The 169,936-nt window shown below is 36.3% G+C and carries 150 protein-coding genes, 1 tRNA gene and 1 pseudogene; 67 read left to right on the plus strand and 85 right to left on the minus strand.

All coding sequences use genetic code 11. The features are described 5' to 3' along the window. Positions 1-18: 18 nt before the first annotated feature. The 8 genes from LC457_RS18340 to LC457_RS18375 all read left to right on the plus strand — a co-directional run bounded on the left by LC457_RS18340 (position 19) and on the right by LC457_RS18375 (position 14,872). The gene (locus LC457_RS18340) at positions 19-3,210 is read left to right on the plus strand and encodes an efflux RND transporter permease subunit (RefSeq protein ID WP_223601157.1); all 3,192 of its coding nucleotides are present in this window, start codon (positions 19-21) and stop codon (positions 3,208-3,210) included. Then, positions 3,182-4,639, plus strand: coding sequence for a TolC family protein (locus LC457_RS18345; RefSeq protein ID WP_223601158.1), 1,458 nt, complete (start codon positions 3,182-3,184; stop codon positions 4,637-4,639). Before LC457_RS18340 ends, LC457_RS18345 begins: the two co-directional genes overlap by 29 nt. 278 nt (positions 4,640-4,917) lie before the next feature. Beyond that, entirely contained in the window at positions 4,918-6,546 is a 1,629-nt protein-coding gene (locus LC457_RS18350) for a T9SS type A sorting domain-containing protein (RefSeq protein WP_223601159.1), read from the plus strand. Positions 6,547-6,556: 10 nt separating this feature from the next. Continuing rightward, positions 6,557-9,379, plus strand: a complete 2,823-nt coding sequence (locus LC457_RS18355) for a hypothetical protein (protein WP_223601160.1) — start codon at positions 6,557-6,559, stop codon at positions 9,377-9,379. Positions 9,380-9,384: 5 nt separating this feature from the next. Continuing rightward, positions 9,385-13,107: a DUF6443 domain-containing protein gene (locus tag LC457_RS18360; RefSeq protein WP_223601161.1), complete on the plus strand. Its 3,723-nt coding sequence runs from the start codon at positions 9,385-9,387 to the stop codon at positions 13,105-13,107. Positions 13,108-13,109: 2 nt separating this feature from the next. After that, entirely contained in the window at positions 13,110-13,658 is a 549-nt protein-coding gene (locus tag LC457_RS18365) for a hypothetical protein (RefSeq protein WP_223601162.1), read from the plus strand. Between the two features lie 55 nt (positions 13,659-13,713). Continuing rightward, on the plus strand, positions 13,714-14,265 hold the full coding sequence (locus LC457_RS18370; protein ID WP_223601163.1) for a hypothetical protein: 552 nt from the start codon (positions 13,714-13,716) through the stop codon (positions 14,263-14,265). A 52-nt stretch (positions 14,266-14,317) separates the two neighbouring features. After that, positions 14,318-14,872: a hypothetical protein gene (locus LC457_RS18375; RefSeq protein ID WP_223601164.1), complete on the plus strand. Its 555-nt coding sequence runs from the start codon at positions 14,318-14,320 to the stop codon at positions 14,870-14,872. Between the two features lie 130 nt (positions 14,873-15,002). On the opposite strand, the pseudogene LC457_RS18380 reads toward LC457_RS18375, so the two are convergent. Then, a pseudogene (locus LC457_RS18380) lies at positions 15,003-15,221 on the minus strand (XRE family transcriptional regulator); the annotation flags it as partial. Positions 15,222-15,768: 547 nt separating this feature from the next. Between LC457_RS18380 and map the strand changes: the two are divergent. Continuing rightward, entirely contained in the window at positions 15,769-16,533 is a 765-nt protein-coding gene (gene map / locus LC457_RS18385; RefSeq protein ID WP_223601165.1) for a type I methionyl aminopeptidase, read from the plus strand. Between the two features lie 264 nt (positions 16,534-16,797). On the opposite strand, the gene LC457_RS18390 is transcribed toward map, so the two are convergent. Beyond that, positions 16,798-17,406 (minus strand): FMN-dependent NADH-azoreductase, encoded by a 609-nt coding sequence (locus tag LC457_RS18390; protein ID WP_223601166.1) that lies wholly within the window; start codon positions 17,404-17,406, stop codon positions 16,798-16,800. 184 nt (positions 17,407-17,590) lie between these two features. Between LC457_RS18390 and LC457_RS18395 the strand changes: the two genes are divergently transcribed. Next, positions 17,591-19,123 carry a M20/M25/M40 family metallo-hydrolase gene (locus tag LC457_RS18395; RefSeq protein ID WP_223601167.1) on the plus strand — a complete coding sequence of 511 codons (1,533 nt, stop codon included), beginning with the start codon at positions 17,591-17,593 and terminating at the stop codon, positions 19,121-19,123. 359 nt (positions 19,124-19,482) lie between these two features. After that, complete coding sequence (locus LC457_RS18400) at positions 19,483-20,178, plus strand: hypothetical protein (RefSeq protein WP_223601168.1); 696 nt, start codon at positions 19,483-19,485, stop codon at positions 20,176-20,178. Positions 20,179-20,295: 117 nt separating this feature from the next. Here the strand turns inward: LC457_RS18400 and LC457_RS18405 are convergent, their stop codons facing one another. Continuing rightward, positions 20,296-21,099, minus strand: coding sequence for a DUF2490 domain-containing protein (locus LC457_RS18405; RefSeq protein WP_223601169.1), 804 nt, complete (start codon positions 21,097-21,099; stop codon positions 20,296-20,298). Between the two features lie 436 nt (positions 21,100-21,535). Here LC457_RS18405 and LC457_RS18410 point away from each other — a divergent pair, with 436 nt between their 5' ends. Then, positions 21,536-24,007 (plus strand): TonB-dependent receptor, encoded by a 2,472-nt coding sequence (locus LC457_RS18410; protein WP_223601170.1) that lies wholly within the window; start codon positions 21,536-21,538, stop codon positions 24,005-24,007. A gap of 68 nt (positions 24,008-24,075) precedes the next feature. Here the strand turns inward: LC457_RS18410 and LC457_RS18415 are convergent, their stop codons facing one another. From LC457_RS18415 to LC457_RS18430, 4 genes are all read right to left on the minus strand, one after another. Then, on the minus strand, positions 24,076-24,810 hold the full coding sequence (locus LC457_RS18415; protein ID WP_223601171.1) for a hypothetical protein: 735 nt from the start codon (positions 24,808-24,810) through the stop codon (positions 24,076-24,078). 173 nt (positions 24,811-24,983) lie between these two features. Then, a complete protein-coding gene (locus LC457_RS18420; RefSeq protein ID WP_223601172.1) occupies positions 24,984-25,400 on the minus strand; it encodes a hypothetical protein in 417 nt (138 codons plus the stop codon). A 190-nt stretch (positions 25,401-25,590) separates the two neighbouring features. Next, a tRNA-Ser gene (locus LC457_RS18425) sits at positions 25,591-25,677 on the minus strand. 55 nt (positions 25,678-25,732) lie between these two features. After that, the gene (locus tag LC457_RS18430; RefSeq protein WP_223601173.1) at positions 25,733-26,749 is read right to left on the minus strand and encodes an asparaginase; all 1,017 of its coding nucleotides are present in this window, start codon (positions 26,747-26,749) and stop codon (positions 25,733-25,735) included. 161 nt (positions 26,750-26,910) lie between these two features. Here LC457_RS18430 and LC457_RS18435 point away from each other — a divergent pair, with 161 nt between their 5' ends. Continuing rightward, positions 26,911-27,591, plus strand: coding sequence for a TrmH family RNA methyltransferase (locus tag LC457_RS18435; protein WP_374200562.1), 681 nt, complete (start codon positions 26,911-26,913; stop codon positions 27,589-27,591). Between the two features lie 48 nt (positions 27,592-27,639). Here LC457_RS18435 and LC457_RS18440 read toward each other — a convergent pair whose 3' ends face one another. From LC457_RS18440 to tsaD, 3 genes are read right to left on the minus strand one after another with little or no spacing between them, the layout of a single operon-like run. Then, the gene (locus tag LC457_RS18440; RefSeq protein ID WP_223601175.1) at positions 27,640-28,335 is read right to left on the minus strand and encodes a 16S rRNA (uracil(1498)-N(3))-methyltransferase; all 696 of its coding nucleotides are present in this window, start codon (positions 28,333-28,335) and stop codon (positions 27,640-27,642) included. After that, positions 28,332-28,727, minus strand: coding sequence for a hypothetical protein (locus LC457_RS18445; RefSeq protein WP_223601176.1), 396 nt, complete (start codon positions 28,725-28,727; stop codon positions 28,332-28,334). Before LC457_RS18445 ends, LC457_RS18440 begins: the two co-directional genes overlap by 4 nt. Continuing rightward, entirely contained in the window at positions 28,724-29,740 is a 1,017-nt protein-coding gene (tsaD, locus tag LC457_RS18450) for a tRNA (adenosine(37)-N6)-threonylcarbamoyltransferase complex transferase subunit TsaD (RefSeq protein ID WP_047424252.1), read from the minus strand. The genes LC457_RS18445 and tsaD overlap by 4 nt, the downstream gene beginning before the upstream one ends. A 4-nt stretch (positions 29,741-29,744) precedes the next feature. Between tsaD and LC457_RS18455 the strand changes: the two genes are divergently transcribed. From LC457_RS18455 to LC457_RS18465, 3 genes are all read left to right on the plus strand, one after another. Then, on the plus strand, positions 29,745-34,541 hold the full coding sequence (locus LC457_RS18455) for a translocation/assembly module TamB (RefSeq protein ID WP_223601177.1): 4,797 nt from the start codon (positions 29,745-29,747) through the stop codon (positions 34,539-34,541). A gap of 134 nt (positions 34,542-34,675) precedes the next feature. Further along, entirely contained in the window at positions 34,676-35,146 is a 471-nt protein-coding gene (locus LC457_RS18460) for an Lrp/AsnC family transcriptional regulator (RefSeq protein ID WP_039371059.1), read from the plus strand. Between the two features lie 69 nt (positions 35,147-35,215). After that, positions 35,216-35,593 carry a hypothetical protein gene (locus LC457_RS18465; protein WP_047373649.1) on the plus strand — a complete coding sequence of 126 codons (378 nt, stop codon included), beginning with the start codon at positions 35,216-35,218 and terminating at the stop codon, positions 35,591-35,593. Between the two features lie 83 nt (positions 35,594-35,676). On the opposite strand, the gene gwsS is transcribed toward LC457_RS18465, so the two are convergent. The 4 genes from gwsS to LC457_RS18485 form a co-directional block, all read right to left on the minus strand. Beyond that, positions 35,677-36,747 (minus strand): grasp-with-spasm system SPASM domain peptide maturase, encoded by a 1,071-nt coding sequence (gene gwsS / locus LC457_RS18470; RefSeq protein WP_223601178.1) that lies wholly within the window; start codon positions 36,745-36,747, stop codon positions 35,677-35,679. A gap of 175 nt (positions 36,748-36,922) precedes the next feature. Beyond that, complete coding sequence (gwsG, locus tag LC457_RS18475) at positions 36,923-37,825, minus strand: grasp-with-spasm system ATP-grasp peptide maturase (protein ID WP_223601179.1); 903 nt, start codon at positions 37,823-37,825, stop codon at positions 36,923-36,925. Next, positions 37,822-38,727, minus strand: a complete 906-nt coding sequence (locus LC457_RS18480) for a hypothetical protein (RefSeq protein WP_223601180.1) — start codon at positions 38,725-38,727, stop codon at positions 37,822-37,824. The genes gwsG and LC457_RS18480 overlap by 4 nt, the downstream gene beginning before the upstream one ends. A 64-nt stretch (positions 38,728-38,791) precedes the next feature. Next, on the minus strand, positions 38,792-38,992 hold the full coding sequence (locus LC457_RS18485; RefSeq protein WP_223601181.1) for a TIGR04139 family peptide modification target: 201 nt from the start codon (positions 38,990-38,992) through the stop codon (positions 38,792-38,794). Positions 38,993-39,867: 875 nt separating this feature from the next. Between LC457_RS18485 and LC457_RS18490 the strand changes: the two genes are divergently transcribed. The 3 genes from LC457_RS18490 (at position 39,868) to LC457_RS18500 (ending at position 41,527) form a co-directional block, all read left to right on the plus strand. Then, a complete protein-coding gene (locus tag LC457_RS18490; RefSeq protein WP_223601182.1) occupies positions 39,868-40,401 on the plus strand; it encodes a DUF4303 domain-containing protein in 534 nt (177 codons plus the stop codon). Positions 40,402-40,551: 150 nt separating this feature from the next. Further along, positions 40,552-41,031: a hypothetical protein gene (locus LC457_RS18495; protein ID WP_223601183.1), complete on the plus strand. Its 480-nt coding sequence runs from the start codon at positions 40,552-40,554 to the stop codon at positions 41,029-41,031. Next, a complete protein-coding gene (locus LC457_RS18500) occupies positions 41,009-41,527 on the plus strand; it encodes a hypothetical protein (RefSeq protein WP_223601184.1) in 519 nt (172 codons plus the stop codon). Before LC457_RS18495 ends, LC457_RS18500 begins: the two co-directional genes overlap by 23 nt. Before the next feature lie 172 nt (positions 41,528-41,699). On the opposite strand, the gene LC457_RS18505 is transcribed toward LC457_RS18500, so the two are convergent. The 3 genes from LC457_RS18505 to LC457_RS18515 form a co-directional block, all read right to left on the minus strand. Then, entirely contained in the window at positions 41,700-42,644 is a 945-nt protein-coding gene (locus tag LC457_RS18505) for a transketolase family protein (RefSeq protein ID WP_213278207.1), read from the minus strand. Positions 42,645-42,674: 30 nt separating this feature from the next. Beyond that, positions 42,675-43,559: a transketolase gene (locus LC457_RS18510; protein ID WP_223601280.1), complete on the minus strand. Its 885-nt coding sequence runs from the start codon at positions 43,557-43,559 to the stop codon at positions 42,675-42,677. 77 nt (positions 43,560-43,636) lie between these two features. Further along, positions 43,637-44,155 carry a hypothetical protein gene (locus LC457_RS18515; protein WP_223601185.1) on the minus strand — a complete coding sequence of 173 codons (519 nt, stop codon included), beginning with the start codon at positions 44,153-44,155 and terminating at the stop codon, positions 43,637-43,639. A 326-nt stretch (positions 44,156-44,481) separates the two neighbouring features. Between LC457_RS18515 and LC457_RS18520 the strand changes: the two genes are divergently transcribed. Beyond that, complete coding sequence (locus LC457_RS18520) at positions 44,482-46,713, plus strand: reprolysin-like metallopeptidase (protein WP_223601186.1); 2,232 nt, start codon at positions 44,482-44,484, stop codon at positions 46,711-46,713. Between the two features lie 74 nt (positions 46,714-46,787). Here LC457_RS18520 and LC457_RS18525 read toward each other — a convergent pair whose 3' ends face one another. The 14 genes from LC457_RS18525 to LC457_RS18590 form a co-directional block, all read right to left on the minus strand. Further along, positions 46,788-48,347, minus strand: coding sequence for a sodium:solute symporter (locus LC457_RS18525; RefSeq protein ID WP_223601187.1), 1,560 nt, complete (start codon positions 48,345-48,347; stop codon positions 46,788-46,790). Between the two features lie 186 nt (positions 48,348-48,533). Beyond that, positions 48,534-48,821 (minus strand): GNAT family N-acetyltransferase, encoded by a 288-nt coding sequence (locus tag LC457_RS18530; protein ID WP_213278212.1) that lies wholly within the window; start codon positions 48,819-48,821, stop codon positions 48,534-48,536. 1 nt (position 48,822) lies between these two features. Further along, positions 48,823-49,218 carry an OsmC family protein gene (locus LC457_RS18535; RefSeq protein WP_223601188.1) on the minus strand — a complete coding sequence of 132 codons (396 nt, stop codon included), beginning with the start codon at positions 49,216-49,218 and terminating at the stop codon, positions 48,823-48,825. Continuing rightward, positions 49,218-49,436, minus strand: coding sequence for a (4Fe-4S)-binding protein (locus tag LC457_RS18540; RefSeq protein WP_047373661.1), 219 nt, complete (start codon positions 49,434-49,436; stop codon positions 49,218-49,220). Before LC457_RS18540 ends, LC457_RS18535 begins: the two co-directional genes overlap by 1 nt. A gap of 1 nt (position 49,437) precedes the next feature. Continuing rightward, a complete protein-coding gene (locus LC457_RS18545; protein WP_223601189.1) occupies positions 49,438-50,016 on the minus strand; it encodes a TMEM175 family protein in 579 nt (192 codons plus the stop codon). Continuing rightward, the gene (locus tag LC457_RS18550; protein ID WP_223601190.1) at positions 50,009-50,548 is read right to left on the minus strand and encodes an NADPH-dependent FMN reductase; all 540 of its coding nucleotides are present in this window, start codon (positions 50,546-50,548) and stop codon (positions 50,009-50,011) included. Before LC457_RS18550 ends, LC457_RS18545 begins: the two co-directional genes overlap by 8 nt. A 14-nt stretch (positions 50,549-50,562) precedes the next feature. Next, positions 50,563-51,462, minus strand: coding sequence for a pirin family protein (locus tag LC457_RS18555; RefSeq protein ID WP_223601191.1), 900 nt, complete (start codon positions 51,460-51,462; stop codon positions 50,563-50,565). 58 nt (positions 51,463-51,520) lie between these two features. Further along, positions 51,521-51,832 carry a GNAT family N-acetyltransferase gene (locus tag LC457_RS18560; protein ID WP_223601192.1) on the minus strand — a complete coding sequence of 104 codons (312 nt, stop codon included), beginning with the start codon at positions 51,830-51,832 and terminating at the stop codon, positions 51,521-51,523. Between the two features lie 153 nt (positions 51,833-51,985). Beyond that, the gene (locus LC457_RS18565) at positions 51,986-52,861 is read right to left on the minus strand and encodes a pirin family protein (RefSeq protein WP_223601193.1); all 876 of its coding nucleotides are present in this window, start codon (positions 52,859-52,861) and stop codon (positions 51,986-51,988) included. 126 nt (positions 52,862-52,987) lie between these two features. Then, positions 52,988-54,391: an MFS transporter gene (locus LC457_RS18570; RefSeq protein ID WP_223601194.1), complete on the minus strand. Its 1,404-nt coding sequence runs from the start codon at positions 54,389-54,391 to the stop codon at positions 52,988-52,990. A 138-nt stretch (positions 54,392-54,529) separates the two neighbouring features. Further along, positions 54,530-55,342, minus strand: a complete 813-nt coding sequence (locus tag LC457_RS18575) for a hypothetical protein (protein ID WP_142719267.1) — start codon at positions 55,340-55,342, stop codon at positions 54,530-54,532. Between the two features lie 335 nt (positions 55,343-55,677). After that, positions 55,678-57,345, minus strand: a complete 1,668-nt coding sequence (gene asnB, locus LC457_RS18580; RefSeq protein ID WP_223601195.1) for an asparagine synthase B — start codon at positions 57,343-57,345, stop codon at positions 55,678-55,680. Between the two features lie 320 nt (positions 57,346-57,665). Further along, positions 57,666-59,333: a GLPGLI family protein gene (locus tag LC457_RS18585; RefSeq protein WP_223601196.1), complete on the minus strand. Its 1,668-nt coding sequence runs from the start codon at positions 59,331-59,333 to the stop codon at positions 57,666-57,668. 183 nt (positions 59,334-59,516) lie between these two features. Beyond that, positions 59,517-60,722, minus strand: coding sequence for an RsmB/NOP family class I SAM-dependent RNA methyltransferase (locus LC457_RS18590; protein WP_223601197.1), 1,206 nt, complete (start codon positions 60,720-60,722; stop codon positions 59,517-59,519). 606 nt (positions 60,723-61,328) lie between these two features. Between LC457_RS18590 and LC457_RS18595 the strand changes: the two genes are divergently transcribed. Continuing rightward, entirely contained in the window at positions 61,329-61,673 is a 345-nt protein-coding gene (locus tag LC457_RS18595) for a zinc ribbon domain-containing protein YjdM (RefSeq protein WP_223601198.1), read from the plus strand. Between the two features lie 306 nt (positions 61,674-61,979). Here LC457_RS18595 and LC457_RS18600 read toward each other — a convergent pair whose 3' ends face one another. Further along, positions 61,980-62,915, minus strand: a complete 936-nt coding sequence (locus LC457_RS18600) for a sulfate/molybdate ABC transporter ATP-binding protein (protein ID WP_223601199.1) — start codon at positions 62,913-62,915, stop codon at positions 61,980-61,982. Positions 62,916-62,990: 75 nt separating this feature from the next. On the opposite strand from LC457_RS18600, the gene LC457_RS18605 reads away from it, so the two are divergent. Then, entirely contained in the window at positions 62,991-63,650 is a 660-nt protein-coding gene (locus LC457_RS18605) for a YceI family protein (protein ID WP_223601200.1), read from the plus strand. A 126-nt stretch (positions 63,651-63,776) separates the two neighbouring features. Further along, complete coding sequence (gene pheS, locus LC457_RS18610) at positions 63,777-64,787, plus strand: phenylalanine--tRNA ligase subunit alpha (RefSeq protein WP_213278223.1); 1,011 nt, start codon at positions 63,777-63,779, stop codon at positions 64,785-64,787. A gap of 274 nt (positions 64,788-65,061) precedes the next feature. Here the strand turns inward: pheS and LC457_RS18615 are convergent, their stop codons facing one another. Next, entirely contained in the window at positions 65,062-65,832 is a 771-nt protein-coding gene (locus LC457_RS18615) for a DUF3108 domain-containing protein (RefSeq protein WP_213278224.1), read from the minus strand. A 153-nt stretch (positions 65,833-65,985) separates the two neighbouring features. On the opposite strand from LC457_RS18615, the gene LC457_RS18620 reads away from it, so the two are divergent. Then, on the plus strand, positions 65,986-67,041 hold the full coding sequence (locus LC457_RS18620; RefSeq protein ID WP_047373677.1) for an NAD(P)/FAD-dependent oxidoreductase: 1,056 nt from the start codon (positions 65,986-65,988) through the stop codon (positions 67,039-67,041). A gap of 12 nt (positions 67,042-67,053) precedes the next feature. Further along, on the plus strand, positions 67,054-67,383 hold the full coding sequence (locus tag LC457_RS18625) for a ferredoxin (protein WP_047373678.1): 330 nt from the start codon (positions 67,054-67,056) through the stop codon (positions 67,381-67,383). Between the two features lie 59 nt (positions 67,384-67,442). Here LC457_RS18625 and LC457_RS18630 read toward each other — a convergent pair whose 3' ends face one another. The 5 genes from LC457_RS18630 to LC457_RS18650 all read right to left on the minus strand — a co-directional run bounded on the left by LC457_RS18630 (position 67,443) and on the right by LC457_RS18650 (position 72,144). Then, the gene (locus tag LC457_RS18630) at positions 67,443-68,576 is read right to left on the minus strand and encodes a serine hydrolase (RefSeq protein WP_223601201.1); all 1,134 of its coding nucleotides are present in this window, start codon (positions 68,574-68,576) and stop codon (positions 67,443-67,445) included. Positions 68,577-68,729: 153 nt separating this feature from the next. Continuing rightward, a complete protein-coding gene (locus LC457_RS18635; RefSeq protein WP_223601202.1) occupies positions 68,730-69,311 on the minus strand; it encodes a TIGR00730 family Rossman fold protein in 582 nt (193 codons plus the stop codon). A 189-nt stretch (positions 69,312-69,500) separates the two neighbouring features. Next, complete coding sequence (locus tag LC457_RS18640) at positions 69,501-70,943, minus strand: aminoacyl-histidine dipeptidase (protein WP_223601203.1); 1,443 nt, start codon at positions 70,941-70,943, stop codon at positions 69,501-69,503. An 80-nt stretch (positions 70,944-71,023) separates the two neighbouring features. Beyond that, on the minus strand, positions 71,024-71,515 hold the full coding sequence (locus tag LC457_RS18645) for a hypothetical protein (protein ID WP_223601204.1): 492 nt from the start codon (positions 71,513-71,515) through the stop codon (positions 71,024-71,026). 23 nt (positions 71,516-71,538) lie between these two features. Continuing rightward, a complete protein-coding gene (locus tag LC457_RS18650; protein ID WP_184559331.1) occupies positions 71,539-72,144 on the minus strand; it encodes a hypothetical protein in 606 nt (201 codons plus the stop codon). A 287-nt stretch (positions 72,145-72,431) separates the two neighbouring features. Between LC457_RS18650 and recR the strand changes: the two genes are divergently transcribed. Together recR and LC457_RS18660 are read left to right on the plus strand one after the other, a co-directional pair. After that, entirely contained in the window at positions 72,432-73,043 is a 612-nt protein-coding gene (gene recR / locus LC457_RS18655) for a recombination mediator RecR (RefSeq protein ID WP_034697032.1), read from the plus strand. After that, a complete protein-coding gene (locus LC457_RS18660) occupies positions 73,039-73,878 on the plus strand; it encodes a glycosyltransferase family 2 protein (RefSeq protein ID WP_223601281.1) in 840 nt (279 codons plus the stop codon). The genes recR and LC457_RS18660 overlap by 5 nt, the downstream gene beginning before the upstream one ends. Positions 73,879-73,929: 51 nt before the next feature. Here LC457_RS18660 and secG read toward each other — a convergent pair whose 3' ends face one another. The 3 genes from secG to LC457_RS18675 form a co-directional block, all read right to left on the minus strand. Then, complete coding sequence (secG, locus tag LC457_RS18665; protein WP_223601205.1) at positions 73,930-74,283, minus strand: preprotein translocase subunit SecG; 354 nt, start codon at positions 74,281-74,283, stop codon at positions 73,930-73,932. Between the two features lie 133 nt (positions 74,284-74,416). Beyond that, positions 74,417-76,462: a pitrilysin family protein gene (locus LC457_RS18670; protein ID WP_223601206.1), complete on the minus strand. Its 2,046-nt coding sequence runs from the start codon at positions 76,460-76,462 to the stop codon at positions 74,417-74,419. 53 nt (positions 76,463-76,515) lie between these two features. Continuing rightward, positions 76,516-77,829, minus strand: coding sequence for a pitrilysin family protein (locus LC457_RS18675; protein WP_223601207.1), 1,314 nt, complete (start codon positions 77,827-77,829; stop codon positions 76,516-76,518). 301 nt (positions 77,830-78,130) lie between these two features. Here LC457_RS18675 and LC457_RS18680 point away from each other — a divergent pair, with 301 nt between their 5' ends. Then, on the plus strand, positions 78,131-80,461 hold the full coding sequence (locus LC457_RS18680) for an ATP-dependent helicase (protein ID WP_223601208.1): 2,331 nt from the start codon (positions 78,131-78,133) through the stop codon (positions 80,459-80,461). Between the two features lie 399 nt (positions 80,462-80,860). Then, positions 80,861-83,629 carry a TonB-dependent siderophore receptor gene (locus LC457_RS18685; RefSeq protein ID WP_223601209.1) on the plus strand — a complete coding sequence of 923 codons (2,769 nt, stop codon included), beginning with the start codon at positions 80,861-80,863 and terminating at the stop codon, positions 83,627-83,629. A gap of 215 nt (positions 83,630-83,844) precedes the next feature. Here the strand turns inward: LC457_RS18685 and LC457_RS18690 are convergent, their stop codons facing one another. From LC457_RS18690 to LC457_RS18710, 5 genes are all read right to left on the minus strand, one after another. Continuing rightward, the gene (locus LC457_RS18690; RefSeq protein ID WP_223601210.1) at positions 83,845-85,686 is read right to left on the minus strand and encodes a carbon starvation protein A; all 1,842 of its coding nucleotides are present in this window, start codon (positions 85,684-85,686) and stop codon (positions 83,845-83,847) included. 192 nt (positions 85,687-85,878) lie between these two features. Continuing rightward, positions 85,879-86,916: an alpha/beta hydrolase gene (locus LC457_RS18695; protein ID WP_223601211.1), complete on the minus strand. Its 1,038-nt coding sequence runs from the start codon at positions 86,914-86,916 to the stop codon at positions 85,879-85,881. 22 nt (positions 86,917-86,938) lie between these two features. Then, positions 86,939-87,322: a DUF3037 domain-containing protein gene (locus tag LC457_RS18700; RefSeq protein WP_047424345.1), complete on the minus strand. Its 384-nt coding sequence runs from the start codon at positions 87,320-87,322 to the stop codon at positions 86,939-86,941. After that, a complete protein-coding gene (locus LC457_RS18705) occupies positions 87,309-88,082 on the minus strand; it encodes a HipA family kinase (protein WP_142719286.1) in 774 nt (257 codons plus the stop codon). Before LC457_RS18705 ends, LC457_RS18700 begins: the two co-directional genes overlap by 14 nt. A 15-nt stretch (positions 88,083-88,097) precedes the next feature. Beyond that, positions 88,098-89,354, minus strand: a complete 1,257-nt coding sequence (locus tag LC457_RS18710; RefSeq protein ID WP_223601212.1) for a T9SS type A sorting domain-containing protein — start codon at positions 89,352-89,354, stop codon at positions 88,098-88,100. A gap of 61 nt (positions 89,355-89,415) precedes the next feature. Between LC457_RS18710 and LC457_RS18715 the strand changes: the two genes are divergently transcribed. Together LC457_RS18715 and LC457_RS18720 are read left to right on the plus strand one after the other, a co-directional pair. Beyond that, positions 89,416-90,258, plus strand: coding sequence for a S9 family peptidase (locus LC457_RS18715; RefSeq protein WP_223601213.1), 843 nt, complete (start codon positions 89,416-89,418; stop codon positions 90,256-90,258). A 49-nt stretch (positions 90,259-90,307) separates the two neighbouring features. Next, positions 90,308-90,814, plus strand: a complete 507-nt coding sequence (locus tag LC457_RS18720; RefSeq protein ID WP_223601214.1) for a hypothetical protein — start codon at positions 90,308-90,310, stop codon at positions 90,812-90,814. Positions 90,815-90,996: 182 nt separating this feature from the next. Here LC457_RS18720 and LC457_RS18725 read toward each other — a convergent pair whose 3' ends face one another. The 9 genes from LC457_RS18725 to LC457_RS18765 form a co-directional block, all read right to left on the minus strand. Next, on the minus strand, positions 90,997-91,821 hold the full coding sequence (locus tag LC457_RS18725; protein WP_223601215.1) for a flavin reductase family protein: 825 nt from the start codon (positions 91,819-91,821) through the stop codon (positions 90,997-90,999). Between the two features lie 61 nt (positions 91,822-91,882). Beyond that, positions 91,883-92,290, minus strand: a complete 408-nt coding sequence (locus LC457_RS18730; RefSeq protein ID WP_223601216.1) for a GxxExxY protein — start codon at positions 92,288-92,290, stop codon at positions 91,883-91,885. A 30-nt stretch (positions 92,291-92,320) separates the two neighbouring features. Continuing rightward, entirely contained in the window at positions 92,321-93,568 is a 1,248-nt protein-coding gene (fahA, locus tag LC457_RS18735; protein ID WP_223601217.1) for a fumarylacetoacetase, read from the minus strand. A 54-nt stretch (positions 93,569-93,622) separates the two neighbouring features. Continuing rightward, positions 93,623-94,084, minus strand: a complete 462-nt coding sequence (locus LC457_RS18740; protein ID WP_223601218.1) for a hypothetical protein — start codon at positions 94,082-94,084, stop codon at positions 93,623-93,625. 71 nt (positions 94,085-94,155) lie between these two features. Beyond that, positions 94,156-95,286: a 4-hydroxyphenylpyruvate dioxygenase gene (gene hppD, locus LC457_RS18745; RefSeq protein WP_047424361.1), complete on the minus strand. Its 1,131-nt coding sequence runs from the start codon at positions 95,284-95,286 to the stop codon at positions 94,156-94,158. Positions 95,287-95,520: 234 nt separating this feature from the next. Next, the gene (locus LC457_RS18750) at positions 95,521-96,312 is read right to left on the minus strand and encodes a hypothetical protein (RefSeq protein WP_223601219.1); all 792 of its coding nucleotides are present in this window, start codon (positions 96,310-96,312) and stop codon (positions 95,521-95,523) included. A gap of 139 nt (positions 96,313-96,451) precedes the next feature. Further along, positions 96,452-97,726: an acetyl-CoA hydrolase/transferase family protein gene (locus LC457_RS18755; RefSeq protein WP_223601220.1), complete on the minus strand. Its 1,275-nt coding sequence runs from the start codon at positions 97,724-97,726 to the stop codon at positions 96,452-96,454. A gap of 213 nt (positions 97,727-97,939) precedes the next feature. Next, complete coding sequence (locus tag LC457_RS18760) at positions 97,940-99,451, minus strand: succinate CoA transferase (RefSeq protein ID WP_223601221.1); 1,512 nt, start codon at positions 99,449-99,451, stop codon at positions 97,940-97,942. A 394-nt stretch (positions 99,452-99,845) separates the two neighbouring features. Next, on the minus strand, positions 99,846-100,997 hold the full coding sequence (locus tag LC457_RS18765; RefSeq protein ID WP_223601222.1) for a homogentisate 1,2-dioxygenase: 1,152 nt from the start codon (positions 100,995-100,997) through the stop codon (positions 99,846-99,848). A 123-nt stretch (positions 100,998-101,120) separates the two neighbouring features. Between LC457_RS18765 and LC457_RS18770 the strand changes: the two genes are divergently transcribed. Together LC457_RS18770 and LC457_RS18775 are read left to right on the plus strand one after the other, a co-directional pair. After that, a complete protein-coding gene (locus LC457_RS18770; RefSeq protein ID WP_223601223.1) occupies positions 101,121-103,190 on the plus strand; it encodes a TonB-dependent siderophore receptor in 2,070 nt (689 codons plus the stop codon). Beyond that, on the plus strand, positions 103,187-103,648 hold the full coding sequence (locus LC457_RS18775) for a thiol:disulfide interchange protein (protein WP_223601224.1): 462 nt from the start codon (positions 103,187-103,189) through the stop codon (positions 103,646-103,648). The genes LC457_RS18770 and LC457_RS18775 overlap by 4 nt, the downstream gene beginning before the upstream one ends. 563 nt (positions 103,649-104,211) lie before the next feature. Here LC457_RS18775 and LC457_RS18780 read toward each other — a convergent pair. Next, positions 104,212-104,688, minus strand: coding sequence for a cupin domain-containing protein (locus tag LC457_RS18780; protein ID WP_223601225.1), 477 nt, complete (start codon positions 104,686-104,688; stop codon positions 104,212-104,214). 3 nt (positions 104,689-104,691) lie between these two features. Next, positions 104,692-105,681: an NADP-dependent oxidoreductase gene (locus LC457_RS18785; protein WP_223601226.1), complete on the minus strand. Its 990-nt coding sequence runs from the start codon at positions 105,679-105,681 to the stop codon at positions 104,692-104,694. A 92-nt stretch (positions 105,682-105,773) separates the two neighbouring features. Between LC457_RS18785 and LC457_RS18790 the strand changes: the two genes are divergently transcribed. Further along, positions 105,774-106,151: a helix-turn-helix domain-containing protein gene (locus tag LC457_RS18790; protein WP_223601227.1), complete on the plus strand. Its 378-nt coding sequence runs from the start codon at positions 105,774-105,776 to the stop codon at positions 106,149-106,151. Between the two features lie 306 nt (positions 106,152-106,457). Here LC457_RS18790 and LC457_RS18795 read toward each other — a convergent pair whose 3' ends face one another. The 4 genes from LC457_RS18795 to LC457_RS18810 form a co-directional block, all read right to left on the minus strand. Further along, the gene (locus tag LC457_RS18795; RefSeq protein WP_223601228.1) at positions 106,458-107,312 is read right to left on the minus strand and encodes a glycine betaine ABC transporter substrate-binding protein; all 855 of its coding nucleotides are present in this window, start codon (positions 107,310-107,312) and stop codon (positions 106,458-106,460) included. A gap of 1 nt (position 107,313) precedes the next feature. Then, entirely contained in the window at positions 107,314-108,141 is an 828-nt protein-coding gene (locus LC457_RS18800) for a proline/glycine betaine ABC transporter permease (protein WP_047424380.1), read from the minus strand. Between the two features lies 1 nt (position 108,142). Then, a complete protein-coding gene (locus LC457_RS18805) occupies positions 108,143-109,393 on the minus strand; it encodes a glycine betaine/L-proline ABC transporter ATP-binding protein (RefSeq protein WP_223601229.1) in 1,251 nt (416 codons plus the stop codon). A 518-nt stretch (positions 109,394-109,911) separates the two neighbouring features. Beyond that, the gene (locus tag LC457_RS18810) at positions 109,912-110,277 is read right to left on the minus strand and encodes a DUF1304 domain-containing protein (RefSeq protein ID WP_223601230.1); all 366 of its coding nucleotides are present in this window, start codon (positions 110,275-110,277) and stop codon (positions 109,912-109,914) included. A 63-nt stretch (positions 110,278-110,340) separates the two neighbouring features. On the opposite strand from LC457_RS18810, the gene LC457_RS18815 reads away from it, so the two are divergent. The 3 genes from LC457_RS18815 (at position 110,341) to LC457_RS18825 (ending at position 111,859) form a co-directional block, all read left to right on the plus strand. Further along, on the plus strand, positions 110,341-110,913 hold the full coding sequence (locus tag LC457_RS18815) for a Crp/Fnr family transcriptional regulator (RefSeq protein WP_223601231.1): 573 nt from the start codon (positions 110,341-110,343) through the stop codon (positions 110,911-110,913). A 63-nt stretch (positions 110,914-110,976) separates the two neighbouring features. Further along, positions 110,977-111,411, plus strand: coding sequence for a DoxX family protein (locus LC457_RS18820; protein ID WP_223601232.1), 435 nt, complete (start codon positions 110,977-110,979; stop codon positions 111,409-111,411). A 4-nt stretch (positions 111,412-111,415) separates the two neighbouring features. Then, positions 111,416-111,859: a carboxymuconolactone decarboxylase family protein gene (locus tag LC457_RS18825; RefSeq protein ID WP_062675364.1), complete on the plus strand. Its 444-nt coding sequence runs from the start codon at positions 111,416-111,418 to the stop codon at positions 111,857-111,859. A gap of 482 nt (positions 111,860-112,341) precedes the next feature. Here LC457_RS18825 and LC457_RS18830 read toward each other — a convergent pair whose 3' ends face one another. From LC457_RS18830 to LC457_RS18855, 6 genes are all read right to left on the minus strand, one after another. Further along, on the minus strand, positions 112,342-113,310 hold the full coding sequence (locus LC457_RS18830; RefSeq protein ID WP_223601233.1) for a cyclase family protein: 969 nt from the start codon (positions 113,308-113,310) through the stop codon (positions 112,342-112,344). Between the two features lie 206 nt (positions 113,311-113,516). Beyond that, a complete protein-coding gene (locus tag LC457_RS18835; protein WP_223601234.1) occupies positions 113,517-114,500 on the minus strand; it encodes an aldo/keto reductase in 984 nt (327 codons plus the stop codon). 190 nt (positions 114,501-114,690) lie between these two features. Then, positions 114,691-115,443 (minus strand): type 1 glutamine amidotransferase domain-containing protein, encoded by a 753-nt coding sequence (locus tag LC457_RS18840; protein ID WP_223601235.1) that lies wholly within the window; start codon positions 115,441-115,443, stop codon positions 114,691-114,693. 2 nt (positions 115,444-115,445) lie between these two features. Beyond that, positions 115,446-115,733 carry a putative quinol monooxygenase gene (locus LC457_RS18845; RefSeq protein WP_223601236.1) on the minus strand — a complete coding sequence of 96 codons (288 nt, stop codon included), beginning with the start codon at positions 115,731-115,733 and terminating at the stop codon, positions 115,446-115,448. A 1-nt stretch (position 115,734) separates the two neighbouring features. After that, entirely contained in the window at positions 115,735-116,619 is an 885-nt protein-coding gene (locus LC457_RS18850; protein WP_223601237.1) for an NAD-dependent epimerase/dehydratase family protein, read from the minus strand. Continuing rightward, entirely contained in the window at positions 116,616-117,233 is a 618-nt protein-coding gene (locus LC457_RS18855) for an NAD(P)H-dependent oxidoreductase (RefSeq protein ID WP_223601238.1), read from the minus strand. Before LC457_RS18855 ends, LC457_RS18850 begins: the two co-directional genes overlap by 4 nt. Positions 117,234-117,612: 379 nt before the next feature. On the opposite strand from LC457_RS18855, the gene LC457_RS18860 reads away from it, so the two are divergent. Both LC457_RS18860 and LC457_RS18865 read left to right on the plus strand, forming a co-directional pair. Beyond that, positions 117,613-118,359 (plus strand): metallophosphoesterase, encoded by a 747-nt coding sequence (locus tag LC457_RS18860; protein WP_223601239.1) that lies wholly within the window; start codon positions 117,613-117,615, stop codon positions 118,357-118,359. A gap of 40 nt (positions 118,360-118,399) precedes the next feature. After that, positions 118,400-119,296 (plus strand): LysR family transcriptional regulator, encoded by an 897-nt coding sequence (locus LC457_RS18865; RefSeq protein WP_223601240.1) that lies wholly within the window; start codon positions 118,400-118,402, stop codon positions 119,294-119,296. On the opposite strand, the gene LC457_RS18870 is transcribed toward LC457_RS18865, so the two are convergent. Both LC457_RS18870 and LC457_RS18875 read right to left on the minus strand, forming a co-directional pair. Beyond that, positions 119,273-119,740, minus strand: a complete 468-nt coding sequence (locus LC457_RS18870) for a GNAT family N-acetyltransferase (RefSeq protein ID WP_223601241.1) — start codon at positions 119,738-119,740, stop codon at positions 119,273-119,275. The genes LC457_RS18865 and LC457_RS18870 overlap by 24 nt on opposite strands. Then, positions 119,741-120,175, minus strand: a complete 435-nt coding sequence (locus tag LC457_RS18875) for a GNAT family N-acetyltransferase (RefSeq protein WP_223601242.1) — start codon at positions 120,173-120,175, stop codon at positions 119,741-119,743. 333 nt (positions 120,176-120,508) lie between these two features. Here LC457_RS18875 and LC457_RS18880 point away from each other — a divergent pair, with 333 nt between their 5' ends. The 4 genes from LC457_RS18880 to LC457_RS18895 all read left to right on the plus strand — a co-directional run bounded on the left by LC457_RS18880 (position 120,509) and on the right by LC457_RS18895 (position 124,106). Continuing rightward, on the plus strand, positions 120,509-121,384 hold the full coding sequence (locus tag LC457_RS18880) for an aldo/keto reductase (protein ID WP_223601243.1): 876 nt from the start codon (positions 120,509-120,511) through the stop codon (positions 121,382-121,384). A gap of 102 nt (positions 121,385-121,486) precedes the next feature. Further along, positions 121,487-122,191 carry a DNA alkylation repair protein gene (locus tag LC457_RS18885; protein WP_223601244.1) on the plus strand — a complete coding sequence of 235 codons (705 nt, stop codon included), beginning with the start codon at positions 121,487-121,489 and terminating at the stop codon, positions 122,189-122,191. Positions 122,192-122,337: 146 nt separating this feature from the next. Then, positions 122,338-123,396, plus strand: a complete 1,059-nt coding sequence (locus LC457_RS18890) for a nitronate monooxygenase family protein (RefSeq protein WP_223601245.1) — start codon at positions 122,338-122,340, stop codon at positions 123,394-123,396. A 95-nt stretch (positions 123,397-123,491) separates the two neighbouring features. Next, positions 123,492-124,106 carry a hypothetical protein gene (locus LC457_RS18895; protein WP_223601246.1) on the plus strand — a complete coding sequence of 205 codons (615 nt, stop codon included), beginning with the start codon at positions 123,492-123,494 and terminating at the stop codon, positions 124,104-124,106. A gap of 70 nt (positions 124,107-124,176) precedes the next feature. Here LC457_RS18895 and LC457_RS18900 read toward each other — a convergent pair whose 3' ends face one another. From LC457_RS18900 to LC457_RS18925, 6 genes are all read right to left on the minus strand, one after another. Next, a complete protein-coding gene (locus LC457_RS18900) occupies positions 124,177-125,010 on the minus strand; it encodes a GLPGLI family protein (RefSeq protein WP_223601247.1) in 834 nt (277 codons plus the stop codon). A gap of 65 nt (positions 125,011-125,075) precedes the next feature. Further along, the gene (locus tag LC457_RS18905; protein WP_223601248.1) at positions 125,076-125,378 is read right to left on the minus strand and encodes a hypothetical protein; all 303 of its coding nucleotides are present in this window, start codon (positions 125,376-125,378) and stop codon (positions 125,076-125,078) included. 479 nt (positions 125,379-125,857) lie between these two features. Next, positions 125,858-127,195, minus strand: coding sequence for a UDP-N-acetylmuramate--L-alanine ligase (gene murC / locus LC457_RS18910; RefSeq protein WP_223601249.1), 1,338 nt, complete (start codon positions 127,193-127,195; stop codon positions 125,858-125,860). A gap of 6 nt (positions 127,196-127,201) precedes the next feature. Further along, on the minus strand, positions 127,202-127,639 hold the full coding sequence (locus LC457_RS18915; RefSeq protein WP_223601250.1) for a hypothetical protein: 438 nt from the start codon (positions 127,637-127,639) through the stop codon (positions 127,202-127,204). Positions 127,640-127,654: 15 nt separating this feature from the next. Next, on the minus strand, positions 127,655-128,461 hold the full coding sequence (locus LC457_RS18920) for a 1-acyl-sn-glycerol-3-phosphate acyltransferase (RefSeq protein ID WP_047373745.1): 807 nt from the start codon (positions 128,459-128,461) through the stop codon (positions 127,655-127,657). A 27-nt stretch (positions 128,462-128,488) separates the two neighbouring features. After that, positions 128,489-129,118, minus strand: coding sequence for a CoA pyrophosphatase (locus tag LC457_RS18925; protein ID WP_223601251.1), 630 nt, complete (start codon positions 129,116-129,118; stop codon positions 128,489-128,491). 423 nt (positions 129,119-129,541) lie between these two features. On the opposite strand from LC457_RS18925, the gene LC457_RS18930 reads away from it, so the two are divergent. From LC457_RS18930 to LC457_RS18955, 6 genes are all read left to right on the plus strand, one after another. Continuing rightward, positions 129,542-130,360, plus strand: coding sequence for an RIP homotypic interaction motif-containing protein (locus LC457_RS18930; protein WP_223601252.1), 819 nt, complete (start codon positions 129,542-129,544; stop codon positions 130,358-130,360). A gap of 114 nt (positions 130,361-130,474) precedes the next feature. After that, positions 130,475-130,873, plus strand: a complete 399-nt coding sequence (locus LC457_RS18935) for a hypothetical protein (RefSeq protein ID WP_223601253.1) — start codon at positions 130,475-130,477, stop codon at positions 130,871-130,873. A gap of 7 nt (positions 130,874-130,880) precedes the next feature. Continuing rightward, positions 130,881-131,615 carry a curli production assembly/transport protein CsgE gene (locus LC457_RS18940; RefSeq protein ID WP_223601254.1) on the plus strand — a complete coding sequence of 245 codons (735 nt, stop codon included), beginning with the start codon at positions 130,881-130,883 and terminating at the stop codon, positions 131,613-131,615. Between the two features lie 11 nt (positions 131,616-131,626). Further along, the gene (locus LC457_RS18945; protein WP_077414270.1) at positions 131,627-132,037 is read left to right on the plus strand and encodes a curli production assembly/transport component CsgF; all 411 of its coding nucleotides are present in this window, start codon (positions 131,627-131,629) and stop codon (positions 132,035-132,037) included. A 24-nt stretch (positions 132,038-132,061) separates the two neighbouring features. Continuing rightward, a complete protein-coding gene (locus LC457_RS18950; protein ID WP_223601255.1) occupies positions 132,062-133,426 on the plus strand; it encodes a CsgG/HfaB family protein in 1,365 nt (454 codons plus the stop codon). 11 nt (positions 133,427-133,437) lie between these two features. After that, positions 133,438-134,949 carry a carboxypeptidase-like regulatory domain-containing protein gene (locus tag LC457_RS18955; RefSeq protein ID WP_223601256.1) on the plus strand — a complete coding sequence of 504 codons (1,512 nt, stop codon included), beginning with the start codon at positions 133,438-133,440 and terminating at the stop codon, positions 134,947-134,949. A gap of 260 nt (positions 134,950-135,209) precedes the next feature. Here LC457_RS18955 and LC457_RS18960 read toward each other — a convergent pair whose 3' ends face one another. From LC457_RS18960 to LC457_RS18980, 5 genes are all read right to left on the minus strand, one after another. Continuing rightward, on the minus strand, positions 135,210-135,857 hold the full coding sequence (locus tag LC457_RS18960) for a response regulator transcription factor (RefSeq protein WP_223601257.1): 648 nt from the start codon (positions 135,855-135,857) through the stop codon (positions 135,210-135,212). A 216-nt stretch (positions 135,858-136,073) separates the two neighbouring features. Next, positions 136,074-136,541, minus strand: coding sequence for an OsmC family protein (locus tag LC457_RS18965; protein ID WP_223601258.1), 468 nt, complete (start codon positions 136,539-136,541; stop codon positions 136,074-136,076). A gap of 228 nt (positions 136,542-136,769) precedes the next feature. After that, positions 136,770-138,329, minus strand: a complete 1,560-nt coding sequence (locus tag LC457_RS18970; protein WP_223601259.1) for a ribonuclease E/G — start codon at positions 138,327-138,329, stop codon at positions 136,770-136,772. A 367-nt stretch (positions 138,330-138,696) separates the two neighbouring features. Next, entirely contained in the window at positions 138,697-138,987 is a 291-nt protein-coding gene (locus tag LC457_RS18975; RefSeq protein ID WP_002984212.1) for an HU family DNA-binding protein, read from the minus strand. Between the two features lie 318 nt (positions 138,988-139,305). Then, positions 139,306-139,977, minus strand: coding sequence for a response regulator transcription factor (locus LC457_RS18980; protein ID WP_047373763.1), 672 nt, complete (start codon positions 139,975-139,977; stop codon positions 139,306-139,308). A 179-nt stretch (positions 139,978-140,156) separates the two neighbouring features. On the opposite strand from LC457_RS18980, the gene tssO reads away from it, so the two are divergent. The 14 genes from tssO to polA all read left to right on the plus strand — a co-directional run bounded on the left by tssO (position 140,157) and on the right by polA (position 158,865). Then, the gene (gene tssO / locus LC457_RS18985) at positions 140,157-140,693 is read left to right on the plus strand and encodes a type VI secretion system TssO (protein ID WP_223601260.1); all 537 of its coding nucleotides are present in this window, start codon (positions 140,157-140,159) and stop codon (positions 140,691-140,693) included. Positions 140,694-140,704: 11 nt separating this feature from the next. Further along, positions 140,705-141,229: a type VI secretion system transmembrane protein TssO gene (locus LC457_RS18990; protein ID WP_223601261.1), complete on the plus strand. Its 525-nt coding sequence runs from the start codon at positions 140,705-140,707 to the stop codon at positions 141,227-141,229. Positions 141,230-141,277: 48 nt separating this feature from the next. After that, positions 141,278-142,189, plus strand: coding sequence for a PKD domain-containing protein (locus LC457_RS18995; protein WP_223601262.1), 912 nt, complete (start codon positions 141,278-141,280; stop codon positions 142,187-142,189). 45 nt (positions 142,190-142,234) lie between these two features. Further along, positions 142,235-144,640 (plus strand): type VI secretion system protein TssR domain-containing protein, encoded by a 2,406-nt coding sequence (gene tssR / locus LC457_RS19000; protein ID WP_223601263.1) that lies wholly within the window; start codon positions 142,235-142,237, stop codon positions 144,638-144,640. A 408-nt stretch (positions 144,641-145,048) separates the two neighbouring features. After that, positions 145,049-145,456, plus strand: a complete 408-nt coding sequence (gene tssD / locus LC457_RS19005) for a type VI secretion system tube protein TssD (RefSeq protein ID WP_034697144.1) — start codon at positions 145,049-145,051, stop codon at positions 145,454-145,456. A gap of 168 nt (positions 145,457-145,624) precedes the next feature. Next, a complete protein-coding gene (locus LC457_RS19010) occupies positions 145,625-147,556 on the plus strand; it encodes a type VI secretion system Vgr family protein (RefSeq protein WP_223601264.1) in 1,932 nt (643 codons plus the stop codon). A gap of 2 nt (positions 147,557-147,558) precedes the next feature. Further along, positions 147,559-149,028, plus strand: coding sequence for a hypothetical protein (locus LC457_RS19015; protein ID WP_223601265.1), 1,470 nt, complete (start codon positions 147,559-147,561; stop codon positions 149,026-149,028). A gap of 2 nt (positions 149,029-149,030) precedes the next feature. After that, entirely contained in the window at positions 149,031-149,663 is a 633-nt protein-coding gene (locus LC457_RS19020) for a PepSY domain-containing protein (protein WP_223601266.1), read from the plus strand. Positions 149,664-149,847: 184 nt separating this feature from the next. Then, a complete protein-coding gene (locus LC457_RS19025; RefSeq protein ID WP_223601267.1) occupies positions 149,848-150,519 on the plus strand; it encodes a hypothetical protein in 672 nt (223 codons plus the stop codon). Positions 150,520-150,784: 265 nt separating this feature from the next. Then, complete coding sequence (locus LC457_RS19030; protein WP_223601268.1) at positions 150,785-153,280, plus strand: ATP-dependent Clp protease ATP-binding subunit; 2,496 nt, start codon at positions 150,785-150,787, stop codon at positions 153,278-153,280. Between the two features lie 57 nt (positions 153,281-153,337). Continuing rightward, positions 153,338-154,204 (plus strand): lytic transglycosylase domain-containing protein, encoded by an 867-nt coding sequence (locus LC457_RS19035; RefSeq protein ID WP_223601269.1) that lies wholly within the window; start codon positions 153,338-153,340, stop codon positions 154,202-154,204. Positions 154,205-154,554: 350 nt separating this feature from the next. Beyond that, entirely contained in the window at positions 154,555-154,971 is a 417-nt protein-coding gene (gene tssD, locus LC457_RS19040; protein ID WP_047424455.1) for a type VI secretion system tube protein TssD, read from the plus strand. Positions 154,972-155,441: 470 nt separating this feature from the next. Beyond that, positions 155,442-155,855: a type VI secretion system tube protein TssD gene (tssD, locus tag LC457_RS19045; RefSeq protein ID WP_047373786.1), complete on the plus strand. Its 414-nt coding sequence runs from the start codon at positions 155,442-155,444 to the stop codon at positions 155,853-155,855. A 175-nt stretch (positions 155,856-156,030) separates the two neighbouring features. Further along, on the plus strand, positions 156,031-158,865 hold the full coding sequence (polA, locus tag LC457_RS19050; protein ID WP_223601270.1) for a DNA polymerase I: 2,835 nt from the start codon (positions 156,031-156,033) through the stop codon (positions 158,863-158,865). 189 nt (positions 158,866-159,054) lie between these two features. Here polA and LC457_RS19055 read toward each other — a convergent pair whose 3' ends face one another. From LC457_RS19055 to LC457_RS19065, 3 genes are read right to left on the minus strand one after another with little or no spacing between them, the layout of a single operon-like run. Next, entirely contained in the window at positions 159,055-159,615 is a 561-nt protein-coding gene (locus LC457_RS19055) for a hypothetical protein (protein ID WP_223601271.1), read from the minus strand. Positions 159,616-159,622: 7 nt separating this feature from the next. After that, positions 159,623-160,021 carry an immunity 22 family protein gene (locus LC457_RS19060; protein WP_223601272.1) on the minus strand — a complete coding sequence of 133 codons (399 nt, stop codon included), beginning with the start codon at positions 160,019-160,021 and terminating at the stop codon, positions 159,623-159,625. A 10-nt stretch (positions 160,022-160,031) separates the two neighbouring features. Beyond that, positions 160,032-160,589, minus strand: coding sequence for a YdeI family protein (locus LC457_RS19065; RefSeq protein ID WP_223601273.1), 558 nt, complete (start codon positions 160,587-160,589; stop codon positions 160,032-160,034). A gap of 147 nt (positions 160,590-160,736) precedes the next feature. Between LC457_RS19065 and LC457_RS19070 the strand changes: the two genes are divergently transcribed. After that, positions 160,737-161,384: an MgtC/SapB family protein gene (locus LC457_RS19070; protein ID WP_223601274.1), complete on the plus strand. Its 648-nt coding sequence runs from the start codon at positions 160,737-160,739 to the stop codon at positions 161,382-161,384. A gap of 41 nt (positions 161,385-161,425) precedes the next feature. On the opposite strand, the gene LC457_RS19075 is transcribed toward LC457_RS19070, so the two are convergent. Then, entirely contained in the window at positions 161,426-161,914 is a 489-nt protein-coding gene (locus LC457_RS19075) for a copper resistance protein NlpE (RefSeq protein WP_223601275.1), read from the minus strand. A gap of 292 nt (positions 161,915-162,206) precedes the next feature. Between LC457_RS19075 and LC457_RS19080 the strand changes: the two genes are divergently transcribed. The 3 genes from LC457_RS19080 (at position 162,207) to LC457_RS19090 (ending at position 166,489) form a co-directional block, all read left to right on the plus strand. Beyond that, positions 162,207-164,345 carry a S46 family peptidase gene (locus tag LC457_RS19080; protein ID WP_223601276.1) on the plus strand — a complete coding sequence of 713 codons (2,139 nt, stop codon included), beginning with the start codon at positions 162,207-162,209 and terminating at the stop codon, positions 164,343-164,345. A gap of 72 nt (positions 164,346-164,417) precedes the next feature. Beyond that, the gene (locus tag LC457_RS19085) at positions 164,418-165,416 is read left to right on the plus strand and encodes a polysaccharide deacetylase family protein (RefSeq protein WP_223601277.1); all 999 of its coding nucleotides are present in this window, start codon (positions 164,418-164,420) and stop codon (positions 165,414-165,416) included. Next, positions 165,413-166,489, plus strand: coding sequence for a GNAT family N-acetyltransferase (locus LC457_RS19090; RefSeq protein ID WP_223601278.1), 1,077 nt, complete (start codon positions 165,413-165,415; stop codon positions 166,487-166,489). Before LC457_RS19085 ends, LC457_RS19090 begins: the two co-directional genes overlap by 4 nt. 106 nt (positions 166,490-166,595) lie before the next feature. Here LC457_RS19090 and LC457_RS19095 read toward each other — a convergent pair whose 3' ends face one another. Next, positions 166,596-169,463, minus strand: a complete 2,868-nt coding sequence (locus LC457_RS19095; protein WP_223601279.1) for a pitrilysin family protein — start codon at positions 169,461-169,463, stop codon at positions 166,596-166,598. Between the last annotated feature and the right edge of the window lie 473 nt (positions 169,464-169,936).

Here is a 169,936-nt window from a genome sequence, read left to right on the forward strand (position 1 = left end):
TCTCTAAAATGAAGTAGTATGTTCAAGAAATTCATTCGCAGACCAGTTCTGTCTATAGTAATCTCATTGATTATTGTATTTATGGGGATATTATCATTGGTAAAACTTCCGGTGACACAATTCCCATCCATTTCTCCGCCTAAAGTAAATATTACCGCAGAATATCCCGGAGCTAACAACGAATTGTTGATTAAATCCGTAGTTATCCCTTTGGAAAGAGGATTAAATGGAGTTCCGGGTATGAAATATATGACCTCGGATGCCGGAAATGACGGGGAAGCTTCCATTCAGATTGTATTTGACCTGGGTACAGATCCCAACGTAGCAGCAGTAAACGTTCAGAACCGTGTATCTTCAGTGGTGAATAAACTTCCCCCTCTTGTAGTACGTGAAGGGGTAAAGATCACACGTGAGGAACCTAACATGTTGATGTATATTAACTTGTATAGTGATGATCCTAAAGCTGACCAGAAATTCCTTTTCAACTATGCAGATATTAACGTAATGTCTGAATTGAGAAGGGTAAGCGGTGTTGGTTTTGCCGATATCCTGGGAACGCGTGAATATGCAATGCGTATCTGGCTTAAACCAGATAGATTAACAGCTTATAATATTTCAGCTGATGAAGTAATGGAATCTCTGAATGAGCAGAGTTTGGAGGCTTCTCCGGGGAAAACGGGAGAAAGCTCAGGAAAACGTTCTCAGTCATTCGAATATGTATTAAAATATCCGGGTCGTTTCAACAATGAAAAAGATTATGGAAACATTATCCTAAAGGCAAAACCGGATGGTGAATCTGTAAGACTGAAGGATGTTGCAGACATAGAATTCGGAAGCTCCATGTATGATATTTATTCTACATTGAATGGAAAACCTTCCGCGGCAATTACGGTAAAACAATCCTATGGATCTAATGCAAGCGATGTTATCAAAAACGTAAAAGCATTGATGAAGGATCTTGAGAAAAATAACTTCCCGAAAGGAATGCATTACGACATCAGTTATGACGTTTCCAGATTCCTGGATGCATCCATGGAAAAAGTAATTCATACCTTGTTTGAAGCCTTTATTTTGGTTGCTATAGTAGTATTCCTATTCCTTGGAGACTGGCGTTCAACCTTGATTCCGGCATTAGCCGTTCCGGTTTCATTGGTAGGAACATTTGCTGTGATGTCCGCATTCGGAATTACCCTGAATATGATTTCACTCTTTGCTTTGGTAATGGCGATCGGGGTTGTAGTAGATGACGCAATTGTAGTCATTGAAGCCGTTCACGCCAAAATGGAAGAAAAACATCTTTCTCCATTGAAGGCAACAGAAGAAGCCATGCATGAGATCAGTGGAGCAATTATCGCAATTACTTTGGTAATGGCATCCGTATTTATTCCGATTGCATTTATGTCCGGACCGGTTGGGGTATTTTACCGTCAGTTCTCTATTACAATGGCTTCATCCATTATCTTATCCGGGGTTGTGGCACTTACTTTAACACCGGCTTTGTGTGCATTGATCTTAAGAAATAACCATGGTAAGCCTAAAAAGAAGACTCCGGTTACTATTTTCCTTGATAAATTCAATAACCTCTTTACAAAAGGTGCCGGGAAATATGAGAAGATGCTGAATAAAACAGTGACGAAGAAAACGATCACGTTGCCATTACTGTTAGCATTTTGTGCCTGTACATTCTTCCTGAGTAACTCTTTACCTTCAGGATTTATTCCGGCGGAAGATCAGGGGATGATTTATGCTATTATTCAGACTCCTCCGGGATCTACATTAGAAAGAACCAATCAGATTGCTAAAGAACTTTTAAGAGAATCTGAAGACATTGATGGTGTACAGTCTGTTTCATCCTTAGCAGGATACGAGATTTTGACAGAAGGTACCGGATCCAACTCTGGAACCTGTCTGATCAATTTGAAAAGCTGGGAAGAACGTAAAGAATCCGCCGCTGAAATCATAGAAAAACTTGAGGAAAAAGCGAAGAATATTCCGGGTGCCAATATAGAATTCTTCCAGCCGCCATCCGTTCCCGGATATGGTGCAGCAGGAGGTTTTGAACTTCGTTTACTCGATAAGGCAGGAAGTGGAGACTACCATAAAATGGAACAGGTGAGTAATGACTTTGTAAAGGAGCTAAAGAAGCGTCCGGAACTTGGGTCTGCATTTACATTCTATTCCGCGAGTTTCCCACAATATATGCTTAAGATTGATAATGATCTTGCAGAACAAAAAGGAGTGACTATTGAAAAAGCGATGGATAACTTATCCACATTGATCGGGTCCAACTATGAGACGAGTTTCATTCGTTTTGACAGGCCATATAAGGTAATTGTTCAGGCGGGTCCTCAATACCGTGCTCTACCAACAGATCTGTTGAAGCTGTATGTTAAAAATGATAAAGACCAGATGGTTCCTTATTCAGACTTTATGAGACTGGAAAAGGTATATGGATTATCTGAGATTACAAGACACAATATGTATAACTCTGCAGAGGTGAGTGGAACTCCGGCACCAGGATATAGTAGCGGACAGGCAATTAAGGCTATTCAGGAAGTTGCAGATAAAACTCTTCCTAGAGGTTTTGGTATCGACTGGGCAGGTATTTCCAAAGATGAAGTAAGCCGTGGAAATGAAGCCGTATTTATCTTCCTGATATGTTTAGGATTCGTTTATCTTATCCTTTCGGCACAATATGAAAGTTTTATTCTTCCGCTTCCGGTGATTTTATCCCTTCCGGTTGGTATTTTCGGAGCGTTTTTATGCTTAAAACTTTTAGGATTGGAGAATAACATTTATGCACAGGTAGCGATGGTCATGTTGATTGGACTCTTGGGTAAAAATGCGGTGTTGATTGTCGAGTTTGCTGTACAGAAAAAAGCCGAAGAGGGAATACCTGTGGCAAAAGCTGCTATTGAAGGAGCTGCCATTCGTTTCCGTCCGATTCTGATGACATCGTTTGCATTTATTGCCGGTTTGATTCCATTGGTTATTGCAACAGGACCGGGAGCAGTTGGTAACAGGACAATTGGTACTGCAGCAGCAGGAGGGATGTTGATCGGAACCATTTTCGGATTGATGATTATCCCTGGATTGTATTATATCTTCGGAACCATTGCAGACAAATCCAGACTGGCAAAATATGAAGAAGAGAATCCTTTAACAGAACAAACTGAACCTTATGAACATGATGGAAAATTTGAAGACTAAAAATATAATCACCGCCATTGCCTTATCACTTGTACTTGCAAGTTGTAAGGCGCCTATGGCGACTGTCATAAAAGACGAGGTAAAAGAAAATATTCCTCAGAACTTTAATCAGGAAGAACAGCAGGATGCGAATAATAATAGCGGAACAACTCCATGGAGACAGTTCTTTACAGATCCAAACCTGGTAACCCTGATCGAAACAGCTTTAAAAAATAATCAGGAACTATTAATCACCCTTCAGGAAATTGAAATTGCTAAAAGTGGTGTTTTAGCTAAAAAAGGAAGACTTACTCCAACTGTTTCAGCAGGAATAGGAGCCGGACTGAAAAAAGCTGGCCGCTATACCAGTGAAGGAGCGGGTGATGCCACTACAGAAATAGAACCCGGGAAAGAAATGCCGGATCCGCTGGGAAATTTTGAAGCAGGATTAAATGCAAGCTGGGAAATTGATATCTGGAAAAAACTCAGAACCGAAAAAGAATCTGCAGTAGCCCATTATCTTTCTACCGTAGAAGGTAAAAACTTTGTACTGTCTAATCTTATTGAAGAAGTTGCGGATAATTATTATGAATTGCTGGCACTTGATAACCAGTTGGATATCATACAACAGTATATCAAGCTTCAGCAGAGAGCGTTGGAAATTTCTAAAATTCAGAAAGAAGCTGCGGCTGCAACGGAACTGGCGGTGAAGAAATTTGAAGCAGAATTGGCGAAATCCAAAGCTGCCGAATATACAATCCGTCAGCAAATTACTGAGAAAGAAAACGAAATTAATGCACTGTTAGGAAGATATCCACAACCGATCGTGAGAACAAAGGAAAACTTCATGTCTACGATTCCTCCCACAGTCTATACCGGAATTCCATCACAGTTATTGGCAAACCGTCCGGATATCAAGCAGGCGGAACTGGAATTAAAAGCATCGAAGCTGGATGTGGAAGCAGCAAGAAAAGAGTTTTATCCTTCTCTGGAAATTTCTGCGACATTGGGACTGGAGGCTTTCAAACCATCTTATCTTGTTAAATTACCTGAATCCATTGCTTATAATCTGGCAGGTGAATTGGCAGGACCGCTTATTAACAAAAGCGCCATAAAAGCGAATTTCCAGACTGCAGATGCAAAACAGGTTCAGGCGTTGTACGAATATGATAAAACCATTTTGAATGCTTATCTGGATGTTGCCAATCTGATGTCAAAGGTTAAAAATATAGATCAGTATTATCAGCTGAAATCTCAGGAAACTAAAGCCCTGGATCAGTCTATTGATATTGCCAATCAGTTATTCCGTAATTCCAGAGCAGATTATCTTGAAGTTCTTTTGAACCAGAGAGATGCTTTGGATGCCAAAATGGAACTTATTGAGGCAAAGCAAAAACAGCTCAGTACAGTCGTTGACATCTATAAAAGTTTAGGTGGAGGCTGGAAATAAAACATCATAATTCTATCAATAAACAGTTAATGTTTTTTGGAAGGGTCAATTCTTTTGAGTTGGCCCTTTTTTATTTTTTATACGACAAGTTTTGTCGTTATCCGGAGATAATTTTACACCAAAATAAAATGAATTTCAATATAAATAAAAGGGGATTTAATAATAAATAGTATGATTTACAGCATACCACATTAAAATGATTTTCATGTCTTAAAAAGTGTTAAATTCGCGAAGTTTTAATAAACTAATTACTAACTCAAAAAAACAACAACACGGGAATGAAAAAAATCTATCTCGGAGCGCTAACTTTATGCGCTATTCTGGGCACATCTGCTCAGGAAGTGGTATGGCAGAAAGATATCAAATCCTCTACTCAGGATTTTCTTAGTCAGGTTACTACAACAATCGATCAGCAGTATCTTATAACGGGAAGCTCTATCCAAAGCAATAAGCAGCAAACATCAGGAAATAAGCAAAATAACGGTTACGATTTCCATCTGATAAAATTGAATCAGCAGGGAGATGAAGTCTGGGAAAAATATTTCTCGGGATCAAATCATGATTATTTGTCAGCTACAGTAACCACACAGGACGGTGGGTTTCTATTAGCCGGAACATCTCATTCAGGAAAAGGACTGGATAAAAAAGAGGATTCCAAAGGAGGATCAGATATCTGGTTGATCAGAATTAATGAATTTGGCGATGAATTGTGGCAGAAAACTTTAGGAAGCTCTTCCGATGAAGAAGCCAGAGCAGTTATCCAGACTACTGATTTAGGATTTTTTGTTGCCGGAAATATACAAAACTCATCAAAAGGTTACGGTTCCAAAGATGTCTTAATTACCAGAATCGATAAAAACGGAAAAGAGTTATCCCAATTAATTTTAGGCGGAAAAGGCTTAGATGAAGTTGAAAAAATGATTCCAACAAAAGATGGAGGAGCATTATTGGGAGTTTATTCCAGAAGTTCCGAGGTTCGTGTTTCGGGAGCTGAAAAAAGTTCCGAGATGCGAGATGCGGGTTCTGGATCAAATGTTCAAAACTCGAATCCCGTATCCCGAAACTCGAAACAAACTGAAAACTTTGGTGAAGGAGACTACTGGATTGTCAAATTAGACAAAAACGGAAAAGTAGAATGGGAAAAGAATTTTGGAGGGAAGGGTGATGATCATATCAGAACCCTGGCTTTAACTTCAAATGGTTTCATCATTGGAGGAGAATCCAGATCAGAAAGATCAGGAAATAAAACGGTTGGATTGGAAGAAGGAACAGATCTTTGGCTGATTTCTTTAAATGAAAGAGGTGATGAACAATGGCAGAAGTCTTACAACTTCAAAAACCGCGATATCCTGATGGGAATGAGCGTTCTTCATTCTGCGGATGACAAATCTTCCAAAGGAATTTTATTAGGAGGCTATACTCAGGCAGAAGGAAGAATACAAACGGATGATGAAACTTTCTGGATGCTGTATTTGGACCAGAATGGTAATGAACAGTGGAGAAAGCATGTAAAAGGAGAATCCAGACAAAAAGAAGAAAGACTTTCAGATTTAAAACTTAATAGAGATGGTTCTATTGTTCTGGCAGGAACAAGTGCAGAAGAATTGGGTAAAGAGAACTGGAAGATTGTAAAGCTGGGAGACAAGCAGGTTGATCAGTTGATGGAAAAATACGATATCAAGATCTATCCAAATCCTGTGTCTGATTATGCTTATGTAGAAATCGGTTTTGATTTTAAAGATGCAGATATTCTGCTGTATGATATGAGTGGAAGACAGCTTCAGAGTATAAAAACAAAGAATAAAGTGACTAAAATCAATACTCAGGTTTTGGTTCAGGGAGCTTATCTGGTGACTATAAAAACGGATAACAATAAAACAGCGAATGCTAAATTGATTAAGAAATAAACATAGGATAATGAAAAAAACAATCATTTCACTGGCAATTTCTATTGTCGGTATGGGGGAGCTTTATGCTCAGCAACAGGTTAATTTCGGAGATCTGTCCAGACCTGTACCTTCCGTTTCTTCTCTTGCCACCTATGGCAATACCCCTGTATCCAATGCAACAGGTCTTCCGGATATTTCATTTCCTTTGTTAGGGTTGCCAACCTCTAACAACGGTGTACACTTAGATGTTGGGTTATCTTACAATCCTATGAATGTCTCACAGAATGAACCCGCCAGCCAATCAGGAACTGGCTGGTCGGTTTTTGCAGGAGGAGTTATTTCAAGAAGTATAGAGTATGATATTGATGAGATGTATGATGATACATCTAATGGAAATTATGTTAAAAATAATTTTGATGATATTTATTACTATAATCTTCCCGGACTTTCTGGAAAATTCAAGTTTAAAAGAAATCTTGATACAAATACTTTCGAACTTGTTAACCTATCTTCCAATAAAATTAAGATTGAATACACCCGGTCAAGTAACAATGCGACGCTTATTCTTGAATCGTTTACATTAACTGATACTAAAGGAATTAAATACTTATTTAATGATTATAGTAGAAATAATCGGGAGCGAAATGTATATTTACCGGGAGGCAAAGTCTTTAAATCAGCCTTCTTTTTATCGCAGATTAAAGATGGTAATAATGTTGAGCTTGCTAGTTTTACTTATCAAAAAGATATAAAATATAAGAACAATTCAACAACGATTGTCTATCAAACAAGCAAATTAAAAAGTATTATATCACCGGGATTCGGAAAAATTGAATTTGAATATTTGTATGATTCAGCTTTGGATGGCAGTATGAATGATCCTTATCAGGTCCAGAAAGTTAGTTTAAAAGATAACTATGATCATATTATTTCCAGCTACAATTTTGAATATCTATTATTTGGGTATAATTATTCAACTTCAGGAGATCCATTTAATACTGATTATAAAAGAGCCTTAACAAAACTAAAAAAAATGGATAAGAATGGATCAGTTTCTGAAACAACAGAATTTGAATATGGAGATTCTGCTGCGGTTCCATCTCCAGGAATAAGTCCAAGCTCTTTATGTGATAATCTATATCCCTCTTTCACTCCAAAAATTACTCAAGGGATTTTAAAAAAAGTAATTACTCCGACCAAAGGAGTGATAGAATATAATTTTGAGTCTAATCAATATTATAGGGACCGAAGTGAAATTAATTATGTTAACTCTATACTAAGTGGAAACAGTTTTATAGATGCAGAAGTACAATATCTATCTTCATTTAAAGATCTGTATTACAATACTAATCAGGCAGTCAATTATACCTTTACGATTTCGGGGACATTACCGAAGAAAGTATATTTGGTATTTGGCGTAGATGAATTGTTTCCTGCCCCGCCATATTGGGATACGAATACTCCCACTTATGTAGACTATGTTATAAAAAATGGAGGAGAATATATCTACGGAAGTGCTTGTGGATCTTCCCAATATGCGGTAAGAGAATATGATCTTTTACCCGGAAATTACACTTTAATGGTAACAGGTTCAGGAGGTAAAGGTTTAGCTAATTTTTTTGGGATAGAGCATATTTCCCAGCCTTTTCCCAACAAAGTTACTGGAAGTGGTATTAGAATCGCTAGTATTAAATACTATAATAACAGAACGGAAACACTTCCTGTAAAAACCACAAGATTTGATTATAATAACTTTTCGGATAACCAGTCTTCATCGGGATTCCTATTTTCTCCGGAATCATCAATCAATGCTGATAGTTACCCATTGTATAAAAATGTTAAAATAACGGAAGTTGATAACAATAACGGGCATGCAAGATATTATTATAAAACCCCTGACGATTATTCTAAAAATGGAGATTACTGGCCTTATTATTCTTTAACGAGCGGAGGATTACTGGATAAAAAAGAAGTGTATAATGCACAAAACAAGCTTCTTGTTTCAGAGCAGAATAATTATACTTTTGAAGAAATCCCTGGAGCCCAGGATTATTACCTTTGGAGTAATAAAAATTTGACTTCCAAAACAGCATGGCTCAAAAAATCATCTGTTACCTCCACGAGTTATTTTGACAATAACAAAAGTATAGAAGAGCAGTCCGAAACCAATTTTAATGTGTTCAATTTTGACGTGGCTTCTACTAAAAAAGTAGTGGATGGAAACACCATAGAACAGTTCTATACCTACCCGGAAACAGGATATGCAAATCTTTCCAATGCCCACATTATGAATGTTCCGGTATTAGTTGAAGAAAAAAGTGATGGGAAAACAGTTTCCAAAGTAGAAACAAAGTATAGTAATACAAACAATACATTTCCTACTTCAGTATTGGCAACTAACATTAATGATGGAACTACAAAAACGACTGTGAAATTTGACCTCTATGATGAAAAAGGAAATCTTCTGCAGTTCACATCCTCCGTAGGAATTCCCACAGCTATTGTGTACGGATATGACAAAACACAGCCTATTGCTAAGATAGAAGGAGCAACCTACGCTCAGGTATCCCCTTACATTCAGGCTATTGTAGATGCTTCCAATACAGATGCTCAAAATCCCGACAGTGAAGGGACATTTCTTACCATACTGGATAATTTCAGAAAAACAGCCGCATTGAAGGACTTTCAGATCACCACCATCACCTATGATCCACTCATAGGAATGACAACAACCACCTCACCTAATGGGATTAGGGAAATCTATAGATATAATATCAGTAATCAATTGGAGAAAATTGTAGATATGAACGGAGTAACCCTGAAAGAATATCAATACAACTACAAAAACTAAACACAATGAAAAAAATATTAGTACTACTCAATTTGTTTGTGGTTGGTTCTACCTATGCGCAAACTAACCTTACTACGACAGAAAACTATATCTATGAAAAAAACTGTTTAACAGAAGACTGTTCCAAAAAAACAGAATCCGTACAATATTTTGACGGTCTTGGAAGAGCAAAGCAAAATATAGCGGTAAAAGCAACTCCCTCCGGAAAAGACATTGCCATTCCCGTAGAATATGATGCGTATGGAAGACAGGTAAAAAGCTACCTTCCCGTTCCGCAATCAGGGACACAAAACGGAGCTTTATATGCCAACCCGCTTTCCAATGCTTCTTCCTTCTACGGAAATGAAAAAATCTATGTCGAAAAAGTATTGGAATCTTCTCCTCTGGGAAGACCACAGCAGCAAATACAAGTGGGTAACGACTGGGCCGAGCATCCAATACAGTTTTCGTATTCTGCAAATAACACAGCAGATTCAGTGAAAATATATAAGGTGGTATCAAACTGGATAGAAGGACGAACCAATGGTGCACCAAGTCTTTCAGGAACCTATTCGGAAAATACGCTATACAAATCTGCTGTTACAGATGAAGATGGTAATGTAACTACCCAATTCAAAAATAAGAAAGGGCAGACCATTTTAACAAGAAAAAAATATGGGGCACGTAATGCAGACACCTATTATGTGTATAACGAATATGGTCATATAGTATATACAATACCTCCGTTAGCTTCTGCTTCTACATTAACACAGACTGTATTGGATAACCTTTGCTATCAGTACAGGTATGATGGCTGGAACAGACTGGTGGAGAAGAAACTTCCAGGAAAAGGCTGGGAATATATGGTGTATAATAAGGCTGATCAACTTATCTTGTCTCAGGATACAATCCTGAAAGGAAAAGGACAATGGCTTTTTACCAAATACGATCAGTTTGGAAGAGTCATTTACACTGGGATCACCAATAATCCTGCCAGCAGAACATCCATGCAAAACAGTGTCAACATCAATACCAATTTATATGAAACCAGAACTGCTACAACAGGATTTGTCTTAAATGACCTGCCTGTATATTATACTAAAGTATCTACTCCTAGCAATGTTACCCAGATCTTAAGTGTTAATTACTATGACACTTATCCTTCCTACAGCTTCAATCCGGCTTTTCCTTCTTCCATTATGGGAAAGTTACCGCTTTCTGATAATTCAGCAGCCAATGCAGTAAGCACGAAAAGTCTTCCTGTAATGAACTTGGTAAAGAATATTGAAGACGATAACTGGACAAAAAGCTATATATATTATGATTCTAAAGGAAGAGTGATTGGAACCAATTCTATTAATCATTTAGGTGGAAATACCAAAACTGAATCTGAGTTGGATTTTGCAGGGGTAGTTCAAAAAAACAATGTTTATCAAGTGAGAAAATCTGGTGAACCGGGAGTATTGATTAAAAAACGTTATGTTTATGATTTTCAGAACAGGCTTTTACAGCATTACCATCAGGTAGATGATAAACCTGAAGAATTATTGTCAGAAAACACCTATAATGAACTTTCTCAACTTATCAATAAAAAAGTAGGCAATAATCTTCAGAGTATAGATTATACCTACAATATCCGTGGTTGGCTGTCTGATGTCAATAAGAACCAGATGGGATTGGCAGATCTGGGAGGGAAACTTTTTTCCTATGCCATTAAGTATAACAAAAAAAATGGGATCGATAATCCGGACACGGCACAATTTGCAGGAAAAAATGTAACCCCGAAATATAATGGAAATATTACAGAAGTAGATTGGAGGTCGGTAGAAACAGTAGGGGTAAATCCTTCACTTACCCCAAAAAGATACGGCTATGCTTATGATTCAATGAACAGAATGACGGCTGGTTATTATCAAAACCCAGGCAACCCGTACAGCAAAGAAAATACGGAATCATTATCATATGACCTCAACGGAAACATCAGCAATCTGTACAGAACTTCCCTAGCAGAATATGGAAGCAATACGGCAACGGTAATTGATAATCTGAATTATACCTACACTGGAAATCAGGCAAAAAACATCAATGATATTTCCCAAAACCCGACAGGTTATGAAGGTGGAGGAAACACCATCACCTATGACCAGAATGGAAATATGCTGACCATGCCGGATAAGGGAATTAATTCTATTCAATACAATTATTTGAATCTGCCCAATAGTCTTCACTTAAACAAAAACGGAAATGAAGATATTGCCATCATTACAAAATACAGGGCAGATGGAACAAAGCTGTCAAAAGAAAACACAACAACAATTACCGGATTTAATGGCTTTACAACCACAAAAAGAATTACAGATTATTTAGATGGTTTTCAATATGTAAGAACAGAAAATTCTGGTTCAGGCGGCTCGGAAGCGTTGACACTTTCTTCCATGTCTGCCAGAGCAATGCAGCCACAGGCCTATAGCATCGTTACAGATCCTACTGTACAGCCTGTAGGAGGAAGCTTTACCGCCAGTCTGAAAACTCCGGACTTACAGTATTTACCCACTGCAGAAGGATTTTACGATTATCTGAAAGATCAGTATATTTACCAATACAAAGATCATTTGGGGAATGTAAGGATTTCTTACGGAAGAAACAGCGCAGGGGCTCTTGAGATTACAGATTCTAATGATTACTATCCTTTTGGGATGAATCACCTGAAAACAGGAAATGCATTCTTTGGACGGGGAAGTTATAAAGATAACAAATACAACGGCAAAGAACTTCAGGAAACGGGCATGTACAGCTACGGCTGGAGAGAGTATATGCCGGATATTGGAAGATGGAACGGGATAGATCAGCTGGCAGAAAGCTATCATTCTACAAATCCATACGCTTACGTAGCCAATAATCCTATATCAAACTTTGATGTAGATGGCAGATGGTTTAATGAGGATGGAACTATTGATACTTCAGGACAGGCAAATCCTTTTGCTATAATAGGAGGAAGGTCTTTAATGACCAATTTCCTAGGACGGACATCTGATGAAGGAGGAGGAGGAAGTGGTATAACAATAGGAAATTTGCTAGATGCATTACAAGGCATCCAAGATCCTCCATCAACAACTTTAAATTTTGAATTTCAGTTTGGAGAATGGGATTATCTTTATACAGAAAAGAAAGGAATGCTGAAAGGAACAAAAGGAGCTGAGTTTTCTTCGGAATCTATGCTGGATAATAATCCTTATAATAATAAGTATTTTAATACAGCTGATTTTAAAAAAGTAAATAATGTTGTGGCAGGTCTTAACCTTGCTATTACAATTATAAAATTGAAAAATGGGGAGTATAGTATTAGCACAAGTAAAAAGCCAGTAGCTTATGATAGTAGTGCTTATGATGCCAAGTCAGATGGAAGTGCAGATATACAATATACAGGAAATGGTAAAGGAGTTTTAAATATCCAATTTCAAATTACAAATAAAGAGCAAACTCTAGAAGGAAAGCTTGGAAAGATAGATGCAAAAGCAAATGTAAAAGATTCTCATACTGCATATATGACAATGTCTTACCCTTTTAATGTTAGAGAGAACAATGGAAAAATGTCTTTGCAGTTTGGTCGTCCAACTAATTATCAATCTTACAACCTTAATACGTTAATGATTGCTGAGGGAATCCGATATATACCACTTACCAAATTTGAATTTTTAGGCCCTCCTATTCAAACAAAAGATTATAATTATCAAATAAAAAAGAAATAACAATGAAGAAAACAATATTATATACACTGCTATTTTCAGGAATAGTATTTCTAGCTGGAGCATATATTTATCATCAATATCAGTACAAAAAATTTGAAGATTTTTTTATGAGTTCAACAGTTTATGGCAGTAAAAAAATGACAATTGATACCACATTTACAAAAAGCAATAAAAAACTTGGACTAAATGTAAATACCTATAAATATTCATTTTTCTTAAAAAATGGCAACGAATTTTCCAGAGATTTTTTTCTAACAAATTCTTTTGATAAAGATTTTAAAATTGTTGGAGGAGGGGGATCTGGAGGAGACTTTATTAATATTCCTATATTTCGTATAAAAAATAAAATTTATCTAGATCTTGTTTCTGAAAAATCGACTCCAAATAAAAAAATAGGTTATAATGTTGTAGTAGAATATGAAAAAGAACGTCAAATTCAATATTATGTTGAAATAACAGAAAAACTGGAAAATAAAAAATATACTATTTATTTTAAAAGCTATCCACCAAAGAAAATTTTAAATGCTAAAAACCAGTATATAAAAGATTAATTTATTGTGCAAGGGCAGAATTTTTCTGCTCTTGTATTTTATAACACAATTAACAATGAAAAAAACAATATTATACGCACTACTATTTTCGGGAATAGTATTCATGGCTGGAGCATATATTTATCACCAGTATCAATATAAAAAATTTGAAAATTTTTTTATGAATGCTCGACTTTATGGTAGTGGTAAAATCGTTCCAGATACTGCGCTTGCTGAAAATTATAAAAAAATGGGGCTAAATATAAAAAGTTATAAATATTCAATTATTTTAAAAATTAATGATGACGAGGCTTTAGGTGATGTCTCTTTTACAACATCATTTAATAGTGATTTTAAAATTACAGGAGGAGGCTCAAGTGGAAGTATAATTGGTAATCACCCGATATATGGTGTAAAAAATTCTATTTACCTGAAATTTATTCCTGAAAAATGGGTTCCTAATAAAAAATCTGCATTTTATCTTATAGTTGAGTATGAAAAAAATAAGAGGATACAATATTATTTTGAAATGACAGAGAAATTGGAAAATAAAAAATATACTATTTATTTTAAGAGCTATCCACCAAAGAAGATTCTAAATGTTGAAAATCAATATATAAAAGATTAATTTATTATACAAAAGCAGAAAAATTCTGCTTTTGTTTTATTGACACAAACTTATGAAGAAAACAGTTTTATATGCGCTATTATTTTCGGGAATAGTATTCATGGCTGGAGCATATATTTATAAACAGTATCAATATAAAAAATTTGAAAATTTTTTCATGGGTTCAAGAATCTATGGAAGCAAAAAAATGATTATTGATACTACATTTGCAAAAAGTAATAAAAAACTAGGTTTAAATGTAAAGGACTATAAATATTTATTTTTCTTAAAAAATAAAAAAGATTCTTCTATTGCCAGAGAATTTTTTTTAACGAGATCATTTGATCAGAATTTTAAAATTGTTGGCGGCGGCGGTTTAGTAGGAGACTTTTTTAATATTCCTATATTTCATATACAAAATAGAATCTATACGCATTTTATTTCTGAAAAATGGATTCCAAATAAAAAAGTTGTTTATTATATCATAGTAGAATATGAAAAAGAGCGTCAAATTCAATATTATGTTGAAATAATAGAAAAATTGGAAAATAAAAAGTATACTATTTACTTTAAGAGTTATCCTCCAAAGAAAATATTAAATGCTAAAAACCAATATATAAAAGACTAATTATTAAGCAAGAGTAGAAAAATTCTACTCTTGTATTTTATAACACAAGTAACAATGAAAAAAACAATATTGTATACGCTATTATTTTCAGGAATAGTATTTCTAGAAGTTGTTATTTATCAAACAATTTTTGCTCCTCATCAAAATTCTGAAAAGCTTCTACGGGGATTTTCGGTACTTCTGATATTTTTTCGAGCAACTGGTTTTCAATGGTTTCTTTTTGTTCAAGTAAAGAAATTTTCTTTTGGTTCCAGTCATCGCCCAGATCCAGAGCCAATGCTTCCTACTTTATTCCTAGCATTTCTCTAAAATGTTTTACATTTCTTTCCTGATGTATTTTGTAGTCCATTCTTAATCAATTTGTGAATATTCAAAGAGAATACATTCTGTAAAGTAAAGGGTAAAAATATCCGGTAAAATATTCCTGTGATACCTGTTAAAATGTCGGGAACTAGTTTATAAACTGTATTCAGCGACTTCGGAAGTGTTTTCGGCCACTATAGTAAGTCTCTGCAGTCGCTCATTAATTTGCTATAGCCATTTCGTAAACTGTCTCCAGCCATTTAAGAAATGCTTTCAAACACTATTGTAAATATCTCTGGGTACCTTATCAAATAGGTATAACTACTTTACAACCGTCTCAACCATTTTCATAAGTACCTTTACCTACTTATCAAAGTGGCTGGAGACCGTTAATGAACACCCTTTAGCCCCTTATATAACAGGATATACCCCCTTACCCAAGGGGGTAGAGGGGGGGTGAAGTGGGGAGAAGGATATTAAAGTACCTGATAATTTCATTTTTCAATACACGAGTTTTAGGAATTAAAACAAATCGTATCAGAATATTTTAATTTCCTAACTTTGTAGTTCTCAATAACAATCAAAATAAAACTATGTCAATCACTAACGAAGATCAGATGATCGGAATGCAAAAAGTAAGTGAAGCTGTTGCCTATACTTTGAAAAAGATGATGGAGTATGCTGAACCAGGTATGACCACAAAAGATCTTGATGAGTATGGAGCCAAAATACTGGAAGATTTCGGGGCAAAATCTGCTCCTTATCTGACCTACGGATTCCCAGGCTGGACATGCATCAGCGTGGATAATGAATTCTGTCACGGTATTCCTACCGATCAGAGGATTTTGAAAGAAGGTGATCTTATCAATATTGACGTTTCTGCCGAACTGGGCGGATATTGGGCCGATAACGGTGGCTCTTTTGTCATCGGAAAAGATATTCATGGACATCAGAAATTGGTGGAGGCATCTAAAGAGATTTTAAAGAAAGCTATTGACAATATAAAAGGTGGAGTGAAAATCGCTGACATAGGGCATTTAATGGAAACAGAAGCGAAGAAAAGAGGTCTTAAGGTTATTAAAAATCTTGCAGGACATGGAGTAGGAAGAAGCTTACACGAGCAGCCTGATGAATTACTGAACTACAAAAACCGTTTTGATTCCAGACGTTTTAAGAAAAACTCTGTGGTGGCTATTGAAACTTTTATTTCCACTGATTCCAATATTGCAGTAGAATTGAAAGACGGATGGACAATGGTAGGAAATAAAGGCGGCTATATGGCTCAGCACGAACATACCATTGTAATCACCGATGGAAAACCAATCATTCTCACCGAAATGAACGAAATCCTGAATTAAAAGAAACCGCAACGATAAGAGCAATCATAACTATTTTTAAGACGCAAGATTTTATCATAATTTCCTTGCTGAAAATCTTTGATTTTCTTGCGCCTTAAAATATACATCAGTAGTAAAAAACTTTGCGCCCTTGCGTTAAAAACAAAGTATAAAATACTATAAAAGCCCCCAAAGCTTCATCCAATCAACTTGTTGATTCCTTCTTAGCTCCCTTATATTCAGAATCAAGAATAGAAAACTTTGCGTTTACAATAAAATTTACTTTTAAAAAAGTTCATTGGCAGTACCAAAGTCTTTTAAAATACTTTCATAATCCGCTGTAAAACCATTCTCCATAGTCCCTTCAATACGATAGGTTTCCACATCAGTAATTCCCGTATAATTTCTGAAAACATCCTTCAGATAAGCAGAAATATAATCTGGAGCACCTTCAGCTCTCTTACCACCGGAAGCAACTGCTAGATATACTTTTTTACCTTTAAATTGTCCTACACGGTCCCAATGTTCATCAAAAACATAAGTTATTCCCATCCGGATCAGCTGATCCAGCCATGCTTTCAAAGGAGTGGAAATTCCCAGATTAAACATGGGAGTTCCGATGATGATAATATCTGCCTCACGCACTTCATTTACAATCATATTGGCATATGAAAGAAGCTGTTGACTTTGCTCATCATACAATGCTGGATGCTTATAAAACTCATGAATAGACACTTCATCAGCATGAGGTGGAGTGTTTTTAATCAGATCCCGGACTGTAATCTTATTGATATTGCCCTGTTGCAAAAGTCTTTCTAAGATGAAAGAACTCAATTTATTACTATAAGACTGTTCTCCTCTTGCGCTGGAAATAATGTGCAGAATATTCTTCATACTTTTTTATTCTAATGACGATTAGATTTTCATTATGGGGACATGAAGCTCCATTTTGATCAGGTTAAAATTTTAAACAGCAGCATTCAATAGTTTTGATTGAAAAAGCCCGGTTTTAAATTGTTAGGCACCAAATACTTTGCTATATTTATAGGATCAAACCACCTCACAAAACTTATCTGCTATGAAAAAAGTTCTTTTAATCCTTCTGGGAATCATTGTCATTCTGGCCGCTGTAGTATTGATTAAAACATTTACTTATCCTTTTAAAAAAAATAATATCGGAGCAGGCGAAGGATGGAAACCCATAAAAAATGATTCTGCAGTGATGAGGCTGTCGGGAGGAATAAAGGTCCCAACCGTTTCTACAGGAAGTTTAGGGGAATTTGACTATGCACCCTTTGATCAGTTCAAAACTTATTTAAAAGCTTCTTACCCCTTAGTATATCAGAATACAGAAAATGTTGAGGTGAATCAGTATGGATTGGTGTTCAGACTTAAAGGAAGCAATCCTGCCCTGGAACCCATTTTATTTCTTTCCCATATGGATGTTGTTCCTCCTGGAGATGCAGATATAAAAAATAATGAAGAAAATATATTCCGTCCGGATGATAAGCCGGCAGAACCTGTTGCAAAAGTAGCGGAAGACTGGGATTTTGCCCCTTTTTCCGGAGCTGTAGCTAATGGAAGGATCTATGGAAGAGGAGCGATAGACATGAAGGGAATGCTCTTTTCTTTAATGGAATCCATGAATTCTATGATTAAAAATAAACAGATTCCACAACGCGATATTTATCTGGCGTTTGGTTTTGATGAAGAAGTTGGCGGACAAAAAGGTGCTATTCAGATTGCAGATTATTTTAAGAAAAAAGGATTGAAGTTTGATGCAGTGTATGATGAAGGTGGATTAATTATGAGAAAGGGAAATGTGGCAGGGATAGATACAGATGTTGCTGTTGTAGGATGTGCTGAAAAAGGCTTTCTTTCCGCAAAAATTAAAGTGAAAGGGCTTGGCGGGCATTCTTCTATGCCTCCCATGGAAAGTGCTATCGGAAAAGCAGCTGTTATCATGCAGCGTTTGGAAGATGATCAGATGAAACCTGTGATTACCCCGTTAATCAAAGAGTTTTTTAATAATATCGGAGGTGAAATGCCTTTTACAACAAGAATGGCACTGGCCAATCAATGGCTTTTAAAACCTGTTTTAATTTCACAACTCACTAAAAATAATACAACCAACGCATTGGTAAGAACAACAACAGCGCTGACAATGATGAAAGGAAGTGACGGTACCAATGTGCTTTCTCCTGAAGTTGAATTTGTGGTTAATTTCAGATTACTTCCCGGAAACTCAGTGAAGGATGTAAGGGATCATATAGCTAAAGCAACTGAAGGTTTTGATGTGGAGGTAGAGGAAATTGACAATACAAGAGAAGCTTCTGCAATTTCTCCAACCAATACGAAAGCTTTTAAAATGATAGAAGCCGGAGTTAAAGAAATTCATCCTGGAGCTATTGTTACCCCATATCTTACCATGGCTGGAACTGATGCCGGTAAATATGAAATTGTAAGCAAAAACGTCTACAGGTTCATGCCGATTAAGATCAACAGTGCTGAACAACAAAGTATTCACAGTACCAATGAATATCTTAGCATTGAAAATTATCTGAAGATGATTCATTATTTTGAGTACATCATGAAGAATTACGACAAATAAACGTCAATGTTGAATAGTCAATTCGCTGCACTCGCAAATTTTGATACATATACATAGATTTTAACACAAAGTTAGCTAAGATATTTTAATGTTTTTAAAAACGATCGCAAAGGCTTTTCACTCAGCAATTGATAAACTTATACCCTAGCTGAACGAAGTGCCTTTGCGAACAAATAAATTCTGTATAGTATAATAAACCCTTGCGAACCTTAGCGTTATTAATCTTTCACAATTGACTTTGCGAAGCAAAAATTGACCATTGACTTAACAATCTTTCAAATCTTTTTTACAAAAAAATATATTGCGTCAAGTTTTGTCGCATTACGGATATAGCTTTGTCATATCAAAATTACAGAGCTATGGAATTGCCATTTTACTTAAACTTTAACGACTTTGAAAGTAATTATTACGACAACCTTGAAAAATGGTTTGAAGAATATCATAATACCAGCGAAACAGACTATTTGAATGCTCTTGCTGAACTTTACAGTCCGTATGTCTATTATAATTTTACAGATGACATGCTAAAGCCGGATGCTTCCATTGAAGTGAAAGACTGCTTTTTTCCTTATCATGAAAAAATCGGGATCTCATTCTGTATTGATTGTGAAAACGGAACTTCTCCATCCAATGGAATGAACCAGGTTTTTGAATTTAAAAATATTTCCATGATGGAGTATGCCCAGCATATTCTGGATAAGATTAATAAGTTTTGTTCAAAAAATCCAAATGCTTTGGACGGTACCAAAAATATTCAGGATTATCTTAATCACTATGCTATTATTACCTCTATGGAAGGAGTAGGATATTGTATCAGCTACAATCGCCATCAGAAAGCCATTCCTTTTTTGAAAGCTTATCTTCCATACTATGGTCAGACGGTGAGTATGGCGGTATACAGAGATTTTCTTTTCTCTGTTGTGCAGATTGCTGAATTCATAGATCAAAAACTGAAGACGGTACATGCGTTTAAGCAAACTATCTATGCCCGTTCCAAAGCTGAAGCCAAATTCAATGTGCAGTTGAGCCGCCAGTTTCTGACATTGTGCAACTAATATTTTACACCAACATTCATACTTAATTATATTGCAGAGAAACTTATGTTTCAAACAAAAATCCCGGTCAGCAATGACTGGGATTTTGTATATGGTGTAATAGAATTATTCTTTTTATTATCTCTTTTTGTACGGAATATTCCAGATAAGGTCCGCCGCCAGATAATGAACGCCTCCATGATGAATACTTCTGCTGTCTCTGATAAGATCATCCATATATCCTACATCTACTGTAAATGGAGAATTTGGGATTGTAAACATATAGTAAGCTGCAATTCGCATTTCACGATACCCGAAAGAACCCCACTGCGGATCAGGTTCATTAAGATGGCTGATGGAGAACAGTGCTTCCGCACTCAATGCCAGTTTTTGATTATTTTTAGGAGATAAATTATAGGTTAATTGCCCCTTGATACGCGTTCTGAATTGAAAACCTTCCTCTACTTGATGAAAATCTGCATCAAAAAACTTTCTGAATTCCTGTCGCACCGTATTTTTTAGTTTCCATTTCTTTCCAAGGTCAAAAGTATATGCATATCTTCCGTAAATTCTGAATTCCTGTTCCGTATTTTCTTTATCATATGGAGCGTTGCTTTCGTATTTTGGTTGCCGACGGTAGCTCAAAGCATAGCTGTACTGCTGATGTGGTGCAAAGGAATGGTAAATTTCATGATTCAAGACAATGATAGCCTGCTTTGAAAATAGATTATGATTATCCGGACTGCTTTTTCGCCCGATGGCAATATAGCTTAACGCCTGTTTCTTCCCTAAAGAATCCAGCTGTCGTTTTACTCCAAAGGCTCCCCAGAATGCGGTATTGGCATCTCCCAAACCGGGTGGACTGATCTGTGCTTGTAAGGTTGAATCGATAAAGCCCAATAAAAATAATCCGGCAAAAAGTTTCTTTATGCTCAACATCATGGGTAACTGCTTTATTGTTAGTTTTAAATGACTGCGAAACCATAAGTTGGGCAAAAGTACCATTGATACGCAGTGAGAATACTTTAAGGTGTCAAAATTAGAGGCTTTGTTCATAGAATGTTTATTCAAAAACTTTTAATACTGTTTAAAAACATGACAAAATAAAGAGATGATTTAGGATAGATTTAGGAATAGAGTTTTTTGAATCAAATAATGATTGTGGATAAAATGTTAATAACTTGTGGAAAAGTGGATAACTAATGATTAATCAGTTTTTACAGTTGACGTATGCAATTGTTTTACTATTTCTATTTTCAGAAAGAATATAATATTTGTTAAAATTTATTTAGAATAATTCAAATTAATATTGTGGGAGAATTTGCTATTCCGTTATTTTGCACCTTTATTTATAATTATTTTAAATAAGGCTGAAAAAATGATACAATCAAATGAATGTATGCTCTCATCAGGGCATATGGATCATTCTGGAGCTATTCCTCAGAATGATATACCTACCCATCACAAGATACAATGGTCTAAGCAGCTGCTCATCCTTTTCTTTTCGTTTCTGAGCTTTGCAACTCTATATGCACAGGATTTACATGGTGGAATAACCGGAAAAGTGAGTATGGTAGACGGACAGCCTCTGAGAGCAATATCAGTCTCATTACTTGAAACAGATCGACAAACCCTGACAGATGATGAAGGGAATTATCATTTTGAAAATCTTAATGCAGGTTCTTATACCCTAAAATTACAAATTCTGGGAAGTAAGGAAATCCGTCTTCCTGTTGAGGTTAAAACAGGAGAAGATACAAAACTGGACTATCAGCTTACCAAAGAAAATATTCAGGCGATACAAGAGGTGGTTATCATGAAAAACACCAACAGATTTTCCAAGAAAGAAAGCGGGTTTGTAGCAAGATTACCCTTAAAAAACTTAGAAAATCCACAAGTATACAATACGGTGACAAAAGAACTTTTTCAGGAACAGGTTGCTGTAGATCTGGGAAGTATTTCTAAAAATGTACCGGGAGCAGGAGTGCCCATGATTGCCAATCAGGGGAGAGTAACATTCCGTTCAAGAGGATTTGAAACAGAGCCTAATGCAAGAAATGGAGTGGCAGGAGCAGCATTCTCAGTGATTGATCCTGTAAACCTTGAACGTATAGAAGCTATTAAAGGACCGTCAGCTACATTATTCGGGAAAAGTGTTGCCAGCAGCTACGGTGGAGTCTACAACAGAGTGACGAAAAAGCCCTATAATAATTTTGGCGGTGAAGTAGGCTATGTGGGTGGAAGCTGGAGTTATAACAGGTTAACAGTAGATGTGAATACTCCTGTTAATAAAGATAGAACTGCTCTTTTCCGTCTTAATGCAGCGGGAACTTTTGAAAAGAGTTTTCAGGACCTCGGGTTTACCAATTCTTTAGCGATTGCACCTAGTTTCTCTTACCAGATCAACGATCGTATGTCGCTTCTTCTTGATGTGGAATTTAATCAGGCAAAAGGAACATCTGTTGTTCGTTTCAATCCTTATACAGGAAATAACAAAACACAGTCTATTGCAGATATGAAATTTCCGTATTATAAAAAATTCTTAGGAGATGATCTGGCGTATGATACGCAGATGATGAATATCTTTGCCCAGCTGAACTATAAAGTTTCAGAAAACTGGACTTCCCAGACTATATTATCACGTGCAAGATCAACAATCAAAGGATACATTTCTGCAATTAACGGAAAAACAGACTCTACAGCAAGTGCTCAGGTAATGGTGGGAACAACTTCATTTATTGCCACCAATATCCAGCAGAATTTTATTGGAGATTTCCATATCGGGCGTTTCAGAAACAGAATGGTGGTGGGATTGGATTATTATAACAATTCCAATCATTTCGACCGTTATCATACCAATACCAAAGTATTCAACTTTGTTCATCCTTCAGCGGATTTCAGAGTGAATCAGAATATCATCGATGCCCTTACGGCAACTTCTGCTTTCAGAAAAGAAAACAATAGCGACAATACCTATGCGGCGTATGTATCGGATGTATTCAATATTACAGACCAGCTTATGGTAATGGCTAGTTTGAGGGTAGACAGGTTTCAGTTTAAAGGAGTTTATGATATTACTACAGGGGAAATTAAAGGAGGTTTAAGCAATAGCGGAACCCAGTCAGGTCCCTATGGACAGACCGCTTTTTTACCTAAGATGGGAATCGTATATGAAATATTGAAAAATAAGGTTTCCTTGTTTGGAAATTATATGAATGGTTTCAATAACGTAAGCGGTGTTGATATCAATGGAAATACATTCAGACCGGAATATGCCAATCAGTTGGAATTTGGGGTGAAGGCAGATATTTTCAATCACAGACTGGTAGGAACGTTAAGCTATTATAACATTCGTGTAGATAATATTTTACGAAGCAACCCTGATGATGTCAATTATTCAATACAGGACGGAACACAGCTAAGCAAAGGAATAGAAGCTGAAATTACTGCCAATCCGTTTGATGGATTCAATATCGTGGCGGGATATGCTTATAATGACAGTAAATATACCAATGCCAATCCTTCTGTTGACGGTTTAAGACCTGCATTATCAGGCCCAGCCAATATGTACAATTTCTGGATCAGCTACCGGATCTCTGAAGGAAAATTAAAAGGCCTTGGAATAGGTGGAGGAGGAAATATGGGTTCCTCTTCTTATCAAACCAATACACAAACAGCGAAAGTTATAATCCCATCTTATAAAATGTTTGATCTTGGGATTTTTTACGATCAGCCGAAATATAGAGTAGGATTGAAATTCGATAATATAACCAATGAAAAAGCATGGTCTGTACGTCTTACGCCACAGGCTCCGGCACGTTTTCTTGGAACTGTTTCTTTAAAGTTTTAAATAATTATTATAATTGAAAAAATCCCGGACTGATGTTCGGGATTTTTATTTTTATGATTAAGATAAGATCAGTTGATCCAAAGGCAGTAATTATTCCGGTAACGTATTTTTCCATAGGAATTCCCATGAAAAGTTCCGGGAGTATTGTCATTCCAGTCTTGTCGGATTACATACAGCCCTGCAAGAGTTGGTTTAAATACAGCCTGATGGTTTTCATCAATAGAAATGTTTTTCTCCCAGTTTTCGGGGTTAAATATCCTGATGACAGTTCCTTTTTCAACAGGTTTCATGTTTCTGTACGGAGAAATAGTATAAATGCCATTCTTCTCCTCAAGAATAATATCCATGAACTGAGCTGGCGACATCATCTCTGAAGGTTTCCCGACATGATAAGCACTACACATAAAATCAATTGGTTTTACATTTTCAGCAGGATTTTTAGAACGAAGAAGAACGGGCTGCTGATCGTTCATTCCTAAAATCCGGTAAGTTCCCTCCTGATCTGGGATGAAAGTTCCTTCCCAATAGTCTCCCTTCATTTGTAATTCAAACTTTGATTTTTCCCCTTTGGCATTCAGGATAAAGAATTGGAAATTTTTGATTTCATGAAATTCTGGTCCGGTGGTCCGGTGGCGCTCGCTAAGATCATCAATAAAACCATAAAAAACCTGAACTTTTACAGGATCTTTTAATTTTCCCGATCCGTGAATTTCCATCCAATAGGCACTGGCTTTCGCCAATTGCGGAAATAGAAAAAATGTTGAAAATAATAACAATGAGAATACTGCCCTGAATGTATACATATTGAAAAGTCCTGTTTGAATAAGCGAATTTAGTGAAAAAAGAAATAAACAAATTTCTGGATTCAATAGTTTTCTCGTCATGCAGCATATGAAAAATGTTTTACGGAATAGTAAATTGCCACAGCATACAAAATACTGTGGCAATCTGATTTATGGACTGGTTTATTTATATTTTAGTTTTGCCCTGTCTTACACATGGCATCCCATGTTGTCCAAAAGTGGGCATTAATAGCGCCAATAGGAGGATTAGTGCTGTCTGCAACGATGCCCACCATAGAAGCACAGTTGGAGTTACAGCCTATTTCATTATGGCTTCCGTTCTGAGGCGGAATCTGACGCCATGTACCGGTAGATCCGCTTAGTAATTCTACTTTAATCTCAAAGATCCCTGAAAGATTGGGAGTCTGAATTTGTTTGGTCGGATTTTCACTGGAAATCGTATCCATCCAGTTTCCCTGTGAGAATGTTACGCGCCATGTAGATATCATTCTGGCGGTGTCGTTTTGAGGTGAAAGATATACCCAAAACTGTGCTCCGTTTCCAAGTACTAATTGACCTGAAGAATTTGCATTTACACTTGTTGATGTCATATTGATTTGGATTTTAGTTGATTAGATTGTAATTCAAAGTAACGAAGAACAGAAATGATATTGTATAGTATAAATAACCAATTATGTTTTTGAGTATAAATACTTATGAGGTTGAGAATTGAATATGAATCAAGAATTTTAACCAAAAAATAAGCCTGTGCTTCATTAGCACAGGCTTTAATTTTTTTTGCAGAGAGGAAGGGATTCGAACCCTCGATACAGTTACCCGTATACTACCTTTCCAGGGTAGCTCCTTCAACCACTCGGACACCTCTCTTTTTGAGATTGCAAAAATAGTGTAATTTCTTTAATATCCAAATTATTCTTGCAATTTAATCCGTAATTTCTCCACAAAGGCTTCTGGTGAAATTATCAGCAAAACTTCCGGAGTAGCTTGGATTATCAATAAGGTGCATCGCTTTGGTAATAGCTGTTTCTGCGGTCATATCTCTTCCGCTGATTGCTCCGATTCTGGAAAAAATATTACTGTTTTCATACTTTCCGAATGAAATACCTCCTGATATACACTGGCTTACCACTACGATTTCCGTTCCGTTATTTCGGATTTCCTGAAGTGTTTCCTGGGTTTTTGCACTGCTGAAAATGGTTCCCGAACCAAATACCTGAAGGATAAGCACCTTCATTTTAGGAATTTCTCTGAAATGACTTAAGTGCATTCCCGGAAAAATTCTCCAGAATAAAACATCTTCAGAAATATGTTCATCTACATGGAATTCTACTTCAGGATCACAACGGAACAGGTTATCTTTAAGAATATTCAAATGAACTCCGGACTGTCCCAGAATAGGGTAGTTCGGGCTTGCATACGCATCAAAATACTCGGCAGAATATTTCAACGTTCTGTTTCCTCTTAATAATTTATATTCAAAATAGATGGCAACTTCCTGAATGACTGCTTCATCATTTTCATAAAGACTGGCATAATAAAGGCTGGTCAGAAGATTTTCCTTGGCATCTGTTCTCAGATCACCAATCGGAAGCTGAGAACCGGTCATGATGACGGGCTTTCTTAATCCTTTTAACATGAAGCTTAATGCTGATGCTGTATAAGACATGGTGTCAGTTCCGTGAAGAATCAGAAATCCGTCGTAGTCATTATAGTTTTTAAGAATATAATTGGCGATAATCCTCCATTCTTCAGGTCCCATATCCGATGAATCCAGTGGTTTGGCGAAAGGATGAACAAAGACTTCACATTCCATAAGCCTCATTTCAGGCATCTTTTCAAATATATTACCAAAATCAAAGGCACGGAGACTTCCGGTTTCATAATCTTTTTCCATCCCGATGGTTCCACCGGTATAGATGAGCAGGACTTTTCGCTTCATGTACTATTTTTAATTAAGAATTGGAGCCCGATTAGGGTTCATAGGTCAAAATTACGTTAATTTGCAAAGATTTGAAAATGAATGAAACGCTTAGATCGAAATTTTATAAAAATAAGATAGTAATTATAGGCGTTATATTAGGCTATTGAAAAAATAACTAAATGCAGATGAGTGATTTAGCACAGACTTATGAATATTTAAAACAGTTTTTAACCGAAGAAAGATTGACAAAAATTGAACATTTTTCGCAGGAAAGTTCAGACTTTGTGCTTCCGGTTGTAGAAGATGTCTATCAGTTTAGAAACGCTGCAGCAATTGTACGCTCTGTGGAGGCTTGCGGCTTTCATAAAGTAGTCGCTTTACAGGAAGAATATAGTTTTGAACCTAATCTTAGGGTAACAAAAGGCGCAGATACCTGGGTTGAAGTAGAAAAACTTCCCCGGAATATGGAATCCTTTCAGAGTATTAAAGACAGAGGATATAAAATTGTGGTGGTTTCATTAGAAAATAATGCTAAAATGCTTCCTGAATATGAAATTACAGAGCCGATTGCATTGGTTTTCGGAACCGAAATGGAAGGGGTGTCTCAGGAAATTTTAGACTTTGCAGATGAGACACTGGCAATTCCGATGTATGGTTTTACGAGAAGTTTTAATGTTTCGGTAGCAGCTTCAATCTGTATGTATGAACTGAAACAGAAGCTGATCAAATCTGATATTGATTATAAATTGGATGAAGAAAAACTTTTAAGGATGAAAATTCTCTGGACCGTAAATTCAATCAGAAGCGGACAGCAGATCTTTGAGAAATATCTGAGAGAAAATAATATTGACTGGAAATAAGATTCAGAAATAAAAAAGAGAAGGTTTAGTGCCTTCTCTTTTTGTTATCTATATCATGTTATAATAATTCCATGCGGCTACAAAAACTCCTGCAGTTTCCGTTCTGAGCCTTTGATTTCCGAGAGAAACGGCTTTTACTTTATTTTCTGCCAGAAATGCAATTTCCTTTTCAGAAAAATCACCTTCAGGGCCTATTAAAAAGGTAAGCTGTTTCAGTTGAGGAATATTTTTAAGATCAATTCTTTCCAGATTCTCATGACAGTGTGCTACAAAAGTGTATTCTGAATCAGTATTTTTCAGGAAGTCCGTTAGTTTTACAGCATCATTGATGACCGGAAAATGAAATCTCAGACTTTGCTTCGATGCAGCAACAGCCTGTTTCCTGATTTTATCAATATTAATATTTTTACGTTCCGTTTTCTCGGTTACGATAATACTGATCTCCGAAATGCCCATTTCCACAGCTTTCTCCACAAAAAACTCAATCCTGTCAATATTCTTGGTAGGAGCAATCGCAATATGAAGTTGAGGAGTGAATTCCGGTAGATTTTCTTTGATCTCAGAAACATCAATACCTGCTTTTTTACCTTCTATAACCAGTTTTCCGGAAGCAAGTTTTCCTTTTCCATCCGTCACATGAATATCCTCACCATCTCTCATACGAAGCACTTTTACAATATGCTGTTGTTCTTCGTCATGGATGATGACCTTATGATCTGTTATTTCTCCGTAAAATAGTTTCATATATCCTGAGTTAAGAATGCAACTCCTGTTTTTATAGTTGTGTAGATGTCTGTATCACATTCACGGTAAGAACACATGTATATTTCTTCAATCCAGATATTGTTGATGAAAATCAGATTTAAGTATTCCTGTTTTCTCAAATTATTCTTGATTGATAAATAGTCTCCTTCTTTTGGAGTATAAGGAAAACTGAAAAGATGTTCAGAATTTATTTTTTTTATAATTTCCTCTTTTATATCCTGAATATATCCTGTCTCAGAACTTGATGGAAAGTAATCTAAGGTATTTTCTGCATCTTCATTTTTTCCTGTAACCGTTTCTAATACCCAGTAATATTTTGAGTTCTTTTTAGAATGCGTGCCCAGTACTTTTTCTTCTAAGAGTATTTTCATAAATCGTATTTTGCCGTTGCCGAAGTTCTCAAATCTGTAAATTCACCTCTCTCAAACTTCAGTTTTGCTACCATGGCAATCATCGCAGCATTGTCTGTTGTATATTCAAACTTAGGAATGAAGATACTCCAGCCCAGCTTTTCCTTGTTATCTTCCATTGCTTTTCTCAGAGCAGAATTGGCAGATACACCACCTGCAATAGCAACTTTATTGACGTTAAGATCCTGAGCCGCTTTTTCAAGTTTATTCATCAGGATTTCAATGATGGATTTCTGTACAGATGCACATAGATCATTTAGATTTTCCTTGATGAAATCCGGATTTTTTCTGACTTCCTTCTGAATGAAATATAATACCGAAGTTTTAATACCGCTGAAAGAATAATCATAGTTTTCCAGCTTTGGTTTGTTGAATTTAAACGCATCAGGATTCCCTTCTTTGGCAAGTCTGTCAATGATAGGTCCGGCAGGGTAGTCAAGGTCAAAAATCTTTCCGATTTTATCAAAAGCTTCTCCCGCGGCATCGTCAATGGTTTTACCGATAATTTCCATATCAAAATAGTCTTTTACCAGTACAATCATGGTATGTCCGCCACTTACCGTAAGACATAAGAATGGAAAAGTAGGCGGCACAGGATTTGCATCTTCGATGAAATGGGCCAGAATGTGGGCTTGAAGGTGATTTACTTCGATCAATGGTACATTCAGGCTCATAGCCAAAGACTTAGCAAATGATGTTCCTACAAGAAGAGATCCTAAAAGTCCCGGTCCGCGAGTAAATCCTATAGCAGAGATAGCATTTTGTTGTATATTTGCTTTAGAAAAAGATTTTTCAACAACGGGGATAATATTTTGCTGATGGGCCCGTGAAGCCAATTCAGGGACAACACCACCATATTCTTTATGGATGGCCTGGTTCGCGGCAATGTTTGAAAGAATAGAATTTCCCTTGATGATAGCTGCTGAGGTGTCGTCGCAGGACGATTCAATACCTAAAATTATAGAGTCGCTCATAATAATGGCAAAGTTAGAGAATAATAACGAGAATGAGAATAAAAAATCGGTAGCTGAAAACCTAGGGGATCAGGTACAGAAAACTGTTGAAAATGTAGAAGAAAAAGTTCGGGAGACAGTAAAAGAAGCATCTGAGCTGGCTTCAGATGCCATACATCATCCTGTGGAAACGGCTGAAGAGTTTGGAAAACAGGCGATGAAAGATGTTACCAGCTATACCTGGTGGGGAAAACTTCTCTTGATTCTCTTTTGGCTTGGCTTATTTCTGGTAGGAGGTATATTGGTTGTTATCAATCTTCCGGTGACAAAACAATGGGCAGCAGATCAGGCTCTTCAGATCGTAAATAAAGATTTCAAATCAGGGTTTTCCACGGAAAGTGTGGATGTTAACTACTTTGGAGATGTAACGATAAAAGGTTTAAAAGTAAAAGATTATAAAGGATTTGATTTTATAAAAGCCCGCGAATTCCGTGCAGATTCAGACTGGATATCTCTTGCTGTGAATGCTATTTCAGGAAAAAGCAATTCTTTAAGCTTTAATTCCCTGACTCTCGTTAATGCCGAAGTAAGAGTAATTACCTATAAAGGAGACAGCATATCTAATTTTGTAAGATTTACAGAACTCTTTGATGACGGAAAGAAAAGAAATCCGAACAAACCTCCTTTTCAGCTGAATTCCAGAGTACAGATTATTGATTCTAAAGTTTCTATCATCAACGAAAACTCCCCCGGAGAACAGGGAAAATGGCTAACGGCAACACAATTCAACTTAAAAGCACCGAATGTAAAAGTCAACGGACCGAATGTTTCGGCTTTGATTAATAATATGTCATTTGTGACCTCAAGATGGGGGAAATCTCATATTGTGGATACTTTTTCAACAGAACTGTCTTTAACGAAACAGTTTTTGTCATTGAAAGACCTTACACTGAATACCGATCATACCTTACTTCAGGGGGATATTAAATTTAATCTTCATGACGGATCATGGTCAGATTTTGCTGACAGAGTACGATGGGATATGAATATTCAACAGGGAAGCCAGGTGAGTGGTTATGACATCAGCTATTTTGTGACGAACTGGGATAATATAAAACCGTTCAATCTTTCAGGGACGATGACGGGACCTTTAAATAAGTTCCATCTGGAGAATTTCCTGATCAGAAATCCTGATGTGAATATTGCAACCAAAACGATGAAGGTTGATAACCTGCTGAAAGGACATTTTGCCATCGAAACAAAAGATCTTTCCGCAGATTTTACTTACAAAGATTTAAAAGCAATGATGCCATCCTTTATCTCTAAAAAGATGAAGAACTTTGCGGATGATTTCGGGAAATTAAAGTATAATGGAACAGCAAGAGTAAATCCGGATCAGATCTATGTGGACAGTGGGAATTTAATGACAGGAATAGGGCAGGCTAAAATTTCCAAGCTTACATTATCGGGTTACAGCACCGCAATGCCTAAATATTCCGGTTATCTTGATGTAAAAGATCTTAATACATCTGTTATTACAAAGAATAAAACGGTAGGCTTGATCTCCGGTAAATTTGATCTTAACGGGCAAAGCTTTGATGTAAATACCATGCGTCTGACCACTAAATCTCAGATTGCAAGCGTTGAAATTATGGATAAAACGATCAATAATCTGTATCTGGATGGATTATTGGATCATAAAAAATACAACGGACTTATTACCGTTAATGATGAGCAGGCAAAAGCTACAATAAAAGGATTAATAGATTTCAGTACTTCAAGAGTGGCTATGGATGTCAACGCAGATGTCACCTACCTGAATATGAACTATTTTACCAATAAGCCTGGCAGCCAGGTGGTAAGCGGTCAGGTTGAAGGAAAGATGGCTATGTCTTCCATTAATGATCTTACGCTGGACGTTAATGCCAACAATCTGAACTTTGCTACTGCAACTCAAAAATATAATATTCCGAATGCTAAATTAAAAACCTTTGTAGAAGCAGGAGGCCGTGTGATTGATGTGGATGCTCCGGGAGCTGCCACAGGGAAGATATCGGGAAGATACAGCCTGGCAGATCTTGCAGGAATGGTAGAAAACGGAGTCGGAAAAATATTGGTGGGACCACCGCCGAGAAAATTATACCGCGGACAGAATTTTGCCCTGAAGTTTGATGTTCAACAGGGATTGGTCAATTACTTTTTACCGGAGCTTAGACTTCCTCAGGGAGCTATTGTAGAAGGTGAATATGACGGAAATTCAAACAACCTGATTCTGAATCTGGATGCTGCTTCTTTAAAATATATGATGACGAAGGAAGAAGAAATTACAGATGCTGATAAAGCGCTGGCAGATTCCAATCCTGATTATAAAGTTAATGACCGAAAAAATATCAACAGAGACAGTGCAATGGTGGATAGTGTTAAAGTGAGAATTAACACGGCTGACCTTAATCAGCAATTGTATGCAAGGATTAATAGGGTAGTTTATAACAAAAATGTTATCAAAGATTTTGAACTCAAAGGGAATAATGAGAATGGAAATACCCTTCATTTAGCTACCGTATTCAAGCATGGAAGTCCTGATGATGAAATTAATGAAAAGCTTAAAGAATACGCTATTAATGTAGACCAGTCTACCGATGCGGCTGGTGATTATGTGTTCAGATTTGAGCCTACTGAAGTGAAATTTAATGAAGTGACCTGGGCCATAGATACAAGTCCGGAACTCAATCATTCCATTACCTATAGAAGGAAGACCGGAGATTTTGATATCAGAAACCTAAGGGTTTATTCCGATAAAAGTGCCTTGTTTATTAAAGAAGCACAGTTTAAATCGGCAAAAGATTTTTATCTGGATGCCGATATCAATGACTTTTCAATAGAAAAACTTCTGGAAATGCAGTCCGGAGGAAATACAATGGATATCAAGGGTCTTGCCAACGGAAGTGTCAAGATCAAGATGGATAAAAGTACACTTCAGCCACTGGTAGATCTTAATATTGATGATATCAAGATGAACGGCAATGATATGGGAGATATCTCTATTTCTGCCACCAATGGTTTCTCACTGAACGTTTATGATATTGATGTAAAAGTACATTCTGCGGGTGTTCTTGGGAATAATAGTCTTAATCTGACAGGAACTGTTAACAATAACACTTCTTCTCCGATCATTGATCTTACGGCAGAAATGCGTGATTTTGACCTGTCATTTACTCAGCAGTTTGTACAGACTGTTTTTGCAAACCTGAGAGGAAAAGCAACCGGAGACCTTAAAATCAACGGAAAACTAAGCAATCTTGACTATAGCGGTGATATTGCTTTAAAAGATTTCGGATTAAAGCTTTTGTTTACCGGAGTAGATTATTCATTTGATGACACTGTAATTCAACTGACCAAAGGATTAGCCATCCTCAACAATATTGAAGTACATGATGGAAGAACCAATTCTAAAGGGAATATTTCCGGGGCGATCCAGTTTGAGACGCTTTCTTCAATGGGGGTGTCTCTCGTAATGAGGGCAGACAATCTGTTGATGCTTAATACTACTCAAAAAGATTTCGATCTGTTCTGGGGAAGAGTTTACGGACAGGGAGATCTTTATGTGGATGGACCTGTTTCTGGATTAAGTATTACAACTCCTAATATGAAGGCACTTAACGGAAGTACCTTTACCTTTAATTCCAGTTCTACATCCAATGTTGAAGAATTCAAAATGCTGAGGTTCCTGAAAGAAGGAAAAGACGGTCTGATTACACTGGAAGAAAAGAAGAAAACAGGAGCCAATATGAATATTGATTTCAATCTGGCCGTAGATAAGGGAACTACTGTAAATGTACTGGTAGGAGATGATGTAGGAAATATTACCGTAAAAGGTTCTGCAGATCCGTTGAGGTTCCACATGAACAGACAGGGAAATATCGCCATGAGCGGTACCTATAAAGTAGACAATGGAACATTTGTATCTAAAGCGATTCTTAACAAGACCTTCCAGATCGAAAGAAACAGTAGTATTAGGTGGGATGGTGACGCTATGAAGCCGGCACTGGATATTAATGCCAATTATATAAGGATGGTAGCCAATGTTGGGGAATATCTGAGTATGGGAAAACTACAGCCTATCAGTGTTTTATTACAGGCTCATATTACCCAATCTTTAGTAGACCCTCAGATTGATCTGAATGTAACGGCTATGGATGTATCCAGTCAGGTAAGAGAAACACTGGCTGCTAAAATGAGCCAGGAAGGAGAGAAAGTACTTCAATTCGGTTCAGTTCTTTTGTTGAGCACCTTTAACGTATCCAATAGTGGTGGAGTAGAAGTAAATGTAGGTAACGTTGCAGAATCGCAAGGGTATAATATGCTTCTTAAGCAGCTGGGGTCTGTTCTTAATACAATGAGCAATGAATTTCAGATTGACCTTAATTATGTAAAAGGAGACCAGAACTCGACCGTCGGAGACAGAGCCAATGCAGGAGTAAGTGTAGCGGTTTCTCCTAGAGTTAATATTAAAACTGGATTAGGAATTCCTCTGTCGAAAACAGATAATACACAGAATAACTACCTTTCCGGAGAAGGGTCTGTAGAATATGATCTTTCAAAAAAGAATGATGGAAGTTTAATCATACGAGGATACTCTAAACCTACCAATATTGGTATGGGTATGGTGAGTACAAACGGCTCTGCGAATCAAGCCTATGGAGGAGGGGTTGTGTGGAGTAAAAGCTTCAATTCTTTGTTTAAAAAGAAGAAAAAAGACAAAAAAACTTCAGGTGCAAAAGGTGAAATAAAAACAGATTCTATAAAATCAAATGGTAAATAATCAGAATATTTTAATGATTTTTATCATCTGTGTTAATTATTGTTAATATTTGATATATATTTTTTAGTTAAATTATTTTTCGTAAATTTGCAAAAAATACATAGATTTTTTAAAGAAATTGTAATTTAACTAATATGAACTATCAACTGGACGAAATAGACAAGAAAATTCTTGATTTCTTAGTAGAAAACACAAGAATGCCTTTTACTGAAATTGCAAAGCAGATGGATGTTTCTGCTGGAACAATTCACGTAAGAGTGAAAAAGATGGAAGATGCAGGTATTATTTTGGGATCATCTCTTAATATCGATTATGGTAAGCTGGACTATCACTTTACAGCTTTCATAGGGATCCTTTTGACAAAATCAAACCGTACTCAGGAAGTATTGAAAGAATTGTCAACTTTACCTAACGTCATTGAAGCTAGCGTTATTTCCGGAAAATATAATATTTTCTGTAAAGTAAGAGCTAAGAACACGGATGATGCTAAAAGAATTATTTACCAGATAGACGACATTCAGGACGTAATGAGAACTGAAAGTATGATCTCTATGGAAGAATTCTTAAGTGACAAAAATAGATTGATCAACGCTATCTCTATATAAGTCAAATTTTAAACGAATAATTATAAAAGAACTTATGAAATTTCTCATAAGTTCTTTATTTTTGTAGGTATGGAAGAATACAGTTATTTTGACGAAGATCCGAAGAAAGGATGGGGATTTGTATTGGCATTTGCAGCCCTGATGTTGTTTACTATAATGGGGCTTGGAATAGATGTGGATGAATATCTGCAGCATGAATATCTGGAGATCCCGAGGTGGTATTTCTACGTTATTTTCTCAATTGATGTATTAATGATGATTGGACTGGTACTGATGTTCTTCTACAGAAAAATAGGAATCTTCATGTTCCCGGCTTTACTGGTGATGCACTTCTTTATGCACAATTATTACCTGTCTACATTCCTGTATACAGATGTTACCAACCTTTTCCTGTTTACAGGATTCGGAATGCTGGCCATTATCCCGAAATGGAAGTTTTTCAAATAAGAATATAATCCTTTATGATAAGACGAACGGCTTTTAAATTCAATTTAAAAGCCGTTCTTGGATATAAGAGGGGATGAGAAACACTATCTGAGTTCTAATGAATGAAAAATTTTTTGCTTCAAAGGATTTTTTGTCCAGTCTTCCCAGACTCCTGTATAGGGATTATAACCGCATTTTAGAGGTTTTGATATATTCAGGTCTTCTTTGCTTTTTTCTGCATTTTCGGTGTATGCCCTGCAGTCTGTGCAGACATAACGGAACTCGCAGTCCTTACAGATTTCTATATTGTCTTTGGTCAGATCCCAATATTTTTTGAAATCACTCTGGGTGATTGCTTTTTCAAGACTGTGATTATGAATATTTCCAAAGCTTTCAACCATCAGCGGGCAGTTTTTAATGGTGCCGTTTCGGTCAATACCCATCTTTTTATACAGGCAGGAATTGTGGTTCATTGCTTCCAGTACTTTTGGAAGGTTGGTATTGAAATATTTCAGTTCCACTTTTCCACAGGCAGATATTTTCAGGTCATCTTTTAGAAAATTAAGCGAGAATCTGTATTCATCTTTAGCTTTGAAAGGAGGTTTCGAACAATTGTAGAAAATGAGACTGTATATTCTGACTGTATTTTTGTGAAGAGCCTGTATAAAAGATAGATTGGTTTCCTGATGAAACGGGGAAAAAATTTCTATTCCTGACAGCACTGAGGTTTTAAAAATATTATCAATTTCTATGAATTCATTTATTGTTAACGGTTTCAAACTGTAAATAACCAAATGTTTAATGCCAAGGTTTTCTACAGAAGGTTTTATTTTTTTCAGCAGCTCAATATCTTCCATTTCGATAAAGAGATTTGTTATAGCACTGGGCTCATGATATTCATAAGAAAGAGGAGGGAAGTTCCTGTCCCAATCGTTTTCAGTAACAAATCCATATTCTTTTTCCAGCATGAGATTAATGTATTCCTGAACAATCGGCCTGGATTCTTCATCATAATCTTTTAGGATGTCTTCAAGAGAATGATTTTTCATTTCTTCTATCATCTCGTATAATTCCAAAGGATATAGTTCAGATACATTTCTCTGTAGGTCTGAAATAAGAATTCTGCTGGCTCCTTTTGTAATGAGAATTGTTGAGAAAAGATTAAAGTATTTCATAGCAATCTTGTCAGAAATTTATAAGGATTAAGTTTAGCATAAGAATCCGTATAATATTTTTCACAAGGAATGGTGATGCTAAAATGCTTTTTCTCACGGCTTTTACTTTTTACAATGTCAATATATTTAAAGGTGAGAGGCAGTTTATGCTTTTCTTTATTAGTAAAATCTCTTTTCATAAATAATCAGCTATTTCTTTTTCCAATAAATAATTACACATTACTGACATTCCCAGAAACTGGCCTACAGGGTTGACTTCTAAAAAATAATATTTACTATCATTTTTAACGAAATCAAGAGAACCGGAATTAAGATCTAATGACTGCATTAGCAGATGTATTTTTTGTTCAATATTTTTCGGAAGATTATAAGGGATTTTTCTATTTGGTTTTTCATCATTATATTTCCTAAAGTCAATTTTAGTTTGATTATCATTTTGCGAAAAGATGGCTGTAGACCAAACTTTACCATTTAGATAAAAGCTTCTGATCTCGAAGTCTTTTTCAATTTTTTCCTGAAAGAAGGTGATAAAAAAATTTTCGTCTTCATTTTCTTGAACAATTGTTGTATACATCATACCGCTTGAATCTTTGAGTATGTTTTCCATTCGCGGATTTCCACCAATGGTTTTGATGATTGTTTTATTTAAAGTAACATCATCTGTGGTGTCAGACAGAAAATAATCCGGAACATCTAATCCTGCCTTTTGCGCCTCTTCAAGTACGAGAAGTTTATTGATATCACTATTGCTTTGTTTATTGATATGTTTTTTTGACTCTAAAAACTTAATTATATAATCTTCCAGCCAGTGTTGATATTCATTCATATTGAGATTAATTGCTTCATTTTTATAATGTAGACGGTTAAACTTCAATCCACCTCTTCTATACCATATACTGGTAATTTCATCAATAAAAAAACAATTTCTCGGGCTTTCTAGATAAATCCGTCTTTCTTTGATTTTAATATCAAAAATTTCCTCTTCTTGCACCCGGATAAAGCTTTTCTCCAATTTTAGTAGCCATTTAATGACTTCTGTAGTGGTTATTTCGTTATTTTGAGAAATAATGAGTATCAATTTTTCTTTTTTATTTTTTTGAAGAAATCTTTTGTAATCAACTGAGCATGATTTAAGCTTGGCAACCCAATGCTTTTGCGATTACGATTGACGGTTGCAGAATCTTTTATATTTTCATAACCTTGATAAACGCCATAAGTATAAGGTACTTTATGATGTAAATTATTTCTATCTATCATAGCAGCGTAGTCTCGTGGTGGACATTCACCAGATTTTACATACTCTAATACTTTTATTTTCAAATATTGGTAATACTCTTCATAGTCAGCCATGTGAAGTAATATCGGTCCCGAGGGCATCAAAAAATCACCATTCCATAAACCTATTTTTTGCATGTCTGGAAATCCATAGTTCTCAAACATCCACTTCAGAAGCTCAGCATTCTTCTTGTCATTTTTATTGATATCTGCATAATTTGAATCAATACGGCTGTCTTGATCACGTTTAAACGCAACTGTAAAAGAATCTACAAGTTTTTGATTAAGTCTTTTTTTCCATTCCTCAACTTTCAATTCCATTTCCTGCCTGCCAATACCATATTTTTGATAGAGTTGTATGAAGCCGGAGTCTTGCTTTTTATATTTCCAATTAGGTGCAACTAACGGAATAAGCTTGTAAAGACTTTTCTTCCCTCCGAAATTTTTGTGATGTTGATCTGCAAGCTTTATGTAATTTTCATATTCTTCTCTCCGGTCCTGGTTTTTGGGAGGGTATTGTCTGAATATTTTTTTGTACTGCTTGATCGTAAATATTGTATCCTTTTGAAAACGAAATATACTGTCGATTTTATTGATTTTATTATAATAAGTTATATAGTTTAAATTTCTGCTCTTACAAGCTGTAAGAGTAAAAAATATAACTATTAAAGCATATGAAGTATAGTTCCAAATATCTTTTTTCATAAATCCTCTAACGAATATGATCTGATAAAAGAGATAGAGGGATAGCCCTCTATCTGTGATAATATTAATTAAGACTAGTATCGATTTTTAAAGTACTGATATGAACTCCATCTTTCCAAGTCTCTTTATCATAACATGTAGAACCACAATCTGTTTCTACATATTTATAACCATCTCCACCTAAAATAGATTTTAAATCTTTTCTTTGTAGTTTTTTGTTTTCTGTAGAAGAGAAGCCACTCTTCATTCCATTTAATTTTTTCATTTTGATAATTTTTGTTGTGTTGTGTAAAATCATTTGTGCCATATAAACCCTGACATTGGGAGTGAATACTTTACATATTTTTATGTACTGTACACATACATACAAAGATGTAGAATGCATTCCGTCAACGTTGATGTTTTCAAATCTATAAATATTCAGTTCACTTCATTGGGATAAAATGTGTAAGTGGTTTGTATATTTTGTGTACAAATATGCTTATGCAAGTTGTGTATATATGAGAAGGTTTGGTGAAATATTTTAAATATTGAAAAGTATAAAGTGAACTCTGAAAATGTTAAGAAAGCTTAGGAATGTAATAGCATATTATAGAGTAAGATATTCTATTGTACAATATGGTGAAATGAATGAATTTAACATTAGAAATAATATGGTAATTCATCATTTTGAAAGGAATTTGCATGTTTCTAAGGATGTTTTTAGTGAAAAAAGTACTGGTTTTGAATGAAAAATGATCTGAAAAAAGTATTGCTTTTATATTCTTTCACCATCTAAGCAGTTGTGTTCAGTCATAAAAATGATTTTTTTTAGTTTAGCTCGGTAGGTTTTTTGTGATTTAAAATATAGTGTTGAAATGTAGTTACAGTTTAGAAATTAAATACCCCGTAAAAAGTCTGAAATCATATCTTAATTTATACCGAACTTCTTTTTTAATCGGTATTTGGTCATTCTATATTTTCCCACTCTTACATCAAAAGAAACAGAAGGTATGTGCAGGAATAATCCAAATACTTAATGTAAAGCTCTAAAATACACTAGCTATAATCATGAATTTGGCTATACTTATAAAGAATATAATGTGCTGATTTGATAGGATAAAGGTATTTTTACCGCCCATTTTAAAAAAGAAAAGAAGTATGGATTTTGAAATTTTGAAACAGCAGATAGAAGATGCTGCTAAGAAAGCTTTTTTAGAAGTGTATGAAAAACATGGAACAGAAGGGATTTACAGCTTTGCATTGTACAGTGATGAGGGTGCAATGACAGTATGCCCAGCAGCAAATACCATAAAAGTACTGGAAGCAGCAGATGAAGATGATGCTCTTTATTATAAGTATGAACCGGCAGAATGGATCTATGAAATGGAAGGAGCCGATGGAGAGTTCAATGAAATCTGTACTCAACTGAGAGCAGAGCTGGATCAGCATGACGACGATGATCAATGGTTTGATGGTTTTCAGGCTAAGTTGTATTCTACCTGTATAGAAGTGCTGGAAAAACTTAAAAATGAGAACTTTTTTACAAAGATAACAGGCAAGGATATTTTCCTGATTTTCACGGTCTCAGATTATGAGTTTGAGAGGGAAGAACTGAAAAGTCTTATCGTAAGCCTTAATGATAACGAATACAGAAGTGAATATCTGAACTGGATGGCTACCTGGGGCAATTAAAAGAATGACAAATTAAAAAAACACTTTAAATATATACATATGAAGCCCGATAAAATAATTGTCTCAGAAGCCTCTTATCAATCACAGTCTCACTAAACCTTTATAATATCATTATCAGAAACCAGAAATTAAACAACAATTATATTAATTATGAACAATTACAAATTTTATAAGCAGGAAGGAAATCAATATATTTTTAAAAACCAGCCGGTATTTGTATCTGTGCTTTGTATTATCTTTCTGATTGTAGCAGGACTGCTCTTTAATAGTGTAAGAACTCTTAGCTATGTCATCATTGCTGTGGTGGCACTTATTCTGGTTAATTTTTTTACTAAGAAATTCATCATTGATATGGATCGCATGACGATTACAGGAAAACATACCATTTTCGTTCCGGCCAGAACCTATCCGATAGAGAACTTCAGAAACTTTCATGTGCTGGCAACAAAATACATGGGTTTTATCACCACAAATGTAATGCTGTCGATGTATTTTGAAGTGAATGGCAAAGAAAAACAGCTTACGATAGGCCAGGCTCTTACCCAAAAAGGAATACAGAAGATGGTGAATGAAACAGAGGACATTATGAACATTAATAATCCTGAGAATGGATATCAGAGACCGCTATAAGTTTGAAGAAAACGGAAGTGAAATAAGCTTTATGCCCAACTACAATTTCCTGCGTACTTTAGTATGGTGGCTGGCGTTGGGGGTGATTGCTCTTCCTGTAATTCTATATTATTTTAAAGGTAAAACTTCCGGAGATCAGTTTAAAATTGCAATGGGACTATGGGGAATTTATATGATCTACTTCCTGTTTGATTTGTTTTTCAGGGTTCCTGTGAAATATATTTTTGATAAATCAGAGAAGTCTATTTACAGAAAACTTTTACTGTCCAAAAAACTCATGAATTTTGATGAAATGACCTATTTTGTCAATGATGAAAGAGGAGGATACTACTATTCAATTGGGAAAAAGAGAAATCAGTTTGTGAAAAACTACAGAATCAGTAATTATTTCTCAGGTTCAAAAGCTTCAGACAGAAGAGAAGACGATTACGTCAGGGAAATATTATGCCCGGTTCTGATTGCTGTAGGAATTCCTTTGAATCAACAGGAACAATAATAGTCAGGATAAAAACTAATACAATGAAGAATAGATGTATAACCATTCCCCTCCGCCGGAGGGGTGGCAAAAATTCAAAGAATTTTTGACGGGGTGGTCTATAATGCAATTACAAAAACCCCGGCTGTTTCAAAGAAACAGCCGGGGTTTTATCTATATAAAAATAGCTTATTTAAGCTAAAATTCTCTTTACAGCTTCTTTCACTGCAGCAGCATCAATTTTATACTTTTTCATCAATTCTGCTGGTGTTGCAGACTCTCCGAAAGTATCATTTACCGCTACAAATTCCTGTTTTGTAGGTCTTCTTCTTGCAAGCATACCTGCAACAGATTCTCCTAAACCACCAAGGTAGTTGTGCTCTTCAGCTGTTACAATTTTACCTGTTTTTTCAACAGATTTCAGAATGATCTCTTCGTCAAGAGGCTTAATCGTGTGAATGTTGATTACCTCACAAGAAATACCTTCTTTCTCAAGCTCATCTGCAGCTACAAGAGATTCCCATACAAGGTGCCCCGTTGCAACAATCGTTACATCAGTACCTTCCTGAAGCATAATTCCTTTTCCGATTTCGAAAGGCATATCTTCCGGAATGAAAACAGGAACTACCGGTCTTCCGAATCTTAAATATACAGGACCTTCAAAATCAGCAATCGCTAAAGTAGCAGCTTTAGTCTGGTTATAATCACAAGTATTGATCACTGTCATTCCAGGAAGCATTTTCATCATACCGATATCTTCAAGAACCTGGTGAGTAGCTCCATCTTCTCCTAAAGTAAGACCTGCGTGAGAGGCACAGATTTTTACATTTTTATTAGAATACGCGATAGACTGACGAATCTGGTCATATACTCTTGAAGTAGAAAAGTTCGCAAAAGTTCCTGTAAAAGGAATTTTTCCTGTAATACTTAGACCTGCAGCAATCCCCATCATGTTAGCTTCTGCAATTCCTATCTGGAAAAATCTTTCCGGAGCCTTTTCAATGAATTTCTCCATTTTCAAAGAACCGATAAGATCTGCACAAAGTGCTACTACATTAGGATTTTTGTCCGCTAGTTCTGCTAATCCTGCTCCGAATCCTGAACGAGTGTCCTTTTTTTCTGTATATGTATATTTCATTTTTATTGTATTAATCGAGATATTAAGATATTAGTAATCAGCTGGAGCTTCTAGGTACAATTGCTTGAATGCTGTGTCTAGCTGCTCATCATTAGGAGCTTTACCATGCCATGCATGAGATCCCATCATATAATCAACTCCATAACCCATTTCTGTATGAAGAAGGATAGCTACCGGCTTCCCTTTTCCAGTTTCTGTTTTTGCTTTCTCAAGGATTGCAATTACAGCTTCAAGATCATTACCGTTCTTTTCTTCCAAAACAATCCATCCGAATGCTTCCAATTTAGCATGAAGATTTCCTAAGCTTAATACATCATCTGTATCTCCGTCAATCTGACGTCCGTTGTAATCAATAGTAGAAATGATATTATCTACTTTTTTAGCAGAAGCATACATCAATGCTTCCCAAACCTGACCTTCCTGAAGTTCACCATCTCCGTGAAGAGTGTAAACAAGAGATTGATCACCATCTAATTTTTTACCCTGAGCCACACCAAGAGCTACAGAAAGTCCCTGTCCAAGAGAACCTGAAGCAATTCTTACTCCCGGAAGTCCCTCATGAGTAGTCGGGTGCCCCTGTAATCTTGAATCTAATTTTCTGAAAGTGCTCAGTTCTTCAACAGGGAAGAATCCGAATCTTGCTAAAGTAGAATAGAATACCGGAGAAATATGTCCGTTTGATAGATAAAAATGATCTTCATTTTTGCCTTCCATTGTGAAAGGAAGTTTATAGTTCATTACCTTTCCATAAAGTGCTGTGAAGTATTCTGTACAACCTAAACTTCCGCCCGGGTGTCCTGAATTTACAGCATGAACCATTCTTAAAATGTCTCTTCTGATCTGCGTAGTAAGAGATTTTAGCTCTTCAATACTTTTACTCATTATGTCTGATTTATTTGAACGCGAATTTACAATTTTTTACCGGCTTATGGAAATGCAAAAATCCGGATCTCAAAACCCGGATTTTAATTAATTTGAATTTTTTTCCGCTTTTAACAGCCCTCATTGAGGTAAACGGATATTTCTGTAACAATATTATTAACAAATTTAAAGCTTAACAGCGTTCCTGCCTGACTGTCTTCAATATTAAAATAACCGGAATCTTTGATAGGTTTGCTATTGTCATCCCAATCCGGACGTACACTGAAATTGGGATAATTTCTGTATGCATTGATAAGGTCATCTCTGGTGCTTCCCACCCCGATTCCACTTTTGGTTTTAAATTTTTTACTCGTTGTTGTCATGTAAGTAACTGAAGGAACACTCGGGTTGGCTTCATTAATATAATTGTCGAAAAGGTCAATCTGAATGATCTCTCCATTATACTTTACCCTGTTTTTTTTCTCTCCACCGGAGTTCGAAAGTTTCATTCCTGCAATTTTTTCAGCCTCAACCTTAGGCATAAAGACTTTAAACGGCCCGATTCTTAAAGTTGATACTTCAAAATTTTCCTGTGCATTCATAAAACTGAATGTTAACAAGAAAGCGATAATTGAGATAATTTTTTTCATGGTTTTTTTATTTCTGTTTCTTTTTATTTTGTTAAATTTTTGAATGGCTTTATATCATTCGTAGCAAAGATAATTAAATTAGAAAAGTCTATAAAATTAGTTATTTTAATAAAGAAAATTTGTGTATTGAGCTGAATGCTTTGTGGTAGCTTGATTGTTGATTTTTTACTACTGAATATCATTTTTTTTTGAATTTTAGTATATAATATTTGATAAATTTAGTTAATTTTATAATTCAATATTATTTGAATTATAAACCTTTAACTGATTATTCTTTAGTTTTTAGTCTTGTTATTTGAATTAATAAAAATTACAAACCATTATATATGAAAATTAAACAATTATTTTATTTGGGGATATTTGTAATATCCATTTCCTCAGGGAAGGCCCAGGACTTTTTTACAGTGATCAGTGAAAGGTCTATCAAAGCAGATCCTAAAAACAGGACAGTACAGCCGGAAAAGTCATTGACTTATACATTAGATGTGGCTGGAATGAAAAGTTATTTTAATTCTGTTCCGGAGTTGAAAGACAGTGATCTTAAAGATAATGCTCCGATTATTGTTTTGCCAATGCCGGACGGTAAGAAAGCAAAATTCAGAATCTGGAAATCTTCGGTGATGGCTCCTGGGTTAGCCAGTCAGTTTCCTCAGATCGTTACTTTTACAGGGCAGGGAATTGATGATAAGTACGCTACTATAAAACTGGATTTTACGGAGCTGGGATTCCATGCACAGATAAAATCTATAGTAGCGGGAGATACTTATATTGATCCTTATGCAAAATTGGATATTAACAATTATATCATCTATAAGAAAAGTGACTTAATTGATAAAACCCAGAGATCCTGCGGAGTAAAAGATGAAGATTCTTCTTTTGAAAAAAAAAGCGCACAAAAAACCGTAAGTCCAAGCGTAGGGGGTCAAATTAGAGTTTTCAGATTTGCAGTGGCCTGCACAGGAGAATATGCTGTTGCAGCAACTGGTTCAGCTACTCCTACTGTTGCGCAGACTCTTTCCGCAATTGTAACATCTGTAAACAGAGTAAACGGAGTCTATGAGCAGGAAGTTGCTTCAAGACTGGTATTGGTGGATAATGAAGCAAATGTAGTTTTTACAAATGCTACTACAGATCCATTTAACGGAAATAACAATGCCAGCACATTGATTAATGAGAGCCAGACTCAGATTGATTTACTGATAGGAAATACTAATTATGACATCGGCCATACTTTCAGTACAGGCGGAGGTGGATTAGCTGGATTGGGAGTAATTTGTAATGCAACCAATAAAGGAAGAGGGATTACCGGTTCTCCTAACCCTGTTGGTGATCCTTATGATATTGATTATGTAGCTCATGAAGTGGGACATCAGTTTGGAGGTCCTCATACTTTTAACGCAATTACAGGCAGCTGCAATGGAAACCGTAGTGCTACCAATGCTGTAGAACCCGGAAGTGGAATTACGATTATGGCTTACGCAGGAATTTGTGGAAGCACAAATAATTTAGCTCCTAACAGTATTCCTACTTTTCATACCAAATCATTCCAGTCTATCACAGCAAAAGTTCAGTCAACTTCATGTCAGGTTACACTTCCGGTTAACAATTTCGCTCCTACCGTAAATGCAGGTGGTGATTTTACCATACCAAAGGGCACACCGTTTAGATTAGAAGGATCCGCTTCAGATATAGATAATAACCCACTTACTTACAGCTGGGAACAGAATGATGTAGGCCCGGCAGGTGACTGGAATGCTCCAACAGGTAATGCACCTCTATTCAGATCATACGTACCTGTAACAGTTCCTTACAGATATTTCCCGAAACTTACAGACGTAATCAATGGTACTGTATCCAAAGGAGAAGTGAGACCATCCTATGCAAGAACCATGGAGTTCAGACTGACTGTAAGAGACAATAACGCAGGATGTGCAGGAGTTTCAAATGATGATGCTATCATTACCGTTGATGGGAATTCAGGGCCGTTCAATGTAACTGCACCTACCACAGCTGTCAACTGGGCGGGTAATTCTACTCAGACCATAACATGGGATGTAGCGAACACAACTGCCTTCCCTGTAAATTGTGCTACGGTAAACATTTTCCTTTCCACAGATGGAGGTCTTACGTATCCTACGCTTATCTTAGGCTCTACTGCAAATGATGGCTCCGAGACCGTTACGATTCCTAATATAACGACTACGCAGGCCAGAATTATGGTGGCAGCAGAGACGAACGTGTTTTACAATATTAACCCTATTAACTTTACGATCACACAGACATTGGGAGTAAACGAAACAGCTTCAAATAAGGATGTATTCGTAGTATATCCTAATCCTAGTAAAGGACTTCTGAATATTAAATTTACCAATTCAAATGAAGTGTATGACATGAACGTATATGATGTAAGTGGAAAATTAGTATTCACTCAGGCTAATAATAAACTGAACCATGATAAAACAGGTACTTTTGATTTGTCACAGTTGGTTAAAGGTGATTATCTGATTAGAGTTAAATCTAAAAATATGGAGAAAACAATCAAGTGGATTAAAGAATAAAGAATCCATTCACCAAAATAAAAAAGGCTGTCTTCAATGGAGGACAGCCTTTTTATTTTTTTATAAAGATTAAATTAAACGACTCTTAAATAGTTTTTGTTTTTTACCAGCCATAGGCCAATAAAGGTCAGCAATCCGTTAAGAACAATCAGCTCTACACCGATTTTGTAATCGGTATAAGTTGTTACAGCAAGGTTGATCAGATAGGTAAGCACAGGTGCTAAAATAGTCACTACAAGAATGGAATACTTTCTTGAGATCTGAAACTTCGTGAAGATTCCAAAAGCAAAAAGCCCCAAAAGCGGTCCGTAAGTATATCCTGCAATTTCCATGATCAGATAAACAATAGATTTGTCATTCATTGCTTTGAAAACCATGATCAGGATAAAGAAAACTACCGTAAAGATCAAATGCACTTTCATACGAAGACGTTTCTTTTCTTTTTCAGTTTTGGTTTTATCTTCATTAAGGTTTAATAAATCTACACAATACGAACTTGTTACAGCCGTTAAAGCACCATCTGCAGAAGGGAATAATGCTGAGATCAATCCGATAATGAAAATAACGGAAATTGTCATTGGAAAATATCCTTGAAGCGATAAAGCCGGGAAAAGGTCGTCTCCCATTATATTCTTAATATTTCCTGCAGTGTCTTTAAATCCAAAAATATTCGTGACTGTTTCACCGTTTATAGTTCCATATTCTGCTCCATGTTGTAGAGCAAAAAGGTATAATAATCCTCCCAGGAATAAGAAGGCAAGATTCACGATAAGAAGTGTTCCTGCGAAGGTCAGCATGTTTTTCTTTGAATTCTTAAGATTATCTACAGAGATATTTTTCTGCATCATTTCCTGATCCAGTCCCGTCATCGCAATCGTAATAAAAATTCCTCCCAAAATTGTTTTCAGGAAAAAGGTTTTGGAATTAGGATCAAAATTGATGAAATGAGTGTAGTTTTTCTGTTCCAGAATAGTATATGCTTCTCCAAATGATAAATTCAGGTTGGATAAAATGTAAACGATACATGCTACAAGGCTGATAATCATAAATGAAGTTTGCAGTGTATCGGTAATAACAATTGTCTTTACACCGCCTTCAAAAGTGTAAAGAAGCACCATCAGCAAGAGAACAAGAGAAGTTACCCAAAACGGAACTCCCAAACCTTCAAGCAAGAAAATCTGTAAAACGTTTACCACCAGATATAATCTTGCCGTAGCACCAATTGCCCTTGAAATAATAAAAAAGATGGAACCTATTTTATGAGCTTCCACATTGAATCTTTTCCCGAGATATGTATAGATAGATGTGAGGTTCATCTTATAATAAAGCGGAAGCAATATCGCTGCAACGATAAAATACCCGATAAAAAACCCGATCACCATCATGTAGTACTCAAAACCTCCGTAAATATATTCGGAGCCGGTCATTTTTCCTACAGTACCCGGAACAGAAATAAAAGTAACCCCACTTAAGCTGGTTCCTATCATCCCGAATGCAACGAGCCACCATTTACTCTTTTTATTACCGATAAAAAATGACTGGTTATCAGAATTCCGGCTGGTGAAATAAGAAATCACCAAAAGGCCGATAAAATAGATGAAAACAAATAGCAAAAGGATAGTTCCTGAATTCATGCTTGATTTTTAAATTTTAGCAAATATATAAAAAAGATCAGTCGTGAATCGTGAATTTGAAATACTCTTAGTTTCAAAACAAATTGTGACGATTATTTTGTTTTTATAGCCTGTATTCTGCTAAAAATAAAAACCCTTCCAGATTTCTCTCTGAAAGGGTTGTATTATAAGGGTGGAAAACCGTGGCTAGTTCACTAAAACATCCTGAAGTTCCTCACTTTTCTGGAAACTTGCCTTAGCGAAAGGGCAGAGGGGAATAATCTTTTTTCCATTTTTTCTGGCAAAATCCACTGCAGCCAGAAGCATTTCCTTACCTACACCTTTTCCGTTGTAGGCTTCTTCCACCTCGGTGTGGTCTATAATAAATCTTTCTTCTCCCGCCCAGGTATACGTCATCATTCCTGCGCGACTTCCATCTATGAAAGCTTCAAAACTTCCGTGTTTATCGTCGTTGTTTTGTTTTACTTCGATCATATTATGAGAATTTAGTTAGTATTTCTATGTCGTTGGTTAATATTTTATGAACAGGGCATGCATCAGCAATAGTGTGTAGTCTTTTCAGCTGCTCATCATCCAAAATACCTTCAAAGCTGATATCCCTTTTGAAAACAGCTCTTTTTGTTAATGGGAAATTTTCAAGCTCTACTTCCACATTGATGTTTTCTACATCCCATTCCTTTCTTTCAATGTACATTCTCAGCGTAGCAGCTGTACAGCTTGCCAATGACGTTGCCAGAATTTCCATTGGGTTAAGACCTTTATTCTGTCCGCCTTTATCAATCGGTTCATCGGTGATGATCTGATTTTCGCCGGCTGTTACTTCTGTATAATATTTTGTTTTTCCTAAACTTGCTTTTACCGTTACCGCCATTATTTTTCTGTATTGAATTTATAACTTAATGCACCAGAAGGGCATTGGTCTATTTGTGTTCTAAGTTCTTCCGGGCTTGCATTTTCTGCTTTTATCCAAGGTCTCTCTTTAGGATTGTAGACTTTGGGAAGCAATTTTACACATACAGCCGAGTGGATACACTTTTGAGGCTGCCAGATGACAGTAATGTTACCGTTGGGATATTCGTGTGTTTCCATATCAATTTTCTTTTAATGATTTTTCGATTCTTCTGTCCGGAATCAGCCATATAAGAGCCACTAGATAATAAAAACCTATGGCAATATAAGGATAAAAAAATGAAGTAGCGATGCCAAGAACATAAAAAATAATAGAGATATACTCTTTATACTTCGAATGAATGGCCTCTTTCAGCTTGGAATCTTCTCCCTCGCACCGGATAATGACATGCTCCAGAATGGTATAGGCAATTGCCGCCATTATAAGACCGATACCATACACTGCAACAGGATTTTTAGCGAAACCGGTAGTTCCGATCCATTCCGTGGCAACAGGCATCAATGAAAGCCAGAACAAAACGTGAAGATTGGCCCAAAGAATGCTGCCATTTACTTTTTTTACCGTCTGAAACAAATGATGATGGTTGTTCCAGTAGATTCCTACATAAATAAAACTGAAAATATAAGCCAGGAACTTGGGAAGAAGAGGTTTGAGGCTGGCCCAGCTATCTCCCTCAGGTACTTTAAGTTCAAGTACCATAATGGTGATAATAATAGCCAGGACACCATCACTGAATGCCTCCAGTCTTCCTTTAGTCATTCGCTTTAACCTGGTTTTTAAAGTTTTGTATTTTATCCTTGAGATCCTTCAGCATATCCGGATTGATAACTCCGCTTTCCATGTCAAAATTTTCATAAAACTTTGGCAGTGAAAAAGTATCCTTGATATCTGCTGCGAACTGTGGGAAAAATGTCTTTGCCGTATTCATTACATTTCCTCCGCCGTAACCTCCGGGAGAAGTACTCATCAGAAGCATGGGTTTATTCTGAAATACTTTTACATTAATTCTGGAAGACCAGTCAAAAACATTTTTAAAAGCTGAACTGTAAGAACGGTTGTGTTCTGCCAGAGAGCAAATGATTACGTCACATTCTTCAATGGCTTTTAAAAACCCATGGGCTTCATCCGGAAATCCTTTCTTTTCAAGATCCACAGAAAAAACAGGCATAGTGAAATCGTTGAGGTCAATCAGATTGATTTCTTCATCCTGAAAATCTTTCAGAACAAACTTTACCAGTTCCCTGTTGATAGAAGTGGAAGATGTACTTCCCGCAAATGCTAATATTTTCATGGTTTGAACTGAAATTATTTTCTGTTTAAAATAGCCTTAGGAAGCGGAACGTATTCATTTTCATCGCCCGGAACCAAAGGAAATGCATCATGATTCTGATCATTCCAGTTTACTTTTGCCTGATCGATTAATTCTTTATCAGAGTTAACGAAATTCCAGAATATAAAGCGTTCTTCATCAAATGGCTCTCCGCCGAAAAGATATACCGTTCCGTTTTCGCTCATATCAAATTCACAAAGCCTGGTATCTTTAGCGATCATCAGCTGTTTTGAACCATAAGAGTTTCCTTCAGTAGTTACTGTTCCGTCCAGAACATACATTGCAGCTTCTCCGTAAAGATCTTTTCCGATGCTTATTTTCTTAGCTTCTTTTGTTTTTATTTCGATGAAAAATAACTTGCTGTGTACAGGAACCGGAGATGTTCTGCCAAATGCTTCGCCCGCAATTAGTTTATATTGAATACCATCTTCTTCCCAAACAGGAATCTCATCAGCTTCAATATGATTAAAAGTTGGTTCAGACTGTTCAAGATGCTTCGGAAGCCCTACCCAGATCTGGAATCCGTGAAGTTTTTTATCTGTGTGTCTTAAATATTCAGGAGTTCTTTCTGAATGTACAACTCCTTTTCCGGCAGTCATCCAGTTAACAGCACCCGGTTTTATTTCAAGAGCACTTCCAATACTGTCTCTGTGGAAAATAGAACCTTCCAGCAGATACGTTAATGTAGATAATCCGATATGCGGATGAGGGGGAACATCAAGATTCTGATAATCCTTTAATTCCGAAGGGCCCATATGATCTATAAATACGAAAGGTCCAACAGCTCTTTTTTCACGGAAAGGAAGAAGTCTTCCTACCAGAAAATTTCCGATATCTGCTGCTTTTTCTTCAATGATAAGTCCAATATTTGACATGATGATGTGATACTTTTTAAAATGTTAATTAAATAAATTGAGTGGCTTTACAGGAAATTTAAAGTTTGTCATATCCTTCAAATTTCTCATCCACGATACGTTTCCATTCTGGATGTTTCTTAATAAAAGCGAAAACGAAAGGACAGAAGGGAAGAAGCTTTTTTCCGCTTTCTTCAATATAATTCAGCGTTTTTTCTACTACGGCAGCCGCGGCACCTGTTCCTGCCAATTCAGGGTCTGCTTCAGTATGTACCAAAGCGATCTGGTGCGTTGTCTCACGATAATCAATGAATGCATAATGTTCGTTGAATTCTATTTCAAATCTTTTTTCCGCTTTTACAAGAGGTATATTTTCAAATTCTGGTTTCATAATTTTGTATTAAAAGAGTCTGTTTTCCAATAAAATAAACAGAACTCAGTTGTAAAATAGCTAAACCTTATAGGTTTCAAAACCTACAAGGTTTGCCATTATATAAAGTTAATAAAAAAGGAATTATCTAAGATTAAGATAAATTTAATTCTTTTAATCTTCAAGGTATCCGAACTTTCCGGTGTTGAAATCCTCAAAAGCCTGCATTATTTCCTCTCTGGAATTCATTACAAAAGGGCCGTGTGGATAGATCGGTTCGTTAATCGGTTCACCACTGATGATTAAAACAATAGCATCTTCTTTTGCTTCAATAGTGAAAGTTTCTCCTTCATTTTTAAATAATGCAAGATGATCCGTTTTCACTGTTTCTTCACCATTGACGATAATGCTACCTTCGATAACCAAAGCTGCGGTATTGAAATGAGCCGGAAAATTAAAATCGGCTTTTCCACCTGCTTTAAGTTTGGCATTCATCATATGAACCGGAGTGAAAGTGCTTGCAGGACCTTTATGACCGTCATATTCGCCGGCAATTACTTCCACAAAACCATTTTCACCCAGATCTACTCTTTCCATTGTAGAGTTTTCAATAGCCTGGTATTTCGGGCAGCTCATTTTATCCTTTGCTGGAAGATTTACCCAAAGCTGAACCATCTGAAAAATTCCTCCTTCTTTTGCCCATGCTGTTTCATGGTACTCTTTATGAAGAACTCCTTTTGCAGCGGTCATCCATTGAACGTCACCTTCTCCTATAACACCGCCGCCGCCAGCGCTGTCATGGTGCTCTACTTTTCCGCTATATGCTATCGTTACTGTTTCAAAACCTCTGTGCGGATGAACTCCTACACCTCTTGGTCTGTCGGAACCATTGAAATGAAATTTTGAATTGTAATCAAGCATAATAAACGGATCCATTCTTTTCATATCTAAACCGGATACTCCCGGAATAAAATTGTGAACCCTGAATCCATCGCCTACAAAGTGTGCAGGTCTTGGAGATACTACGATTTCTATTTGTTTAGTTGCCATTACATTGTTGATTATGTAAACAAAATTACCATAGTTATGTGCGAAAAGCATTGATCTGTGTTAAGTTCGTAGGAAGGGTAGAATGGCAAAATGAAAGATTAAATCGGCCCTTTAAAGTTTTATTCTTTACTCTTCCTTTGATTTCATGTTCTTTCCATCCGAAATGTGCAGTCTTCTGAAAACAAATCCTGATAAAATCGTTAATATTCCTACCGTAAGAAATGTAAGTCGAAAGGCATTGTGGATTTCACCATTAATCAGATCTGTATTTTCAAACAGTTTTAAAACAATCAATCCAAATGCAATTCCGAAACCGATAGCGAGCTGTTGATTCACCGAAATCAAAGAATTCCCGCTGCTGGTCTGAAAGTTACGAAGATCTGCAATAGAAATAGTATTCATGGAAGTGAACTGAATAGAGTTGAAAAATCCTAATACTGCAATAATGGGAACAAACCAATATAAAGAAGTGTGTATGTCAGGTATGGCAAGAAGACAGATGAGTGTTCCGATGATGAACGTATTCACCATTAAAGTCTGACGATAGCCGTATTTATCCAGAATTTTAATCACAGATGATTTTCCGAAGATAGCTGTTAAAGCCATAGGAGCAATGATCCAGCCCGAAGTTACAGCTGATTGTTTATACGCAATCTGAATCATCAGGGGAAGCAATAACGGAACAGAACTGATTCCTAATCTGGTGGCCAGGTTTCCTACAATACCTACCCGGAATGTTCTCACCTGAAATAGGTTTAACGGAAAGATTGGATTTCCTCCTCTTTTTGCATGTTTGTAATAATAATACAGAAACAAAAAGCCCATAATGAATACAAGCAAAACAGGGGTGATATTCTGCATGTCTCCAAAAAGTTCCAGTGAAACCGAAAGCAGTAGAGAGGCTGCTGCAAATATTAAGAACCCTTTTAAATCAAAATCAACATCATCCGACTTATAATTGGGCATGAATTTTAATCCTAAAAGAATCCCTAAAAGACCGATCGGAATGTTAATGAGAAATATCCAGTGCCATGAAAGGTAATCTACCATATAACCCCCGACTAACGGACCGAGTACAGGACCAATAAGGGCAGGGATAATGGCAAAGTTCATCGCTTTAAGCAGTTCACTTTTATCAAACGTTTTGATGAGTGCCAGTTTCCCGACAGGAGTCATTAAACTCCCTCCGACTCCCTGGATAACCCTTGAAATAACCAAATGAGTAAGATTCTGAGATAAAGAACAAAACAGGGAACCTAAGCTGAACAATACCAATGAAAAAATAAATACTTTTTTGGTTCCGAACCGGTCTGCCAAAAATCCGCTGGCAGGCATGAAAACAGCTAGTGTCAGAACATAACTGATAATGGCGTTCTGCATATTAAGTGGAGACTCGTTCAGATCTTTTGCGATAGAAGGCAGGGAAGTATTCAAAATGGTTGAATCCAGCATTTGCATAAAAATAGCCGTGGCCAGAATTAAGGGAAGTATTTTCTTTATGGACGTCTGTTGTGTGTTTGCTTCTGTCATTTTGTATAGGCTGGAACGTGAAAAATGTCCAGACTTGTTTTATGTGAAGAGCCGCCTTCTTTAAGCGGTTTGATTCTTAGATAAAGAAATCCATATAAAATTAAAAAAGTCCTGTGAAATTTCACAGGACTTTTTGATTTATTTTCTAGGTTTTTCTACTCCTTTCCATTCATCACCGGCTTTTCTGTACTGGCTTAAAGTGAACGTTTTGAAATCCTTTGTTTTGTATTCGATGTTATCGGTATTCTGCTCAAACGGCATGATGTAATAATATTCAATATCTGTCTTATCAGACTTGTTTCCTTTTTTTACAGTAGGAACATATTTTGAAAACTTATAGCTTGGAAGATATTGTTTCAGTCTTGCGTAGAAAGCTTTGTCTTCTTTTTCGCTAGGAATGATATCTACAATATTCAAATCGTCTTTTTTCTTATCAATCCAAAGATAATATGTCTTTTCTTCTCCTATATTTCTGTTGAATGAGTTGAAAGCAAATAATTCTTTCGGTACAAGTTCCTTGATTTTTTCAGGATCAACCTTTGTGTAGTATTGCCCTTTTGAAGGATCTACATAGGTTTCAAGGTTATACATTAAAACAGAATTGTTTTCAAATTTCTTATTTTTAAAATATTGATTTAAAGATAATTCTGCAGTTGCTCTGAGTTCTTTACCTCTGGCATCCAGTTTTTTTGTTGGATTCTGAGGATTTACATATTTTACAAATTCATATAAAACAACAGGTTTTATATCTTTAAGGTGAGGATACGTTTTTAGCTGCTCCGCTTTTACAAGCCAGTAGAATTGTTGGTAATAATCATCTTTATCCTGATCTTTTACACTCTTATAAGCCAAAGCAAGCTTCTTTGAATTCAGATATTTGCCATATTTTCCTTGTCCAAAAGCGAAACTTATGGCTAATAAGGCAAATAAAACAGTTAGGTTTCTTCTCATTTTTTTATAATTGATATTTTCGTTTTCCAAATATAATTATTTATTAGATATTATTTTGGATTGTCAGTTAAATTATGCCATATTGTTATTGTTAATTCAAAAGAAAATCCTGTATTGCTACAGGATTGATAAATTATAACTGAGGAAGTTAGGTGTTTAAGGTGATGACATTAAATATCAATAGTCAATTTTTGCTTCGCAAAGTGAATGATTAACTGTAGATTAGAAAACACTTTCGTATTGATGGTTTTTAATCTCGAATCTCGCAACCCGAACCACGCCACAAATTCACAAGCTCAGCGGATTGACCATTGACTATTCACTAATCAACCCCTCTAGTACGAAGTCTCGTGCACTTTTACCGCTCTTCCGCTCGGATCATTCATTTTTTTGAAGGCTTCATCCCATTCTAAGGCGATAGGAGTGGAGCATGCAACAGATGGAACAGAAGGGACAGTAGCTGCTGCCGTTTCACTTGGGAAATGTTCTTCAAAAATAGTTCTGTATCTGTATTCTTCTTTGTTCTGAGGAGTATTTAGCGGAAATCTGAATCTCGCGTTTGCCATCATTTCATCCGTTACTTCTTTTTCAGCAACCTCTTTCAAAGTATCGATCCATGAATAACCAACACCATCCGAGAACTGTTCTTTCTGTCTCCATACAATAGAATCAGGAAGAATGTCTTCAAAGGCTTTTCTCAATACCCATTTTTCGATTTTTCCTTCAGCGGTATTGATCATTTTATCTTTTGGGTTAAGAGTCATAGCAATATCCATAAATTCTTTGTCAAGGAAAGGAACTCTTCCTTCAATTCCCCAGCTCATTAGCGCCTTGTTGGCTCTTAAGCAGTCATACAGGTGAAGTTTACCCAGTTTTCTTACTGTTTCATCATGGAATTCCCTTGCGTTGGGAGCTTTATGGAAATATAAATATCCACCGAATAATTCATCCGAACCTTCTCCTGAAAGTACCATTTTTATCCCCATAGACTTGATTACTCTTGCCAGCAGATACATTGGGGTGGAGGCTCTGATTGTTGTTACATCATACGTTTCCAGATGGTAAATGACATCTCGTACAGCATCCAGCCCTTCCTGTACGGTAAAGTTAACTTCATGGTGAACAGATCCGATATGCTTTGCAGCAGTTTGTGCAGCAGCCAGATCAGGAGAACCTACAAGTCCTACGGCAAAACTGTGAAGTCTTGGATACCATGCTTCCTGTGTATCTCCGCTTTCAATTCTCTGGCGGGCAAATTTTGCAGTAATTGCTGAAATTACCGAGGAATCCAAACCTCCGGAAAGAAGTACTCCATAAGGAACATCACTCATCAGTTGTCTGTGAACAGCATCTTCAAGACCTTTTCTCAATTTTGCGATATTTGTTTCGTTTTCTTTTACATGATCAAAGCTGTCCCAGTCTCTTGTATACCATTGCTGAAGCTCTGTGCCGTCAGAACTGTAAACGAAATGTCCAGGTAAGAAAGTTTCAATTTTCTTGCATACTCCTTCAAGGGCTTTTAATTCGGAAGCTACATAATAGTTTCCGTTTTTGTCCCAGCCTTGATAAAGAGGGCAGATTCCCATATGGTCACGGGCAATAAGATAGACATCATTTTCAGTGTCGTATAATGCGAAGGCAAAAATTCCGTTCAGTTTTTCAACGAAATTCTTTCCATATTTTCTGTAAAGAGCAAGAATAACCTCGCAGTCAGACTGAGTTTGAAACTCATAATCAGGAAATTCTTCTTTTAATTCTCTATGGTTGTAGATTTCGCCGTTCACAGCTAATACTACTTTTCCGTCTTTTGTAAATAAAGGTTGTTTTCCAGAGGTAGGATCTACAATAGCAAGTCTTTCGTGAGAGAAAATTACTTTTTCATCCTGAAAAACTCCGCTCCAATCCGGTCCTCTGTGACGGATTTTTTTTGACATTTCCAAAACCTGAGGTCTTAATACTTCAGTTTTCTGTTTGGCATCAAATAAACATACAATTCCACACATAATTTCTATTATTTATGAAACAAAAGTAAAGGTGATGTTTATAAATAACAATAAAAAATACTTGAAACGGAATATTTTTAATCAATTAATATTTTAAAGTTAAAAATATTAACTATTTGTTCGATTTGACGTGTTTTTGATTGATTTTTTTCGTCAGGCTAAAATTTGTGATATTTCCATACAAAATAAAAATGACATATTTATTAATCTATGGTAATTAATTATATGAATTTTAACCCTTACTTTGTGGCTCGAAATAATTTTTTTTCATCATTTGTGTTTTTACCTTCTTGCAATTCTCATGCAAGAAGGTTTTGTTTTTATTGTACTCCCAGTAACGTTCCCGAAACATTCCATGAGCTGAAACTTGTGCCTTCAGAAGCTCCCTGCGGAATTTTTACCTGAATCGTATGTTTGCCTGCTTTCAAATCTCCAAGAGGAATGAAGTTAGGATTGGTAACCGTTCCCGGGCACCAGTTTGATCTGCTGAGGTCTGATGACGAAAGACCGTCCTGGAAATTTCCTGATGCAGGATTGTACAAACGGTACGAACCACAGTCGGTTCTCCATGGCACGAATGAAAATATTTGATTTCCATCAACGAAGATAGAATTGGCTTTAGGAACAAATTCATCGCCGTTTTCCCAACCTCCATGTCCGGTTGTTGTATATCTTAGCTGAGCATTTTTCAAATCTTTATTTAAAGTGAAATTAACAAGCAGTCCTTTGTCCTGATTGAACATCGTAGAATAATCCTGTCCGGCCATTTCCATAATATTTAAAGTATTGAATAATGGTATCGCTGTATTGTTTTTATTAATTGCCTGATCGCTTTTGTGAATGGTGATATCAAGACTCACCTGATGTCCTCCTTTGTCATAGTTGCCGATAAATGTACCCACCCAAAGTTCTTTTCCGGATAATGCAGGTTTCAGTTCTGTAATATCCTGTCGGTAAGGGCTGATGGTCTGCCAGTCTTTTCCTTTAAGCTGAATATGATTGAACTTCTGGATGCCAAAAGCGGTAAAAAATCTCATCATTTCCATTGCAGGGCTATAGTTGTCTGTAGTTGTTATCCCATAATACTGCTTTCCGTTTCCATTTTCGTAGACGGGAAGTGTTTTTGCTCCTTTTTCCAACCCATCAAAAAAGGATTTTTCTTTATCCTGAGGAATAAAAAATACGGTTCCGGTTCTGTCATAGGCATCACCGTTCGATTGCTGTTTCAGTTCTACAAAAATATTTTCACCTTCTGTAATAGCCGGGAATTTTATCTTTTTAAGAATGATTGTACCGTTGGCATATCTTTTTATCTTATCATCTGATTTAGAAGCATCCGAAAAGTTGATCGTTTCATTTTCAAAAACATTCAGAGTGGTAAATCTGCTTTTCCAGAGTAAATCTTTGTATCCTAGCTGATCTGTTGTCTGTATGTTTCCTTTTACAATATTTTCAATTCCGGTATTTTTTATTTTTTTGATCGAGCTGGCTGTAATTAAAGAATTTTTATTTCTCTCCACTTCCAGAACCAGACCTAAATTCTGTCCCAAAACTGAAGGTCCGCCTTTTAGCTTTAAATCATTTGTATACCAGATTTCAATAGTATTTGAATTGACTTTGGTAACCGCTTTTTTACAGTTGTATCCTAAAATCTTTTTAGTTTCATTGGTAAGTTCAAAATCCTGTTTTCCTACAGACTCAGCATCTGATGTTGAAATTATGGATTCAGGTTTTAAAAAAGCGTATGAAACAATAGTATTTGATGGCTTTTCTACCTTAGTGATTTCATAAGGGAAGCTGCTTTTTTGTTCTTTGATTGTACTGTTGAGGATGAAATTTTCTTTCTCATTAACCCAAACGATAGTGGAGGGCTGGTCAGCAGTAGTTTTTCCGTTATATGAGCTGATATACTGAATTTCATAGGTCTGTGCAGAAAACAGACAGTATAAGAAAATGGCCAGGAAATTGAAAACAGTTCTTGTATGCATAAAAATGAGTTTGCTGTAAAGTTATTCTAAAATTTCCAGCATCGAAACGGTTTAATCTATACAGTTAGTAGACAATATGCTTTAAATGTTACAAAAAATGTTACATTTTTTTAGAAAATTTTTTTAATAAAAAAAACTACTCCAGAAAATAGAGTAGTTTTATGTATTGTTTATTGGTTTAGATTAAGAAATTCTCTCAATCAAAGCCATGTAGAATCCGTCATAACCTTCGCTAGGCATTACTTTTTCATCCTTAACCATTTTGAATCCAGGGTTGTTTTTGATGAATTCATCTACCTGCAGATTGTTTTCAGAAGGAAGGATAGAACATGTAGCGTACACCATTTTCCCTCCTTTTTTAAGCATTTTAGAATAGTCCTGAAGAATTTGCTGCTGTTCTTTTTTTATTCTGTCAATAAAGTCCTGATCAATTTTCCACTTACTGTCCGGGTTTCTTTTTAAAACTCCAAGACCGGAACATGGTGCATCAATCAGAAGTCTGTCAGCTTTTTCATGAAGACGTTTAATTACTTTATTGTCGGCAATCATACGGGTTTCAATATTGTGAGCTCCGGCTCTTTTAGCACGACGCTTCAATTCGGCAAGTTTCCACTCGAAAATATCCAGGGCAACAATCTGACCTTTGTTTTTCATTAATGCTGCTAAGTGAAGTGTCTTTCCTCCCGCACCGGCACATGCATCTACCACTCTTTGTCCTTCCTGTACATCAAGGAAATAACCGATCTTCTGAGAAGAAGCATCCTGAACTTCAAATAATCCTTCTTTGAAAGCTGTGGTAAGAAAAACGTTTTTCTTTTCTTCCAACTGAACAGCATCAGGATAATTTTTAATAGGGAAAGAAACAACACCTTCATCAGAAAGGTCAGAAATAAGTTCTCTTGTTGTTGTTCTTAAAGAGTTTGCTCTTAAAACAGTAGGTGCCTGCTCATTCAACGCAGCCATTTCTCTTTCCCATTTGGGTCCAAGTTCTTTTTCAAGAGTTTCGGCAAGCCATTCAGGAATAGAATGTTCTATCGCTTTTGTAGGAACTGTATTCTTTTTAAGTTTTGTAAGAATGTCGGCAATTTTGATTCCGTCAAATTCTTCAAATTTTTTATAATTGGTCTTACTCCAAAGTAGGTAGGCGATGATAAGCTTGTAAATATTATTGGGCTTTACACCTTCCCCCATATAATATTCAAGACGTTTTTTCCAACGGATAATATTGTAGAAAATCTCAGAAACAACGGCCCTGTCCTGGCTTCCCCATTTTCTGTTTGCTTTCAGAAGTCTTTCAATAACCTTATCGGCATATTTGTTTTTTTCAAAAAATGTCTCCTGTAGGGCATCGTGAATTCCGATGGCCAAGTTTCTGTGAATAAGTTCCATAAATTTGCTTCGCTGTTTGAATCTGCAAAAATACGACTTTTAATTGAGAGTTGAAGATTTGGGTGGGAGAGTTTGAGAATAGGAGAAGTGAAGGGGATCGTGGATGATGAATAGTGAATCCACTTCGCCTGTGAATTTTGGGGTTTGGGTTTCCGGTTGAGAGGTTATGACTAATTATATATTGTACAGATCAGTTTTCTAATGGAAGGTGGTGCATTCACCATTCACTTTGCAAAGCAAAAATTGACTATTGACAATCTGAGATTCAGTAGTGAATGGTCAATCTTTTTATTGATTTTTTAAGTGGTAGAAATACATTTTAATGCTGAATTTGTAAAGATTTTCCGAATATTTATAATTTTTATTTGTTGACAATAGCCTTTCACTTTAAGACAAATATACCTGTGTTTTTGCCTAATGAGAAATATTTGTTAACAAAATATACACTGTTCATTATTATACTTTATTTTCTTTGCAGCAAGTTTATTTAATTCGTATTAATTCACAGGGTTGTGTAAAATTAATATATGCTTATCATCTACTATACTGATCTTTATCTCTTGACTTCAACCTCTAAAAAGCTCTACCTTTGCAAAAATTAAAAATATGAGTGATACAGTACTTTGTCCGAAATGCAGCTCCGAGTTTACCTATCCGAGCGATAATATGATGGTATGTTCTCAGTGTTTCTACGAATGGGACCCCGCAGAAGTGGCTTCTGAAGCTGCTAACGAAGGAAAAATATTGGATTCAAACGGAAACGAACTTCAGGATGGAGATTCTGTAGTCGTAGTAAAAGATCTTCCTGTAAAAGGAGCGCCAAAACCGGTAAAAGCAGGAACGAAAGTGAAAAATATCCGTTTAAGACCAGGAAGTGATCATAATATTGACTGTAAGATTGATGGTTTCGGAGCTATGGCTCTTAAATCTGAATTTGTAAAGAAAGCGTAAGAAAGTAATGTTTTCTTATGCCCTAAAAATAAGAAAAGGAAAAAATTGGACAGTGTAATCTTTCATAAGACTTAATTGCAAGATTGCTAATGTCCGTCTGGAAGGCAGAAAGAGAAATAACCAAAAATTTCCTTATGCTTTGGAGGTACAAATGTAAGAAAAAGTTTTATAACAGATTCTTATGTTTGTATTTTTTTTAATGGGTAAGTGTAAGTAAATGTAGATGTTATGTGATGGATAGCGAAAAAGTAAATTATTAAAAGAGAGTCAGGCTCATAAACAAATTGACAATCTTATCCTTTTACTTTACATAAAAGAAATACTGATCAATCCTTCTAGTTTTTCATCCGTATAAACCACTAGTTCTTTATTCCTTGCTTTAATTTTATTCCAATAATAGTTTCCTGCAAATCTGCTTTCAAGGACTTCGGCTTCGAGACCGCTTTCCGTGATTTTGATTTCTTTAGGATAGTAGGAGAATTTTGAAAGCTGGAAATCTTCAGCCTCGGTTTCGCTGAAAATATTTACTTCCCCGAATAGTTTCGCAACATAAGAGTTGTAAGGGTGTCTGTAAGTTTCTTCCGGACTGTCATTCTGAATCAGTCTTCCGTCCTGTAAAATGATGATCTGATCCAGCCATGGCATAATATCCTGAAGCTCATGAGTAGAGATGATTAAAGAAACTCCATGTTGTTTTACGTATTTGAAAAGCCTTTCTCTGAGTTCAATTTTTCTCGGGAAATCCAGATTACTGAAAGGTTCATCCAAAATCAGAAGTTTCGGAAGTACAGACAATGCGCGGGCAATGGCCACTCTTTGCTGCTGTCCACCACTTAAATATTTGGGAAGTACATTGGCAAATTCCTGCAACCCTACTACTTCAAGAATCTCTGTTACAGTTTCTTTTTTTTGTTTTAAATTGATATTTGAAATAAACTTTCCTACATTTTCTGCCACTGTAGCATAAGGCATAAGGTCAAAATTCTGTGCTACAAATTTCATTTCCGGTTCTCCGGGAACAAGATTTCCTTTCGGTCCTAAAAGTCGGGTTCCGTTAAAAATAATTTCTCCGCTTTCCCAATCGAGAAGTCCATAAATAAGGTTGAGAAGCGTAGATTTTCCGCATCCGCTTTCTCCGGCAAGAGCTATAATTCTGTTTTCATCAAACCTTAGGTTAAGGTTCTGAAACAGGGGATTTTCTTTGGTGTGAGAGAAAAATAAATTGTTTATTTCTAATAGCATATTACAAATGTAAGGTTTTTATGAAAACATAATTTTTTTTATTATATTAGCGGAACTAATAAAAATAAATCAAAAATGAGAAAAAAACTGTTTTCGATAGCTATTCCTGCTTTATTCGTTGCTGCTGTAATGGTTTCTTGTAAAAAAGATAAACCGCTTACCAGTGAGAGTAATGAGGTGACAACTACCAAAGAAGGTAGCCAGTTCACTTTGGATACGCTAAACAGTAAGGTTGAATGGAAAGGATATAAAGTTTTTAAATCTGAAAATACGAGTCATTTCGGAACAATCAGGTTTGAAAGCGGAGATGTAACAGTGAAAGACGGAAAACTGGAAAGCGGAAAATTCGTTGCTGATATGAGCTCATTAACTTCTGTGGATTTGAAAGACAGCCCGGAAGATTTAGGGAAATTAAATGGCCACCTGAAGAGCGGTGATTTCTTTGAAGTTGAAAAATTCCCAACAGCTTCTTATGAAATTACAAAAGTTACTCCGGCTACAGAAGGGGATTATAATACTCTTTTGGATGGTAATTTAACAATTAAAGGAATTACAAAACCTGTTCAGTTTAAAGCTAATGTTTCTGTGAAAGATGGAGAGGTGAGTGTAGCTACTGAACCGAAAGATATCAAGAGAGAAGAGTTTGGTGTAAAGTTCCAGGCTCCTGCTGAAAACGGCGTGATTAAGGATGAGGTGACTCTTCAGATCAGCGTTAAAGCTTTAGAAAAGAAATAATTTTTTTATTTAAGTGAAATAAGTGATTGAAGTCTGCCTCCCGAAAAAGAGGCAGATTTTTTTTTGACGGACTTAATATTCAACTAAAAGTCGTATTTTTGCAAAACATTTTGAAAGGGTAAAATAATGATAGAAAAGATAGAAGAACTACTGATCGAAGTAAACGGCTTCAATGCTACCTCTAGGGAAGATATCGAAAACTTCCGAATCAAGTACAACGGTAAAAAAGGGGTTCTTAATGATTTTTACGAAACATTAAAAGAAGTTCCTAACGACCAGAAGAAAGATTTCGGACAGAAGATCAATACTTTGAAGCAGGCAGTGGCTGTAAAATTGGAAGATTTGAAAAATTCTTCTGAATCTTCTATTGTGGTAGAAAAAGAAGATCTTACAAGACCTGCATTTCCATTGGAATTGGGTTCAAGACACCCGATTAATCTGGTAAAAAACAGAATTATTGAAATCTTCAAATCTATTGGTTTTGCTGTAGCAGACGGACCTGAGATTGAAGATGACTGGCATAACTTTACGGCGCTTAACCTTCCGGAATACCACCCGGCAAGAGATATGCAGGATACGTTCTTTATTGAACAGAATCCGGATATTCTTTTGAGAACACACACATCTTCTGTACAAACTCGTTTTATGGAAGAAAACCAGCCGCCAATCAGAATTTTATCTCCGGGAAGGGTTTTCAGAAATGAAGCGATCTCTTCACGTTCTCACTGTATTTTCCACCAGATTGAGGGATTGTATATTGATGAGAATGTAAGCTTTGCAGATTTAAAGCAGACAATCCAGTTCTTTACTACTGAGCTTTTCGGGAAATCCAAGATCAGAATGAGACCTTCTTTCTTCCCGTTCACAGAGCCAAGTGCTGAAATTGATGTGTATTGGGGATTAAATTCTGAAACAGACTACAGAATTACAAAAGGAACAGGATGGCTGGAAATCATGGGATGCGGAATGGTAGACCCTGCTGTACTGAAAAATGTGAATATTGATTCTGAGAAATATTCAGGATATGCATTCGGAATGGGAATTGAAAGAATTACAATGCTTCTTTACCAGATGAGTGACATCAGAATGTTCTTTGAAAATGATATCAGAACACTGGAACAGTTCAAAACACTATAAAAAATCAAACCTCCGGAGCTCCGGAGGTTTTTGTTTTTAATTACTGACCTAAGAAACAAAACGTAATTAAAAACTGATCGTATTGAAAAATTTACACGTGTCTGTTTCTTATGTCCATACTTCGGTTCGAATCCGCTAGGTATTTCAAAGAAGTATTGACATGCTGCAGCTGTAGGGCCGCCTCTATTAGTAAGACAACCTGTGTTAAGGATATATTACATCAAATAAAAAAGCCTGTAAAATTTACAGGCTGTATATTTAATAACAAAGATGGTTATTTACTGAATTTTAAAGGATATTTTACGTTTTTGTAATCGTCTATACTGGCTTTTAATGAACCTACTGCAAGTTCAGCTTTCAGCAGCATAGGGACATGGTTGGCATCGTTGGAAACCCACATGGTTACCCCTTCTTTTTCTTTAAATACTCTTCCGCTTTTTACAGATGGAATAATTTTCAGACAGTTAATAGTACCGAATTTTGTCTTTAAATTTTCTGTACCCGTTACTTTTAGCTGGAAAGGAAACATTTCATCATCAATCCATACATTCATATTAATGACTGTTCCCACTTTCAGTTCATCAGGACTTTTACTTCTTAAATAATAAAAACATGAAAGCATATCCTGAACTCCTTTTACTGATTTTAAAACCTTGGAACCATTGGCCGGAGTTTTTTTATCTGTTAAAATTAATGTGTTGTTATCGTGATTAAAAACCGTTTCAAAGTGCTGGCGGTAGCTTCCTTCACGTACATTTCTGACATAAAAACTTGGTAATCCTGTTTGGGTATTGATGAAACTTTCATATAAATCTTCCACTTTGAAGAATGCTTTTACGGCGCCGGTAGTCTGTCCTGTACCTTTTACATACAGATGGGGAACCCCTTTGTAATTGGTCTGTTTTGTAGTAAGGTTCGCTGTTCCTGCGTTAAGGAAGCCGTAGTGTATTCTGAGAGTGATAGATTCGCCGTCTGCGATGTTATCAATCTGGGCCGAGCCTAAAAAGAATATAAATACTGCAAAAAGGTTTAAAATTTTCTTCATAACAAGACATTTACAAAAACATTGCCAAATTTAAAATCTTAATTGATAGATATTTGACAAATCTCAGGTTTTTATTTAGAATCAATTAAATATGCTTCGCATTAAAATTAGTAAATTTGCAGTTACATGTATAATTAAATTATCTTAAATATTATGATAACCACTGATATATTGATCATAGGTGCGGGACCTACAGGACTTTTTGCAGTTTTTGAAGCTGGTTTATTAAAAATGAAGTGCCATATTATTGATGCGCTTCCACAGCCGGGAGGGCAGCTGGCGGAGCTTTATCCTAAAAAACCTATTTTCGATATCCCAGGTTATCCTTCAGTGAATGCTGGAGAATTGGTGGATAATTTGATGGAGCAGATCAAGCAGTTTCAGCCTGGATTTACTTTGGGAGAAACCGCTGTTTCTTATACTAAAGTAGATGATGAATGGTTTGAAGTGATTACTAACAAAGGAACTGTTCACAGATGTAAAGCAATTGCCATTGCCGGTGGTTTGGGTACTTTCGAGCCAAGAAAACCTACGATGGATAATATTGCAGACTATGAAGAAAAAGGTCTTGAGTACTTCGTGAAAGAACCTGAACATTTCAGAAACAAAAAAGTAGTGATTGCCGGAGGTGGTGACTCTGCTCTTGACTGGAGTGTTTTCTTGTCAAATGTAGCAAGTGAAGTTACATTGATTCACAGAAGAAATGAGTTTAGAGGAGCTCTGGATTCTGTAGAAAAAGTTCAGGATCTTAAAAATCAGGGAAAAATTAAATTAATCACTCCAGCTGAAGTTACAGCGATTAAAGGTGATGGAAAAGTAGAAGCGATTACCGTACAGGTTGACGGTGAGGAAGCTTATGATATTGAAACGGATTATTTCATTCCATTATTCGGATTGACACCAAAACTGGGAGAGATCGGAAACTGGGGATTAAATATCGAGAAAAATGCTATCGTTGTAAACAATGCTTTAGATTATCAGACCAATATTGACGGAATCTACGCAATCGGAGATATCAACACCTATCCCGGAAAACTGAAGTTGATCCTTTGTGGTTTCCACGAAGCTACTTTGATGTGTCAGAGTGTTTATAACAGACTGAATCCTGGTAAAAAATTCGTATTGAAATATACAACGGTAAGTGGAGTTGACGGATTTGACGGAAGCCGTAAAGAAGCAGAGAAGGCTGTTGTGAAAAAAATTGACTAATTTTGCAGAATTATGTCAGACGTTAATATTAAAATCACCGACAGAGAAGGGGTAACCCACGATGTCGTAGCTCCTACGGATATGTCCATGAACTTAATGGAAATTATCCGTTCCTATGAATTGGCAGAAGAAGGTACTATTGGTGTATGCGGAGGAATGGCGATGTGTGCTTCATGCCAGGTATATGTAATTAATGATCCTGGTCTGGAACCGATGGGAGATGAAGAAGATGCTATGCTGGGTGAAGCTTTCCATGTGAAAGACAACAGCAGGTTAGGATGCCAGTTACATATTGCCGATGCTATGGAAGGGCTCGAAGTGGAAATTGCTCCTTATCCTTAGAAAATATTTTTTAATCTTAATAAGAAACCCGTCCGGATTTTCCGGACGGGTTTTTGTTTTTATTTTGAAGATACTTTTTCAACAAGCTCAGACAGGTCTTTTTCTAAAATTTTTCTGTTGGCAAGACTGTTGGTCAATATAATAAATCCTGACTGAAGCCCCGGGAAAAACTCCACAGAACTTCTTGATCCGCCTGTTCCACCGGTATGTTCGTACATGATATTTCCGTTTTTAGTGGTGTGAAAGAACCAATTGAGTCCCAGAGAGCCTTCTTCTCCTTCAAATGTATACTTATGGGATAATGAAATATTCAATTGATTTCCGGCAATATTGGCTTTGATATACTTAATCATATCGCTGGTATTTGATCTTAATTCTCCCGTGCCCACTAGTTCTATAAAGTCCCAATACGGTGTTACCTCTCTGTTACTGTTATGTGCTTTGGTAATATTATTTTTATCAGCATCTGCAAGGCTTACTGTTGTGTTGTTCATTTGCAGCGGTTTCAGAATGTATTTTCTGACCAGTGAAAAATAGCTTTCATGATAGACATCCTCCAGAATATATCCTAATAAATTGACGGCCATATTAGAATACGTATATTTTACACCTGGCAGCGTATCCATTTTCATATTTTTCAATCCTTCGTAGAACATTTTTTTAGAATAATTGCTGAACGGATTAAGTTCTATATAATCTGGTCTTTCATAAAGATTAGGAAAAATTCTGGTAATTCTTGAAGTATGGTTGGTCAGGTTTACTATTTTAATGGGATGGTTGTTATATTGTAAATTAGAATAATTCTCTGGAAGGTACTTCCGGATATCATCTTCCATTCCTATCTTTTTATCTAAAATGGCCTGGGCAGTAAGAATTCCTGTAAATGTTTTGGTAATGGAACCTATTTCATAGATGGTTTTATTATCAGGAAGCACTTGTTTTCCATATTCTAACTGTCCGTAATTATAGTAATAATCTTTGCCTTTTACGGTGATTCCAATTGAAAGTCCTACCGCTTTGGAATCTTCATAGTATTTTTTTACGTATTTGTCTACTTCCAGATCAAGTTCTGATTGTAATGGATTGTCCGTTTTTACAGCTTTTCCATCTGAAGGTAAATTTTGATTTTGTGAGAAACTCCAAAAGAAACTGAGAAATAATGTCAGACAAAAAATATTTGTAATTGTTTTCATATATCAGATTTTTTGTGATGCTGTTGATATTTCAGAAAGTCATTTCTAGTGTTTAACGGTTATTTCATCCTTTGGAACACTTCTCTAAATTAGTATTTTATCTGGATTTTTTTCGATAATAAAAAAGAGATATTCATGAATACCTCTTTTTTATTAAATTTCCTCTTTTGAAATCCATTTCCCAACCGTAGGAGCCTGATAATTTCTCATCTTTTCCAGCAGATCATCAATCGTATCACTGATCAATAGCATATCTCTGTTTACCTGCTTTAAAAATCCTTTATCCACCATGGTCTGAACTAGTTTGATCAGATCATCATAAAATCCGCCAATATTCAGAATTCCGATGGGTTTTTTGTGAAGTCCGAGCTGTGCCCAGGTGATCATCTCGAAAAATTCTTCCAAAGTTCCGTAACCGCCCGGAAGAACGATAACACCATCACAAAGTTCATTCATTTTGGTTTTTCTTTCGTGCATGGTTTCCACGATGATAAGTTCGGTCAGATTTTTATGAGCAATTTCTTTAGATTGCAGAAAGTGGGGAAGGACTCCAACGACCTTGCCTTTTTCACTCAATGCTCCGTCAGCAATCGTTCCCATCAAGCCAACATCTGCACCGCCATAAATGAGCTGTATATCTTGTTTAGCCATGGTTTGTCCAAGCAGGAATGCCTGTTCTTTATAAATGTCGTGCGAACCAAAACTTGAGCCGCAGAATACAGTGATACTTTTCATTGTATAAGGTTTTTTATGGTTTGGATGCTTCGACAAGCTCAGCATGACATCTCTAATACTAACTGTTTTTTAGAGATGAATTTTTAGCTGTGTCATGCTGAGCCTGTCGAAGCATTTTTATTTCAATTAAAAATTAAAAATATCCAAAATCATAAGACTTTGGATATTCAATATAGTAATTTTAATGTCCTATTTCTGAGGAATATTCGCTAAAATATCTTTCAGGAAACTCCAGAATTTCTGAGTAGAAGGAATGTTCGCTTTTTCATCAGGAGAGTGTGCTCCTCTGATGGTTGGTCCAAAGCTTACCATTTCCATTTCAGGATAATTGGCTCCGATGATTCCACATTCAAGACCTGCGTGACAAGCTACTACATGAGGTTTTTCACTAAACTTCTCTGTGTAAAGTTTCTCCATCAGCTGTACGATCTCTGAACCTGGTTTTGGCTTCCATCCCGGGTATGAACCGCTGAATTCAACGTTCATTCCAGCTAATTCTGCCACAGATTTTAATTGTTCTGCTACTGAATATTTTGAAGAATCTACAGAAGATCTCGTAAGGTTTAAGATCTTCAGTTCTCCGCCTTTCAATTCAACTCTGGCTACGTTGTTGGAAGCTTCTACAAGATCAGCCACATCCGGGCTCATTCTGTATACTCCGTTGTGAAGAGCTTTTAGAGTAAGAATCACCTTTTTAGAATCACCTTCTGAAATTGCTTTGTCAGAAGATGTAGAGTTCTCAATATTGATCTGGATTCCCGGTTCTACAGTTGCAAACTCTTCTAAAATATCTTTTTTAAGAACAGTTACATTTTCAATAAACTCCTGAGCATTTCTTACTGAAATCAGAGCAACACCTTCTCTTGGGATCGCGTTTCTCAACCCTCCGCTGTCGATAGAAACCAATTCAATATTCTGATTTTCCAATCCGGTGTAAAGAAGTCTTCCCAGAATAATATTGGCGTTTCCAAAACCTTTATGAATATCCATTCCGGAATGTCCTCCCTGAAGACCTTTTACTTCAAGTCTTACAATTTGTCCTTTTGGAGCTTCTGCAGTATAGTTTTGAGTGATGGTTACATCAACACCTCCTGCACAGCCGATATCAATTTCATCATCCTCTTCAGTGTCAAGATTTAATAAAATTTCACCTGTCAGTTGTCCTGGTTTTAACCCTAAAGCACCTGTCATTCCTGTCTCTTCATCAATGGTGAAAAGGGCTTCCAATGCAGGGTGTGGAATATCTGAGCTTTCAAGGATAGACATGATTGTTGCTACTCCCAAACCATTGTCAGCTCCTAAAGTAGTTCCTTTTGCCTTTACCCAGTCACCATCAATTTCCATTTTGATTCCTTCCGTTTCAAAATCAAAAGTAACATCATTGTTTTTCTGGCAAACCATATCAAGGTGCGACTGAAGCACGATCGATTTACGGTTTTCCATTCCTGCAGTGGCAGGTTTTTTAATGATAACATTTCCTACTTCATCTACGGTAGTTTCCAGTCCCAGATCTTCACCAAATCCTTTGATGAAAGCGATTACTTTTTCCTCTTTTTTTGAAGGCCTTGGAACAGCATTTAATTTGGAGAAGTTCTTCCAGATTATCTGCGGTTCTATATTAGATAATTCCATTGAATTTTATTTTTCTCAAATTTACGAAATAAAAAATGCTTCTGTGAGACACAGAAGCATTTTTGTATGATTTTGCTTTACTAGCAGCCACATTCTCCGTAGATCGGAGTGGTGAAGATGGTGCCATCTGGTTTTTCAATAGTCAGAGTACCTTCAAACAGTAAAGCTTCTTCGCCTTTTATTTTTTTACCTTTCACAGAAATTTTATAATTATCATTTTCTATTTCCTTGGTCAGTAATTCATCTACTTCCATATCACTTGATGAGATAAGATTCAGAGCCAGTCTTTTACCATCCAGCATCATATAAGCTGTTTTTCCGGCGTCATCTGCGTAGATGTATCTTTCATTTTCAAAATCAGCTTTGCTTATGGCAAAATAGCATGAGCATTCTTTGATTTCTTTAGGAAACGGAATTGTCCCTACCAGAATATTGCCTGAAGAAGTACCTGAAGAAGCAGAATCTTTAGCAACATGTGAAGAATCGGCAGAAGCAGAAGCTGAAACCGTTTCTTTTTCCTTTTTGCAGGCTACCAGTAGAAATGCGGAAAATAAAATGATTAAATATTTCATGTGTTTGTGGTTTTATTATTTGTTTATCCTCTTGCTCTTTCAAGAAGTGTCATCATTAATAGAGAAAGGATTACTAAACTTTCCTCCTCATCATCAATATCGATCAGTCTGTCCAGCTGAAATCTTCTTCCGAAGAATGAAGGCATTTTTTTAAGCTTAAAATAAGCTTTACCGTCAATACCTGTTACCGTATAAGATGGATTAAGGAAATAGCCTGTGAACATTCCGATGATAGGAAGTTCTCCAACAAAGCTGTCCCAGAATCTTACCCATGCGCTGTCTTCCTGAACTTTAAACTTAGGCTGATCGTGTGCATCCAGAATATCATAGCTTGCTTTCCAGATAGAACGCATCCCTTTTCTGGCTAATCTACCGAAGTTTTTGTTGTCAATAAGATCATTCAAAGAATATGAAGCGTTGAAATCTATCCATTTATTAGCTCTGATTCTGAAAAGTTCTTTAGACTTGCTCTCATCATTAAAAACGACAACATCTTCTTTCAACTTGAACATTTTCTGACGCACATACGCTACATAATTTCCGTTTTTGTCAGTAATGTTGAAGTCACTTGCTAAAGTAGTGATTTTGAATTTGAAATCCAGAGGATAGTTAAGATTGTTAAGTACCATGTCAGTTTATTTTTTTCATATTTAATTTAAGCCGCAAATATAAAGGTTTTTTTAGAGTTCTCAGATATGGGAGAAAATTTAAAATATCATATTGAGACATTAATCTATTGGTCAATTGTCAATTTTTGCTTCGCAAAGTGAAAGGTGAATTCCCAACCTCAACCTCAATCTCAAACCAAAGTCCCCAAACCCCGAATCTCGTACCCCGAAAAAAATTCACAAGCGAAGCGAATTGACGATTCACCATTCACTATTAATTATCAACTTTAATCCTTATTTTTGTACCTATGGATTACCCAAGTAAAGTATTGGCAAAGGCGGTAGACGAGATTTCGGGATTGCCTGGGATTGGAAGAAAAACGGCTTTGAGATTAGCACTGCATTTATTGAAGCAGCCCAATTCCAGAGCTGTAAGTCTTGGAAATTCCCTTATTAATCTTGTCAACGAAATAAAATACTGTAAAGAATGTCATAATTTTTCAGATTTTGACATCTGCGAAATATGCAGCAATGAAAAAAGAAATGGCGAGCTCATCTGCATCGTTGAAGATGTACGCGATGTAATTGCCATTGAAAATACAGGAAAATACACGGGAAAGTATCTGATTCTTGGTGGGAAAATTTCTCCTATGGAAGGAGTAGGGCCTGGACAATTGAATATTCCAAGCATTGAAAAGAAACTGAATGATGGAAAGGTGAAGGAATTTATTTTTGCATTGAGTGCCACGATGGAAGGAGATACAACTGCTTATTATATTTATAAGAAATTTAAAAGTTTCAATGTGAATTTTTCCAGCATTGCAAGAGGAATTTCGGTAGGAGATGAACTGGAATATGCTGATGAAATTTCATTGGGAAGATCTATTATCAACAGGTTGCCATATAACGAAAAGGATTAATATGAAACTGTCTGTTATTATTGTTAATTATAATGTTACCCAATTGCTCAGAAGCTGTCTCCTGTCACTTCAGAAATATATACAAGAGATAGAATATGAAGTGATTGTTATTGATAATGCTTCTACAGACAGTTCCTGGAGAGATCTTATTCCCGAATTTCCGAACGTACACTTTATATCTTCTGAAATCAACGGTGGTTTTTCAAAAGCGAATAACCAGGCGATTCAAACGGCGAAAGGGGAATATATTTTACTTTTAAATCCTGATACTGAATTTGAAGGTTTTTACATGAAAGAACTTCTGGATTTTGCGGATTCTCAGCCTTCTTTCGGATGTCTGGGAGTAAGAATGCATGATGCAGAAGGAAATTTTCTTCCAGAAAGTAAACGTTCAGTACCGGATATGTTTAACTCTTTTGAAAAGCTGTTTACGAATTTTAAAAAGAATAATTCCAAGTCTTATTACAGGAATGACATTGAAGAAAATGCAGTTGCTGAAGTAGAAGTGATGACAGGCGCATTTTTGTTGGTTAAAAAAGACGTCTACGAAAAAATAGGAGGGCTGGATGAAGCTTATTTTATGTATGGAGAAGATATTGATCTTTGCTATACCTTTTTAAGAAACGGTTACAAAAACTTCTATTATGGTAAAGTTTCTATACTTCATCACAAAGGGGAAAGTACAATCCGGAATGAAGTATATCTCAAGAGGTTTTACGGAGCTATGCAGATCTTTATTGATAAATATTATAAAGAATTGAAGCCTGTACAATATTCATTTTTAAAAGCAGGATTAAAACTACGCTATCAGATTGAAAAGATCAGGTTAAAATAAAAAAGCAACTCAATTTGAGTTGCTTTTGTTTTATATAAGATGGTATTCTTCTTATTTTGCCGGTGCTACAGGAGTTTTCGCCGGAGTTGTTGTAGAAGAAGCAGGAGCTGACTGTTTTGCAGGAGCTTCTTTCTTCACGGGTTGTTTCTGTGTAGGAGCTACCTGAGATGGCTTACCTGTGATAACAACGCTTATAAGGATAAGAACAATGATAGTTCCGCCTAGAGTCCATGTTGCTTTTTCCATGAAATCATTGGTTCTCTGTACTCCAAACTGTGCAGATGATGCACCTCCGAATGTACTGGAAAGGCCTCCTCCTTTTGGATTTTGTGCCATAACGATGATTACCAATAAAACGCTGGCAACCATAACAAGAACCATCAATAGTGTAAATATAGTATCCATTAATTCTGATATCTTTTTGAATGGGCAAATTTAATCTTTTTTTACTGAATGACAAAAAAAGAAGTCGCCAAATGTTGATAAAAATAAAAACGGCAACAATTGTTGCCGTTTTTTGTATAAAAATTGGATGTTGTTATTTAAAATCAGCATCAGTAGCCTTATTTACTTCATAAGACTTTACATTCATCGTCATATCCATTCCCATCTGGCTTACAGAGATGGTGTATGGCATTTTTACCCCTTCTACATCTTTGTAATTAGAGAATGTTGTCGGAATTGTCATTTCCTGACCTTTGGCTTTTATTTTCTTGGTTTCTCCGGTTTTTAATCCCGTTGCAACGCTGTAGTAATAAGTGGTATCTCCACCTTTAATTGCATAAGAATCTTCACCACCGATTTTTTCAATTCCTCCTAATTTATAATCAGCAGATTTTGCAAAACCTAACTCTTCAAAAAGCTCCGGGTTCTTTTGTTTTTCAGCAATTTCTTCCGGTGTGATGTCAACTTTTTGTCCCATTTGCATAGAATAACCAGTCTTTCCGTCAAATACCTGCTTCTGAACAACCTGTCCCATTGCTGTTACAGTTGTAAGCTCCTTTCCGCCTTGTGCCTTAACGATTTTGAAATCGATGTTTTGTCCTTGCATAGACATTGAAGCATTCGTAGTATATGAAGTAATTTTAGCCAGATTAGCTTTTCCTCCGATAGCATTGATGTATTTATCTGCGATAGAAGCAACCGTTACGCTTGCATCTACTTTTTGTACAGTTGGTTTTGCAACAGGGTTGGCATCCTTATCAAAATATTTTACCGGGTAACCTAATTTTTCCAGTCCTTCAGAAATGTCAGATGCTTTACCTGCAATGAAAATTCTGCTTTGGTTAGGTAAAATGGTAGCTTTTACAGCATTAGTAACATCTGCAGCAGTTACTTTATCAATAGATTTCAGATAATTGGTGTAGAAGTCAGCTGGTAAATCCTGCACTTTCTGGTTTAATGCAAATCTGGCAATATTCGCTGGCTGTTCTAAAGACATAATGAAAGCTCCTTTCAGTTTTGCTTTTGCATTTGCCAATTCCTCAGGTTTTACAGTAGAAATCGCATTAAGTTCATTCATAAATTCCTTAACCGCTTTGTCAGTAACCTCGTTTCTTACGCTTGCGCTTGCAGAGAATTGTGGAGAATACTTGCTGGCTACCATACTTGAATAAGCACCGTAAGTAAATCCATTCTTCTCTCTAAGGTTCATGAAAAGTCTCGCTTCACCACCACCTCCAAGGATATAGTTCGCAATAGTTGCAGGGAAATAGTTAGCATCTTTCATTTTCAGCGTGTTCAGGTTGTTTAGGGAAACAACAGACTGTACAGCAGAAGGAACATCCACTACATTAATCTCTGTTTTCGCAACATTAGAAGCCGGTTCCGGCGGTGCAATAGGAGTGTTTGCTTTTTTCCAGCTGCTGAAAGACTTTTCGATCAATGGTTTTACCTGGTCAAATTTTACGTCTCCAACGATTACTAAGTAAGCATTATCCGGAGCGTAGTATTTTTTGTAAGTATTTTGTACGTCGGCTAACTGAATTTTATTGATAGATTCAACGGTTTCAAATTCACCTCTTGACGTATTTTTTCCATACATCAAAGCGTTGGAAACTCTTGATGCAATAGAAGAAGCATTTTTTTCCTCAGATTTTAATCCTTCGACAGCTCTTTCTTTAGAGTTCTGAATTTCTTCAGCAGAGAATTTAGGATTAATAATAGCATCAGCCATTAAGCCTAAAACTTCAGGAAAATATTTTGAAAGAGAGTTCGCAGAAGCACCTCCTGAAGAGAAGTTAAGGTTAGCTCCAAGATAGTCTACTTTTTTGTTGAAATCATCTTTGGAGATATTCGTAGTTCCGTTTTCGAACTGTTCAGCCATAATTTCGCTTACTCCGGTTACAGCTCCTTCATTGTATGGAGGTCTGTCCATAGAAAGGCTAGCGCTTACTCTTGGTAGTTTGTTGTTCTCAACCACCATTACTGTAAGACCGTTGCTTAGCTGGAAAGTTTTTGGCTTGGCAATGTTAATCGCAGGAGTAGGTCCCGGTTTCGGCATTGCATTAAGATCTATTTTTTGTGCTGAAACCATTCCTGTAAAGAAAAACGCTGCAGCTATATATGTTAATTGCTTTTTCATTTGTAAAAATTTAATTTTTAATAATCATATTGTAACCTAAAAAGTTGAAATGATTACTTTTTCTCAGGTACGTAATTAATGATTATTCTTTGGTTAGAATTAAGATACTTTTTAGCCGCATTTTGAAGATCTTGTTTGGTGATAGATCTGTAAATGTCGATTTCTTTGTTGATCAAATTCGTGTCACCCATCAATACGTGGTTGGTTGCCAATGAAGCAGCAATTCCCTGAATGTTTGAGTTAGCATTTACAAACTGGTTTTCGTATTGGTTCTGAAGTTTTTGATAATCTTCTTCAGAGATTAAAGTAGTCTGAAGTTTTTTGATTTCAGCATCAATGTCAGCCTGTAAAGCCTGCTTTGTAGTCTGTCCCATCGGGATCGCGAAGAATGCGAAAATACTGTAATCTTCAAGACCCTGGTTGAAAGCAGCTACCTGAAGTGCTTTTTTATCCTGATCTACTAATTTTTTATATAAAACAGAAGATTTTCCATTACTTAAGTAAGAAGAAAGCATATCTAAAACATAAGCATCTTTCTCTTTGTTAGCCGGAGTTCTGTACGCGAAAACATAAGCAGGAAGCTGGATGTTCGGGTCTGTTGCCGTTACTTCCTTTTCCTGAGTGATAGGAGCATCTTTAGGGAAATCTTTTGGATATAAAGTCCCTTTTGGAATTCCTCCATAGTAAGTTTCAATCCATTTTTTAGTCTGCTCAGGTTTGATGTCTCCTGCAACAACTAAAGTAGCATTATTCGGAACGTAATACTTTTTGTAGAACGCCTGGAATTCTTCTAATTTAGCAGAGTTCAGATCTTCCATAGAACCGATTGTAGGCCAGTTGTATGGGTGATTGGTAAATAAATTTTTCTGAATTGTAGTGAAAAGGTTTCCATAAGGCTGGTTATCCATTCTTAATCTTTTCTCTTCTTTTACAACCTCTCTTTGAGTATCCACCCCAATCTGGTTGATCACCGCATGACGCATTCTTTCAGCTTCCATCCAAAGTCCAAGCTGTTCATTGTTGGAAGGGAATGTTTCATAGTAGTACGTTCTGTCATTGGTGGTGTTGGCATTGTTCTGTCCTCCGTTTGAAGAAACAATCTTGAACCAGTCTCCTCTTTTGATATTAGGAGTTCCTTCAAATAAAAGGTGTTCAAAGAAGTGAGCAAAACCTGTTCTGCCTTTTACTTCATCCTTTGCACCTACGTGGTACATTACACCCGTTGTTACAACCGGCGCCGAGTTATCCTGATGAAGAATTACGTGAAGACCATTGGGAAGGTCATACTCTTCGAATTTGATTTGCTGTGCATTCAGCATTAGCCCGAAGAAAGCTACGGCAGCAGCAGAAAGAAGTCGCTTTTTCATAAAATTTAGAAATTGTTTACCAATTAGTATGAAAAGTGAATTAAATGTTACAGAATGTATAGAAATAGATATAAATGTGAGTAATGAATGGTGAATTCGCTTCGCTTGTGAATTTGCTACGTGATTCGGGTCGCGAGATTTGAGGCTATGAATAATCATTCACAATTCACTTGCGAAGAAAATTGGCCATTGATAAATATTATCAATACAATCTTAATACTTCAAATCCCTAACTTCTACATGAAAGTTTGAATTCTCCTCCGAATACCTTAATTTTGTGTTCCCAAAATTTTTTTGCTGTATGGACTATTTGAAAGGACTTAATGAATCACAATATGAAGCTGTTACCTCTTTACAGGGACCTTTAATGGTGCTTGCGGGAGCAGGTTCCGGGAAAACGCGTGTACTTACCATGCGTATTGCCCATTTAATACACAATGGAATAGATCCTTTCAATATCCTGGCGCTTACCTTTACCAATAAGGCTGCCCGTGAAATGAAAGACCGTATTGCAAAAGTAGTGGGGGACAGCAATGCAAGAAGCCTTTGGATGGGAACTTTCCACTCTGTTTTTGCAAGAATTTTAAGAATTGAGGCTCATTATCTTGGATACCCTTCCAATTTTACCATTTATGATCAGCAGGATGCCCTGAATGTGATCAAAAAAGTACTGAAGGATATGAATATCGATGCCGATCTTTATAAACCTAAAAAAGTTCAGGCAAGGATTTCAACTTATAAGAATAATCTGATTACGGTAAAAGCTTACTTCAACAATCCGGAACTGATGGAAGCGGATGAAAAGGCGAACATGAAATTTATTGGGCAGATTTATCAGAAGTATGTAGACCAGTGTTTCAGAAACGGGTCCATGGATTTCGATGACCTGTTGTTGAAAACCAATGAATTATTGACCCGTTTTCCGGAAGTATTGGCAAAATATCAGGACAGATTCAGGTATATCATGGTAGATGAGTACCAGGATACCAACCACTCTCAGTATCTTATCGTAAAAGCATTAGCTTCAAAATTTGAGAACATCTGTGTGGTAGGGGATGATGCACAATCTATTTACTCTTTCCGTGGAGCTAACATCTATAATATCTTAAACTTTAAAAAAGATTATACGGATGCTAAAACAGTCTCTCTGGAACAGAATTACCGTTCTACACAGAATATTGTAAATGCGGCTAATGTAGTTATTGCAAAAAACCTGCAGCAGTTTAAGAAAAATGTATTCAGTGATAATGAAGAAGGCGATAAGATTAAAATATACCGATCTCTTTCTGATGCTGATGAAGCGAACTTTGTTGCCGGAAACATCTGGGAACTTCGTAACCGCGATCAGAGAAAATACAGTGATTTTGCCATTTTATACAGAACCAACTCTCAGACACGTGCTTTTGAAGATGCGCTGAGACGTAAAAATATTCCATATAAAGTTTATGGAGGACTTTCTTTCTATCAAAGGAAAGAAGTAAAAGACCTTATCGGTTATCTGCGACTTCTGATCAATGAAAATGATTCTGAAGCACTGATGAGAATTATCAACTACCCTGTAAGAGGAATTGGTGAAACAACACAGAATAAACTGATCGTTTTTGCAGATGCTCACAATATTGCAGTATCAAAAGTGTTGGAAAATCTTCCGATGTATGCCCCTCAATTAGGTCTGAACAACGGGGTTTTAAACAAACTGAACGACTTTTGGTCTATGATAAAAGCTTTCCAGGTATTACTGAAAACAGAGACGGCTTACAGTGTTGCTATGGAAGTGGCGAAACGAAGCGGATTGATTAAGTTTTTAAAAGATGATCAGACTCCTGAAGGAATTTCCAGAGTAGAAAACGTTCAGGAATTGATGAACTCTATGCAAGGGTTTATCGAAGAACAGATGCAGCTGGAAGACGGAGATCCGAGCCTTTCTAATTTCCTTGAAAATATTGCGCTTTCAGCAGATACTCAGGATAAGAACCTGGAAGATGATATGGTTTCATTGATGACCATTCACCTTTCAAAAGGATTGGAATTCCCGGTTGTTCATTTGGTAGGGTTGGAAGAAAACCTGTTCCCAAGCTTTATGAGTTCTGCCACCAGAGAAGATCTTGAGGAAGAGAGAAGATTATTTTATGTAGCATTGACGAGAGCTGAGAAACAGGTGTTTTTCTCATACGCGGTTTCTCGTTTTCAATGGGGAAAAATTACTGATGCGGAACCTTCAAGATTTTTAAGTGAAATAGATGACGAATATATTGAATTCCTTAATCCGGCTCTTGAAAAAAGGTTTATCAATAATTCAGGGGTAAAATCCAATATTTTTGATGAACATCCTTCTGAAATGAAATCTTTCAAAAAGGTTGAAAAGAAGACTATCGATAGAGGTGATGCTTCAAAACCCGCTCAGGAAGTAAGAAAGCTGAAACCTGTAAGTACAGCTAAAATTATCAACCCAAGCGGAGCTTCTTCTCAGGATATTGAAGTAGGAGATAAGGTGAGACATGACCGTTTCGGAATTGGAGAAGTTAGTTTCCTGGATGGAACAGATCCTCAGAATATCAAAGCAAAGGTTATTTTCATCCATGAAGGGGAGAAAAACCTCATTCTGAAATATGCTAAACTGACTAAGATTTAATTTCAAAATAATAATAAGATAAAGAAAACGGATTCAAAATTTGGATCCGTTTTTTTTATTGTTTAAACGTTGAGGTCGCAATGTGGTTATTAAGAACTGTTTATTTTAGATCGCAATGGCGTTCCACTCAGCGAAGGAAATTTTCTCTGCTAAACGAAGTGCCTTTGCGACCATCAGACTAAAAAGTTACAAAATCATAGCGTTTTTATTTTAGATCTAATACTCTCTAAACAACGTTTTTTATTGAAATGTTCTTAAATTATCATAACTTTAAATAGGGATAGAAAGAAACGATAACCATTTTTTATAAAAACAAAGTCTATTGATTTTGTGGACTAATAAATATATTTTACATTTGCACCTTGTAAAAAACATAAATGTTCAATCAAATTAAACTATATGAGAAATAAAAAAACTATTCTTTCGGCCTCTGTTTTATTTTTTCTTGGCGTATTTACTTACGGACAGGAAAAAGACAGCATAAAAACAAATAAAGACAGTATAAAAACAAATAATGTAGAAGAAGTAGTGGTGCTGGGGTCAAGAGCCGGAGCCAGATCTAAAACAGACAGCCCGGTTCCTGTAGATGTTTTCAATGTAAAAGAATCTTCTATTATCCTTCCACAAACAAATATCGGACAAATCCTGAATGCGGTAGCCCCTTCATTTACTTCTACTATTCAGACCAACTCAGATGGAACAGACCATTTGGATCCTGCTCAGCTAAGGGGTTTGGGACCAGACCAGGTATTGGTTTTGGTTAATGGAAAAAGAAGACACACTTCAGCATTAGTGAATGTAAACGGAACACCGGGAAGAGGTACCGTAGGAACGGATTTAAATGCCATTCCGTCTTTTGCATTAAACAGAATAGAAGTATTAAGAGACGGAGCTGCGGCACAATATGGATCTGATGCCATAGCTGGAGTTATCAATCTTGATCTGAAAAGAGATACAGGAAAATTGGCAGGACAAATCAGTTACGGAGGGAATTTAACACCAACAGCTAATGATCATACCGGAGATTTTGACGGACAGAATATTCAGCTGGATCTGAACTATGGTAATAAAATCGGAACTAAAGGTGGTTTCTTTAATATTACCTGGTCTTCACAGTTCAGAAATCCAACCTATAGAGCCGGAACAGAAAATGGACCTATCTATAATGCTTATAACGCGATAGAACAGCGAGCATTAAATGATGGCGTGAATCTTTCTTCTCTTTTTACGAATATTGGAAATACACCCAATTCACAGCAGCTCGTAAATTATATTCATCAGTATGCTCAGAATGTAAATTACTTTTCTCAGGATCTGCAAAACTCAATTCAGGGAGCCAATACCATTTCCGCATTACAAAGTATTTTGAAACCTGGAAATTTTACCAGAGAGCAGCTTAATTACTTTACGGATCAGGAATTGGCTTACAGAGGGCAGGAAAGGAAGGATTTTAATATGCAGGTAGGGCAGTCGAAGCTTAATAATCATCAGCTTTTTGTGAATGCAGAGATTCCTGTAAGTGATAACTGGAAAGTGTATACTTTTGGTGGATATAGCTTAAGGCACGGAACTTCCGGAGGGTTTTACAGAAGACCAACTGAAAACAGAACTTTTACAGGATTATATCCTAACGGCTATCTTCCACAGATTGGAACAGATATTCAGGATATTTCGCTGGCTGCAGGAATCAAAGGGAAATGGGACGGCTGGAATATTGACTTCAGTAATACATATGGACAAAACTCATTCACCTATAACATTCAGAATACAGGAAATACTTCTTTACGTTTTGCTTCACCAAGGGAGTTTAATGCCGGAGGATTACGATTTTCTCAAAATACGATCAATTTAGATTTCTCTAAAAAATATGATGTATGGGAAGGAATCAACGTCGCGTTTGGAGCAGAGCACCGTTATGAGAATTTTAAAATTACTCAGGGGGAAGAAGCTTCGTATGCAACCTATGATGTTTCCGGAAATGTATGGAACGGAAATTCTGTGAGACCTACAGATTTCTTCGGAGCATTACTTCCGGGAGGTTCACAGGTATTCAATGGATTTAAGCCTGAGAATGCGGTGGATAAAAACAGACAGTCAGTGGCAGCTTATGCAGATGTAGAATTTAACTTTACCAACTGGTTATTGGTAGATGCGGCAGCGAGATATGAAAATTATTCTGATTTCGGATCTACATTCAATTATAAATTAGCTTCAAGAATAAAGGTTGCCCCTAATTTCAATGTGAGATTTGCAGGATCTACAGGATTCAGAGCACCATCTATCCACCAGATCTATTATAATGTAACGTCTACATTATTCACAAATAATCAGCTTTTGGAAGTAGGAACTTTCAGTAATGATTCTCAGCTGGCAGGGCTGCTGGATATGCCAAAACTGAAGCAGGAAACTTCCAAATCGGCAAGTGTAGGATTTACTTACAGAATTCCTTCGGTGGGACTTAGCTTTACAGCGGATGGATATTTCACGAGAATTGATAACCGTATTATTCTTACCGACCAGTTTTTGAGAGCAAGTGTTCCTCAGAAAGCACAGGAAGCTTATGATCAATTGGGAATCAATGCTGCACAGTTCTTTACCAATGCCATTGATACAGAAACAAAAGGATTGGATGTTGTGATTTCACATAATGTAAGATTTTCAGGAGTAAAACTTGATAATAACTTTGCTATTAACCTTAATAAAACCAGACAGGTAGGAGATATTCACTCAGCAGGACTCTTACAGTCACCACAGCTTGAAAAAGTATATTTTTCTGAAAAATCAAGAATATATCTTGAAGAAGCTGTTCCTAGAGTGAAAGCCAGTCTTTCGCACACTCTTTCATGGAAGGATGCCACTTTCTATCTGAGAAACACCTACTTCGGAAAAGTAACAGGTGCTGATGTTATTGATGTAAACGGAGACGGGATTATAGATTTCAATGAACACCAGCAGATAGGAGATAAGATCATTACCGATATTTCCGCTGCTTATCAGTTTACCAAAAATGTAGGACTGACTTTAGGAGTGAACAATTTGTTTGATATTTATCCAACAAAGAACCTTACTGCTTCTACGAATAACGATCAGTTTATCTATTCACGTTCCACTTCACAATTTGGACAAAATGGAAGGTATGTTTTTGCAAGACTTAATTTCAATTTTTAAATAAAAATTACCGATAATGCTTATAAAAAAACAGTTCAGAATTTCTGAACTGTTTTTTTATGAACTTTTATTTTTGAACCATCAAGGTTTAATAAGAGTTTAAGAGTATTAAGATAAGCTTCGCTTTAAACTTAAAAAATCCAGAATGATTCATCTTAACTATACTTTATTTCTTAAATCCTTCTTAATGGTTTTTAATTTATAGTATGTGAATCTTATCTTTCCACAAGTTCTTTTACCGGTTCTCCATAATGATCAATCACTGTTTTGTTGATCTGAAGAAGTTGATACCATTTTCTGAAAGCTCCTATAAATACAATAAGCATAAGAATCATTGCTGTTGCCGCTAATGCAGCCAGTAAGTACTGCCCTTTTGGAATATAGATAGCAGTCACCTGGATATACCCGGCCCAGAATGTAATTCCGGCCATGAAAACTCCCGGAACAGCAGAGCATAAAGCATATTTTCCTCTGTTCATCCTTATCAGCATCGTGGTACAGACGATAAGTCCGCAGGCAGCCAGCAGCTGATTACTGATTCCGAATAACGGCCAGATGCTGTTTACGTTTCCGGTATACACAAGATATCCCCAGGCAAAAGTGAAAAGAAGACTACTAATAATAATTCCGGGAATCCAGCTTTTATCATTAAATTTTGGAACTACAGAACCCAGCATTTCCTGTAAAAAGAAACGACCCACTCTTGTTCCAGCATCAATGGCAGTGAGAATAAATACCGCTTCAAACATAATTGCAAAATTATACCAGTAAGCCGTCAGCTGATCCATATAAGGAATTTTGTTGAAGATATGGGCCATTCCCACAGCAAGAGATACAGCACCTCCGGTTCTTCCATAAAGATCAATCCCAATTTTTTGAGAATAATAATCAATGTCTACTCCGTGTAAAGAAGGGTGGGTTGCCAAAAATGAATCATAGGCTTCTTTTGGAGTATTGATTGCAAAATAGTCACCAGGCATCAGTGTACACGCTGCAATAAGTGCCATCAATGCTACGAAGCCTTCCACAAGCATTGCCCCATATCCTACGAATAGAATTTCTCTTTCTTTATTAAGCATTTTAGGAGTTGTTCCCGTAGCAATCACCGCATGAAACCCGGAAATAGCTCCACAGGCAATCACGATAAAAATAAAAGGAAGTACAGGTCCGCCAATAATAGGGCCTCCACCATTGACAAAAGCTGTGATAGCCGGCATTTGTATAGTTGGGTGAATCACAATGACCCCGATAGCCAGCATGATAATAGTTCCTATCTTTAAATAAGTGGAAAGATAATCCCTTGGAACTAAAAGCAGCCATACCGGTAGTACAGAAGCAATAAAACCATACAGAGGAATGGCGATAGAAATTGTTTTAATATCCCAGGAAAATAAATTATTCATGGTAGGATTCTGCATTAGAGTATGCCCTCCGATAATTCCGGCAATCAAAAGGATACCGCCCAATATACTTGCAAACAAAACACTGTTCTTTTTATAACGCATGATCAGTCCCATGATGATGGCAATAGGCATCGTAATGACTACTGTAAAAAGAGACCATGATGCTTCATGCATAGCATTGATACAAGCCAGCGATAAACCGGCCAGCGTAAGAATCAGGATGAATAGAATTGCAAAACCCGCTACAGTTCCCGTTGCTTTTCCAATTTCTTTAGAAGCGATGGTCGCGAGACTTTGCCCTTTGTGTCTCACAGAAGCAAAGAGTACAACCATATCATGAACTCCGCCTCCCAATACACAGCCAATCAGAATCCATAATGCGCCCGGAAGATACCCGAACTGAGCAGCAAGAACAGGTCCTACTAATGGCCCGGCAGCCGCAATTGCAGCAAAATGATGCCCGAAAAGTACATTTTTATTGGTTGCGACATAATCTTTACCATCTGCAAATTCTACAGCAGGAGTCATATTCTGGTCATTAAGTCTGAGAACTTTATTGGCAATAAAAATACCATAAACACGGTAAGCTATCGCAAAAATAAGAACAGATGCAAATATGAGCGTAAGCGCATTGATATTATTCAAAGAATCCATATTGCGTATTTTTTTTAATGAATGATTAATTTATTAGCTGTTTTGCTAAAAATAATTTAAACAATAGCCAAGGTAATTAATTTCGATTAAAAAATAGAATATGTATATCAATCTAGCAAATTTGTTATTGATCTGTTATTTATTGTGTTGATTTGCAGTGTTTTGATTTGTTTTTAAATAAGTGAATATATATTATTTCTTTTGCGAAAGAACGAAATCTACCATCTCATCCGTCAGTTTATCCAGATAAGCCTTATCAGTTGTACCAAACCCATGGACTCCACCATCTACAATGATTAAAGAGTTCTGAATTTTGGCTCTGTTTAATTTTCTGTGAAGTTTTTTAGACTGGCTTAAAGGAACAATTTTATCATTATTCCCCTGAACAATTAAAGTAGGCACGCCTTCTGAAACAAAATTAACAGGAGATATGGTTTTCAGATAATCAATGGCTCTGTCCTGATCTTTTCTGATATCATAGCCTGAAATTCCTTTCACAAGATTTTCCTGTAAACCGACAATTTTTTTTGACATTAATCCGATCATCGCTACCGGTATGGTTCCCAATTTTGTATGGAAAAGCTTATTAAGATCAGCCGGGCCATAATGATCTATTACATAATTTACTTTAGCAGAATAAGACGAAAGTTCCGGATTACCCATATAAGTATTGTCTGGAGTATAAGCCGCCATCAGGGAAAGATGAGCCCCTGCTGAAGCCCCGAATAAGCCTATATTATTGGTGTCAAAATGATATTGCTCTGCATTTTTTCTTACCCATCTTACCACATCTTTAGTATCTTCCAAAGGTAATGGAAAATGAGTGCTGTCATTCAAAAGGGTATAATTAATACTGATTACAGCATATTGTTTTGCCATCAGCTTTGCAATGGTAGTTTCAACATAATTATCCGCGTGAATCACTTTATCACCTTCTATCCATCCACCACCGTGAACATAAATCAGTACAGGAAGCAGCTGGCCTGCAGCTATATTTTTAGGAGTAAAAACATCCAGCTTGACAGGATTTCCTTTTCTGTTGGTTTTATATACAATATCCTCAGACAGATTGGCTATTTCCGGAAGTAATGTACTTTTTACAGGCGGAGCTTTCACCTGTACTTGTGAAAAATTTTGTGAAAAACCTAAAGTGAAAACACTTAAAAATAAAACAAAAAACAGGTTTGTGAAAAACCTGTAGATTGATATGTTGTATATGGATGATTTCATAATAAATTTTTTAGAAGATGTGTTATTTTACTAACTCCTCAAAAAGTTTACCAAACGTACTATTCAGATCTTTGGATTTCCCAGGATGAGGTCTGGAGGTCTGTACTACTGCACTTCTTACGGCCGTAAGCCAGCGGAAACGTTCAGGAATATCAAGCAGGGCAATAGGGCCACCATCTTTATCACCGTTGGCAATTTTCTGAAAACTTTCAAGATTCTGGATGATATCTTCATAGTCCAGTTTACTGTGCATGAGTTTAAATTTATCAGGACACAAATAGAATTCTACCCTGATGAATTTTTCCTTTTTGGAAAACATCACCAGCCCGATATTGAAAAATTCTTCTCTTTCAACTTTAGGTACTAAGCGTATTACCGCATATTCATATATTTTATCCTCTTGCATTTTTAGCTTCGTTTATAAAGATTTGAGAATTTTCTAATCTGGTTTTCAGAAACTGAAAATAGATCTCACGGATTTCGTCAGGTGTTTCATCAGCATCATTCCAATGCAGCCAGTCTTCAGGAATTGTATTGACAATCTCCCTGAAAAGTGTGTCATTCAGTACTTCGTGGGCAAATTGATCTGCTTCATCAAGCATTTTTGCCTTAGGAAGAAGTACATGGTCTTTCACATATTTGAAAGGCGTTTTTGCCGCTGTATCAAAATTCTGCCATGAATGGTGGAAGTAGAACGAAGCACCATTATCGATGATCCATAGCTCTTTATTCCACATCAGCATATTGGTGTTTCTGAAAGTACGGTCAATGTTGGTAATGAAGGCATCCAGCCATACTATTTTTGAAGCCAGAAGAGGATCAACACTTACTCCCGGATCATAAGTGATGGAACCGGAAAGATAATGCAGACCAAGGTTCAGACCTTCGGAAAATTTCAGAAGATCCTGTATTTCCTCATCGGCTTCCGTTCTTCCGAAGTCGGCATCAACATTGATAAAAACAAGTTCAGGAATTTTTAGTCCCAATGCTTCGGTAATTTTTCCTCCCAAAAGTTCAGAGATCAGCATTTTTACCCCATGGCCTGCGCCACGGAATTTTAATACATATTTGAAATCATCATCAGCTTCTGCCAGAGCAGGAAGAGATCCTCCTTCTCTCAATGGCAGAATGTAACGCGTCACGGTTACAGTTCTTAAATTCTGCATGAAGCAAAAATAAGGTTATTTTTTTATAATCTTTTTAGTGAATTCCTTTTCACCAGCTTTATATTGTAAAAAATAAACTCCGCTGCTTAAATGCTGAAGTGATAGAATATATCCTGAATCTGTTTTATTCAAATGATAATGCACTATTCTTCCTGTGATATCTGTAAGTGAAAGTACCTCAATTCTCTTTTTAGAACTAATGTTAATAAGATGTTGAGCAGGATTAGGATAAATCTGAACCGGATCTTCAATAGCTGTTTCTGCTGTACTTAAGGTACTTACCACAACCAGTTTTGTTTTGGTGGTAGTGACTCCGCAGGCAGCTGTTGTAAGCTTTACATTATAATTTCCTGCTGCAGGGTAGGTATGTACCGGATTTTCGAGAGTTGAGGTTGTGCCGTCACCAAAATCCCATGAATATGCAGCAGCATTCTGTGTTGTGTTGGTAAACTGAACGGTACTGGCTCCGGTAAGCTGATAGGTGAATCTGCTGTGAACATCATTACTCGTTACTAACCATTGAGCAGGCTGATTGTATACTTCTGTTTTAACGATATCCTTGAGCAACTGAGCCTGTGCCGGACTAAGATTCCCATTAAAAGGAATCTGTGTAGGATCTTTCTTGAATATAATAGTGTAAAAGGTATACGCAGCAGCCATAGACCCAATATAGCTAGGATGTGATTCGTCCTGATCATACAATTCAATAGCAGGGTTTTGTTCTCTGATCGTTCTCCACACTTTACCTACGGGGGAAATAATTCCTTCATTGGTAGTGGCCATTTCCATATAGCGGTTATAAATCTGAGTGTCCATTCCCTGATAGGTACAGACAGTGGGAAGCCCCGGGCAATTACCCGCATCCCCATTTTTACGGCCCCAGGTCATATAGAAGATTACATTTCCACAGGGATTGGATGTTTTAATCAGATTGGAAAGCTGAAGTGCATAAGGATATACCTGATTTTGAACCTGAGAATCCGGAAATGACGGAAGCTGGCTCTGTTCCTGTAATACGACATAATCCCAGTTTCCCTGATTGATGGTTGAAATCACATCCGGATTGTTGGAATGATCCTGCAGTGTGGAACCGCCCGGTGTATGGCTGTGATGCTCCAGTACATCGCCATTAGAAGCAGCAATACTTTGGACAAGGTTAGGCAAATCATTAACGTAAGTATAACTGTTCCCGATAAAGAATACCCTTTTGGTCGTCTGACTCAGGATAAAAGAAAAAGTAATTAAAAATAAAAAAAGTAGAGTTTTTTTCATAAATTTCAATTTAAATTAATCCCATAAATATAAATAATATTAAATTAAACCCATTTATTTTATGAATTTGATTAGTCAAAAGAATATATATTTAGAAAATAAAGAAACAAAAGGTTTTCTTGCTGATGTTTTTTATAAAGACACTGAACAAAAACTTCCGCTGGTGGTGTTTGTTCATGGATATAAAGGTTATAAAGATTGGGGAGCATGGAATCTGATGGCAGAAAAGTTTGCTGAAGCAGGTTTTTTCTTCGTGAAGTTTAATTTTTCCCATAACGGAACAACGACCGAAGATCCATATAACTTTGGAGATCTTGAAGCATTTGGCCATAATAATTATTCTAAAGAGCTTTCTGACCTTGGGGTGGTCATTGATCATTTTAGTAAAGATCCACATGTAGATGAAGAAAAGATTGTTCTGATAGGTCACAGCAGGGGAGGAGGGATTTCTATTATTAAAACTTTTGAAGATGAAAGAATTAATGGGTTGATCACTTTGGCCAGTGTGGATACTTTAGACCGCTTTCCCACAGGAGAAGCTTTTGAAAACTGGAAAAAGAATGGAGTTTATTATGCTCTGAACGGACGTACCAAGCAGGAAATGCCACATTATTATCAGTTTTATGAGGATTATGAGCAGAATGTTCATCGTTTTGATGTAGAGCGGGCAACGGAAATGGCAAAAGCTCATATGTTGATTATTCATGGGACAGAAGATGAAGCGGTAGAGGTAAAACAGGCCGAACATCTTCATATTCTTCACCCAAATTCTGAACTTTTCCTGATTGAAAATGCCAACCATACTTTCGGTGCAAAAGAGCCCTGGACAGACACGGATTTACCCAAAGATCTGAATACTGTAACCGAAAAATGTATTGATTTTATCAAACAAAAATTGAAATAAAACGTTTAAAACTACGTTATTATAAATTAACCACCATATCAGTATCATTATGAAAAAAATTATTGCAGGCGCATTCGCGCTCTCATTATTCGTTGTTTCATGTAAAAAAGAAGCCAAAACAGAATCTTCAGCAAACACAGATACTTTGGCTACAGTAATGCCTAAAGATTCTGTAATTACAAAAAATGATTCTGTAGCATCATCATCTCCTTCTGCTCCGACTCCGGACAATATTATCACCAAAAATGTGGGTAAATACCCTCATGATATCAAATTCTTTGAGGATAAAAGCATCACAGATAGACTAAAAAAACTAGCAGGAACTCAATATGATGAAATGGTGAAGAATTTCAATGTAGAAAGTCCTGTCACATCAGAAAACGGAATTTATAAACTGTCCGGCTGCAAGCAGCATGACTGCCCGGGATATGCAACACATATCTACTACGATGCTAAGAATGATAATCTGAATGTTTCTATTGATAAAAACGGAAAGGTAACAGACTTTGCTGAAAAAGGGAAAATAACGGTTTCCGAAACTTTGAAAGCGAAATAAAATGTGAGATTGGAAGCGGGAAGATATAAGCTGAGAGTTATTAACGGCATTCGATATCTATTGAAATCAAAATAGAACTGTTTTCCAAAATATTAATTTGGACAAAAGTTATTTAGAAAACTTTCTGAACTTCCAACTTCCATCCTAAATAAAAAATCGGTCTGAAATTTCAGACCGATTTTTTATTGTATTGTGAGTAAAACCCACGCTTCTTCCACTTTACTTTCCAGAAGCAGTTTCTGGGCATTAAGGTGAATATCATCATCCGCATGGAAATCACCAGCAGGTAATATTTCTGTATTGGCAAGCATTCCAAGATCATTCCCTGTAAATACTTTACTGTACTTAATCGCATCAGGCAGCTGATCAAAGCCGATTCCTTTTGTGGCCAAAGGTTTTGGAACTTCAAAAAGGCTGTTCTCATTACTTCTGGAATACCAGTTACTACCTAAACGGGCCACCATGTCCAGTTTTTTCTGATCCAGATTTCCAGCTTCATTCAGGTATTCTTCTCTGATATGAATTTTCTGAACTTCACAGATCACAAGATTCCCGGCACCGCCCTGATCTCCCAGTGATTTTACCTCTAAAACTTTACATTCAAAGTTGACAGGGCATTCTTCAATCAGTTTAGGCTGTACAAGATCAGCATCTTTCATGGTAAGTCCGGATTTAATAAACTCATTGACTCCAGTTTCATATTCTGTAGAAGCTAATGAAATCTGCTGTACAATCGGAAAATTGACTGTTCCAATAACGACTTCCGGTACTTCAAGAACATTTTCCAGCGTGTGCTTCGTTGTATTGTCACGTACTCTCCTTGACGGTGAAAAAATCAAAATCGGTGGAACCGTACTGAACATATTAAAAAAACTGAACGGAGATAAGTTGATAGTACCATCTTTATCTACCGTAGATGCCAGAGCAATCGGGCGTGGTGAAACAGCCGTCTGCATGATGGTTTGAAGTTGTACGGAAGTTGTCTCGGAGGGGATTACTGTTTTCATATTTTATTTAACCACAAAAGGCACAAAAGTTTTAAGCTAAAACAACTTTAATTTTTAAAGTTCAAAAAAGCATATCATAATATTGGTTTACGAAGGTTTCCTGTCCTTCATGATATAAATTTTTCACATTAAAATTTACCAAAATGCCTTTTGGTTTCTTCATTAAGTTAATATAATTTAGAAGTTGAGCTCTATGAATCTCTGTTAATTTTGACACTGATTTTAATTCTACCACAATTAAGTCTTCAATTAAAAAGTCACAAAAGAAATCACAATTAATTTCTTTTCCTTTATAGTATACCGGAACTTTTAGCTCAGACTTAAAATTAATATTTCTCAATTTAAGTTCTTCTTCCAGACATTTATGATAGACACTTTCCAATAACCCAGGCCCCAGAACTTTGTGAACTTCTATACAAGCACCATTTATCTTATATGTTAGATCTGTTAAATAGGACTGTGTAATCATAAATCCTTTTATGACTTTTGTGGTAAAAGATTAAAGTGTCGGAATAATTTTACCGGAAACTTCACCGAAACCTACTCTCACACCATCTTTTTCAGCCCAGGCTTTCATGGTAACGGTATCATTATCTTCAATGAATTTTCTTTCTTCACCATTGCTTAATGATAGAGGATTTTGTCCTCTCCATGTAAGCTCAAGCATAGAACCGAAAGATTTTGGATCACTTCCTGAAATGGTACCGCTGGCATATAGATCTCCCACTTCCACGTTACATCCGTTTACGGTGTGGTGTGCCAGCTGCTGGGTCATATTCCAGTACATGTGTTTGTAGTTGCTTTCGGAGATTAGGTTTTGTTCTCCGTTTTCAGGTTGAATATAAACTTCAAGGTTGATGTCATAGTTTTGATCTCCTTCAAATTTTAAATAGTCTAAAACTTTAGGATCCTGTACTGGTGAAGCTGTTCTGAACGGCTCTAAAGCTTCAAGAGTAACTACCCATGGAGAAATAGAAGAACCAAAGTTTTTCGCAAGGAATGGCCCTAACGGAACATATTCCCAAGATTGAATATCTCTTGCAGACCAGTCATTGAAAACTACCATTCCGAAGATGGCATCTTCTGCTTCTTTGGTAGAGATACTTTCTCCCATCTCTGTATTTTTATTGATGATGAAAGCCATTTCCAATTCAAAATCCAGTTGCTTACATGGTCCGAATACAGGTTTATCAGCATCAGCAGGTTTCATCTGACCTTTCGGACGGTTGATTTCTGTTCCGGATACTACAATTGAAGAGGCTCTTCCGTGGTAACCTACCGGTAAATGTTTCCAGTTGGGTAATAAAGCATTTGCAGGATCACGGAACATTTTTCCTACGTTGGTAGCATGTTCAATGCTGCTGTAAAAGTCTGTATAATTGGGGATGTGAACAGGCATCATCATTTTTACTTTATCAAGATCATAGAAAGCTTCTTCTATTGTTTTCTGATCCTTTGATAAAGTTGATCCTTCCTGTAATAAAGTCTGAATTTTATTACGAACAGCATTGGTAACCGGTTTACCAAGCTCGATAAATTCGTTGATGGTATACGCTTCAAAAACATTGTCGTCTAATCCTTCAATATCTTCAAAATAGCCAAGATCATACAAGGTAGCAAGATCAACTACCTGATCTCCGATTCTTGTACAGCATCCGATATATTCTTTGTTAAAAACTGCGACTCCGAAAGGAATATTATGTATAGAAAAATCCGAGTTTGAGGAATAGTCTACAAATGATTTCATAAGTTTAGATTTTAGTTAGATTAAAATATTGCTGAGAGTATGTTCTCAGAACATTTATTTTGTCTTTTTTGAGTAAGATGCTTCATCTATCCATCTGTCTCTGGTATTGACATCGATGAGATATAAAATATTATCCTGCTGGGTCAACAATAATGTTTTCGTAACAGGCATTGGGATTTTTTTATTTTCAAGCATATCTGCTCTTAAAGAAATAATATTTTTTTTCCTGACGATATCCCCGGTGAAAACATTAGAACTGCTTTCTCCAGTAGCTTTATCATCGAAAACTTCTACATAAGTGGCATTGTTCCCTTTGATAATAATAAAGTCCCGTTCCGTATGATCAGCCTCATCTTTGATGAAAACAAATTTCTTGTTGTCAATATTTACATTTTCAAGATGCTGATTGATGCCTTTTCTTTGTTCAAGTCGGTTAAGGATTTCATTCAATGAACCATATTGAGCGTTAAGCCCTAAAGTTCCTAAAAGGGAAATCCCAATTAAAAGTTTTCTCATATACTGTGTTTTATAAAAAAGTTTTGCCAGAATACTGTATTCTGACAAAACCTATATTTTTTAATGTAAAATTAAAGATTACCTCTTCTTTCCTGCTCTCTTTCTAATGCTTCGAATAAAGCCTTGAAATTTCCGGCACCAAAACTCTGTGCACCGTGTCTTTCAATAATCTCGAAGAATAGAGTAGGACGGTCTTCTACAGGTTTGGTGAAAATCTGTAATAAGTATCCTTCTTCATCATGATCAATAAGTATACCTAAATCCTGAAGTTTTTTAAGATCTTCATCAATGTGACCAACTCTTTCAGGAACCATATCGTAATAAGCTTCTGGTGGAGCAGAAAGAAACTCTACACCACGTTTTTTTAATTCCGTTACGGTGTGGATAATATCTTTTGTAGCAACAGCAATATGCTGTACCCCTTCTCCTTCGTAGAAATCAAGATATTCTTCTACCTGAGATTTCTTTTTACCTTCGGCAGGTTCGTTGATAGGGAATTTTGCGAATCCGTTTCCGTTAGACATTACTTTAGACATCAAAGCAGAATATTCTGTATTGATCTGCTTGTCGTCAAAAGAAAGGATGTTTACAAATCCCATTACTTTTTCATACCATTCTACAGTCGGGATCATTCTGTTCCAGTCAACATTTCCTACACAGTGGTCTACATACAATAAACCAGCTTCTTCAGGCTTATAGTCACTTTCCCACTTTTCATAACCAGGCATGAAAGCTCCGTTGTAATTTTTTCTTTCTACAAACATGTGAACGGTTTCTCCATACGTGTAGATACCGGACATTCTTACCTCACCATGCTCATCAGTTAAAGTTACAGGCTCTAAATACGGTTTACCACCTCTTTTAGTTGTCTCTTCAAAAGCTGCATAAGCGTCATCTACCCAAAGTGCCAAAATTTTTACTCCGTCACCATGTTTTTTTACGTGCTCGCTGATAAGAGAGTCAGACTTAAGTCCGGTAGTTAATACCAATCTGATTTTTCCCTGTTGAAGCACATAAGATGCACGGTCTCTTACTCCTGTTTCAGGACCCGCATAAGCTACAGACTGAAAACCGAAAGCGGTTTTGTAATAATGGGCAGCCTGTTTTGCATTTCCTACATAAAACTCAATATAATCTGTACCGTTAATCGGTAAGAAATTTTCTGCTTGAGCTATTTTCTCGGCAAATGTAAGTGTTGACATATTTTCTCTTTTACTTTTATTTTATTGGTATGCAAATTACAAAAATCTTAGACATTGCGAAAATATTCCCTTGGATTCATTGAATATATTTAACATAAAGTTAAAGAAGAGTTTACTTAAGTATATTTAAGTTTCTTACGTTTAAAATCGGGTACTTACATTTGTAATACAAAAGACAAGTGAAAAAAATATTTCGAAACATGAAAGCCGTAGAAATTTTCTACGGCTTTCTTTTTATATTGTTTCAATTTTTCTGTTTAACATTCCTGCATCGGGATTATAATTATCCCATATCTTCCAGGTATTATTTATTTTACGGATGAAGTAGATCTGGGTACTCAGCTGGTTGACAAAATGCTCTTCTCCGGTTTCTCCCACTTTAAAGAGAAGGTTCCAGAATTCCTGAGTCTCCAGTATTTTTTTGTCCGGTTCATCTGTAACGATATGAATATCAAAAACTTCATAATTGGATCGGTTGTTTTTAGTAACCAGATGAAAATCCTTATCACACAGTTCTTTACTGAATTGTGACGCTCTCTCCAAAAACGGGGAATCATCAAATACAAGACCTTTTAAAAGTTCAGTATTGTGAGAGGGAAACAGCTTGTAAAATTCAAAAGCCGCCGCACAGTAATCATAAACCATCTGCGTAAGATATGACTGATTATCAGATCCCTCATCTTCCTGCTTCTTATGTCTTACAGATAAAATATAATCGTTCAGGTCTTTGTAGCCTAAGAAAATACAGATCTTATCTAATGTTTTAAGAAACCTGAGATCATTATGGGTTTTATCCTGATAATCATTTTCAAAAAAACGCTGCAAGGTAACATGTGAAATGGTATTTCCGATTTCAAATTTTTTTCCCCCTTTCAGTTCTTCAGCTTCTGAGAGTTCATCTTTAATAATTTCGGAAAGAATAATATAATGGCTTCTTTTCCATTCATTCACATTCCCCAAAACGGAATTCCTTACCTTGGAATGCTTTATAATCTCTTCCCTTATCGAATTATATATAGTTTTCAATTTGCTTGTTTTTGAATGAGTTTTATCAAAAATACTGCCAAAAGATTAATGCTTTTTTATGATTCTGCGGATGTAGATTCAAAATATGTTTTGAGATTTTCAGTAAAAAAACAATTTGGAAATCCTTATCGTTTGATTATCAGTGTTTAAATCTCTCGAAGGCTGCTCTCTCCAGCATTTCTCTGTCATCAGGATGGGCAATGCTGATGAGTTCCTGTGCTCTCTGGCGGAGGTTTTTTCCATACAGATAAGCCGTTCCGTATTCAGTAACAACGTAATGAATATGTCCTCTTGTGGTTACCACACCAGCTCCCTGTTTAAGAAAAGGAACGATTCTGGAAATTCCTTTTTTTGTTCTTGCGGTAATGGCTATGATAGGTTTTCCGTCGTCACTTAATGCGGCACCACGCATAAAGTCCATTTGCCCTCCAATTCCACTGTATTGCATTGTTCCGATAGAGTCTGCACATACCTGTCCTGTAAGATCTATTTCTATGGCAGAATTGATGGCAACCATTTTTTTGTTTCTCATGATGTTGATCGGGAAGTTTACTTCACTCACATCTCTGAATGCAAATACGGTGTTGTCATCTACATAATCATATAGTTTTCTGGTTCCGAAGCAGAAACTCGTAATGGTTTTATTATCGTTGTACCCTTTGTATTTGTTGTTGATGACATCATCCTGAATAAGATCTATAACCCCGTCACTAAGCATTTCGGTATGAATTCCAAGGTCTTTGTGATTGGTAAGACATTTCAAAACCGCATCAGGAATTGTCCCAATACCCATTTGAAGAGTAGATCTGTCTTCAATAAGTTCAGCTACATTTTTTCCGACAAGCATTTCTTCAGGACCTACTTTTGAGCCGTAATCTACTGTTGGAAGTTCCTCTTCATGCCAAACCAGTTTATGAATTCTGCTGATGTGGATCATACCATCTCCGTGGGTTCTTGGCATTCTGGGATTAACTATAGCAACAATGATTTTTGCAGTATCTACCGCTGCTCTTGCAATATCTACAGAAGTTCCCAGCGTACAGAAACCATGTCTGTCCGGAGGAGAGACCGTGACAATTGCGACATCCAGAGGCAGGATGTTTTTTCTGAATAATATAGGAATTTCACTTAGAAAGACAGGTACAAAGTCTCCTCTGTCAGAATTCACTGCATCACGCACAGGAGTGGAAACAAATAAAGAGTTGATGAAAAAACTGTCTTTGTATTCCGGTTTTGCAATTTCTACATTGCCTTGTTGGGTAATGGAAACCATTTCGACATTTTGCAATCGGTGGGACTGTCTTGCCAGCTCATCAATCAGGTAATTAGGAGTACATGCACTGCCGTGAAAAAATACTCTGTTTCCACTTTTTATCGTATATATTGCTTCTTCCGCACTGATGTAATTATTCATATTTTGTCTTTTTTAAAAGGGTGTTGAGAGCATTTTTTATTGCATAAAATACTTCTATTCTTTCAAAGATAATCTTTATAATTTTATATTCATATAAATATTTTAAGGATATTGTAGAGACTTTTGTCATGCAAATAAGCCAGATACCATTTAAAATAAAAAGAACCAAATGCATTGGCATTCAGTTCTTTTATTTCTGATGTTATAAAACTCTTAATTGGCAGTTTCAACAGCTGTTTTCTGCTTCATACTTCCTGTTTCTGCAAATCGTAAATGCCAGCTGAATGATTCTTCGAGTAAATGAGGGGTGTGTCCTCCTCTTTCGCATGCTCTGTCAAAATAAGATTGTAATTCTTCCTTATAATCCGGGTGAACACAGTTGTCTATGATTTTCTGTGCTCTTTCTCTCGGTGCCAATCCTCTTAGATCGGCTAATCCTACATCCGTTACCAGAATGTCTACATCATGTTCAGTATGATCCGTATGAGAAACCATGGGAAGAACATGGGAAATATTGTTGCCTTTTGAAGCTGCCTGAGTAACGAAAATACTTAAGTAAGCATTTCTTGCAAAATCTCCTGAACCTCCGATTCCGTTCATGATTTTTATTCCTCCAATATGGGTAGAGTTTACATTTCCATAGATATCAAATTCAATAGCTGTGTTGATGGCTATTACTCCCAATCTTCTGATCAATCCTGGAGTATTGGAAATATTCTGAGGTCTTAACACAAATTTGTCTTTATATTTTGAAAGATTTCCTAAGACTCTTTCATAGCATTCCTGAGAAACGGTAATGGATGATGCTGATGCGAAGCTTAGTTTACCCGAATCTATCAGGTCAAATGTACTGTCCTGAAGAACTTCGGAAAACATGGTCAGGTCATAAAAATTACTGTCTTTGAATCCGGTTAGAACTGCATTAGCTACTTTACCAATTCCTGCCTGAAGAGGGAGTAGTCTGTCTGTAAGACGTCCTAACAGAACCTCATTTTCAAAAAATGCAAGAAGATGTTTGGCGATGGCTGTTGTCTTTTCGTCCGGTTCTGCAATGTCTGCCGGGCTGTCTTTACGGTTGGTAAAAACTATGGCTTCAATTTTTTCAGGATCTACAGGAATGCTTTTTCTCCCGATTTTGTTCCACGGAGCTACAATTGGGATAACATTTCTGTAAGGATAATCCTCCGCCTGGTAGATATCATGGATTCCGTAAACTTCTTCTGGAACTTCGGTATTGATTTCAATAATCACTTTTTTAGCCAAAGCCGCAAATGTCACTGAATTTCCCACAGATGTAGTAGGAACAATACTTCCGTCTCTTTCAATATAAGCCGCTTCGATAATGGCTACATCAATGCTCTGAAGATTTTTAGTGTGGAGAAGTTCCGCACTCTCACTTAAATGCTGGTCGATAAAGAGGATTTCACCGTTGTTGATTTTGTTTCTTAAAATAGGATCTACCTGGAAGGGCATTCTTTTCTTTAAAACATTAGCTTCTGCCAGCTTCCCGTCGGTACCGTGCCCCAGTGAAGCTCCGGTCATTAAAGTGACTTTAAGGTCTTCTGTTTTTCCTCTTTCTGCAAGTGCCGGCAAGATAGCTTTGCTGTCACCTGCTTTTGTAAAGCCGCTGGACCCGATGGTCATACCGTCTTTAATGATTTTTACAGCATTTTCTGCCGTGGTTACTTTTTGGTGTAGACTTTCTAATCTGATTCTTTCTAACATGTAATATTGATTTTGTTTTAAACCACCATTACTTAGGATGCGTCATGAAAAATAATGATGGCTAATATGTTAACCATACCTCACAAATTTACGAAAAAAGACGCTTTAAATAAAGGATTTAAAGCGTCTTTTGTATGTATTCAGTAATACTTTTTTAATATTAAATAAATCTATTTGAATTTTTAACCACAAAAGTCACAAAAGCTAGGGTAAACATTTTGGTTTAATAGAAAAGCCAGTATTAGTGCTGCCTAAAATTCACATTAGAGGAAAATCTTCGATTTTCAAAACTTTTGTGTTCTTTATAATTAATAAAGATTCATCTATAAACCTTTAGTGTTTAGATCTTTTGTGGTTGATATTAAAGTTTAAAATTGTTTTAATTCTTAGTAGACTATTCCAACCATGAAGTTTTATAAGAAGGATCTTCTACTTTTAAAGCTTCTTCGGTAATTTTCAAAGGACGGAAAGGGTCAACCATAACAGCATATTCTTCCGTGAATTTTTTACCGATACTTCTTTCCATAGCACCTGGATGAGGTCCGTGTACAATTCCTCCCGGGTGCAGCGTGAAATCCATCAGGTCAATATGATTACGGCTCATGAAATCACCTTCTGTATAGAATAATACCTCATCAGAATCAATATTGGAGTGATTGTAAGGTGCCGGAATAGCCTGTGGATGGTAATCGTACATTCTTGCACAGAATGAGCATACTACGAAATTGTGACCTTCAAAATTCTGATGAACCGGTGGCGGTTGGTGAATTCTTCCGGTAATAGGCTCGAAGTTTTTAATATTGAATTTATAAGGATAGAAATATCCGTCCCAGCCTACTACATCAAACGGATGCGTTGCATAGATGAAGTCAGTGATCTGGTTTTCTTTTTTAACTTTAATCAGGAATTCTCCTTTTTCGTCAACAGGTTCTTTGAAAACAGGAGCAATCATATCTCTTTCGCAGAACGGAGAGTGTTCCAAAAGCTGCCCGAATTCATTTCTGTATCTTTTCGGAGTATAAATAGGAGAGTGACTTTCTAATACGAAAAACACAGTATCATCAGACTTCAGTTCTACCTGATAAATTGTTCCTCTCGGAATAATAAGATAATCTCCGGTTACAAATTCAAGATCTCCTACAAATGTTTTTAAAATTCCGGTTCCGTTATGAACATACAAAAGTTCATCACATTCCGCATTTTTGTAGAAGTAATCCATGGATTTTCTTGGCTTGGCCAATCCCATTTTCAGATCGTTGTTCATCAAAAGGATTTTTCGGCTGTCCATGAAATCGTCTTCAGGAGTTACATTCATTCCCTTAAACATTCTTGGAGCAACGTTTTTTTCCACAGCTATTTTTGGAGTGACATCTTTCGGCTCACCGATAGATTTGATCTGCGTAGGGCGGTGGATATGATATAACAGAGAAGAAATACCATGGAAGCCTTCTGTACCGAATAGCTGTTCATAGTAAAATTTATCTTCCGGAGACTTAAAGATCGTATGTCTTTTTGGTGGGATATTTCCCGCTAGATGATATCTCATTTTACTTTCGTATGTAGTTTCTCAAATTTAATCATTTTTCATGAATTGGCTTAATCTATATTTTTTCAGCAAAGTTTTGTATTTGAAAAATAATTGTTAGATTTGTCTAACAATTTTAATTTCATGAAGCGAATACTATTTTCTATCACTTTTTTATCAACCTATTGTTTTGGGCAGGAGACAGACAGTTTAAGTTTACAGCAGTCTAAAACTTTGGATTCTGCAAAAATTATGAAGAGGGAATTTAAGACAAGTAACATCGAAGATGTGGTGGTTACCGGAACCATAAAACCGATGAGCAGATCCAAAAGTCCTGTAGCAGTAGAGATCTACAGTCAGAAATTTTTTCAGAAAAATCCAACTCCGAGTATTTTTGAAGCTATTGCTATGGTGAACGGAGTAAAACCTCAGCTGAATTGTTCCGTGTGTAATACAGGAGATATCCACATCAATGGATTGGAAGGTCCTTACACCATGATTCTGATTGACGGAATGCCGATTGTAAGTTCACTTTCCACCGTATATGGATTAAGTGGAATCCCGAATAGTCTGGTGGATAGAATAGAGGTAGTAAAAGGTCCTGCATCATCCATTTACGGTTCTGAAGCGATGGGAGGGGTAATTAATATTATTACAAAGAATGCTTTGACTGCTCCTAAGCTAAGTGTAGATATGATGACGAGTACCTGGAGTGAGAATAATCTTGATCTCTCCACTAAGTTTAACATAGGAAAGAATGCCGCTTCATTATTAAGCTTGAATTATTTCAGCTTTCAGGAAAGAATAGATCAGAATAAAGATAATTTTACAGATGCCACTTTACAGAGCAGAATTTCTGTTTTTAACAAATGGAATTTTAAAAGAAAGGAAAACAGACAGGCGAGTTTTGCAATGAGATATCTGTATGAAGACCGTTTTGGAGGAGAAATGCAGTGGAACAAATCTTACCGTGGCAGTGATCAGGTATACGGAGAAAGTATTTATACCAACAGGGCAGAGGTTTTTGGATTGTATGAATGGCCAATGAAGGAGCATATTGTAACTCAATTTTCTTACAATTACCATGACCAGAATTCGTTTTATGGATCCAATCCTTTCAATGCTACTCAAAAAGTAGCTTTTGTACAGACGTATTGGGACAGAAGCTTCGGGAAACATGATATCACAGCCGGACTTACTTTCAAAAGAACTTTTTACGATGACAACACTCCAGGAACATTGGCTGCGGACGGCATCAACAATGCTCCGATGAAATCACCGATTTGGGGAGCTTTTGTCCAGGATCAGTGGGAGATTAATGATAAAAATACTTTATTGCTTGGATACAGATATGATTATGATAAAGTACATCACTCAGTACATTCACCGAGGTTAGCATGGAAATTTTCACCCAATCCGTATCATACGCTGCGTTTCAATTTTGGAACAGGTTTCAGAGTAGTTAATTTATTTACGGAAGATCACGCTGCATTAACAGGTTCAAGAGAAGTTGTGGTAAAATCAGATCTTAAGCCGGAAAGATCGGTGAATGGAAACCTGAATTATATCTGGAAAATTCCTGTTGGTAACCGAATGGTCAATCTTGATGCTTCTGCATTCTATACCTATTTCAGTAATAAAATTGTGGGAGATTTTGATTCCGATCCTGATAAAATTATTTATGATAATCTTCACGGATATGGAATTTCAAGAGGAGCTTCCCTGAATGTTGACTTTGCATTTCAGTTTCCGCTGAGTGTTAATCTAGGGGTAACTTATCTTGATGTATACCAGAAATTTGATAATGAAAATCAAAAAACACAGCAGCTGCATGCTCCGAAATGGAGTGGAACATACAATCTGACTTATAAATTTCCACACAATCTGACGGTAGATTTTACAGGACAGTTTTATGGACCGATGCGACTTCCTGTTTTAGTGAATGACTACCGCCCGGAATATTCACCATTCTATTCTTTGGCTAATATTCAGGTGTCCAAGAGTTTCAAATCAGGGTTTGAGGTGTACTGCGGAATTAAGAACTTATTCAACTTTACCCCTAAAGATCCTTTGATGAGACCGTTTGATCCATTTGATAAACATGTTGATGATCCTGTCAACAATCCTAATCATTATACTTTTGATACGGCATATGGCTACGCTCCAATGCAGCGCATCAGAGGTTTTCTGGGAGTAAAATATACTTTGAAATGAAAAAAATAACTTTATTTTTAATGTTAGTGCCCTGTTTTTATCTGTCTCAGATGAAGACAGGCACTTTTTCTGAATGGGAGGTTCTGCAAAAAAAAGAATCCAGACCTGTGGTGATCCATCTTTATACAGATTGGTGTGCGGTCTGTAAAATTGAATCTTACCGTTTAAGTAAAGATAAAGAACTGGTAGGAATGATGAATGAACAATTTTATTTCATCAATTTTGAAGCGGAAAAAACGAAGGAGACCATTCGTTTTCAGAATCAGGAATTTGAATATCTGCAGAATGGAAATTCGGGAATTCATGAATTGGCACTGGCTTTGTCAAAAAATAAAAATCAGCCTGTTTATCCTTTATGGGTATTCTTGGATAAGCATCAGAATCTGGTGTATTATCAGGAAGGACAGCTGACGCCTGAAAAAATGAAGGAGAAACTGAAGGAGATTTCTGCTTTGTAAAGTGTTTGTTTTTTGTTGGAAAAACGAAAGGGCGCAAGTTTTTTCTTTGTTGATATTTTTTAGTCGCAAGGATTTTATCTGCGATAAAATTGTATAATTCTAATACTATACATTAATCCTTGCTGAAAATCTTTGATTTTCTTGCGCCTTAAAACAGAATCATATTTATTTTTCTTTGCGCCTTTGCGTTTACCCAACTTTAAAGGTCTTCTTTTTATTTCCCGCAGATTGCACAGATTTCTGCTTTGTAAATTGGGGGGTGTTGGAAAACGCAAGGGCGCAAAGTATTTTCTTTTATTATGCTGTAAGGCGCAAGGATTTTATCTGCGATAAAATTGTATAATTCTAATACTATATACATTAATCTTTGCTTAAAATCTTTGATTTCTTGCGCCTTAAAACAGTATCATATTTATTTTCTTTGCGCCTTTGCGTTTTCCAACTTTAAAAGGACTTCTTTTTATTTTTCGCAAATTATACAGAATACACAGGTTTTTTTTGTTGAGCTTTTTAAAATCTGTGAGAACTATCCAATCCTTAAATTTTTTAAATAATTAAATCTTTTAATTTTCCCCTTCCGCATCAATCAAAACAGCAAGCTGAATACAAGGCTCGTCAGACCGATTGCTCCATGCATGATTTGTCCCTCTTTGAATAACGATATCTCCCGGTTTCAGAAGCGTTTCACCTACTTCCATGATGAGGTAGAGCTCACCAGAAAGGATAATGATATAATCCAGTGTTGAAGTCTGATGCATCATCGGATGAGGTTCATTCTTTTTCCATTCAACTCCTAAATCTTTATCAGGCGGAACCACTACATACCGGAAATAAGTACCATTTTTGGGAGTTTGCGGAAATCCGGTGTTAGGAATTCTGGTTTCAAATTCCAGGCTTGCTGGCATTGTCTGCGTATTCCATACATCAGAAATAATCAGTCCCGGAAAATGTTCCACTGCATTTTCTACCGATTGATCTTCTACAATGATCGATTTTCCGTTTTTAATTCCTGTTACAATTCGTCTTGGTATTTTGTTCATAGCTTAGTGTTTCATGATAAGTTTATGACCCTGGGTCTGATTATTTTTTAATAGAGAATGCGCCTGCAGAACAGTGTCCAGAGAAAGATTTCCTATGAGTTTATGCTGTGGTGGAAGAATAGTTTCATTCTCAATGAGTTCTTTTATTTTAAGTAAGCTGTTTTTGTAGTACTCATATTTTTTGATCATTCCGTAAGTATAATTGGAGATATTCATCATCAGACTTCCTTTATTGAAAAGAATTTCATGAGCATCTTTAGTAACTAAAGCTGTTACGTCTACGTAAGTTCCATTAATTTTTAAAACTTCGGCAGTCACTTCTGACATGTAATTTCCTACGAGATCAATTCCATATTCAAAAGGTTGGTTATTGTTGGCTTTTAAAATATTTTCAATAAGATTTTCATCTCTGTAATTAACGATCTGATGACTTTTTAATCCTAAATTGAGAAGCATTTGTCTATTTTCTTCACTACCAACGGTTGCTGTGATATTCCGGATATTGTGGGCCAGTAAAAGTTTGACCAAAAATGAGCCAACACCTCCGGCTGCGCCAGTAACAAGGATTGTGTTTTCCGGATTTAATTTCAGACGGTTAAAGATTTGCAGAGAGGTAAGTCCTGCGGAAGGAATAGAAGCCGCCTGCTCAAACGAGATATTTTTTGGTTTAAAAGACACAATAGCTTCAGGTACGGCAACATATTCTGCATAAGTACCGTTGCTTCCCATGGAGCCACTGCCGCAATAGACCTCATCACCAATGTTGAATTGCGTAACTTCGGACCCTTTACCGACAATGATTCCTGATAATTCTCTCCCTAATATGGGAGAACTGATTAGTTTTCTTTCCAGTTCGTTTTCCAGCATCTGATAATCGATGGGATTGAAACCACTGGCTTTAATCTGGATTAAAACTTCATTATCTTTAGGTTTTGGCTGTTCGGTAAAGCCGTCTTCCAGCTTTCCGTTTTTATTTAAAATAACTGCTTTCATTATTGTTAATTTGATACACAAATGTAAAGAGGGAATAGTTTATATTTGCTACTAGTTAACTAATGGTAACTAGTTACCTTTATGAAACTATTATGGCAAAAATTACTGAAAACGGCATCGAAAGAGAGGCAAGCTGTACGGAAGAACTGTTCGCAATGCGGGACAGTCTGGACGTTTTAGGAGGAAAATGGAAACTGATGATTTTACGATATCTGACGAACAGACCGGATCAAATGATTCATTTTAAAAAGCTGGAACGCAGCATTGAAGGAATATCTGCAAAAATGCTGAGCAAGGAATTAAAAGAACTGGAAACAAATCTTCTGATCACAAGAACCATTCAGGATACGAAACCTATCACGGTAACCTATGCTGTGACTGAGTACGGGAAATCTGTATTTCCTGTGACAGAAACATTAGTCAATTGGGGAATAATCCATCGGGAAAAAATTAAAGAATCAATGGGATAGTTATGAGATATTGGAAAACGCAAAGACGCAACAATTTTCTTTTAAATATGCCTTAAGGCGCAAGGATTTTATCTTTGAAAAAATTTAATTCTGTTGAATTTTAACTGAAACAAACTTGCTGAAAATCTCCCATTGAGCGAAGTCGAAATGTTCTTGCGCCTTAAAGCAGTATGTTATTAAATTTCTTTGCGCCTTTGCGATTACTAATAATATGGCTTCATAGAGAAAAAATCAATTAATCTATGTCGATAAAAAATCCCCAGACCCGTGTGGAGCTGAGGATTTTTGATAATACCAAATTGTTTATTAATTTTTATCTAGCCAGGACTGTATAAGTTCAGAATGATCTTTCACCCATTCTTTGGCTGTAGTTTCTTTATTTTTACTCTGTTCCATTTTCATTAAAAGGTCAGACATGTTTTCATCATCAAAATGAAGTTTAGAAAAGAATCTGGCCAGTTCCGGATGGTCATTCCCAAAGCTTTTTCTGGAATAGGTTTTAATCTGTTCTGCTTCTCCATATATTTTTTTTGGATCATCAAGAAACTTAAGCTTCATCTTTCCAAACATCCAGTGAGGCTGCCATCCGGTTACCACAATCCATTCTTTTCGCTGTATCGCATTCTGCAATTCGGTGATCATGGCAATGGTAGAGGAGTTAATCTGTTGATAATCCAGTTTATAATCAATAATTGCTTTGTCAGTTCCGGTGGTTAATCCCGCTCCTTTTTCAATTCCTATAATTCTGTGATTGAATTGATCCTTATATTGATTAAGTTCTTCAATAGAGTTAACAGGAACATATTCCGGTACTACCAATCCTATACGACCGTTGTCATAATTGGTTCCAAGATGAGTTAATCCCGGAAATTTAGCAAGCTTTTTGGCATGGGTGTAAGGAAGCCAGACTCCCATGAAAAGGTCTGTATCTTCATTATTCATCGAAGCCAAAATCATATCTGTAGAGGCTTTTTGAATAATAACGTGATATCCTTGTTCGTCAAGAATAGCTTTTGCAACATGCGTCATGGCGACATCTTCTGCCCAGCCGTCTACCATTCCGATAGTAATATATTTAGAGTTTTTTATGTTTTCACACGAACTTAATGCTGAAAATAGTAACATTAAAACGGGAAAAAACAGATATTTTAATTGTTTCATCTTATTGCTTTTTCTTTACAAATCCCTGGGTAATCCTGTCGAGGATAATCGCTAAAATCACAACGGATAATCCGCTTTCAAATCCTAATCCGATATCCAGATTATTAATTCCTTCCAGTACTTTTTCACCTAAACCACCTGCAGCAATCATTCCTGCGATCACCACCATGGATAAGGATAACAGTATGGTTTGATTGATCCCTGTTAAGATCGTTTTCATTGCTAAAGGAAGCTCTACTTTAAACAGAATCTGTCGGTTGGTTGCCCCAAAAGCTCGTGCTGCTTCCACAATGTCTTTCGGAACGGCTTCAATTCCCAATGCTGTTAATCGTACCGCGGGCGGCATGGCAAAAATGATGGTTGCAAAAGCACCAGGCACTTTACCAATACTGAAAAATAATACAGCAGGAATCAGGTAGACAAATGCGGGCATTGTCTGCATCAAATCCAGTAAAGGACGAATGATTTTGTCAGCAATTTTACTTTTAGCAGCCAAAATTCCCAAAGGGATAGAAAGGATAAGGGCAGTAATGGTGGACACAAAAATAAGTGCCAGCGTTTCCATCGTTTCTTTCCATAATCCCATTAAAAATATCAGGCTTAATCCGGCTGCAGTTACCACAGCAATGCCTTTTCCGGCTTTCCATAATGCCAGCAGGGTAAAAAAGAGAATGATTACATAAAAAGGAGTGTTTGTTAAGACCCATTCAATCCCCATGATAGAGGAGTTTCCTACATGTTTTATAACATCAAATACAGGTTTTCCATTTTCTGTGAGCCAATTGATTGCAGTTTCTACATATTGACCTATATCTATAGTTTTATTCATCTTATTGGTTGTTTGCGATTTCTTTTAATTCAATAATTTCTTCTTCGTTAAACTTGGTCGCTTCTATGACAAGAGATAACTGGGTAACAAGACCTAAAAATTTGTTGTCTTCATCGATTACAGCGATGGCTGATTTACTTCCGGAAATTAACGGCAGCATTTCTTCCACAGTGACCTCAGGGTAAACTGAAGGAACATTACTGTTGATAATTGACTCCACTGTAGGTTCTTTCTTTTTGGCAATGCGGACCACATCGTTAAGGGTCACAAAGCCCAGAAATTTATTTTGAGAATCTACCACCGGTAAGTTTTCTAATCCTGTTGCTCTCATTTTTCTTAAAGCTCCTTCCGGGCCGTCTTTTCTGAAGCGTACTACCGTAGCTTTGTCGAACATCAGAGACCTGGCAGTAATAATTGTTTTACGGTCTACTTTCTCTACGAAAGCTTTTACATAATCGCTGGCAGGATTGGTTAAAATATCTTCTGCTGTTCCTATCTGTTCTATGACACCATCTTTCATAATGACGATACGGTCTCCGATTTTAATGGCTTCGTCCAAATCGTGCGTAATAAAAACAATAGTTTTTTGTAAAGTATTCTGCAGTTCAAGCATCTGATCCTGCATTTCAGATTTTATCAAAGGGTCCAGTGCGGAAAAGGCTTCATCCATAAGCAGTACTTCAGGATCATTAGCTAAAGCTCTTGCTAATCCTACTCTCTGCTGCATTCCTCCTGATAGTTGGGAAGGATACTGATTTTCAAAACCATTTAAACCAACAATATCTAATGCTTTCTGTGCTTTTTCATCGCGGGAAACTTTGCTTTCTCCTCTGATTTCCAGCCCGAAACCTGCATTGTCTAAGATAGTATGGTGAGGCAGCAATCCGAATTTCTGGAAGACCATACTCATTTCTGTTCTTCTTACTTCAAGAAGTTCCTTGTTGCTTTTGCTGGTAATATCATCGTCATTGATGTATACTTTTCCTGAGGTGGGCTCATTCAGTCTGTTAAGGCAGCGCAGTAAGGTAGATTTTCCACTTCCTGACAATCCCATGATGACAAAAAATTCTCCTTCATAGATCTCGAAACTTGCTTTGTTGATTCCTATGGTGCAGCCTGTTTTTTCAAGAATTTCCTTTTTGGAAAAGCCTTTGTCTAAAAGTTCCTGTGCTTTTTCTTTGTTTTTGCCAAAAATAATAGTCAGATCTTCTACTTTAAGTTTTACTTTTCTACTGTTTTCATTTTTTTCCATATTCAGAATTTTTGAATTAATAAATGATATAAAAAATTGTACACCAATTCATTATATACGTTTAGCTTTAGTTGTTCTGCTGATGAGGATAGGATAAAATAATTTGCTAAGCTTTTAATGATAAAAGCTTTTAACAAAAAAATAATGCATAAGAACCATGAGGCCTTATGTTTATTTTAAATATTTCAATAGATTATACTCTAGAAAAAGAGTGCATTTATGTAAAAAGAAATTAATCTTTTACATAGATTCTACAATTAAATTACTGATGAGGTAATTACAGATATGTGTACTGAACAACTTGAACGCCTACTTTGCATCAAAATGCAGGCCAGCATAAAAAAACTGTGTATCAATTTTTTATGACAGTGCAAATTTACGAATTTTATATTAAATGGATTTTTATGGCTGTAATGTATTGATTTTCAATAGTGTTTTTGGATTGAGATTTCATGAGAATTTTTCTCTTAATACTAAAAGCTAAGAGAAGATTGACATTGCCGGTATGATCCCGTGAATTATTTCAGTAAAACTGCAATGATTGCCAGTATGGCAGGAAGTGCCTGTACAAAGAATATTTTTTTAGTGGCTGAAATGGCACCGTAAATTCCTGCAACGGCCACACATCCTAAAAAGAATAAAGCTACATTGGTCTGCCATTGAGGATCTTTAATCAAAAATGACCAGATGAGTCCGGCAGCCAGAAAACCATTGTAAAGTCCCTGATTGGCAGCCAGTCCTTTGGTAGGTTTAAACATTTCTGCAGGTAAAGCAGCTTTGAAAACTTCTTTTCCTTTCGTTTCCCAGGCAAACATTTCCATCCACAGAATGTAGATATGTTCTATTGTGACTAGGGCGATCAAAATTTTAGCAACGATTTCCATAATAAATATTTTCTCATTGTAAAACTAAAAAAATAAAGTTAAGTTTGATTACTAAATATTATAATGGAAACTTTCAAGGCACATTTAGATAAATTCATTACGATCACTGAGGAGGAATTTACTTCTATTATTTCTTTTTTTCAGATCTTAAAAGTTAAAAAGAAAGAAAATCTGATGCTTGAAGGTGATATCTGTAAATTTAAATATTTCGTATTGGAAGGATGTCTGAGGAAGTTTTTTGTAAACGAAAAAGGAGTAGAGCAAACCACAGAATTTGCTATAGAAAACTGGTGGATGTCTGATACTTTTGCTTTTGAAAAACAGGTGAAGTCAAGCTTTAATATTCAGTCTGTAGAGAATTCCAAAATTTTAGTTATTGATTTCCAGTCTCAGGAGCTTTTATTGGAAAAGCATCCGGTAATGGAACGTTATTTCAGAATGGTCTACCAAACGGCTTATGCGGCTGCTGAAAAAAGAATCCGTTATATTTATGAGATGACAAAAGAAGAATATTATGTTCATTTCAGTACATTGTATCCTTGGTTTATACAGAGAATTCCTCAATATTTAATTGCTTCGTTTTTAGGATTTACTCCGGAATATTTAAGTGAAATCAGGGCGAAGTTACGATCTTAAACCAGTTTAAGATTTTTACGGATCAGAAACCGGAAATTTGTCATGTTATTAAAAGTCAATACAATGACAGATATCAAAAATCAATTTCCACAGCTATTTTTAAGACTTGCTCTTGCTGTAACCATGCTTTCTGCTGTGGCAGACCGATTTGGATTTTGGAGCAAAGAAAATTCAGCATGGGGAAACATGGAGAGTTTTAAAGAATATACAAGACAGCTGACATTTTTTCTGCCGGAAGCCTTGAGTACGGTTTCAGCGTATGCCGCTACCTTTTTGGAAATTCTTTTTCCTTTGATGCTGATTTTGGGATTTAAAACAAAGTTTGCAGCCTATGGAAGCGGTATCTTAATGTTAATTTTTGCCATATCTATGACCATTGCATCAGGACCAAAAGCCCCACTGAACTATTCTGTATGGGTGGGAAGTGCAGCCGCGCTTTTACTGGCAGTACAACAACATTATTCTTTAAGTATAGATCAATTAACCAAAAAAATATAATATTATGAGCGCAAGATTGAATATTGCAACAGTAGATTCCGCAGCCTATAAAGCAATGCTTGGATTGGAAGGATATTTACAGACTATTTCTTTAACACACATTCAGAAGGAGCTGATTAAGATCAGAGCTTCCCAGATCAATAAATGTGCTTTCTGCCTTGATATGCATACCAAAGATGCCATCAAATACGGAGAAAATCCCCAAAGAATTTTTATTTTGAACGGATGGACTGAAGCAAAAGAATTTTTCACTGAAGAAGAGCAAGTGCTATTGGCAATGACAGAAGAAATTACATTGATTAGCGATAAAGGTTTAACTGAAGAAACGTATCAAAAAGCGAAATCATTCTTTGATGATAACCAGATTGCTCAGATCATTATGGCGATCATTACCATCAATGCCTGGAACAGAATTGCAGTAAGTACTCATCTTCCGATTGCAAAATAGTGAAGATGGATGCAGGAAGTTGGATGCAATGAAGACTGCATCATCTACGGATGTTTACTTTATTTTAAGAAACGGCCTTTCAAATTTTTGAAAGGCCGTTTTGATGCAAGATGCAAAGTAACAGTGTAACACAGTTTGGGTATTAATTCTAAAAATAAATTCTAAGGTTAGCTTTATTTTTTTAACTGGAATTACATTGCCTCTTCGTTTCTCGGATATAAGAGTTGTTTGAATTTTACCAAACCACAAAAGTCACAAAAGGGTTCATTTTAAAACACTTGAGTTCACTTAAGTAAGTTTAAAATGATACTGCAGAAAATTTCACACAAGATGAAAATCAAAGATTTTCACAAAACTTAGGTGCACTTATTACGCATAAGACTTGGTTCTGAAAAAACTTAAGTGTTTAAAACTTTTGTGCCTTTTGTGGTTAAAATAATGAATATGAAAGTTTAAACAACCTCATACTGTAAGCATTTAATTTAATAAATCGCTACAGGATTTACATTTACCTGAGTAGATCCTACATATAAAGGCTGTCCCAGAACGAATAAGAATTCCCACACTTTTTGCTTAACCAAAGGGCGGCTGTCAATCAGTTCCAGGTTATAAATTCCTTTTTTAGCCAGCATAAACTGGTTGATGGGAAATTCTTCTTTGCTTTTTGGATTAGGATAGACTTCAGAAGCCCATGTATCACCGCCAAAAGCTACAATTCCCTGATCGGCAAGCCATTTTGCAGCATCCATTCCGATTCCCGGTTCTGTTTCCAGGAATTGTTTGTTGTCTTTACCTGCCAATTCCAGCCATCCGGTATTGAAAAGAATGATATCACCTTTTCTTAGGGTAAGTCCCTGTTTCTTTAAAACGGATCTGATATCTTCTACCGTAAACTCTGTTCCGCCGGGTACTATTGATTTTCCATAATGGGCGGTCATATCAAGAACTACACCACGGGTAACGAAAGGAGGAACTTTTTCCACACCCAGTTTTTTCACACCTTCTACCGTTACAAAATCAGTTGCTTTATTTCCGTTGTAGTAAGTATTATCAATACCAATGTGTCCGATACCGTTAAGCTGTGTTCCCACTCCGGTCCATCCGTTTACCAGTTCATCATTGAACGTAAATTTATTGGGACCAATACTTTTTCCACCCTGTTCTCCGGGCTGAATATTATATAAATTAAAACTTCTGTGTCTGAAGGCCGGAAGGTTTTTATCAATAGGAACGGCAAGAGCTAAGGTTTTGCCTTGTTTCACCAGTCCTAATGCCTGTTTTACAACTTCAGGAGTCAATAAATTAGCGGCCCCTATTTCATCCTTTGCTCCGTAAGCAGAAGGATACCATGATTTGTCTTCGGGATTGACAAGGGTTTGAGCATTTAATGAAACGTTGTTTATAGTCAATAATGTGGCTAACCCGAATATTTTAATCAGATTATTTTTCATTTTCTATGATGTTTGAGGTTAAAAGAAAGGAAGCTGGAAGCTGGGAAGAGGAAAGTTATATTAGTGTGTTATAATTAGCAGGTTTCTATTACGCTATTCTGCATGTAATAAGAGATTCCTCCTTCGTCGGAATGACAGTTGAAGTTAAATTATAAACCGATCTATTGATTATCCGACAACAATAACTTCCTTCTTCCAGCTTTATATTATATCTCGCTTAAAGCTGAGTTGATAAAGCTCAATTCTTCCTGAGAAAGGTCAATAGACATAGCTTTTGCATTTTCGATGGCTTGCTGGGCATTTCTTGCTCCTGCCAATACTACTGTGATTGCCGGCTGTAATGTAGTCCATCTTAATACCAGTTGAGAAAGGCTGGCTCCTTTTTCCTGCGCAATAGGTTCAATTTTTTCTAAGAAAGTTTTCACTTTATTCAAATCAAATTGCGAGAAATATCCGTTTCTGTGGTCGTTATCTTTTAATTGGGTTTCTTTGAAATATTTACCGGTTAAAAGACCTCTTTCCATAGGGCTGTATACGATAATTCCTGAGTTGTTTTCCAACGAATAAGGAACAAGGTCGCTTTCAATGGCACGGTTTAGCATACTGTAAGAAATCTGGTTGCTGGCAAGCTTTAACGTTCTGTTCGCTTCTTCCATTTGAGCCACGCTATAGTTACTTACTCCTGCAGCACGGATTTTCCCTTGCTGAATCAATAGTTCCATAGCTTCCATTGTCTCGCAGATAGGAGTGGTGCTGTCTGGCCAGTGAAGTTGTAAAAGGTCGATATAATCTGTCCCTAATCTTTGTAAGCTTTCTTCAACTTCTTTGATGATGTTTTCTTTAGAAGCCAATTTATAAACAGGAAGAGTTTTTCCTTCGTCTTCTGCATCAAAGAAAAATTCTCCTTTTCCGTTATTGCTTCCGTCCCATACCAATCCGAATTTTGTTAAAAGCTGGATTTTTGAACGGTCTTTTCCTTTGATAGCTTCACCAATCATTTCTTCACTCAATCCGAAGCCATAAAAAGGTGCCGTGTCGATAGAAGTCACTCCGTGATCTAATGATGCATGAATAGAGTTGATAGAATCCTGTTTTTCATTACCTCCCCACATATTTCCTCCGATAGCAAAGGCTCCGTGTGTAATTGTTGATAATTCTAAATCTGTATTTCCTAATTTTCTGTATTCCATTTTGTTTTAAAATTGTTATGTGTAAACCACCCCGTCAAAAATTCTTTGAATTTTCGCCACCCCTCCAGAGGAGGGGAATTCTCACCGTTTCAATAGTGACACTTTTAAGAACTTAAATGCTCTTTTACATTCAGCTTTTTTACTAGTGTCTAAAAAACTTTTGTGACTTTTGTGGTTAAAAAATGATTTGTTATTTATTTAATTCTTTTAAAATAGCTTCTCCAACGCTTTTTGCAGATTGTGGATTCTGTCCGGTGATAACCCTCTGATCCGTTACCACATGATTCTGCCAAAGCCCTGATTTTTCAAATTGTGCGCCTCTTTCTTTCAGCTTGTTTTCTAATAAGAAAGGAACAACATCTGTTAATTTTACTTCAGCTTCCTCTTCATTGGTGAAAGCATTGATTTTCTTTCCGTCTACAAGGTATTTTCCGTTATTCAGCTTGATATTCACCAATCCTGCCGGACCATGGCATACTCCTGCTACAATACCTCCGTTTTCGTAGATTTTTGAAGCAATATCAGACAGCTCTTTATTGTCTGCAAAATCCCACATTGCTCCGTGTCCTCCTGCATAAAAGATTGTTGAATATTCTTTCGGGTTTACCTGTGACGGTGTCATAGAATGATCAATCTTGTTCTTGTATTCTTTGTTTTCCCAGAATTCTTTGTTTACGGGATCTTTCAAATCGAAACCATCTACGGGAGGAGTTCCGCCTTTCGGGCTTACAAAGTCAATTTCATATCCTGCTTTGTGAAGAACTTCCCATGGATGGGAAACTTCGCCTAAATAATATCCTGTATCCTCGCCTGTACTGCCTTTTTTATCGTGGCTGGTAACAACGAATAATATTTTCTTTTTCATATTTTTAGATTTTTTAGTTTGTGCCTGCACGAACCCTATCGTGAAGATGGCCAGCATTAGAAACGCTAATTTTTTCATGATTAAATGATATTGGTGATATAAATCTGTGGTTTTTCCTGAAGCTTTTCATCCACCAATGCCCCGAAGGCTTGAATGTAAGGTTGTTGGTTGTGCTGATCCAGACCTTCTTTACTTTTCCATATTTCGTAGAAAACAAATTCGTTTTTGTCTTCAATTCCTTGGTGAAGGTTGTAAAGCTCACATGCTTCTTCTTTTCTTGTTTCTTTTACCATATTCTGAAGAACTTCCAATACTTCTGCCTGATGTTCTTCTTTGGCTTTTATAATGGCTGTAAGATGAATTTTCATATTAAATAAAATTTTCAATTGAGTTATAAATAGGTTTCCATTCCAGTTCTGCTCTGGCTTTGTCTGCGTTACATCTACTGTTGGATGCAAAACCGAAATAGCCTCCCGCAGGACCGAAGTTGTCAACAGCATCCTGTATACTTAAAGATTTGGCCGGTTCCAGATTATATTTTTTACTGATAACTTCTGCAATGTTTTTTAAAGATGAATCACCATTTTCTGCATAATAGATAGAACCTCCTTTTGCTTTTTCCAAGGCCAGTACATACAGTTCTGCCAAATCTTCAATGTGCAAGTTGGACCAGATGTTTTCACCTTCTCCAAAATAAACACCGTGTCCTTTTTTCTGAGAAAAATTAACCAATGCCGGAATCTGGATGCTGTCTTTTTTTATTCCAAGACCTTCTCCGTAAACCATGGTAGGAACAATAACAATACTTTTTATGCCTTTTTGAACAGACTGAAGAACATAATTGTTAATAAGAACCCTTGATGCCATTTCCAGTCTTGGAGTCAGAGGAAAATCTTCAGTATACACAAAATCACTTCTTTTACCATTTTCTTTACCCCCGAAAATAGCAGATCCTGAAGTAAATATGAATGTCTTATGACTTCCTTCCATTGCTTTGATAAAATTATCTACAGCATAAGCATCATCCGCAGAATCCGCATTATGAATGACTGCATCAACACCATCAACAGCTGCTTTGATTAAATCTTCATTGTGAATATTCCCAATAATGGTTTTGATTCCCAATGATTCCAGTTCCTTTACCTGAGTTTCGTTACGAACTAACCCGGTTACTTCATAATTTCTGTCAAGCAGTTTTTTAGCGATACTACCTCCTATATAGCCGGTAATACCTGTGATCAGTATTTTTTTCATGATACTAATTCTGGTTTTAATTCTTTTTCAAATACGTTTCTTACATGTTCTCTGTAAAGTTTCATATCACGCTCTACATTAGCATTTTTCTCTACATCGTGGAAGTGGAAACTTTCCATTTTCTCTAATGAGACAAAAGCATTCATTCTATGGAAACCAAATAATGGTCCATCATCTACACTTCTTTCACTGAAGAATTCTCCGGGAAGTGTGAAAGCTGTTGCAGGAGCATTCCAGCTTGTCGTCAGCATATATTTTCTTCCTCCAAGCATTCCTCCTGTACCATAATTGATTTCAGGATTCTCAGCCTTTCTTCCGTCACTCATATAAATTCCTTTTGCATGACCTGCTGTGAAAACTTCATCAATATATTTTTTCAATCCGTTCGGAAGCTGGAACCACCAGATCGGAGTATGGTAAATAATGTAATCTGCCCAGACAAACTTTTGCACTTCTTCATGTTTATCATAATTTTCACTTACATTAGTGATCTTTACTTCTACATTGTCAAATTCTTTAAGAGCCGCCAATGTATTTTCTGCAATAGTCTGATTATATTTTCCTCCGGAATGTCCGAAATTCTGTCCTCCGTTGATGATTAGTACTTTTTTCATTTTTTATGATTGTTTAAATTTTACTCTGCAAAGTTAGGATGGATGTTTGTATAATAAAAATAATATAAATTATAGGGAAGTATTATTTAAATTATAGTTTTTAAAATTCAAGGGTTTGGGTTTGAAGTTGAGAGTGAGCGGTGAATGGTCGCTTCGCTTGTGAATTTTTGCGTGATTTGGGTTGCGTGATTCGAGATTCGAGATCATGAACAATTGATGCTATGTGGAAGTTTTCTAATCAGCAGTTAATCATTCACGATTGACTTTGCGCAGCAAAAATTCACCATTGACTAATTCCATTTTCATGGTTAAATATCATATTATATCCGAACTGAAATTCCCTTCTGTCGTGTAAATTTGTTTAACAAATTGAAGGACAATGATACAGGTAGCTGTTTTTAGTGATGTGCATGGAAATCTCCCTGCATTAGAAGTAGTGTTGAAGGATATAGAACAGAGAGGGATCAGGCAGAAGTTCTGCTTGGGAGATCTTGTGGACTTTGCACCCTGGGGAAACGAGGTGATTGAGAAGATCAGAAGTTTAAGCATTCCTTGTCTGATGGGAAACCATGATGAAAGAATTGCTTTTGATATTCCTGTTGTTCCTTTGTCCAAACACTCAGAAGAAGAGACAAATGCCAGATTCATAGCGATTGATCATTCTAAAAAACATATTACAGAAGAGAACAAAAAGTTTTTATCAGAGCTGCCTTTTCATTTAAAATTAAACTATAAAGTAGGGGAGAAGCACTGGAATATTCAATTGGTTCATTCCAGTTTATCAAGCAATGACACCTATTTGTATGAATCAGAAAAGGATGAAATTTTTACTGATATGCTAAAAGATTCTCAATCTGACGTTATTGCGATGGGACATACCCATTTATCTTTTAAAAAGCAGTTTAAAAATAAAACATGGGCAATTAATTGTGGCTCCGTGGGCCGCTCTAAAGAAGAAAACAGGCTGGCTTCTTATGTCATATTCACTTTAGACGAAGAAAAAATTACTCCGGAAATTATTCAAATACCTTATCCGATTGATGAAACGGCCCGTCAGATAAAGGAAAGCGGGATTCCGGATTATTATGCATCATTTCTCAAGAATGAAAACGTATTAATATTATAATTATTTTGTAACTTTGCATCAGAATATTAATAATTAAATCATGGTCAATTTAGAATGGTATCGTACTTTTAAGGCGATATATAAAACCGGGACATTGACGGGTGCTGCTGATGCTTTATTCATATCACAGCCGGGCGTGAGTCTGCATTTAAGCTCTCTGGAAGCTTATGTAGGATACAAACTATTCGACAGAACCGGTAGAAAAATGATCCCGACAGAACGCGGGAAAGTATTATTTAATGCCGTTGCTGAGCCTATTACCAAACTTGAAGATGTAGAAAAAAACTTTCAGAAATCTACAGAGAAGCATACCCCTACCATCAGTGTCGGAATGTGTTTTGAAACTTTTCAGACGACGTTGGAGCAATATGTTTCTTCATTGCCTTTTAATCTGATCATCAGTTTTGGAGAATATCCGGAAATGCTGGATCAGCTGGATAAAGGAATTCTTGATCTTATCATCACTCCTAAAAAAGGGTCTTCACCCAATATAGAACATGAAGCTTTCTCTTCAGAACAGATCATTCTGGTGGGGGGAAAAGATGTGGACACAGCGGCTTTCAATAAAGTTTTGAAAACAAAAGATGCAGAACAGATCGAGGAATGGCTGAAGAATGAAAAGTGGTACGGAACCACAGGAGATATGGAGCACCTTTTCCAGTTCTGGACCTTGAATTTTGGTCATAAACCTAATTTCCGTCCGAATTATATCGTTCCTAACCTGAATTCAATCATCCGATGTCTGAAAGGAGGAACAGGACTAGCGGTTGTACCTGATTTTCTATGCAAAAAGGATATTGAAAGCGGTGAAGTGAAACTGATCTGGGAAGGAAAGAAGAAGCTGGAAAACACGCTGTATTTCGGATGTCGTAAGAAAACTAATTATCAGACTGAAATAGAGCATATTAAAGGCTTATTTCGTCAGGTGATGGGTTAATACAACCATATCGCGCATTTGTAAACCGTTTTCATATATCGGATCCGGATAATTTTCAATAAAAAAATCTTTCAGGACCCCACTTTTAATGAAACCGTTTTTCTCATAAAATCTGATCTGTTGGAATCCGGTATCCGAGGTTCCGACAGTCAGAATTTTATAATGATTTTCTTTGGCAATTTCTTTAGCTTTATTCATCAGAATACTTCCGATTCCTTTGCTTCTGTAACTTTCAATGACTGCAATATTTTTAATTTCCAATTCTGTATCACTAATTTTGCATAGTGCCATCACCGCAATATTTTCAGTGCCGTCATGTAAAAGATAGAGATCAGCATTGAAAATATACCGATCAATAGCTTCTTTGGTTTCATCTGCTAACAGCAACAAATGATAAGGAATTTCCGCATCCGGATTTAATAAACTGAACGAAAAATTTTCCATTTACAGACTCATATGAATAAGTGGATAATTCTTTCCTGAACCGTCTTTTTCTGATCTTCCAATCTTTCTGAACCCCATTTTTTCATAAAATCCAACCGCTTGTGGATTCTGTTCATTCACATCCACTTTGGTAAGTCCGGTCTTTTCTTTCATAAATTGGTAAAGGGTTTTTCCATATCCTTTCCCACGGGCATCATCATGAATGAAGAGCATTTCCAGATTGCCTTCTGCTACGGATGCAAAACCTTTAGCTTGATTGTCCTCACTAATTAAATAAACTTCCAGATTAGGAAGATAATCTCTTGGAATAGCTTCTTTAAAATAATTGAAATCCTCTTCAGCCAGGAAATCGTGGGTTGCCTTTACTGCTGACTCCCAGATTTCCATAATTCCCGGATAATCTTCTGCTGTAGCCAATCTGATATTTTGTGACATGATTTTAAATTTTAAACAAAAATAGAGAAAATAGCGATGGGATGCCAGCAGCGAAGTGAATTTCAAGGCTAGAAGCTGGAAGCTGGGTGCTGGAAGTTAGAAGTGGGCATGATGGGTTTTATCGACCTCTTATTCCCCTTCCTTGAAGGGGTGGATTTTTGCAATGCAAAAAGACGGGGTAGTTTAAAAGAGTAATACAACACACTATTTTTGGAAAATGCAAAGGCGAAGCGCTCTTTCTTAGTAGAAAACAGTAAAATTGGTAGGCAGAGTTTTCAATTTTTTGTCGCAAATTTGCTTATCACTTTATATTAATAACTAAAATAAAGACTTATGCAAAAGAAAACCTACACAGGTCAGCCTGTGGTAACTTTAAATAACGGAGTGGATATTCCAGCTTTAGGCTTTGGAGTATGGCAGATGGAAGACCTGAAAGAATGTGAGAATGCAGTAATCAAAGCTATTCAGAGCGGATATAGAATGATTGATACTGCTGCGATTTATCAGAATGAAACAGCTGTAGGTGCTGGGGTGAAAAATAGCGGAGTAAGCAGAGATGAACTGTTTATCACGTCAAAAGTATGGGTTCAGGATCATGGATATGAAAAAGCTAAAAGTGCTTTTCAGAGAACTTTGGACAGATTGCAGATGGATTACCTTGATATGTATCTTATCCACTGGCCTTATGGAGATTTCCTGGGAACGTGGAAGGCTTTGGAAGAATTATACAAAGAAGGAAAGATCAAAGCTATAGGCGTATGTAATTTTACGATCGAGAAACTGGAAGAATTAAAAGCTAATTCAACAGTGCTGCCGGTGATTAATCAGATTGAGCTGCATCCGGTATTCCAGCAAAAAGAATTACAGGTATATGACAGGGAAAATAATATCATAACACAGCCCTGGAGTCCGCTTGGAAATGGAAATGCTGAGCTTTTAAGCAATCCGGATCTGCAGGCAATTGCTGAAAAATATGGTAAAACTGTAGCTCAGGTAATTTTGAGATGGCACCTTCAGGAAGGATTTGTAGTGATTCCAAAATCTGTAACACCGTCAAGAATTGAAGAAAACTTTAATGTATTTGATTTTGAACTGACAGAAGATGAAATGAATGTTGTCCGTTCTTTAGATACAGGGAAAAGATTATTCTTTGATCCTAAAGATCCTGAATGGGAACAGAAAATGCTAAATTCCGTAGCGGATATTTAATTGTAAAATTAAAAATAAATGACTCCCGCAGCTTTCACGAATGTACAGATCAGGAATCTGAGTTATTGTGAAATCTGCGGGATTTTAAATTAATAATAATCCATGACATCACAGGAATTCATAGAAACACTTTCATTATTTAAAAACGAAAAAGAACTCAATAAAGCTGGGAAATTTTTCAAAGGAAATGATGGGGTTACAAAGAGCTTCGGAGTGAAATTCGGAGATGTCTTTACAACAGCTAAAGAATTTTCGATGATGCCTCTTGAGGAGATCAACAAACTTCTTGACAGTGATTTTTATGAAGTGAGAATGGGAGCTGTGAGTATCATGGATTTCCAGGCCAGAAGTAAAAAAACGACTGAAGATCAGAAGAAAGACCTCTTTGATCTGTATCTCAACCGCCATGACCGTTTGAATAACTGGGACTTTGTGGACAGAGCGGCCTGCCATATTATCGGAGAATATCTTATTGACAAACCAAGAGATATTTTGTATAAGCTTGCTCATTCTGAAAGTCCGTGGGAAAGGAGGACAGCTATTGTAAGCACCCATGCATTTATCAGAAAAAATGATGCAGAAGATACTTTTGCCATTGCAGAAATCCTTGTTCATGACCCGAATGAACTGGTGAATAAAGCCGTAGGGAGCTGGATAAGAGAAGCCGGAAAAAAAGACAAAAAGAAATTACATCATTTTCTCACCACTTACGTGAAAACAATGCCTGCTGTTACATTTTCTTATGCCACTGAAAAGCTTGATCCGGCATCAAAATTACATTATAAAGAACTCAGAAAATCAAAATAAATCTTGCTTTGTTCAATGGGCAATAAATGTTTATCAATAACCTTAAACTCTAAACCTTGAACTTTAAACTCTATTCTGAGCAATATCATATCATTGAATAAGAAGTATTGTCTCATTCTTCGTAAATTTTAATAAAAATAATTCTTATGTTTTGGCCCGATACAATCAGTAAAAAGTTAGGGATACAATATCCTGTGATTCAGGCTCCGATGTTTGGAGTAAGTACGGTACAGATGGTGGCTGCTGCTGCAAAAGCAGATTGTCTGGGATCACTGGCACTGGCTGATCTTTCTGCGGATCAGTCTGTTGAATTGATCAGGGAAACGAAAAAACTGACAGATAAACCTTTTGCAGCAAATATATTCGTCCATCACATTCCTGAAGTAACGGATGATTTAAAAGAAAAGTATATTAAAACCAAACAGTTTATTGAGAAGCTAGCCAGAAAAAATAATATTGAAGTAGAGCTTCCGGAACTTGAGACAATCAGTATAAAGACTTATCATGAGCAGGTGGATGCCATCATTGAAGAGAACTGTAAAATTTTAAGCTTTACATTCGGAAATCTGGATGATCAGAGTATTCGGAAATTAAAAGGAAACGGAGTTATCCTTATCGGAACCTGTACGTCTGTGAATGAAGCTTTGGAGCTTGAAAAATCAGGTATTGATATCATTTGTGTTCAGGGAATAGAGGCGGGGGGCCACAGAGGAAGTTTTGACGCGGAGAATATTCCGCAGATCGGAGGGTTGTCTTTGCTGTCACAGGTGTATGATCATGTGAATGTTCCTTTAATTTATGCAGGGGGGATTTATGGTGGCAAGACATTAAAAGCTGTTAAAGACTTAGGTGCTCAGGGCTTCCAGGTGGGAAATCTTTTATTGGCTTCTCGGGAAAGTGCTTTACAGCCTTTTGAAAAGCAAAGACTGAAAAAAGTAAGAGAAGAAGAAATTGTTTTAACGAAGAGCTTTTCAGGAAGGTATGCCAGAGGAATAAAAAATCAATTTGTAGAAACGGTTGAAAACTCAGAATATATTTTACCTTATCCTTATCAAAATAAACTGACCAATGTCTTACGTAAGGCAGCAAAATCCTTGCAAAATCCTGAGTTTGTATCCATCTGGCTGGGGCAGTCTATCCATCCGTACAGTGAACTTTCCACAGAAGAAATTTTGAAAAATCTGATCAAAGAATGTGAAAGATAGATCTGTATGTTTTAATTTGATGATAATTTTATATTTTCGTATCTCAATAGCATTGAGCTGACCCCAATTTAAAACTAAAACCAATAAAAACATCCATGAAATATTCAGAAGGAATTCAGAGATCACTTCCGTTCGGATATCTTTTTCTCGTTGTAATGGGAATATTAAAAGAGAGTGTCTTCTACTATCAGATAGGCATTAATATCCTGAAATATTCAACGATAATGGATATTTTGATAAGCCCGATTGCTACCTTAACCGCTCATCCTGTAATACTCATTGCCCTCATTGGGATTGTTGTATTTTCATTTGTTTTTCCCTCTTTTTTATCAAAACAGGCCAGTAAAAATAAACGTTGGGCATTCCAGATGGCATCTCTCAAAGGACATGAAAATATGAGCAAAGAGGCTATTGAGAATCATTTTACCAATATGTTTGTGAGATTTCTGGCCATGATGTTACTGTCTTTCTTTGTAGGAATAGGCTTGGGAGAAGGATTTGGGCTTACCAGAAAAATAAGGGAGAACAAACTTAAATATGACTATAGATTAAACTATGGTGATGATAAGTTTGAACAGGTTCATCTGATAGGATCCAACAGCATGTATTATATTTATCTGGCAAAAGGAAATAAAACAATAAAAATTGCACCGGTAGGATCCATCAAAACTATAGAACTGACCAACAACAGGAAACTGAATGATCAGTAACTCATAAAAGAGACTTTTGTTTAGTCATAAAATAAGCATCTAACAAAAAAGCTTCAGATTATTTCTGAAGCTATTCTATTTCTATAGGCTGATATTGTATATTTTGTTGTTTTAATACAATTGGAGTTCCATCTTCATTATAGGCTTTACCACTAAAAAAAGCACTTGGATTATCATAATATGTTTTTTGTACAGTTCTAAATTTCTCTCTGGTAGTCCTTAATATATTTTTCTCATTTCTTAAATAGATAGGTTTAAGGGTTTTTGTTATTCCCACTGCTTCAAAGGTATATTTCTTATCAGTATCTTCAACTGCTAAAATCAAACCAGGTAATCCTCCAAAAACATAAGGTCCATTATTAATGGGTATTTCACTAGTATACCATGCAATGTAATTTCTTCCTCTGTATGTAACTGTTGCTTTATTACATTTATGCCCTAGTAATATTTTCTCTCCTTTCTCTAACTTCCAATTAAACTTTGGCTGTTCTTCTTCATATTGATATACTGATTTGAATCTATCCTGAACTGTCATTAAACTATTCCTTTTAAACACAACATTATTCCACAAAACTCTTATTTTCATGTACTCTCCCATTTCTTTAGAGCCAATCATATCCTTTTTACTATATTTTTCAGACAGGGAATCTTTTCTCAATTGATTATAATCAAAAAATTTAGAAATGTTATTATCTCCTAGTTCAAGGATACACATTACTTCTCTTTTACTATTAGGAGAAAGAGCATTATCTAAAAAATTAACTTTGTAATATACATTATATGAACTATTTCCATAATCACTTACTTCATATGGAGAAGTCTTCATAGTGAAATCTGGAGAAATAATACTCTGTCCATTGGCAAAGACTATAATAAAGGAAAATATAAATAGATAGTATTTCATGTTCAATCTAAATAAAGAATCAGCAACTTAAAAAGTTACTGATTCAAAGTTAAAATATTTTTATTTTATGTATACTGACCAGTAAATGTGGATGCACCAGCACATTGTTGATTAGTAAACTGAGTAGCAGCTGCATCCAGTTCTTCATAATTAGAATAATCACTTGCATTCAGGTAGAATACTTTTCCACACCAAGTAGAAACTCCAACCCAAGTAATTGGAGGCATCTTTGCCTTTTTATCAATATTATTATTAATATTTTTTATCTCAATAGTTTCTGCTTTTTTGATTACTTTTTTATCAGCAGCACCTTTAGCACTCATAATACCAGCTACTCCAAGAGCAGCAATTAAAATTAATTTTTTCATCTGTTTAAAAATTTTAGCTTTTAGTTTATTTTAAGATTGCAATCTTGTAACAATTATATAACATATTTATGTATTAATCAATAAGTGTGGCTGTTTTTTTTGTTTTGTTAATTAAAACGGCAATTGTGTTAAGAATAAAATAATTTATCACATTCTGTTTTGTGAAATAATTTCATCCATAAGCATATACTCATCACAACTTAATAATTCATACTTCTTTTTGGGTTAATTTTATTTATTTTGTAAATCTTATAACTTGATATAAAATTTATAGTATAAAATCAATATAACTCTCAACTTAAAAGAAAGGTAATTAATATAAATAAAAATAGATGTATTTTAACAATTGAAATATCATAACCAAAATTAGAACAAGCATTAAAAGTTACCAGAGAAAATGCTGATGCTATGTAATTAACAATAATTTCTTTATAAATATCAATAAAAAAAGCTTCAGATGATATTCTGAAGCTTTTTGTTTATTTTGTTAAATCAAGACCGCCGAAATTTCCGGAACTCATCATGAGATAAACACCATCTGTTTTATCCAATGTATTCCAATAGGCATGAAGATCTTCAGCATTCGTGAAAACCTTTAAATTCTCATTCTTGAATTTTTCTTTGATAAATTCTGGTGATATAGGCTCCATTCTTTTGATCTTCAAAGCATCTTCAGAATAGAAAACGATAGCTTCATTCAATCCGTCCATTGCATGATCATATTGCTCAAGGAAAGCCGGATTTAAACTGGAATACGTATGAAGCTCCAGAAATCCGTATTTCTTATCATTTTTAAACTGTTCCGTGAATGCTTTTACAGCTGCCTTCACCTTGCTTGGTGCATGGGCAAAATCTTTATAAAGCGTTCCTTTATCTTCTCTTTCTACTTTTTCAAGACGTTTGGATGCCCCTTTGAAGCTCATAATAGCCTCATAGAAGTCTTCATCCATAATACCAAGCTGTCGGCAGATATGTCTTGCTCCTTCCATATTCAACAGGTTGTGAGCTCCAAAAACAGAAAGAGGAACATCTCCCATTTCAGTTTTTAAATACACTTTACCATTATTGATTTCATATTCAGGAGTGTTGTAAGGGATTTTTCTGAAATAATTTTCAGCATTTTCCACTACTTTCACTACTTCCGGATCTTCTTCGTTATAAACCAAAACTCCTCCCGCTGTAATGCTTGCTACAAACTTTCTGAACTGATCTATATAATCATCAAATGTTTTGAAAACATTGATATGATCCCAGGCAATACCACTCATCAAAGCAATATTAGGCTGATACAGTAAAAATTTAGAACGAAGATCAATAGGAGAAGAAAGGTATTCATCACCTTCCAGAACCATGAAGTCATTATCCTGAGTCAGTTTTACCATACAGTCGAAACCTTCAAGCTGAGCTCCAACCATGAAATCCACGTCTTTCTGGTGGAAATTCAGAACGTGAAGAATCATTGAAGTAATCGTTGTTTTACCATGTGATCCGGCAATGACAACTCTGGTTTTATTTTTAGACTGCTCGTACAGGAATTCAGGATAAGAATATATTTTCAGACCCAGTTCTTTTGCTCTTGCCAATTCAGGATTATCCTGATGGGCATGCATTCCAAGAATAACAGCATCAATATCCGGAGTAATCTTTTCCGGGAACCAGCCCATTTCCTGAGGCAGAATTCCTTTCTTTTCCAAACGGGATTTTGAAGGCTCAAAAATAGCGTCATCAGAACCTGTCACCTGATATCCTTTGTCTTTTAATGCAATCGCAAGATTATGCATGGCGCTTCCGCCAATGGCAATGAAGTGGGTTTTCAATTGTATTTACTGTTTTTTAACATTAGTATTAATGATCTGCTGGAAAGCTTCAAGAATGTTGTTCCAGTTGGTCTGGTAATTCGGAATGATCATACTGGCATCCGATTTATTCCCTTCATTTGGACCTTTCTTGACATTGATGGAAGTTGAAATATTGTCGTACAATTTTTTACGGTCTTCCTGTATTCTTCTGAAATTGTTCTGAGAAAGAACCTGATCCAGTTTCTTTAAATCTTCATCAGAGATTTTAAAATCCTGCTTGTATTTCTTGCCCTGCCCTTCAAAAGAGTAGTGTACATTATTTCCTTTTATAAGAAGATTTTCATATACCGGAGCATAGCCCCCACTTTTCGAATAGCTGATATCAAAATCCGAATATACCTTTTGGCTGTTGCATGAAACTAATACTATGATTGCGAATAAGATTCCAAGTATTTTGTTCATAATTTTTAATTTACTTTAATTATTTGAGTCCTTTTGTTCTAATTTTTTAGCTTTAAGTTCTTCATCATAACTGTGTAATAAGTTGAAATCTTCTGTCTGCTCAATGGCAGTCATTATTTTCAATAAAATTTCCGGTGCTTTTTCATTATCATAATCAATATCCAAAGGAGCTTTGAATTCCATCGTAGGTTTTACACCGGTTACCTTTACGCGGAGTCCTTTTTTATCAAAAGCTCTTCTGAATCCGTTTATTTTGATTGGAATTACAATAGGACGCTGATTCTTTACCAACTTGGCCGTTCCTCTTCGTCCCTGTGCAAAAGCAGAAGTAGTTCCTTGAGGGAAAGTCGCTACCCAGCCATTGTCCAATGCTTTCATAATATTGTCTACCTCGCTCATATCAACCATTCTGTTGACATTTTTCCCTTCGGCTCTCCATGTTCTTTTTACCGTTACAGCACCCGCAATTTTGAATATTTTGGGAAGAATACCTTTATTCATGGTTTCCTCTGCTGCTACATAGTAAAAATCGATCTTTGGGTTCAATAGGTAGATCGGGTTTTTTATCGTGTTCAGATATCCGTTATTTACAGCACAGAACGCATGATACATGGCTGCCACATCTGCAAAATAGGTCTGATGGTTGGATACAAAAAGTACGTTAGAATCCGGAAGATCCACAAGGTGTTCTGTTCCGGTTATTTTTAACTTATTAAAGCCGTTGAATCTTCTGTATGATACAACTCCTAAAATAAAAATAATAAACCTTTTCAAAAAATAAGGTGTTCCGAATGCATCGGTGAAAATATTTTTCTTCGCCATCTCTCAATTAAACACGGTAGTGCAAAGTTACATTTTTTTCAGCAACTGGCTGAATTCACTTAATATCATCGCTGTAGCACCCCAGATAATGTATCCGTTGAAATTGATAACAGGAACCTCATGTCCGCTTGCATTAGGCAGTGCCATAATTTCGGGGGTGTCTGACAGGTTCAGAAAGGAAGTGATGGGAAATTCTATGGTTTCCACCGCTTCCGTCTGCTGAAGAACGAAGGCGGGATTCTTTTTAGTATAAGAAATATAGGGATATACATAAAAATTGCTCGGTGGAATATAAATAGGAGACATTTCTCTGATAATTCTTACATAATGTTTGTCTATTCCGATTTCTTCGGATGTTTCCCGAACTGCGGTTTCCGCAAAATCTCTATCCATCTCCTCACGCTTTCCTCCAGGCAGTGAAATCTGCCCGCTATGTCTGTCGTGCTCATTAATGGTTCTTTGGATCAATGGAAAATACCACTCGTTGTCTTTCAGATATAAAACGATATTGACTGCCGCAAATTTGGGATTCTTTGCCAATACTTCATCATAAGTAAAAACGGGGCGGTAGGGAGGGGAGAAAACCCCATGTGCATGTTCACCGGGAAGTTCTACACTTTTTATTTTTCGTAATAAATCTTTTCCAAAATTTTTCATAGCTCAAATTTAACAATATATCTTGAAGAAATAAGGGCCTTAACATTAATTAACCATGTGAGATCAGGATGAAAAGATCAGTAGCTTTGGATTTTCCTTGACAAATGAAAGATGGATAATTGATGATCACAATATTTTAAAACCCAGCGTTGTGAAGTTTTACTGCCCATGATGAATTTAAAAAAATGAGTGAAAATAACGTCAGGAGATTATTCAATATTCACCACTGAATGAGCTACTTATGATTCTTTAAATGACTCCCGTATTTTTCCGTAACTGAAAACAATGACTTCCATACAACGGCAAATGGTGACCCTTACAACTATAAACAGTGACTTTTGAAATTTACACTTTGATGGTGGTTTTTCATTTTGACTCAGAGGCTACCTTTGCCTTACTATTAACCAATTAATTTTTACTAAGATGAAAAATTTACTTACAGGTGTATTTACACTATTCGCCATGAGTTTCGGATTTGCACAATTTAATATTGATGTAACTACCCAAACAGGAAACTTAAATGTTGCTACTGTGGATCAGACTGGTCTTTTGAACATCAACTCTTTGACACAGACAGGGAATCGTAATACTGCAGACATTGATCAGGTAGGTATTTTGAATGTTAATACTGCACAAAGTATCGGAAACAGAAACTCTATAGATGTAGATCAGGTGGGTATCGGAAACTCAAACGAAGTCATGCAGATGGGAAACAGAAACTCTGCTTCAACATGGCAGCTTGGAGTTCTTAACTCTACAGAACAAACTCAGATCGGAAGAAGAAATGATGCTTCTTCGGTACAGGTAGGATTAGGGAACTTTGTTCTTCAATATCAGGACGGAAGAAGAAATGATGCTTCAGCTATTCAGCTAGGTAGTGGTAATGACGCTTATCAAATTCAGCTGGGAAGAAGAAATGATGCCAGTGGACTTCAGGTAGGAGCTAACAATGTCCTTGTTCAGTATCAGGATGGTGATGATAACAGTGCTACTCATGTTCAGGCCGGATCAAATAATATTGCCGCTTCAGTTCAGGTAGGAGATGATAATACCTCTGCCGGATTACAGATAGGTAATGCCAACCAGCTTTATCAGTTCCAGATAGGAGATTCCAACACAGCTATTGACCTTCAGATGGGTAATGGTAACTTTACCTGGGTAGCTCAGAGCGGTACTGGCCATGTTCACTTAGGAGCTCAGGTAGGTAACGGAAACTCTATGATTGTGAATCAATCCAATTAAGCCCTATAACACATACTGTAAATCTTAGAAATTGTAAAGGAGAAACTACAGGGTTTCTCCTTTTTTACCTCCAATTTTCTCCGGTTTGCATCAGTACTTTAATACATAGAGGCCATGTTTACTTTAAGATGGAGTGTTTTTGCTCTTTTCATCGTATTGCCATTACAGGCACAGGAAATAGACTGGGATAAGATCAACAGCAATACAATCTTTAATCTTATAGCCAGGCAGCAGATTGATCAGACTTCATTCGGTTCCAATATCATTCAGATGGGCGATTATAACAACGCCGAGCTTTCTCTTAATGCCAGAACTAATATTGCTATAAAACAATTGGGAGACTTTAATACGCTTTATTTTATGAATTCATTTACAGATAAAGAAACTAAAGCTGCCATTACCGCACAAGGAAACAATAATATTATTGATGTTACGGGAAGCAACAGTATTTCGGATGGAATTCAGATCAATGTAAAGGGAGACAATAAAACAGTTTTCATGAGAAACTATTAAAATACAAATGATGAAAATTTTATATTCCCTTAGCCTGAGCACATTTTTTAGCTTCCTGTCTGTATGGACGTATGGGCAGGAAGATAAAAAAATAAACGCAAGAATAGAGAGCAGCCTTCTTGAAAATCAGATTATTCTGAAAGCAATTGTAATGAACAATACCACCGTTTATAAGGAACTGAATTATCTTTTGGTTTCTATAAAAAAAGGAAACGGCGGGAATCTTTCAAACAATCAGCAGAGTGGTAAATTTTCTGTTAATCCCAATGAAGTCAAAATACTATCAGAGATCAGTGTCAATCTTGAATCAAAAGATGCCTTGAAGGCCTTTCTTTATATAAGGGATGAAGAAACACAAAAACTGGTCGCCAAAGACAGTCTGGAGCTCAATAGCGATCTTTTTAAAAAGAAAACAGCAAAAGTAGAAGAGGATGCGGCTTATGAACTGAGAGGACTTACCATTGATGAAACCAAAACCAAGGTTGGAAAGGATTTTTATGATCTGTTTTATATGCAATACAGTCAGCTTCCGGATAAAAGCAGCAGTGCCGTTACCATTACAGAACTTCCACTTCGTGGAACAAGCGGCCAGATTAATATTCAGATTGAGGATAAAATTATTTACAGTTTTATGACCAATCCTGCAGAAGATTATTTAAAAGAACAGCTGGTTTACAGCTTAAAATATATCAAAGAATTTAATGCTAAGAAAAACCTTATTAAAAATGAATTTATCTACTAAAAATGTCCGCCATGAAAACCTTTATCATTATTTTGACCTTTATTGCGGGTATTTTCTACGGAAAATCTCAGCAGCTCGTCTACAAACCGGTCAATCCGGCTTTTGGGGGTGACACGTTTAATTACCAGTGGCTTTTAAGCTCTGCCAATGCACAAAACCAATTTGACGAAAAAAATGATTTCAGCGATCTGCTGGATCGTGTAAACTCTCTTGACAGCTTTACCCAGAGTCTCAACAGACAGATTCTCAGTGAGCTTTCAAGAAAACTGTTTGATGAACAGTTTGGTGATGGAAACATAAAGCCGGGAAATTATCTTTTCGGATCGCTTTACTTACAGATTACCAATACTAATCAGGGACTTTTAATCAATATTTTGGATACCAGCAATGGCGATCAGTCCGAGATCGTAATTCCGAAATAGGAAATAACTAAAAATAAACTTACCATGACAACCTACACTTACACCAGAATCTTTTTCTGTAGTTTCCTGCTATGCATTCTGCAGGCTTGTAGTTCAATATTTGGTTTACCTTCGGATCCCGAAAAACCAACAATGGGAGAGGTTACTTCCTCTACCGCAGAATTGAAAAACCTTCCCCTTCCCAAAGAAAAAATTGTAATAGGGGTCTACAAATTCCGGGACCAGACCGGCCAGTATAAACCTTCCGAAAACGGAAACAACTGGAGTACGGCAGTCCCTCAGGGAACCACCACCATTCTTATCAAAGCACTGGAAGACAGTCATTGGTTTATCCCTATCGAAAGGGAAAACATTGCCAATCTTCTCAATGAAAGACAAATCATCCGTTCCACAAGACAGGAATACATAAAGGATGCAGATAAAAACAGCCAGGCACTTCCTCCTCTTTTATATGCCGGAATTCTTCTTGAAGGCGGCGTAATCTCCTATGACAGCAATATCCTTACCGGAGGACTTGGAGCAAGATATTTCGGAATCGGTGCTTCTACACAATACCGCCAGGATAGAATTACTATTTACCTTCGCGCTGTCTCTACCCTTAATGGAGAAATTCTTAAAACAGTTTATACTTCCAAAACTATTCTTTCAACCAGCGTCAACGGAAGTTTCTTCAGATATATCGATACGGAAAGACTTCTGGAAGCTGAGGTAGGACTTACCCAAAATGAACCCGTTCAGCTTGCTGTAACCGAGGCTATTGAAAAAGCTGTAAAATCTCTTATCGTAGAAGGTATAAGAGACAAAATATGGGGGAAAGCAGTGGATCCCAATGGAGGATATCAGGCTTTAATCAATGAATATAACAGAGAGCAGGAGCAAAATGACGGAAGAGCTTTAGGCGGAAAATATCCGGAAAGCTACAGACAGAAAGTTTCCATATTCGCCAATATTGAAGGGCAGAAAGTGAAAGATGATTATGTGGGCCCTAAAATGAATGTTGGCGGTAAAATAGGATTTAAATATTTCCTTACTCCCTACCTGAATATGGAATTGAACGGCAGTTATTTTACTCTTGAAAATTCAAATATTGTGAAGAGAAACTATTTCGGTCCCGAAGTGAATCTGGAATATATACTTTTCCCTAAATATAGATTCAGCCCATACGTATACGGTGGGGCAGGAGCGATGTATTCAAAATATAAACCTCAATATAAAGCACAATTTGGGGGAGGGCTGGAATATATGATCAGCCGGAATGTTTCACTGAGGGCTTCAGCTCAATATGACCTGGGTTTCAAAGATGACTGGGAAGGCCTTGTAAATGGAAAAAGGAAAGATCAGGCTTTACGCTTTGGTATAGGAATCAACTTTTACTTCGGAAACAAATAAAAACACGAATTATGAAAACTTTAATTAAAATACTCAGCATATTCATCTTGGCTTTTTGTCTGTTTTCATGCAGTGAAGACCTTGTAGAACAGGCTCAAACAGGAACATTAAAAGGAAAAGTCGTAAAAAGAGGCAGTAATGTACCGCTTTCCAATGTGAAGATCTTTACCAATCCTACAACACAGACGGTTTTCAGTGGTACAGACGGTTCTTTTGAAATCGCAGGCATGCCGGTAGGCAATTATTCCGTAAAAGCAGAGCTTTCAGGATATATTACCAGCTTTCAGTCTGTCAATATACAGAATCAAAATCAAGTGGTAACAGCAGTTTTTGAGATGGATGATGACACCTCATTGAATTCTCCTCCCGCTACACCACAGTTGCTAAGTCCGATAGATAACGCAATAAATCAACCTTTGAGCGTCGAATTAACCTGGAGCGCAACAGATCCGGATACAGCGGATGTTTTAAAATACAGTTTGGCAATTAAAAATAATCTTGACACTAATGTGATTCAGGTTAATGATTTGACAGCTAATCATTATACGCTTTCAAATCTGAAGTTTGGTGTAAGTTACTTCTGGCAGGTGTCTGTTTCGGACGGCATTCACCAGCCAGTTTTAAGTTCTATCAGTAAATTTACCACCAATACGGTGCCGGCCAACAGGTATCACTATACTCAAAAACAGAATGGAAACTTTGTTATCATCTCCAGTGATGATCAGGGGAATAATTTCCAGTTTACCAATTCTTCTTATAACAGCTGGCGACCACGTAAAAACAATAATGCAGGCCTTATTGCATTCCTTCGTACGGAAGGCGGAAGTACTCATATTTATACAGCCAATCCAGACGGTTCCAATCCTTTTAAAGTAACAACGGTTGCTGTAGCAGGGTTTAATAATTATGAAATGGATTTTGCCTGGAGTACAAATGGTAAGGAGCTTATTTATTCTAACTTCAATAAACTATACAGGATCAATAAAGATGGTAGCGGCCTGAGTCTGGTATATACTACTCCGGACGGAAGTATGATATCCGAATGCGACTGGAGTTATGATGGTAGTAAAATAGCGTTGAAAACCAATGATTATAACGGTTATAACACGAAGGTTTATGTTATAGACATGACGGGAAGTGTCCTTAAAACTGTATTATCCGGTTCTCCGGGAGCCAGCGGTGGGCTGAATTTCTCCGTAGACGGACAGCTTCTTCTCTTTACCCGTGATGTCTCAGGATATCTTGATGGCAGCGGAAATTACAGACAGCTGGATTCACATATTTTTATCTACAATCTGGTCACAGATGCTATAAGTGATATTTCCGCCGAAAGCGAAAAAGTGATGGGAACCAATGACCTTGACCCAAGGTTCTCACCGAATAATGCACAGATCATTTTTATGAATACTTCCAATGATAATATTTCGCAGAGAAATGTAATGGTCATTGATCTTAACAGTAGTTTGACAGATCTTACCCGAACAGCACTTTTTAGCAACGGGGAGATGCCGGATTATGAGTAAGGTTCAAGGTTTTAAAGTTTAAAGTTCCAAGTGGTGAGCCGGAGATTAGAAATCTGGGTTGTTTACAGATAAACAATAAGGTCAAAGTTATATAAGCTTTTTCATAGCTCAGTTTCTGATCTCTATGTCTCACTTCTCATCTTACAATGAAAAGGATTAATAATAAGTTGCGCCTGATTTTAGTAAGAGGAATGAATTCAGGCATAAAAAAATTCCAGACTGTAAAGTTTGGAATTTTTTGAGTTTTTCATGGGAGAATTTCAGTCGATAATATGGTTCTCAATAGCATATTTTACAATTCCGACTGAGTTTTTCGCATTGAGTTTCAAAAGAATTCTTTTTCGGTGTGTTTCTACCGTATTGATACTGATAAAAAGTTTTTCAGAGATATCTTTACTGCTGCAACCATCGCAGATCAGTTTAAGAATTTCCATTTCACGGCGGGTGAGTGGTTCTTTGATGTGTGGGCTTTGCTTTCCCTGTTCGCTGCTGATAAAATTCATCATTTTTTCCTTTGCATGATCACAGATATAGATTTCATTAAGGAGTAAAACATTAATGGATTTCAGGAACTCATCATAGGTGCAGTTTTTGTCCAGATAACCTTTGATACCTTTGTTGAATAGCTTCCGCATATCTATCACGTCATAAGAGCTTCCTATAACAATGATTTTGGTGTTTTTATGTTGAGAAATAATGCTTTCTACCAATTTACAGATTTCTGTAAGCATGAGCATATTGGAACTCATGACAAGCATTTCCGATGGTTCTTCTTTTAAATGTTTGGAGAGGGTTTCTAAAGAATTACAAATGTCTATTGTGCTGAAAATTTTGCTTTGTGTAAGCAGTCTTGATAATCCCTCTGTATACAGCATGGGTTCATCAAAAATGGTCAATCTTGGTTTCATCATGGTCTGTTTTAGTTATATAAAAATAGTAAAAAAACTTTATATTTTGAATAAAATTGACAAATATTTTAAAATTATTGTGTTTTTATTGATGGTAAAACATTATTTTTATTGATTTTTTATTAAATAATTCTCTTCCAGTGGAGTTTTTTAGAGTTATTACTGTTAAAATGTAATGTTCATCATTGTTTTCTGAATTTAATTCCAGGTGTGGTACTATTTAACTAACGTGGTAGGGATATGCTTCACCGGAAAATTGACTGAGTTGGCAATGAAGCAAAATTCGTTGGCTTTATGATGAAGCTGTTCTGCTTTTTCAATCATTGATTCTTCCGCAACTGTTACCTTGGGATGCAGGGTTGCTTCCGTAAAATGGCCGCTTCCGCTGGCTGTTTCTTCCATTATACCAGTGGCTTCATCAGTATATTCTGTTACAATAATACCGGCTTCAGAACAAAAATGCAGATACCAGAGCATATGACAGGAGGAAAGAGAAGATAAAAGCATTTCTTCAGGATTGTATTTTGTTCTGTCACCACGAAATGCCGGATCAGATGAACCCTCTATAACAACTTTATTTTCTGCTGAAATTGTGTGGCTTCTTTCGTAATCTCTATATCCGCTTGTTCCGGTTCCCAGGTTTCCTGTCCATTGGATGGTCATTTTGTAATGGTGTTTTTTCATGTTTTAAAGATAAATAATTAAGGATGAATGATGAATGATGAATGATGAATGATGAATGATGAATGATGAATGATATTGTTGTTAAAATTCAATAGGGGTGGGCTTTAGCCCGCCTTTAAAAAATGCAGAATTCACTGGCTTTAGCCAAAACTTAAATTGTACATCATATTCTATGCTTATCAATGCAAAATAAAAAAACCTTCAGTTGTACTGAAGGTTCTAAATTTTTTAATTAGAGAATTCTATTAATTCTTCTTTTTTGGCATTGTAGATTTTGTATTCTAAATATTTAAAAGAATCTCTTGGAACGATGGTTACCCATTTTTTGTATTTGATAAACCATTTCATCTGGATGCTTTTAATGCCTTTGGTAAGGTAGGCTTCCACAAATGGGTGTACATGCAGGTAGATTTTTCCTTTTTCTTTCTGCAGGATGTTTCTTAAGGTTTCACCCATTCTTTCCACGATAACAATAGGAGCTACAATTTCTCCGTCTTTGTTCGGGTTTTCTTCTTTGGTGTCGATCTGTTTTTCCGGACGGTTTCTTTGTCTGGTAATCTGGATCAGTCCAAATTTACTTGGAGGAAGTATTTTGTGGCGAGCTTTGTCGCGCTTCATTTCCTCTTTGAGATGCTCGTAAAGATCTCTTCTGTGATCAGAATTCGGCATGTCTATGAAATCGATTACGATGATACCTCCCATATCGCGGAGGCGAAGCTGTCTTGCGATCTCAGTAGCAGCCATTTTGTTCACTTTCAGTGCATGTTCTTTATTGACAGCAGTTCCGGTGGTAATATTGTTACCGGAGTTGACATCAACGACGTGAAGTGCTTCTGTGTGTTCAATAACAAGATAAGCGCCTTTGGAACTTGGAATGTTAACGTGTTTTCCGAAGCTCTGTTTAAGCTGTTTTTCAACATTGTAATATTCCAGAAGAGGAATATGGGAATCATAAAACTGGACAATATTTTTCTTTTCAGGAGCAATTACTTCCACGTAATTTGTCATTTCATTTACCATTTGCTCATCATCGCAGATGATATTGACGAAATCCTGATTAAAATTGTCTCTTAAAATAGCTGAAGCTTTATCTTCTTCGCTTAAAACTTTAGACGGAATTTTATTTCTCTGGATATTTTTAAAAGTGCTTTCCCATTTCTGAACCAGCTGGTTCATGTCATTATGAAGGTCTGCGACTTTTTTTCCTTCTGCTACTGTTCTGATGATAACTCCGAAACCTTCAGGCTTGATGCTGTCGATTAAGGTTCTCAGTCTTTCCTTTTCTTCGAAGCTTCGTATCTTTTTAGAAATAGAAACTTTATTGTCGAAAGGGATCAGAACCAGAAAACGTCCTGTCAGAGAGATTTGAGTAGAAATTCTTGGGCCTTTTGTAGAAATGGGCTCCTTGGTGATTTGCAGCAGAACTATATCGTCTTTGGCGATCACTTTATCTACCGTTCCATTTTTGTCTATTTCGGGTTGTATCTCGAAATTCTTTAAGCTTGAAGTGCTTTGTTTTTTAGAAATAGTATCTTTTAAAAACTTTCTATATGTAAGATACTGTGGTCCCAGATCCTGGTAATGCAGAAATGCATCCTTGTCATATCCGATATTAACGAATGCTGCATTCAGATTGGGTGCCAGTTTTTTTACTTTTCCTATAAACAGATCTCCAACTATAAAATCGCTTTTGTCCTCTTGCTCATGAAGTTCACATAGTCTTCCGTCTTCCAGTAATGCAATCTTTGTAAGATCATCTTCATGCGAAACTATTAGTTCTTTCTTCATTTTTTAATAAGATAAAATTGTTAAGATTATAGGAAGTGGATGTTTTTTCTGATTAATTCATCTATTAAATATAAGGATTTTGGATGAAAACCATTATATGTTTATTAAAATAATATTTGAAACCATCCGTTTTCCGCGGAATCTTATAGTTGCAAACAAAAATATAGTTAGTGAACTTTAAGAATTTAAATCCACCAACTATATTATTATATTGTAAATCTCGAGAAGAGGAGATTATTTTTTCTTATGTCTGTTTGCTCTTCTTCTTTTCTTTCTTTTGTGAGTCGCAACCTTGTGTCTTTTTCTTTTCTTTCCGCTTGGCATAATTTTAATTTTTTAGTAACTAGTTAATATTCAGTTAATGTTCTTATTTTACTGCAACTTTAGTTTTTACTTTCTCAACAAAAGATTTTGAAGGTTTGAAAGCAGGAATGTTATGAGCAGGAATCTCAATTGCAGTGTTTTTAGAAATATTTCTTCCTGTTTTAGCAGCTCTTGTTTTAATGATAAAAGATCCAAAACCTCTTAGATAAACGTTATCCCCATTATACATAGAAGTTCTGATCTCCTGCATAAAAGCTTCTACAACTTTCTGTGTTTCATTCTTTTCTGTTCCCAACTTATTTGAGATGGTGTTTACCAATTCTGCCTTTGTCATTTCCTTATTTTAATTTTAAATTTTAGGTGTGCAAATTTAGTTAAAAAAATTGAATACTAGCAAATTAGTGGCAAAATATTTTTATTCAAATCGTTGAGCTTTTTATGTATATACTATATTAAGGCAGGGTAGCAATAATTTAACAATAAAATAATGTAGCGGTATAAAGGTACAAAAAAAATAATGAACAAAATTTAATAAATGCCGGTAGCGATAGGTTCCACAAGGGTTTCTTACTTATAATAAGCATTAATAAGCCGTCCTTGGTCTCCACAAGTTAGCCGGAATTTTAAATTTTAAATCTGAACTCAGAATTTTTTATAAACTGGAATTGTAATATCCGTTTTCTACGCAGAAACGGATAAGGTGAAGCTTGGTTTTCAGTCCCAGCTTTTCTGTAAGCCGGTTGATATAAGTGTCAATAGTTCTTGTACTCAGATTAAGTTTTTCTGCAATTTCTTTATTGCTGAATCCCTCATAACAGAATCTCATCAGCTGTATTTCAGCTGGAGAAAGCTCTTCCTGGCCCTTTTTCTGTCTGTCCATATATTCCTGTACCGCAAGGGGCTGCTGCTCCCATTCCTTAGAATAGGTTTGATAATCAAAGTCTTCAGAAGCAATACTCCCTTTGATAATATCTTTGATAATAGTACTTTTTTTCTGACAGTAATAGATATTAGGAATTTTTGAAAGAATTTCAGCCATATCTTCCTGATAGGTGCCGGAATAGGTAATAATAGGGGTTTCTGTATTGTTTTTTCGGATGTATTTGATTGCTTCAATTCCGCTTAAAACAGGCATAAATAACTCAATGATGAATACATCTTCCTGCCTCCTGTAAATTCTGTTTACCAGCTCGTGCCCATTGTTACAGTCATTCAGAAGCATATAGAAAGGATTCTCCATGAGTGTTTTGATCATTATTTTTTTAAAATAAAAATCACTGTCAGCAATAGAAAAACGTACGGTATTAGATAATATTTTACTCATTCTTAATATCGATTTGGCGAATGATATTTAAAATTTAGAGGTCTAATTTATGAAAAACTTATCAAAGTGAAAATTAATATTAATTTAATCAGGGTTTTCACGAAACAGGTCTGGGGAAACTACGTATTGTGCATGAATTTTTTTTTTTATATTTTCACAAGCCAAACAAATCGCAAATTATGTCTTCTAACAGGGAAAAAAAATTAAACAAATCTGACGTCAGAATAGGCATTTGGAAGTTTATTCTGTCTTTTGTCGTTTTGTCGGTTGTAACTTTTGCGTGCTTATTTCTCTTCTTTAAGAGTTATGACATACAACGTGAAGGGATCAGCCGGGAAGCTGAAGCCTATAAAGAACTGATGCTCCGAAGCGACGTGCTGAAAGATCACATTGATGATATTTATGACAAAATGAACCAGCTTAGTATTAATAAGGTGGACAATGAGGTGTTTCTCAGAACCAGCATTATGGATAACGTGAGAGATGCCAAAAATATTATGGGCAAAGACAGTGCACAGAGCTTTAAGCACTATGCTATACTGATGAAGCAGATCGTGCCTATGATGACTTTAAAGGCTAAGATCACTGAGGTAGAATATAAGAAGAAAACCGTTTTAAGGGATCTGGATGAATGTATGGGTAAGATAAAAGTAACCAATAACGAGCTTAGAAAAGACCCTACAAGAAATTTCACAGGAAGTAAAAGAAGAAGATAAAAAGAAAAGATATGCAAGGACAAATCACATTATCGAAGAAAGAAAGGCATTATCAGTTTTTTTATTTAATACTGATGCTTGTGACTGCTATGTTATTTTTAGGTGTAATATTTTTAAAAGGATTTGAATCTCCGTTTTCTGATGAAGATGTAAGAGGAATCCAGAATCTTGAACAGAAAGCTGAATTTGAACATCATCAAAAAATTGTTATTCCCATCATGGACAGTACTTATACGATGATCACAAAGCTTACCAATGACGGTCCGCAGCCTTTTATAGAAAATAATATTCAGTTAGGGGTGAATGACCTTAACAGCTATTTCAGCAGTACCGATGTTATTGATATCAGAAAAGATGCCTATCCTCAGATTGCAAAATTCTATAAAATGTACTTTGATGATAAAAAAGTGATTTCAACCACTTCAGAAGATATTAAAATTTTCCAGAAGCAGGTGGATGAATGCAGAATCGGATTTAAGGATAAGCAAAACAAGCTTTATCAGCGTGAGCAGGATCTGAAAGCGAGAGTACAGTAAGTAATAAATACTAGGAATTTTATATAGAACACATCACAATTATTAACTATGAATTATTTTCAAAAGAACAAGAAAAACATTATTATCGGTGTTGTTGCAACTTTGCTCATCGCGGCATTGGTTGCTCTATGGCTGCAGAAAAAAGTTATCCATTCAGCCGATGATATTGTTGGGGTGGTTTATCCGTCTTCATTGGCGGTAGGAGACACACTTTTATTCGAAGATAAAACCCAGTTTGCGAAAACCAAAAGATGGAATTTCGGAGATGGTACAACTTCAGATAAAAACAGTGGGATTCACTTCTATAATAAACCGGGATACTATCAGGTGAGTTTGATCGTTGACAATAAGTATACGAAATCTTTTCCTGTAATGGTAAGCGCAAGAAGCGTTCAGAAAGCAAAAGATACTGCAAAAACTGCCACTACTATTGAAGCTGCAGCTCAGGCTATGCAAAATGAAAGCGTGTCTTTCCGTGCCATTTCTGATGCAAAAGTGTTTGCATGGAAATTCGGAGAAACAGGAAATACAGATTCTAAAGATAAATTTACGATCTATTCTTATAAAAAACCCGGGGACTATGTGGTAACGCTATACACTGAAGAAACTCAGGAGCCAATTTACCATCATATCAAGATCCTTCCGGCTTATGATGCACTTGCTGAAGAAGAAGTTTCAGTAGAAGATTCTTACGCAAGAGTAGATAATGATTTCAAATATCACCTGCAGCAGATAGCCAATGGAAACAGTTTCAATATGCATTACAATTACCTGCTGAAAACTTATCTGTGTAACAATGAAAATACAGTAGTAAAGGTAAATGACAGCAAAGTGAACAACTTCTATATGTATTGCGCCGGTCTTCAGTTTGACAAAAACACGGTGATTCAGACTGTAAAAGTGAACCTTGATGATAAACAGGAGTGTGTAACGAAAGTAGAAATCAACCAAAGCAAATAATATCATCCGGTTTACGGATGCGCCAATCATTAAAGATAAAATAGGATGAAAAATAAATTTCCTCTAGCAGCATATTATATAGGGTTATCAGTATTATTGACGAGTTGCCAGGTAAAACTGCCGTCAAAGAAAACCCCGGAACCGTCGCAGTACGGACAGGTTGATGCTTCTCCTGTCGTTAACGGTTATCCTAAAAAGTCGGCTCCATGGATCGTTATTTCAGACAGATCGAAAAATACGGCTTATCTGGATAAAGATGATGAGAAATCTTACAAAGAAGTAAAATTCCTTGAACCTTTAATGGTTTTAAAACATAGAGACGGAATGGTAAAAGTAGCGGAATATGTTCCGGATGCTTTAATGAAAAAAGTTTCATCAAAATCCATCAAAACATACGGATGGATTCCCGAATCTGATCTTCTTCTTTGGAATAATGCTTTAAAAAGCGAAAAAACGGGATATCCTGTAAGAGTAGCCGTAGTACCAAGTAACAGCGAAGTCATCAAAAACGCTGAAAGATACTATAAGAATGACTCTATTATGGTGTTTAATTCACCAAGTCTTATTGAAACAGCCAATGTAAAGATTCCAAACGGCCAAATTGTTTATGTCTACAAACAGGCTGAAAACAACAAACGATTTTTAGTAGGTAAAAAACCTTCAATTGATATAGATAGCATAGGAAAAGGACTTTATGGATGGGTAAGCTCTAATGTGATTTCCAGCTGGGGAGAGCGCTCTGCAATCAAACTGAAAAATACAACCGGAATAAACGATTCTGCTTTAGGGATCTATGAAGGATATCCTGGGGGATCTGGATCTGATGCTGAAAATAAAAAAGCGGTTCTTCTTACAGACGTTAACAAAAGAACGCAGCTTGAGAATATTTTTCCTGTAAATCTTCCATTGGAACAGGCTCCAACTCCGGATTCAAAAACAAAATATTTCACCAATATTTTAGATTACAGCAAGAACTTTGTATCGAATGTATTGGGTGAGCCTATTTATTTTGACCGTTACAGAGAGATCACGGACAGAGATAAAAATATTAATATCGTTTTTGCATTGGACGTAAGTGCAGGAAATGCACCTTATGCACCTATCGTAAAATCATTACTACAGGATCTTCAGCTTAGATTTGAAAAACCATCTTATTTTAGCAATGTTAAATATGGAGTGGTGCTTTACAAAAATAACCCTTGTGGGGAAAATATTTCTGTATCCAACTTAAGCGCAGACTACAGCAAAATGACTGCGTTTATTGATCAGAAAACAAATGAAATGAACTGTGCAAGCAATAACGGGTATCAGCCGGTAGGGGAAGCTCTTACTGCAGCGGGGAACCTTCTTTCAAACGTACCTGATGAAACCAATATTGTAGTCACTGTAGGAACTTCTGCCAACCAAAGCGGAAATATGTACAGTGTGATCAGCTCACTTACTCAGGCTCAGGCAAGACTGATCATGTTCCAGACCAGTGCAAGATCATCTGATACCTACAACGATTTCGTATTGATGGCTGAAAATGTTGTTACCAATACGGCCAAAAATATTGCTGAACTTAAAAAACAAAAGATCATCAACCAGTATGATGTTCTTACCAAGAATAACTTCAGCCTGGTAGAGGGTGATGCTGGATTCTTCTCATTGGCATACCCTAAACAGAGTATGTCTCAGGGATTCGTTATCTTCCCTAAAAAAGGGGATATTACAACTCCCGGGTTCCTGAAAAAATCTGTTGACAGCCTTATTTCGCAGGTTACTTTAGACAACCAGAATATTGATAAATCACTTAATGAATATTTCCATTCATCTGTGGGAGCAGGAAAAACAGACGTTGATGTAAAATATAAATATCTGTATCCGGGGCTTACTAACCCGGTATCTGCAGGAATTGCAGCACAGCTGATCAACTACGGAAGCCCATTCCTTGTAAAAGGATACATTCCGAAAGATCTGAAAGATTATACTCCGGGAATAGAAAAAGGTATCCTTATTTCTGAAGCGGAATATGACAACTTAAAAGCTTTCTATACCGAAGTTTACAGAAATACTCAGGCAGACCGTCCGGACTTTAATCAGTCAAGAGCAGTGAAAGAATATGTGAAGCTTCTGAAAAAGTATAACCCTACTATAAAATTCCTGGACAAAGGAGCTCTTTATGAGCAGCCAATGTCTTATGCTATTGGAATGAGTACAGGATTTGACCTTTCCGAAGAAGAACTGATGGCTAAGTATAAACTGAAAGGGTGGAAAAAATCAAAAGTTGTTCCTAGTGAGACTGTGAAAAACTATTTCTATCACTACAAAAATTTAGCAGACAGAATGCTTGCCAACAGAAATAACCCAGCGGTAAAGATTCAGCAAAACGGGCAGACTTTCTACTGGCTTAATGAATACTTTACGCCGTCAAGAATTCCGACAGAACAACCGGAATACACAAAGCACTAAAAAATTCATTTTTATCATATCAAAAGCAGAAGTATATCCTTCTGCTTTTTTTGTGTTCAAAAACCTGAAGTGAAAAGTTGAAACACTTAAACTTTAAACCTTGAGTCCAAAATTCACAGAAAAGCGAATTGGACATCTATATTTCACCTTTAATTTTCCAATTATCTCTCTTTATAGTGTAAAAATAATTTTTATCTTAAAAATGAGAATTAATTTAAAATGCTGTATTGGTGGGTGTTGTGTAGCTGTGTGTAAATCTATTGTCGTAGAATTACGACAAGAAATCGTAGAACTACTACAATTTCTCAGATTTATATTGAAAAGTTTTTTTTAGCGGAAAAGAGCCTCTATATTTGCTAAACAATCACTGAATCACAAAATATTACTAACGATTAAAATTTACTAATCATGGCCGAAAGAAATTCAAGAGGAATCTTAAAATTCAACAACGGTGAAGGACAGAAGCTGTTAAAAATGAACTACAGCGTATCCAGATCTACAGACGTTTCAGGACGTGTAGCATCAGATCCTTCTAACGCATTAATCAAGGTTACAGTAGAAGCTACTGAAAAATCTGATATTCTTGAAAGCTTACTGAATGGTAAATACAAACCAACAGTAGGAGAAATTACATTCAATAAATCTCACGAAGAAGGAACATTGATTACTTTGAACTGGCAGAACGGATATGTAATTCAGCATCAGGTTGATTTTGACGCAATAGACAGCAATAGTATGCTGATCAGCTTCGTAATCAGTGCAGAAACTATTGACTACGGTACATCTCAGTACGCTGGACTTTGGCCGTCAAGTTAAAATTTACACACATTATCAACATTCATAAGAAAAAAGACTGTCCCTAATTTAAGGCGGTCTTTTTTTGCCTGATGAAAACTTATACCAGGAAATTTTATTCTAACATGCTTATATAATCTCTGTTATATAAAATATTGTTATCTTTAATCAAACACAAACACAAAGCATATGAAAACCGAATCACAGACAAAAGGATCTTCCTTCCGCCCTTCACAGAATGCAGACGGAATATCCGAGAATCATCATGCAGGAATCAACCGGCTGGTTAAATTATCACTGGTTGTGGAAGGTAAAATTATTAAGTACTATAAACACTTCACTCTTAAACAAAAGGCTAGCCATCATCATGAATTCAGTCTTACCCTTGCTCATGATGCATTGGGAGACAGACAGAGCCACACTCTTGAAGAAGCTAATAAATTTTTAGGGAAGCGACTTACAGCCGTTATTTCTTACAAAGATATTGAGAAAAGCCCTGAAAGAAACTTTGTCGGAATTATTACTAAAGTGGGATTCAGCCAGGAAAAAATGAGTCTTGGAAATATTGTACTTTCCGGATACAGTCCTACCATTTTACTGGATGGAGCTCCGCATATCCAGAGTTTTGGCGGCGGACAACCCGTTAATATGGGAATTATAGCTGAAGAAGTAATCAAACAGGGAATTGATAAAGAACGGTTTGATATAAGAATTGATACAAATGATTATTCTCAGATCATTTACAGCAGCCAATACAATGAAACCCATTATAATTATCTGGCAAGAATGGCAGAAGCTTATGGGGAACAATTCTATTATGATGGTGAGGTATTGCACTTCGGAAAACTTCCTCCACAGAATAAACCTATCAAACTGCTCTATGGCAGCAATGCAGATAACATCAGGGTAGAGTTAAAAGCTGTACATACGAAACCTCAATACTATGGCTATAACAGTAGTAAAAACGAAAAACTGACTTCCGGAGAAACTCCTGTAAGTCATTTGAGCGATCTTGCCAATACCGCATACAGCCATAACGATAAAATCTATAAAACCCCGGCACTTCAGGTTGCTCCTATTAAAGCAACAACCCATCTGGATGTTGAACATTCTCAAAGAAGCACTTCAGGCAGCGAAGCGGTAAATGTATTTTCCGTTTCCGGATCTACAACAGTTCCTTTTTTACACCCCGGATGTGTGGTGGATATTTACATGAGAAAGCCGGACAGCAATGAAACGTCCTATTTTACCAAAGTGATGGTAACAGAAGTTGTTCATGAAATTGATACAATCGGACATTATTCAGGAACCTTTGAATCTATAGCAGCTGATACAGGATTTCTACCAAAACCTGAGTTCACTGTACCTGCCGCACAACCTCAGATTGCAACAGTAATCTCCAATACTGACCCGGAAGGGCAGGGAAGAGTTCAGGTGAGATTTGACTGGCAGATGAATGATATCACCCATTTTGTCCGCGTAATGAGCCCTGATGCGGGAGGAACTGATCAGATTACCCAAAACCGCGGGTATGTAGCCATTCCTGAAGTAGGAGACCAGGTGATGGTCAATTTTGTTCACAGTCATCCCGACAGACCTTTCGTGATGGGAGGAATGTTCCACGGAGGAATTGGCCTTGGAGGAGGTGCAGACAACCGTGTAAAGTCTATTCAGACGAGAAGCGGACACAGAATCGTTTTCACAGAAGATGAAAGTATCATTATTACAGATAAAAGCGGTAATGAGATTCATCTGGATACTACGGGAAGCAATATTAATATTACGGCACCGGAAACCATGACTCTCAACTGCAGGAATATGAACATCAATGTAGGGGAGAACATGACGACAACGGTGGGAATGAATAAAGCAGACAGTATCGGATTAAATAATACCGAGACTGTAGGTGCTATGAAGCTTACTTCGGTCATAGGAAATGTAAGTACATTCATTACGGGTAAACTTACTGAGATTATTGAAGGGGACGTGCACAGCGAAACAAAGAAGGAAAGAAATGAGATTTCAGAAAAGGAAATTAACATTACCTCCAATGCTTCTATCAATAAACACGCTCAGCAGGAAGTACAGAACAACAGCGGAGAGAGATCTAAAGCCTATTAATTATGAGCAGAACGAGAATTGTAAAAGGCACCTACGACAAAATCTCACATGAAAATCATAATATGTATTCTCAGGAGAGTATTATTTCACGTGCCATGAAATGGATTTCTGAAAAGGGTAATGCTAAAGGAGTAAGTCATAATACGCCAAGCGATCCTCCTCCTCCTGAAATAAAAGCAAAATGTGCTGTTCACTTTCGAAGTAAAAATGGCTGGCAGGGAGAAGATTATGGTTTTGACTGGATGAGATTGGGGGAGACCTCTAATTTTGGTGATATTAATTATGAAGATATAATAGCAAAGCAATATACGGATGCTACTTATACTACATTGGAAAGAAATATCAATGAATATGATGGGAGCTTTAAAAAGGAACCTGTCTTATATTCTAAACTTAAGCAAATATATGGGGTTTACAGTATTCCGTGGAAGAAAAAAGCAGATGGTACTCTCGAAAATTATTATTGTTCCTGGTTATCACTTTACCCTTCCCAGATCAAAGATAGTAAAACAAACCAGCTTACTGCATCTAATTTTAAAAATACCAAAGCTGTTTTAAGCCTTAATATTGAAGTAGATGAAGAACCGGACGCTTTAAAATTTAAAGAAAATAAGTTTTTCAAAATTTCTCCGATGGAAATTTCTCCTAAGACCAAAGGGAAGTACAATCTTAAAGATTTTGTAACCATAGAATGCTTGGAGGAATTTTCAAATGATCAGGTTATAGAAGTTATCGCAGTAAAAAAAGATAATGCAGGAATTGAAACCTCCGAAGTCGCCGGGCGATTAAATGTTTGGGCTAATCATTCTGCCAAAAGGAAAAAAACTAAATTTTTAATTATTGAATTAAAGACACCTGAGCTCACAGCTGGAGCTCCTTCAAAAACGGGAAATTCTGCTGGACAGAAAGAATTATTTGAAAATTATTTACGTCAGGCGTTGATAGAGGCAGATGTAGAAACTGAAACTATTGACGTATCTACAGATTCCCATTTTAAAGCAGGTGGTAAATATGTCATTGGAGGTAAAATTGCTGCTTATTATCAACCATCAAATAATGCTCCATCGGGGTTTGTTACTCTTCAAAATTATATATACGATAAATTGAAAACACAGTTGAAAAATAATAAAATTTCTGAAACAAAATATGATAATCATTACATTGCTATCTATCTCGGAGAAAGCGGGGGATTTGTAGATGCTTCTAATCATGTAATTGCGCTCAATGGATATAGTAATGGCAGGTTTGTGGTACTATTTCCAACAAAAAATAATCAAACAGCAGCTCACGAATTTCTTCATAGTTTTGCATTACCTCACAGTTTTACTAATTCAGAAGCCGATGCAAAAGCACAGTTTACTTATGAATATGCTAAAACAGAAAATATTATGGATTATTCTCATCACATTCCCGAAACACGTTATAATCTTTGGAAATGGCAATGGGTGATAGCTAATACAAATACCAAATAATTATGAAAAAAATATTTTTATTATTCAGCTTATTGATACTTTTTTCATGTAAATCTCAAAAAAGAAATATGATAATTCCTACAATAGATAACAAATTTGAAAAGTTTGATATAGACAAATTTAGTAAATCAACAAAAAAAGAAACTGATGTGGTAAGAGAGTTTCTGCCCAATGGAAATTATATTGAAATGAGTATGGCAAACTCTGGTAAATATTATACTGAATCATATAAAGGTTCTTATTTTATGCTGTCTAAATCATATTATCCAAATGGAAATATAAAACATAAGGGTATTATGTTTAATGTACCTTGGGGAGCTCCTTTCCAGAAAGCAATCTGGTATGAGTTTGATGAAAATGGAAATCTGATTAAAAATATTGATTATGATAAGCCTTACAAATATACATTTGAAGATATTTTAAAATTCTGTGAAAAAGAAGCTATTCCCGTTACAAAAGGTCCGGTATTACAAAGTACAGGTTTTCATACTATAATTTCAAGAAGAATAGAAAATGAAAAACCTATTTGGGAAATAGAATGGTTAAAGAAGTCGAATCGTGTTGAAAATATAATTTTGGATGGTATTTCCGGTAAGGTTATTTCTAGAAAAGAAGCAGAGTATATTAACAATTAAGTTTTATAGTAATCATGTTTTGCAAAATACTGTTATAAGTACCAAAAACTATTATATAGAAATTATCTGTAATATTCAAAACCACTATCTCCAACAATAATTTAAATAACCCTTAACTATTAAATTATCAACATAAAACGGCTTGTCATAAGCATCTCATAAAACTAAATAACCTTCAACATCAATGAACAAACTCACGGATCATCTGAAATATTTCTCTAAACTATCCGCAGCATTCATCTTCAGTATATTTAAAATTTATGCAATAGGACTTATTTCTACGATTGTTACCCTGGTATTGGGGATTTATATTTTATCTGATCGTTTAGGCCCGTCATTAGGACATGCAGGAGCAATTGCATTTATAATAACCACAATTAAAGCGAAACCTGTTTCGGCGGTTATATTTTATTTGTTGATGATTATTGCTCCGTTTTTAACAATTGTTTTTGCTTCAAAATATGCAATGTCAGTAGTGATCAGCAAGCTGCTTCAGGATCATTCCAAAACAATTGTAATCCCGTTTATCGATAAGGTGATTGGTATTTTTAAAGCGAAACAGCCAACTGTTATCCGTACAAGTGCTGATTTTGCAATCGCTAAAGTTAAACTCCTGAATGAATTTAGAAATAGTTCAGAAAACAAAATACTCAAACGTATTTTAGGCTATGCTTTAAATAAAATAAAGTTCGACGAATTGAATCTGGGAGATGATAATGCAGATTTTTCCGAAATTATAAAAACTACTCTGATTGAAAAACTGTATGAGCTGGCAGAACCTTCGGCCATGTTATTCTATATCTACATCGGACTTCAATGGTTCAGTTTGATTTTATTATACTTTTTGAATATATAAAAGAAAAAAGTAGGCTTAGGTTAGTAATTTGTCACAAAACTTCACCATCAGAACTATGTTGAAAAACAAAAAAACACCATTGTTACATCTCTAATTGAAGAATTAACTATCTTTATCTCGTTTAGAATAAAATAATTAATTTTAGCTACACAAAAAAGTGACTTTTGAATCTCTTAAAGACAGGGATGAAAAATGTAGATCAAATACCATCAAATCTGAAGTACAGACAACAGAACGCAAATATATTAATATAAGAAAATTATAAATGGGAGTACTAGTAACCAACGAAACCGTAAAGCAACTATTTCACATTGCTCAGTCGATAGCGAAGGAAAATTATAATGGAACCTATGGAGGCCCGCATATTCTGCAGGCTTTAATGCATAAAGATATCGGACTTAATGAATTTCTGAAAAGTATAGATAAAGATCCCGGATATTTCTATGAATGGGCAGATGTACGTATTGAAGAATACCCTAAGACAAATCATCTTCCCGATGAAGTAGGTCAGGATGATGCGATAGATAATCTTATTGAAGAAGCTGACGATATCCGTTTAAAATTAGGATTGGATGAGATTACTCCCATCTGTATTCTGACAGCAATTGTAAAACCACAGGTTGTATTCTCACTTCAGCAGCTGAAATCACTTCCGTTGAGAGAACATGAGATATTCAATCTATATAGAAAGGATACACCGTTTACCGTTTCAGAAGATGGTGATTTCTCATCATTATTTTCAAACGGTTCAGATTATTCAGACTCTTCCTTTCCTTCCATTAAAAGCTATTGTGTAGACAGAACCGCACAGGCAAGAAAAGGAGAAATTGAAAATATTATTGGTAGAGATAAAGAACTCAGAATGCTGGTAGAAATTCTTTGCCGCAGAAGCAAACCGAATGTGATCATCATCGGTGAACCTGGAGTAGGAAAAACAGCATTGGTAGAAGGATTTGCTACTGAAATCATCAAAGGGAATGTTCCTGAAATGCTTAAAAACGGTACCCTTTTAGAACTGGATACCGGAGCATTGCTAGCCGGAACTTCTTATAAAGGTGAAATTGAAGACCGTCTGAAAAAAGTTATCAATGAATGTAAGAAAATTGAAAAAGCCATTCTTTTCATTGATGAGATTCATACCCTTTTAGACCCGAAAGGAAGCATCGGAAATGTTGCCAACCTTTTGAAACCAGAGCTTGCCAGAGGTGAAATTACCGTAATTGGAGCTACAACCCAGGAAGAATATAGAAAGATTATAGAGCCGGAGCAGGCTTTCAACCGTCGTTTCGAGGTTTTAACCGTGCATGAGCCGGATGAAAAGACCTGCGTGAAAATGATTGATGTCCTTCTTGAAGGCTACAAAAAACACCATGGCATTGAAGTCGAAAAAACTGCGATTCCGGAATGTGTACGCCTGGCTAAAAGATATGCAAAAGGAAAAAAATTACCCGATGCTGCTATTGATTTATTAGACAGAACAATGGCAGCCATCAAAATGCTTGATGAATTGTCAGAAAAAGAATTGAGCAGCTGGAAAGAAAGCTATGATGCTATTTTAGAAGAAGAATATGCCGACAGCAAAGATAAAGCAGACGAACTGATCTGGACTTATAATCTCCTGAGGGATAAAATAAGCCCGATTCTTTGGGGGTCGCTGAGTGAGCAGCCTGCCATTGATAACTCGATGCCGGTAGATCAGATTCAGCAGATTATAGAAGATACTTATGCCGAGCTTCTGCAGCATGCTGCGAAGAAAAGAGAAAAAGTAGACAGACTTGAACTTGCCGCTGTAATGGCTGCAAAAACCAATATTCCAATCGGAAAGATCCAGGCTCAGGAAAAAGAAAAACTCCTGAATATGGAATCTCTTCTGCTAAACAGGGTAGTAGGGCAGGATCACGCATTAAAAATCCTTTCCGATGCTATTGTTGAAAACCGAAGCGGATTGAATAAACCCGGTCAGCCAATTGGGTCATTCTTCCTTCTGGGACCTACAGGAACAGGTAAAACAGAGCTGGCAAAATCAATGGCAGAATTACTTTTCAATGATGAAAAGGCAATGGTGCGTTTTGATATGTCAGAATTTAAAGAAGAACATTCTGCAGCCTTACTATACGGAGCGCCTCCGGGATATGTAGGATACGAAGAAGGAGGTATGCTTGTCAATAAAATCAGACAACAGCCCTATACCGTTGTCTTATTTGATGAAATTGAAAAAGCACACCACTCAGTTTTTGACGTATTCCTTCAGATAATGGACGAAGGAAAAGTTCATGATAAATTAGGTAAAGAAGGAGATTTCAGCAATGCATTGATCCTGTTTACCTCCAATATCGGAAGTGAAGAAATTGTAAAACAGTTTGAAGAAGGAAAAATTCCGGAATCATCTTCACTGATGCAGATTATGTCAAATTCAGGACGGTTCAGACCTGAGTTTTTAGCAAGAATTACAGAGATCATTCCTTTTGCACCGATCACAGAATCTATTGCAGAAAGAATCTTCAATATTCAGCTGAAATCATTGCATACCTCGTTGACAAGATTGGGAATCACTTTAAAGATCAGTGATGATGCCGTAAGAAATCTTGCATTAGGCGGATTCAGCAGCAAGTATGGAGCAAGACAGATCTCGGGAGTAATCCGTGCACAGCTTGCCAGACCGATCTCTAAAATGATTGTCAGAGAAGAAGTAAAGTCCGGCCAGACCATTCATGTAGATTGGAATAAAGAGGAAGAAAAACCAAGCTGGAAAGTAGATTAATTAGGAAGCAAAAAGGTAAAAAATACATTTGCCTTTTTGCTTATAAATACAAAAAAAATGAAAACCATTGTCAGAAATATTTTTACAGGCTTACTATTATTGGGAACTGTTATCAGTGTAAACGGGCAGTTTCTTGCTGCTTCCGATACCTCAGAAAGCAGTGTGAGAAAATATAAAGGCATCATTAATGCCAATAAAGATCTTGTAGAATTTATTGAACAGTTACTCCTTCAGAAAGGACTTCCCAAGCATTTGAGAAATCTGGCCCTGATAGAATCACATTTCGACAGGAATATTACTTCCGGAGCCGGAGCCGTAGGCATATGGCAGCTGATGACTGCCCATGCTAACCAATACGGACTTACAGAACAAAATCGTACCGATGTTTATAAAAGTACGAAAACAGCGGTTATCTCATTAGCAAACCTTTATAAAAAATATAACAATTGGGTGACCGTTGTAGCAGCCTACAACTGCGGTGAAGGAAACATTGCCAAAGCAATGGAAGCAGCAGGCTCCTCTCAATATCACGAATTTTCTAAATACCTTCCCGGAGAAACCATTAATCACGTGAAGAAATACCTCAATGCATGCTATGCTACAGGAGAACTTCAGAGTGTTTTAAGCAATTACAATTCTTCAAGAATCAACAAGATTTTCTTTGAGGACGGAAACAGAAGAGTGATGACTGCTTCGCTTTCAGAAACAGAAATCAATGCCGGATTCAATCTTAAAGTTGTTGCTGATGAACTTAATGTAGACATGGATAAAATCCTTACCTGGAATCCTGGTATCGTTGAAGAGCTTCAGAAAAAAGGAGAAAGCCCTTTCTATCTTCCGGTAGATCTGATGCCGGATTTTCTATTAAGAAAAAATAAAATACTGGTTCGTTCCATCAAAGAAGGAGCAAGTATCCAACAGTAAATAATCTCAAATACAAATAAAAAAGCAATCAATTTTCAGTTGGTTGCTTTTTTTATGCAATAACTTATCTGTTAAAAAAAGGCCAACTTTATATTAAAGGAATCTTAATATTTCTCACTCAGGTGGAAAATTTTTATTTTTATTATTGTTTTTCAATAAGTTGAAACCCTTTGCTGGTAGTCTTTTGAATAGGTTTGTTAAATCCATTGTCGTAGAATTACGACAAGAAATCGTAGAACTACTACAATTTCTCAGATTTATATTGAAAAGTTTTTTTTAGCAATAAAGAGCCTCTATCTTTGCTAAACAATCACCGAATCACAAAATATTAACGATCAAAATTTACAATCATGGCAGAAAGAAATTCAAGAGGAATCTTAAAATTCAACGGAGGAGAAGGACAGAAGCTGTTAAAAATGAATTACAGTGTATCCAGATCTACAGACGTATCAGGACGTGTAGCATCAGACCCTTCTAACGCATTGATCAAAGTAACAGTAGAAGCTACTGAAAAATCGGACATCCTTGAAAGCTTGTTAAACGGTAAATACAAGCCAACAAAAGGAGAAATTACGTTCAACAAATCTCACGAAGAAGGAACATTAATCACTTTGAACTGGGAAAACGGATATGTAATCCAGCACGAAGTAGACTTCGATGCAATCGACAGCAACAGTATGCTGATCAGCTTTGTAATCAGCGCTGAAACTATCGACTACGGTACTTCTCAATACGCTGGACTATGGCCTTCTACAGGTAGTAATTAAGCCTATTCATCATCTTAGTAAAAATAAAATTGGTACAGAACAGTATACTCACCCGAGTTTACTGTTCTGTTTTTTTTTGTATAAAATCAAGCCGTTTATGACAATGTAATAAAATAATGAGTGTTTTCAAGTCTCAACCTGTGCGTGTTTATAGTAAATGGTCAGAGTGGTTTTGATTCCTGTAAAGTTGTCTTTTTAACATATTATTTCTCTTTTATGTGTAATATTAAGTAGGATTTTCTTATTTTATGACAAGGTTTAATATATTTATTTATAATGTGTTATGATTTGTTTTAAGTCTTTTGTCGTAGAATTACGACATGAAATCGTAGAACTACTACACCAAATCGTATAATTACTACACTTTTTCATATTTCTGTTCAAATGCTTTTTTTTCAAAACCAAGGGGGTTATCTTTGTTATATAATTATTGAATAACAATTTATTACTAACGACTAAAATTTACAATCATGGCAGAAAGAAATTCAAGAGGAATCTTAAAATTCAACAACGGTGAAGGACAGAAACTGTTAAAAATGAACTACAGTGTATCAAGATCTACAGACGTATCAGGACGTGTAGCATCAGATCCTTCTAACGCATTAATCAAGGTTACAGTAGAAGCTACTGAAAAGTCAGACATCCTTGAAAGCTTGTTAAACGGTAAATACAAGCCAACAGTAGGAGAAATCACTTTCAACAAATCTCACGAAGAAGGAACATTGATTACTTTGAAATGGGAAAACGGATATGTAATCCAGCACGAAGTAGATTTCGACGCAGTAGACAGCAACAGTATGCTGATCAGCTTCGTAATCAGTGCTGAAACTATTGACTACGGTACTTCTCAGTATGCAGGACTATGGCCTTCTACAGGTAAATAATCCAATACAATGTAAAGAAAAAAAGAACAGTATACCAACAGTATACTGTTCTTGTGTTTTTATACACCTCCACCCTGAACCCCGAATCTCCATCCCCGAATCTCCATCCCCGAAACCCTTCCTCAAACTACCAACTTTTACTCCTATTTTCTTATATTTGTTCATTAATCAAAATATGGACGCAACACAAGATAAAAGGCTGTTTCTCATCGATGCCTATGCGATGATTTTCAGAGGATATTACGCATTAATCAGGAATCCGAGACTTACCAGCAAAGGGCTGGATACTTCTGCGATCTTTGGCTTTACCAATTCTTTGATCGAATTGATCAGAAGAGAAAAGCCTACCCATCTGGCAGTAGTTTTTGACGTAGGACAGGCGAGTGTAAGAACTGATGACTATTCAGATTACAAAGCCAACAGAAGCGAAACTCCTGAAGCGATTAAAATTGCTGTTCCATACATCCACAGAATTCTTGAAGCTATGCATATTCCACGCCTGGGAGTGGAAGGATATGAAGCGGATGATGTAATAGGTACTATTGCATGCAAAGCAGAAAAAGAAGGGTATACCACTTTCATGGTAACACCGGATAAGGATTTTGCTCAGTTAGTAACAGATAAAATTAAGATCTATAAACCAGGCTTAAAAGGTGGTGATATCGAAATTCTTGGAGTAGAAGAAGTAAAGGCAAAATATGAGATTGAAGATCCTAAACAGGTTATCGATTTTCTTGCTATGATGGGAGATGCAGTAGATAATATTCCCGGGCTGGAAGGTGTGGGAGAAAAAACTGCGATGAAGTTCCTGAAAGAATTTGGAAATATTGAAACTTTACTAGCCAATACCGATAAGCTGAAAGGAAAACTGAAGGAGAAAGTGGAAGCTTCCGCAGAGCGTGGTATTTTATCTAAAAAATTAGCAACCATTATCTGTGATGTCCCTGTAGAATTTCATCAGGAACAATATGACCTGGAAACTCCGGATTTCGAAAAAGTAAAAGAAGTCTTTGATGAAATAGAATTCAGGAGACTTTACGAAAATCTTTACAGGGCTTTTGCTCCTGCTCCAACAGAAACGGTAGTGGTGAGCGAGGTAGAAGTGAAGCAGACTCCGGCAGGTACAGAAATCAAAGGACAGGTGATGCAGCTTGATCTTTTTGCCAATTTTGAAGAGCTGGAACAGGCTACTTCTACAAAATCGACTATTGAGCAGAACGATCATCTCTATCAGTTTATTGATAATCCAAAAGCACAGAAAAAACTGGTCGACAACCTGTTACAGCAAAAGGTTGTTTGCTTTGATACGGAAACCACTTCATTAAACGAACTGGAAGCAGAATTGGTAGGAATGAGTTTCTCTTATAAAAAAGGACTTGCCTATTATATTCCGCTTTCTGAAGACAGAGTTGAAGTGCTGCAGACATTAGAGATTTTCAGACCGTTTTTTGAAAAAGAAGACCTGCTGAAAATTGCTCACAATCTGAAATATGATTATAAAGTTTTAAAACAATACGACATTACCGTTAAAGGAGCAATGTTTGATACCATGATTGCCCATTACCTGTTGAATCCGGATGGAAGACACGGTATGGATTACCTTTCAGAAGTATACCTGAACTATAAACCCGTATCCATAGAAACCATTATCGGGAAAAAAGGTAAGAAACAGGGAAGCTTCAGAGATGCAGATCTAAGAACACAGACAGATTATGCAGCAGAAGATGCAGACATTACTTTCCAGTTGTACGAGCTTTTTGCACCACAACTGAAAAAGGAAAACCTAGAAGAGCTTTTCTTCAATATTGAAATGCCTCTGATGGAAGTTCTTGCAAAAATGGAACTGGCAGGTATTTCTCTGGACGAAAAATGGCTGGCACAGGAAAGTGTAGATCTTGAAAATGACCTGAAGCAATTAGAAACCACAATTTTTGAACTTTCCGGAGAAGAATTCAATATGAATTCACCAAAACAGCTAGGAGAAATCCTGTTTGAAAAAATGCAGCTGGATCCGAAAGCCAAAAAAACAAAGACGGGACAATATGCAACCTCAGAAGATGTTCTTCAGAAATTAAGTTCAAAACACGAGATCATCAAGCATATTCTGGAGTACAGAACCTATCAGAAATTAAAATCAACTTATGTAGATGCTCTGCCTTCACAGATTGATAAAGAAGATAACAGAGTACACACCAATTTCTCACAGACTACAGCCGCTACAGGCCGTCTGGCAAGTGTAAATCCGAACTTGCAGAATATCCCCATCAGAACTTTGAGAGGACAGCAGATCCGTGGAGCCTTTGTTTCAGGAGAAGGAAAGAAAATTATTTCTGCCGATTACTCACAGATTGAACTTCGTTTAATTGCTGAAATCTCGGGAGAAGATAATATGATCAAAGCATTCCAGGATGGAGAAGATATTCACGCTTCCACAGCAGCAAAACTCTTTAAAATTCCTCTGGAAGAAGTCTCCAAAACCCAGAGAAGCCAGGCAAAGACTGTAAACTTTGGTATTATCTACGGACAGGGAGCTTTTGCATTGGCGGAACAGACCGGATTATCCCGTACAGAAGCCAAGCAGATGATCGAAGCGTATTTTGAAACCTATCCAAAGCTAAAGGAATACATGGCCGAGCAGGTGAATAAAGCACGTCAGCTAGGTTTCGTAGAAACTATATTAGGAAGGAAACGTCATTTGAAAGATATTAATTCCAACAATTTCGTGGTGAGAGGACATGCAGAAAGAAATGCTGTAAATGCACCGGTTCAGGGAAGTGCCGCAGATGTTGTAAAGCTTGCGATGATTAAAATAGACAGGGAACTTGAAGAACAACAGTTAAAAACAAAAATGCTGCTTCAGGTACATGACGAATTGATATTCGAATCTCCTGCTGACGAGATTGAAGCCGCTTCAAAACTAATCAAAACTGAAATGGAAAATGCTTTAAAAACACAGGTTCCATTGTTAGTAGAGATTGGAGTAGGAGACAACTGGCTGGAAGCTCATTAATCAATACTATAAATCATATCTTAAATAAAAAACTTCCGTCTTTTGGGGCGGAAGTTTTATCTTTATTAGAATTAGGATACCTTTATTTTTTTCTACAGAATCGTATGCATTACTGACAATATGATCCAGAGAAACATTTTCAAATAAATATCTCTCCTTTTTCACATGAACTTTTCAATAAGCTGTTTTTTAGTAATGATAACCACTTTTGAAAGCTTCAAGTTTTATTTGCAAATCCTGTTTTATGTTCTCATTAATCGTTACCCATTGATGAGGATTATCAAGTTTGAAATCTTTGTATATACCTAGTAATTCTTCAAAATTAGTTTTAAAAAAATTTAATTTCTCAAAGATTCCGTTTTCAAAAAGGTCAGTATATCCATCAAAACGGTAAAGAAGAAATTGCTCTTCATCGGTAAGCTGTTCTTCGTAAGAAATATGAGTGGCGGTTTCAAAGATATTTTTTAAAACTACTTTATTCTCATCTAGCAGATGATATAAAATTCCTAATACAGCTCTGGATGTGATTTCTGAATCCGAATCAAGAGTATTCTTGTTTAAGACCTGTATGATATCGTGTGTATTTGCACAAGTGGAAAGCTCAATGAATACATATTCAGATTCATTCTCAGATGCCAATATGGAATCAGCCCAGCTAATAACCTTCTCTTTTCTGATCACACCATAATCTAAAAGGATTACAAAAACCTTCAGCAGATTCCCGTAATCCTTTATTGAAGCTCTTTTCATTTGAAGGCTAAATATTATATTCTATTTCACCCACATAATGCAGTGAAAAATCATCATTTTCTACAGAAACAGGATTGGGAATTACAAATCTTGTTGCAAAAATGATAGCATTCACTGGAGTATCCAGACTTAGTTCATTCAGTTTGTTTTCCAGGATTGGAAGCCATTGGTCAGCATAAGAATATTCTGCAAACTTGTCATAAAGACTAAGCCTTTCATCTTCAAAACCATACTCTATAAAGTCATCATCAAACCATTTGATATTTTGTGATTCTGCGAATTTTGAAACATACTGATCATCAGTTTCCTCTTCTATATAATAATTTTCATCCTCTTCTATGAAGCTATAAAAATCTTCTTCATTTTTGAAATACCCTAACCAGAAGTGTGAAATTTCTTTATCCATAATAATCTTTTTATTCTAATCTTTTTGATTGTTTACTTATATCAATAGCTTTTTCAAGCCGTGAAAGTCTTGTCTTTTCCTGTTTGGCACTCATAATCCAATGTATGATAACCTTTTTATAGGAAGGAGCCTGGCTTTCAAAAAAATCCCATGCAGTCTGATCATCTGTAAACTGTTTCTGATAAACAGGATCAAGAGCAACTTCTGCTTTTTCATGGGAATAAATTCCGGATTTGTTCTCTTTTCTAAGGTCAAATGCTTTTTGCCCTGCTGGGGTCATCAGTCCTGCTTTGGTGAGCTCTTCAACTTTCTTTATATTAATGTTGCTCCAGATGCTGGATGGTTTTCTTGGTGTAAAACGTATAGAATAACTTTCGTGATCTATTGATTTTCTCACACCGTCTATCCAGCCAAAACACAAAGCCTGATCTACAGATTCAGACCAGCTCATTGAAGGTTTTCCACTTCCGGTTTTGTAGAATCCCGTTAAGAGCTCTTTCTCATCCTGATGGTGCTTCTCAAGCCATTTTCTGAATGCTTCTTTTGTCCGAAAAAATGTAGGTTCCATAACTCCTGTATTTGGCTTTTACATTTAATCTGTAATATTACGAAAGTTTTCAGTCAAATAAAATCTTCTTGCCCTAAACAAAGTTCATTGATAACCCCGAAGATAAATTTTTTATCGTAATTTTATTCTGTGTTTAAATTATAAAAAATGGATTTTCTTCAGGACCATTATGCTGTCAAAAATGAATTACTACTCATTCTTATTTCTGTTATTTTAGGGCTGTTTATTGGTGCTGAACGTGAATACCGTAATAAATCTGCGGGTCTCAGAACCTTTATACTGGTTTGTTTCGGTGCTTGTCTCTTTACTATTCTTTCCATAAAAATTGGCGTTGAAAATCCGGATCGTCTCGCAGCCAATATCATTACAGGAATCGGATTTCTGGGGGCGGGTGTTATTTTCAAAGGAGACAATAAAATTGAAGGAATTACCACAGCAACCACTATTTGGGCAACGGCTTCTATTGGAATGGCGGTAGGTTCCGGATATATATACATTGCCATGTTGGGAACTGCTTTGGTATTAATCATTTTGAGTGTATTGACTTACCTGCAGAATTTCATTGATAATTATAATAAAGTAAGGGAATATAAAATTGCTGTCACTAGTTCTGCGGATATTCAATATTGTGAAAATATCTTTAAAGAACACTACCTAAAATACCTGATGATCAAACAGCAGTATTCACCGGAAAGTTTAACTGTTATCTGGCGGCTAACCGGAAAAAATACCCGTCATGAAGAAGTAATAAGACGTTTGGTAGATGACCCTAAAATTAAAGCCTATCAGTTTTAGATGAGATATAAGCAAAAAAATAAAGGCCGAAGCCTTTATTTTTATTTTTTCTTGAATACATAGAGATTCTTGTTGGGACCATCAATTTCTTTTCCTTCCATATCAAGCTGGATCAGCATATTTTCACCCACTTTATATTTATAATTGGCAGATTTTCCTTTCAAAGTAATCATGCTTCCCGTAGAATCCCATGCAAAAGATCCTTTATCCTGATTCTTTGAATTTCTGTCAAGATATTCTTCAGAAATACTGAATGTTTTATCGTTATTCAATGTTAATGAAGTCTTGATTCCCGGACAGTCAGCACAAGGAACTGTAGCTTCATAAGTACCGGCCCAGTCCAGTGCATTTTCAGAAGTGTCACCAGCTGCTGTAGGAGTAGCTTTTGTGATACTGTCTGTAGCAGCAGGTTGAACAGCTGTTGCGGAGTCCGTGGTTGTACCTGTTGTTTCAGTCGTTTCTTTTTTAGAACATGAAGCAAGGAATAAAACCGCTCCCATTCCCAACATGAGCATTTTGCTTTTCATCATAATAATTGATTTAAGTATGTTTTTAATAATAAAGTTACTTCCAATCAACAAAAACTAAGCCAGAGGGGGGGAGGGTTTAAAGTTTAATGTTTAATGTTTAATGTTGCTGGTTGATAGTTGCTGGTTTTTGGTTATGGTTAAACTTATAGATCATTAAATGAATTTTCTGCTTTCTCTTCATTAATACATTTTATTCTTTACATTTTACAAAAACCTACTCTTAACAACTTTTCCGTTTGTTTTATAAGGTCTATTCTTATTTTTCTTTGTAAATTCGGGCAAAATTTTGATTATGACAAAAAAGATACTTTTATCTGTATTTCTTTTGCCAGCTGCAATGGCATTTGCACAACAATATGGAGGAATGTGGATTCCTACTGAGCTGAATGAAAAGGAAATGAAGGATTTGGGAATGAAGATTTCTGCAAAAGATATTTTCAACCCTCAGAAACCAAGCATAAAGGATGCAGTAGTACAGTTTAACGGCGGATGTACTGCAGAGATTATTTCGCCTAAAGGACTGCTTTTAACCAATCACCACTGTGGTTTCGGTCAGATTCAGGCGCATTCTACCGTTCAGAATGACCTTCTTTCAAACGGATTCTGGGCAAAAAATACACAGGGAGAACTTCCTAATCCAGGCGTAAAAGTAGACTTTATTGTAGATATAAAAGAAGTTACTGATCAGATTTTGGAAGGCACAGACAACCTGACGGAACCGGAACTTACCAAAAGGATCAACAATAATATTGAGGTTTATAAAAACTCTCAGAAAATTGAATCTTACCAATCGATCATGGTAAAGCCAATGTATTATGGAAACAAATACTATGCTTACACCATCGAAACTTATAAAGATATCCGTCTTGTAGGAGCTCCGCCTCAAAGCATCGGGAAATTCGGAAGTGATACAGACAACTGGGTTTGGCCTAGACATACCGGAGATTTCTCTATGTTCAGAATTTATGCAGACAAAAACAACAGACCTGCAGAATATTCAAAAGACAACGTACCTTACGTTCCAAAACACTACTTACCGGTTTCTATAAAAGATAAAAACGAAAACGATTTTACTTTTGTATTCGGATTCCCGGGAAAAACTACAGAATATCTTCCTGCAGTTGGCGTAGAGAAAATCATGAAGGATATTGATCCTGCAAGAATTGCTGTACGTGATGTTGCCTTAAAAACATTGGACGAAAAAATGCGTGTTGATAATGAAACACGTATCAAATACGCTTCAAAATACGCTTCTGTAGCGAACTACTGGAAAAAATGGATCGGTGAAGTAGAAGGATTGAAAAAATCCAATGCTGTGGAGAAGAAAGTAATGTACGAAGGTTCTTTGGTCGCTAAAAATCCGGAGATCAAAAATACATTGGATCAGTTGAATAAACTGTACAATGATCAGGCTCCTTATGCTTTAAACAATGCTTATTTCACGGAAGTCGTAAAAAATGCAGAAACATTAAAGCTTGCTGGTGATTATTATGATTTTGTAGCTTCTGTAGAAGCTGGAAGAATGGATGAAAAGGAACTTACAAAGTTAAAAACAAAATTAACCTCTTTCTACAAAGATTACAGTGCAGAGCTTGATGCTAAAGTAACGGCAAAACTATTGGCTTTATATGCTAATAAAACAGCACCCCAGTTTTTACCGGCTGGTTTCAGCAAATATAAAGATGAAAGCCCGAATATTCCTGTAATAGAAGATATGTCTAAAAATTCGATCATCACAGGAAGAGCTGCTGTGAATGGGGGAACATTGACTACAGATATTGATAAAGCGTTTTCTAACCAGGATAAACTGATCAAGACTTTAAAGAAAGATCCTATTTATCAGTTGTATGTTTCTATGAAAGAAACGTATATGAAAACTGCAGATCCACAGTATACTTCAATGCAGGCAAAAATTGATGCTTTACAGAAAAAGTTCATGGCACAGCAGATGCAGACGGATAAAGACAGAAAATTCTTCCCGGATGCTAACTCAACGCTTCGTGTGACGTATGGTAAAGTAAAAGGATCTACACCTAGAGATGCAGTTTCTTACGGATACCAGACTCACCTTGCAGGAGTAATGGAAAAATATGTTCCTGGAGATTACGAATTTGATGTTCCAAAGAAACTGATTGACCTTTACAACAAGAAAGATTTTGGTAACTATAAAGATAAAACAGGTGACGTTCCTGTAGGATTCACTGCAACGAACCACACAACCGGAGGAAACTCAGGAAGCCCTGCTCTTGATGCCAACGGAAATCTTGTAGGATTGAATTTCGACAGACAGTGGGAAGGAACAATGAGTGATATCAACTATGATCCACGTTTCAGCAGAAACATCATGGTAGATACAAAATATATCCTTTTCATCATTGAAAAGTTCGCTGACTCAAAGTGGCTTGTTGATGAAATGAAAATTATAAAATAATTTTTAAAAGTTATACCTTTAAGAATCTATTTGAACTGAGTTTTGAATAGATTCTTTTTTATTTTAGATAAGATGAAAGACAGAATCATCAATGTTTTAGCCGCTTTTGAATCTGATAATATCGGGAAATCTTTTCCGCTGGATTACTGTTTGCCGCTTTATCACAGTGTTTCAGACAGAGAGCTTCCCCATATAAAACATGTGATCCGTTATAAGAATACAAAACAGTTTGAAGAAGATCTCGATCATCTTGCAAAGAATTTTCAGTTTGTGGACTGGCAGGAGTTTAAAGAATTTACATCCGGAAATTTTAAACCTAAGAAAAAGATTGCTTTATTAACTTTTGATGATGGTTTCAGAGAATTTTATGATGTTGCGGCTCCTATTTTGGAACGAAAGGGAATCTATGCCTGCAATTTTGTAAATCCAGCTTTCATTGACAATAAAGATATGATGTTCAGATGTAAGGCCAGCCTTCTTGTAGATGCAGTCGAGAGAAATAAAACGATAGATCCGGAAATTTATTTTGTTTTATCGCTTAAAAATGTGGACAGACACTTCTTACAAAAGAAAATTTTAGCAATAAATTATCAGGAAAAAGATACTTTGGACTGGCTTGCTGAAAAGCTTGAAGTGGATTTTAATGCCTATTCAAAAGAATTCAAACCCTATTTAAGTACAGAAGAGTTAAAAGAACTTACCAGAAAAGGTTTCGGAATCTCTTCGCACAGCTGGGACCACCCGAAATACGGAGACTTATCTTTGAAAGAACAGATGGAAACTACAGATAAAACTTTTGCTTATTTGAAAGAAAATGGTTTCCTCTATGAAAGTTTTGCATTTCCGTTTACTGATTTTGAAGTTCAAAAAGATTTTTTTGATGAGCTTTTTAAAAATGAAGAAATCTACTGCAGTTTTGGCTGTGCAGGGATAAAGCTGGATAGTGTGAAGAAAAATTTTCAAAGAATTCCAATGGAAATGGGAGAGAGCGGAGAGCAGATACTGAAAAAAGAAATGGCATATTTCAAACTGAAAAGGCTGATTAATAAAAATACGATCCTGAGAAAATGATAACGCTGAAAACATTCAACAGAAAAGAACTGGAAGATTTTATATCATCCGGAGCATTTTTGCAGTATGATTTTCTTCCTGTTACGAAACATCGAGCATTATCACATATTCGGAATCCTAAAGCATCGGAGGAAGATACCCTTCTTATTCTGGCTTTCTCTGAAGAAAAACTGATTGGTTATGTAGGATGTTTCCCGGATTATTTCGTCATTGATGGAAAAGAAATCCGTTATGCGTGGCTGAGCACTTTGTATGCAAACCCTGAATACCGGAAAAAAAGACCTGCAAAGGCATTGCTCAAAAAAGTTTTTGAAGAATACGAAGGCAGAATTGCCATTACAGAATTTACCAAAGAAGCAGAAGCACTTTACAATATCATGGGTATTTTTGAATATGTCTTTCCTAAAAAGGGGAAGAGGTATTATTTTAGAACCGATGCCGCTAAAATGATTCCTGAAAAAAAAACGGGAACACAACCATTGAAGCCGCTTTTTCAGACTTTGGATGCTGCTGCCAATGTATTCATCTCAATAAAAAATTTACCAGTACAGAAACCGGATTTCAAATATGAAGTTCTTCCTCGTATTGACAAAGAAAGTGCTGATTTTATGACTGAATTTTCCGGGGTACGCAATGCAGGTGAAATCAATACTTTTATAGACTATCCATGGGTTTTGGAAGGTAAAAAAGACGAGAAATATCTCTTTTCAAGCTTTGCGGGTACATTTAAATATTTTTGGATTAAGATTTTCGATCAGAATAATCAGCTCAAAGCTTGCTTACTATTACAGCTCCGCGACGGATACCTTAAAATACCCTACCTTTTTTCAACCGCTGATTTAGCTGAGGTAGTTCAGTTTTTAAATTACTTCATCGTTATCAATAAAGTGAAAGGCTTTACCAGTTACCAGACCAGACTGAACAAGGCAATACAGGAATCAAAAGCATTTTCCCATATCTATAACCGTGATTTTAAAAGAGAATATTTGTTTCATCAACAGCTGCTGGAGTTGCTTCCCGATAATTTTAATCCCAACTATCAGGATGGGGACGGGGATTGTATGATGACGTAATAAAATTATAAATTATAAATGATGAATTATGAATTATCACTGATCAATTATCATTCATCATTTAAAAAAACAAACCGCCCGATAGTGCTATCAGGCGGTTTGTTTTTTAATGTCCGAAAATATCTTTCAGACTTACTTCTTTAAATGTTCCCATTTTATTGACGGCTTCCATATTCAGATTTTCTTTTTTACCGATAATAGCTGTATTAAAATCTATGGATTTCACTTCTGTCTGATAAAAATGTCTGATATCTTCAAATTTCAGATCCTGAATCTGCTTGTAAATATCTTTCCTGAAATCATGATGAATATTCAGTTTCTTCAATCTTAAGGTGTTGAAAAATATATTATTTCGGGTAACCCTTGTTGAGGCAATCTGTTTCAGTGCGGCATTTCTGGCGTTCTCAAACTGAATAGGCACTTCAGGAAGTTCATTCATCAGTTCATTCAGAGTATCTACAGCGATCATAAGTTTGTCAGGCTGAGTTCCGATATAAGTTGTTACATAATCAGGATGGTTAAGTTCAGAGTTGGCTGCATAAGAAACATAGGCAGAATAAGCAAGACTCTTACTTTCACGCATCTCCTGGAAAACAATTGAAGATAATCCCCGTCCAAAATATTCATTAAATACATTGATCTTTCCAAAATGAAGCGGATTCACAAGATTTCCCTTTCCAATCTTGCTCATTTCCATCTGAACCATATCATAATTGATGAAATTTACATTTCCTCCGGTGGCAGGCTCTGGATATTGCTTCGCTTCCGGAATCTGAAGACTTTCAGTTTCTATATACTGACCAATATATCCCTTGAAATTCTCAAAGTTTTTACCATAGAAGAATACCTGATATGGATATTTGAAAAGCTTTTTCATTCTGTCAATGAATACTTCAGAATTGCTGCCTTCAAGTTCCTCTTTGGAAATAACATCTGTAAAACGTGAGTGAACGCCCAATTTGGTATAATTGGTTAGCGCTGTCATAATACGGTTTTTATCCTTCTTGATAGCCTCTCTGTTTTCCAGTACAGTTCCCACAAACTGATTGTAGATTTCCTGGTTTGGCTTTACATCATGCATCCAGTGTTGCAGAAGAGCAATTCCCTTTTCTATATTTTCTTCCAGTCCACTTAGAGAGATAATCAATTGGTTATTCGTGGTTTTGAAATCATTGCTGATCCCAATTTTAAAAAACTCCTTTTTTAAATCCTCAGGTGAAAGAATATCCGTACCCAGATATTGCAGCAGTTGAGTGGAAATTCCTAAATCTCTGTCATTGTCACTTCCAAAAGGAAAAATGAAATGCAGCTGTGCAATATCATTATACTTATTCTTGACGAAACTTAATTTCTTTCCGTTAAGCTGATCAGTGGCAATCTCTTTCTGATAGTCGATAAATTCAGGCTTAATATCCTCTGTCTTATCCATTAAAATCTCTCTTAAAAAATCAGACTGAGTATCCCTGTTGATTTTAACAGGCGTAATACCTGGGTTTTCAACTCTGATCAACAGGTCATTGACCCCTTTTTCTTTATTGACAACAACATAATTTTCTTTGAAAAAATCCTTGGCAAAATTTACTACATCTTCCTTCGTAAAAGCAGCATACTCATCCATCTCATTCAGTTCCTGCTCCCATGTTCTCCCTTTTATATAAGAATCATACAGAGTCGTAGCAAGCCCTTCGGCTGTTTCAAGGCCTTTCATTCTCTGAATTTTGAAATCATTGATGATTGCCGGCAGCATCCAGTCAGGGAAATCACCTTTCTTTATCAGTTCAATTTCCTCCAGAACCATGTTCTTTGCTTCTTCCAGAGTTTGATTTTCTTTAGGTACAGCTACAATAGAAAAATATCCATATTGTCTTAACCCTACAGAAAATGACTGAGCCCAAAGCATTTTTTGAGTCTGATTGATATGTAAATCCAATAATCCTGCCTCGCCTCTGTTGCTGAGGATATTCGCAACAACATCTGCAAGCATGGCATTTCTTGTTCCATAGCTTTCCGTTCTCCATGCCAGCTGAGTGCGTGGAGTAGTAGGGCTTTTCACCGTTCTTGTGACAATCTCTGTAATAGGTTGTTCAATAATCGGTGTCTTTTTCGGAAGCTCTTTATAAGGCAAAGTGCCAAAATATTGATCAACTAATTGAATAGTCTCTTCAAAATCAAGATCACCAACCAGCACCATTGCATAGTTATTAGGAACATAATATTCATCAAAATATTTGTGAATAGCCTTCATAGAAGGGTTTTTCAAATGCTCTGGTCTTCCCAGCGTTGTCTGTTGGCCGTTAGGGTGAGTAGGGAAAAGAGCATCCATCAGTTCATAGCTTACCAGCCTTGTGTCATTATCCTGAGCTCTGTTGAACTCTTCATATACAGATTCCAGTTCCGTATGAAAAAGACGAAGTACAATCTCAGAAAATCTCTCCTTTTCTATTTTCAGCCACTTTTCAAGCTCGTTGTTCGGAATATTGTTTTTATATACTGTTTCATCAAACCAGGTATGCGCATTCGTTCCGGTAGCTCCCAAAGAAGAAATGGCTTTGTCATATTCATTGGCAATAGCGTATTGGCTGGCTTCCTGAGAAACTTCATCGATCTTTTTATAGATCTCCTTTTTCTTTTCAGGATCCTGTTCTGCTTTATGCTCTTCATACAAAGCTGAAATCTGGTCCAGAAGTTCTTTTTCCTTTTCCCAGTTTTGAGTCCCGATGTGAGAAGTCCCTTTAAACATCATATGCTCAAGATAATGAGCCAGTCCCGTATTATCAGCCGGATCATTATTGCTTCCGGTTCTTACAGGAATAAAAGTCTGTATCCTCGGAGCATCGAAATTTTGAGCAAGAAAAACTTTCAGCCCATTTTTCAAAGTATAGATTCTGACGTTATTTTCGTCGTGTGTTATTGTAATATATTCGTATTGGTTTTTATCAGTATGAACCGTTTCCTTATATTTTCTGTCTGTCATATAAAACTCATTTCACTCCTTAGAATCCGGAATGCACTACAAATGTATGAAATCAAAAAAAATGTTGACCGCTTTTTATCACTATTACATCTATGGTGATAGTTGAAAAGGTAAATCATAAGAATGAAAAGCCCATTATAGAAAGGAAACAAAGGATACTGCCAGTAATTTCTTTTTTTATTTAATATCTTTCATTACTATATATAGATATAACCTTTACTATTCATTATTATATATACAATCTTTTCAGAAGCTTCATCCTGCTATCCATTCATACTCCTCGCACGGATGCTTTCCAACGCTCACACCCATCTGCTCTCCTACATATGCTGCGGGGTAACCATTTCTATCAGGGCTAGGAAGACGAATGATGAATTATAAGTTATGAATTATGAATGATGAGTTTCGGGGTAGAAGGATACAGTTGTTCGGGTTATTATGTTTCGGGTTTCAGGTTTCTATGTAGAAAAGGA

The organism is Chryseobacterium sp. GVT01B, from assembly GCF_019970045.1.
In the GTDB taxonomy this organism is placed as follows: domain Bacteria; phylum Bacteroidota; class Bacteroidia; order Flavobacteriales; family Weeksellaceae; genus Chryseobacterium.

Excerpts from the sequence above, each read along its gene's own strand:
- LC457_RS18980 (WP_047373763.1), bottom strand. The coding sequence starts at position 139,977 with ATGAGTAAAATATTATCTAATACCGTACGTTTTTCTATTGCTGACAGT.
- LC457_RS19025 (WP_223601267.1), top strand. The coding sequence starts at position 149,848 with ATGAACAAACTCACGGATCATCTGAAATATTTCTCTAAACTATCCGCA.
- LC457_RS18455 (WP_223601177.1), top strand. The coding sequence starts at position 29,745 with ATGGCAAAGTTAGAGAATAATAACGAGAATGAGAATAAAAAATCGGTA.
- LC457_RS18885 (WP_223601244.1), top strand. The coding sequence starts at position 121,487 with ATGACATCACAGGAATTCATAGAAACACTTTCATTATTTAAAAACGAA.
- LC457_RS18545 (WP_223601189.1), bottom strand. The coding sequence starts at position 50,016 with ATGACTAAAGGAAGACTGGAGGCATTCAGTGATGGTGTCCTGGCTATT.
- LC457_RS18570 (WP_223601194.1), bottom strand. The coding sequence starts at position 54,391 with ATGACAGAAGCAAACACACAACAGACGTCCATAAAGAAAATACTTCCC.
- LC457_RS18755 (WP_223601220.1), bottom strand. The coding sequence starts at position 97,726 with ATGAATAATTACATCAGTGCGGAAGAAGCAATATATACGATAAAAAGT.
- asnB (WP_223601195.1), bottom strand. The coding sequence starts at position 57,345 with ATGTGTGGAATTGTATGTTTATTTGATGCCAAACAGAAAACTGAAGTA.
- LC457_RS19095 (WP_223601279.1), bottom strand. The coding sequence starts at position 169,463 with ATGACAGACAGAAAATATAAGGAAACGGTTCATACTGATAAAAACCAA.
- LC457_RS18800 (WP_047424380.1), bottom strand. The coding sequence starts at position 108,141 with ATGAATAAAACTATAGATATAGGTCAATATGTAGAAACTGCAATCAAT.
- LC457_RS18430 (WP_223601173.1), bottom strand. The coding sequence starts at position 26,749 with ATGAAGCGAAAAGTCCTGCTCATCTATACCGGTGGAACCATCGGGATG.
- LC457_RS18815 (WP_223601231.1), top strand. The coding sequence starts at position 110,341 with ATGGAAACTTTCAAGGCACATTTAGATAAATTCATTACGATCACTGAG.
- LC457_RS18695 (WP_223601211.1), bottom strand. The coding sequence starts at position 86,916 with ATGAAATCATCCATATACAACATATCAATCTACAGGTTTTTCACAAAC.
- LC457_RS18345 (WP_223601158.1), top strand. The coding sequence starts at position 3,182 with ATGAACATGATGGAAAATTTGAAGACTAAAAATATAATCACCGCCATT.
- LC457_RS18835 (WP_223601234.1), bottom strand. The coding sequence starts at position 114,500 with ATGGAATACAGAAAATTAGGAAATACAGATTTAGAATTATCAACAATT.
- LC457_RS19075 (WP_223601275.1), bottom strand. The coding sequence starts at position 161,914 with ATGATGAAAAGCAAAATGCTCATGTTGGGAATGGGAGCGGTTTTATTC.
- LC457_RS18340 (WP_223601157.1), top strand. The coding sequence starts at position 19 with ATGTTCAAGAAATTCATTCGCAGACCAGTTCTGTCTATAGTAATCTCA.
- LC457_RS18820 (WP_223601232.1), top strand. The coding sequence starts at position 110,977 with ATGACAGATATCAAAAATCAATTTCCACAGCTATTTTTAAGACTTGCT.
- LC457_RS18400 (WP_223601168.1), top strand. The coding sequence starts at position 19,483 with ATGGAATTGCCATTTTACTTAAACTTTAACGACTTTGAAAGTAATTAT.
- LC457_RS18915 (WP_223601250.1), bottom strand. The coding sequence starts at position 127,639 with ATGAACAAAATACTTGGAATCTTATTCGCAATCATAGTATTAGTTTCA.
- LC457_RS18960 (WP_223601257.1), bottom strand. The coding sequence starts at position 135,857 with ATGAAACCAAGATTGACCATTTTTGATGAACCCATGCTGTATACAGAG.
- LC457_RS18845 (WP_223601236.1), bottom strand. The coding sequence starts at position 115,733 with ATGAAAATTCATCTTACAGCCATTATAAAAGCCAAAGAAGAACATCAG.
- LC457_RS18650 (WP_184559331.1), bottom strand. The coding sequence starts at position 72,144 with ATGGTACTTAACAATCTTAACTATCCTCTGGATTTCAAATTCAAAATC.
- LC457_RS18990 (WP_223601261.1), top strand. The coding sequence starts at position 140,705 with ATGCAAGGACAAATCACATTATCGAAGAAAGAAAGGCATTATCAGTTT.
- LC457_RS18780 (WP_223601225.1), bottom strand. The coding sequence starts at position 104,688 with ATGAACAAAATACCAAGACGAATTGTAACAGGAATTAAAAACGGAAAA.
- LC457_RS18870 (WP_223601241.1), bottom strand. The coding sequence starts at position 119,740 with ATGGAAAATTTTTCGTTCAGTTTATTAAATCCGGATGCGGAAATTCCT.
- LC457_RS18565 (WP_223601193.1), bottom strand. The coding sequence starts at position 52,861 with ATGGCAACTAAACAAATAGAAATCGTAGTATCTCCAAGACCTGCACAC.
- LC457_RS18720 (WP_223601214.1), top strand. The coding sequence starts at position 90,308 with ATGAAAAAAATTATTGCAGGCGCATTCGCGCTCTCATTATTCGTTGTT.
- LC457_RS18950 (WP_223601255.1), top strand. The coding sequence starts at position 132,062 with ATGACAACCTACACTTACACCAGAATCTTTTTCTGTAGTTTCCTGCTA.
- LC457_RS18810 (WP_223601230.1), bottom strand. The coding sequence starts at position 110,277 with ATGGAAATCGTTGCTAAAATTTTGATCGCCCTAGTCACAATAGAACAT.
- LC457_RS18625 (WP_047373678.1), top strand. The coding sequence starts at position 67,054 with ATGTCAGACGTTAATATTAAAATCACCGACAGAGAAGGGGTAACCCAC.
- LC457_RS18460 (WP_039371059.1), top strand. The coding sequence starts at position 34,676 with ATGAACTATCAACTGGACGAAATAGACAAGAAAATTCTTGATTTCTTA.
- LC457_RS18600 (WP_223601199.1), bottom strand. The coding sequence starts at position 62,915 with ATGCTATTAGAAATAAACAATTTATTTTTCTCTCACACCAAAGAAAAT.
- LC457_RS19080 (WP_223601276.1), top strand. The coding sequence starts at position 162,207 with ATGACAAAAAAGATACTTTTATCTGTATTTCTTTTGCCAGCTGCAATG.
- LC457_RS18880 (WP_223601243.1), top strand. The coding sequence starts at position 120,509 with ATGCAAAAGAAAACCTACACAGGTCAGCCTGTGGTAACTTTAAATAAC.
- LC457_RS18945 (WP_077414270.1), top strand. The coding sequence starts at position 131,627 with ATGAAAACCTTTATCATTATTTTGACCTTTATTGCGGGTATTTTCTAC.
- LC457_RS18500 (WP_223601184.1), top strand. The coding sequence starts at position 41,009 with ATGGATATCAGAGACCGCTATAAGTTTGAAGAAAACGGAAGTGAAATA.
- LC457_RS18675 (WP_223601207.1), bottom strand. The coding sequence starts at position 77,829 with ATGAAAAAGCGACTTCTTTCTGCTGCTGCCGTAGCTTTCTTCGGGCTA.
- tsaD (WP_047424252.1), bottom strand. The coding sequence starts at position 29,740 with ATGAGCGACTCTATAATTTTAGGTATTGAATCGTCCTGCGACGACACC.
- LC457_RS18900 (WP_223601247.1), bottom strand. The coding sequence starts at position 125,010 with ATGAAATACTATCTATTTATATTTTCCTTTATTATAGTCTTTGCCAAT.
- LC457_RS18635 (WP_223601202.1), bottom strand. The coding sequence starts at position 69,311 with ATGAAAAGTATCACTGTATTCTGCGGCTCAAGTTTTGGTTCGCACGAC.
- LC457_RS18365 (WP_223601162.1), top strand. The coding sequence starts at position 13,110 with ATGAAGAAAACAATATTATATACACTGCTATTTTCAGGAATAGTATTT.
- LC457_RS18420 (WP_223601172.1), bottom strand. The coding sequence starts at position 25,400 with ATGACATCAACAAGTGTAAATGCAAATTCTTCAGGTCAATTAGTACTT.
- LC457_RS18645 (WP_223601204.1), bottom strand. The coding sequence starts at position 71,515 with ATGAAATATTTAATCATTTTATTTTCCGCATTTCTACTGGTAGCCTGC.
- LC457_RS18505 (WP_213278207.1), bottom strand. The coding sequence starts at position 42,644 with ATGAAATATACATATACAGAAAAAAAGGACACTCGTTCAGGATTCGGA.
- LC457_RS18830 (WP_223601233.1), bottom strand. The coding sequence starts at position 113,310 with ATGAAAAATAATCTGATTAAAATATTCGGGTTAGCCACATTATTGACT.
- LC457_RS18550 (WP_223601190.1), bottom strand. The coding sequence starts at position 50,548 with ATGAAAATATTAGCATTTGCGGGAAGTACATCTTCCACTTCTATCAAC.
- LC457_RS18705 (WP_142719286.1), bottom strand. The coding sequence starts at position 88,082 with ATGCAGAATTTAAGAACTGTAACCGTGACGCGTTACATTCTGCCATTG.
- LC457_RS19020 (WP_223601266.1), top strand. The coding sequence starts at position 149,031 with ATGAAAAAAATATTTTTATTATTCAGCTTATTGATACTTTTTTCATGT.
- map (WP_223601165.1), top strand. The coding sequence starts at position 15,769 with ATGTCAATCACTAACGAAGATCAGATGATCGGAATGCAAAAAGTAAGT.
- LC457_RS18590 (WP_223601197.1), bottom strand. The coding sequence starts at position 60,722 with ATGGAACTTATTCACAGAAACTTGGCCATCGGAATTCACGATGCCCTA.
- tssD (WP_047373786.1), top strand. The coding sequence starts at position 155,442 with ATGGCAGAAAGAAATTCAAGAGGAATCTTAAAATTCAACAACGGTGAA.
- LC457_RS19015 (WP_223601265.1), top strand. The coding sequence starts at position 147,559 with ATGAGCAGAACGAGAATTGTAAAAGGCACCTACGACAAAATCTCACAT.
- LC457_RS18860 (WP_223601239.1), top strand. The coding sequence starts at position 117,613 with ATGATACAGGTAGCTGTTTTTAGTGATGTGCATGGAAATCTCCCTGCA.
- LC457_RS18975 (WP_002984212.1), bottom strand. The coding sequence starts at position 138,987 with ATGACAAAGGCAGAATTGGTAAACACCATCTCAAATAAGTTGGGAACA.
- LC457_RS18485 (WP_223601181.1), bottom strand. The coding sequence starts at position 38,992 with ATGAAAAAATTAAATGGAATGAAGAGTGGCTTCTCTTCTACAGAAAAC.
- LC457_RS18895 (WP_223601246.1), top strand. The coding sequence starts at position 123,492 with ATGAAATATTCAGAAGGAATTCAGAGATCACTTCCGTTCGGATATCTT.
- LC457_RS18965 (WP_223601258.1), bottom strand. The coding sequence starts at position 136,541 with ATGAAAAAACACCATTACAAAATGACCATCCAATGGACAGGAAACCTG.
- LC457_RS18715 (WP_223601213.1), top strand. The coding sequence starts at position 89,416 with ATGAATTTGATTAGTCAAAAGAATATATATTTAGAAAATAAAGAAACA.
- LC457_RS18995 (WP_223601262.1), top strand. The coding sequence starts at position 141,278 with ATGAATTATTTTCAAAAGAACAAGAAAAACATTATTATCGGTGTTGTT.
- LC457_RS18415 (WP_223601171.1), bottom strand. The coding sequence starts at position 24,810 with ATGTATACATTCAGGGCAGTATTCTCATTGTTATTATTTTCAACATTT.
- LC457_RS18740 (WP_223601218.1), bottom strand. The coding sequence starts at position 94,084 with ATGAGAAAACTTTTAATTGGGATTTCCCTTTTAGGAACTTTAGGGCTT.
- LC457_RS18355 (WP_223601160.1), top strand. The coding sequence starts at position 6,557 with ATGAAAAAAACAATCATTTCACTGGCAATTTCTATTGTCGGTATGGGG.
- LC457_RS18930 (WP_223601252.1), top strand. The coding sequence starts at position 129,542 with ATGAAAAATTTACTTACAGGTGTATTTACACTATTCGCCATGAGTTTC.
- LC457_RS18760 (WP_223601221.1), bottom strand. The coding sequence starts at position 99,451 with ATGTTAGAAAGAATCAGATTAGAAAGTCTACACCAAAAAGTAACCACG.
- LC457_RS18530 (WP_213278212.1), bottom strand. The coding sequence starts at position 48,821 with ATGATCGAAGTAAAACAAAACAACGACGATAAACACGGAAGTTTTGAA.
- LC457_RS18685 (WP_223601209.1), top strand. The coding sequence starts at position 80,861 with ATGAGAAATAAAAAAACTATTCTTTCGGCCTCTGTTTTATTTTTTCTT.
- LC457_RS18680 (WP_223601208.1), top strand. The coding sequence starts at position 78,131 with ATGGACTATTTGAAAGGACTTAATGAATCACAATATGAAGCTGTTACC.
- LC457_RS18515 (WP_223601185.1), bottom strand. The coding sequence starts at position 44,155 with ATGAAAAAAATTATCTCAATTATCGCTTTCTTGTTAACATTCAGTTTT.
- LC457_RS18765 (WP_223601222.1), bottom strand. The coding sequence starts at position 100,997 with ATGAGATATCATCTAGCGGGAAATATCCCACCAAAAAGACATACGATC.
- LC457_RS18350 (WP_223601159.1), top strand. The coding sequence starts at position 4,918 with ATGAAAAAAATCTATCTCGGAGCGCTAACTTTATGCGCTATTCTGGGC.
- LC457_RS18595 (WP_223601198.1), top strand. The coding sequence starts at position 61,329 with ATGAGTGATACAGTACTTTGTCCGAAATGCAGCTCCGAGTTTACCTAT.
- LC457_RS18615 (WP_213278224.1), bottom strand. The coding sequence starts at position 65,832 with ATGAAGAAAATTTTAAACCTTTTTGCAGTATTTATATTCTTTTTAGGC.
- LC457_RS18855 (WP_223601238.1), bottom strand. The coding sequence starts at position 117,233 with ATGAAAAAAGTACTAATCATCAACGGAGGACAGAATTTCGGACATTCC.
- tssD (WP_047424455.1), top strand. The coding sequence starts at position 154,555 with ATGGCAGAAAGAAATTCAAGAGGAATCTTAAAATTCAACGGAGGAGAA.
- LC457_RS18670 (WP_223601206.1), bottom strand. The coding sequence starts at position 76,462 with ATGAAAAAGCAATTAACATATATAGCTGCAGCGTTTTTCTTTACAGGA.
- LC457_RS18775 (WP_223601224.1), top strand. The coding sequence starts at position 103,187 with ATGAAAAAAATAACTTTATTTTTAATGTTAGTGCCCTGTTTTTATCTG.
- LC457_RS18785 (WP_223601226.1), bottom strand. The coding sequence starts at position 105,681 with ATGAAAGCAGTTATTTTAAATAAAAACGGAAAGCTGGAAGACGGCTTT.
- LC457_RS18490 (WP_223601182.1), top strand. The coding sequence starts at position 39,868 with ATGGATTTTGAAATTTTGAAACAGCAGATAGAAGATGCTGCTAAGAAA.
- LC457_RS18480 (WP_223601180.1), bottom strand. The coding sequence starts at position 38,727 with ATGAAAAAAGATATTTGGAACTATACTTCATATGCTTTAATAGTTATA.
- LC457_RS18540 (WP_047373661.1), bottom strand. The coding sequence starts at position 49,436 with ATGGAAACACACGAATATCCCAACGGTAACATTACTGTCATCTGGCAG.
- LC457_RS19065 (WP_223601273.1), bottom strand. The coding sequence starts at position 160,589 with ATGGAACCTACATTTTTTCGGACAAAAGAAGCATTCAGAAAATGGCTT.
- LC457_RS18940 (WP_223601254.1), top strand. The coding sequence starts at position 130,881 with ATGATGAAAATTTTATATTCCCTTAGCCTGAGCACATTTTTTAGCTTC.
- LC457_RS18710 (WP_223601212.1), bottom strand. The coding sequence starts at position 89,354 with ATGAAAAAAACTCTACTTTTTTTATTTTTAATTACTTTTTCTTTTATC.
- LC457_RS18955 (WP_223601256.1), top strand. The coding sequence starts at position 133,438 with ATGAAAACTTTAATTAAAATACTCAGCATATTCATCTTGGCTTTTTGT.
- LC457_RS18375 (WP_223601164.1), top strand. The coding sequence starts at position 14,318 with ATGAAGAAAACAGTTTTATATGCGCTATTATTTTCGGGAATAGTATTC.
- LC457_RS18405 (WP_223601169.1), bottom strand. The coding sequence starts at position 21,099 with ATGATGTTGAGCATAAAGAAACTTTTTGCCGGATTATTTTTATTGGGC.
- pheS (WP_213278223.1), top strand. The coding sequence starts at position 63,777 with ATGATAGAAAAGATAGAAGAACTACTGATCGAAGTAAACGGCTTCAAT.
- LC457_RS18700 (WP_047424345.1), bottom strand. The coding sequence starts at position 87,322 with ATGCAAGAGGATAAAATATATGAATATGCGGTAATACGCTTAGTACCT.
- LC457_RS18865 (WP_223601240.1), top strand. The coding sequence starts at position 118,400 with ATGGTCAATTTAGAATGGTATCGTACTTTTAAGGCGATATATAAAACC.
- LC457_RS19085 (WP_223601277.1), top strand. The coding sequence starts at position 164,418 with ATGAAAGACAGAATCATCAATGTTTTAGCCGCTTTTGAATCTGATAAT.
- LC457_RS18525 (WP_223601187.1), bottom strand. The coding sequence starts at position 48,347 with ATGAATTCAGGAACTATCCTTTTGCTATTTGTTTTCATCTATTTTATC.
- LC457_RS18905 (WP_223601248.1), bottom strand. The coding sequence starts at position 125,378 with ATGAAAAAATTAATTTTAATTGCTGCTCTTGGAGTAGCTGGTATTATG.
- secG (WP_223601205.1), bottom strand. The coding sequence starts at position 74,283 with ATGGATACTATATTTACACTATTGATGGTTCTTGTTATGGTTGCCAGC.
- gwsS (WP_223601178.1), bottom strand. The coding sequence starts at position 36,747 with ATGAAATACTTTAATCTTTTCTCAACAATTCTCATTACAAAAGGAGCC.
- LC457_RS18435 (WP_374200562.1), top strand. The coding sequence starts at position 26,911 with ATGCAGATGAGTGATTTAGCACAGACTTATGAATATTTAAAACAGTTT.
- LC457_RS18875 (WP_223601242.1), bottom strand. The coding sequence starts at position 120,175 with ATGTCACAAAATATCAGATTGGCTACAGCAGAAGATTATCCGGGAATT.
- LC457_RS18725 (WP_223601215.1), bottom strand. The coding sequence starts at position 91,821 with ATGAAAACAGTAATCCCCTCCGAGACAACTTCCGTACAACTTCAAACC.
- LC457_RS19030 (WP_223601268.1), top strand. The coding sequence starts at position 150,785 with ATGGGAGTACTAGTAACCAACGAAACCGTAAAGCAACTATTTCACATT.
- LC457_RS18535 (WP_223601188.1), bottom strand. The coding sequence starts at position 49,218 with ATGGCGGTAACGGTAAAAGCAAGTTTAGGAAAAACAAAATATTATACA.
- LC457_RS18920 (WP_047373745.1), bottom strand. The coding sequence starts at position 128,461 with ATGGCGAAGAAAAATATTTTCACCGATGCATTCGGAACACCTTATTTT.
- LC457_RS18935 (WP_223601253.1), top strand. The coding sequence starts at position 130,475 with ATGTTTACTTTAAGATGGAGTGTTTTTGCTCTTTTCATCGTATTGCCA.
- LC457_RS18390 (WP_223601166.1), bottom strand. The coding sequence starts at position 17,406 with ATGAAGAATATTCTGCACATTATTTCCAGCGCAAGAGGAGAACAGTCT.
- LC457_RS19060 (WP_223601272.1), bottom strand. The coding sequence starts at position 160,021 with ATGGATAAAGAAATTTCACACTTCTGGTTAGGGTATTTCAAAAATGAA.
- LC457_RS18770 (WP_223601223.1), top strand. The coding sequence starts at position 101,121 with ATGAAGCGAATACTATTTTCTATCACTTTTTTATCAACCTATTGTTTT.
- LC457_RS19035 (WP_223601269.1), top strand. The coding sequence starts at position 153,338 with ATGAAAACCATTGTCAGAAATATTTTTACAGGCTTACTATTATTGGGA.
- LC457_RS18605 (WP_223601200.1), top strand. The coding sequence starts at position 62,991 with ATGAGAAAAAAACTGTTTTCGATAGCTATTCCTGCTTTATTCGTTGCT.
- LC457_RS18440 (WP_223601175.1), bottom strand. The coding sequence starts at position 28,335 with ATGAAACTATTTTACGGAGAAATAACAGATCATAAGGTCATCATCCAT.
- LC457_RS18805 (WP_223601229.1), bottom strand. The coding sequence starts at position 109,393 with ATGGAAAAAAATGAAAACAGTAGAAAAGTAAAACTTAAAGTAGAAGAT.
- LC457_RS18575 (WP_142719267.1), bottom strand. The coding sequence starts at position 55,342 with ATGAGAAGAAACCTAACTGTTTTATTTGCCTTATTAGCCATAAGTTTC.
- tssO (WP_223601260.1), top strand. The coding sequence starts at position 140,157 with ATGTCTTCTAACAGGGAAAAAAAATTAAACAAATCTGACGTCAGAATA.
- LC457_RS18850 (WP_223601237.1), bottom strand. The coding sequence starts at position 116,619 with ATGAAAAAAATACTGATCACAGGTATTACCGGCTATATAGGAGGTAGT.
- LC457_RS19010 (WP_223601264.1), top strand. The coding sequence starts at position 145,625 with ATGAAAACCGAATCACAGACAAAAGGATCTTCCTTCCGCCCTTCACAG.
- LC457_RS18690 (WP_223601210.1), bottom strand. The coding sequence starts at position 85,686 with ATGGATTCTTTGAATAATATCAATGCGCTTACGCTCATATTTGCATCT.
- LC457_RS18445 (WP_223601176.1), bottom strand. The coding sequence starts at position 28,727 with ATGAAAATACTCTTAGAAGAAAAAGTACTGGGCACGCATTCTAAAAAG.
- recR (WP_034697032.1), top strand. The coding sequence starts at position 72,432 with ATGGATTACCCAAGTAAAGTATTGGCAAAGGCGGTAGACGAGATTTCG.
- tssR (WP_223601263.1), top strand. The coding sequence starts at position 142,235 with ATGAAAAATAAATTTCCTCTAGCAGCATATTATATAGGGTTATCAGTA.
- LC457_RS18520 (WP_223601186.1), top strand. The coding sequence starts at position 44,482 with ATGAAAATTAAACAATTATTTTATTTGGGGATATTTGTAATATCCATT.
- LC457_RS18890 (WP_223601245.1), top strand. The coding sequence starts at position 122,338 with ATGTTTTGGCCCGATACAATCAGTAAAAAGTTAGGGATACAATATCCT.
- LC457_RS19090 (WP_223601278.1), top strand. The coding sequence starts at position 165,413 with ATGATAACGCTGAAAACATTCAACAGAAAAGAACTGGAAGATTTTATA.
- LC457_RS18370 (WP_223601163.1), top strand. The coding sequence starts at position 13,714 with ATGAAAAAAACAATATTATACGCACTACTATTTTCGGGAATAGTATTC.
- LC457_RS18555 (WP_223601191.1), bottom strand. The coding sequence starts at position 51,462 with ATGTCAAATATTGGACTTATCATTGAAGAAAAAGCAGCAGATATCGGA.
- LC457_RS18585 (WP_223601196.1), bottom strand. The coding sequence starts at position 59,333 with ATGCATACAAGAACTGTTTTCAATTTCCTGGCCATTTTCTTATACTGT.
- LC457_RS19070 (WP_223601274.1), top strand. The coding sequence starts at position 160,737 with ATGGATTTTCTTCAGGACCATTATGCTGTCAAAAATGAATTACTACTC.
- LC457_RS18360 (WP_223601161.1), top strand. The coding sequence starts at position 9,385 with ATGAAAAAAATATTAGTACTACTCAATTTGTTTGTGGTTGGTTCTACC.
- LC457_RS18620 (WP_047373677.1), top strand. The coding sequence starts at position 65,986 with ATGATAACCACTGATATATTGATCATAGGTGCGGGACCTACAGGACTT.
- LC457_RS18395 (WP_223601167.1), top strand. The coding sequence starts at position 17,591 with ATGAAAAAAGTTCTTTTAATCCTTCTGGGAATCATTGTCATTCTGGCC.
- tssD (WP_034697144.1), top strand. The coding sequence starts at position 145,049 with ATGGCCGAAAGAAATTCAAGAGGAATCTTAAAATTCAACAACGGTGAA.
- LC457_RS18970 (WP_223601259.1), bottom strand. The coding sequence starts at position 138,329 with ATGAAGAAAGAACTAATAGTTTCGCATGAAGATGATCTTACAAAGATT.
- LC457_RS18495 (WP_223601183.1), top strand. The coding sequence starts at position 40,552 with ATGAACAATTACAAATTTTATAAGCAGGAAGGAAATCAATATATTTTT.
- polA (WP_223601270.1), top strand. The coding sequence starts at position 156,031 with ATGGACGCAACACAAGATAAAAGGCTGTTTCTCATCGATGCCTATGCG.
- LC457_RS18465 (WP_047373649.1), top strand. The coding sequence starts at position 35,216 with ATGGAAGAATACAGTTATTTTGACGAAGATCCGAAGAAAGGATGGGGA.
- LC457_RS18795 (WP_223601228.1), bottom strand. The coding sequence starts at position 107,312 with ATGAAACAATTAAAATATCTGTTTTTTCCCGTTTTAATGTTACTATTT.
- LC457_RS18730 (WP_223601216.1), bottom strand. The coding sequence starts at position 92,290 with ATGATTACACAGTCCTATTTAACAGATCTAACATATAAGATAAATGGT.
- LC457_RS18925 (WP_223601251.1), bottom strand. The coding sequence starts at position 129,118 with ATGAAAAATTTTGGAAAAGATTTATTACGAAAAATAAAAAGTGTAGAA.
- LC457_RS18840 (WP_223601235.1), bottom strand. The coding sequence starts at position 115,443 with ATGAAAAAATTAGCGTTTCTAATGCTGGCCATCTTCACGATAGGGTTC.
- hppD (WP_047424361.1), bottom strand. The coding sequence starts at position 95,286 with ATGTCAACACTTACATTTGCCGAGAAAATAGCTCAAGCAGAAAATTTC.
- LC457_RS18640 (WP_223601203.1), bottom strand. The coding sequence starts at position 70,943 with ATGGAATTATCTAATATAGAACCGCAGATAATCTGGAAGAACTTCTCC.
- LC457_RS19055 (WP_223601271.1), bottom strand. The coding sequence starts at position 159,615 with ATGAAAAGAGCTTCAATAAAGGATTACGGGAATCTGCTGAAGGTTTTT.
- LC457_RS18825 (WP_062675364.1), top strand. The coding sequence starts at position 111,416 with ATGAGCGCAAGATTGAATATTGCAACAGTAGATTCCGCAGCCTATAAA.
- LC457_RS18630 (WP_223601201.1), bottom strand. The coding sequence starts at position 68,576 with ATGAAAACAATTACAAATATTTTTTGTCTGACATTATTTCTCAGTTTC.
- fahA (WP_223601217.1), bottom strand. The coding sequence starts at position 93,568 with ATGAAATCATTTGTAGACTATTCCTCAAACTCGGATTTTTCTATACAT.
- LC457_RS18560 (WP_223601192.1), bottom strand. The coding sequence starts at position 51,832 with ATGAAACCAGAATTTGAAAATATACCTCTTGTAAAAGCGGAAAAAAGA.
- LC457_RS18790 (WP_223601227.1), top strand. The coding sequence starts at position 105,774 with ATGGCAAAAATTACTGAAAACGGCATCGAAAGAGAGGCAAGCTGTACG.
- LC457_RS18410 (WP_223601170.1), top strand. The coding sequence starts at position 21,536 with ATGATACAATCAAATGAATGTATGCTCTCATCAGGGCATATGGATCAT.